General features: G+C 38.8%; 210 protein-coding genes and 2 tRNA genes (2 of these 212 running past the window's edge). 73 read left to right on the top strand and 139 right to left on the bottom strand.

The features are described from left to right. The 3 genes in view from V7Q04_RS03880 to V7Q04_RS03870 are tightly spaced (at most 11 nt apart) and all read left to right on the top strand, a layout consistent with a single transcriptional unit that may run on beyond the window. Positions 1-989, top strand: the 3' end of a protein-coding gene (locus V7Q04_RS03880) for a formate dehydrogenase subunit alpha (protein WP_333803590.1). Its footprint begins 1,873 nt before the window's first position; only the last 989 of its 2,862 coding nucleotides appear in the window; its start codon lies beyond the left edge, outside the window; its stop codon occupies positions 987-989. Between the two features lie 7 nt (positions 990-996). Beyond that, positions 997-1,602, top strand: a complete 606-nt coding sequence (gene fdh3B, locus V7Q04_RS03875; RefSeq protein WP_333803589.1) for a formate dehydrogenase FDH3 subunit beta — start codon at positions 997-999, stop codon at positions 1,600-1,602. 11 nt (positions 1,603-1,613) lie between these two features. Then, the gene (locus V7Q04_RS03870) at positions 1,614-2,516 is read left to right on the top strand and encodes a formate dehydrogenase subunit gamma (protein ID WP_333803588.1); all 903 of its coding nucleotides are present in this window, start codon (positions 1,614-1,616) and stop codon (positions 2,514-2,516) included. 112 nt (positions 2,517-2,628) lie between these two features. On the opposite strand, the gene V7Q04_RS03865 is transcribed toward V7Q04_RS03870, so the two are convergent. The 10 genes from V7Q04_RS03865 to V7Q04_RS03820 form a co-directional block, all read right to left on the bottom strand. Continuing rightward, complete coding sequence (locus tag V7Q04_RS03865) at positions 2,629-3,162, bottom strand: 3'-5' exonuclease (protein ID WP_333803587.1); 534 nt, start codon at positions 3,160-3,162, stop codon at positions 2,629-2,631. 18 nt (positions 3,163-3,180) lie between these two features. Further along, on the bottom strand, positions 3,181-3,405 hold the full coding sequence (locus V7Q04_RS03860; RefSeq protein WP_333803586.1) for a DUF6953 family protein: 225 nt from the start codon (positions 3,403-3,405) through the stop codon (positions 3,181-3,183). Positions 3,406-3,624: 219 nt separating this feature from the next. Then, positions 3,625-4,758: a nicotinate phosphoribosyltransferase gene (locus V7Q04_RS03855; RefSeq protein ID WP_333803585.1), complete on the bottom strand. Its 1,134-nt coding sequence runs from the start codon at positions 4,756-4,758 to the stop codon at positions 3,625-3,627. A 308-nt stretch (positions 4,759-5,066) separates the two neighbouring features. Further along, positions 5,067-5,798, bottom strand: coding sequence for a hypothetical protein (locus tag V7Q04_RS03850; RefSeq protein ID WP_333803584.1), 732 nt, complete (start codon positions 5,796-5,798; stop codon positions 5,067-5,069). A gap of 47 nt (positions 5,799-5,845) precedes the next feature. Then, a complete protein-coding gene (locus V7Q04_RS03845) occupies positions 5,846-8,836 on the bottom strand; it encodes a DUF5714 domain-containing protein (RefSeq protein ID WP_333803583.1) in 2,991 nt (996 codons plus the stop codon). Then, positions 8,826-9,458 (bottom strand): TVP38/TMEM64 family protein, encoded by a 633-nt coding sequence (locus V7Q04_RS03840; protein ID WP_333803582.1) that lies wholly within the window; start codon positions 9,456-9,458, stop codon positions 8,826-8,828. Before V7Q04_RS03840 ends, V7Q04_RS03845 begins: the two co-directional genes overlap by 11 nt. 8 nt (positions 9,459-9,466) lie before the next feature. Further along, entirely contained in the window at positions 9,467-10,570 is a 1,104-nt protein-coding gene (locus V7Q04_RS03835) for a (Fe-S)-binding protein (protein ID WP_333803581.1), read from the bottom strand. Next, positions 10,560-11,186: a TVP38/TMEM64 family protein gene (locus V7Q04_RS03830; RefSeq protein WP_333803580.1), complete on the bottom strand. Its 627-nt coding sequence runs from the start codon at positions 11,184-11,186 to the stop codon at positions 10,560-10,562. The genes V7Q04_RS03835 and V7Q04_RS03830 overlap by 11 nt, the downstream gene beginning before the upstream one ends. Before the next feature lie 44 nt (positions 11,187-11,230). After that, positions 11,231-11,668: a rhodanese-like domain-containing protein gene (locus V7Q04_RS03825; RefSeq protein WP_333803579.1), complete on the bottom strand. Its 438-nt coding sequence runs from the start codon at positions 11,666-11,668 to the stop codon at positions 11,231-11,233. 20 nt (positions 11,669-11,688) lie between these two features. After that, entirely contained in the window at positions 11,689-12,129 is a 441-nt protein-coding gene (locus tag V7Q04_RS03820; RefSeq protein ID WP_333803578.1) for a rhodanese-like domain-containing protein, read from the bottom strand. Positions 12,130-12,342: 213 nt separating this feature from the next. On the opposite strand from V7Q04_RS03820, the gene V7Q04_RS03815 reads away from it, so the two are divergent. Genes V7Q04_RS03815 through V7Q04_RS03800 form a run of 4 tightly spaced genes read left to right on the top strand, consistent with a single transcriptional unit; the run spans position 12,343 to position 15,843 of the window. After that, positions 12,343-13,434: a phosphotransferase gene (locus V7Q04_RS03815; RefSeq protein ID WP_333803577.1), complete on the top strand. Its 1,092-nt coding sequence runs from the start codon at positions 12,343-12,345 to the stop codon at positions 13,432-13,434. Then, a complete protein-coding gene (locus tag V7Q04_RS03810) occupies positions 13,416-14,741 on the top strand; it encodes a TIGR04283 family arsenosugar biosynthesis glycosyltransferase (protein ID WP_333803576.1) in 1,326 nt (441 codons plus the stop codon). Before V7Q04_RS03815 ends, V7Q04_RS03810 begins: the two co-directional genes overlap by 19 nt. 47 nt (positions 14,742-14,788) lie before the next feature. After that, entirely contained in the window at positions 14,789-15,136 is a 348-nt protein-coding gene (locus tag V7Q04_RS03805) for a CidA/LrgA family protein (protein WP_333803575.1), read from the top strand. Next, positions 15,133-15,843, top strand: coding sequence for an LrgB family protein (locus V7Q04_RS03800; protein ID WP_333803574.1), 711 nt, complete (start codon positions 15,133-15,135; stop codon positions 15,841-15,843). The genes V7Q04_RS03805 and V7Q04_RS03800 overlap by 4 nt, the downstream gene beginning before the upstream one ends. Before the next feature lie 5 nt (positions 15,844-15,848). Here the strand turns inward: V7Q04_RS03800 and V7Q04_RS03795 are convergent, their stop codons facing one another. The 12 genes from V7Q04_RS03795 to V7Q04_RS03740 form a co-directional block, all read right to left on the bottom strand. Then, positions 15,849-16,418 (bottom strand): RBBP9/YdeN family alpha/beta hydrolase, encoded by a 570-nt coding sequence (locus V7Q04_RS03795; protein WP_333803573.1) that lies wholly within the window; start codon positions 16,416-16,418, stop codon positions 15,849-15,851. Between the two features lie 56 nt (positions 16,419-16,474). Next, positions 16,475-17,854 carry a type IV pili methyl-accepting chemotaxis transducer N-terminal domain-containing protein gene (locus V7Q04_RS03790; RefSeq protein ID WP_333803572.1) on the bottom strand — a complete coding sequence of 460 codons (1,380 nt, stop codon included), beginning with the start codon at positions 17,852-17,854 and terminating at the stop codon, positions 16,475-16,477. Positions 17,855-17,860: 6 nt separating this feature from the next. After that, on the bottom strand, positions 17,861-18,523 hold the full coding sequence (locus V7Q04_RS03785; protein WP_333803571.1) for a Crp/Fnr family transcriptional regulator: 663 nt from the start codon (positions 18,521-18,523) through the stop codon (positions 17,861-17,863). Positions 18,524-18,539: 16 nt separating this feature from the next. Next, complete coding sequence (locus tag V7Q04_RS03780) at positions 18,540-19,190, bottom strand: hypothetical protein (protein ID WP_333803570.1); 651 nt, start codon at positions 19,188-19,190, stop codon at positions 18,540-18,542. A 95-nt stretch (positions 19,191-19,285) separates the two neighbouring features. Next, on the bottom strand, positions 19,286-21,667 hold the full coding sequence (gene ccsA / locus V7Q04_RS03775) for a cytochrome c biogenesis protein CcsA (RefSeq protein WP_333803569.1): 2,382 nt from the start codon (positions 21,665-21,667) through the stop codon (positions 19,286-19,288). 110 nt (positions 21,668-21,777) lie between these two features. Further along, positions 21,778-23,310 carry an ammonia-forming cytochrome c nitrite reductase gene (gene nrfA / locus V7Q04_RS03770; RefSeq protein ID WP_333803568.1) on the bottom strand — a complete coding sequence of 511 codons (1,533 nt, stop codon included), beginning with the start codon at positions 23,308-23,310 and terminating at the stop codon, positions 21,778-21,780. 11 nt (positions 23,311-23,321) lie between these two features. Continuing rightward, entirely contained in the window at positions 23,322-23,855 is a 534-nt protein-coding gene (nrfH, locus tag V7Q04_RS03765) for a cytochrome c nitrite reductase small subunit (protein WP_333803567.1), read from the bottom strand. Positions 23,856-24,073: 218 nt separating this feature from the next. Then, positions 24,074-24,712, bottom strand: coding sequence for a Crp/Fnr family transcriptional regulator (locus V7Q04_RS03760; protein WP_333803566.1), 639 nt, complete (start codon positions 24,710-24,712; stop codon positions 24,074-24,076). 83 nt (positions 24,713-24,795) lie between these two features. Continuing rightward, complete coding sequence (locus V7Q04_RS03755) at positions 24,796-26,466, bottom strand: ShlB/FhaC/HecB family hemolysin secretion/activation protein (RefSeq protein ID WP_333803565.1); 1,671 nt, start codon at positions 26,464-26,466, stop codon at positions 24,796-24,798. A 9-nt stretch (positions 26,467-26,475) separates the two neighbouring features. Next, entirely contained in the window at positions 26,476-31,446 is a 4,971-nt protein-coding gene (locus V7Q04_RS03750) for a beta strand repeat-containing protein (protein ID WP_333803564.1), read from the bottom strand. 158 nt (positions 31,447-31,604) lie between these two features. Next, positions 31,605-33,494 (bottom strand): transporter substrate-binding domain-containing protein, encoded by a 1,890-nt coding sequence (locus V7Q04_RS03745; protein ID WP_333803563.1) that lies wholly within the window; start codon positions 33,492-33,494, stop codon positions 31,605-31,607. Next, positions 33,491-34,144 (bottom strand): response regulator, encoded by a 654-nt coding sequence (locus V7Q04_RS03740; RefSeq protein WP_333803562.1) that lies wholly within the window; start codon positions 34,142-34,144, stop codon positions 33,491-33,493. The genes V7Q04_RS03745 and V7Q04_RS03740 overlap by 4 nt, the downstream gene beginning before the upstream one ends. 205 nt (positions 34,145-34,349) lie before the next feature. Between V7Q04_RS03740 and V7Q04_RS03735 the strand changes: the two genes are divergently transcribed. Genes V7Q04_RS03735 through V7Q04_RS03720 form a run of 4 tightly spaced genes read left to right on the top strand, consistent with a single transcriptional unit; the run spans position 34,350 to position 39,693 of the window. Continuing rightward, positions 34,350-36,599 carry a glutamine--tRNA ligase/YqeY domain fusion protein gene (locus V7Q04_RS03735; protein WP_333803561.1) on the top strand — a complete coding sequence of 750 codons (2,250 nt, stop codon included), beginning with the start codon at positions 34,350-34,352 and terminating at the stop codon, positions 36,597-36,599. After that, on the top strand, positions 36,592-37,767 hold the full coding sequence (locus V7Q04_RS03730; protein WP_333803560.1) for a glutamate--tRNA ligase family protein: 1,176 nt from the start codon (positions 36,592-36,594) through the stop codon (positions 37,765-37,767). Before V7Q04_RS03735 ends, V7Q04_RS03730 begins: the two co-directional genes overlap by 8 nt. After that, positions 37,764-38,060, top strand: coding sequence for a YggT family protein (locus V7Q04_RS03725; protein WP_084218441.1), 297 nt, complete (start codon positions 37,764-37,766; stop codon positions 38,058-38,060). Before V7Q04_RS03730 ends, V7Q04_RS03725 begins: the two co-directional genes overlap by 4 nt. Then, positions 38,050-39,693, top strand: coding sequence for a lytic transglycosylase domain-containing protein (locus tag V7Q04_RS03720; RefSeq protein WP_333803559.1), 1,644 nt, complete (start codon positions 38,050-38,052; stop codon positions 39,691-39,693). Before V7Q04_RS03725 ends, V7Q04_RS03720 begins: the two co-directional genes overlap by 11 nt. Here V7Q04_RS03720 and V7Q04_RS03715 read toward each other — a convergent pair. Next, a complete protein-coding gene (locus V7Q04_RS03715; RefSeq protein WP_333803558.1) occupies positions 39,635-40,114 on the bottom strand; it encodes a hypothetical protein in 480 nt (159 codons plus the stop codon). The genes V7Q04_RS03720 and V7Q04_RS03715 overlap by 59 nt on opposite strands. A 106-nt stretch (positions 40,115-40,220) precedes the next feature. Between V7Q04_RS03715 and mobB the strand changes: the two genes are divergently transcribed. The 7 genes from mobB (at position 40,221) to V7Q04_RS03680 (ending at position 45,839) form a co-directional block, all read left to right on the top strand. After that, positions 40,221-40,718: a molybdopterin-guanine dinucleotide biosynthesis protein B gene (mobB, locus tag V7Q04_RS03710; RefSeq protein ID WP_333803557.1), complete on the top strand. Its 498-nt coding sequence runs from the start codon at positions 40,221-40,223 to the stop codon at positions 40,716-40,718. A gap of 1 nt (position 40,719) precedes the next feature. Continuing rightward, positions 40,720-41,556, top strand: coding sequence for a class 1 fructose-bisphosphatase (locus V7Q04_RS03705; RefSeq protein WP_333803556.1), 837 nt, complete (start codon positions 40,720-40,722; stop codon positions 41,554-41,556). Then, positions 41,549-41,746, top strand: coding sequence for a hypothetical protein (locus V7Q04_RS03700; RefSeq protein ID WP_333803555.1), 198 nt, complete (start codon positions 41,549-41,551; stop codon positions 41,744-41,746). The genes V7Q04_RS03705 and V7Q04_RS03700 overlap by 8 nt, the downstream gene beginning before the upstream one ends. A 143-nt stretch (positions 41,747-41,889) precedes the next feature. Then, positions 41,890-43,824, top strand: coding sequence for a methionine--tRNA ligase (gene metG / locus V7Q04_RS03695; protein ID WP_333803554.1), 1,935 nt, complete (start codon positions 41,890-41,892; stop codon positions 43,822-43,824). Beyond that, complete coding sequence (locus V7Q04_RS03690) at positions 43,821-44,825, top strand: hypothetical protein (protein ID WP_333803553.1); 1,005 nt, start codon at positions 43,821-43,823, stop codon at positions 44,823-44,825. Before metG ends, V7Q04_RS03690 begins: the two co-directional genes overlap by 4 nt. Before the next feature lie 12 nt (positions 44,826-44,837). Next, positions 44,838-45,257 (top strand): rRNA maturation RNase YbeY, encoded by a 420-nt coding sequence (gene ybeY / locus V7Q04_RS03685; protein WP_333803552.1) that lies wholly within the window; start codon positions 44,838-44,840, stop codon positions 45,255-45,257. 3 nt (positions 45,258-45,260) lie between these two features. Further along, a complete protein-coding gene (locus tag V7Q04_RS03680; RefSeq protein ID WP_333803551.1) occupies positions 45,261-45,839 on the top strand; it encodes a DJ-1/PfpI family protein in 579 nt (192 codons plus the stop codon). Positions 45,840-45,857: 18 nt separating this feature from the next. On the opposite strand, the gene mrdA is transcribed toward V7Q04_RS03680, so the two are convergent. The 15 genes from mrdA to V7Q04_RS03605 all read right to left on the bottom strand — a co-directional run bounded on the left by mrdA (position 45,858) and on the right by V7Q04_RS03605 (position 59,628). Continuing rightward, positions 45,858-47,672, bottom strand: a complete 1,815-nt coding sequence (gene mrdA, locus V7Q04_RS03675; protein WP_333803550.1) for a penicillin-binding protein 2 — start codon at positions 47,670-47,672, stop codon at positions 45,858-45,860. After that, positions 47,669-48,067, bottom strand: a complete 399-nt coding sequence (locus tag V7Q04_RS03670) for a hypothetical protein (RefSeq protein WP_333803549.1) — start codon at positions 48,065-48,067, stop codon at positions 47,669-47,671. The genes mrdA and V7Q04_RS03670 overlap by 4 nt, the downstream gene beginning before the upstream one ends. A 41-nt stretch (positions 48,068-48,108) precedes the next feature. Next, complete coding sequence (locus tag V7Q04_RS03665; RefSeq protein WP_333803548.1) at positions 48,109-48,567, bottom strand: N-acetyltransferase; 459 nt, start codon at positions 48,565-48,567, stop codon at positions 48,109-48,111. Next, positions 48,564-49,166: a ribosome biogenesis GTP-binding protein YihA/YsxC gene (yihA, locus tag V7Q04_RS03660; protein WP_333803547.1), complete on the bottom strand. Its 603-nt coding sequence runs from the start codon at positions 49,164-49,166 to the stop codon at positions 48,564-48,566. The genes V7Q04_RS03665 and yihA overlap by 4 nt, the downstream gene beginning before the upstream one ends. Continuing rightward, positions 49,163-49,627: an LptA/OstA family protein gene (locus V7Q04_RS03655; RefSeq protein ID WP_333803546.1), complete on the bottom strand. Its 465-nt coding sequence runs from the start codon at positions 49,625-49,627 to the stop codon at positions 49,163-49,165. The genes yihA and V7Q04_RS03655 overlap by 4 nt, the downstream gene beginning before the upstream one ends. Beyond that, positions 49,624-50,169, bottom strand: coding sequence for an LPS export ABC transporter periplasmic protein LptC (locus V7Q04_RS03650; protein WP_333803545.1), 546 nt, complete (start codon positions 50,167-50,169; stop codon positions 49,624-49,626). The genes V7Q04_RS03655 and V7Q04_RS03650 overlap by 4 nt, the downstream gene beginning before the upstream one ends. Then, the gene (locus tag V7Q04_RS03645; protein ID WP_333803544.1) at positions 50,160-50,657 is read right to left on the bottom strand and encodes a KdsC family phosphatase; all 498 of its coding nucleotides are present in this window, start codon (positions 50,655-50,657) and stop codon (positions 50,160-50,162) included. The genes V7Q04_RS03650 and V7Q04_RS03645 overlap by 10 nt, the downstream gene beginning before the upstream one ends. Then, positions 50,657-51,229, bottom strand: coding sequence for an imidazoleglycerol-phosphate dehydratase HisB (gene hisB, locus V7Q04_RS03640; RefSeq protein WP_333803543.1), 573 nt, complete (start codon positions 51,227-51,229; stop codon positions 50,657-50,659). The genes V7Q04_RS03645 and hisB overlap by 1 nt, the downstream gene beginning before the upstream one ends. A gap of 1 nt (position 51,230) precedes the next feature. Then, the gene (locus V7Q04_RS03635) at positions 51,231-52,031 is read right to left on the bottom strand and encodes a septal ring lytic transglycosylase RlpA family protein (protein ID WP_333803542.1); all 801 of its coding nucleotides are present in this window, start codon (positions 52,029-52,031) and stop codon (positions 51,231-51,233) included. After that, positions 52,012-53,256: a lytic transglycosylase domain-containing protein gene (locus V7Q04_RS03630; protein ID WP_333803541.1), complete on the bottom strand. Its 1,245-nt coding sequence runs from the start codon at positions 53,254-53,256 to the stop codon at positions 52,012-52,014. The genes V7Q04_RS03635 and V7Q04_RS03630 overlap by 20 nt, the downstream gene beginning before the upstream one ends. Positions 53,257-53,282: 26 nt before the next feature. Next, positions 53,283-54,083 carry a TatD family hydrolase gene (locus V7Q04_RS03625; RefSeq protein WP_333803540.1) on the bottom strand — a complete coding sequence of 267 codons (801 nt, stop codon included), beginning with the start codon at positions 54,081-54,083 and terminating at the stop codon, positions 53,283-53,285. Further along, a complete protein-coding gene (locus V7Q04_RS03620; protein WP_333803539.1) occupies positions 54,084-55,337 on the bottom strand; it encodes a GGDEF domain-containing response regulator in 1,254 nt (417 codons plus the stop codon). Between the two features lie 126 nt (positions 55,338-55,463). Next, positions 55,464-57,113: a lactate permease LctP family transporter gene (locus tag V7Q04_RS03615; protein WP_333803538.1), complete on the bottom strand. Its 1,650-nt coding sequence runs from the start codon at positions 57,111-57,113 to the stop codon at positions 55,464-55,466. Between the two features lie 101 nt (positions 57,114-57,214). Beyond that, positions 57,215-58,756 (bottom strand): AAA family ATPase, encoded by a 1,542-nt coding sequence (locus V7Q04_RS03610; protein ID WP_333803537.1) that lies wholly within the window; start codon positions 58,754-58,756, stop codon positions 57,215-57,217. After that, a complete protein-coding gene (locus V7Q04_RS03605) occupies positions 58,753-59,628 on the bottom strand; it encodes an NAD(+) kinase (RefSeq protein WP_333803536.1) in 876 nt (291 codons plus the stop codon). The genes V7Q04_RS03610 and V7Q04_RS03605 overlap by 4 nt, the downstream gene beginning before the upstream one ends. A 99-nt stretch (positions 59,629-59,727) precedes the next feature. Here V7Q04_RS03605 and V7Q04_RS03600 point away from each other — a divergent pair, with 99 nt between their 5' ends. The 4 genes from V7Q04_RS03600 (at position 59,728) to V7Q04_RS03585 (ending at position 63,591) form a co-directional block, all read left to right on the top strand. Beyond that, positions 59,728-60,294 carry a YajG family lipoprotein gene (locus V7Q04_RS03600; protein ID WP_333803535.1) on the top strand — a complete coding sequence of 189 codons (567 nt, stop codon included), beginning with the start codon at positions 59,728-59,730 and terminating at the stop codon, positions 60,292-60,294. Positions 60,295-60,518: 224 nt separating this feature from the next. Continuing rightward, entirely contained in the window at positions 60,519-62,267 is a 1,749-nt protein-coding gene (aspS, locus tag V7Q04_RS03595) for an aspartate--tRNA ligase (RefSeq protein WP_333803534.1), read from the top strand. A gap of 14 nt (positions 62,268-62,281) precedes the next feature. Continuing rightward, the gene (locus V7Q04_RS03590) at positions 62,282-62,854 is read left to right on the top strand and encodes an adenylate kinase (protein ID WP_333803533.1); all 573 of its coding nucleotides are present in this window, start codon (positions 62,282-62,284) and stop codon (positions 62,852-62,854) included. Beyond that, the gene (locus V7Q04_RS03585; protein ID WP_333803532.1) at positions 62,854-63,591 is read left to right on the top strand and encodes a competence/damage-inducible protein A; all 738 of its coding nucleotides are present in this window, start codon (positions 62,854-62,856) and stop codon (positions 63,589-63,591) included. The genes V7Q04_RS03590 and V7Q04_RS03585 overlap by 1 nt, the downstream gene beginning before the upstream one ends. Here V7Q04_RS03585 and V7Q04_RS03580 read toward each other — a convergent pair. From V7Q04_RS03580 to V7Q04_RS03525, 12 genes are all read right to left on the bottom strand, one after another. Next, the gene (locus V7Q04_RS03580) at positions 63,575-65,263 is read right to left on the bottom strand and encodes an N-acetylmuramoyl-L-alanine amidase family protein (RefSeq protein ID WP_443070032.1); all 1,689 of its coding nucleotides are present in this window, start codon (positions 65,261-65,263) and stop codon (positions 63,575-63,577) included. The two genes, V7Q04_RS03585 and V7Q04_RS03580, sit on opposite strands and share 17 nt — an antisense overlap. Further along, positions 65,247-66,344, bottom strand: a complete 1,098-nt coding sequence (locus V7Q04_RS03575) for a nitronate monooxygenase (RefSeq protein ID WP_333803530.1) — start codon at positions 66,342-66,344, stop codon at positions 65,247-65,249. Before V7Q04_RS03575 ends, V7Q04_RS03580 begins: the two co-directional genes overlap by 17 nt. After that, complete coding sequence (gene tyrS, locus V7Q04_RS03570; protein ID WP_333803700.1) at positions 66,344-67,549, bottom strand: tyrosine--tRNA ligase; 1,206 nt, start codon at positions 67,547-67,549, stop codon at positions 66,344-66,346. The genes V7Q04_RS03575 and tyrS overlap by 1 nt, the downstream gene beginning before the upstream one ends. 27 nt (positions 67,550-67,576) lie before the next feature. Beyond that, positions 67,577-69,733, bottom strand: coding sequence for a RelA/SpoT family protein (locus V7Q04_RS03565; RefSeq protein ID WP_333803529.1), 2,157 nt, complete (start codon positions 69,731-69,733; stop codon positions 67,577-67,579). A gap of 12 nt (positions 69,734-69,745) precedes the next feature. Then, entirely contained in the window at positions 69,746-69,961 is a 216-nt protein-coding gene (locus tag V7Q04_RS03560) for a DNA-directed RNA polymerase subunit omega (protein ID WP_333803528.1), read from the bottom strand. 9 nt (positions 69,962-69,970) lie between these two features. Continuing rightward, the gene (pyrH, locus tag V7Q04_RS03555; protein ID WP_333803527.1) at positions 69,971-70,690 is read right to left on the bottom strand and encodes a UMP kinase; all 720 of its coding nucleotides are present in this window, start codon (positions 70,688-70,690) and stop codon (positions 69,971-69,973) included. A gap of 68 nt (positions 70,691-70,758) precedes the next feature. Further along, positions 70,759-71,988, bottom strand: a complete 1,230-nt coding sequence (locus V7Q04_RS03550; RefSeq protein ID WP_333803526.1) for a murein hydrolase activator EnvC family protein — start codon at positions 71,986-71,988, stop codon at positions 70,759-70,761. Further along, entirely contained in the window at positions 71,985-72,794 is an 810-nt protein-coding gene (locus V7Q04_RS03545) for a cell division protein FtsX (protein ID WP_333803525.1), read from the bottom strand. Before V7Q04_RS03545 ends, V7Q04_RS03550 begins: the two co-directional genes overlap by 4 nt. Beyond that, a complete protein-coding gene (locus V7Q04_RS03540) occupies positions 72,781-73,452 on the bottom strand; it encodes a cell division ATP-binding protein FtsE (protein ID WP_333803524.1) in 672 nt (223 codons plus the stop codon). The genes V7Q04_RS03545 and V7Q04_RS03540 overlap by 14 nt, the downstream gene beginning before the upstream one ends. After that, positions 73,436-74,614 (bottom strand): tRNA (guanosine(46)-N7)-methyltransferase TrmB, encoded by a 1,179-nt coding sequence (gene trmB / locus V7Q04_RS03535; RefSeq protein WP_333803523.1) that lies wholly within the window; start codon positions 74,612-74,614, stop codon positions 73,436-73,438. Before trmB ends, V7Q04_RS03540 begins: the two co-directional genes overlap by 17 nt. A 3-nt stretch (positions 74,615-74,617) precedes the next feature. Then, positions 74,618-75,880 (bottom strand): fibronectin type III domain-containing protein, encoded by a 1,263-nt coding sequence (locus V7Q04_RS03530; RefSeq protein WP_333803522.1) that lies wholly within the window; start codon positions 75,878-75,880, stop codon positions 74,618-74,620. Next, positions 75,807-76,790 (bottom strand): RluA family pseudouridine synthase, encoded by a 984-nt coding sequence (locus V7Q04_RS03525; protein ID WP_333803521.1) that lies wholly within the window; start codon positions 76,788-76,790, stop codon positions 75,807-75,809. The genes V7Q04_RS03530 and V7Q04_RS03525 overlap by 74 nt, the downstream gene beginning before the upstream one ends. Before the next feature lie 57 nt (positions 76,791-76,847). On the opposite strand from V7Q04_RS03525, the gene V7Q04_RS03520 reads away from it, so the two are divergent. From V7Q04_RS03520 to V7Q04_RS03510, 3 genes are all read left to right on the top strand, one after another. After that, positions 76,848-77,954 carry an FtsW/RodA/SpoVE family cell cycle protein gene (locus V7Q04_RS03520; RefSeq protein ID WP_333803520.1) on the top strand — a complete coding sequence of 369 codons (1,107 nt, stop codon included), beginning with the start codon at positions 76,848-76,850 and terminating at the stop codon, positions 77,952-77,954. A 68-nt stretch (positions 77,955-78,022) separates the two neighbouring features. After that, positions 78,023-78,099 (top strand) — tRNA-Ile (locus V7Q04_RS03515). A gap of 51 nt (positions 78,100-78,150) precedes the next feature. Continuing rightward, positions 78,151-78,630: a hypothetical protein gene (locus V7Q04_RS03510; RefSeq protein ID WP_333803519.1), complete on the top strand. Its 480-nt coding sequence runs from the start codon at positions 78,151-78,153 to the stop codon at positions 78,628-78,630. Positions 78,631-78,823: 193 nt separating this feature from the next. On the opposite strand, the gene V7Q04_RS03505 is transcribed toward V7Q04_RS03510, so the two are convergent. Further along, a complete protein-coding gene (locus V7Q04_RS03505; protein ID WP_333803518.1) occupies positions 78,824-80,644 on the bottom strand; it encodes a KUP/HAK/KT family potassium transporter in 1,821 nt (606 codons plus the stop codon). 177 nt (positions 80,645-80,821) lie between these two features. Next, positions 80,822-82,084, bottom strand: a complete 1,263-nt coding sequence (locus V7Q04_RS03500) for an aminotransferase class V-fold PLP-dependent enzyme (RefSeq protein ID WP_333803517.1) — start codon at positions 82,082-82,084, stop codon at positions 80,822-80,824. A gap of 69 nt (positions 82,085-82,153) precedes the next feature. Here V7Q04_RS03500 and V7Q04_RS03495 point away from each other — a divergent pair, with 69 nt between their 5' ends. Further along, positions 82,154-83,170, top strand: a complete 1,017-nt coding sequence (locus V7Q04_RS03495; RefSeq protein ID WP_333803516.1) for a sensor histidine kinase — start codon at positions 82,154-82,156, stop codon at positions 83,168-83,170. An 18-nt stretch (positions 83,171-83,188) separates the two neighbouring features. On the opposite strand, the gene dnaE is transcribed toward V7Q04_RS03495, so the two are convergent. The 4 genes from dnaE to V7Q04_RS03475 all read right to left on the bottom strand — a co-directional run bounded on the left by dnaE (position 83,189) and on the right by V7Q04_RS03475 (position 89,562). Beyond that, entirely contained in the window at positions 83,189-86,734 is a 3,546-nt protein-coding gene (gene dnaE / locus V7Q04_RS03490; RefSeq protein ID WP_333803515.1) for a DNA polymerase III subunit alpha, read from the bottom strand. Between the two features lie 127 nt (positions 86,735-86,861). Further along, positions 86,862-87,359, bottom strand: coding sequence for a hypothetical protein (locus V7Q04_RS03485; protein ID WP_333803514.1), 498 nt, complete (start codon positions 87,357-87,359; stop codon positions 86,862-86,864). 103 nt (positions 87,360-87,462) lie between these two features. Beyond that, complete coding sequence (locus V7Q04_RS03480) at positions 87,463-89,166, bottom strand: cache domain-containing protein (RefSeq protein ID WP_333803513.1); 1,704 nt, start codon at positions 89,164-89,166, stop codon at positions 87,463-87,465. Then, the gene (locus tag V7Q04_RS03475) at positions 89,167-89,562 is read right to left on the bottom strand and encodes a PAS domain-containing protein (protein WP_333803512.1); all 396 of its coding nucleotides are present in this window, start codon (positions 89,560-89,562) and stop codon (positions 89,167-89,169) included. Positions 89,563-89,712: 150 nt separating this feature from the next. Here V7Q04_RS03475 and V7Q04_RS03470 point away from each other — a divergent pair, with 150 nt between their 5' ends. The 5 genes from V7Q04_RS03470 (at position 89,713) to V7Q04_RS03450 (ending at position 97,868) form a co-directional block, all read left to right on the top strand. Beyond that, the gene (locus V7Q04_RS03470) at positions 89,713-90,864 is read left to right on the top strand and encodes an efflux RND transporter periplasmic adaptor subunit (RefSeq protein WP_333803511.1); all 1,152 of its coding nucleotides are present in this window, start codon (positions 89,713-89,715) and stop codon (positions 90,862-90,864) included. Beyond that, positions 90,864-93,989 carry an efflux RND transporter permease subunit gene (locus V7Q04_RS03465; protein ID WP_333803510.1) on the top strand — a complete coding sequence of 1,042 codons (3,126 nt, stop codon included), beginning with the start codon at positions 90,864-90,866 and terminating at the stop codon, positions 93,987-93,989. The genes V7Q04_RS03470 and V7Q04_RS03465 overlap by 1 nt, the downstream gene beginning before the upstream one ends. Beyond that, positions 93,979-95,379: a TolC family protein gene (locus V7Q04_RS03460; protein WP_333803509.1), complete on the top strand. Its 1,401-nt coding sequence runs from the start codon at positions 93,979-93,981 to the stop codon at positions 95,377-95,379. Before V7Q04_RS03465 ends, V7Q04_RS03460 begins: the two co-directional genes overlap by 11 nt. 10 nt (positions 95,380-95,389) lie before the next feature. Then, a complete protein-coding gene (locus V7Q04_RS03455; protein WP_333803508.1) occupies positions 95,390-96,418 on the top strand; it encodes an NADH:flavin oxidoreductase/NADH oxidase in 1,029 nt (342 codons plus the stop codon). A gap of 208 nt (positions 96,419-96,626) precedes the next feature. Beyond that, positions 96,627-97,868: a GGDEF and EAL domain-containing protein gene (locus tag V7Q04_RS03450; protein WP_333803507.1), complete on the top strand. Its 1,242-nt coding sequence runs from the start codon at positions 96,627-96,629 to the stop codon at positions 97,866-97,868. 29 nt (positions 97,869-97,897) lie between these two features. On the opposite strand, the gene V7Q04_RS03445 is transcribed toward V7Q04_RS03450, so the two are convergent. Further along, a complete protein-coding gene (locus tag V7Q04_RS03445) occupies positions 97,898-98,770 on the bottom strand; it encodes an RES family NAD+ phosphorylase (protein ID WP_333803506.1) in 873 nt (290 codons plus the stop codon). A 119-nt stretch (positions 98,771-98,889) separates the two neighbouring features. On the opposite strand from V7Q04_RS03445, the gene cowN reads away from it, so the two are divergent. Both cowN and hemJ read left to right on the top strand, forming a co-directional pair. Further along, the gene (cowN, locus tag V7Q04_RS03440) at positions 98,890-99,222 is read left to right on the top strand and encodes a N(2)-fixation sustaining protein CowN (protein WP_333803505.1); all 333 of its coding nucleotides are present in this window, start codon (positions 98,890-98,892) and stop codon (positions 99,220-99,222) included. 62 nt (positions 99,223-99,284) lie between these two features. Further along, the gene (gene hemJ, locus V7Q04_RS03435) at positions 99,285-99,800 is read left to right on the top strand and encodes a protoporphyrinogen oxidase HemJ (RefSeq protein ID WP_333803504.1); all 516 of its coding nucleotides are present in this window, start codon (positions 99,285-99,287) and stop codon (positions 99,798-99,800) included. A 30-nt stretch (positions 99,801-99,830) separates the two neighbouring features. Here hemJ and V7Q04_RS03430 read toward each other — a convergent pair whose 3' ends face one another. The 4 genes from V7Q04_RS03430 to V7Q04_RS03415 form a co-directional block, all read right to left on the bottom strand. Continuing rightward, complete coding sequence (locus tag V7Q04_RS03430; protein WP_333803503.1) at positions 99,831-101,486, bottom strand: diguanylate cyclase domain-containing protein; 1,656 nt, start codon at positions 101,484-101,486, stop codon at positions 99,831-99,833. 195 nt (positions 101,487-101,681) lie between these two features. Beyond that, positions 101,682-102,896: an NAD(P)/FAD-dependent oxidoreductase gene (locus V7Q04_RS03425; RefSeq protein ID WP_333803502.1), complete on the bottom strand. Its 1,215-nt coding sequence runs from the start codon at positions 102,894-102,896 to the stop codon at positions 101,682-101,684. Then, positions 102,893-103,732: a CvfB family protein gene (locus V7Q04_RS03420; RefSeq protein WP_333803501.1), complete on the bottom strand. Its 840-nt coding sequence runs from the start codon at positions 103,730-103,732 to the stop codon at positions 102,893-102,895. The genes V7Q04_RS03425 and V7Q04_RS03420 overlap by 4 nt, the downstream gene beginning before the upstream one ends. A gap of 121 nt (positions 103,733-103,853) precedes the next feature. Then, complete coding sequence (locus tag V7Q04_RS03415) at positions 103,854-104,258, bottom strand: DUF2721 domain-containing protein (protein ID WP_333803500.1); 405 nt, start codon at positions 104,256-104,258, stop codon at positions 103,854-103,856. A gap of 115 nt (positions 104,259-104,373) precedes the next feature. On the opposite strand from V7Q04_RS03415, the gene V7Q04_RS03410 reads away from it, so the two are divergent. Next, entirely contained in the window at positions 104,374-107,307 is a 2,934-nt protein-coding gene (locus tag V7Q04_RS03410) for a MutS-related protein (RefSeq protein ID WP_333803499.1), read from the top strand. Positions 107,308-107,337: 30 nt separating this feature from the next. Here V7Q04_RS03410 and V7Q04_RS03405 read toward each other — a convergent pair whose 3' ends face one another. The 4 genes from V7Q04_RS03405 to efp all read right to left on the bottom strand — a co-directional run bounded on the left by V7Q04_RS03405 (position 107,338) and on the right by efp (position 112,068). After that, positions 107,338-108,948 (bottom strand): methyl-accepting chemotaxis protein, encoded by a 1,611-nt coding sequence (locus tag V7Q04_RS03405; protein ID WP_333803498.1) that lies wholly within the window; start codon positions 108,946-108,948, stop codon positions 107,338-107,340. A 27-nt stretch (positions 108,949-108,975) separates the two neighbouring features. Continuing rightward, complete coding sequence (locus tag V7Q04_RS03400) at positions 108,976-109,524, bottom strand: DJ-1 family glyoxalase III (RefSeq protein ID WP_333803497.1); 549 nt, start codon at positions 109,522-109,524, stop codon at positions 108,976-108,978. A 14-nt stretch (positions 109,525-109,538) separates the two neighbouring features. Further along, positions 109,539-111,395 (bottom strand): methyl-accepting chemotaxis protein, encoded by a 1,857-nt coding sequence (locus V7Q04_RS03395; protein WP_333803496.1) that lies wholly within the window; start codon positions 111,393-111,395, stop codon positions 109,539-109,541. A gap of 109 nt (positions 111,396-111,504) precedes the next feature. Continuing rightward, the gene (gene efp, locus V7Q04_RS03390) at positions 111,505-112,068 is read right to left on the bottom strand and encodes an elongation factor P (protein WP_333803495.1); all 564 of its coding nucleotides are present in this window, start codon (positions 112,066-112,068) and stop codon (positions 111,505-111,507) included. A gap of 220 nt (positions 112,069-112,288) precedes the next feature. On the opposite strand from efp, the gene V7Q04_RS03385 reads away from it, so the two are divergent. Both V7Q04_RS03385 and V7Q04_RS03380 read left to right on the top strand, forming a co-directional pair. After that, positions 112,289-112,537, top strand: coding sequence for a DNA-binding protein (locus V7Q04_RS03385; RefSeq protein WP_041956920.1), 249 nt, complete (start codon positions 112,289-112,291; stop codon positions 112,535-112,537). Further along, positions 112,534-112,701: a hypothetical protein gene (locus V7Q04_RS03380; protein ID WP_333803494.1), complete on the top strand. Its 168-nt coding sequence runs from the start codon at positions 112,534-112,536 to the stop codon at positions 112,699-112,701. Before V7Q04_RS03385 ends, V7Q04_RS03380 begins: the two co-directional genes overlap by 4 nt. A gap of 29 nt (positions 112,702-112,730) precedes the next feature. On the opposite strand, the gene V7Q04_RS03375 is transcribed toward V7Q04_RS03380, so the two are convergent. The 11 genes from V7Q04_RS03375 to pheS all read right to left on the bottom strand — a co-directional run bounded on the left by V7Q04_RS03375 (position 112,731) and on the right by pheS (position 127,589). Continuing rightward, positions 112,731-114,386: an efflux RND transporter permease subunit gene (locus V7Q04_RS03375; RefSeq protein WP_333803493.1), complete on the bottom strand. Its 1,656-nt coding sequence runs from the start codon at positions 114,384-114,386 to the stop codon at positions 112,731-112,733. Then, positions 114,373-115,962, bottom strand: a complete 1,590-nt coding sequence (locus V7Q04_RS03370; RefSeq protein ID WP_333803492.1) for an efflux RND transporter permease subunit — start codon at positions 115,960-115,962, stop codon at positions 114,373-114,375. Before V7Q04_RS03370 ends, V7Q04_RS03375 begins: the two co-directional genes overlap by 14 nt. A 3-nt stretch (positions 115,963-115,965) precedes the next feature. Beyond that, positions 115,966-116,772 carry an efflux RND transporter periplasmic adaptor subunit gene (locus V7Q04_RS03365; RefSeq protein WP_333803491.1) on the bottom strand — a complete coding sequence of 269 codons (807 nt, stop codon included), beginning with the start codon at positions 116,770-116,772 and terminating at the stop codon, positions 115,966-115,968. Then, the gene (locus V7Q04_RS03360) at positions 116,769-118,106 is read right to left on the bottom strand and encodes a TolC family protein (RefSeq protein ID WP_333803490.1); all 1,338 of its coding nucleotides are present in this window, start codon (positions 118,104-118,106) and stop codon (positions 116,769-116,771) included. Before V7Q04_RS03360 ends, V7Q04_RS03365 begins: the two co-directional genes overlap by 4 nt. Positions 118,107-118,340: 234 nt before the next feature. Beyond that, complete coding sequence (gene serA / locus V7Q04_RS03355) at positions 118,341-119,927, bottom strand: phosphoglycerate dehydrogenase (RefSeq protein WP_333803489.1); 1,587 nt, start codon at positions 119,925-119,927, stop codon at positions 118,341-118,343. Beyond that, positions 119,924-120,406 (bottom strand): hypothetical protein, encoded by a 483-nt coding sequence (locus tag V7Q04_RS03350; RefSeq protein WP_333803488.1) that lies wholly within the window; start codon positions 120,404-120,406, stop codon positions 119,924-119,926. Before V7Q04_RS03350 ends, serA begins: the two co-directional genes overlap by 4 nt. 3 nt (positions 120,407-120,409) lie before the next feature. Beyond that, positions 120,410-122,086 (bottom strand): 30S ribosomal protein S1, encoded by a 1,677-nt coding sequence (locus tag V7Q04_RS03345; RefSeq protein WP_333803487.1) that lies wholly within the window; start codon positions 122,084-122,086, stop codon positions 120,410-120,412. Between the two features lie 64 nt (positions 122,087-122,150). Beyond that, entirely contained in the window at positions 122,151-122,984 is an 834-nt protein-coding gene (locus V7Q04_RS03340; RefSeq protein WP_333803486.1) for a 4-hydroxy-3-methylbut-2-enyl diphosphate reductase, read from the bottom strand. Beyond that, entirely contained in the window at positions 122,981-124,264 is a 1,284-nt protein-coding gene (aroA, locus tag V7Q04_RS03335; protein WP_333803485.1) for a 3-phosphoshikimate 1-carboxyvinyltransferase, read from the bottom strand. The genes V7Q04_RS03340 and aroA overlap by 4 nt, the downstream gene beginning before the upstream one ends. Next, entirely contained in the window at positions 124,261-126,600 is a 2,340-nt protein-coding gene (pheT, locus tag V7Q04_RS03330) for a phenylalanine--tRNA ligase subunit beta (protein WP_333803484.1), read from the bottom strand. Before pheT ends, aroA begins: the two co-directional genes overlap by 4 nt. Further along, entirely contained in the window at positions 126,597-127,589 is a 993-nt protein-coding gene (pheS, locus tag V7Q04_RS03325; protein ID WP_333803483.1) for a phenylalanine--tRNA ligase subunit alpha, read from the bottom strand. The genes pheT and pheS overlap by 4 nt, the downstream gene beginning before the upstream one ends. Before the next feature lie 147 nt (positions 127,590-127,736). On the opposite strand from pheS, the gene V7Q04_RS03320 reads away from it, so the two are divergent. After that, on the top strand, positions 127,737-128,093 hold the full coding sequence (locus tag V7Q04_RS03320) for a histidine triad nucleotide-binding protein (protein ID WP_333803482.1): 357 nt from the start codon (positions 127,737-127,739) through the stop codon (positions 128,091-128,093). A 37-nt stretch (positions 128,094-128,130) separates the two neighbouring features. Here the strand turns inward: V7Q04_RS03320 and argH are convergent, their stop codons facing one another. The 17 genes from argH to nadB form a co-directional block, all read right to left on the bottom strand. Continuing rightward, positions 128,131-129,516 (bottom strand): argininosuccinate lyase, encoded by a 1,386-nt coding sequence (argH, locus tag V7Q04_RS03315; RefSeq protein WP_333803481.1) that lies wholly within the window; start codon positions 129,514-129,516, stop codon positions 128,131-128,133. 66 nt (positions 129,517-129,582) lie between these two features. Further along, the gene (gene pckA / locus V7Q04_RS03310; protein ID WP_333803699.1) at positions 129,583-131,151 is read right to left on the bottom strand and encodes a phosphoenolpyruvate carboxykinase (ATP); all 1,569 of its coding nucleotides are present in this window, start codon (positions 131,149-131,151) and stop codon (positions 129,583-129,585) included. Positions 131,152-131,361: 210 nt separating this feature from the next. Beyond that, positions 131,362-133,170 carry a biotin/lipoyl-containing protein gene (locus tag V7Q04_RS03305; RefSeq protein WP_333803480.1) on the bottom strand — a complete coding sequence of 603 codons (1,809 nt, stop codon included), beginning with the start codon at positions 133,168-133,170 and terminating at the stop codon, positions 131,362-131,364. Positions 133,171-133,558: 388 nt separating this feature from the next. Next, entirely contained in the window at positions 133,559-136,384 is a 2,826-nt protein-coding gene (locus tag V7Q04_RS03300) for an FAD-binding and (Fe-S)-binding domain-containing protein (protein ID WP_333803479.1), read from the bottom strand. A 136-nt stretch (positions 136,385-136,520) separates the two neighbouring features. Next, complete coding sequence (locus tag V7Q04_RS03295; protein ID WP_333803478.1) at positions 136,521-137,162, bottom strand: response regulator transcription factor; 642 nt, start codon at positions 137,160-137,162, stop codon at positions 136,521-136,523. Further along, positions 137,159-139,348, bottom strand: coding sequence for a sensor histidine kinase (locus tag V7Q04_RS03290; RefSeq protein WP_333803477.1), 2,190 nt, complete (start codon positions 139,346-139,348; stop codon positions 137,159-137,161). The genes V7Q04_RS03295 and V7Q04_RS03290 overlap by 4 nt, the downstream gene beginning before the upstream one ends. Before the next feature lie 12 nt (positions 139,349-139,360). Then, the gene (locus V7Q04_RS03285; protein WP_333803476.1) at positions 139,361-139,621 is read right to left on the bottom strand and encodes a hypothetical protein; all 261 of its coding nucleotides are present in this window, start codon (positions 139,619-139,621) and stop codon (positions 139,361-139,363) included. Positions 139,622-139,722: 101 nt separating this feature from the next. After that, positions 139,723-139,807: transfer RNA gene (locus tag V7Q04_RS03280), tRNA-Leu, on the bottom strand. A gap of 49 nt (positions 139,808-139,856) precedes the next feature. Beyond that, positions 139,857-140,159 (bottom strand): F0F1 ATP synthase subunit C, encoded by a 303-nt coding sequence (locus V7Q04_RS03275; RefSeq protein WP_025343956.1) that lies wholly within the window; start codon positions 140,157-140,159, stop codon positions 139,857-139,859. A gap of 102 nt (positions 140,160-140,261) precedes the next feature. Continuing rightward, on the bottom strand, positions 140,262-142,505 hold the full coding sequence (locus tag V7Q04_RS03270) for a polyribonucleotide nucleotidyltransferase (protein ID WP_333803475.1): 2,244 nt from the start codon (positions 142,503-142,505) through the stop codon (positions 140,262-140,264). A gap of 42 nt (positions 142,506-142,547) precedes the next feature. Continuing rightward, entirely contained in the window at positions 142,548-144,662 is a 2,115-nt protein-coding gene (locus V7Q04_RS03265) for an LPS-assembly protein LptD (RefSeq protein ID WP_333803474.1), read from the bottom strand. Further along, entirely contained in the window at positions 144,652-145,107 is a 456-nt protein-coding gene (locus V7Q04_RS03260; protein WP_333803473.1) for an RDD family protein, read from the bottom strand. The genes V7Q04_RS03265 and V7Q04_RS03260 overlap by 11 nt, the downstream gene beginning before the upstream one ends. Then, positions 145,097-146,371: a phosphoribosylamine--glycine ligase gene (gene purD / locus V7Q04_RS03255; RefSeq protein ID WP_333803472.1), complete on the bottom strand. Its 1,275-nt coding sequence runs from the start codon at positions 146,369-146,371 to the stop codon at positions 145,097-145,099. The genes V7Q04_RS03260 and purD overlap by 11 nt, the downstream gene beginning before the upstream one ends. A gap of 273 nt (positions 146,372-146,644) precedes the next feature. Then, a complete protein-coding gene (locus V7Q04_RS03250; protein WP_333803471.1) occupies positions 146,645-147,271 on the bottom strand; it encodes a uroporphyrinogen-III synthase in 627 nt (208 codons plus the stop codon). A 5-nt stretch (positions 147,272-147,276) separates the two neighbouring features. Next, a complete protein-coding gene (gene guaA / locus V7Q04_RS03245) occupies positions 147,277-148,812 on the bottom strand; it encodes a glutamine-hydrolyzing GMP synthase (RefSeq protein WP_333803470.1) in 1,536 nt (511 codons plus the stop codon). A gap of 13 nt (positions 148,813-148,825) precedes the next feature. Beyond that, complete coding sequence (gene nhaD, locus V7Q04_RS03240; RefSeq protein WP_333803469.1) at positions 148,826-150,175, bottom strand: sodium:proton antiporter NhaD; 1,350 nt, start codon at positions 150,173-150,175, stop codon at positions 148,826-148,828. Next, positions 150,163-151,632, bottom strand: coding sequence for an L-aspartate oxidase (gene nadB / locus V7Q04_RS03235; RefSeq protein WP_333803468.1), 1,470 nt, complete (start codon positions 151,630-151,632; stop codon positions 150,163-150,165). Before nadB ends, nhaD begins: the two co-directional genes overlap by 13 nt. A 237-nt stretch (positions 151,633-151,869) precedes the next feature. Here nadB and V7Q04_RS03230 point away from each other — a divergent pair, with 237 nt between their 5' ends. The 5 genes from V7Q04_RS03230 (at position 151,870) to V7Q04_RS03210 (ending at position 156,781) form a co-directional block, all read left to right on the top strand. Then, positions 151,870-152,208, top strand: a complete 339-nt coding sequence (locus V7Q04_RS03230) for a hypothetical protein (RefSeq protein ID WP_333803467.1) — start codon at positions 151,870-151,872, stop codon at positions 152,206-152,208. Further along, positions 152,199-154,001: an excinuclease ABC subunit UvrC gene (gene uvrC / locus V7Q04_RS03225; protein ID WP_333803698.1), complete on the top strand. Its 1,803-nt coding sequence runs from the start codon at positions 152,199-152,201 to the stop codon at positions 153,999-154,001. Before V7Q04_RS03230 ends, uvrC begins: the two co-directional genes overlap by 10 nt. Positions 154,002-154,068: 67 nt before the next feature. Next, positions 154,069-154,848, top strand: coding sequence for a hypothetical protein (locus tag V7Q04_RS03220; RefSeq protein ID WP_333803466.1), 780 nt, complete (start codon positions 154,069-154,071; stop codon positions 154,846-154,848). Beyond that, complete coding sequence (locus V7Q04_RS03215; RefSeq protein ID WP_333803465.1) at positions 154,845-155,267, top strand: hypothetical protein; 423 nt, start codon at positions 154,845-154,847, stop codon at positions 155,265-155,267. The genes V7Q04_RS03220 and V7Q04_RS03215 overlap by 4 nt, the downstream gene beginning before the upstream one ends. Beyond that, a complete protein-coding gene (locus V7Q04_RS03210; protein ID WP_333803464.1) occupies positions 155,264-156,781 on the top strand; it encodes a nitrate- and nitrite sensing domain-containing protein in 1,518 nt (505 codons plus the stop codon). The genes V7Q04_RS03215 and V7Q04_RS03210 overlap by 4 nt, the downstream gene beginning before the upstream one ends. A 3-nt stretch (positions 156,782-156,784) precedes the next feature. On the opposite strand, the gene hisG is transcribed toward V7Q04_RS03210, so the two are convergent. The 5 genes from hisG to V7Q04_RS03185 form a co-directional block, all read right to left on the bottom strand. After that, on the bottom strand, positions 156,785-157,405 hold the full coding sequence (hisG, locus tag V7Q04_RS03205; protein ID WP_333803463.1) for an ATP phosphoribosyltransferase: 621 nt from the start codon (positions 157,403-157,405) through the stop codon (positions 156,785-156,787). An 88-nt stretch (positions 157,406-157,493) separates the two neighbouring features. Next, a complete protein-coding gene (locus V7Q04_RS03200) occupies positions 157,494-158,120 on the bottom strand; it encodes a type III pantothenate kinase (protein ID WP_333803462.1) in 627 nt (208 codons plus the stop codon). Continuing rightward, a complete protein-coding gene (locus V7Q04_RS03195) occupies positions 158,107-158,430 on the bottom strand; it encodes a hypothetical protein (protein ID WP_333803461.1) in 324 nt (107 codons plus the stop codon). The genes V7Q04_RS03200 and V7Q04_RS03195 overlap by 14 nt, the downstream gene beginning before the upstream one ends. A gap of 30 nt (positions 158,431-158,460) precedes the next feature. Next, positions 158,461-159,474: an outer membrane protein assembly factor BamB family protein gene (locus tag V7Q04_RS03190; RefSeq protein WP_333803460.1), complete on the bottom strand. Its 1,014-nt coding sequence runs from the start codon at positions 159,472-159,474 to the stop codon at positions 158,461-158,463. Continuing rightward, positions 159,474-160,055 (bottom strand): hypothetical protein, encoded by a 582-nt coding sequence (locus tag V7Q04_RS03185; RefSeq protein WP_333803459.1) that lies wholly within the window; start codon positions 160,053-160,055, stop codon positions 159,474-159,476. Before V7Q04_RS03185 ends, V7Q04_RS03190 begins: the two co-directional genes overlap by 1 nt. 143 nt (positions 160,056-160,198) lie before the next feature. Between V7Q04_RS03185 and gatC the strand changes: the two genes are divergently transcribed. The 12 genes from gatC (at position 160,199) to V7Q04_RS03125 (ending at position 171,613) form a co-directional block, all read left to right on the top strand. Continuing rightward, positions 160,199-160,489, top strand: coding sequence for an Asp-tRNA(Asn)/Glu-tRNA(Gln) amidotransferase subunit GatC (gatC, locus tag V7Q04_RS03180; RefSeq protein WP_333803458.1), 291 nt, complete (start codon positions 160,199-160,201; stop codon positions 160,487-160,489). 24 nt (positions 160,490-160,513) lie between these two features. Next, complete coding sequence (locus V7Q04_RS03175; protein ID WP_333803457.1) at positions 160,514-161,581, top strand: type IV pilus twitching motility protein PilT; 1,068 nt, start codon at positions 160,514-160,516, stop codon at positions 161,579-161,581. Between the two features lie 89 nt (positions 161,582-161,670). Further along, on the top strand, positions 161,671-162,618 hold the full coding sequence (locus V7Q04_RS03170) for a GGDEF domain-containing protein (RefSeq protein WP_333803456.1): 948 nt from the start codon (positions 161,671-161,673) through the stop codon (positions 162,616-162,618). Continuing rightward, entirely contained in the window at positions 162,618-163,151 is a 534-nt protein-coding gene (locus V7Q04_RS03165; RefSeq protein ID WP_333803455.1) for a CvpA family protein, read from the top strand. The genes V7Q04_RS03170 and V7Q04_RS03165 overlap by 1 nt, the downstream gene beginning before the upstream one ends. An 11-nt stretch (positions 163,152-163,162) precedes the next feature. Beyond that, positions 163,163-163,624, top strand: coding sequence for a Fur family transcriptional regulator (locus tag V7Q04_RS03160; protein ID WP_333803454.1), 462 nt, complete (start codon positions 163,163-163,165; stop codon positions 163,622-163,624). 25 nt (positions 163,625-163,649) lie between these two features. Beyond that, positions 163,650-165,173, top strand: coding sequence for a lysine--tRNA ligase (lysS, locus tag V7Q04_RS03155; RefSeq protein WP_333803697.1), 1,524 nt, complete (start codon positions 163,650-163,652; stop codon positions 165,171-165,173). After that, positions 165,170-166,417, top strand: coding sequence for a serine hydroxymethyltransferase (locus V7Q04_RS03150; RefSeq protein ID WP_333803453.1), 1,248 nt, complete (start codon positions 165,170-165,172; stop codon positions 166,415-166,417). Before lysS ends, V7Q04_RS03150 begins: the two co-directional genes overlap by 4 nt. A gap of 8 nt (positions 166,418-166,425) precedes the next feature. After that, complete coding sequence (locus tag V7Q04_RS03145; protein WP_333803452.1) at positions 166,426-166,968, top strand: DUF1882 domain-containing protein; 543 nt, start codon at positions 166,426-166,428, stop codon at positions 166,966-166,968. Positions 166,969-166,993: 25 nt separating this feature from the next. After that, positions 166,994-167,740 carry an SPOR domain-containing protein gene (locus V7Q04_RS03140; RefSeq protein WP_333803451.1) on the top strand — a complete coding sequence of 249 codons (747 nt, stop codon included), beginning with the start codon at positions 166,994-166,996 and terminating at the stop codon, positions 167,738-167,740. Position 167,741: 1 nt separating this feature from the next. After that, on the top strand, positions 167,742-169,154 hold the full coding sequence (locus tag V7Q04_RS03135; protein ID WP_333803450.1) for an anthranilate synthase component I family protein: 1,413 nt from the start codon (positions 167,742-167,744) through the stop codon (positions 169,152-169,154). 6 nt (positions 169,155-169,160) lie between these two features. Continuing rightward, positions 169,161-169,952, top strand: coding sequence for a shikimate dehydrogenase (locus V7Q04_RS03130; protein WP_333803449.1), 792 nt, complete (start codon positions 169,161-169,163; stop codon positions 169,950-169,952). Positions 169,953-169,972: 20 nt separating this feature from the next. Beyond that, complete coding sequence (locus tag V7Q04_RS03125) at positions 169,973-171,613, top strand: fatty acid--CoA ligase (protein WP_333803448.1); 1,641 nt, start codon at positions 169,973-169,975, stop codon at positions 171,611-171,613. Between the two features lie 39 nt (positions 171,614-171,652). Here the strand turns inward: V7Q04_RS03125 and V7Q04_RS03120 are convergent, their stop codons facing one another. After that, positions 171,653-171,934 carry a TFIIB-type zinc ribbon-containing protein gene (locus V7Q04_RS03120; protein ID WP_333803447.1) on the bottom strand — a complete coding sequence of 94 codons (282 nt, stop codon included), beginning with the start codon at positions 171,932-171,934 and terminating at the stop codon, positions 171,653-171,655. A gap of 153 nt (positions 171,935-172,087) precedes the next feature. Here V7Q04_RS03120 and V7Q04_RS03115 point away from each other — a divergent pair, with 153 nt between their 5' ends. Together V7Q04_RS03115 and V7Q04_RS03110 are read left to right on the top strand one after the other, a co-directional pair. Further along, positions 172,088-173,902: a methyl-accepting chemotaxis protein gene (locus V7Q04_RS03115; protein WP_333803446.1), complete on the top strand. Its 1,815-nt coding sequence runs from the start codon at positions 172,088-172,090 to the stop codon at positions 173,900-173,902. 405 nt (positions 173,903-174,307) lie between these two features. Continuing rightward, a complete protein-coding gene (locus V7Q04_RS03110) occupies positions 174,308-176,164 on the top strand; it encodes a sensor domain-containing protein (RefSeq protein WP_333803445.1) in 1,857 nt (618 codons plus the stop codon). Here V7Q04_RS03110 and recR read toward each other — a convergent pair. From recR to V7Q04_RS03090, 4 genes are all read right to left on the bottom strand, one after another. Further along, positions 176,161-176,730, bottom strand: coding sequence for a recombination mediator RecR (gene recR / locus V7Q04_RS03105; RefSeq protein WP_333803444.1), 570 nt, complete (start codon positions 176,728-176,730; stop codon positions 176,161-176,163). The two genes, V7Q04_RS03110 and recR, sit on opposite strands and share 4 nt — an antisense overlap. After that, positions 176,727-177,974 (bottom strand): ArsS family sensor histidine kinase, encoded by a 1,248-nt coding sequence (locus V7Q04_RS03100; RefSeq protein ID WP_333803443.1) that lies wholly within the window; start codon positions 177,972-177,974, stop codon positions 176,727-176,729. Before V7Q04_RS03100 ends, recR begins: the two co-directional genes overlap by 4 nt. Further along, positions 177,971-178,642, bottom strand: a complete 672-nt coding sequence (locus V7Q04_RS03095) for a response regulator transcription factor (RefSeq protein WP_333803442.1) — start codon at positions 178,640-178,642, stop codon at positions 177,971-177,973. Before V7Q04_RS03095 ends, V7Q04_RS03100 begins: the two co-directional genes overlap by 4 nt. 109 nt (positions 178,643-178,751) lie before the next feature. Beyond that, positions 178,752-179,258: a Spy/CpxP family protein refolding chaperone gene (locus V7Q04_RS03090; RefSeq protein WP_333803441.1), complete on the bottom strand. Its 507-nt coding sequence runs from the start codon at positions 179,256-179,258 to the stop codon at positions 178,752-178,754. Between the two features lie 150 nt (positions 179,259-179,408). Here V7Q04_RS03090 and dnaJ point away from each other — a divergent pair, with 150 nt between their 5' ends. Both dnaJ and V7Q04_RS03080 read left to right on the top strand, forming a co-directional pair. Next, positions 179,409-180,542, top strand: a complete 1,134-nt coding sequence (dnaJ, locus tag V7Q04_RS03085; protein ID WP_333803440.1) for a molecular chaperone DnaJ — start codon at positions 179,409-179,411, stop codon at positions 180,540-180,542. A gap of 3 nt (positions 180,543-180,545) precedes the next feature. Beyond that, complete coding sequence (locus V7Q04_RS03080) at positions 180,546-181,160, top strand: M48 family metallopeptidase (protein WP_333803439.1); 615 nt, start codon at positions 180,546-180,548, stop codon at positions 181,158-181,160. On the opposite strand, the gene V7Q04_RS03075 is transcribed toward V7Q04_RS03080, so the two are convergent. Further along, on the bottom strand, positions 181,139-181,396 hold the full coding sequence (locus tag V7Q04_RS03075; RefSeq protein ID WP_333803438.1) for a helix-turn-helix domain-containing protein: 258 nt from the start codon (positions 181,394-181,396) through the stop codon (positions 181,139-181,141). The two genes, V7Q04_RS03080 and V7Q04_RS03075, sit on opposite strands and share 22 nt — an antisense overlap. 255 nt (positions 181,397-181,651) lie before the next feature. Here V7Q04_RS03075 and V7Q04_RS03070 point away from each other — a divergent pair, with 255 nt between their 5' ends. Further along, a complete protein-coding gene (locus tag V7Q04_RS03070) occupies positions 181,652-182,275 on the top strand; it encodes an OmpW family outer membrane protein (protein ID WP_333803437.1) in 624 nt (207 codons plus the stop codon). Positions 182,276-182,322: 47 nt separating this feature from the next. Here the strand turns inward: V7Q04_RS03070 and V7Q04_RS03065 are convergent, their stop codons facing one another. The 7 genes from V7Q04_RS03065 to V7Q04_RS03035 form a co-directional block, all read right to left on the bottom strand. Then, a complete protein-coding gene (locus V7Q04_RS03065) occupies positions 182,323-182,862 on the bottom strand; it encodes a manganese efflux pump MntP (protein ID WP_333803436.1) in 540 nt (179 codons plus the stop codon). Continuing rightward, positions 182,859-185,516, bottom strand: coding sequence for a DNA polymerase I (gene polA / locus V7Q04_RS03060; protein WP_333803435.1), 2,658 nt, complete (start codon positions 185,514-185,516; stop codon positions 182,859-182,861). The genes V7Q04_RS03065 and polA overlap by 4 nt, the downstream gene beginning before the upstream one ends. Before the next feature lie 194 nt (positions 185,517-185,710). Further along, complete coding sequence (locus tag V7Q04_RS03055) at positions 185,711-187,066, bottom strand: cation:dicarboxylate symporter family transporter (RefSeq protein ID WP_443070029.1); 1,356 nt, start codon at positions 187,064-187,066, stop codon at positions 185,711-185,713. 197 nt (positions 187,067-187,263) lie between these two features. Further along, positions 187,264-188,550: a cation:dicarboxylate symporter family transporter gene (locus V7Q04_RS03050; protein ID WP_333803696.1), complete on the bottom strand. Its 1,287-nt coding sequence runs from the start codon at positions 188,548-188,550 to the stop codon at positions 187,264-187,266. 168 nt (positions 188,551-188,718) lie between these two features. Then, entirely contained in the window at positions 188,719-191,535 is a 2,817-nt protein-coding gene (gene uvrA / locus V7Q04_RS03045) for an excinuclease ABC subunit UvrA (protein ID WP_333803433.1), read from the bottom strand. Further along, positions 191,532-192,281, bottom strand: coding sequence for a sulfite exporter TauE/SafE family protein (locus V7Q04_RS03040; RefSeq protein WP_333803432.1), 750 nt, complete (start codon positions 192,279-192,281; stop codon positions 191,532-191,534). The genes uvrA and V7Q04_RS03040 overlap by 4 nt, the downstream gene beginning before the upstream one ends. Positions 192,282-192,511: 230 nt before the next feature. Beyond that, positions 192,512-193,849: an amino acid permease gene (locus V7Q04_RS03035; protein WP_333803431.1), complete on the bottom strand. Its 1,338-nt coding sequence runs from the start codon at positions 193,847-193,849 to the stop codon at positions 192,512-192,514. Between the two features lie 230 nt (positions 193,850-194,079). Here V7Q04_RS03035 and V7Q04_RS03030 point away from each other — a divergent pair, with 230 nt between their 5' ends. The 4 genes from V7Q04_RS03030 (at position 194,080) to V7Q04_RS03015 (ending at position 197,746) form a co-directional block, all read left to right on the top strand. Next, positions 194,080-194,496, top strand: a complete 417-nt coding sequence (locus V7Q04_RS03030) for a chemotaxis protein CheX (RefSeq protein ID WP_333803430.1) — start codon at positions 194,080-194,082, stop codon at positions 194,494-194,496. A 229-nt stretch (positions 194,497-194,725) separates the two neighbouring features. Then, entirely contained in the window at positions 194,726-196,594 is a 1,869-nt protein-coding gene (gene thiC, locus V7Q04_RS03025) for a phosphomethylpyrimidine synthase ThiC (RefSeq protein WP_333803429.1), read from the top strand. Positions 196,595-196,682: 88 nt separating this feature from the next. After that, a complete protein-coding gene (locus V7Q04_RS03020; protein ID WP_333803428.1) occupies positions 196,683-197,105 on the top strand; it encodes a hypothetical protein in 423 nt (140 codons plus the stop codon). A 107-nt stretch (positions 197,106-197,212) separates the two neighbouring features. Further along, positions 197,213-197,746 carry a GNAT family N-acetyltransferase gene (locus tag V7Q04_RS03015; RefSeq protein WP_333803427.1) on the top strand — a complete coding sequence of 178 codons (534 nt, stop codon included), beginning with the start codon at positions 197,213-197,215 and terminating at the stop codon, positions 197,744-197,746. Positions 197,747-197,785: 39 nt separating this feature from the next. Here the strand turns inward: V7Q04_RS03015 and V7Q04_RS03010 are convergent, their stop codons facing one another. Beyond that, entirely contained in the window at positions 197,786-198,232 is a 447-nt protein-coding gene (locus V7Q04_RS03010) for a winged helix-turn-helix transcriptional regulator (RefSeq protein ID WP_333803426.1), read from the bottom strand. 93 nt (positions 198,233-198,325) lie between these two features. On the opposite strand from V7Q04_RS03010, the gene V7Q04_RS03005 reads away from it, so the two are divergent. From V7Q04_RS03005 to V7Q04_RS02995, 3 genes are all read left to right on the top strand, one after another. Next, positions 198,326-199,333: an NADP-dependent oxidoreductase gene (locus V7Q04_RS03005; RefSeq protein ID WP_333803425.1), complete on the top strand. Its 1,008-nt coding sequence runs from the start codon at positions 198,326-198,328 to the stop codon at positions 199,331-199,333. A gap of 1 nt (position 199,334) precedes the next feature. Next, positions 199,335-200,078, top strand: a complete 744-nt coding sequence (locus V7Q04_RS03000; protein WP_333803424.1) for an SDR family oxidoreductase — start codon at positions 199,335-199,337, stop codon at positions 200,076-200,078. 277 nt (positions 200,079-200,355) lie between these two features. Further along, entirely contained in the window at positions 200,356-200,970 is a 615-nt protein-coding gene (locus tag V7Q04_RS02995; protein ID WP_333803423.1) for a LysE family translocator, read from the top strand. A gap of 337 nt (positions 200,971-201,307) precedes the next feature. Here V7Q04_RS02995 and V7Q04_RS02990 read toward each other — a convergent pair whose 3' ends face one another. The 3 genes from V7Q04_RS02990 to V7Q04_RS02980 all read right to left on the bottom strand — a co-directional run bounded on the left by V7Q04_RS02990 (position 201,308) and on the right by V7Q04_RS02980 (position 203,576). After that, positions 201,308-202,525 carry an MFS transporter gene (locus V7Q04_RS02990; protein WP_333803422.1) on the bottom strand — a complete coding sequence of 406 codons (1,218 nt, stop codon included), beginning with the start codon at positions 202,523-202,525 and terminating at the stop codon, positions 201,308-201,310. A 46-nt stretch (positions 202,526-202,571) separates the two neighbouring features. Next, positions 202,572-202,991 carry a MarR family winged helix-turn-helix transcriptional regulator gene (locus V7Q04_RS02985; RefSeq protein ID WP_333803421.1) on the bottom strand — a complete coding sequence of 140 codons (420 nt, stop codon included), beginning with the start codon at positions 202,989-202,991 and terminating at the stop codon, positions 202,572-202,574. 102 nt (positions 202,992-203,093) lie between these two features. Next, positions 203,094-203,576 (bottom strand): HugZ family pyridoxamine 5'-phosphate oxidase, encoded by a 483-nt coding sequence (locus V7Q04_RS02980; RefSeq protein WP_333803420.1) that lies wholly within the window; start codon positions 203,574-203,576, stop codon positions 203,094-203,096. Positions 203,577-203,682: 106 nt separating this feature from the next. Between V7Q04_RS02980 and V7Q04_RS02975 the strand changes: the two genes are divergently transcribed. Together V7Q04_RS02975 and V7Q04_RS02970 are read left to right on the top strand one after the other, a co-directional pair. Next, positions 203,683-204,606, top strand: coding sequence for an AEC family transporter (locus V7Q04_RS02975; RefSeq protein WP_333803419.1), 924 nt, complete (start codon positions 203,683-203,685; stop codon positions 204,604-204,606). A gap of 85 nt (positions 204,607-204,691) precedes the next feature. Then, the gene (locus V7Q04_RS02970; RefSeq protein ID WP_333803418.1) at positions 204,692-205,276 is read left to right on the top strand and encodes a gamma carbonic anhydrase family protein; all 585 of its coding nucleotides are present in this window, start codon (positions 204,692-204,694) and stop codon (positions 205,274-205,276) included. A gap of 9 nt (positions 205,277-205,285) precedes the next feature. Here the strand turns inward: V7Q04_RS02970 and V7Q04_RS02965 are convergent, their stop codons facing one another. Together V7Q04_RS02965 and V7Q04_RS02960 are read right to left on the bottom strand one after the other, a co-directional pair. Next, a complete protein-coding gene (locus V7Q04_RS02965) occupies positions 205,286-205,585 on the bottom strand; it encodes a hypothetical protein (RefSeq protein WP_333803417.1) in 300 nt (99 codons plus the stop codon). Next, positions 205,570-205,995, bottom strand: a complete 426-nt coding sequence (locus tag V7Q04_RS02960) for an ArsC/Spx/MgsR family protein (protein WP_333803416.1) — start codon at positions 205,993-205,995, stop codon at positions 205,570-205,572. The genes V7Q04_RS02965 and V7Q04_RS02960 overlap by 16 nt, the downstream gene beginning before the upstream one ends. Positions 205,996-206,442: 447 nt before the next feature. Here V7Q04_RS02960 and fliN point away from each other — a divergent pair, with 447 nt between their 5' ends. From fliN to V7Q04_RS02940, 4 genes are read left to right on the top strand one after another with little or no spacing between them, the layout of a single operon-like run. Further along, the gene (gene fliN / locus V7Q04_RS02955) at positions 206,443-206,754 is read left to right on the top strand and encodes a flagellar motor switch protein FliN (RefSeq protein ID WP_333803415.1); all 312 of its coding nucleotides are present in this window, start codon (positions 206,443-206,445) and stop codon (positions 206,752-206,754) included. Beyond that, positions 206,751-207,620 carry a hypothetical protein gene (locus tag V7Q04_RS02950; protein ID WP_333803414.1) on the top strand — a complete coding sequence of 290 codons (870 nt, stop codon included), beginning with the start codon at positions 206,751-206,753 and terminating at the stop codon, positions 207,618-207,620. Before fliN ends, V7Q04_RS02950 begins: the two co-directional genes overlap by 4 nt. A gap of 6 nt (positions 207,621-207,626) precedes the next feature. Further along, a complete protein-coding gene (locus V7Q04_RS02945) occupies positions 207,627-208,556 on the top strand; it encodes an AEC family transporter (protein WP_333803413.1) in 930 nt (309 codons plus the stop codon). Continuing rightward, a complete protein-coding gene (locus tag V7Q04_RS02940) occupies positions 208,553-208,915 on the top strand; it encodes a hypothetical protein (RefSeq protein ID WP_333803412.1) in 363 nt (120 codons plus the stop codon). Before V7Q04_RS02945 ends, V7Q04_RS02940 begins: the two co-directional genes overlap by 4 nt. Here the strand turns inward: V7Q04_RS02940 and V7Q04_RS02935 are convergent. The 8 genes from V7Q04_RS02935 to gltB are packed head-to-tail and all read right to left on the bottom strand — an operon-like array spanning position 208,909 to position 219,173. Further along, positions 208,909-209,847 carry a tRNA dihydrouridine synthase gene (locus V7Q04_RS02935; RefSeq protein ID WP_333803411.1) on the bottom strand — a complete coding sequence of 313 codons (939 nt, stop codon included), beginning with the start codon at positions 209,845-209,847 and terminating at the stop codon, positions 208,909-208,911. The two genes, V7Q04_RS02940 and V7Q04_RS02935, sit on opposite strands and share 7 nt — an antisense overlap. Beyond that, positions 209,844-210,854 carry a fatty-acid--CoA ligase gene (locus V7Q04_RS02930; RefSeq protein WP_333803410.1) on the bottom strand — a complete coding sequence of 337 codons (1,011 nt, stop codon included), beginning with the start codon at positions 210,852-210,854 and terminating at the stop codon, positions 209,844-209,846. The genes V7Q04_RS02935 and V7Q04_RS02930 overlap by 4 nt, the downstream gene beginning before the upstream one ends. Before the next feature lie 10 nt (positions 210,855-210,864). Then, a complete protein-coding gene (dksA, locus tag V7Q04_RS02925; RefSeq protein ID WP_333803409.1) occupies positions 210,865-211,224 on the bottom strand; it encodes an RNA polymerase-binding protein DksA in 360 nt (119 codons plus the stop codon). Positions 211,225-211,276: 52 nt separating this feature from the next. Beyond that, a complete protein-coding gene (locus tag V7Q04_RS02920; protein WP_333803408.1) occupies positions 211,277-211,732 on the bottom strand; it encodes a 23S rRNA (pseudouridine(1915)-N(3))-methyltransferase RlmH in 456 nt (151 codons plus the stop codon). Next, entirely contained in the window at positions 211,729-212,607 is an 879-nt protein-coding gene (gene accD / locus V7Q04_RS02915; protein WP_333803407.1) for an acetyl-CoA carboxylase, carboxyltransferase subunit beta, read from the bottom strand. The genes V7Q04_RS02920 and accD overlap by 4 nt, the downstream gene beginning before the upstream one ends. 22 nt (positions 212,608-212,629) lie before the next feature. Next, positions 212,630-213,355, bottom strand: a complete 726-nt coding sequence (locus V7Q04_RS02910) for an inositol monophosphatase family protein (protein WP_333803406.1) — start codon at positions 213,353-213,355, stop codon at positions 212,630-212,632. A 9-nt stretch (positions 213,356-213,364) separates the two neighbouring features. Beyond that, positions 213,365-214,747 carry a glutamate synthase subunit beta gene (locus tag V7Q04_RS02905; RefSeq protein WP_333803405.1) on the bottom strand — a complete coding sequence of 461 codons (1,383 nt, stop codon included), beginning with the start codon at positions 214,745-214,747 and terminating at the stop codon, positions 213,365-213,367. 1 nt (position 214,748) lies between these two features. Then, on the bottom strand, positions 214,749-219,173 hold the full coding sequence (gene gltB / locus V7Q04_RS02900; RefSeq protein WP_333803404.1) for a glutamate synthase large subunit: 4,425 nt from the start codon (positions 219,171-219,173) through the stop codon (positions 214,749-214,751). Between the two features lie 240 nt (positions 219,174-219,413). On the opposite strand from gltB, the gene recO reads away from it, so the two are divergent. Further along, the gene (gene recO, locus V7Q04_RS02895) at positions 219,414-220,031 is read left to right on the top strand and encodes a recombination protein RecO (RefSeq protein WP_333803695.1); all 618 of its coding nucleotides are present in this window, start codon (positions 219,414-219,416) and stop codon (positions 220,029-220,031) included. A 118-nt stretch (positions 220,032-220,149) separates the two neighbouring features. On the opposite strand, the gene V7Q04_RS02890 is transcribed toward recO, so the two are convergent. The 14 genes from V7Q04_RS02890 to atpG form a co-directional block, all read right to left on the bottom strand. Then, positions 220,150-220,902 carry an ATP-binding protein gene (locus V7Q04_RS02890; RefSeq protein WP_333803403.1) on the bottom strand — a complete coding sequence of 251 codons (753 nt, stop codon included), beginning with the start codon at positions 220,900-220,902 and terminating at the stop codon, positions 220,150-220,152. Then, positions 220,895-221,593, bottom strand: coding sequence for a 5'-methylthioadenosine/adenosylhomocysteine nucleosidase (locus V7Q04_RS02885; RefSeq protein WP_333803402.1), 699 nt, complete (start codon positions 221,591-221,593; stop codon positions 220,895-220,897). The genes V7Q04_RS02890 and V7Q04_RS02885 overlap by 8 nt, the downstream gene beginning before the upstream one ends. A 10-nt stretch (positions 221,594-221,603) precedes the next feature. Continuing rightward, positions 221,604-222,527, bottom strand: a complete 924-nt coding sequence (gene fabD / locus V7Q04_RS02880; protein ID WP_333803401.1) for an ACP S-malonyltransferase — start codon at positions 222,525-222,527, stop codon at positions 221,604-221,606. A gap of 57 nt (positions 222,528-222,584) precedes the next feature. Next, positions 222,585-223,451, bottom strand: coding sequence for a sigma 54-interacting transcriptional regulator (locus tag V7Q04_RS02875; RefSeq protein ID WP_333803400.1), 867 nt, complete (start codon positions 223,449-223,451; stop codon positions 222,585-222,587). Then, complete coding sequence (locus tag V7Q04_RS02870) at positions 223,336-223,965, bottom strand: FKBP-type peptidyl-prolyl cis-trans isomerase (RefSeq protein ID WP_333803399.1); 630 nt, start codon at positions 223,963-223,965, stop codon at positions 223,336-223,338. Before V7Q04_RS02870 ends, V7Q04_RS02875 begins: the two co-directional genes overlap by 116 nt. A gap of 110 nt (positions 223,966-224,075) precedes the next feature. Continuing rightward, complete coding sequence (locus tag V7Q04_RS02865; RefSeq protein WP_333803398.1) at positions 224,076-225,008, bottom strand: tetratricopeptide repeat protein; 933 nt, start codon at positions 225,006-225,008, stop codon at positions 224,076-224,078. An 11-nt stretch (positions 225,009-225,019) separates the two neighbouring features. Further along, the gene (locus tag V7Q04_RS02860) at positions 225,020-225,520 is read right to left on the bottom strand and encodes an OmpA family protein (protein WP_333803397.1); all 501 of its coding nucleotides are present in this window, start codon (positions 225,518-225,520) and stop codon (positions 225,020-225,022) included. Between the two features lie 65 nt (positions 225,521-225,585). Then, entirely contained in the window at positions 225,586-226,851 is a 1,266-nt protein-coding gene (tolB, locus tag V7Q04_RS02855) for a Tol-Pal system protein TolB (protein WP_333803694.1), read from the bottom strand. 6 nt (positions 226,852-226,857) lie between these two features. Continuing rightward, the gene (locus tag V7Q04_RS02850; RefSeq protein ID WP_333803396.1) at positions 226,858-227,493 is read right to left on the bottom strand and encodes a TonB C-terminal domain-containing protein; all 636 of its coding nucleotides are present in this window, start codon (positions 227,491-227,493) and stop codon (positions 226,858-226,860) included. Between the two features lie 143 nt (positions 227,494-227,636). Continuing rightward, on the bottom strand, positions 227,637-228,029 hold the full coding sequence (locus tag V7Q04_RS02845) for an ExbD/TolR family protein (RefSeq protein ID WP_333803395.1): 393 nt from the start codon (positions 228,027-228,029) through the stop codon (positions 227,637-227,639). Beyond that, entirely contained in the window at positions 228,029-228,616 is a 588-nt protein-coding gene (locus V7Q04_RS02840) for a MotA/TolQ/ExbB proton channel family protein (RefSeq protein ID WP_333803394.1), read from the bottom strand. The genes V7Q04_RS02845 and V7Q04_RS02840 overlap by 1 nt, the downstream gene beginning before the upstream one ends. 5 nt (positions 228,617-228,621) lie before the next feature. After that, a complete protein-coding gene (gene atpC / locus V7Q04_RS02835) occupies positions 228,622-229,017 on the bottom strand; it encodes an ATP synthase F1 subunit epsilon (RefSeq protein ID WP_333803393.1) in 396 nt (131 codons plus the stop codon). 19 nt (positions 229,018-229,036) lie between these two features. Then, positions 229,037-230,434 (bottom strand): F0F1 ATP synthase subunit beta, encoded by a 1,398-nt coding sequence (atpD, locus tag V7Q04_RS02830; protein WP_333803392.1) that lies wholly within the window; start codon positions 230,432-230,434, stop codon positions 229,037-229,039. Between the two features lie 32 nt (positions 230,435-230,466). Further along, positions 230,467-230,686, bottom strand: the end of a protein-coding gene (atpG, locus tag V7Q04_RS02825) for an ATP synthase F1 subunit gamma (protein WP_333803391.1). It continues 665 nt past the right edge of the window; only the last 220 of its 885 coding nucleotides appear in the window; its start codon lies beyond the right edge, outside the window; the stop codon is at positions 230,467-230,469.

Genomic DNA, 230,686 nt, shown 5'->3' with positions numbered 1-230,686 from the left:
ACTGGCATATGTTTGATGAGATCACGGGTGCTGGTAAAGGCGAGATGAAGGGCGAGTATTACGGTCTTCCTTGGCCTTGTTGGAGCGTTAAACATGGCGGTACACCAAACCTTTACAATGTTGATGTTCCAGTCAGTGAAGGCGGTATGGGCTTTAGAAATAACTTCGGTTTGGAAAAAGATGGCGTAAGCCTACTTTCGGGTAAAGGTTCTGCGCCTATTGGTTCAAAAGTCGATGGCGGATACCCTGAAATTACCAAAGAAAATATCGAATCACTTATCGGTAGAAAACTAAGCGATGCAGAAAAAGACCTCTGTGGTGCAAACTGGAAAACATGTACGAGCGGTAAATTGGTTGATTTAGCACTTGAAGCTGGCTTGACGCCATATGGTAACGCAAAAGCGCGTGCCGTTGTATGGACATTCCCAGATCGCATTCCTCTTCACCGTGAGCCGCTTTATTCACCACGTCCTGATTTGGTTGCCAAATACCCAACGTATGCCGATAAAGCAAACCATTTCCGTGTAACAACCAAGTATGCGTCTATCCAAAAAGAGAAAGACTATACCAAAGAGTTCCCAATCGTCATGACAACAGGTCGTTTGGTCACTATGATGGGTGCAGGTTTAGAGAACAGAGCATCAAAATACATTTGTGCGCTAACGCCTGAAATGTTCTGTGATATTCATCCGGACTTAGCCAGTAAACAGGGCATTAAAAACGGTCACATGATGTGGGTTCACTCACCTGCTGGCACAAAGATCAAAGTGAAAGCAAAGTACTCGTATTCGGTTCAACCCAATATGGTCTTCTTACCGTTCCACTTCGGTGGCTTTATGCAAGGTGTTGACATGACGGGCAATTTCCCAGCAGGAACAAAACCGTATGCAAGCGGTGAATGTGCCAATACGGTCGTAAGTTATGGTTATGACATCATTACGCAGATACCTGCATCTAAAGCGGGTTTATGCCGCGTTGAGAAAGCGTAGGAGGTGAATGATGGAAAACGCTAGAATGAAATTTTACTGCGATGAGAGCAGATGTATCGAGTGTGATGGTTGTAGCATTGCGTGTGCTGAAGCACATGAACTGCCAGCTGGAATTGCACGAAGAAAAGTGATTACGATTCATGAGGGTATTCCGGGTAAAGAAGTTTCGACTTCGATCGCATGTATGCATTGTACCGATGCTCCATGCCAACAAGTGTGCCCTGTGGATTGTTTTTACATCAGAGAAGACGGTGTTGTGCTTCACGATAAAAACAAATGTATCGGTTGTGGATACTGCTTGTATGCGTGCCCTTTTGGTGCGCCACAATTCCCAAGAGAGGGACTTTTTGGCTCAAAAGGAACAATGGATAAATGTACCATGTGCGCAGGTGGTCCTTTAGCGACCAATTCACACCACGAGTTTGAGCTTTACGGTCAAAATCGAATCGCTGAGGGCAAAGTACCCGTATGTGCGGCGATGTGTTCCACTAAAGCACTTCTTGTAGGCGATGCAGAATCTGTGTCCAATGTCATCAGAGCGCGTGTTGCAGCTCGTGGCGGAAAAGGTATGAGCTCATCTTATGGATGGGATAAAGCCTATAAAAACCAATGAAAGGAATAGCAATGAGAAAGTATGTTTACGCACTCATTGCGCTTCTAGGTTTAGCTACGGTGGCATTTGGTGCTACCGATAGCCAAATCTGGGGTGAAATGCGCATTCAAAATATTTTAGGATACGGACAAGAAGAGACGCTTAAATTGGGCGCTTGGTTTACTTTATTGCAGAGCAAATACTTTGCATGGGTCTTTTTAGGCGTTTTAGTGGGTGTGCCATCAGTCTTTTTCTTACACTATAAAATTGTAGGACAAAAAGTATTTCCACACAGCCATAATAAGCATTATGCCTTTAACCTATTCCATAGAACGATTCATCAAGTAGCAGCGGTAAGCTTTATGGTGATTATCCCTACAGGATTTATCATCGTTTTTGGTGACTTTTTTGGTGGTGGAACATTGGTAAGAATGGCAAAAAACCTTCATGGTATTTTTACGATTCCTTTTGCTATTGTCATTATTCCTATGGCGCTTATGTGGATTAAAGAGGCTATTTTCAATCTTGAAGATATCAAATGGTTCATGATCTTGGGCGGTTACCTTTCTAAGGAAAAACGCATTATCAATGCAACCCAATTTAACGCAGGTCAAAAAATGTGGTATTGGGTTTGTGTTCTTGGTGGCTTAGTGATGATCCTAAGTGGCGCAATGATGTTTTTCTTAGATTTCAAGATTGAGATGTTGCATAACCTTACGGGGCTTAGTCACATTGATATGTTACGCGCTTCTGCTATTGTTCATAACGTTATGGGCTTTATTTTAGTAGCGGTGTTCTTTACACATATTTATATGGCAGCGGTTGCGATTAAAGGTGCAATTCACAGCATCATCACGGGTTATGTTGAAGAAGAGGAAGTTAAGTTCCTTCACAATGCGTGGTATAAAAAGCTCAAAGAAAAAGGCAAGTTTTAACACGCTTGCATACTCATTTTGTCTCTCGAGACAGAAAAAGCGGTTTATGTACAAAGAAGAATTCCTTTAAAAAGGGTTCTTCTTTTTTTACACCTAGCACCTAGTGAGTGTGCTAATCGTTAAGCGTATTGCTCTGCATTTTATTTAAAATTTCCAAAGTCTTCGTAACGTCATAAAGAGCGTTATGATACTGCTCTTCATCAAAGTCTATCTGATAATACTGACACGTCTCAATCAGTTTTGGATTTTTGATAGCACCCCTAACATTGGTCGCTCTGACAATTTTTTTATTCTCTTTCATTGTGCAAAAATGCTTTTCAAAACAGACCAACGAGCCGATATGTCGTAATTCAAAGGCTATATTATGCGCTACAAGTGTTGTAGCATTGTGACAAAACGCGACAAAGTCCACATCATCTTCAAAGTACGCTTCATACGTAGCATCTTTTCGCAATCGTTTAAGCCTATCGGGGGAAAGTTTATGCACTGCTAGGGCATGAGGATTGAGCTCATATGCTGAGAAATAGTACCGATGGAAGGTATCAACCACGGTATATTCGTTCTTGATTTTCTGAACACGAAAGGCGGCTACTTCGATTACATCGTGGGTATTGGCAGAGTTTGTTTCAAAGTCTAAAATAATCACCGCTCCCCTTTATGCACATTAACACCAACAACATCTGTATTTGTCCCAAACAATGTCATCGCCTTTTATTTTATTGAATTCTCGTAACACTTTTCGATCAATCACAAACGTTTTATGGGTCGTTTCAAAAACAAATTCGTTCCCAAATTTTTCTTTTATGATATCCGCAAGCCCCACTTGAGGTAAAGAGCCATTTTTCTTTATTTCTTCTAGCATATAGCCAGCAACATCTTTGACGGTCATTATTATTTCCTTTTTTCCTTACCTTGTAAGTCTATTACATGATACAAAAAATATCATTAAAGAAGGAAAAATGAGCATGGAGAGAGAAGTATTAGAACATCTAAAAACAGTATAGACCATGCTATTGATGCGTGTGAAAGTGCTAACATAAGACAAGAACACAGTTTTTCTTTGAGAGAAATGCGCTCAAGACTAAATTTTTAACTTTTACCATCTATATTACCCTTTTTTCAGCAAAAATTCCCGTCCGACTTTCACCATCGGTACACCATCGTAAGCGATGATGTCGGCTGTGGCGCAGGTTTCACTCCATTTTTCGGGTAAAAATGAACCCGTGCCGATAATGTCGATGGGGGCTTTGGCACATGCCATAGCGTGGCATTTTTGTGGGGTAAAACCCGAAGAGGCGATGATGCGCACTTTGTGAAATCCTGCGTTATCCAAAGTCTCTCTCATGCTCCATATAGCCGCGGCTGAAACACCCATGCCGATAAGGTCGTGGAGTTCGGCTTCCGTGCGGTATTCGCGCAACGCATCAGGGGTGTGGCGTTCTAAAACTTGATAGCTTTTTTGTGTATCGAGCCCCTCTAAAAAACGTCCACCGTGCGTATCGAGGCGCACACCAACTTTTCCTTCATGGGCTAAGGTAGCAAATGCGTGACAGACTTCCAAAGTATCGGTGATTTCACGACCAAAATAATCCGCTAGTATAGGGAGATTTTCTTCGGGGAAACATTCATGGAACATTTGAGCTGCTTTAAGTGTTGAGCCTGCGTACCCAATGAGGGCATGAGGAACTGTGCCTAAGCCTTTTTCACGTCCAAAAAAATGCGCTGTCGCATCGGTTGCATTGCCTATAAAACCTGTAGCTTTTAGTTTGCGTTGCGCGGCACGTGAGCCAACCGATGCGCCATATGCCATCATCTCTGCCATCTCTGTACCTGCACAGTGGCGCGCATCCATGGCTAAAAAAGAGACCTGAGGTAGTGTTTCACACATCTGATACGCGTTATACGCGGCGATGCACGCCGAGCCTAACTTTTGTAAAATGAGCGTTTCGAGTTCCACCAAAAGCGCAAACGAGCCACTAAGGTACAGCAAAGGCTCACCTGCACCAACCCATTCGCCCTCTTCATGTGTTGTTTCGATGGTGACGCTAATGCCTCGATGTAGGGCTTGTGTTTGTATCCATTCAACCGCTAAACGATGAGCGGAGAGGACGGGACGACGCAAAAAGAAGGCGTAGGTGACCGCTTTGTCGCCAAAATGTTCAACGATGGTTTTGGTGTTAGAAAAGTATTTGTCGCTCCAAAAGGGAACGTCTGTAACGCTAGGTATTTGACTATTTTGCATACAGTTCCTTGAAAGCTTTAAGGCTAAATTTTATAAGCTATTATATCGAATAAAGTTCTTGCAAAATGCTGCAATACGCTTTTAAAGCAAATGAATTACCCCGTTGTGCAAGCAACGCCACAACTCTCAACACTCTCTCTTTTCACTGCTTTTATTTGCGGGGATTATTTTGGAGCATTTAGTTTAGGGATGTATTAAAGTAGCCTGTCCAACAGAAAGATATATTGTTTTAAATATGTAATTAAAATGAGGCAGTTTAAACTACCTCATCATTGTATAGTTATCCTATCTTTAAGAATTTTATGTATTTAACGATTTCCAAATAAAACTTTTGCAATTAAATCAACTTGTTTGTCTATCATAGGAAAGATTTTTGCTTTAAGTTTTTCATTATCTTCCGATGTTCTTTTAGCGATTGGCACTGACCAATGTGCATCTGAGTCAATTTTTTCACGTTGCCAAAGAATTTCTGCACGAACCTTCTTCTCACTGTCTTTAACAATTTTTTCACCATTGAGTGTATATATGTCTGTTTTACTACCAAACTCTACTCTTTGAGATGAAAGAGCTATAGTAATATCTGAGCCAAGCTCAACGATGCACTCTAAATTATGTTCTTTCATAGCATTGTATATTTGCTTATCATAAAGTTTTTCTGTCTTTCTACTTGCCTCAAGCATGAACTCGACAATGATCTCTTGTGTTAATTTTGGTTGTTTAAGTAAATCTAACTTATCAACTTCTCTTTGAAAAATAGTTCCCTTTGACTCAAAATTATCTATTTTTTTAACATTGGTATATTGACTTAATTTATTGATAGTCTGCAGTTCATATTGATTTTTAATCTGAACCATTTCAATGGATGCATTTTTATCAAGCTCCAAACTTACAATACCTATATTAGGTCGTTTTTTCAAATCTTCATCTGAAAAAACAGGTGCATTAAGAAGTTTATTTGCAACCATCATAGGTACACATGCTTGTACAGTAAATGCAATTACAATTAAACACATCATTTTTATAAAAAAAATTTTCTTCATTCAAAACCTTTTGTGTAATTTTTTATTTTTCTTATTCTAAAACTAATTTAAAATATCGGACACTCTTTCCCATAGCAATACTGGTTAAATTTCTTCTGATCGCATTTCGTTTCCATCAATGCCAAAAGCTTTACAGGCAAAAACTCTTCAGACAATGATGAAGCGATGTTAAGCGCTGTCCACACTTCTCTGTGACAACACCGTGCCGCTTCGTACTCAGCGATTTTCCCCAGTACAGCGTGCGTTACTTTTTGAGCCGTAGAACGTGCTTTTTTCGCCACGGGTGAAGACTCTAATACAATAGCAAAACCGATGCCAACACCGCTTGCCGCACCACAAATTCCTAAAAATCCACATGCGCCACCCATCATACTTGCACCTCGTAAAAGTGCTGTTTTAAGTGCATTTTCGGGAAGTTTTCCACCACTGTTTTTATAGGCGGTTACGATGATGGCAGGTACCATCGCATGATGTTCTGGCCCGTGTTTTGGGATGCTGGGGTGTTCTCGGATCTGCCTGAAAAGTTTGAGCATATCGCGCTCTTTGGATGTTTTGCAAATGTGTTCTATAACCGCTAAAGCTTCTTTGGCATGACACGCATCGCAGACATAATGACCCTCTTTACATGTAACACTATGGTGGCTTATATTTCCGCAGTAATAGCACGCTACTTCATTCGCAGTTGCGCCATAAACAAGCTCTGATGTGCAGACCATGCAGTTATGGCTCTGCTTTGGAGGGGAGAGACTAAAGGTGACTTTTGCCGTTGGTTTGGGGCTGAGCAAAAGGTTTGACTTGGATTCAGGAGGCGTGGCGCAGCAACAACTCTGCCCTTCTTGATTGCGCACAGCGCCATTCTCATCCAAGAGAAACACCTCACGCTCTAATAATTTTGCCAAAGCCTCGTCAATGCGTGTTTTTACCCCTTTAAAAAGAACGATGCCATTTTCCAAAGTAAGGCTTTCACCCACACCTTTATAGATGACATCAACCTGCTTTTGGCTCTCTGGTTTGCGTGCGACAAAAGTGAGCGAGTAAAAAGAATGTCCTTGCACTTCACGGTAAAAAAAGCGCTTCAAAAGCTCAACATTTTCAAAACCACTCTCACGAAGTAGCCCTAAAAGATGGGCTTGTGTAAGTGCTCCACCAATGCATTCACCGCTCAGTTTCGCATCGTTGCGAATAATAGCACTTGCCTCTTCATCGCAGATGACATCTGACACGACAAGCCTTCCACCTTTTTTAAGGACTCGAAAGATTTCAGAGAAAAGTTTGCGCTTGTGACTGGAAAGGTTGAGCACACAGTTGGAGGTGATGACATCAAAATGCTCTGCTTCAAACGGTAAGGTTTCAAGATAGCCTTTGGTAAAAGAGAGGTTGGTGTAACCCAAACCGTGTGCAACCTCTTCCGCCCCACTTCGTGCGATGGCAAGCATGGAGTCTAACATATCGACCCCCACGACACGTCCACTTTTCCCTACCAATTTGGAAGCGATAAAACACTCAATGCCTCTGCCAGAACCAAGGTCTAGCATCCATTCGCCCTGCTTTAGGTTTGCATCTAAGATAGGACTTCCACAGCCATACCCGCGAAAACGCAAATGCGTAGGAATGTGCGAAAGATACTGCTCTTCGTAACATGCAGGATTGAGGATGCTTTCCTTGTCTTCTAATGCCGCGTCATGGTAAAAGGCTTTCACAAGGCGCAACGACTCGCTCTCACCCGTGGCAAGCAAGCAGTTGGCATGGGTATGCGCCACGCCCTCATTGGCGCCACAACTCTGCAAGATGTCACCCATTTCAAGGCATAAAGCGGGTTGTAGAGGTAAAGACTCAAAACGCTTTGCCTCTTGTGTTATCAGCCATAGGGCAAGCTTTTCTAAAAGTGGTTCATACGGATCATCGCCCATAAAGGTTTTCGCATGGGCAAAACTGTGGTCTAAGTCGCCACCTCCAAGTAAAAAACGCAGTGGAGAGCTGAGCGATGTAACGGACTGTGACGCAATAGCCCGAGCTACAGGGCTTTCAAGCGCCTCAGCGATGCTTTCACCTTCCATCAAAAGCTCACCCTCACCGACCATTGCCGCACTGGGGTAAAAGTGCCCATCAAAGCCTAAGGCAAGCGAGTTTCTACCCGAACTTGAACCATCGTGTACGGTGCCTTTTGGAGCGAAGATTTGTGTTTTTAGCGCTTCAAAATTGTCGATAACAAGACCTAATTTTTGTGCTGTTTCATACGCTTTGATCAATGTATCAAAAAGAATTTCATTGGAAATCCCACCCTCGGTTTCGCCACGACCACGAGAAAAGTACCATAAAAAATGTAAATGCGATGCTCCAAGCTCACGTACCAACAACGTTATGGCATCTAAACTGAGTATGTTCAAAGGGTGCAAACAGACCGAAAGTGAAAAACGGTAGCCCTCTTTTTGAAGCCAAACGATGTTACTTTCAAGCTTCGCAAAACTTCCTTTGCCACGCAGAGTATCGTGCTCTTTTGGCAGACCATCAAGGCTGATTTGAAAGTGCAATCGCTCTTTTGAGAAGCTTTTACCTGCAAAGACTTTTTCAAGCAATACACCGTTGGTCAGTATAACAACTTCGCTTCCCTCATAACGTAAAATGTCTTCCACCAACGCAAGCAGTTCAGAATGCACCAACGGCTCACCCCCGCTGATAATAAAAAGCCGACAGCCCAGTGTATAGGCTTCATTGACATGCGAAACGATTTTTTCAAAACTAAGCGTGTCTTTTTCCATCGGAGAAGAGCTAAAAAGGCAGTGCGTACAACTGAGATTGCAACGATTGGTAAGGTGTATCCAAAACTCTTGAAGCGGTGTTTTTGAAAGAACTTTTGGCAAATAAACCAAAGGATTGGGACTTGAAATGCGATGTTTTAACTGCTCATAAGCAAGGCTTTTTTCCGCACTTTGCAAAAGGGCATCGGCATGTGAATTAGGCACAAACCAATCCGCACTATGGCGATGAACATAAATGGGACTCTCTTTAAAAACAATTCTCTGCCAATTATTTTTCATATGCTTCTAACCTCTTTTTGACACGTTGTTTTAAGACCATCGAAACCACAACAAGTACAACCAATAAACCAACCGAGATGTAAAATTCTTTGCTTCCAAAACTGAGCGATTGCGCACCGATGTTCGCATACACAAAAACACCCGGAAGCATTCCAAAGAGTGTTGCAAAGAAAAAATCGCGGTAGCGAATGGTTGAAAATCCTGCACTGTAACTGATGATGTTAAAGGGTACGATCGGGACAAGGCGCAACATCAAAATCATCACAAAGCCGTGCTTTTGAATGTTTTTATGAAAATTAACCAGTTTTTCATGGGCAAGCTTTTCGTGCATTTTAGTGCCATACAACCTCGCAAGGTAAAACGAAAGCGTGCCCCCACACAATGCACCTAAAACGATGTAAACACTGCCCCATGCAAAACCAAAAATAAGTCCACCTGAAAGTGCCAAGATGCCATCGGGAAAGAAAATGAGTGGTGCAAGCGTGAAAAGAACAATGAACATAAGCGGTGCATACATACCAAAGCTCTGAATAAACCTTTGAATCGCTTCAACTTGAGCATAAGAGAGTACGCCATTTTTGTAAAAGACGAACATCACAATGCCAAAAGCTAAAAAGAGCATGACTTTTTTTATGCTTTATCCTTTAAAGCGTCTATTTTTTGGCGTGAAGTAAAACGGTTGTACCATTTTTTAAGCGTGCCTTGCTCTTCTTGCTTCATTGAAAACGTAGGGTTAAAGATGAGATCGAGCAGATGCACGCCATTTTTGCCTCCATGGCTCATAGACTCAGCGCAACTTTGGCAGTAACTCACGATGCTCTCGCACGTTGTTTGGTGTGCTCTTGTTTTCATTTGTTCATACGCCAAAGACGGATGGCTCAGCTCCAACATGCCACCACTTCCACAGCAAAGCGTTCGCTCACGATTGAAGGTAAACTCTTCGTAAGGCAAACCTATTTGCTCTAAAAGTGCTCGAACATCGGCATGTATGACTTTTTCATAGCGTGTCGGGCAGGGATCATGCAGTGCCATTTTTGAGGCATTTGTGTAGCGATTTTTTGCCGTTTCAGGTAAGCCTATTTCACGTAACAGCGAATAAAGCGAAACGATCTTGATGTGTGGGGCATACGTTTTAAGGCTCATAAAACAGTTCTCACACGCAGTGACAACCGTGGTTGCACCCATCTTTGCAAGATCATTTTCAAGCTGAGAGTGGTACGTTTGAAACTGTGCCATGTCGCCCATCGCACGTGTCGGTGTGCCACAACATTGTTGGATGATACCCATACCTGAGCATTTGGATTGTAAATAGTTAAAAACGGTATGAACAAGGCTTGGAGAGTACGAGCTTAGCGCACATCCAGGCATAAATGCCATATGGGTGTACTCTCCTTTGGTAAACTTTTTTGTAGTAGAAAAAAGTTTTGAAAAACTACTTTTTTGGTGAAATATCACGCCACCATAGCCATACTTTTTCAACACTTTTTTATCTTCCGCATAGTTCTTTTTAGATGCAGTAAAAATCGCTCCAAAGTCAATGTCACGAGGACAGGTATGTGCGCAAAGCCCACAATTGGCACACGCAAATGCCATATCTGAAGTTGGAAGTTCCGTCGTGAACTTTATCAGCAATTTTTTAGGAGATATGGTAAAGCTGTACAGCATTGGACAGCCCTTCATACAGCACCTGCAATCTACACATTCACTCTCATAATCTTTAATTTTACGCTCCACGGTACACTCGCTTGATCAGGTACACCAAAATACTCACGGCAAACAAGCTCAGCAGTCCATATACCACCGTTTGTGCCCCACCCGTTAGCATTTCACCCACGTAAGAATAAACCAATGTTGCAGGCAGTTGTCCTATACCTGTGGCAATTAAAAACGCTCTAAGCCTCATCGAAGTCAGCCCTGCGGCGTAACTGACGACATCAAAAGAGACAAACGGCAAAAGACGTGCAATTAAAATCGCATAGGTACCATGCTTGTCAAAAAAAGCATCCACACTCTCAAGTGCTATTTTACTGGTGAGTTTTTCCACCACATCTCGCCCTAAAAATTTGGCAATGTAAAAACACAAGAGTGCCCCTACCATAGCACTAAACCATGAAAGAGCCGCACCCCATAACCAACCAAACAGTGCCGCATTGGCAAAGGTAATGAGAAATGCTGGCAATGGTGCCACAATGGCTTGAAAAACCATCAAAAAGAAAGAGATCAGCGGAGCCAATACGCCAAAAGAGAGAATGTACTCTTTGATCTTTTCGATGTCCAAACTTTGAAAAAGCGAAATCAAATCAAAAAAATAGTCTCTGCTTTGTGGACAGGTAAAAATGAGAGTAAGCACGACACCGCTTATGAGCAGTATCGCGATTTTAGAGGGGTTGAGCATTATTTTGCGATAACGTCACTAATTTTTTCTCTAGGCCAGCCTTCTTGACCATTTTTAAGGGTAAAGAGTTGCTCTTTTTTCAAACCTTTTTCAAGAAAAAAGTCATACGTTCTATCTGCACCACCCGCACCTCTTGGGCAGATAATAACCACTTTTTGATCAGGTTTGATGTTAGGAATAAGTTCTGCTAAACGTGCTTTTTCAGCATCTGTTTTGACAGGATACGCATAGGTAGCATGGGCACCTTGAAGATGCTCTTTTTCAAAACCTGGTTTTTCTTGAATATCTACGATAACCACTTTGCTTGCGTCTTCACGTACCAATTTTGCAGTCTCTTCTGCGGTAATATAATTGTAATTGCTAAAAATTCCCGCCATTAAGGCACCTTGGAAGAGTACCGTTAGGGCTGCGGCTCCAAATAGTTTTGTTACGTTCATTGTTTCTCCTTGAATTATGATTATTTGTCTAACACATCTTTGATTTTATCGCGTGGCCATTCGTATTGACCACCTTGGAGTGTAAAAAGTTGCTCTTTTTTAAGCCCTTTTTCCAAGTAAAAGTCGTACGCTCTATCCGCTCCACCACCGCCCTTTGGACAGATGATAATCACTTTTTGATTCGGTTGAATGGTAGGAATAAGTTCTGCTAAACGCGCTTTTTCATCATCCGTTTTGACGGGATACGCATAGGTTGCAAGTGCTCCTTTTAGATGCTCTTCTTCAAAATCACCCTTTTCTTGAATATCCACAAGCAGAATGGAAGAGGCGTTTTCGCGTATCAACTTCGCCGTTTCATCAGCTGTAATATAGTTGTATTTTGGGTTTGGTTTTACACTGCCGCCACATCCGATGAGTACTAAAACAACCAAGAAGTTGACACATAACGATGTGAGTTTCATTGAGACTCCTGAAAAAAATTTGCACGCAAAGTTATAAAATTGAGGTATCAAAAAAGCAGTCTCATGTCATTTTTGATGTACGCTTAAACCTTAAGCCATTACATGCATTTCATTGGTATGATAAACTTTTGCGACTTACAAAAAGGTTAACACGGTCAATGTTCTTTGACTGCTTTTGCTATAATAATATTTTACATGTAAGGAACGAAGCACGTGCAAACTGCAAATGATGTTATTCACTATATCGATACAACACCATCTTTAAACACTTTTTTTACAAAACCACCTTTGAATATCAATGAAATTGGCGATGGTAATTTAAATTTTATCTTTCAGGTACAAGATGCGAGCGGTGCATCACTCATTATCAAACATGCACCTCCGTACTTAAGACTTTTAGGGGAGAGTTTTCCACTACCACAAGAGCGTATTTGTGTTGAGATGCATACTATGAGCTATTTTCAAAAAATTGCCCCCTCATACACACCCAAGCTTTACCTTTGCGATGAAAAAGCTTTTGTGCTGGCGATGGAGTATCTTGAGGGGTATGAACTGCTCCAAAGTGCGCAACTGAAACAAACCATAGACCTGCATCTATACGCAAAATTAGGCGATTTTTTAGCACGACTTTACAAACATGCACCACGTCATATGGAAGAAGGCTATTATGAAGAGGCTACGTTAAAAAGCATCAGTGAGCATTACATCTTTCGCTATCCTTACATCCAAGACCACCCTGCCCTTGTTGTGCCTGATTTTTTTACACCTCTGTCCAAAAGTGTACTTTTTCACGAAAATCTACAAACGCTTTTAGAGCTTTTTTTAACACACAAAGAAGCCCTCATTCATGGTGATTTGCATACAGGTTCCATCCTCATAAAAGATGCTAATATCGCTATTATTGACGCTGAATTCTCTTTTTTTGGTCCCCTTGGATTTGACATAGGTACGCTTTTAGCACACATCCTTTTTGGTGAAATTTACGCACTTTATGAACATAAAACACTTCATTATCGAAGCTCTATTCGTACACTTTGGCACTATTTTGAGCACCAAAGTGCCCCAACACCGCTTCCTCTGTTACAACAGAGTGTTGGCTTTTGTGGGGCAGAACTTTTTCGTCGTTTGGTTGTACCAGCTAAAGCGAAACCCCTTGAATCCATTAGTACAGAAAACGGAAAAGAAAACGCTTATAAGCTGTGCGAAAAACTCAGCATTGAACTGATTGAAAACTTTCTACGGGTAAAGTCTTTGGAAGATTTTATGCTCATTTTGGAAAAACATTTATGTCTCGAAACGCATTAATTTATTTTATGAAAGCCCCTGTGGTTGGGCGTGTAAAAACACGCCTTGCTCAAAGCATTGGGGGTGATTATGCCGCCACACTTTACCGCATGATGTGCAGGCATCTGCTCTGCGTCAAACTACCACAAGACACCGATGTTATCATCGCTTATGACGATGATTTGCATGCGCATTTACCCACTTATGTGAAACGGAAGCAGTTTTTTTTCCAAAGTTCAGGCGATTTGGGTGAACGCATGTACGATGCGTTTCAAAATGTTTTTTCTCAAAATTATCAAAGGGTCATTCTTGTTGGCTCAGACATTCCCGACATCACAGAAGAGATTTTACAAAAAGCCTTAACGCTACTGTACAAAAACAATGCCGTCCTCTCCCCCACACGTGATGGAGGTTACTACCTTATTGGATTTCAAGCAGATTCTTTTTGTCATAAGCCATTTCAGGGCATCACCTACAGTAAGGAGGATGTTTATGAAAAAACACTTGCAAAGATGCATCATCTCAAAGTCGCTAAAACGAAAATGCTTCGTGACATCGACACACTGGATGATCTACGTGCTTTTGCCTCCAAAAGCTCAGACACGCCCTTAAGCTATTATGCGCAAAGTCTTTTAAATATACTTCCTCGCATCAGCGTCATTATTCCCGTCTTCCATGAAGATGAAACCCTTTTGAAAACCATAACGCACTTGCGAACCAATGCTCACCTAGAAAATTACGAAATTATCATCGTCGATACGCATGAAAAAACGACGGTCAATCGTCTGCGCTTGGACGAGGTACGACTTGCGTTTGCGCCCAAAGGAAGGGCATCTCAGATGAATGAAGGTGCGCGTATAGCCCAAGGGGATGTTGTGCTCTTTTTGCATGCAGACACCCTTGTACCCCACCACTGGGACACACTCACCCTGCAAGCATTAGATGTCAAAAAAGTAGGGGCATTTTCCTTTGGCATCAACGATCCGCATATCGCGCTTTCTTTCATTGAAACCATGGCAAATTTTCGATCATTCATCACCAAAATTCCGTATGGCGATCAAGCACATTTTTTTGAAACAACCTTTTTTAGGGAACTGGGAGGTTACGCTCAAATCCCTCTTATGGAAGACGTAGAGATCATGAGGCGACTGAAAAAACAAGGTCACAAAGTCGCTCTTTTAAAGCCAAAAGTTTTGACATCCTCCAGAAGATGGCACAAAGAAGGCATTGTTTATACAACACTTCGCAACCGTATCGTGAGTTTTTTATATTGGATAGGTGTTGAGCCAAAACATTTAATCAAACACTATAAACCTCATCAAAACTAAATTCTGTATAATAGACTTTTTGTCTAATTTAAAACTTTAGGAAAGTCATGTTACACGGTATCTTAACCCTTTTACTCTTCCAATTTGTCGGAGAGTGCATCAGTAAACTTTTTGAACTCAAAATTCCTGGCGCCATCATCGGCATGGTATTGCTTTTACTTTTTTTAGTGGTACGAAAAGGGAGCTTTCATGCGCTCGATACCTCTGTTTTTTGGCTATTGCGCTATTTGCCGCTTTTCATCATCCCCGCAGCCGCTGGTATCATCACACAATTTGGAACTATCTCCAACGAACTTTTTGCCATCCTCGCATCGCTCATTTTTGGGACGTTTATAGCCTTAGCATTCAGTGTGAAGCTTATGGATATTTTGATCTCACGCAAGGAGAACAAATGAATGTTGATGCGCTCATCGCTTATGTGATGAATACACCTTTATCGTGGATTATGATCACCATCAGTGCCTATAAAATCGGCATACTCATTTATGAAAAAAGTGGCAAACACTCTTTGCTACAACCCATTGTCATCGCATACATCATTATGCTTCCCATTCTTATTTTTGCTCAAATTCCTTATAAACAGTACTTTGACTCTGTTTTTATTCTTCACTTTTTTTTAGGACCTGCAACGGTTGCGTTGGCACTTCCTTTGTATAAAAATCTTAAATTGATTCGTGCTTATTTTATGCCTATCCTCGTGACTCTTTTTGTGGGTGGTACGTTTACGATTTTAAGCGCTGTTGGTATTTTGTGGCTTTTTGGTGCTTCAAAAATTACGATGCTCTCTATGACAACAAAGTCTGTCACCGCACCTATTACGCTGATTACCGCACATGACATTGGCGCGAATGCTGCTTTAGCCATTGGATTTGTGGTAATCACGGGGCTTTTGGGAGCGTTGTTTGGTACATTTGTGTTTAAACTGCTACGCATCAAACATGACGCAGCAAAAGGGTTTGCGTTGGGGCTTATCTCTCATGCAGTAGGAACAGCAAGAGCTTTTGAGATCAGTGAAAACGCTGCGGCATTTTCGGCATTAGCCATGGGGTTAGTCGGTGTATTTATCGCCATTGCGTTGCCGATTGTAATTGGGTTTTTATAAAAAAATTAAGCGTACTTGGTCATCATCTGTTTGAAAATATCGTAAAGTTCAGGGAAAGTCTCAAAACCTTCAATACCTAGAAAATGCCCTCCACGAGGGATTTCAAACAAAGCACTATCGAGTTTGACTCCCAGAGCTTTACTCACAGAAGATGGCACATACATATCGTTATCGGAGAAGATGACAGACTTTTGAAGGGCACTGCGCGCCAGTTTCTCATAGTCAAGGGAAACATCGACAAAAGCATCAAGATTGGGGAAAACTTCGAGGGGTTGATCGAAGGGAGAGACTAAGATGAGACCACCCAGAGTGAAGCTTTCTTGGAGGTCATTTAGATAGTGTAAAAGTGCTACACAGCCTAAACTATGCGCGATAATAAATGTTTCATTGTTCGGTGTACCAAGTTTGTCACGAAGTTTTTCAAGCCACGCTTCAACGTGAGGAGATTCTGGTGTTGGCATACGCAATACCTCTACGTTTATACCATGCACCGCATGAACTTTTTCAACAAACCACGGAAACCAATGTGAATTTGGTGAAGCATAATAGCCATGAATAATAATCACTTTTTTCATTCAAGCCTCTTGGTGTATCTTTACAAATATGATACCCCAAGAGTTTAAACGAATTGTTACTCAATCTTTTTTTCGTCCATTTTATTGCCACTCTCAACCATTGCATTAAGGCTTTTTTTCAACTTTTGCAACATACGGTTAACATGGATGAGATTTTCAGCAGACTGGATGGCAATGTCTTCGGTTGCATTGACATTTTTATCAAATGTTTTCTTTTCACTTTCATCAATGCCCATATCTTCGATAACATCTTCAACTTCAAGGGCAAGTTGTTGAAGTTGAGAAACGGCATTTTCTGCTTTTTTGAGCGCATCTTCGGAGTCTTTCATCGCAAGATTGACTTTTTGAACAAAAAGCGAAATGTGCGTTGATGCTTCTTTCAGCTCATCTTCGCTGTTGGCAGAGAGCGTTACATGTTGCGCTGAAAAGCTACTTATATCGCCGTGTGCTAGCTCTTTGGCTTTTTGCACAAAACCTTCTAAATGCTCGATGATCTCTTTGGTCATTACAAACGCATAAACCATAATGATAAAGCCCACCAACAGCGCGATGTATTGAAACTTAAGAAACATATCGTTTTTGGCTTCACTGTGGTCGGTGTAGAGCCAAACCGCTTCATCCATTGCATTGAGGAGCTGAACATTTTTTTCGTGCACAAACGCCATATGCTTGTTGATCTCACTCTCCACAGCGATGATATGATCTAAATAAAGCGTATACTCTTCCCAATAAGCATTGGTCTCTTTGACAATGGCATATACGTCAGGAGCATTTTTAACCGCTGTGTCATCTAAGAAACTCTTAATCGTTTTGTTGTAAAGCGCTTTTGCATCGGCATATACAAGTAGGTCTTGGGCATTGGCACTTCGTAAATATCGGCTCACATAAAGTCCCATTCTTTGTGAAAGCATCCGCTGGCGACCCGAGAGGTCAATGTGAACATTGCTAAGGTTGGCACTCACCATACGTTGCACAACTGAATCAGAAAGCACCAAAAGTTTTTCGATGCGAGGGGTGAGGACTTCCATATCAGGGCGCACATCTTCAACCCCTATTTTTAGGGCTTCTACTTCAGCACGAAACGGAAGCCAAAGTGCCATAACCTCTTCAAGTTTTGATTTTATGCGATCATTTTGAGGGGCGTAAATACCTTTGGCATCATTCCCATACAAGAGATCTTTGAGGCTGTTTTCAAAAAGATTGACAGCCGTATTTAACTCTCGAAAATCATTGGTATGGCGGTGAACAATAAAAAAGATCTCCTTGCTCATCTTTTGAGAAAGCATACGCTGTTTTCCAGCAATGTTGATGATGTAAGAGTCTTTTTTACTCATCTGATTCATCATCACGGTTAAAGAGATAATAAAAATAATAACAAAAGAGAGCAATCCTCCGGCAAGACGCATTTTTGCACTAATAGCGGTTGGTTTTATCATGGTGTCCTACTCATAAATATCTTTTAGCTCTTGAATATTTAAAATAACAATGTTATTTTTTTCGATCTCAATGGTTCCATTACGTGTTAACTTGTTTAAAATACGTGAAAGTGTCTCTGGCTGAATATGCAACATATAGGCAATTTCATGTTTTTTAAGTTTATTAAATGTGTCCAGCTCATTAACCAGCATATGCGCTACCTTCGCAGTTCCATCAAAGACAACATCTCGACTGATGATACACTGCATCTGCTGAATCATCGCAAAAGACTCTTGCAAAATCTTGGTCATCAAACGGTGATTGGAATAGATCATTTCACGAAATGGCTCACTTTGAATGGAAAGTATCGTGCTGTCTTCCAAAAATTCGGCATTTGCATAACAGCTGATAAAAAAACTATCTGTCAGCTTGGAAACATTAAAAATAAGTGAATTTGAATAGAGTTTGTAGAGGAAAATTTCATTATCGAAACGGTCAACCTTGTAAAACTTGACCGAACCTTGAATGATGTAATAAATCGAATCTTTGGTATCTTTTTCATAAAAAAGTACGTCACCTGCTTTATGGTGACGTACACTGCAAAACGAGGCAATTTTTTCGATGTCTTCACTTTGAAGCGTCCCAAACAATGGCAATGAAGAGACAATTTTCACTTGCTCGTTAGACATCAAATCTCTTTAGAATTTATTTACTAAATGAAGCGTTTTCGACAATGATCTTGTAAAAATAACCTGAACCAAAGTCCTTATCAACACTCACTACACCTGAAGCTGTTACGATATCACCAACTTTTGGAAGCTCTTTTGAGGTAAAGACGATGCGTCCTATTTCACTTCCCTCACCTGTGCCATCTTGAATGTGAACCCAGTTGCGCCCCATAATATTTGGACTGGCTTTAACAACTTTTCCTCGAATCGCAATCGTTTTATCTTTTAAACTAACACGTTTTTCCCATACTTCTTTAACACTCATCGTATCTTTTTGTTTGTATGGAGACTCTTTGACCTGCTCGTTAATGAGTTCTAAATTGCCTTTTTCAGGAACATTTGTACGATGTTGTAAATTGGAAGCAAAAACAATCTCATCAAATTTACGGTTCAGCGTTTTACTCTCAAAATCTTTAATTCTCATCTCTTCAGTGAAACGAACCTCAGTCCCTTTTTCAACCTTTATACCTTCAACAGCAACCCAATACTTTTTCTTGGTATCATCAATTTGCAGGTAAGTATAACCGCCACCGTTAAGAGTATCAACAACCGTTCCCTCAAAAACATCGCCTGCATTAAGATTGCCGATGAGCGCTAAAGAGAGTGCTAGTAATTTTATTTTATTCATTTGGTTCCTTCAAGTGTTTATTTTTTATTTTTAAAACGCTTTTAGAGCAAAACTTTAAAAGCTACGTTAGCCACTAGGGCACTAAAGCTTGATGCTTACACATCAGAAGACTTCATTAAAAGTCTATTTTTATACGATATTATAATCAGTAATGCTACCACAAAATTACAAATATAAACCCATAAAGGGATTGGTACAGGATCCCCTGTAGCGTAAGAGTGCATCCCTGCAAGGTAGAAATTTACCCCAAAATAGGTCATCAAAATAGAGGCAAACCCTAAAAGTGAGAGTACCGCAAAAAGATAGTGCGAATAAAGCCGTGGCACAAGTCGCACATGTAAAATGATGGTGTAAACTAAAATAGAGATGTACGCCCACGTCTCTTTAGGATCCCAACCCCAGTAACGTCCCCACGACTCATTCGCCCAAACGCCCCCTAAAAAGTTACCAATCACCAAGAGGCTAAGCCCTAAAATAAGGGTAATCTCATTGATAGCGGTAAGGTGTTTAATGGTCGCAATCGTTTGGTGAGAGCTTTTACATGCAAAAAGAATAAGCGTAAAAAATCCCAGCGCACAGCCAAGAGCTAAAAAGCCATAACTCGCTGTAATGATGGAGACATGCACAGAGAGCCAAAAAGACTTTAACACCGGTACAAGGTTGGTAATTTCAGGGTCAATATGCCCTAAATGGGCTACAAACATAAAGATGCCCGACATCATCACAGACCCTGAGAGCGCAAAAAGGGAACGACGTAAAAAAAGCATACAAAAGAGCAAACACGACCAAGCAATGTAAACGATAGACTCATAGGTATCACTTAACGGGGCATGACCGCTGACATACCATCGAAGAGCCAAACCACAGGTGTGAATGACAAACAGTGTAGCTACGATGCCAAAAAGCACTTTATCGATTTTAGCTGGAAATTTTTGAGGAGCAAAAACACGCCCAAAAGCGACGACTAAAAGGACTAATCCTAAAAGAACATAGATCAATGTCAGACGCTCAAAAATCATCAGCTTATTAAAGAGTATTTCCATTTTAATGTGCGTATATGATGGCATTATATCAGCGCCATATTTGGTTTGAAACTCTGAAAATGTACCAACATACGAGAGTGCTTTGGCGTAATTGCGCTCAAAAAGCGCTCCAATAAAAGCAGTTGAACTCTCTTGCAGTTTTTCAGCTTCAACACCTTCTAATTGCGCAAACATCTGCTCAAATGCTACCCATGTATGGCTTGCATCATTAGCTTGTGGGAAGATTTTAAACAGCACGCCTTGATAGAGCATAAAAGCGATGCTTAAACGCTCATCGACTTTGATCAGGTCGTTCTCAAACGTACCACGCTGGCTTGGGCGCAGTGCCAATGCTTTTTGAAGCTCCGCGTCTAACTTATAACGATGTCCTTCAAAAAAGTCTTCAAAAGAGGCTAGTTTTTGATCTTTGGGTAAACCTATAAACGCTCTTAATTTGGGTGTTTTGGTCTGAATCATCGGAAGCTTTTTCCATACAGATGGATGAGAGAGCATCCCCAAAGCAACTTGCATAGCATCCATGTTGTAAAGACTATTTTTTCCACTGAGTTTGTACAGTACTTCTTGACTGAGTGTATCAAAAGGCTTCATTCGCCCCATACGTGACTGTACGACAAGCTTGCCAAAGGCATCACTTACCTCTTTACTCTTACTTTGGTGCTCATCCAAATAGTTTTGCACATACTCGCTGTGTGAGAAAAGTGGCACTTGCGCAAACAGTAAAAATGCCACAATGAGCGTGCTACTTTTCACCTGCGTAATTAATTTTCGAAAACGTGATTTTGGGTCGAGTAAGTTTAGGATAAGCCCTAAAAAAAGCAATGCATAACCCACATAGGTCACCTCAACGCCAGGGTCTTTGGTAACAGAGAGAATGGTTCCTTTTTCATCGGGATCATAAAAGGTTTGGAAAAACTTGTACCCTTTATAACTGAGTGTGTGGTTCATGTAGATATGTGCATCAAAGGTTGTATTGCCATCTTGTATGCGAACATCGCTATTGTACGCAGAAGGTGCGCGACTACCATAGTAGCGTTCTAACTCAAATTTGTTCAAATGCAGCGCAAAAGGAAGGGTGATTTCACTGTTTTTTTCGGTCGAGAAGATCACATTGGAGCTTGCACCTTCACGAATCTTCATAATGCCATCAACACCCAAATAACGCGTCAGTCCAGAGCCTATGAGAATAAGAATAAAGGCAGCATGAAAGACAAATTTGCCTCTATGTGAAATCATGGAAGATCGGTAGAGTACGATTGCAAGATTTAGCGCGCCAATGCTCAAAAGCATTTCGTACCAAATGGCGTTATACACATAATGACGCGCAAATGCTGTGCCAAAATCGTTTTCAAGGAATGTTGCGACCGCCGCACCTACCGCTAAAAAAAAGAGTAGAAGAAGCGTTGTTTTGTAAGAACCAAAAACTTTGAGCAACACGTTTGTCCTTGGGAAATAGAGTATAGTGTGACACACTAAAAGTGCCTATTGGAAGCTTTAGTATATCACAAGGGAAGAGAGATTTGAGTCTCTCTTCCTTTGTTTAGAAATTACTTCTTATTTTTATCGAAGTAAGAAGATTTACTGTCCACTGCTGGATCAAGAGCTACAGAATTTGGAGCAAGTCTGCCTTTAGCAGATGCCTCTTTTTTCCACTCTTTCTCTAGAGTCTCTTTAAATTTAAGTTTTTCAGCAATGAGAGCAGGCATATCGACTTTTGCGATTTTTTGTGCTTTCTCTTTTGTGTTAAACTCAGGAGCCATGAAGTCCATAACACCATGTTTTGCAAGTACGCTTACAAGTTTAAGACGTGCTTGTTGTGCTTGCTCATTCGCAGATGCTAAGAGTCTTAAGACCTCTTCTGGAGCATGGAAGAATGCACCATGTCCTGCAATAGCCATATCGCCTCTCCATTGTGCATGACGGATAAGTGTACGAATTTCTTTCAGTTCATCATCACTTGCACCCGCTTCCATTGCACGACCTGTCTCGATGTGCGCTTTAGCAATATTGTCAAACGCGATATCCATCAAGAAGTCTTTTCTCTCGACTTTTTGGTTTACGATATCTTTAAGTTTTTGTTCGCTCTCTCTATGGCAGTTCATACAACTTTTATCCATGTTTTTGAGAGGACTTCCAACTTGGTGGTCTGAATATTTTACGGAACCTTCTTGGGTATAAGGCATGTGACAATCAGCACATGAAACGCCTTTTTGTCCGTGAATTCCTGTTCTCCAAAGCTCCCAATCAGGGTGTTGTGCTTTGATCATAGGTGTTTTAGAAATACCATGTACCCAGTCAGAGAAGTTGATCTCGTCATAGTATTTTTCCATTGATTCAACACTAAGACCTTTAGCATACGGAAGTGTTACAACCATAGCTGTTTTATCAACGCCTTGTGCATCTTTCCACTCAGTTTTTTTGAAGTAGTACTCTACGTGACATTGTGCACAAACAAGTGAACGTTTCTCTTGGTGAGTTGACTCTTCAAATGTTTTTAGCCCTGCTGCTTGTAAACCACGATTTAAATGTGGAACACGAACACTTAACTGCGCTGTTTTATCATCGTGACATGTTGCACAACCGACTGAGTTAACCACTTGTGAGCCGTATTTTGCCCATTTGCCAGTGTAATACTCTAACTCACCATCTGCTTCGATCAAACGAGGAACATCAGGAGACTTACATGTCCAACATGCTGTTGGAAGAGGACCCGTTTTTGCATCGGTTGGAGCACCCGTACGAAGGGAGTTCACATTATCTTGTACCGCATAGTAGTGACCACGTGGTGCATTATAGTCTTTAGAAAATGGGTAACCTGCCCAAGCAACTGCAAGGTATGGTTTTTTAGCAAGCATATCTTCAAGATGATCACTCTCTTTTGTTTTTTTCCAAGAGTCAAACTGTCTTGGATAGTACTTTGCCCACTCTTCACTTTTTTCTTTACCTTCGATACCCGCCTCGCTTGGAGCTTTAGCAAGTTCGACTCTTTGTTTCTCTTTTTCCGTTACATTACCAGCCAATAATGCCATTGCTCCGATAGCAACCAATGAGCCAACAAGTAACAATTTGAACTTCATCATTATCTCTCCTTTTACTTAACTTCTTTGACACCTAAGTTATTAGGTGTTGTTGTAAGACCTCTAACTTTACCATGCGGTACGCCTTTATGACACTCCCAACAACGTCTGCCCGTTGCCACGCTTGGATCATCATAATTGTGATTTGCATCAGCATTTTTAACCATTTGTGATGTTACACTCGCATGACAAGAAATACAATTCTCCTGTACTCTTTTCGCTCCATCATCGCTGATCTTAATGGCATTTTTGTACGTATTGAAGGTAAAAGCAACACTATGGTTGTAACCATCTCGTGCTTTTGCAATGTACTTATTAACCATATTGTCACGTGGTAAGTGACAATCGATACAGCCAGCCCGTTCAGCATGTGAACTGTGTTGCCATGTCGCATATTGCGTATTCATGACGTGACAGTTTATACAGGCTTTAGGATCGCTGGAGAGATACGATAGCGCTTTAGATGCATGTACCATATAGGCAAAAAACCCAATGGCAACAACAAACACAAAAAGTGCTGCGTACTTTAGGAAATTACTATTTTTCACATTTCCTCCTTTGATATTCTGTGTTGCCTTAAAAAGAGGGCAACAACGCCTAACCAGACCCAAAATACACGATAAAGAACTCATCGTGCGCCAAAAGACTCACAACCTCCTAATTATTAATTTTAATTGAATGTAATAATCTAGTGAAAGCTATGGGGTATTGTATAAAGAAAGGCGAAAAAAAACCTTGACCTATGTCAAGCATGTATATGAAAAAATTATAGTATTTCTTCTAATTTTTCAGGAGAAAGTACCCGAATATTGTGTTTTTCGTCAAGCTCAATAAATCCAGAAGACTTAAACTTAGAGAGCGTTCGAGAAAGCGTTTCGGGAGTAAGGTTGAGAATGGAAGCTACTTGGGTATTTTTGAGCGTTTTGAACAGCTCTTCGTTTTCCAAGATAAATTTCGCCACTTTGGCATCAGCGGTTAAAATAACCTCCTTTTGAATCACATCAATGAGGATTTTATGCTTTGCAATGAGCGATTTTATAATCTCAAAAGAGATTTCGGGGTTTTTGAAAAAGTCCTTTTCAAGGGCTTTGTAGTCTATGCGTAACACTTCACTGTCACTCATAAACTCAGCCGTCGCAGGATAAGGAATATTTTCAAAATTGGCAAGTTCCGCCACCAAACCACCCGGATAAAACTGATGTAAAAAGATCTGCTGACCTTTGTGGTTGGTTTTGTAAACTTTGAGCGTGCCTTGAAGCAGTACATAAAGATAGATAGGAGCATCGCCTTCGTAGAATAAAATCTCCTTGGCGTGATACTTTTTGATGACAGAAATCTTCTTGAGTTTTTCGAGCTGTTCGTCGTTCAGTTTTGAAAAACATGAAACATTTCTAATTCTATCCATAATCTAGTCCTTGTAGTGTAGAACTGTAATGGTATCAAAAAATCTTTACATGTAAGGCGATAACCTTACATGTAATCTAAATCTTAATAAACATACCCAATCTGAAGTAGCAGTTTTGTAGCGTGATTGGTTTCACTCTCCACTTTTTCACCACCAATCACTCGAGCAATTTGAGCTTTCACAAAGAACTCTTTATAGCTCGCTTGATAGCCTAGTCCCATATCGGAGAGTTGTCTACCATCATTGCCACTGATTTTATTTTCCATCGTGGCATATCCTGTGTCTGCAAAGATACTGGCTTTATGGTTTATTCCCTCATAACTTGGAAGGGTATAGAAGAGTTCCGCTCCTAGAAGGTAACCATTTTCTGCGCTGTGTTCACTATCGGGGAACGCTCTGACACCATAGGCACCACCTAAGGAGAAGTCTTCTGAGCCATCTAAGTTTTTATGGCCCAATGCTTTTTGAAATTGCAGGTTTGTGGTAAGGGAGTAAAGAGGATTAAACTGAACTGATTTTTCAATACTTCCGCTTACCTTGGTATAGTCACCATTGGTCTTTGCACCTGCTTCATCTAAAGCAAGGAAACCGGCATCTTTAAATCTGAGATCACCATGGGTTAGATTGATGGTAGCGGTTGTTGTACTTGGTAAGTCAAAAAAGCTAGAACTACGGTTATAGTTGAGTCCTAGTATGGCTAGATCTGCTTCTTTTTTATTGATAGTACCAACGTTTCTCATTTCATCTTTCATCTGTTTATGATCGTACGCTAAAGAGACACTCAGGCTCTCTTCTCTCGTACGAATGAGGGGGTAAGAGAGTTTCGCTTCTAAGGTATTTGAGGTTCCAAGGGCATCTAGTGCTTCATACCCTTCCGCTAAAGAGTACGTCGTGCGTGAAGCGGAGAGTTCACCTCTTAAACCATTGTCCATCAAAGGAAAGCTATACGCTACTTTTCCATTTTTCAGATCACTCGTTGTTGACATAACGCCATTAAGGCTTAGTTTGTCACCATAGCCTAAGGGAGAGAGCGCACTGAGCCCTACATTGACTCTGTAACGTCCTGTAGATTTACTGCCGTAGTTATCGCTTAGTATATAGGCACTGTAAGGATTCGTCGCTTCCGTGGCAATATCAAAGTCGCTCGTTCCCTCTTGTGCGCCTGGTTTTATATCTGCTGCTGTGACTTTGACACCGGGGGTATCATTGATGATCAGCATGGCACGTTCAATGGTATTGGAAGAGACGACGTTATCGCCTTTAACATCATCGAGCATTCCTTGAACTCTTTCATTGCTGACAAGGGAGCTATTGTTCAGTTTAAACGCTCCATAGTTTCCCTCTATCACGGCTATCTCTAAAATGCCTTCACTCATAGCTTGTTTAGGAATATACGCCCTTGCAACAAAGTAACCTTGTTCTCTATACGCTTTCGTGATAAGGGAGGTGATCTTTTCAAGTTCACCTAGGGTATAGCTTTTACCAGCATAGGGATTTATCAAAGAGAGCAGTGTTTCATTGTTTACATGTAAAGCACCACTGAGTTTAAATCCTTTGATTTCAACACTTTTGCCACCCATATCGCTCATCACGGGTTTGAGTTCTTGCGTAGGGAGTGTTGGGATGACATTGTTCAGCCCCTTGTCAACTTCTTTAGGCATTTGGACTTGTTTTTCCATATCGCCACTGGTCGGAGGTGCTCCAAAAAGGAAAGATGCCGTTGCTAGCGATACTAGTATAATTTTTGTTCTCATTGGTTTCCCTTATCTTTGTGCCATAAAAAATTGTTGCTCTAAACCATCAGGTAAATGCACACCACCGTTAACCAATTGGATTTGTGAGTTTTGCCCTAGTGGGATTTTCAAGTCTCCAACATCTGCTCCTTGCATCATCGCTCTGGCTTCTGGTGTTCCTACAAGCTGACTTGCGACATCTGTACTTGGTATGGAAACCAGTTGTACCATTTGCCCGCCAACGCTAAATTGTTGGGGTGCTTGAACGGGTGGTGTTGGTGGTACAAAATTTGGAAGTACGGGTGGTGTTATGGCTGTACCATTAACAATCGCTGTTACATCTGGCGTTTGCGTTTGATTGGTTGGTGTTGGCGGTGTGACAGGCGGTGTTGATACAGCAGTGATATTTGCTGTCGTAGTAGCCGTATTGGCTGCTAGCAGATAATTACCCACAACTCCTCCATTTGTTCCATCACTGAGTGTGTAGCCTATAGCAGTGACGGTTTTACCATTACCCTCAGTAGCCGTGTCAAAACTAGCCGTACCGTGACCAAGGCTTAGGGTTTCAGTTCCAACCAACCCAGCTAAACTTCCCCAATTCGTCATCACAACACTGTTTGTTCCATCGTAGGTTTTATTATCAGCACTAAGACCTGTGATGGTGAGTGCTTTAGGGTTAATAGTGAGTTTCCCTGCGGTATTACCGCTACTGGCTTCATTATAACCATTGCGAATGATGTCAATGTGAAGATTGCTGTACGTTCCTGCATTGGTATAGCCTGTCACAACATTGCCACTGTTATCTAAAAACTTATAATCCGTACCCAATACCCATGTACTATGACTTGCACCAAAAAGTGAACTTGCATTCCACAAGTCACTTAAGGTGTAAGCGGCTCCTTTGTAGGTGTTGCTTTTATCTGAAAGGGTGTAATTCACTGTTTCAGGTAACATCGTCCAAACATGCGCTCCACCCATACTTAAAGTAGGGGTTTCACTTGTGCCTGTCACTATATCCCAACCTGCATCTTTAAAGGTGCTAAAAAGTTTAAGTTCAGCGGTTGTTTTACCCGTAACACCTGTTGAACTACCATTTCCTACACCATCGGTAGGTTGCCCACTGGTTTGTGTGTTCCAGAAGCTATTGGAGATAGTGCCATACGTTTTAGAGCCTACAAGTCCACCGATATTTATGCCAGTTCCAGTCACCGAACCTGAGGCATATGCGTTGGAAATGGATCCAGCCTCAATTAAGCCTACAAGTCCACCGACACTATTGCGTCCAGTCACAGAAACTGAAGCATATGCGTTGGAGATAGATCCACTGTAGTTATCTCCTACAAGTCCACCGACACTATCTTGCCCAATCACCGTTCCTGTTGTATAAGCATTAGAGATACTTCCAAGGTTATACCCCACAAGTCCACCGGTATAAATATTCCCGTGAATATCAATATTGGTCAGACCGATATTTTGAATAGTAGAACCACTACCAGCAACGCCAAAAAATCCTCTGAAACCACTACTTGGAAGATTGATGACTAAGCCATCGATGGTATGCCCTTGCCCATTAAAATGTCCTTTAAAATGCGTTGTATTATTTCCAATCGGTGTCCAACCCGTGTTGGTATTTGCCGTAGCACTGGCTAGGGCTGTATAACCTGCTGTTGCGCTATTTATGTCATTGGAAAGATTGAAGTAGTAGTTGGCATTTAAGATATTACTGTTATTGATGTTTTGTAACTGTGTCCAGTTGGTGATGGTGTAGGGATTGCCATTGATTCCCATTCCACCTTGAAAAAGCGTTTCGTAGTGTGTGACGATATCTTGGGTTCTTGTTACGCTTGTTAGATACGGTAGTCCTCCACCTGCTTCATAGCCCGCTACTGTAGCACCACGCGCAGCAGTAGGAAAAGACCAAATGGTTGTAAGCCAACCTGCATACGTCGATGATTTCATTATATCTTCGGTGGTTTTGCCCACAGCACCCACACCACCTGCTGAAGTTTGTTGGTTAGAGGTTTTGGTGTCCCAGTAGCTTTTAGTGACAGCGCCAGCGCCAGCAAACGAACCCACAAGTCCACCGGCAAAAGTTGTTCCCGTTACAAGCCCTGTGGCGTAGCTATTTGCGATCGATGATGAGCCGTTACATATGCCAACAAGTCCACCGACAGAAGTTGCTCCCTTTACACTTCCTGTGGCGTAACTATTTGTGATCGATGATGTTGTGTAAGCCGCTCCCAAAAGCCCACCGACTTCATTGCCACTACCTATTACATCCACCATAGCGTAACTACTTGTGATAGTGGATCCATCAATCCCTCCCACAAGCCCACCGACCGTAGTGCCTCCCGTTACACTGCCAGTAGCATAAGCATTGGTGATGGTGGTTCCTCCTAAGGCGTATCCCGCCAATCCACCGGTTCCATTCTGTCCTGTTATATTGGCATTAACAAGGCCAATATTGCGTATTGTAGCGCCATTTGTGAAACCAAATAATCCAACATAGTTCGTAGTTGGGAGGTTAATAAATAAATCTGCGATGGTATGCCCTAAGCCATCAAAGGTTCCTCTAAATTTATTTGCTAGAGTTCCAATCGGCACAAACCCTGCAACGCTGTTTGTGTAGCCTGCTGTTGTATTGTCTATGTTGTTTGAGAGGGTGAAGTATTTGTTCAAAAGCGTGGTGTCACTTGCATAGTTGATGTTTTGCAGTTGTGTCCAGTTGGTGATGGTGTAGGGATTGGCGCTTGTTCCAAAGCCATCCGCAAAAAGGGTTGTTTGAATAGGTCTATCGGCAACGGCGGTGACATTTTTAAGATAAGCCAATCCTCTACTATACCCCTCTACACCACTGCCATATGCCCATACAGTGGTATCCCACAATGCATTGGCGTATAGGGATGGATCTTCCATCTGGATGGTTGTTTTTCCTGTCACGCCTGCGCTATTTCCATAGCCAACACCTAGACCTCCATAGCTTGTTGTATTCCAAAAGCTCTTGGTGATGGTTCCTGCAGAGTTCTGACCCACCAAACCGCCGACCTTATTTGTTCCGCTCACAGTGCCTGTCGCATAAGCGTTGTCAATGCTTGCAGGGTAGGTAAGGCTTCCATCATATTGGATGGTTCCCACCAATCCGCCGACATTATTTGTTCCGCTCACAGTGCCTGTAGCATAAACATTGGTAATGGTTCCATCGTAGATGAATCCCACCAAGCCACCGACATTATTTGTTCCGCTCACATTGCCTTTGGCATACGCGTTAGTAATACTTCCTTGACGGTGATAGCCTACCAATCCGCCGACATTATCTGTTCCGCTCACATTGACTGTAGTATAGGCATTGGTGATGCTTCCATAGTTCTCTCCAACCAATCCACCGACGCCAATCACTCCAGTCACAGTGCCTGTAACATAGGCGTTGGTGGTGGTGGCTCCAAGATTATTGCCCACTAAGCCACCGACACAAAAACGACCTGTTATAGTCACATTGGTAAGTCCTATATTTTTTATCGTAGCACCTGTGTTTGCGTAACCAAACAACCCCACATAATCCGTCGTTGGGAGGTTGATGGTCAAACCATCAATCACATAGTTCTGACCGTCAAAGCTTCCGCTAAATCTATTGCTAGCAGCTCCAATAGGTACAAATCCTGCACTGCTGTTCCATGAAGCAGTGGCTGAAGCATTGATGTTGCCACCTAATTCATACTTTCCTTGCAATGCTTGATTCATCCATTGGAGTTGGTAGGCATTGTAGATGGAGACCAAACCACTGGTGCCAAAGATGACTTTAGTGGTTTTATTGAGAGCATTAAAGTAAACACCTCCATTGGTGGTGTTGGTGTTTTTGATGGTGGCATTGACGGTGATGGCATTATCTGCATTGAGTGTTAATTTTGAAGTACTTGCCCAGATAATATCTGAATTTACAGTAATGTCACCTGCATCACTTCCCGCACCTGTTGTGGTGATAGTTGCGTTACCCGAAGCTAATTGTCCTTCAAGTGTTGTGGCTAAAGCCGCATCAATAGTCACATTTACAGGATCAATCAACCACTCTTTGGCTTTGATGATGGTTCCATCCTTTACATGTAAAACATCTCCACTGGTTTCTATAAACCCGCCTTTGGCTTCAAGTGTGCCTGAAACATTGGTGGTTCCACCATGTGCATACAGTTCGACTTTACCCGTGATGTCATCGATGGAGTTGGCTTCGATGATGCCTGTGTTATTGACCACACCTTTTAAGAGTTCACCCACCGCATTGGTCGTAAGGTACACTTCGCCACCATCGGCGTAAATAGCACCTTTGTTTTCAACCAAAGCATCCAAAACACCTTTATCGACTTTAAGACTAACCAGTGAATTGCCATTGAGATTTAACGTGACTTCTTTGGCACCTACGAGTTCTACTTTTCCAAGGGTTGCTTTGATGAAGCCTTCGTTTTTGACCTCTTTACCAAAGAGTGCGGCATAGCCTTTATCGCTTATGTTTATCGTTCCTTGATTGATGATGGAAGCTTGGCTGTCACCTTTAAAGGCATAGTTTCCATTCATAAAGTCTGTATCGCTCAGATTCATCGTGGTTGCTACAAGTCCTGCGGTGTTGATACTGGCATTTTTGGAAAACAACACACCATTGGAGTTTAAGATAAACACTTGTCCATTGGCATTTAAGGCTCCATCAATGACACTTTTTTCATTACCAATGACTCTGTTTAGAGTCACGGATGAAGCATTGGGTTGTTTAAAGTTGACGGTTTCGGACTGTGCTATGGAGAAGTTTTGCCAATTAATGGCGGCTTTATTGGTGGTTTGGGTGATGTTGGTCACACTTCCATTTTGGGCGATGTTTGCACTTCCTGCTGTCACCACGCCACCGCTTGGTGCGGCTTGAAGCAGGCTCATGCTTGCTATCAAAGCAGATACAACAAGGGAGATTTTGCCGCCTTTGAGGATTCTAAATCGAGAACTATAATCTAAAGAGTGTTTCATCTCAAAATCCTTTTCATAATTATTACATGTAATATAACAAATTGGCGTTTGAAGAGCGTTTGATGAAACTTTAATATAGCTTAATTTTACAGATTATTTTGAATTATTTTAAAAGATCGTTACATGTAAAGGATAAAAGCGGTTGAAGAGCACTCCATCTAAACAGATAAGGGTACTTTTAAAGACATGGATGTGCCATTGTCATGCAGAAATGTAACCTCCGTTTTAAACCGACTCTTCACCAGTGTTTTGATGATATCCATTCCAATACCTGAACTTTGTGATTCTTCTTTAAACCCAATGCCATTATCCGCTACCACGATAGCGATGCACTCTTCCTCTTGAGTGATACTCACGGTTATTTTAGGCGAAGGTACACCCTCAAAGGCGTATTTGATAGAATTGCTAATGAATTCATTGATGATAATGCCAAGGGTTATGGAGTATTGAGCACTAAGATACAGCTCAGGAGAATGTACCTCTTTTTGAATATCTAAAACCGAACTGGAAAGAAGATTGTCTAAAAGAGCATTGAGGTAGTGTTTGATTTCCAATGTTTTGTGCGTTGTGTTTTGATGGAGCTTATCGTGGGCAAGAGAGATCGCTGAAATGGTGTTGTGAATGTCTTCAAGTGAGTGTGATGTGTCGTCTTGCAAAGAGTGTAAAGAGACGATACTTGAGATGACTTGAAGGTTGTTTTTAACTCGGTGGTCGAGTTCTTGAAACAAGAGCTCTTTTTCCCGCTCCATCTCTTTACGTGCTGTTGTATCCCTACTCACACCATGGTACCCAATAACATTTTTAGTGTTATCATAGACTGCTTTTGAAACCACTTCTCCCCAGATAAACGAGCCATCTTTGCATTTATGTTGCACTTCAAATATGGAGTACACATCATTGATGGCTTCTTCTTTTGTTTTCGCTTCTCTTTCTTTTATTCTCGCCATAGCGATGGCAATGCCCTCTTCTGTAAACATCTCAAACACATGACGCCCTATAAACTCTTCAGGTTTAAATCCCAATCTATCTTCAACAGAGGGGCTAAGATAGGTAAAACGAAAATGGCTATCTGTTTTCCAAATGACATCGGTAACATCTTCTGTGAGCTCACGATAAAGTTCTTCACTTTTTTTAAGTTTTTCTTCGGCATCTTTACGATGCCCAACTTCACGTCGTAATGTATAAACCCAATAGCCTATCAATAAAAAGATCACGGCAATAAAGAGGCTATATTTGATCAGTGTTTCCTTGCTTATTCCATGCTTTATATTAAACCAATAATTAAACATAACATCAAACTCTTCTTTGGTAATCGTAGCCATTGCTTTGGTTAAAATAGCCGCGAGAGGTTCATTATTTTTCGTAAGCCCAAACGCTTGGTGGCTTACATATTCTGTTTGTCCTGAAAAGCGTAATGTATCAAAATGGTTTTTCTTAATGACATAATCCACAAGATTGGCATCACCCACATAGGCATCTACTAGCCCATCTAAAACCATTTTTAAAGCTTCCTTTGTATTGGGTGCAGACATAAGAATGATATTGGGGTATTTATTTTTTATAAATTCCTCTACAAAATAACCCTTTTCAACGACGACTCTTTTTTTGTCTAGCTGTTTTAAAGTCCCTATAAAAGTGCCTTTTCCATTGTCAACAATGATGATAGGTGAATCATGATAGGGTTCACTAAAAGTTAGATAAGCTGAGCGTTCTGGCGTTTTGACAATGCTCGTTACCATATCTATCTCACCCTTTTTTGCAAGACCCAGTAACTCTACCCACGATTTATTTTTGACGATTTCAAAATGCAGACCCAGTATTTTTTCGAGTTCTTGCATATAATCTACAACGATGCCTATATGGTTACCGTCTTTATCTACCCACTCATAAGGGGCATAGTCAGAATCCATCCCAACGATGATACGAGGATGCGCACGTATCCATTCTTTTTCATCTTCACTAAGGTGTAGTTGTGCTGATTTTTCAGCGATGGATGTTGCGGCAAAGAGATGAACACTGAGAAAAAAAATAAACAATAGAGTTTTCATGCTATGTCATCCACTTTACATCCTAATCCACTCGAATACTCAAAAATCGTATAGTTTAATTTTTTTCTCAAACGAAAAATCAACCCTCTTCTCGTTGAACTACTCGCCTGTTCTTCTCCCCAAATATAGTACTCAATACTAGACATGGGAACAAACAAGCCTTTGCTGAGATAACACATATGAAAAAGGTCAGACTCTTGTTTCGATAAAACAATCTGTTCGTTTTTATAAAAAAGTGCTTGGGTCTCTTTGTTGTAGTAAAAATCAGGATTGATGTTTTTATGTTGAATCTTTGCAGAGACAAGTTTCAATGCGGCATTGAGATCAAGGTCTTTAAAAGGCTTGGTAATATAAGCAGCAGGGTTGGTACTTAATGCTTTTTCAATCATCGCATCATCACCATAAGAGGTAAGGTATATGACACTAAAATCACTCAGTATTTTTAAATGTTTAACGACATCTATACCTGATTCATTATTTTCAAGTTTGATATCACTGAGTACAATATCGGGTTTATTGGCGTTGAAAAGATTACAAGCATCTTCAAAATTACCCACATGACCTGTGACATCAAAGCCTTTTTTTTCTAAAATCTTCGTAAGATTCAGGGCTATAAGAGGCTCATCTTCGATTATCATCACTTTTAGCATGTAAACCTTTTTACACATATAGAATTTTATAAAAAATACAAATACAATTATATACATTTAGCGTGAAAGGTCTATTAAATCAATATCTACTATGGGTTCTTGCTTCCTAATAAAACTAAAAGAGTACAACTAACCTCCTTTTCAATCAAAATATCTTAAAATATTGTTCTATATTTTAGTTGCTTTACATGTAAGGATTTTTAAAATGAGTGAGAGTAAAGATTTTTTACGCACGAAAGTCGAAGAGGACTTAGCCTCTGGAAAATATAAAAATATCGTTACGAGATTTCCTCCTGAGCCAAATGGTTTTCCTCACATTGGACACGCTAAGTCTATCTGTATCAATTTTGGTATCGCTCGTGACTATGCGGGGCATTGTAACCTCAGAATGGATGATACTAACCCAACCACAGAAGACATGCGTTATGTTGAAGCGCTTAAAGATGCTGTCAAATGGCTTGGATTTGACTGGAAAGATAATGTCTATTTTGCGTCGGATTATTTTCCAAAGATTTACGACTATGCCGTTGCGCTTATTCAAATGGGCAAAGCCTATGTGGATAGCCTAAACGAAGAAGAGATCCGCGAATACCGTGGAACCATTAAAGAAGCAGGTCGTCGTAGCATTTTTGCAGAGCGCAGTATCGAAGAGAACTTAGACCTTTTAGAACGTATGAAAAACGGTGAATTTAAAGATGGCGAGCACGTTTTAAGAGCCAAGATCGATATGAGTGCCGCCAATATGAAAATGAGAGATCCCCTTTTATACCGCATTCGCCACGCACACCATTTTAGAACGGGCGACACATGGTGCATCTACCCGATGTACGACTTTGCGCACTGCTTGTCTGACTACATCGAAGGCGTAACACACTCTATCTGTACGTTGGAGTTTGAAAACAACCGCGACATTTACGACTGGGTTTTAGATGCACTAGAACTTACTCCTCCACGTCCGTACCAACACGAGTTTGCACGTTTAGGCATAAACTATACGGTCATGAGTAAACGAAAACTGCTAGAACTCGTCAATGGCAACTACGTGAACGGATGGGATGACCCTCGCCTTCCTACCATTGCTGGCTATAAACGAAGAGGTTATACACCTGAGTCCATTTTAAACTTTTGCGACCAAATAGGCATTGCCAAAGCAAACTCCATGGTCGATGTTGCACAGCTGGAGTTTTGTATCAGAGATGATTTAAATACAAAAGTTCCTCGTGTTATGTGTGTGCTTGATCCCATCAAAATTACCATCGAAAATTATGAGGGTGAAGAAGCCATTGATGCTTCGTACTACCCACATGATGTCCCAAAAGAGGGCTCACGCAAGCTTCCTTTCTCTCGTGAGATTTACATCGAGCGTGATGACTTTATGGAAAATCCTCCAGCAGACTATTTCCGTCTTAGCCCAGAGCAACCTGTACGCCTTAAACATGCCTACATTATCAGCGTCAAAGAGGTTGTCAAAGATGCTTCGGGCAAAATTTTAGAGCTCAAAGCAACCTACGCGCCTGATTCTAAAAGTGGTTCAGACACCAGTGGCATTAAGACAAAAAGTGCGATTCATTGGGTGAGTGCGAAACATGCAAAAAATGTAGAAGTACGCCTGTATGAGAGACTTTACAAAGTTGATGCACCAGAAAATGTGGAAGATCTCAACCCTGATTCTTTACATGTCATCAAAAATGCTTACATTGAGCCTTCCGTGATTAGCGAAAAACCCGATGTAAGATTTCAGTTTGAGAGACAAGGTTATTTTTACGCTGATCCTGTTGATTATACCGATGCATTGCCGGTCTTTAACAAAATCGTAGGGCTTAAAGACTCTTGGGCGAAAAAGACAGAATCAACCGAAAGTACAAAACCTCAAGCGCAAAAAATAGCCCATGTTGAGGGCGAAGTAGTCCCAATGAACGAAGCAGAACAAGCACTCTTTACGAGATATACAACAGAATTAAAGCTTAATGCAGAAATCGCCAATACCCTTGCGCGTGATGCTGAGCTTTCACGCTTTTACAACGAAGCGCTCAATTCATTCAAAAGCCCTATTACGCTTGCCAATATGATCGCCAATGAAGTCGCACGCGAATTAAAACAAACAAGTGAGCTCACATTCAGCGCAAAAGAGGTTGCTGAATTGGCGAAGATGATCGATGAAGGCGTTATTTCGAATAAAATCGCCAAACAAGTCTTTGAAGAGATGGCACAAACAGGAGAACAACCAAAAGTCATTGTTGAAGCCAAAGGGCTTGTTCAAATCAGTGATCCTGAGAAACTCAAACCGCTCATCGATGATGTCATCGCCAAAAATCCTGACAATGTTGCCAAATACAAAGCAGGCAATACCAACCTTTTTGGCTTTTTTGTAGGACAAGTGCTGAAAAGCAGCGGTGGTAAAGCGAATCCAAGCGTTGTCAACGACCTTGTAGCGGAGAAACTCAAGCATGTATAGAGTTTCCCTCTTTCCTACACGTGATCTGCACCTAAGCGACCTTAGCGTTGCTTTGATGAATTACATCTGTGCCAAACAAACGAATCAACAACTGATCGTACGCATTGAAGATGGCGATAAAGCCCATAATATCGACGGAAAAGACCAAGAGCTTTTAGAGATGTTAGCGCTTTTTGGCATTTCGTATGCTCATCTGTACTATCAAAGTGAAAATTTCAAATACCATCTCCAATTTGCCTCAACATTTTTGGACAAGAAAAAAGCTTTTATCTGCTTTTGTGCCTTCGATAAGGTATCTCCTTATGATGGCACATGCGAGAATCTAAGCAGTGACGAGATTTTAAACAACCCTAATCCCTTTGTGATTCGCATGAAAACGGAACCTATTAGTGATAGTTTTATCATTATGGCGCAGAATAAGTACCCGACTTATACCTTTGCGTGTGCATGTGACGACATGCTTCAAGGAGTCTCTACCATTCTCCAAGATGAAGCACATCTTCAGAACTGCCCTAAAGAAGAGCTTATCCGCAAATCCATAGGCTACGATCAAGCCATTCACTATACGCATCTACCGATGATACATGAAGGTGATAAAAGCGTTCAATGGCTTTTGGATCAAGGCTATATGCCTGAAGCAATTGTGAATTATCTTTTGCTTTTAAGCAGTCCAACACCAACGGAAATTTTCACGCTGGAAGAGGCTATTGCGTGGTTTGACATTGCCACTCTTTCCAAAACTCCTGTGCATTTTGACATGAATAAACTTGGTTTTATCAATCGTGAGCACATCAAACGTATACCCAATATGGAGCTTTCCAAACGCATTGGGTACGCCTGTGATAACATTGGGAAATTGGCTAAACTCTATACCGAAGAGGTCAGTACGACCCATGAAATCAAACAAAAAATAGACGCCATCTTTGCCAAAAAAGAGCCACTTGCAACCTTTGAGGCAGAGAGTAAACTGATTCAAGAGCTCATTTTAAATGCACCCTATTTTGAGACATTTGATGACTTTACCGCCTACTTGAGCGAAAAAAGTGGTCTTAAAGGTGAAGCACTTTTAAAACCACTTCGTTTTTGGCTCTGTGGGGCAGACTATGGTCTAGACCCTGCTTTTGTTTATCCACTTATTAAAAACTATCTAAAGGAGATTGTTAGATGATCGTTTTAGCAACACTGATTGAAGCTTTTGCCACTATTTTGCATACATTGATTAACATCTATATCTGGGTTATCATTATTGCAGCCCTCATTACTTTTGTGCGACCTGATCCGTACAATCCTATTGTACAGATTCTCTTTCGCCTCACCAATCCTGTTTATGCGTTTATTCGCAAACTGGTTCCCACATTGATTGGAGGAATCGATCTTGCGCCGTTGATTGTGATTTTAACATTACAATTTGTTGATCTATTTGCAGTTAAACTTCTTTTTGCACTCGCCAATGCTTTATAAACTTTTTTTAGGCCTTTTCCTCTGCCTTTGTGTTTGCATTGACCTGTTTGCTGATGAGCCTGTAAATTTTACTTTTTTTGACGATAAACCACGTAGTCTTGCGAAAGATTTTTATATCTACGAATACCTCCAACGTGATGAGACCACGCCCAAAGAAGCCAAAGCGCTCTTTGGGATGGTGCATACGATGAACATTCGCTTTTTTCACCTTTTTGCTAAAAAAATGGATAATCTGGAGTATAAGAAAATCTCTAAATGTATTGACCTTGATGTGGGCTCTTTGTTGAAAGAAGATGACGAGTGTTTAAACATTGGTATTAACATCGGTAAAATCACATCACTCTCAAAAAGCCAACTTAAGCTTATCAAGCCCCGTTTAAAACGTAACAATGAACTGGTAAACCTTATTACGCTCATGGAAAGCGAAAATGTTTATGAGACAGCACTCAATAGTGAAGCCAATACATTCTTGACTCTTTTTAATGGAAGCATTACCGCGTATAAAGCTGCGATTTTTAATCAACAAATTATCCCAAAAGAGCAGATAGATAGGCTCTCACACTCTGCAAAATTCAATCAATTTGCCTACAATGTTGCGCAAAATGATAAACTGGATAATGTACAAAAATCACTTTTAACCGTGACACCAGCAGCAGGTGTCAATGCTAAAGCACTCTTTTATCTAGGGCTAAATGCACTCAAATACGATGAAAAAGAACGCGCACTCTACTTTTTTGAACTTTCCAATGAACGAACAAGTAAAGGAGAAGAGAAAGACAAAGCCCTTTTTTGGCAGTATCTTGTGACAAAAAATAAGCACTATTTAGAGCGTATCGTACAAGACAGTGATATCAATATGTACTCACTTTATGCGTACGAAAAACTAGAACTTCCTTATAAAAACATTGTCTCACCTGTTTTAGAAGGAACACATCCTACATTTAATGTTAGCGATCCTTTTGCATGGCCAAAAATAATGAACAGAGTTTATAAAATGAGTGCTGAAGAAGTAGAAACTTTAGCCCAAAGCTTCAAATATGCCAACACATTGCCACATTACAGCTATTTGATGGAGCGTGTTACACACTACTCCAAAAATTACTACCCTATTCCTTATCCTGAAGAAATTGCAAACTATTCAGTCCATCGTCAAGCGTTAATGCTTGCCATTGCACGTCAAGAGAGCCGTTTTATCCCTTCCGTTGTCTCCACATCTTACGCCCTTGGCATGATGCAATTTATGCCATTTGTCGCACGAGATATCGCTAAAAAAGAGAAACTGGAAGAGTTTTCCATCTCAAATATGTTTGATCCACGTATCGCCTATCTTTTTGGAAACATTCACCTTAACTTCTTAGAAAAAAGCTTATACCATCCGCTTTTTGTAGCCTACGCTTACAATGGTGGTATGGGATTTACAAAAAAACATCTTCAAGCGGGAGCATTTTCGCAAGGCATGTATGAGCCGTTTTGGAGTATGGAAACGATGATTAACGAAGAGAGTCGCGAATACGGCAAAAAAGTACTCGCGAATTATGTTGTGTATCGCCATTTATTGGGCGATGAAACCTCAATTAGTAATCTTTTTGAAATTTTACTGACACCCTCTGTGACTGATCGTTTTCGAAACTAACTTCCATATTAATATCTTCTGTTTTAGGAGCTTGGACTAACACATAGTTGGTCCAAGCATTTACTGTAGATACAAGCTTTAAGACAGGTGCATCTTGCTTTAAAGATGTGACACTCAAATTTTCATCAGAACCATTAACCTGAAACCCCGAAAGTTCGGCTTTCTCATAGGCACCATTTCCTGTTGCCATATACGTTCCAACAATAAATTTTTCACTCTCTTGATCAACCAACTCGTGGTTAATCGGATTTAAATAGGTGATGATGACAAATGTTTTAGACGTCTCAGAGTTTTTAATCTCAATTTTTTTAGAATTTACCATTCCATAGTCCATCAATTTTTCATGTTGATCATCCGCTAATTTCGTGGCGCATCCATTCATCATTAACGCTACCAAAACCATCAAAGCATATCGCATCATTACTCCCACTCTTCAGCTCTCATTCTTTTTATCTCATCAAAAGCTAAATCTTTTTTTGCTATAATTTTTTATATTACGATGATAATAACATAAAAAGCAGGAAAAAATGAAATCCTTGGCTGTTGCATTTACTGGACCTTCGGATAGTGGAAAAACAACCCTCATCCTTAAAGTGGCGAACATTCTCAAAAAAGAATACGCACTTGCTATTATTAAAAACGACCCGAGCGATAAAGCCCTCTTCGATGTTGAAGGCAAAGATAGCTGGAAATTTTCGCAAACAGGTGCTGAAGTGGTGGTTACTTCGCCTACACGAACAACGCTTTTTTCAAAACAGCACAAAAGTTTGGATGAGATTATTGCTATGTTAGGCGATTTTGATTTTTTACTGGTTGAAGGGCTTAAAAATCTTCCTCTTCCTCGCATTGCAATTTTTCGCAACAAACTGGATGTTGACTATTTTGACTGTTCTGATGCCATTGCGATTGATGAAAGTATCAACGTCAATGAATATACCATTCCTTCACACATTACGATTTTAGATCTTAATAACCCTGAGCACGTCGTTGCTTGGATCCAAAAAAATGCCAAGAAAGTGAAATAATATGACTGAAATATATGATGCTATAAAACGCTCTGCAAAGCGTATTAAAGAGGCAATCGAGTTTGATGATACTGGCTATTCTGAGAACATCAATTCTACAGGCGATACACAGCTTAAACTTGACATCAAAAGCGATCTCATCATCGAAGAAGAATTTGCAAAAGTAGCTTCTATCAAAGAGATCGTCAGTGAAGAAAAAGAAGGCAAAACACCCCTCCATGCCAATGGAATTTATGGTGTAGGCTACGATCCATTAGATGGCTCAAGCCTTATTGATGTTAACTTAAGCGTTGGATCAATCTTTGGTATTTACGAAGGTGGATACGATGGTAAACATCTTAAAGCTGCTGTGTATGTTGTTTATGGACCACGCGTTGAGCTTGTTATTGCCGAAGACGATGTCAAAATGTACCGAATGAATAAAAATGGTGAATTTGTCTTCATCAAAGAGATCAAGCTTAAAGAAAAAGGCAAGCTTAATGCTCCAGGCTCAACCCAGATGTGTTGGGAACCTAAACACAAAGCACTCATTGACGCTATTTTTGCCGATGGCTATCGTTTACGCTATTCTGGAGGAATGGTTCCAGACTTGCATCAAATCCTTCTTAAAGGTGGCGGACTCTTCTCTTATCCTTCAACCAGCGATGTCCCTAAAGGTAAGCTTCGTATGATTTTTGAGGTTTTCCCTTTTGCATTTGTGTACGAAAAAGCAGGTGGAGAAGCAATTGATGGTAAACGAAGAGTGCTTGATCTCACTCCTTCGCACCCACACGACACAACCCCGTGTTTCTTTGGATCACGTGCAGAAATAGACCGTGTTCGGAAGTGTTATGAGTAGTGAAGTAACCGATATTTACGAGCAAGATTTACAAGAGAAAAAAGTCATCTTGCAAGCGTGCCAAAATGCTAAGAACGTTGCAACATGCAGCGATTGTGAAAAAATGTTTGAGTGTGAAACCCGCAAAACCTATGTCAAAGCCGTTTACGAGAGTATGGCTAAAGGACAAGGTGGCGGATTTGAGTTTTAATCCTTGTCACGTCTTTAAAGCAAAGCTCTAAAGACTGCGTTAACACTGGGTTCTCTTTAGCAGAGAGCCCGCGCACCCTTGGTGCTCCAAATTTTGCAAAATATTTTTTGTAAAATGCTAATCAACTTTTAACAGGAAGAACGATGTCTCAAAAAGCCTATATTACAACCCCTATCTACTATGTTAACGATGTTCCTCATATCGGACATGCCTACACGACCATTATCGCTGATACTATGGCTCGTTACTATCGTCTTAAAGGCTATGAGACCTACTTTTTAACAGGAACCGATGAACACGGTCAAAAAATCGAAGAAGCGGCAAAAATGCGCGGGAAAACACCACAAGCCTATGCCGATGAGATCAGTGGAAAATTCCGTGCTCTTTGGGATGAATTTGACATCAGCTACGATAAATTTATTCGTACTACCGATGCTGCGCATAAAACGGGTGTGCAAAAAGCCTTTCAAGTCATGTTTGACAAAGGTGACATTTACAAAGGCGAATACGAAGGTCACTACTGTGTGAGCTGTGAGACATTCTTTACCGACACGCAACTGGTCGATGAAGACAAATGCCCTGATTGTGGCAAGCTGACTCGTTTGGTTAAAGAAGAGAGCTATTTCTTTAAACTCTCAAAATACCAAGAAGACCTCATCAAATGGTACAACAACGATGAGAAATGCGTACTTCCAAAAGGCAAAAAAAATGAAGTCATCAGCTTTGTGAAACAAGGACTTCGCGATCTTTCCATCACCCGTACCAGCTTTGACTGGGGTGTCAAACTCCCAGCAAGCATGAACGATGATAAGCACGTTATGTACGTCTGGCTCGATGCCCTTTTGAACTACACAACAGCTCTAGGATACGGCACAGATGAGAAAAATATGGACTTCTGGCCAGCAACCATGCATCTTGTGGGTAAAGACATCCTTCGCTTCCATGCGATTTACTGGCCAGCGTTTTTGATGAGCCTAGGACTCTCCCTTCCAAAACACGTTGCGGCACACGGTTGGTGGACACGTAATGGTGAGAAGATGAGTAAAAGTAAGGGTAATGTTGTCAACCCTAAAGAGGTTGCAGACGCTTATGGTTTGGAGAATTTTAGATACTTTATGCTTCGCGAAGTGCCTTTTGGTCAAGACGGTGACTTTAGCCAAAAAGCGCTTATGGATCGTATCAACTCTGACCTTGGGAATGAGCTTGGAAACTTACTGAACCGCATCATCGGAATGAGTGGAAAGTACAGCAATGGCGTCATTAACTCCAAAGATGTCAACGTATACCATGAAAATGAGCTCTCAGCAGTCGATGAGATCTTGAAAAATGTGGAAAATACCCTACAAGAACTTCAAACAAACCGTTACCTTGAAGACCTTTGGAAAGCGCTTAGCATCGCCAATCAAGCTATTACCGTCCATGAACCTTGGGTTAAAATCAAAGAGGGCAAAACGGAGCAAGCACTCGCACTTGTAGCGCTTGTCTCAAATATCTTAGCACGTGTCAGTATACTTCTGCATCCTGTTATGCCAAAAACTACGGCAACCATTGCCAAAGCAATGGGCTTTGAGATTAACACTGCACATTATGACAAAATTGTTGTCCGTAAAGACTTTTTAGAAGAATTTACCATTGAAAAAGTGCCACCACTTTTCCCACGTATTGAAGAAGAACTTATGGCACAACCCACTCCTGCTGTTGTAGAGCCAACCCCTGTTAAAAGTAGTAAAAAAGAGTCGCATAAAGCTGAGTCCATTATTACGATTGACCAGTTTTTTGAGACAGCTCTTAAAATTGGAACCATTCTTGAAGCCAGTATTTTAGAGGGAAGCGATCGTCTCTTAAAACTCAAAGTCGATCTAGGTGAAGCTGAGCCTCGGCAAATTGTTGCGGGCATTCGTGAGTATTACACACCAGAAGAGCTTATCAACACGCAAGTGTGCGTTGTAGCAAACCTCAAACCTGCAACCATCAAAGGACTTTTGAGTCAAGGTATGTTGCTTGCGGCTAAAGATAAAGAAGGACTCTGCCTTGTTCGTCCAGAACGTCCACGCCAATGCGGTGCTTCTATTGGATGAAGATAGACAACTTCGTACGCATCATTGATGGGAAGCTAAGAACAACGCCACCCATCGATGCGTTTGCTACCATTTGCCTTGATGTATCACGCGTTTCACATGGCGATCTCTTTATCGATACAACGGCTTCACGCGATTTTATCCACCAAGCCCTAGAAAAAGGCGCTTATGCCATTGTGACAACGCTTTCTTTTGCCAACGAAGATGATGAGTGCGCGTGGATTGAGGTTTCTTCCATAGAACAGATACTCATCAAACTCTTGCGCTATACGATCACCCAAAAATCACTTGACATCACCCTACTCTCACCTGTGCAAGAAGCGCTTTTAGAGATGATTCAAACGCCTAAAAACATCAAACGTCTGCGTGGTGATCTCTATGCTTTTGCACGAACTTTATTGGGCGCAAAAGAGGAAGAGCGCTTTTGCCTTAGTGATACTATCCTAGCAGCACAAATTGCCCCAGCTGCAAATACAGTTCCCCTATCGTTACAGGTAAAGCCAGTCATTATCGCCAAAGGGCTTTTTATCAGCTCTTTTTGCCATCATGAACGTTACTTTGCTGAGCAAAAAATCCCATCACTCTTTGTTGAAGAATTACTCTGCTTGCTTGAATTTTGTGATGCCAAGGGCATTATGTACAGTTTAGAACATCTTGGGTTTTGCGAGCATTTCTACCCACAATTTATCACCCATGCTTTGTGCAAAAAAGAGTTTGGAAGCAGTGATAAAGCGCTTATCTTTGAACCACTCGCCTCACTTTTGCCTGCAATGCTTACCTCCATGCAAGCTTGTATCGAAAGGGCACATATCTTGCTCTGTCTGCCAAGAAGTTTTCAGCACACCATCCCATATGATGGCGAAATACTTCGCTTTGATCGCATAGAAGAGCTTGCCGTCTTAAGTCAAAAGTCATTTCAATATGCCCTTATTTTAGGCGATAAAGAAGCCTTTGAACCTCTGTTTATCAAAACATTTACCACACAGCTAAGCCTGTTTTAAAAGGAGCTTTTCATGCTACAGATTGAAAACGAATCCAATATACCTCTACATGTAACCATCTTGGAGCAAATATGTACAGAACATACACCCAAAGAGGTTGAACTGGTTATCATCGATGGTACAAGTATGCATGAACTCAACCTTGAACATCGGGGAATGGACAAAACAACCGATGTCTTAAGCTTCCCTGTCGAAAATTTTCCTCATGCCCCCTTAGGCTCTATCGTCATTAACTACGAACTGGCGGAACAAAAAGCGAAAGAACTTGGGCATACACACGAAGAAGAGATAACGCTGTTGTTTATTCATGGTATGCTTCATTTGCTTGGTTTTGACCATGAGGTAGATAATGGGCAAATGAGAGAAGAAGAAAAAGCATGGATAAAGCAGTATAATTTACCATCGAGTTTAATAGTTCGCACGGAGGAGTAACCTATGATTACGATTGGTATTGTGATTTTCCCCCAAGTGGAAGAGCTAGATTTTGTTGGTCCTTTTGAGGTTCTAAGTTATATCAACAAAGTGCAATCCAATAGTACGAAAGTTCTTTTAATTGCCCCCTCACTTGATCCTGTTCAGGCTTTCAATGGGCTTCGTATTCTTCCCGATGTTACATTACACGATTGCCCTCATTTAGATATTTTGCTTTTCCCTGGAGGAAAAGGTCGAACACAGTGGATGAAAGAGCCCTCTATACAAAATTTCATTCACAAACAGCACGAAAACGTAACCTACCTCGCGTCTGTCTGCACAGGAGCCTTTTTCCTTGCGGAAGCTGGAGTCTTGATGGGTAAAGAGGCAACCACGTATCACAGTGCTTTTGATGAGCTTTCTCGCTATGGTGTTAATGTTGTTTCATCAAAAGTAGTTCAAGATGGGAAGATTATTACCGCAGGAGGTGTTAGCTCAGGAATAGAACTAGGATTTTACCTCTTACGAGAGCTTTTTGGAGTGAAAATAGCGCAAGAAGTTGCTCAAAAAATCGAATACACCATCGACATCACAGGACTGTAAGTCATTCTTTACTTCTAACTATTTTCCTTTTGGCGCATCAACTGTAATATAACCCATTTGATAGAGCTTGTCAAATACTTTAGAAGCAATAGGTCCACCCTCTGAGCCACCATGTCCGCCATGTTCAACCAAAACAGTTACGACATATTGAGGATTCTCAAACGGTCCATATGTCGTGAGCCATGCGTGAGAGCGTTGATAATAGTCCATATCTTCTTCTCTCATACGCTTTTTATCCGTTTGTGCGATACCCACAACTTGGGCTGTTCCTGTTTTAGCTGCTATTTTAAAAGGGGCTGTGACATTAATATGTCTCAGAGCCGTACCACCTTGAACATTGGCAACCTCATACATACCATCACGCGTCACTTTTAAAAAACGTTTTTCATTTTCACTGACAATATTAGGATCTACCGGAAAATCAACCAGTGAATCGTTAATTTTTCGTACAAAATGGGGTGTTACGCCATTGCCAGTGGCTAGAAAAGCAGTATATTTTGCAACCTGTACTGGTGTTACAAGAAAGTAACCTTGACCGATTGAGCTAATCAATGTTTCACCTTGAGACCATCCTTTTCCAAAACGTGCTTTTTTCCACTCACGACTGGGGACGGTGCCTGTAAATTCACGAGGAAGATCAATGCCTGTTTTAGCTGCAAAACCTATTTTGGAGAGAAAGGGAGCAATGTTATCAATGCCCGTTTTAAGGCTTGCTTTGTAAAAATAGTCATCACAGCTTTCTTTAATGGCACGCACATAAGAGATCATCCCGTGTCCTTCTTTTTTCCAGTCACGAAAAACCCTTCCCCCAAGTTCCATTGTACCGGTCGATTCAAAGGTAGTGTTTGGGCTAATAATACCAGAGTTCATCATTGCCATTCCAACACCCATTTTCACAACAGAACCTGGAGGGTAGAGACCATTAACCAATTTATTGGTAAAAGGGTGATTAAGATCATTGGCTAACAATGCCCACTCTTCACGTAAAATTCCACTGACAAATTTATTAAGATCATATTCGGGAAAGCTTGCCGCAGCCAATATCTCGCCATTTTTAGCATTCATAACAACCACAGCACCGCTATCATCGCCAAAGAGCGTTGCAATGTAACGTTGCAATTCCAAATCGAGACTGAGGACAAGATCATTACTCACCGGAAGTGTTTTACTGACCTGCTCAATTTCTTGATTAAACGCAGTCACTTTGGTTTTTTTCTCGCCTTTCATACCTTGGAGAATAGTATTGTAGTACTTTTCTATACCTGTTTTTCCTGAGAAACCTACCAGCTTTGCGGTTGCATCTTCCGAAACATCTTGGGTATTGGATTTTCCAACATAGCCTATAACATGGGAGGCCAATGAACCATAAGGATAGTGCCGTTTTGAGGTAATTTTAATTCTGAGATTGTCATGCTGTGCAATTTTTGCAAACTGGGGAATAAGTTTATCATAGGGAATAAATCCGATAACTTCTACATAGTCATGGTTATATGCCGAATCTGCTTTGAGATACTCTTTGGTTAAATCTTTAACGCTAAACTCAGGCAAAACTTCACCTAAAAATGCGATTTCAGCATCCAAAATAGCACGATTGGCTTTGAAACTCAATCTTGGTTTAATACCAATAGAAAAACCTAGGCGGTTGACAGAAAGAGGATTAAGATTTCGATCCAAGATAACACCACGTAAAGGAGCTAATTCTTCTACTTTGACCGCATTTTGTTTGGCAATTTCTTCATAATAGGCATTGGATTTAATGCTTACATAATAAACCCTGACCAAGAGGGCGATCCACACCGAAATGAAGATACCAAGAACAATCTTAATTCTCATCGTGTCACCTTAAACAACATAAAAGAGACAAGCGAATCAATGGCAATATAATAAAAATAATAATTTGAGAAATAAGGGAAAGACTCATTATCCAAATAGGCAAAAAAAGCATTTAGCAAAAAATGCCCAAGATAGGCAATTGTGACATACACTGCAAGAATACAGTTATTGCATGTGATGACATTTTGAATTTTATAAATTGCAAATTTATAAAAAATTGCAAACACAAGGATGTAAGAGAAAAAGTAAAACCCTTTGGTAAGATCATACAGACACAGATATAAGAAACTTAAAAATAGAGATAGGGCATTTTCTTCACGGCGATTAAAATGAATCAGAAGATAGCAAAATATAACGCCTGCAAAGGAAGGGATAAGCGGATAGAGTGAAGACATAACAAGCCCACAAAAGAGCCATCCACTGATCCAAAAAAAATTTAGATAGTTTTGATCAGTGCTATTTCGTCGCATATTGGAAAATGTTTACATTTAATACAATCTGCCCAAATTTTATGTGCAGGCAGTGCTTCTTTGGGTATTTCACTAAAACCAACAGACTCGAAAAATGCTTTTTGATAGGTTAATGTAAAGACTTTTTTAACACCTAAATTTTCTCCCTCAAGAAGAAGACTCTGAATAATCCCTTTACCAATTCCATGTCCACGAAAACCATCTTTAACGACCAAACTTCGAATCTCTGCCAAATCATCCGCATGAAAATGCAAAGCTCCAAATCCAATAATCTGCTCATTTTCTTTTGCAAGAATGTAAGAGCGAATATTGGTTGCCATCTCATCTGAGCTTCTAAAAAGAATAATACCTTTCTCTACTTCTGGCTTGACAACATCTTGCATATGAACAATATCACTCAACTTTGCTTTGGTGTAGGTAATCATGCTTGATCTCCAAAAAGTGTATCAAAAATAGCGCTCAAAGCTTTATCAATTCCTTTTTTACTACTGCTTGAAACCAAAATAGCATTAGGATAATTTTTCTTGATAACACTAATCTCACTCTGTTTTAATTTATCAAGCTTTGTAAAAATACGCAAAATTGTCTGATCTGGTCTTACAATCTCAGATAAATAATTATGCACTGCTTCATCAATCTCTAAAAAAGGATGGCGTGAATCCACAAGATGGACAAACACACGAATAGAAACACGTTTTTTAATGTAATCTGTTAGGTTTTTTTGCCACTCTTCTTTTAGACTATGAGATACTCTTGCATACCCAAAACCAGGGAGGTCCACGAGTTGTGTATGGTATGTTTTTTCATCTTTCTCGATCACAACTTGAAAGAAGTTAATCAACCGTGTTTTACCCGGAGTTGAAGAGCTTTTAGCAAGCCCTTTTTTATTGGTCAGTGCATTAATGATAGAGCTTTTGCCCACATTACTACGTCCAATAAAAGCGACTTCACTCATTCCCTCAGGTGTTGTCTCTTCCATCTTGGAAGCAGACTTCACAAAAAAGGCGTTTTTAACTCTTATCACTGTTTTTTATCCTCAATTTTAAAGATAAATTTCACAGGGCCTGCGCCTTTGCCATCGACATCGTATTGACCGCTGATTTGATCAACACGAATAAAATCACCATAAACTTTTTTATCGGTTTCAATCTCGTGCAAAAATGCTTTTTTTTCAAAGGTATAAAGGCTTTTATTAGGCTCATAAATCATCTTCTCAGCTTCGCCATAATACTTCTTTTGATTCATCGTAATATTGCCTTTAGCCTCGCCAGTCGCAATATAACGAAGAGGTTGCTTTTTATCATCAAATTCGATTACGATTTTTTTAGCGGTGAGTTTATCTCCCTCTTTGATGACAACAACATGCCCTTCAAAAATGCTGATTTTTTTGCTCTCATCGGCAAAGAATTTATCGGCAGTCACTTCTACTTCCGCAGCTACAAGCATACATGAAGCACATAAACAGAGTGCTATAATTTTTCTCATCTATTTTTCTTCTTTCTTTCTGGTTCTTGTATAAATGAATGTATATTAATGGCGCTTATTGTGCCTTCTTTCATCTGATAAACAAATGAAAGCCCATGGCTACGGCTTTGCTGTTGTGCAAAAATAAAGGGTTTTTCACTGCTTAAAATCTCTTTTTGCATATCATAAAAAATATCTTCTCCGTCTAAAGAGACGCCATCATTTCTATAATAGTGTGAATTGGTTTTAAAATGCATAATCTTATTTTGCAACATACCTTCATCAGAAGTCAATTTTCCAATTAACCCTTCTTTGGTTTTATGATCAGCATTAATGACATACAATTTATCAAAATCATTATAGCGTTCTACACGCTCTGCATGAACAACACTCTCAATACTATTTTCTTTGATCTGATAATTTTGGGCATTAAACAGTTCAATGGCAGGGATTAAATTGCCATTACTATCAACTATGTTAATCGTATAGGGTTCTTTAATCATTAAAAAAACCATCATACCAAAAAAGAGAAGCGTTGCATAAGAAAGAAGTTTTACAGCCAAAGGTTTACAAATGCCTCACTCAAATTTTCTTTTTCGACTACAATATCGATCATCTCTCTAACCGCTGCTTTTCCACCCTCTTTTGTCAGTACAACATCAACCTCTTTTGCAACCATAGACATTGCATCAGCAGGAGCAAAAGAGAGTCCAACTGCTCGTAAAAGCGTTAAATCATTGAGATCATCCCCAATAGCAGCAACTTGGTTAAAATTCAATCCCTCTTTCTCTAATATCTCTTGAAGAACTGCTTTTTTATTTTTAACATCTTGATATAAATAATTAATGCCGAGCTCTTTGGCACGTTTATCCACCACACGAGAACTTCGACCTGTAATAATAGCTGTTTTTTTGCCTAATTTCATCCATGAAACGATACCAAAACCATCTTTGACATGAAAAGTTTTAAACTCTTCTGCATCACTGTTGCCATACATAATGCCACCATCCGTTAGACAGCCGTCGACATCAAATACCAATAATTCAATCATTACAATACACCCTTTGTACTGGGGATTCCCATACGCTCATTTTTGACCAAACTTCGACGCAATGCCACAGCAAATGCTTTAAAAGCAGCCTCTAAAAGATGGTGTTTGTTTTTACCACGGCGTGATACAATATGAGCGCTAATGCCCGCATTACTCATAACAGCTCTAAAAAACTCTTCAGCAAGTTCTACATCGAACTCCCCTACTTTACCTTCCATCTCAATCTCATACACCAAGTAAGGGCGGTTGCTAAGATCTAAAGCACACTCAACAGCAGCTTCATCCATGACGACAACTGCATTGCCATAGCGCTCAACGCCAGAAATGGGGTACAAAGAAGCACGAAGCGCTTGACCCAAAACAATGCCAACATCTTCAACACTGTGGTGAAAATCAATGTGTGTATCACCTTTACAGGTAAGCGTTAAATCAATGAGTGAGTGCTTTGCAAATGCTTCGAGCATATGGTCAAAAAAACCAATCCCCGTTTCAATTTTTGCTTGACCTGTACCATTGATGTCTAATGCAACACTGATTTGTGTCTCTTTCGTATTTCTTTGTAATGTCTGCATACTATTCCCTTACAATAAATGAGCCTTTAAAAGACCCTTTTGCAATAAAGTCAGAGGCTTCAGCTTCACTGCCAAATCCTTTGAGCCATACACGGTATATCGGCTCATTTTCAAAAGAGCCTTCTTTAATAATTGCATTGTAGCGATTATTGACATTCATATTGCTTTGAGCAAACCTTGTGGCACCCTCTTTGTTTCTAAACGCGCCAATTTGAATGAGATAATCTGTCTCTACGACACTCTGTTTAGGTGCGCCTGCAGGGGCGACAACACCTGCAAAACCAATAACTTCGATCCCGACAGGTCCTGTTCCATTTGCAACAAGATCGATACGGGTTGCTGCAGTATACGAAAGATCAATCATACGTGTACCTACAAAAGGTCCACGGTCATTAACACGAACAACAATGCTCTTATTGTTTTTAAGATTGGTGACTTTCAGCATCGTGTTCATAGGAAGTGTCTTATGTGCAGCAGTCATGTCATACATATTATAAACTTCACCATTTGAAGTTTTTTTACCATGAAAATCTTTACCATACCAACTGGAAATTCCACTAAAATAATCCCCCACACTCACCATCGTTGGAGTATACGATTTACCGTCAATGGTATAAGGTCGCATCGTAGCCCTGTGCATCGCAGCAGAATCATTAATACTACCACTGCCTTCAGGTGGCGCCATTGTTGGAGTCGGTCTTGGACCACGATAAGCATGACTATCGTTTTTTGAAGCACATCCGTAAAAGGAGAAAAGCATCATAACACAAAGGCTTAATCCACTAATTTTTTGGAATGACAATACTCTCTCCCACTTTCACAAGTGCATTCTTTTTCTTATTTGCTTTAATCAATTGTGCGACAGGAATGTCATATTTTTTAGACACTGTTTCGATGGTATCCCCTGCTTTAATAACATACATTTTTTCAACGCCAACAGTTGCGACAGGTGCGGAGACAGGAACATTGACACCAAAAGGAACAACAATATCCATTTTAGGTTTAAGTGCTGCACTTTTAAGATTATTAAGATCCATCAAAGATTGTGAACTCATGCCGTATTTTTTAGCGACACTTTGAAGAGAATCACCTTTTTGAGTGCTGTAAATAGCATATTTTTGAGGTTGTTTGGTTTGATCAAAATTCTGACTAAAGGCAACTTGACGGTCTTGAGGGATGTAAATATAGCTCTTATCCCCTATGGGTGAAGTAAAAGCATGTTTAAGATGCGGATTATATGATTTTAGCTCATTTTGGGAAATACCAATACTCTCAGCCACATCTCTCAGATGCGTACCATTTTGAACAGAAACTTTTACAAAAGTAGCATTATTGGCACGATTGAGCAAATACTCAGAGCCATTGTCAAGCATAATATCAGTACTACCAGAGACAAAACTCATCATCAAAATTTTACGAATATAAAGTCTGCTCTCTTTTGGAAGGAATTTTTGATTTTCATCTAATAAAACATTGATGTCATCTGTTCCAGCTTTTGCGATAGCTTTGGTAACAGCACCTTCTCCACAATTATATGCAAGTGCTGCTAAATACCACTTACCAAACATGTCATGTAATCGCATAAGATAAGCAATCGCAGCTTCTGTTGATTTGACAGGATCACGTCGTTCGTCAACATATGCATTCTCAACTAAACCATAGCGGCGCGCGGTTTCAGGAATAAACTGCCAAATGCCAGAAGCACGTGCAGGAGAAGATGAATACGGATCAAAACTGGATTCAGTCATGGCTAGGTATAAGAACTCTGTGGGAACGCCTGCTTCTTGCATCTTTTTTTGCAAAATAGGCACAAAACGATCGCCACTTTCTAACGTACGCAAAAAGTGTTTGGTCTTATAAACTTCAACATCTTCTTTCATTGAAATAAAGATGGAATCTTTCAAAAAAGTGTTTGGAAGATCGAAATTTTTAAGGGCGGTAAGTTGTTTGTCGTAGTTATTATCGGTGTTTAAAAACGCATGGAGACTCTGAAACAGAAGAAAAAGGGTTAAAAAAACCTTATACATGCCTCTCCTTTATCTCTTAATTTACTTTAGATTGTAGCCAACTTTATCTTTTCTAAAGCTTTAAAGAGTGTAAAAGCATTTTTTGAGGTCAAATTGTGAAGTTCAGTGACACTCATATTTAAAAGTTCAGCCATCTTTTCTGCAACTAAAAGTGTGTACACTGGCTCATTACGTTCACCTCTGTATGGCATAGGCGTAAGGTAGGGCGCATCGGTTTCAATGAGTAATTTATCACGAGGAATGCGAGGTAAAATTTCTACCAAATGCTTCGCATTTTTGAAAGTTAATACGCCACCAATACCGAAGTAAAAGCCACTCTGCGCCAAATCTAAAAGATGTTCTGACGCATTATAACAATGTAAAACACCTCCAACTTCATCTGCTCCTCCTTGAACTAAAAGACGTTTACTGTCTTCATTAGCATCACGAATATGAACGATTAAAGGCTTTTTAAACTCTCTAGCAAGCGCAATTTGTTTGGAAAAAATATCGTGTTGAGTCTTTTTCTCAACCGCTTTCTCTGCTGCATCTTCAGGCAATCTAAAATAATCCAAACCACATTCACCGACTGCAATACATTTTTCGTCTTGTAAAAAAACTCTTAGAATTTTTTCGTCATACTGTGTGTGATGATACGGATGAATTCCTGCTGCAAAATAGATGTGTTCATAACGATGAGAGAGCTCTTGAGCATACCCTAAATCATCAATATCAGCCCCTGGTATAATAATTCCCTGCACGCCTTGCTTATATGCTTTTTCTATGACAGCATCTACATCCTCACGAAAACGAGCATCATCTAAGTGGCAGTGGGTATCAATGATCATTTAAGCGACTTCCACTCTATTTTTGCCATTTTTCTTTGCAATATGGAGAGCTCTATCGGCTTGATTAATCATCTCTTCCACACTTTCTAAATCGCCAAATGTAACGCCAATAGAGATAGAAATCGTAAGATCTTTTTTATCTTTGGTTTTTACATGCAAGCTAGAAATGGTACTTTTGAGCTTTATAAAAAATTCTAGTGCCTTTTTTTGATCAATATTTTTAAGAACAACACAAAATTCATCGCCGCCTAAACGTGCAATAAAATGATCATGGGTCAAGTGCTTTTTAAGTGTCTTAGCCAGATCAACAATCACAGAATCACCTACGTGATGCCCTAATGTGTCATTGATTTCTTTGAAACTATCTACATCAATTAAGCCTAAAGCAAACGATTCGTTCTTTTTCTTGGCCACTTTAAAATACTCTTGCATCGCATCAAAGAAATAACGCCTATTTGCAAGTCCGCTTAAAAAATCATTTTGTGCCATATCTTCAATTTTGGCTATGTATTCTAATGCATCAAGTGAATTATTGATACGGCAAGCAATCTCTTCTCGCGTAAATGGCTTATTGATAAAATCATTCGCACCAATTTTGAGAAACTTAGCGGAAATAAGATCCGTGTTGGTTCCTGTCATAGCAATAATGGAAATCTCATTTTTACTGTAAAGCTTACGTACCTCTTTGGTGAGTTCAACACCGTCAATCACGGGCATTTGATAATCGGTTAAAATGAGTTTAATATCAGGATTGTCTTGCAAAAAGACCAAGGCTTCTTCGCCATGAGCCGCAACGATAACTTTGAACATTTGGTGTTGTAAAAGAGATTTTATTTGTGCACGTGTTGCAATCGAGTCATCCACTACCATAACTTTAATATCACGGTTCTTATGAAGTCGCTCGATAAGCGTAAAAATGTAATTAACATCATCAATATTGCCTTTATAGACATAATCAATAACATCTTTTTTCAAAATCTTTTCACGGACATCTTTATCCATGGAACCGGTAAGAATAATTGAGGGAATTTTGTGCGATAAAATCATATCGACCACTTCACCATCAGGGGCATCAGGAAGATTGAGATCCAAAAGAGCAACAAAGTAATCGCTGCTTTTTTCAACAAGATTTTGCGCCTCTTCAAAACTATATGCTGTTTCTATATCAAAATCAAGATTGGATTCCATTTTTTTGACAATTAATTTTGACAGTGCTTTATTATCTTCTACAATTAAAATCTTTTCTCGCGCCATAAGTTATCCTAACTATTACATGTAAGTTGATTTTAATTGTAACATAAAAATTTTGGGAGTTTTCTAAAGAGGAGGCGGTGGAGGATCAAACCACCGCCTAAGAAATATTTTACACTACTACATCAATTAAGGAATCATCCATGTTAAGATGTATGCTTGTGCCATTGTCATTAAACCCATTATGGCGACAAGAATCAAACTGTGTTTAACCGTAAATCTAAAGAGATCAGACTCTTTTCCAACAATACCTGCTGATGCACATGCAATTGAGATAGATTGTGGAGAAATCATCTTACCACATACACCACCTGTTGTATTAGCAGTAACCATCAAGGTTTCATTGAGCCCCAGCTGTTGCGCTGTATTTTGTTGCAATCCGCAGAAAAGTGCATTGGATGATGTATCTGAGCCTGTCAAGAATACGCCCAACCAACCTAAAATTGGAGAGAAGAATGGGAACAAGAACCCAGTGTTTGCAAGCACAAGTGCCATGGTTGTTGACATACCTGAGTAGTTCATGACAAAAGCAAAGCCTAAAACCATACCGATCGATAAAATTGCCCATTTAAGTTCAAAAAGTGTTTCACCCATCGTTTTAACTGCAGTAGAAACATTGACGCGCAACACAAACATAGAGATAATCGCAGCAAAGAAGATCGCAGTTCCCGTTGCTGAAATAGGGTTAAATGTATAGATAACTTTAAAGTTTGTAGGCTGAGCCACGATCGGTGCCATTTTATAAATAGTATTACTAATACTTGTAAACTCAAAGTTAAAAATTGTTCCCGCCATAATGGCACCTTTAGCAAAATACGCTTTAAAGGCATTGGTAGTCCAAATAGTAACCATGATGGAGAGAATAATAAACGGTGACCAGGCTTTAAGCACTTCGCCGCCCGTATGCGCTTTTTGTGTTTCTCGCTCAAGTTCAGCAGAAACATGCCCTTTCATGACATTTTTTGGTTTCCAGAATTTCAAGAAAACAGTTAAAGAGATAATAGAAAGGATTGCAGAAGTTACGTCTGGTAACTCTGGTCCTATGAAGTTAGATGTTGCATATTGAGACAATGCAAAACTGCCACCTGCCACAAGTGCTGCTGGCCATACTTCTTTCACACCTCTCCAACCGTCCATCATAGCTACAATCCAAAGAGGAATAAGAATAGAAAGAAACGGAAGTTGTCGTCCAGCCATTGCGCCTACCAAGAAAGGATCAATACCTGTAATTTTACCAGCGACTAAGATAGGTATGCCCAAAGCACCAAAAGCGACTGGAGCGGTGTTTGCGATCAAACAAAGTCCTGCTGCATAGAGTGGTTGAAAACCAAGTCCAACAAGAATTGCTGCTGTAATCGCAACAGGTGCACCAAAGCCCGCAGCACCCTCTAAAAACGCACCAAAAGCAAAACCAATGAGGATTACTTGAATACGTTGATCGTCTGTAATGGTAAGAATGGAGTTACGAATAATTCCAAATTGCCCACTTTTAACCGTTAGCTTGTAGAGGAAAACCGATGCTACGATAATCCAAGCTATAGGCCAAAGACCGTACAAAAAGCCATACCCTGCTGAAGCAAATGCCATATTTGTAGGCATACCAAACGCTACTACAGCGACTATTATGGAAAGCGCCAATGTAATCGTTGCCGCAAAATGACCTTTCATTCTGAACACTGCAAGTGCCAAGAAGAAAAAAATAATTGGAATAAGCGCAACCAATGCCGATAATCCTAAACTACCACCAATAGGCGCATAAACTTGTTGCCAAGTTTGCATACAAACCTCCTCATAAATGTAAACTCTACACGCAGAGTAAAGCAAAGGTATGATATTCGTATGATTTTTACAACAAGCAGAAATGAAGTTTAAAAAAAATGTTACAAATTTGCACTCTCCAAAAGGGATTTCGCGAAAACAATCGCCTCTTCGCTCACATTTTCGCCACTGACCATTCGTGCTAATTCGACAATGCGCTCCTCTTCTCCAAGAGGCAAAACACGACTGACATGTAAAGCATCTTTGATAACCAAGAAGTGCTGATCAGCACGGGAAGAGAGCTGTGGTTGATGCGAAATGGCAAAGATTTGGTACTTGGATGAGAGCGTTTTGAGCACATTTGCAACACTCATAGACTCTTTTCCACTGAGGTTTGCATCGATCTCATCTAAAATCAAAACACCTCCGCTAGAGAGTAAAAACTCATTATGGGTTGCAAGAAAAGCTAAGCGTACACGGTTGTATTCACCTGAACTGATCTTTTTAAGATCGACTTTGCCCAAGTTTACATGTAAAACATCAAACCCTAATTCACATAATGTACCTTCATCTAAACGTAAATGCAATGTTGGCATATACAATTGTGAAAGATAATCATTGAGACGTGCTTCTAAAAGTAATAAATATTTTTGACGTGTTTGACTGATTTTATGGCTTTCAGTAGCAACATTGCTTTGATATTTCGCAACCTCTTTTTCCAACTGAGCTTTCTCAAAAGCAATGTTTTCATAGCGTGATAACTCTTCTTGACGCTGCAGTTTATGTTCTATTGCTTCTTCAATCGAGCCATAACGCTTTTTAAGTTGCGCAATTTTTTCAATACGGTCTAACAATGATTCAACATCGATCTCTTCGAGTGCTTCTAAAGTTTCATTTTGTTTTTCAAAGATAAGGCGTAACTCATTCATGCAAGCATCAAAAAAGCTACTATCAACTTCAATAAGATTCAAAACTTCGGTTACACTTCCTTCCAGTTCAAACACCGCACCTGCTTTTTGCATCGCAGCTTCAATCTTCTCTTTTTTGGAGAGTGATTTTTTAAAACTTACAAGCTCTTCATCTTCACCAATTTTAGGAGAAACCTCATCAATTTTAGCAATTTCAAAACGTGCGAACTCTTTAAGATCTTCTATTTTTTTCTCTTCTGCTTCGATGCGTTCGAGCTCTTCTTTAAGTTTTTTATATTCACCAAAAAGTGTTTCAAATTTACTCACATCTTCAGTATGCGTAGACTCTTGACGCGCGCAAACACCATCAAGTAAGCCCAAAAGACGGCTATTTTCAAATTCACTGTTATCTTTCACGGAAAGGTAATTGACAAAGGTACGAGAGAGTTCCACCATCCCCTTTTTTGAGATAGCTTGTGAATTGATGAAATAACGTGCATTTTTAGCTTTGAGAAATTTAAAGATATTAGGATCTTCTTCTTCAAAACCAAAAGCATCGAGACCCAAATTTTTGCCAACAACCGCCTCAATCACATCGGCATGAACATCGCCATAACCAAATAATGAGAGAAGTCCTTGCATCAAAACGGATTTACCAGCACCACTGGGACCACTAAAAACAACGAGCCCTTTTTTAAACTCTATATCACACTCTGCAAATGAGAGATGGTTTTTCATTAACAATCGCTCTATCACACGTTCCCCCAATGCAATTTCTTTTTCAAAATTTCAAAATAGTCTCTATCTAAACTATGAATAAGCGCAGCACCTTTTGCGGCAATGCGAACACTCACGAGGTCAATGTCATGCATACTGTACGTATCTTGACCATCCACAATAATCATTGTATCGCCATCACTTTCAAATGAAACTTCAAAATCAACGGGTAATACCAACGGACGCTGTGTTAATGAGTGTGGACAAATAGGTGTTAAAATAAGTGCCTCTGTTAAAGGAAACACTACAGGACCACCTGCAGAAAGGTTGTATGCAGTTGATCCTGTAGGTGTTGAGACAATGAGTCCATCGCCGTAATAAGCATTAAAATGCTGCCCATCAACATAAGCTTTAATGTTGCTCATATGCGATATTTTAGACCGAGACAAAACAATGTCGTTAAAAGCAACAACTTTCTCAATTTTATCATTTCTATGTAAAGAGACTTCAAGCATCATACGTGTATCAATACGGTAATTTCCCACAAAAAGATCTTCAATAAAATGGCTGATCTCATCGGTTTGAATATCCGTTAAAAAGCCCAGTTGCCCTGCATGAATTCCCAAAACGGGTTTGTGGAACATAAAGCTTCTACGACAGAGTGAAATGAGTGTACCATCTCCACCCAGAGAGATAAGAAAATCACTTTGCGCACACATCTGTTCAAAGCTGACGCCTGCATAGCCTAAACATTGGGCACTTTTTTCTTCAATAAGGAGTTTCACACCATGTTTGCGAAGTGCCATTTCAATCTCTTGCACATAGCTTACAAGTGTGTTATCGTTGGGTTTGCTCACAAGTCCAACGGTAGTAATAGTCGTTAATTTTTGAGTATGATTGGTTATTTTCATGATAACTCATTCTAGCGTGTCTTTTATTAATCAGTGTTTATGCTATAATTCGCCGATACGACAGACCTCTCAAAGAGGTTAAATACGAGGAGTAATACGATGAAACATCTCATTTTCGTAGCTATGGCATTGCTAATATTTAGCGGTTGTACCTACAAAAACGAAGCACTAAGTTTAGAATCTTACAAAGCAGAGTACCAAGGACCTCTCTCCCGCGATAAGAAAATTGTCTATTTAAGACCCGTCAAAGATCTACGCGTGAAGAAAAATATTATTGGCTATGTTGATCAAAAAAGCAGTAATACAATCAATTTCTTTAGCAACGAAAACTTTGCTGAGAAATACAATGAAGGCTTAGGCTATGCCCTTAACCTTGCAGGTTTTAACACCAATGCATCTACCAACGAAGCCAATTTAGTTGTAGAAGTCTCGATTAAAGATATTGAGCTTATTTACAATGACAAAAACTTTGATGCAAACCTCAAAGGTGAAATTGAAATTGAAGTCGTTGTACGCAAAGGGGATGAAGTCATAACCCAAAACTTTAGACAAAAAGGAAGCAAATGGATTGCCCCTTCATACAGTTCTAAAGATTTAGAACCATTTTTGTACACTCTGTTTACGGACAGCATCGATCAAATCGTTACACGTTTAACACGCATGTAATCTACAGAGGAGAGATGCTCTCTCCTCTCATCCAAACATAATGCGTATCCTTCTTCATGTACACTCTCAATCAAACAAAACTGTATCAATACGTAACTACCAACAGATCATCAACAAACTTTTCTCAAATAAACTAAAGAAAAGCTACATTTAGCTATACTGATACCTTTTAAAAAACGACATTCAAGGGTTCATTAAAGTACCCTTCAGTATAGGAATAAACATTGAGAAGTCATTATTGTACCGATTTAGATGTCGCCAACATTGGCGAAGTTGTAGAAGTGTGTGGCTGGGCAAATAGCAACAGAGATCATGGTGGTGTTATTTTTATTGATCTTCGTGACAAAACAGGTCTTATTCAACTGGTTTGCGATCCTGCAGACAGTGTCTCAGCACACGATATTGCTGCTCAAGTAAGAGATGAGTTTGTTCTCAAAGCAAAAGGTCGCGTACGAGCACGTGGTGAGGGGTTGGAAAATCCACGCCTTCAAACAGGTAAAATCGAGATCGTTGTTGACGAACTTATCGTTGAAAATGCAAGTGAAACCGTTCCATTTGTTATCGGCGATAACAATGTTGGGGAAGATGTACGCCTTAAGTATCGCTATTTAGATCTTCGCAATCATAAATCATACGAAATTTTCAAACTCAGAAGTAAAGCAACCATAGCTGTTCGTAACTCATTGGATGCACAAGGCTTTTTGGAAGTTGAAACACCTATTTTAACCAAATCTACGCCAGAGGGTGCGCGTGATTATCTCGTTCCAAGTCGCGTTCACAATGGTGAATTTTATGCGCTTCCACAATCTCCGCAGCTTTTCAAACAACTTTTGATGTGTGCAGGATTTGATCGTTATTTCCAAGTAGCTAAATGTTTCCGTGATGAAGATTTGAGAGCTGATCGTCAACCTGAATTTACACAAATCGACATCGAGATGAGCTTCTGCAACCAAGAAGACGTTATGAAAGTCACCGAAAATCTTTTAAAAGATGTCTTCAAAGCATGCGGTCATGAAATTACAATTCCTTTCAACCGTATTCGTTTCAAAGATGCAATGGAAAAATACGGCTCAGACAAACCTGATCTTCGTTATGACCTTTCTATGATTGATGTTATTGATATTTTTGCTAAATGTAAAAATGAAATTTTTAGCAATATTGCTAAAGATACAAAGAAAAACCGTATTAAAGCACTTAAAGTACCAAACGGTGACAACATCTTTTCTAAACGTCAAATGCAAGGCTTTGAAGAGTATGTTCGCAAATTTGGAGCATCAGGACTGGGATATTTTCAGATGAAAGAAGAAGGACTTAAAGGTCCTTTAGCAAAATTCTTTGATGAAGAAGATTTACAAGCCATCGTTGACGCAGCAAACCTACAAGTAGGCGATGCGATCTTCTTTGGTGCTGGTGAGAAAAAACTTGTACTTGATTATATGGGACGTTTCCGTATCTTCTTAGCTGAAGCAATGAATATTATCCCTAAAGATCGATTTGAATTTGTGTGGGTTGTTGACTTTGAAATGTTTGAGGTTGAAGATGGCAGAGTCAAAGCACTTCACCATCCATTTACTATGCCAAAAGACATTGACAACACACCTATCGATGAGATGGAATCTATCGCATACGATGTCGTTCTTAACGGTGTTGAGCTTGGTGGTGGTAGTATCAGAATTCATAAAAAAGAGATTCAACAAAAAGTATTTAACCTTCTTGGCATTAGCGATGAAGAAGCACATGAGAAATTTGAATTCTTACTTGATGCGCTTAAATTCGGCGCTCCTCCACACGGTGGTTTGGCAATTGGACTTGATCGTTTGATGATGCTTATCACGAAAAGTGATAGCATTCGTGACGTTATTGCCTTCCCTAAAACCCAAAAAGCACAATGTCTTCTTACCCGCGCTCCAAGTGCAGTAGAAAACGACCAATTGCGTGACCTTGGAATTAGACTTAGAGAAAAAACCAAATAAAAGGAATGTTGTTGATGAAGAAACTATTTTTGATTATTGGAGCCCCAGGCAGTGGTAAAACAACCGATGCGAGTTTAATCGCAGAAAAAAATAGCGATGCAATCGCACACTATTCAACCGGTGAATTGCTTCGTGATGAAGTTGCAAGCGGTAGTGAACTTGGAAAAACGATTGATTCGTTTGTCAGTGCGGGAAACCTTGTACCTCTTGATATTGTTATCAATACCATCGTCGGTGCTATAAAAAATAGCCCTAAAAATGTTGTCCTCATTGACGGCTTCCCACGTTCTGATGAGCAGATGAAAGCTCTTGATGCACTCTTAGCAAAAGAGACAACTGTTAAACTGGTTTCTGTCATTGAAGTTGAAGTCAGTGAACAAGTTGCATGTGACCGCGTCTTAGGACGTGCACGTGGAGCGGACGATAACGTTCAGGTTTTTAATAACCGTATGAAAGTTTACACAGAGCCATTAGCAGGTATTCAAGCATTTTACGGTGCTAAAAACCTCCTTCACAAAATCAATGGCGAGCGTACCATCGAAGAGATTGTAAACGAGATGGAAAGCTTCGTTAAAAGTCATATCTAATGCAACACTTCTACTCTGTCATCATTGGGACTGAGCTTCTCAATGGTCGCAGGGTAGATAAACACTTCGCCTTTATCAATCAAGAACTACGCGATCGAGGACTTCTCCATTCAGGAAGTTTTGTGATACAAGATTCCCCTGCCCTTATTCAGAACTGCTTCAACATGATTTTACAAGACCCAAAAAGTGTGATGTTCTGTTTTGGAGGTATTGGTGCAACACCCGATGATCTGACACGATCTATTGCCAGTGAAGTCTTTACAGGACAGTCTTTAACTTTACATGAGAAAGCAAAAGAGCTTATAGAACAGCAATTTGGCAATGAAGCATATCCTCACCGTATTAATATGGCAATGCTTCCACCTTCTTCTGAACTCTTACATAATGTGGTCAACAATGTCCCAGGATTTTCACTGTTCAACCGTTTCTTTTTCACCCCAGGATTTCCATCAATGGCATGGCCTATGGCGAAAGAAGCCCTTGATAAACACTTCCCTAGTCAACCTAAACTTTACACTGTTTCATTTATCGTTGAATCAACAGAAAATGATTTAATTGATATTATGGAAGCTCTGCCAAAAGAGCTCAACTTTTCCTCATTACCACGCTTTGTTGGCGAAAAACGTATGGTTGAAATTTACCTTGCACATGAGGAACATGCTTTAGTAGAGCAGTGGTCACGCTATTTTAAAGATGCTACGATGAAAAAAGGGAAAACAATCAAGGATTGTTTGTAAAATACTGGTCAAGTCCATCACTAATACCATCAACAAGGTGCTTTTGATACTGTGGATTGAACATATTATCAGACTCATCCGGATTGCTAATATAGCCTACTTCGATTAAGACGGATGGCATAGTCGCTCCAACTAAAACCCAAAAAGGTGCTTCTCTTACCCCTCCATCTTCAACGCTATATTTTTTCTTTACACTTTTAAGCATACTCGATTGTATATCAATGGCAACTTTATTGGAGAGAATAATTTTCTCGCGATTAAAGACATTTAAAAAAGTCTCTTTAGAGTAAAAATCCATCTCTTCCATATTCGATTGGTTTTCTAATGCAGCTACGTTTTTAGAGCGTTCGGAACGATCTGGGGAGAGGAAAAAAGTCTCAAGTCCTTTCATAGAAAGCTTTTTTGCCTCATTAGGCGCAGCATTTGCATGTATCGAGATAAAAAGATCCGCATTTTTATCATTAGCAACTTTAGTGCGGTCTCTTAGGTTGATAAACTCATCACTTTGACGTGTATAGAACACTTTATATCCTCGTGATTTCAGCTCTTTACCCAGTTGTAATGCCATATCAAGCACAAGATTTTTTTCCATACGTTGCTTATAGCCAATAGCACCCGCATCTTTACCACCATGTCCAGCATCGATAACGATCGTTTTGTCGCGTTTTTGCCCTTTTTTACTAGGAGGAGATGATGGTGTAGCCTTACTTGCAACTACAGGCGCTTCTGGTGCGATGGTAGGCGCTGTATAAGATTTAGCAGAAGGCTGTTCAGGTGGAGGTGCAACTACGGGTGCTTTTTTAGGGGCTTCAACAGCCGGTGTCATAATTCTTTTTTCAGTCAAAACCGGTTTTTTATTGAGTGATAAAATGACTTGTGTATCTAAAACACTGACATACGTTTCAAAAGCACTGGGTGCATCTAGAATAATGCGAATTGCATTGGCATTGTATTGACTAATGCGTAAACTTTGTAGCTTTTTAGGTGTTGTAATTGTTAAAGGCGCATTCATAATAATAGCAGGTATATCAATAATTTTTTTATACCCATCGGTAGTTTTCAACACAAAGATTTTGACACTACTCTCTACTACAGCGGAGCCAAAATCAAGCACAATTTCTTCTTCACTGGTTTTCACGTGCTGCAATACGTTTTTACCATTATAGTTTTTAGGTAATGAAGATGATGAAGCTTGCGTTGTTGTTGCATTCATAGGCATGGCATCTGCTTTGTTCTCTTTAGCAGAAACGGCTTGAGTAGAAGCTTGTGGTGCTGAAGGATAAGCATTATTATTACTACTGGTGGTACTACGTGATGCTTCAAAGCTCTCTTCAGCAGCCGGAGGTGGAATAAGTGGTTTAGATGGAGCTGTTTTTTTAGTATCTTTGCCTAAAGTAGCCAATTCTGACTCATATTTTGAGGCATCCAATTTGAGGACTTTGGCTGTTTTAATCAGGCGCTCAAGCGTCTCTTTTTTTAGGTTTTCATCCCCAGAGATAATGGCTTGAATATAAACTGCTTTGAGTCCATGAAAGACACGTAACACTTCATCGTTATTTGCGCCTTTCATTTGTGTATCATACTGCTCAAGCTGTTGCATGTAATTGGGTGCGCCAAAAAGCGCTATACATGTCAGCAACAAAACAAAAAATACTCTAATGTGCTTCCCCATGTACCAACTTTGCAATAAGTTCTTTCACACTGATAATTTCGTTAAGTTTATAACCGTTTGCACCTGTAAAAAAGAGCCCTGTCTCTACTTTCCCCATATATGCATCGCTCAAACTATCCGCAATACAATATCCTACTGCTTTTGCCTCTTGACCTCTATGGCATGGACTTACACAGTTACTGATACAACGAATAGCAGGCCCTTCTCTTTTCTCAACCATCTGAATAAGATTGGTACGAACACCACGTGCAGGGTAACCAACAGGTGATTTAAAAAGTTGAATGTCTTCTTTATGTGCTTTGAGAAGAACTTCTTTAAAATTCTCATCGGCATCACACTCATGTGTTCCAATAAAGCGTGTTCCCATTTGGACACCATCAGCACCTAGTGCCATCATTTTATCGATATCTGAACGATCCCAAACACCGCCTGCGGCAATAAGAGGAAAATCTCCCCAAACTTTAATCTCTTCTTTAATAGGTGCGATCAAATTTTCGAGTTGATACTCTTCCATAGCACATTGCTCATAGGTAAAACCTTGGTGACCGCCACTCAGTGGGCCTTCAACCACAATAGCATCAGGGAGACGATTGTAACGCTGAGTCCAACGTTTACAAATGATTTTTAATGCTTTGGCTGACGAAACAATAGGCACCAATGCCACATCGGGATAATCTGCGGTAAATTCTGGCATATTGGTAGGTAGCCCAGCCCCTGTAATAATAATATCAACGCCTGCTTCACAAGAGTCTTTAATAACACGTTCATAGTCATTGATCGCATACAAAATATTCATTGCTAACGGTTTTGTGCCACAAATCTTACGTGCGTTTGCTACAATAGTTGTTAAAGCTTCTTTAGAATAAAAATTTTCTGTTTCAAAAGGACGGGTATTGATCGTTTTCTTACTGAAGTGTGCATTGTTATAATAGCCTGTTCCAACCGAACTAATGACACCTAAACCACCTTCTAAACTTACGGTTCCTGCAAGTTTATCCCAGCTGATTCCAAGTCCCATACCACCTTGAACAATAGGATATTCAATTGTGTATTTGCCAATTTTAAGAGCATTAAATGACATTATTGCACCTTTAACTTGATAAATTTGCGCTTACCTACTTGGAGGATATACTCTCCACATTCAAGTTGTAGCTGTTCATCGTCCACTTTTTCTTGATCAAGTTTTACAGCACCTTGCTTAATATCACGTCTTGCTTGAGAAGTGGATGATTCTAATCCACAATCCACCAAAGCTTTAGCAATCCAGATGGGTGATTCATTCGATATAAAGGTTTCAATATCTGTTGGAATCTCATTTTGCGAATGTACACGGTCAAATTCGGCTTTGGCTTCAAGTGCCTCAGCTTTACTATGGTATCGTTCAATAATTTCTAAAGCAATCGTCTCTTTAGCGTGTTTTGGATGCAAACTACCCACTTCAACATCTTTTTTAAGTACAGCAATCTCTTCAAGTGATTTTGTGCTTAAAAGCTCATAATAACGCCACATCAATTCATCTGAAATGCTAAGCATCTTGCCAAACATTTCTGAAGGTATATCCGTAACACCAATATAATTACCAAGTGATTTACTCATTTTATTGACACCATCTAAGCCTTCAAGCAAAGGCATCATAATGACCGCTTGCTCTTTGCCGATGTTATACGTACGTTGCATATGACGACCCATTAAAAGGTTAAACTTTTGATCAGTCCCACCCATTTCGATGTCACTTTTCATTGCTACACTGTCATAACCTTGAAGCAATGGATATAAAAATTCACTGATTGAAATAGGCATTTGAGACTTGTATCGCTTCTCAAAATCTTCACGTTCTAGCATTCGAGCGACACTAAAAGTCGTTGTAAGTTCAATTAAGCCACTTGCACCAAGTGCATTTAACCATTCGGAGTTAAACATTACAACTGTTTTTGCTGGATCTAAAATTTTAAAAACTTGCTCTTTATAGCTTTGAGCATTGGCTAAAACTACTTCACGTGTTAATTTTTTACGTGTCTCATTTTTACCGGTTGGATCACCAATCATGCCTGTAAAATCACCTATAAGGAACTGTACAACCGCACCAAATTTTTGAAGTAGTGCCATTTTTTGAAGTAAAACAGTGTGTCCCAAGTGAAGATCTGGAGCCGTTGGATCAAAGCCTGCTTTAACTAAAAAAGTTTCACCCTTCTCAAAATAATTTTTCAATAATGTAACAATACGCTCTTCATCAATAATCTCACTAATGCCTCTTTTGATCTCTTTAAGCGCATTTTGAATCCGCATATCCATATCTCTTATTTCCTTCTTCGATTATTTATAAGCGTCATTTGCCGAAACAAATTCAATCACACGATAACGTCCTTTGAGGTTTTCACGTACTGCGCTAACATTCTTGTCAGGCAATTCTAAAATCATCTCAAAATAATCTGCATGTCCCTCATCTTCGGCTTTTCCAAGCTCTATGGTCACCAGATTGATCTGCATTTTAGCCAAATAAGCTAAAAATGAGGCTAAAGAGCCTTTTTTATTCTCAATACTGACAATGAGTTTGTAACGATCTGGAGCTTCTTTCGTCCATTTTACAAAAATCATAGGCTCATTCTCTTCCATTAATACAGCAGCGCGCTCACAGAGTTTGTGATGTACAAACACATCATTACCTTTTTTAAATCCAACAATATCATCGCCCCGTTTAGGATGACAGCAGTAGTCAAAATAGACATTGGAGATATGATGATTTGAATAAATAACGATATTTTCAAACTTCTGTTTTTTGATGTGATAACGATCTTTTTTAAGCAATGGAAAAAGTAACGTGTCTTGCATAGCATAGAGTTTTAATGTATTGGAAACATCTTGCAAATAGATCGAATCTGTGGCGATTCTAAAGATCTTTTTCATCGCATGTTCTTGTTCAACCCATGCTTCAACTTTATTTTCAGCCACACCAAACGCATGTGCTAGAATTTTAATAGCAACTTTGTGGTTAACTTCTTTAATTTTCTGACGACAATTCGCTTGAATAGTGCTTTTTGCTTTACCTGTTTTAACACTATTAACCCAACTACATCTGTATTTTGGCTCTTTGGATGTGACAATACGAACAATGTCACCATTTTTAAGCTCACTCAACAGTGGCACTTTTTGTTTGTTGACATAAGCTTCATCGGCGTATGTGCCAACTTCCGTATGTACTTCATACGCAAAATCAAGGACTGTGGCACCGCGAGGAAGCGTAAAAATATCACCTTTAGGTGAAAAAACGGCAATATCTTCGCTGTAGAGATTATCTTTTGCTATCGCATAGAAATCTTCAATATTTTCAATTTCTTCATTTTGAGTATTGAGGTCATTGAGCCAATCAAGTTTAGGATTGAGCCCCCCTGATTTATATTTCCAGTGAGCTGCAACACCATATTCAGCTGTTTTGTTCATATCATACGTTCTGATTTGTGACTCAACAATGGATTTATCGTCAAAAACAGTTGTATGAATCGTCTGATAACCATTCTCTTTTGGAATCGCAATATAATCTTTAAAACGTGAAATTAAAGGCTTAAAATGTTGGTGGACAATACCCAAAGCACGGTAACAATCAATAGGTGTTCGCACAATAATACGAATGGCTAAAAGATCCAATACCTCTTCAATGGTCACACCTTTACGTTGCATTTTAAGATAAATTGAGTAATAGTGTTTAACGCGTTTTTGGATCGTAAAATCACTCTCAATAAACCCTTCTTTCAGCATATGGTTTTTGATTTTAGAGATAAAATGGTTGAGACGAAGTTGAAGTTGTTGACCATGCTCTGTGATATAGCCATCAATTTTAGCGTACTCATTTGGCATCACATAGTAAAAACTAAAATCTTCTAAAAGATTTTTAATGGAAGAAATACCCAAACGATGGGCGATAGGGGCATAAACAACTAAGGTTTCTTCGGCAATACGTCGCTGTTTTACAGGGTCAAGTGCAGCAAGGGTAAGCATATTGTGGAGACGATCACACAGCTTGACTACTAAAACACGTACATCGCGAATGGAAGCAATGAGCATTTTACGGAATGTAAGTGCTGAAGCAACCAGTTTGTCATTGGAAGAGGACGGAATAAGCTCAACATCTCGTATTTCGACAATCTTCGTTAAGCCATCAACAAGATGCCCTACTTCTTCACCAAACATTGCTTTGATTTCTTCCGTAGAACACGAAGTATCTTCGACGACGTCGTGCAATAAGCCCGCGACAATCATCGACTCATCACCACCTAAGTATGCTACAAAAACGCACACTAAGATAGGATGAATAACGTACTCTTCACCGCTTTTACGATACTGCCCTTGATGTTTGGCTATCGTAAAAGCAACTGCTTTTTCAACGTTCGGTGTTGGCTTGATGTATTTGTATAAGAGTTCAACCGCTTTATCAGAGCGCTTACACTCTTTAACAATTTCGACTAACTCTTCCAAGTGTCACGCTGCTTATAAGTCAGTAATAGATTCTAATTTGACTTTGCCTTCTGCAATTTCAAGAAGAGCAATGTCTGTAAACTTTTGCTTATTTTTATCTGCTTTAATTAATGGCTCTGCACCATTTGATAATTGATCTGCTCTTTTTGAAACAAGCATCACTAATTTATAACGATCTTGACCGACAAGAGATAAAGCTCTTGCTGTAATTTGTTCTGTTCTTTCCATTTTTTTTCCTTATTTATTTCTAACAATAGAGCAACTTTCTAAGTCACCCTCGATAATTTTGAGTAAATTTCCTTTTGCAAACATATTACATACAACAATTGGGAGGTTGTTATCTTTAGCAAGAGCGATTGAAGTATCGTCCATTACTTTGATATTATCATCCATTGCTCTATCATATGTGAGCTCCGTTAATTTTTGAGCATCTAAGAATTTATTAGGATCTTTATCGTATACACCATCTACTTTAGTCGCTTTGATAATCATATCTGCGCCAATTTCAATAGCCCGAAGTGTCGCGGCAGTATCGGTTGTAAAGAATGGGTTACCTGTTCCTGCTGCAAAAATAACAATACGCCCTTTTTCAAAGTGACGTTGAGCACGTCTTACGATAAATGTTTCACAAATTGCTTCCATTTTAATCGCACTTTGAACGCGTACTTCCATTCCTGTGTGTTCCAATGCTTCTTGCATTGCAATACTATTAATAACGGTTGAAAGCATCCCCATATAATCGCCACTGGTACGCTTGATAATGCCGTCTTTCGCAGCACTCACCCCACGAATGATATTGCCTCCGCCGATTACGATACCCACTTCAATATTATGCATGACCAATGATTTGATTTCATCGGCTATAAATTTCAAAATAGAAGTGTCAATACCAAATCCATTATTACCGGCAAGCGCCTCACCAGAGAACTTAACTAAAACCCTTTTTCTCTTCTCCATATTGTATAAACCTTTCTGCATCTTAGGCATAGAAAACTTCTTTATTCTACCCTAAAAGACCTAAAAAGTTACTTTGCAATCAGATCAAGTGGATCAATATGGAAATTCTTCTGGGTTACTTCAAAGGTAAGATCATTGTCGACACGTCCAATGACGTATCCTTTTTTGATTTTTTGACCTACCTGAATGGTTGGAGCAATTTTAGAGAGATGTGCATAAATAGTATGAATTTCATCACTATTTTCAATAATCACTACTTTTTCCATTGAAGCAGTGTCTTTTGCAAAAATGACTTTACCATTAAGAACACTTTTAACGGTAGCATCAGGCGTTGATGAAGCTAAAACAACAGATTCATTGAAAATTTTAATCTTATAAATTGGATCAACGTAGTCGCCAAATTTACGTTTGATACTATAGCCATCCAATGGTGCAATCGTACGCTCCCCAACATATTTTTTAACATTACTATTTTGATAAGAAGAGCCAATTTGTCGAATGCTATTATCCCCACCACCCACAGTGGAAGGTCCTTTTTCTCTTTTAGAAGCTGCATTTTTTTCTGCTAAGATTTTACTCTCTTCTTGTACTTTAATAATTTTGAGCTGTTCTAGGGTTGTACGAATTTCATCACGCTCTTTTTGTATATCGTCTAACTGTTTTTTATACCCCTCTTTTTTTGCATTGAGCGATAAAACGGAACTCTCCCTCTTTTTTTCTAGTGCAAGTAATTCATCTTTTTTACTTTTAGCACTTTGAATTTCACCATGTATATTTTTAATTTCTTGGCTTTGAGAATAAATTTGGTCGTTGATTTGTTTATAATCTGATGAAAGTTTTCCAAACTCTTTACGCATAATTGTGTCCATCTTTTGGAGCACTTCATCCACTAAAATACCATCTTCATTATCCAAATAATCGCTATCGGAGACCAAATAAAATGAAAAATCCTCTGCAATTATTTTAATGATTTTTTGCTCTAAATCTTTCTTTTGAGAAGAGAGCTGTTGGGTATCTTTGGTCAATTTATCGAGGTATTCATTTTTACGCGATACTGTTTCTTGTGATTCATTGATATTGCGACCGAGATCTTCGATCTTATCTTTGATCTTTTCAATGTCTTTCTCTTCATTTACAATGTCATTGGCAATATCTTGTAATTTTCCATGAATTTGTTTTTCAGTTTGAAGCTTTTCTTGGAGTGTTTTTGCTTTTTCATCAATCTTTTGCGTTGTATTGGGTGCAGCGACTACCACCAATGGCATCCATAAGACCACACCTAAAAACCATGGTTTCATACACGTCCAATTTTACGAGAAACAATTGTGACAGAGACCAATGCAAAAAGAATTGAAGCACCAATGAGTGTACCACCTTGATAAAGAAGATCAAATTCTGGAACCATAATATCAAGTTCAGCAGCAAAATCTTTGACAATGGCTAATCTAGGAGCAACCGTATAAAGGGCACACACAAGAATTGAACTCACCAATGAATCCACCAAAGTCATACGATATAACATGGCACTTTTCATAAAAAAGGAGGCCCCAAAGAGCGTCATAATAGACATTCTACGACTGTGCTCATACGTCCAAATACGAATCTGCTTAAAAATAAGAAGAATCGAAACAAAGGCTACAAAAAAGGCAAAAATATAGACCATTGCTTGAAGAAGCTGTAACATCTTAAACATCTTCTCATGTGTTTTGGCGAACGTTTCAATACGCGTTATCGTGTTAATTCCCATAAGCTTTTGTTTAATGGCTTCAATTCTTTTTTTATTGGGTATGGACTCTAGTTTTAAAGAGTAAAACTTAGGAAGTGCCACTTGTAGAAGAGATAGATTTTTAGAGGACATATCATTTTTGAGACGATCTAAAATCTTTTTACTGCTAATTTCAGATAAGCTTTCAATTTCAGGAATCTGTTTTCTGAGTTCATCTTCTTTGAGTTCTGCAGAAGAGACAATAACAATGGCATAATCATTAACAATTTTTGTCGCATAATCGTTCACGATACTCTTAATCACATTCGTAAATTGAAATGAAAAAAGCAGAACAAAAACAGAGATCATAATTGAAAAATGGCTATTAACTGACCTCATGCAATATGCCACCTTCTAGGAAATAGTGTTTATAATCAATCCCTAATGTTGAGGGAATATTGTGCGTTACAACCAACACGGTTGTACCCAAATGCTCTTTTGCACCCTTAAGTAAATTCCAAATGACTTCACTGGAATAGCTGTCCAAGTTCCCCGTAGGCTCATCGGCTAAAATCAGCACAGGATTATGTGCTAATGCCCTTGCCATGGCAACTCTTTGTTGTTCACCACCACTGAGTTCGTACGGATATTTATTGATTTTGTGCAACAATTTGACATGTTTTAAGAGTTTGTGCGCTTGTTTAATACAAACACTTTTTGAAAACCCACCAATAATAAGAGGCAACATGACATTTTGCTCTACTGTCCACTCATCAATCAGTTTATAGTCTTGAAAAACCACCCCTAAATAACGTCTTAAAAGATTCAGTTTAGAGCTACTGATATTTTTAAAATCAATCCCACAGACGTTAAGATCTCCACGATTGGGGAAAAGCTCGCCGTAGAGTGATTTAATAATGGTTGATTTGCCACTACCACTTTTTCCTGTTATAAAGACAAATTCTTGCGCTTTAATCTGCATACTCGCATCGGTAATAATTGGCTCGTCTCTGCCATAGCTAATATTTAAGCCCGTGGCTTTAATCACATATTCCATGAAACCACTCTTTGATTAAGGTATGAGCTGCACTATTGTTTTTAGTCGCTAAAATTGTCTCAGGAAGGTAGGAAACTTTCCCCTCATGAATTTGTATATAACACTTTTCATTACGTTCATTTGCGCCAAACGAGAGGCGAATGAGACCATTATTATCATCAATTTCAAACAACTCTTCAAAATGGACAAAAAAGCCCTCTCCTCGCAAAAGGTCATCTTTAAAGGTATCGCGAATTTTTTTAAAATCGACCAATTCATCAAAATGCAATGTTCCGAGTTTTGGGATAGGATCTGCTGCAATTTCATTGGTTAAAATGACATCATAAATGTCTTTTTCCATTTTACGCCAGCGGTCTTCATACTTACTGGTTATCTCTAGCTCGGCATTTTTTTTCACATGGACATCGGCACGAGCAAGATGCATCATTTGAGCAAAAGAGAACTCAAAATAAAGCGGGCTATCTGTTCGAAGTTCTAATGTTCCTTTTACATGTAAAACACGTAATGCTTCTTCAATGAAAGCAGCCGAAAAAACACGACGATGTGGTTTTTTATCCCACGGAACGGGAAAATGCACAAAAATACGTCCCACAACAGTGGACGGTAAGAACTCCATAAAAAGGCGTGCATCGTAGTCAACTACGAGAATATTTTCAATGTTCTGAAGCTCACATTGCTTTAAAACTTGCTCAATCGAAGGCTTGTGAATTTCAAGTCCAATGAATTGTATGTGAGGATTTTTCTTTGCTTGATGCAGAAGATGTCGTCCACTTCCAAAGCCAATCTCTATCCAGATTTCACGATCCACATCAAAATGAGTTGCAAAAAATTCTATCTCTTTTAGGTAAGGTGAATGTTTTACTTCTAAAAACTTTTTAGGCTCAATATTAGAGAATATCTCTACGGCTTCGCTTACATCGCGAAAATCCATTAAGATTTTTTGTAAAAAAGAGGCTTGCGTTGGGCGTGTGACTTTGTCACCCTTGACGAGAAATCCACCATCTTCTTTTTGGTGAATACGAATGAGGAGTTGCTCCCCTGCCGTAGAAGCCATCACCAGTTTATTGCCTCTTTTTGAATGCGCTTCGTAACTAAAAGTGGTCTCTTTATACGTACAAGGGTAACATAAAGGTTTTAATGTCTGCGTATGAAAATTTGGCATAAATTACTTTAATTCCTTTGGAATCTTGATAACAACACTATCAGAAGGACTAGAAGCAATACCGTATTTATCAATCGCAATAATATGATATTTATATTCGACACCAGGGAGCGTATCTTGGTCGATAAAATTACTTTCAAAAATACCTGTAAAACTCTGTTTTTGTGTTTTACCCGCCATTTCAAACTCTTTGGTAATGGTATACTTAACTGCATTCTCATCCCCACCCCATGAAATAGAAATGGAGCTACCATCGTGCTTAACAGCACTAACAATAGGGGAACCAAGTGCTGAGAGTGTCATTCCCGTAACCGTTCCCTCTTGTTTAGATTCAAGACCATCCACATCAACGGCGACAACGCGATAATAATACGTTTTGCCATTATCATTAATTAAATCTTCAAACTCTGTGTTAACAGTTTTACCGTAAAAACTGTAGAACAGACTGGATGTTGGAGAACGATAAACTTTATAATAAGCGAAATCACTTGTTGTAGAAGCATTCCACGTCAAAAGAATTTTTTTAGGTAAATCTGAAGTAGCTTTAACTCCAGTAATGCCTCTAGGAAGCGGCTTTGAATGTGCTTCGACCATGTCACTCGGTTTTGAGACAACACCATCAGAAGTTTTAACTTTAATGCGGTAACGATACGCATAGTTATCTTTAATATCTTGATCGATATATTCGGCATTCAATCTGCCTTTGACTTTACCAACTTCATCCCATGAAGTTGATTTATACTCATTACGTTCAATAATATAATACTCTACATTTTCAAGTGAATGCGGTCGCCAAATAATTTTAATGCGAGCAGGAAGATCTGAAATTGCATTGATAAACGACACAGAGTCAACGGAACCTAGTGTTGCAGTTTTAGCAACAGGAGCTGTTGTCGTTGCAGTTGCCACCATACTTAACCCTGATTCATGTTTATCGGCTGAATACGTACTCATTTGATACGAGTAAGTGGTATTGGGTTTTAACTCGGTATCCACATAATGCGAGATATACCTGTCTTTAATGGTGGCAATTTTTTTCATACTATTGCCACTTTGGCGGTACAGATAATACCCTTCAATTTGAGCACTGTAAATAGGCGTCCACTCAAAACCAACTTCTGTGGCACCTGCAAGTATGCGAATACCTTCTATTCGAGGCAAAGAAGCATCAACAATTGGCTCTTTTGGTGTTTCAAGCGTCTTTTCGCATCCAGTGATCATTAAGCTTAAAGCCATCAATGATACTATCCAAAGTAATTTTTTCATGTACCTCTTCCTTACTGAAATGGTGTGTTAAATACGTATCAAAATCATCCCACAATGGAGCATGTATTTGCAATAACTGCCCTGTTCTTGGATGCTTTAGATACAAAATATATGCATGTAACATAACTCTTGGTATTGTACCATTTTGGCTCTTAAAGCCGTATAAACCATCCCCCAAGATGTGGCGAGAAAGGGCGCTTAAATGGACTCTAATTTGATGTGTCCGTCCTGTAAAAAGTTTTGCGGCAATCAACTCTTTTTTACCATCACGTGAAATCAAAAGTTTGGAAAATGCACTTTTGGCTATGCGTCCATCGCGTTTTACTACATCCATTTTCAGGCGATTATTGGGGCTTCTTCCAATAGGTAACTCAACAACGATATTATCTTTAAGTGGCACATCAATCATCGCAAGATAGTATCTTCCCATACTTTTGTCTTCCAATTGCGACGAAAGGCTTAAATGTGCCTCATTGTTTTTAGCGATGACCAGCGCCCCACTCGTCTCTTTATCGATACGATGCACAATGCCATGTCTCTCTTCTCCGCTTATGGTGGAAAGATTGATGCCCTTGAAGTGAAGCCAATCAACCAACGTAGCTTCTTTGACACTTGGAGCGCCATGTACCGTTAAAAAAGGAGGTTTATTGATGACCAAAAGATCATCATCTTCATATAAAATAGGCACATCAAAAGTGACTTCATACTGGCTTGGATTTTGCTCAGCTTCAACAAATTCATAGCGAACAACATTTCCTTCCACCAGCTTTAAACTGGACTTGTTCGTCAGCTTGCCATCCACATACACACCTACATTTTTAATGAGCTTTTCGACTTGATTGCGTGGTAATTCCAGAGCTTCACTCATGGCAGCATCCAGCCTTTTTGACTCTTTACATGTAAATTCCATCTACCCTACTTTCTTCTATTTTTTGATATACTTGTGAAAACGTTCTAAAGGGATCTAGTGTTTCAAATTGATAGGCGCATATTAACACATTTTGATTTTTTAATTCCTATACTCGTCATTCCCGTCATCGTACTTTCCTACTATCTTATCTCGGAAGCCAATACAGCTTTGGCAAATAAACAACTCGTATATTATACCGTCGGCTGTTTCACATTTTTTATATTTTTTATTATTCCTATCAAAAAAATCGAGTGGGTTATCCCTTTTTTTTATTGGGTAACGATCATTTTACTTGTCAGTGTTGACTTCTTTGGTATTGCCAAACTTGGGGCGAGAAGATGGCTTGAAATTCCATTTGTGCATTTTACCATTCAACCCTCAGAAATTTTCAAACCTGCTTTTATTTTGATGCTTGCCTATCTGATCAAACACAATCCACCGGATGAAAATGGCTATGGCTGGAAATCTTTTTTTAAACTCAGTTTTTATATTTTGCTTCCATTTGTACTCGTTGCAAAAGAGCCTGATTTAGGGACTGCAATGATTTTGATTTTACTAGGCTACGGTACGCTTTTTGTCATTGGCGTCAATAAAAAAATTTGGTTAACCCTAGCCCTTGTTGTAGGTATCTGTAGCCCAGTTATGTACAATGGTTTACATGATTATCAAAAAAAACGTATCTCTGATTTTATGTCTGAGAAACCAAGCTATCACGTCCAACAGTCTATTATCGCGATTGGATCAGGTGGACTTACAGGAAAAGAGCGTAGCGAAGCAACGCAAACGCATTACAAATTTTTACCTATCGCGACCAGTGATTTTATCTTTGCCTATACGGTGGAGCGACTTGGATTTTGGGGTGCGCTTGGTCTCATTGTCTGTTATGCTCTTTTGGTCATGCATCTGCTAAGTCTCAATTTTATTCTCAAAGACGACTACTTTGCTAGAGTTATTACCAGTGGGATTTCTCTGCTCATTTTCTTTTACATGAGTATTAACATTGCAATGACCATAGGACTGGCTCCTGTAGTCGGCGTTCCGCTTCCTTTTTACAGTTACGGGGGAAGTAGTTTTATCACCTTTTTCGCTCTTTTTGGCATCTTGGAGAATCTTTTAGCATTTAGATTTGACCCAACCTATCGCTCAATTAAATACTCTCTCTAATGCCCTATTTAAGGTTATTTTTTATCTTCTTTTAACAATAAAAAAGGTAGAATTTCACTCTTTAAAATGGGTCCTTAGCTCAGTTGGTTAGAGCACCCCGCTCATAACGGGGTGGTCGAGTGTTCGAGCCACTCAGGACCCACCACTTGCTTCTTAAGTTTGAATTCGTTTAATTTGATACACAAAGGTAAATGTTATGAAAAAAGGATTACTTTTTCTAGCAGTCGTTTCCCAACTCTCTCTCTTCGCAGGTTTTTTAGATGATCTTATTGGCAAAGATAAAGTCTATTTAGAAGCCAATGGTTTCAAATGTACAGAGTTTTCCTGTGTTACGAAGGATCAAAATTATTTTAATATTAAACTCTTAGATAATGCTATCGAATATGTTGAAGTTTACAGTACCGATAAAGATGAAGTTTACCGTGTAGCACTCTATCTTTACCAAAATGACAAACTCAAAAATAAAGAGATTGATGAAGCATTTTACAAAGCTCTTACCAAACTCAATGAGAAATCAAAACTAGCATATGAACTCTCAAAAGTAAGCGATAAATTTGGCAATGAAGCACTCATTACTATGACAGATGCGAAAAGAGCTTCTGCTTACGTTAACGCTCTTCGTGACACTTACTTTGAAAGTCTAAAACAATACAGTGAATCAGGTAGCCGAAAGTAATCTTTCGACTCCTCCCTGCTTGGGACATTTTTTATTCAAGACTTCTTCTGCATTAACGCCCAATTACATATACTATACTTATTAAACTCTCTTTATCAACCTAATACACTTGTAGTAATAAACTAATCGTAAAATTTACACAGTAAGAATGCTTCTAGGAAATACTCCTCCTAGAAGCTTAGAAAGCAGGTACTTAGATTTCAATGCGACGTGAAACGCCGATAAGCTTTTCTTGCGGAAAATTATAGAAGCTAACGAAACTTGGTGACATATCTTTTACTAATGCATAGAGTTTCCATGCAAAATGTTTTGAGACAATTTCTTCATCACCATAGAAAATGGTTCGCTCATGAATCTCTTCTTTTTTAAGAATCTCTTCCATGTTAAAGACTTCCATGTAGCCAACATGAATGACTAAAAGATCAAGCCCTTCGGCCAAAGATTTAAACTCTGTTTGAATACCGAGTGGTTCATTGGTAGGCTTAACTTTAACAATCACATTTTGTTTATAAAGAATACCATTTTGGAACATGGTTTTTGGAATATATGCAGGGATATTTTCAGCTTTACGTGCAAAAAAGAGTGCAGTACCTTCGATGTGTGATTCGTGTGAATAATGGTCTTTGTAGGCTTGTAAGAAGTTTTCCTTATCAACCGAATGAAAAGATGAATAAAGACGCTCTTGCCCTTGGGTATAAAGAACAATAAATGCCAATGGAACAGCCGCAATTAGAAGCGACCAAAAACCGCCATGAGGAATTTTTAAGAGACATGATGAGAAAAAGATAAAACTAACAGATCCTGATAAGGCAGCAAAAACCATTTTAAACCACTCTTTACGGTACGCAAAGATCATCGTCATCAAAGCACCCGTAATGGACATAGCACCAGCAACTGCTAAACCATATGCCGCAGCAAGTTTGGCTGATTCTTTAAAGACAAAAAGCATGATGATAACACAGACAAATAAGAACCAGTTAATAGACCCTACATAGATCTGAGAACGTAATTCATGGGAAGTGTATTCAACACGAAAATGAGGGAAAATACGTGTGGTCATCGCTTGATACAGTACAGAAAAAATACCACTAATCATTGCCTGAGAAGCAATGACCGTTGCCATAATTGTTAAAATAAGAAAAGGAATATAAAAAGTAGGGGCAAATTCGTGCATCATTTCAAACAAAGGGCTTCCAACGGATTCTGGATGTGTCAACAAAAAAGCACCTTGCCCGTAGTAGCTTAAAATCAATGCTGTAAATGCAAAAATCCAACCTTTGAGAATAGGCAAACGACCTAAATGTCCCATGTCCGCATACAACGCCTCACCACCTGTCGTTGCAAGAATAATATCGGCTAAAATAATGAAGGTAATTGCAGGGTTTGCGAGTGCAAAATTAATAGCATACATTGGATTAATAGCATGCAAAATGGAAGCATCTTGACTAACATACCACAAACCAGCCCCACCTAAGCTCAAGAACCAAATAACCATAATGGGACCAAATGCAGCCGCAACTTTTTCAACACCTTTTTTCTGAACCACAAAAAGAGCAAATGCAATTAAGGCTGCAAAAACCAAAAGTGCTAATTGTGGCAGTTCTGAATACGCAGGTATCAGTAATATACCTTCAACCGCACTCAGAATACTAATAGCAGGCGTAATAACACCATCACCAATCATTAAAGAAAGACCTAAAAAGCCTAAAATAGAGACCATCGTAACCATTTTGGCACTCTTAAGATGAGGCGTTAGCATCTGTATTAAAACAACCGTGCCACCCTCTCCTTTTTGGCTTAGACTCGTCGCTAACCACGCATATTGAATCGTGACGAGAATTGTTAATGCCCAAAATACGAAAGATAAAATACCATAAATACTCACAACAGTCGGTGGAACAATGAGAAAAATAACGGCTAAGGTATAAATCGGACTTGTTCCAATATCTCCATAAACTACACCTAACGCTTTTATGACCATCATCTCATTTTTGATACGCTCTTTTAACGTCATCGCTTAGTGTCCTTTTTCATATGAAAAACTATATTTTTTATTTTTTTTTAAATGTGCAAGCTGTTATTCTAGTGATATCAATATTAAAATTTACTAAAAGTAACAAAAGTGAAAAAAAAGGAAAAGAAGTATGTAAGGTTTAAATACGACTTGAACCTTACATACTATAGATGATAGCTAGGATTTAGATAATGCTTTTACAGCTTTTTCAATTGCTTTTAAAAGAGCATCTATCTCTTTTTTTGTATGTGTGTAATGAATAGTAATGCGAAGCCAACCTGGTTTTTCATCAAAACTTTGACCATCTTCAAGATGAAGCAGGTCATGCCCGTATGGACCAGCACAACTGCATCCTGCTCTGGTTTGAATCCCAAAATGATCGGAGAGATACTGCGAAATGGTATAAGGATTGATTCCTTCAAAATTGAGTGAAAAAATAGGTAATTTATCTTGTGAATATTTGCAATAGAGCTTAACACCATCAATGCCACGTACACGAGAACCAAAATAAAACTTCAACTCCTCTTCAAGAGCATGGATTTTTTCTAGCCCTATTTCATTGCGGAGTTTATACGCGAGTGACGCTTTAATAAACTGCAAAATAGCAGGTGTTCCAGCATCTTCAATGAGCTCAATGTCACTTAAAAAATCATGCGATGTGCGAGAAACATACCCTACCGTTCCACCGCCTGCAAATGTAGGCGTTTTTTCAGTACACAGCTCTTTTTTCATCACTAAAATACCGCATGATCCAACACCACCCAAAAGTTTATGAGGTGAAAGGAAAAGTGCATCATAGTAATTACAATCAATGTTAATGTAAGCAGAAGCAGCCGCTGCATCAAGGCATAAAATGCCGTTATAGCGTTTAATAAGTGTGTAAAGGCTTTTATAGTCGCTAACAATACCTGTTACATTAGAAGCAACAGAAAAAGAGGCAATAATTTCGCGTTCTTTATACGATTCAAGATGTGTCTGCAAAAACGCCATATCGATTTTTTCATCTTGATCTAAAGGTACACGGATGACTTCACATAACCCTTCACGAAAACTGAGTTCATTGGAGTGATGTTCATAAGGTCCTACAAAAACAACAGGAAGATTTTCAGGTTTATGTCCGTAGCGTTTCAGTGTCCTTGGAGGAATGTAAATTCCCATGAGTTCTTGAAATTTTTTAATCGCGCCCGTTGCACCTGTTCCACAAGGAAACAGATAAAAACTCTCATCAATTTCAAGGGCAAACTTTAGATCACTGCGTGCTTTGGCATAATAATTGCTTGTTTTAACGGCATTTGAAGCGACTTCAGAATGGGTGTTCGCATAGGTTTTAAGTATATCTTGCATCTGCTTTTCAATCGGTTTATACCCTTGTCCAGATGCCGTATAGTCAAAATAGAGAAGATTTTTATCTTTAATAATATTTTTACGTATTGCTTGCACGACTTTTATCCAAAAATTTTCGGGTATTATACCCTTTATAAACCTTTAAAGCGATGATAGGAATCAAAAATGATTGATGAAAATTTGCTCAACAGCCTTAGTGCCAAAGAAAAAGAGCTCTTTAAACAAGGGTTGGAAGATCTTATCAACCAAACCTATGTTATTGAAGATGAGTACAAAAAGCTAAATGAATCTTATTCCTCTTTGCAAGATTTTATTCGTCAAATTATCGAAGTGCAACCCAATGCGTTATGGGTTTTTGATGAGGATGGTGCCATCTTTTTACAAAACAGCGAAGCCAAAAAAATGGGTGCTATTTTGGAAGGTTTATCGCTGGATGAAGCAAATGAAATTGATTTTGAAGGGCGATCTTACCTGATTAAGAGCGTCACTAAAAGTGATAAAAAAATCATTACAGCTACCGACATTACAGAAGGAAAACGCCAAGAGCGCCTTGTTTCTATGGGGCAAGTTGCCGCACATCTCTCGCACGAAATCCGAAATCCAATAGGTTCGGTTTCACTGCTTGCATCAACGCTTCTCAAAAAAGTAGATCCTAGTGTTAAACCTCTTGTTACAGAGATCAAAAAAGCGATTTGGCGCGTGGAACGCATTATTAAAGCGACCCTTCTCTTTACGAAAAGTGTGCAAATCAATCCAAGCTTTTTCTACGTTGATCGTCTGATTAAAGAGTGCGAACAGGCCATTTCACACTACTCTTACACCAAAGATGTTGCCTATCATTTTGACTTACCACATGTCGAGATCAAAGCTGATTTTGAACTTCTCAATTTAGTACTTCAAAACTTTATTTTTAATGCGATTGATGCGATTGAAGAGTGCGAAAAAGAGAGTGGCAATGTCAGCATTTCTTTTGTAGAAGACACTGAATGTGTCATCCTACATGTTAAAGATGATGGAAAACCTATTGAAAATAAAAATATACTTTTTGAGCCTTTTAAAACAACCAAAACCAAAGGAAATGGTTTAGGCTTGGCTCTTTCTTTACAAATCATTCAAGCTCACAATGGCAAAATCAATCTACTGGAAGACCCCAAAGGCTTTGAAATTAGAATTCCAAAATAAAACATGAGTATGTAAAGGCTAGACAACCTTTACATACTCTAATTGTGTGATTTTTTCATCAAAACTATCATCGACACCAAAACCTGTTTCAATCACAACATCTTGCAATTTTGAGGTAATGATAAGATGCAATGGTCTGCGACCTGAGCTTTGGCGCACTAACTGATACAAGAGTTCGAGCTTTGTAGTGTCATCACACAGATCAATCAAAAGCACTTTTGGATCCAAGGGTACTTCAATGACTTTGGTCTCAATTTTCTCTTTTTTAGCCTCATTTAGCTCCATGATTTTCATAACGCGAATCTTCGCATTTTGACCATCATTGGTGACTTCTACTTTAAAACAGAGCGGTTTTTCAATATCCATTCGAGAAAGCGCTTCGAGTTGTTTTTCAAAAACAGTCAATTCCATTGAACCATGAAAATCCATCAAAGAGATGATGCCAAACTTGTTGCCTTTTTTACTTATCTTTTCAGTAATACCCTCAACTTTGCCTATAAATAGGGCTTTACTTCCATCTTCAATCTGATCACGTTCGCTGGAAAGGGTGTAATTCATCTCATCAATTTCCGCTCTAAACGCATCAAGAGGATGACCTGAAATGTAAAAACCAATGGTCTCTTTTTCAAGTTCTAGCATTCGTTTGTTATCAAATTCTGGGATATTTTCGATACTTACTTGCACCGTCGTCATCTCAGCCATATCGCCAAAGAGCGAATACTCTGCCATTTTTTTAGCACGACTGCATTCAGCACTCGCATCAATGATCGTATCAATATTTTCTAAAAGAGCTCGTCTGGTATGTCCAAAGTCATCAAAACTACCCGATTTTATGAAGGATTCAAGTACTTTTTTATTCACTTTAGAGCTGTCAATGCGTGAAATAAAATCACTCATATCGGCAAACGGAGCATCTGCTCTTGCCTCTAATATTTTGCTAATCGCAGCATTACCCACACCTTTGATAGCGCCCATTCCAAAAAGGATTGCTTCTTCGCCATCGCTATCCGTAATGGCACTAAATTCGATCAAACTGTGCTGAATGCTTGGTGGTAAAAGTTTAAGCCCTAAGCGTTTCACCTCATCAATGTACTTTACAATTTTATCGGTATTGTCCTGCTCTGAAGTAAGTAACGCCGCCATAAACTCTTGGGGATAATAGCATTTAAGATACGCCGTCTCAAACGTAACCATGGCATATGCCGCGGAGTGTGATTTGTTAAAACCGTATCCCGCAAACTTTTCAATTAAACCAAAAAGCTCAATCGCATGTGATCTATCCAGCCCTTGATTGACGGCACCTTGTGCGAACTCTTCGGCTTTTTGCTTCATATAGTCGATCTTTTTCTTACCCATCGCACGACGAATCAAATCCGCTTCGCCAAGGCTAAAACCACCGATGGACTGAACGATCTGCATAACCTGTTCTTGATAAACAATAACCCCATAGGTTGGCTCTAAGATCGGGCGAAGGGGCTCTGTAAATTCATCAAAGAAGTAGCTGATCTCTTTTCTACCGTTTTTTCGGTCGATAAAGTCATCGAGCATGCCTGATTCCATCGGACCTGGACGGTACAACGCCAAGACCGCAATAAGATCTTCAAAGCTGGTTGGTTTGAGACGCTCATTGAGTGATTGCATACCGCTGGATTCAATCTGGAAAAGCCCTACTGTATCGCCACTTTGAATCAACTCATACACTTTAGGGTCATTCATATCAATCGTCGTAAAGTCAATCTCTTTTTTATAGCGAAGTTTAATGAGTTTGAGTGCATTGTCAATCACCGTAAGGGTCTTCAGACCCAAGAAGTCAAACTTAATGAGATCAACATCTTCAAGGTAATTGAGTGAATACTGTGTGACCAAATGGTCTTCACCGGAAGGCTGATAAAGTGGTGTTTTATGCCACAACTCTTCATCACTGATAACCACACCTGCCGCATGCATTCCTGAGTTTCGATTCAGTCCTTCAAGAGCAAGTGCAAACTTCCACACACGCTGCATTTTAGGGCTACTTTCGATGAGTTCACGAAGTTTTGGCTCTTTTTGGTATGCACCACCTTTATACCCCTCTTCGCCCTCAACCCCAATGCCATTAAGCGTAATACCAAGCTCGTCAGGGATGAGTTTCGCCATAGCATCGGCCTCTGCGTAAGGAATAGCCAAAACACGCGCCACATCGCGAATAACTCCCTTTGCCAAAAGCTTACCAAAGGTAATAACCTGAGCCACATTATAGCGACCGTATTTTTCCACCACATAGTCGATAATTTCGCCACGTCTGCTTTGACAAAAGTCAATATCGATATCGGGCATACTAATACGTTCAGGATTCAAAAACCTCTCAAAGAGCAGGTTGTAGGGCATTGGGTCAATGTCGGTAATAAAAAGTGAATACGCAACCAAACTACCTGCCGCCGAACCCCGTCCCGGACCTACAGGAACACCTCTGTCTTTTGCTTCACGAATAAAATCCCAAACGATCAGCATGTAGCCAGGAAATTTCATATCGCAAATAATTTTAATCTCACGTTCAAGTCTCGCTTTATACTCTTCATGTTTCGCTTCATCCACATGCACAAGACGTTTTTCAAGTCCTTTGCGACAGTGATACGCAAAAAAGTCATCATCGCTCTCAAAACTAAGCCCTTCTTTGGCGGCATACTCTTTCATAAACTTAAATTTTGGAGGCGTAGGATCACCCAGTTTGATCTCCAAATTACACTTCTCAACGATCTCTTGCGTATTGGAAATGGCTTCAGGAATGTCCGCAAAAAGGTCGCTCATCGCGGCAGGAGATTTTACATAAAACTCATGGACAGAGTGACGCAAACGGTTAGGGTCATCAAACTCTTTATTCATTGCAATACACATAAATGCCTCGTGCGCTTCGGCATTGTCTTGTTCTAGGTAATGGGTGTCATTGGTTGCAATGATTTTAATGTTTGTCTCTTTCGCAACTTTTAAAATATCGTCATCAATAAAATGCTGATCGGTAATACCATGACGCATAATCTCGAGGTAAAAATCTTCGCCAAAAATCTCTTTGTATTCAAGGGCTATCTCTTTAGCTCTTTCATAACCACGTGCACCAAATTGAACGTTGCGTTTGTTGTTAAGATTGAGATGCCAGTTGACTTCACCTTGCAGACATGCACCTGAGCAGATAAGCCCTTCTGAATGCTCTTTTAAAATCTGCTTGTTAATACGCGGATAGTAGTAAAAACCTTTAATATAACTCATCGAAGAGAGGTACATCAAGTTTTTATAACCGATTTCATTTTTAGCATACAAACAGAGGTGAAAACGTTGTTTTGTGGTTTTATCACCGATGTCATCTTGGTTATGAATGTACGCTTCCATACCGATTATAGGCTTGATGCCCTCTTTACGCATCGTTTTGTAAAAATCAATCGCGCCAAACATATTACCGTGATCGGTTATAGCAACGGATGTCACGCCTTGGGATTTAAGTTTTTTGGCTAATTTGCCTATTTTATTGGCACCATCCAAGAGAGAGTATTCGGTATGTAAATGTAAATGGGTATAGGTTGTATCGCTCATAGGTTCTCATCATTATTAGTTTTTGAGAGTGTAGCAAAATAGCGCTTAAGAGGGTGTAAGTAGTGCCTTAAAAGCTTTACATGTCATGGCTACATGTAAAGCTTTTACCCAAGCCAAACAGGGATTTTTAGGCTGAAGCTGATTCCGCAGCTTGTTTTTCGAGTTCTGCAAGCTGCGCTTCATATGTAGCGAGCATTGCTTCTTTCATTTGAATATCTTTTGCACTTTCTTCATCATTTTTAGCTGTTTTTTGCTCAGCCAAGATCTCTTTTTCAAGAGCAGCAATTTTCTTTTCAAGTGCTTTGACCTGTGCATCTATCGTTGCACTGCTACTGGATGATGAGGAACTACTGGCTCCTGAAGCTGCACTTGCGCCCCCGCTTTTTGTGCTACTACTGGACCCATTTTTCGTTGTTGAACTCTCTCCCGAACTGGAAGTCGATGATGTCGCAGCTAAGGCTTTGGCTTCATCTGAAATTTCAACGCTATCGACAGGTATGCTCGAAGTTGTTGCGACACTCTCATCTTTTGATTGATTCGATAATGTCGTAGTATTCGTACTAGAGGTATTTTGATTTTGGTCTACCAGAACTTGATTGGTGTACGATGTGTTGATGGTACTCATATCCATCTCCTTCATTTCATTTGCCCCAAAGTTATATCGGGAAGTACGCCAAAAAATGAAGGGTTACATGTAAAAAAATTCATTTTTACATGTAACGTCTGTATTAGCCTAGTTTGCTCATAATGGAGAGTATATCGTTTGTCTTTTCTTGAATCTCTTCGACATCGCTGGTTAAGGTGTTCATCTCTTTTGCGTTTGTACTCATTTTTGCTGAGCTATCAACGATGCCGCCAACAATGACACCAATAGTCGCTTGAATTTGTGTTAGAGAATGGTTAGTTTTATCCGCAAGTTCGCGAATATTATCAGCAACGACAGCAAACCCACGTCCATGATCACCTGCACGCGCTGCTTCTATGGCTGCGTTTAGTGCTAGTAAATTCGTCTGATCTGCAATATCACCGATCATATTTAAAATATCGTGTGCCTCTTTGGCATTTTGAGTCAGTGTATTGAGTGTATCGGCTAAATGCTGTTGAATTGAGCCCATCTCTTGCATCGATGTGGTCGTTTTCTTGACAATACGGTTTAGATCACTGAGTGGCTCATTTTTGATTGTCGCAACAGAATTTGCAAGCTTTTGCGAACTCTCATTGATCTTCGCACTCTGTTCTGCATTTTCAGCAATCATTTGCGACAGAGAACTGCCAAGTGCATTGACACCTTCAACCAACTCTTTAAGCTCTCCACTGGTTGAGATCGTAATGGGCTTGCTAAAATCACCGCTTTGAAAATTTTTCAGTGATGAGAGTGTTGCTTGCATCACTTCATTGACTTTTGCAATCATCGCATCGATTTCATATGAAAGACGATTGGTTAGAAAGTTTGATGAAACATAAGATGTTTTATTGTTCATATATCCGTTGGACATTTTAGAACAAATGATGAGCACTTCGCCCACCACACGAATATCATCCAAACGTAGCTTTTCATAGTCTTTAAACGTTTTATCAATCACACTCACGGTTGAGCCTATTTCATCGTTTTCATGGTCATCCAAATGTTCATCAATTAAGTTCTTTTTATTGGTGACATAAAGCCCAAAGTCTTCCACATAACGCTTTAACTCTGTCATTCTTCGACCGATGAGTTTTTGACTGAGATAACGTGAAATCAAAGAGAAAAGTGTTACAACAACCAAAAGAATAATGCTATTGCGAAGTATCAAATCTAAAAGGGCATCATCTAATTTTTGCTTCTCTTTAGCAACCAACGTATCAATATCATCCGCATACACACCTGTTCCGATAATCCATCCCCACGGTTTAAAAGCCTCTACAAAAGAGATTTTTGCTTGTGGTGTGTCAAAACCTGGTTTTTCCCACATATAATGAACCACACCCTTACCATTTTTAGTAGCAACATCCACCATTTCATTAAATAAAAACTTCCCTTTGGGGTCTTTAGACTGACTCAAATTAGCACCATCTAGGGATGACTTGATAGGATGCATAACCATTTTAGGGGTAAAGTCATTAATCCAAAAGTAACCATCTTCGCCAAAACGAAGCTTTTTAATCGCTGTTTTTGCTTTTTCTTGGTACATTTTAATTACTTCAGGATCACTCATATTGGGATCATTTTGCAACGCTTCATAAAATGAGTTGACCACATGATGCGCAATCTTAACTTTATCGGAGAGTGCTTCGACTTTTTCACGTGTCATGACAGCACGTATACCTTCTAAACGCTCAGTAGCATCATTTTTCATTAAAAAAACAACCACCAATGTTGAGACTAATGCTGTCAATACTAAAGAGACAACAAGCAACATGGTAACTTTAAATTGAATGGTTAATGCTCTCATCTATTTTCCCTCACTTGCACGCATCGTATTATAAAGTTTTGAGTATTTTTCAACCTCATCGCGACTCGCAATTTTGCGAACGGAGAGATAATGGTCTTTTCCAAAAGGAAAAACCGTTGCATAAACCCAATAAAATCTTCCTTTTTTCGTACGATTTTTGACAAACCCTTGCCAGACATTTCCTGACTTCACAGTGGACCAAAGCTCTTTAAACGCGGCTTTGGGCATATCTGGATGGCGAATCATATTATGCGGTTTACCAATTAACTCTTCCAGCGGGTACTCAGAGAATTTAACAAAGGTTTCATCGGCATAAACGATGATGCCTTTTGCATCCGTTTCAGAAACCAGTAAAGAGGTGTCATCCAGTAAAATTTCATCACCTAAGGTTTGCATTTGTATATCCTTAAACTCATCTTTAGCTCGATTATAAGTTTTGTTAGATTTAAAAGTTATTAAAGCTTTCATTCATATAACACCATTTAGGTATTATTAACACCAATATGTTACAATTTACTCAATACCAAATATTACTAAGGAATCCTGATGTTTTTACTCAACAAGAAGATTTTTCTTTTAGTCACATGCCTTGCGCTTGGAACACAAAGCTATGCGGAAGAAGCGAAAAAGCAACCTGCCCCAGCCACGACTAATGCACCTGCCCCAGCAGTTGATGTGTATAAAATTACTTCGGCAAAAGAAGAGGCATTAAGCCTACAATATCCAGGTAAAACCATCAGCGCTCAAAGCGTCACGATCAAAGCCAGAGCCAATGGAATTTTGATGAAAAAATTCTTTAGCGAAGGTGATTTTGTTAAAGAGGGTGATGTGCTTTATAAAATTGAGCCAGACACGTATGAAGCAGCTGTAAACCTTGCAAAAGCCAATGTCAATGCGTTGGATGTTCAAATGCAAAAAGCAGGGAAAGATTGGGAGCGTATCAAATCACTTTTTGAATCAGGTGCTTCAAGTGAACAAGAAAGAGATACCGCATACTGGGCATTCGAAGGAGCCAAAGCTTCTTTAGCGAGTGCGAAAGCTTCTTTACAAAGTGCCACAATCAACCTTGATCGTACGACTATTAAAGCAACAATGAGCGGTATGACAGGACTGAAAATGGTCGATGTGGGTGCTCTCGTAACCGATGGAACTGCACTGGTCGATATTACACAAATTAACCCTTTGCATGTCGAGTTCTCCATTCCTGATATTGATGTCATGAAACAAAAGTACAACATCAAAAATGGTAAATGGTCAAATCCAACCGAGGGCAAACTCAAAGCCTCTTTGCAAATCGGCGATGCAAAGTTTAAAGAGATCGGCGTAGTTGACTTCTTAGACAGTTCACTCAATGCCAAAACAGGCTCACTGAAAGCAAGAGCTACGTTCAAAAATGAAGGCAAAGAACTGCTTCCAAACCAATTTGTGAAAATCAATCTTGTAGGTCTTACACGCAATAACGTCATTAAAGTACCTCAAAAAGCCGTGCTTCAAAATCCTCTTGGAACCGTTGTCTTTGTTGTCGAAGATGGCAAAGCGGTTGTAAAACCTGTTAAAGTCGGCGAAGCAAGTGAAAATGACTACGTTATCGAAAACGGACTCAAAGAAGGCGATACTGTTGTTGTCAATAACTTCTTCAGAATTAAAGCCGGTGCGCCTGTCAAAGTAGATAAAGTAATCAACGAAGAGGCAAAATAATGTTTTCTAAGTTTTTTATCAATCGCCCTATTTTCGCAACCGTTGTTTCGATTGTGATTATTTTGGCGGGTATTATTGCGATCAAATCGCTGCCCATTCAAGAGTACCCCAGCATCGCGCCGCCACAGATCATCGTCTCGGCAACCTACCCAGGAGCAGATGCACAAACTATCGCAACCACGGTAGCAGCGCCACTTGAAGAAGAGATCAATGGTGTAAACAACATGTTGTACATGACCACCACAGCTTCGCCTAGTGGTAACGTGAGCATCAATGTCTTCTTTCAAATCGGAACCGATGTCGCACAAGCCAAAGTCGATGTTAACAACCGTGTGCAGATCGCGACCAACAAGCTTCCTGAAGCAGTAAAAAGACAAGGTGTTTCAACCAGAGAGCGTTCTCCTGACATCCTCAAAGTATTAACATTCACGTCTAAAAATAATGTACACGATACAACGTTTATCTCTAACTATGCCCTTATTAATATCGTGGATGATCTTAAGCGAATCCCCGGCATTGGTGATGTCACCATCTTTGGTAACAAAAACTATGCCATTCGTGTTTGGATTAAGCCCGATAAATTGGCAACCTATGACATGACGACAGCAGAAGTCATCAATGCGATCAAAAGTCAAAATGAGCAATACGCAGCAGGTCAAATCGGTCAAGAGCCAATGAGTAAAGAACCAACATTTACGTACACCGTAAAAACCGATGGAAGGCTTAAAAATGCCAGCGAATTTGAAAACATCGTCCTTAAATCTAACGCAGATGGTTCTTCGTTAAAACTAAGAGATGTTGCCAATATTGAACTGGGTGTTGAGTCATACTACTTTAGTGGTATTTTCAACAAAAACCCAATGATTCCCGTGGGTATTTTTCTCGCTTCTGGCGCCAATGCACTGGAAGTTTCAGACCTTTTAGAGAAAAAACTTGCCGAGATTTCTCCCAATTTTCCTAGTGACCTCGAAATTGGCACGGCGTATGATCCAACCATTTTCGTACGTGAATCCATCCATGAGGTGATTTTCACACTCATCCTTTCTATTGCCCTTGTTGTGGGCATCATCTACCTCTTTTTAGGAAATCTTAGAGCGACATTCATTCCTGTTCTTGCGATTCCCGTTTCTATTGTTGGAACATTTGCAGGTTTTTATGCCGCAGGATTTTCGATCAACCTTTTAACCCTCTTTGGTCTGACCTTAGCTATCGGTCTGGTGGTCGATGACGCCATTGTTGTCATTGAAAACGTTGAGCGGATTTTGAGGGATGAAGATTTAAACGTCAAAGATGCAACCATTAAAGCGATGAGAGAGATTACCAGTCCTGTTATCGCCATTGTTATGGTTTTGTGTGCTGTCTTTGTTCCTGCTGCTTTTATGGGTGGTTTTAGCGGTATGATGTACAAGCAATTTGCGATGACGGTTATTATCTCCGTTACCATTTCAGGTATTGTGGCACTCACCTTGACACCTGCCCTTTGTGCGCTACTTTTACGTAAACATGAGAGTGAGCCGTTTTGGTTTATCCAAAAGTTCAATAAATTTTTTGACTTTGGTACCGAGCTTTTCTCTATTGGTGTGCGTAAAACCATTCGCTTTGGGATGATGAACGTTGCCATTTTTGGCATTATGATTGCGGCTATTATCATGATTACGGCACGTATTCCTACAGGGCTTGTACCGAATGAAGACAAAGGCATGATTCTTATCATCAATAGCCTTATGCCCGGTGCTGCGTTGAGTCGTACACAAGCTGTCAGTCGAGAAGTAAGCGATTTTGCGCTTGCCAATCCTAATGTTGAACGTGTTGGTGCTTTTTCGGGGCTTGATTTTATTATCAATGCTTACAAAACCGATGCAGGCATTAGTTTTATTCGTCTCAAAATGTGGGATGAGAGGCCTCGTGCAGATCAAACCTCTCAAGCCATTGCAGGTCAAATGATGAAAGGGCTTTCTCAAAATAAAGAAGCCATGCTCATAGCAGTAACGCCTCCTCCTATTATGGGTATGAGTACAACAGGTGGTTTTGAAATGTATGTTCAAGATAGAACAGGAGGGAACATCCAACTGCTTGACACCTACGTTAAAGAAATTTTAGCAAAAGCCAGTGAGCGCAAAGAACTCGCGGCTATGCGTTCAACCATCAATACCAATGTTCCGCAAATGCTCATCAATGTTGATACTGAAAAAGCTAAATCGCTAGGCGTTGATACCGCTGATATTTTTGCAACCATTCAAGCCACCTTTGGAAACACCTATACCAATGACTTTAACCTCTTTGGTCGAACCTACCATGTTAACGTCCAGTCAGAGAGCAATTTTAGAGAAGGTGTTGAAAACTACAGTGATGTATTTGTCAAATCCAGCGAAGGACGTCTTATCCCCATTAGCTCACTTGCAAGCATTAAACGTATTGTAGGTCCTTCCATTGTTCAAAAATTCAATATGTTCCAAGCCGCACAAATTTCAGGACAGCCAAGCCCAGGCTACAGTTCAGGTGATGCACTTCGTGTCATCGAAGAGGTCGCAAAAAGCGTACTTCCTAATGGCTATACCATCGCTTGGGCAGGAACCTCTTACCAAGAAAAACTACTGGAAAAAAGTGGTAACACCGCATTTATCTATGCCATTATCTTTGTATTTTTGATTCTTGCCGCACTTTATGAGAGCTGGACAATTCCTTTTGCCATCGTTTTAGCCGTTCCTTTTGCACTCTTTGGAGCAGCTGTCGCGGTTTATTTTAGAGATTTACAAAATGATATCTACTTCCAAGTAGGTCTTGTCACACTTGTAGGACTTTCATCTAAAAATGCCATTTTGATGGTTGAATTTGCGATGCATAAACTGAAAGAAGGATATAGCCTTATCGACGCAACGATTGAGGGTGCGCGTATTCGTTTCCGTCCTATTGTTATGACTTCGTTTGCGTTTATCGCAGGAACACTTCCTCTTGCCCTAAGTTCAGGAGCAGGAGCAAATAGCCGTCATATCATTGGAACAACGGTTGTAGGTGGTATGATTACACTCACCGTTATCGGTACTTTCTTTGTGCCACTCTTTTTCTACCTTATTATGAAAACCAAAGAGAAATTGACTAAAAAAGGAGTCGTTCATGACTCGTAGCATTACCCTTTTATCGTTTGTAACTATCCTCCTTTTGGGAGGATGTTCGCTCAAACCCGATCTCAATGTTCCTAAAATTGAAGCGCCAAAAAGTAGCCAAGAAGCATTACATGTCAACAAAGAGTGGTGGAAACAATTTAATGACGCTAAGCTTAACGCCTTGGTCGATGAAGCTCTTCTTGGAAGTGATGACCTGAAACTTTCAGCCCTTAAAGTACTCAAAGCACGCCAAGCGTATGGGCTGAGTGTTGACAATGAGTTTCCAACACTGAGTGCCAACGCAGGAGCTACTCGCCAGCAAACCAGTAATGAAGCTTCAACCACTAAAAATAAACGCTCAGAGTACTCAGACTATACACTGGGTGGCAGCTTGTCCTACGAAGTTGATTTTTGGGGAAGACTCTCAAGCCAAAGTGAATCCAACTGGGCATTGTATCTGTCAACCGAAGCTGCGCGTGAGACGTTACGCAATAGCCTCATTCACGATGTTGTAAGTGCCTACTTTAACCTAGCGTCGTTGCAAGCTCGTATGGCAATTTTAGAGCAAAGTGCAAATTCCTATAAAGCAAGCTATGAGTTTCGATCAAAACAACAAAAAGTGGGAACCATCAGCGATGTTTTAGCCAACCAAGCATTAGCCCAATACAACAATATACAAGCCTCAAAAGACAGCTTGATGGAGAGCTACAAAATCCAACAAAGTACGCTTGCTATTTTGTTAGGCAAAAGTCCACAAGCACTTTTTGAAACACAAACAACAGAGGCAAGTCTTCCAAATGTTCTTACCATTCCACAAGGCGTACCTTCAACGTTGATGGAAAATCGTCCCGACATTAAAGAGGCATTGGAAAACCTTAGAAGTAAAAATGCCCTGATTGGCGTTGAAAAAGCAGCTTACTTTCCAACAATTAGTCTGACAGGAAGTTATGGGCAACAAAGCGATGATTTGAATAACATCTTAAAATCAAGCGCAAACAGATGGAGTTTTGGACCAAGTTTGAGCGTGCCTATTTTTGATTTTGGACGTATCAAACAGCGTGTTTCCATCTCCGAAACCGATCTTCAATCTTCATTAGTCAGTTATGAGCAAAGTGTCAAAAAAGCTTATAAAGAGGTGCATGACACTTTGGCAAAAGAGAATTTAGCCAAAAGTAGACTTGCATTCCAAGAAGAAGAACTTAAGGCGTACCAAAAAGTCTTTGATCTTTCAACCAAGCGTTTTAACCAAGGCGTTGCCAATCAACTGGAAGTCTTAGATGCTCAAAAAAGTGTTCTAAGTGCCTCACTCAATGTCGTTGCAACCAAACAATACCTCCTCACCTCCCAAGCTGAACTCTTTAAAGCACTCGGTGGCGGTTGGAAAGAGAATGACCTTATAGCTACAAAATAAAGGAATGACCATGAGCCTACTGCTAAGCCCTTATGAAGAAAATGGAATTTTTCTTAAAAACAGAGTGGTGATGCCACCGATGTGTATGTACAAAGCGCAAAGCGATGGCAAAGTAACCCCGTTTCACTTTGTCCATTATACAGCTCGCGCATTGGGTGGCGTGGGGCTTATTATCGTTGAAGCAACAGCGGTAGAGGCTCGTGGCAGAATCAGCGATAACGACCTTGGTCTGTGGGACGACGATCAAGTCTCAGGACATCAGCAGCTCATTCATCTGTGCCAAACGTATGGGGCAAAGATGGGCGTACAGCTCGCTCATGCGGGTCGTAAAAGTTTGTGTGTTTCTTCAACACCTGTCGCACCAAGCCCACTGGCATTTAGCGACACACAAGGCTATAAACTTCCCCATGAACTAAGCCTCCAAGAGATGCAAACGGTGAAACAGCACTTTGTTCAAGCTGCCCTTCGTGCAACGTACGCAGGCTATGAATTTCTTGAGCTTCATGCGGCACATGGCTATTTGTTGTGTGAATTTTTATCGCCTCTTTCAAATCAACGAAGCGACCAATACGGTGGCAGTTTAGAAAACCGTTGTGCTTTCGTCCTCGAAGTAGCAGAGGCCATTTTAGATGCAACCCAAAATGTACCTCTTTTTGTACGTATCAGTGCGGATGAATGGATGGAAAATGGCTGGGGTGTTGAAGAGAGCATTTACCTCTCTCAAAAGCTTCAAAGCATTGGTGTTGCAATGATCCACGTCTCAGCAGGTGGAAATAACAAAGACCAAAAAATGCCAGCCCTCGTCCCTCTTTACCAAGCAGCATACGCCAAAGTGATTCGTGAAAGCGTAAGCATCCCAACCATTGCCGTAGGACTTATTACCACGGCAGAGGAAGGCGAAAAGCTTTTGCAAGGAGGCTTCTGCGATTTGGTAGCGTATGGCAGGGAACTGCTCCGAAATCCTAACTTTGTCTTTTACACCGCAAAAGAAGAAGGTAAACAAGCCTTCATCGAACCTTCGTATTTAAGGGCTTTCTAACACACTAGACACATCATTTAGGACGTTGGTGAGGAGGAAGAAGTACACCTCATCGCCAACATCCGATTATGGTACTCTCACTAAAGAGCTTTTTGACATCTCTATTCTTTTACAGACAAATGCCGTAGATGATTTTTTAAATAATGCCATAGTACAATAAGCACATCATTTAAACTATCACTCAAATAACACAAAGGTGCAAGTGCATATGCGAAAAGAGCTTAAATATGAACTGCGTTATGGAAGAATTCATCCGCTTACCGAACTGCCTGATCGCCAACGCTTTATCAATACCCTTTCCAACGCTACTGCCAACAAACTTGCCCTTTTAAACGTCAATGGTTTTTGGAACTTCAACCACTCTTATGGTTACGAAGTAGGCGACCAAATACTCAAAACCATTTCCCAACGCCTCAAACGCCGCTTTGCACATGCCGTTGTTTTCCATCTAGGAGGCGACGAGTTTGCCATTCTCTCAGGCAAAGAGGTCTCGCATGAACACTTCATCCAAAACATCGAATCGTGCCTGTGGTACTTTGGCTACTCACCCATTGAAGTAGAAGGAGAAAAACTCTACACACCCCTTCGTATAGGTGTTGCTATAGATTATGACAACCTTTTCCTCAATGCTGAATTTGCAATGAAACAAGCCAAACGTATCGGAAAAGATCTCATGATCTACGATGCCAAAAATCCTTCGTTATGCAATCCACAGTCCAATGCCAAAGCCGATTTGACATGGGAAAACACCATTCGTGAAGCGTTGAAAAAAGATCGTTTTGAAGTATTTGCCCAAAGCATTGAGGGCGGGAAAATTCCAAAGTTTGAGTGCTTGGTACGCCTTCGCCATGAAGGTCGCATCATCTCGCCTTATCTTTTTTTAGAACATGCAAAGCGAGCCAATCTTTATGGCAACATTACCAAAATAGTCATCCAAAAATCATTTGCTTTTTTTGCTGACAAAAACGCTGAGTTTTCCATAAACCTCTCACTCAGTGATATTTTAGACCAAAATAGAGTTGATTTTTTACTGGAGAAAATGTACGAATACAATGTAAGCGAACGCCTCACCATCGAAGTAACAGAAGGAGAAGGCATCGAAAATCATCCTGAAGTCATCTCTTTTTTAACACTGCTGAAAAGCCAAGGGGTTAAGATCGCCATAGATGATTTTGGAACAGGCTACTCTAACTTTGAGTATCTGGTCAAACTCCAAGCTGACTTCATCAAGATCGACGGCTCACTCATTAAAACCATCAATAAAAACGCCACCCATAAAGCCGTCGTTGAAGCCATCGTGACCTTTGCCCAAAAAGTAGGAATGCAAACCATTGCAGAATTTGTCGCTTCGGAAGATATTTACCTTACATGTAAAGAACTCGGCATTGACTATTTTCAGGGGTATTTATGGAGTGAACCTATGCCATTTGAGAGTTTAGTGGTTCAGTAATAATGTTTACATGTAAACATTTTAATTCTTTATCTTTTAACCAAAACTGAACTTAGTAAGTCTTCAATCTCTTGCGCAGAACTTAGAATCTTTTGATCACTAAACATTGTCTCAAAACTCATTTTTGGAGCATTCACTCTCAACGGAGGTGGCTGTTTGTATAAATTATGCAATAAGTGAAGATACCCATCTGTAGTTGGTTGTTTTACTTCAAACACGACATAATTATTTAAAGATATACATTGGCACGTCAAAACCAAATTTAAACTCAATCTAATTTTTGCATCGAGTTCTTTCATTACAATATTGACTGAATCATTATTCTTAACAGATGGGTACAGAAGACTATCTTTGTATGGCAGATTCAATAGAATAGAAGAAATTGCGCAACTTCTAATGTATTTTGTTTCTTCCCCAGGGTAAACGATAAAATCGCTCAATTCTAAACCAAATAAACTCATAGAATCACAATAATATCCAGAAGGAATACTTGGTCGTATTACTACGCTACTTCGTTCAAAATTTTCTTTTTCTTTAAGATTATACACAGCCAAAGAAAAAGACTCACCAATTTTGACATCAACCTCTTTAATCGCTGTTTCGTAATCAAGAGCACCATAGAACATGGATTCACCTATATTATTTGCTCGCCCAAGTTTTTTTACAAAGGAAGCAGAAGGGCACCATACATCTTTTAAAGTATTATGTTCATGACTATTCTCAATTTTTCTAACTCTAAAAACAGGACATCTACCAAGATTTGCAATAACAATGGAATAAGAATTGTAGAACTCATGAAGCTCATTCTTAACGTCCTCGACTGTTTTTCCTTCAAAATTGGTTTTCTGAAAATTTTGTAATTTACCTCTGAGTTGATTCAATATTTCTTCTGAAAGTTCCAATGATATACCCTTTTTTCCAACCAATTATTTATTTAGTGAACATTATATAAAAGAACTTCATATTTTTTCAAGCCTAAAACTCCACGAAAATGGTTATATGTAATGTCAAGGAACACAACATGCATAAGCCTCTTAAAAAGGCTGCCTTTATGGAAGAGATACGCGATCGTTATGTCAGTTTTCACAACATAGATTGCTATGAAAATGCCACGCAAGTGCTTGATGCCATGTATGAACTTTTTGAGCTTCATCCTGAAGCTAAAGATGATTTGTGGATTCGGTTTGAAACGCTTATACCTAAAGATTACAAAGCTATTTTTTCGAAGCACGATTCTAAGGATATTTTGTACCACATCTGCTCCCATGTTTTTTATCTCTCCGCTCTTTTTGAGGAGTATGACTTTGAAAAAGGCATTGAACTCATGGAAAAAGCTGAAATGGAGTGCTGTTAAAAATCCCATAAAAAACCACATGGACTTGTTATAATACACGCATATTTTTGTTGGAGTGAAAGATGCAGTATTATAGTTGGATTTTAGCTTTTCACGTTATGGCGTTTATGTCGTGGATGGCGATGCTTTTTTATCTGCCACGTCTTTTTGTCTACCATGTTGAACATGCACACAAAAGTGAATTTGTTGAAGTCGTCAAAATACAAGAATACAAAGTCTACAAATACATTGGTCTTCCCGCATTTTGGGCAACACTTTTAAGCGGTGCTGCCATGCTTATCATGAACCCAATTTTATTTGAGACTGGTACATGGCTTTACGCTAAATTGGTTGTTGTTGCACTGATGATCGTTTATTCGTTTTCATTGGAATATTTTCGTGTAGAGCTGGAAAATGATGAGTGTGTACGCAGTGGTAAGTTTTTTCGCGCATACAATGAAGTACCAACACTTCTTTCCATTTTAATCGTAGCTTATGTAGTTGTAAAAACCTTTTCATTGCTCTTTACAACTATTACCATCGCATTTTTTGCTTTTGTCATTTACATGATTATGCAACAATCTGCGCATAAAGAGTAATTTTTTTAGACTGAAAAAGAACTTTGTAACTTATAATGTTCGGGAGTCCAAAGAAGATATTGTATCTTCTTTGAAATTTCGGTTTGCCCTATTTTTAATTTTATACATCTTGGTATCAGCCTCAACCATCAAGTCATCAAGCAAGCTCTCTTTATTGCCCATCGCCATACCGATAGAAACTCCCAAATATTTTACATTTCCCTTAAGTATCAGCGGTTCTGTTAATGCTTCAACACACTTTGTTGCAACCAAAGTCGCGGCATTAGTGGCACACGATACATCGATATCAAGATCGCTCAGTAAAATCACAAACTCATCGCCTCCAACTCTCGCCAATGTATCACTCTCGCGTATCAAAGCTGAAAAACGCTTTGCCACTTCAATCAGTGCTTGATCTCCTGCATTATGTCCAATAGTGTCATTGATAGCTTTAAACCCATCCAAATCCATAAAAAGCAGTGCCAATCGTGTATTATTTCGTGCACACCGTGCTAAAGCTTGCTCTAATCTATCAACCATCAAAAAACGATTGGGAAGCTTTGTAAGATAGTCATAGTGTGCTATCTCTTTGAGCTCTTTTTGACTCGTAAGGAGCATCGACATGAGGCGATTAAATGCAGCTGTTAAATGCCCAACTTCATCCATTCTCTTTATGGGTAGCGGGTTGAGAGGAACTTCCCCCAGAGACATTTTATTGGCCAACGAAGCAGATGTTCGTAATGGCCTAAAAAATAAAAATAAAAAAGCAAAGAGTATGCTAGGAACAATGATGAGACTAACCCCATGTGCTTGCATGAGGGTTGTTTTAATATTGGCTTCCATAGCAAAAGCTTCACTCGTTAGGATACGAGAAACAGCAAACCAATCTGTGTTTGGGATGGATGCAATCGCTGATAATTCTTCAACACCTTCGGTATTTATCGTAATCCCACTGCCTCTAAAACCTTCTATAGCTTTGTCATGTAAAAGGTTTATTCCATGCTTAGGTGTTGGCTTTAGTATCAGTTCTTTTTTAGGGGCTGCAATAAAAATTTGATTTTTAGCATCAATGAGCAAAAAACCACCTGTTTGACCAATATGATTATTGAGGATACGATCAAAAACACCTGAGGTGTAAAAATTTGCCATTTCCACTACAACAGCACGTATATTTCCTAAATTATCTTTGATAGGCACAGAAAGAGGAAGAATAGGCTCTTTTGAAATTTTACTTAGAAAAGGTGTTCCAATGACAAACTCTTGAGTCAAAGCATGCTTGAAAAAATCATCAACAGCATAGGCTTTTTCGCCCTCCATCATTTCAATACCACTCCCACCAATCAACGTCCCCTCTTTATTGATTACGCACAAAGTATCTACAGAAATTGGGATTAATTCTTGGCGCTCCATAAGCCATTTTTTGAGTGCATTTGGATCTTCGAGCAATGGCAGAGGCAGTAAAGAAGCTATTTTAGTCAAAACTCTTTTGCGCATGGCTAAATCACGTGTTATATCTTGAGCAAGTTCATCAGCAAGTGCCTCTTGATGAAGAGAAACAATCTTAAAAAGATTTGAGTGGATAGTCTGAAAGGAGATGTAATAGCGTACAAATCCTCCTATAATGATGATCGCAAATGCAAATAAAACGACTCTTGTAAGAATACTATTTTTAATTTTGCTAAAACTATCGCATTTCAATGTAAGCAAAGTACCTCTTTTAAGATAGCAAGTAAAATAATTAACTTTAATGATTATAAAACTATCATTTTAAAGTTTTTATTGTACTTGTCTATGCCTTAATTTATAAAGAAAAAAAGAAGCTACTTTTATGCCATTAAGTATACTTGTATGCGTATACCAAAGGAAATATTCTGTGTCACTTTAACAATCTAGAAAGAAAAATTAAAGGCTTTGCCCAACAAGATAGCCAGAAGCCCATGCGAAGTGGAGGTTGAAGCCTCCACAGTCGCCATCAATGTCCAAAACTTCCCCACAAAAATAGAGATTTTCAACCTTTTGCGACATAAGATTTTTCGCATCCAGTTCTCGGACATCCACACCACCTGCGCAGACCTCCGCACTCTCAAAGCCTTTGGTAGCAGTAACATTCATACGTAGGGCTTTGAGTGCAAAAACGATTTTTTTGATCTCTTTGGCACCCAATGATGATGCCTCTTTGAGGGAAATGAGTTTTTCACGCTGAATGATAAAAAGTGCCAGTTTTTTAGGAATGATTCCCTCTAACCACAAAGAGAGCGATTTGTCTTTGGCAAAGGAGAGTCTTTTTTGAAGCAGTGAACTTAAAGCATCTTTACTAAGATTTGGCAGAAGATCAAGCACCACATGTACAGAGTCGCCCTCTACAAAAGCTTTAGATGCCATACGGCTGATATCTAAAATAGCAGAACCCGAGAGTCCATACACCGTAAAAAGAAGATCGCCCTGTACGTTTTGGCGCTTTTGATTGTCGATGTACAGTTCAACGCCCGCGTCCATCTTTACACCACTGACCTCTTTAAGATGTACTTCATCGCTCACCAACTGCACCAACGAAGGGTAAGGTTCAATCACACTGTGCCCTAATGCTTTGGCAAAACCGTAACCACTGTTGGAACTTCCAAGTGTTGGCATAGCGACACTTCCTGAGGCAATCACACATGCATCAAAGGTGTGCGTTTGCTCTTTCACCTGCAAGACAAATTCAACACCTTTTTTGTCGATGCTTGTTACAGCACTCTCCATCAAAAAACTCACGCCCAAACTTCGGGCTTCGTGGAGTAACATATCAACCACGGATGAAGCTTGATGGCTCATCGGGTAAAGCCTACCCTCTTCACCTTCACGCATTTCAAGCCCTAACGTACGAAAATAGTTTTTACATGTGAGTGTATCAAACCGACGTAATGGCTCTTTGACAAAGTGAGGAGATTCACCGTGGTAGCGAGAAAGGGTAATCGTTTCATTGGAAATATTGCATCTGCCATTGCCCGTTGCAAGGATTTTTCGCCCCACTTTGCTGTTCTTTTCAAACACACTGACACTATGCCCTTTACGTGCCGCTTCGATGGCACACACAAGCCCAGAAGCACCCGCTCCGACAATGGCGACACGACTCATAGAAGCATCATACCTTCATCGGTTACACTGATTTTCTTAGCATCGATCAACTTCGTAAGCGCCCGTTTATACGCCTTGCGACTCAACCCGAAACGCTGTGAAATGCTCTCTGGTGTGCTCTTATAATTCATCTCGCATCGCCCACCTGTGGCATTTAAAATTTCTAAGATTTTCTTTGCGGCGACTTCATCACTTTTATCACCGATGGGTTGCAAAATAACATCAATTTTGCCATCTTTGCGTAACGTTTTAATAAAACCAATTTTTTCATCACCCACTTCGATATTCTCAAAAATCTCATTGTGAAAAATAAGCCCATCGTAAAGGTTGTTCACAATCACTTTAAAGCCAAGAGGGGTTCGTTCACGCACCAAACACTTAACTTCTTGTTTAAGTTTGAGCGCTGTCAGATCTTTTTTCAAAAAGTCATTGTACTTTTGAGTGCCTATAATGCGCCCTGTTTCATCATCTAAACTGACCTGAACAATGACTTTCATCCCAACATAAAAAGGGAACTTTTGCAGTGCTTTAGGCACGAGAAGGTCTTTCGGTAAACCCCAGTCTAAAAAGGCACCAAAGGGGGTAACATCGACCACTTCAAAACAGCCAAATTGATCGAGCAGCGCTTTAGGAAAAACTGTACTTGCTACGATGCGATCTTCTGAATCGAAGTAGACAAAAACGTCAATTTCATCGCCCTCTTTCATTGCAAATGTCACGTATTGGTTGGGCATTAACACTTCATCTTGGTCATCACAGATCAGGTAAACGCCATTATCGGTATATCGGTTGATTTTGAGGCGATTTACTTCACCTACGAGTAAGTATTGATTCATTTTATTTCTTTATCGTTTATTTTTATTAAAATTCTATAACACGCAATTAAAGCAAAGCTCTAAAAGCTACGTTAACACTGGGTTTTCCTAGGCGGAAAGCCCGCGCACATTTTGTGCTTTTTTATTTTATTTGGCACTTATCGTGCATATCGCTAAGCTCCATATTTAGGGCTTTTGTGGAAATCATCACTTCCCATAGTGAGATAAAAAGTGAAATACACATCGCAATCAAGCTAAGCCCAAATATCTGTTTTCCAATGCCAAATAGCCCTAAAAAAAGCTCGAACATCGAGAGTGTGCAGAGTAAGATGGAGAGCACTCCAAAGAATTGCATCCATTTGGTCAGTTCTAGTCGGTATTTAAGATTACTAATCTGCTTGTACTCTTCACAATTATCACGCTCCATCGACTGACGGTGTAGCATTCTTATCAGTTGCGCTACCGCCAAAAAACGGTTCGTATACGCAAGCAAAAGCAATGAAACTGCGGGAAATAAAAGTGCAGGTGTTGAAATCTCAATCTCCATATTTATCCTTTACAATAAGTGTTTTTATTGTACCTTAAAACGGCTTTTACCAAACCAAACTTTATGCTTTCCTGCGCTATAATCTAGTCATATCATAGAGGTGGAAACGAAACGAATGCTAGAAAATATTGCGCAAATGCTCTGTTCTAAAGAGAGATTACTGACCGAAATCTATTTCGATCTTCAGCTCTTTTTTGAAGAAAAATATGGTAAAAACACCATCGTTTTTATGGAGATTGGCTCTTTTTTTGAAACGTATGAAGTCAACAATGAAACCCATCAAATCGGCAAAGCCAAAGAGGTCAGCGAACTTCTTAACATCCAACTCACCCGCAAAAATAAATCCATTTTAGAAAACTCTTTGCAAAACCCCCTATTAGCGGGCATCCCATCGGTTTCACTCGATCGCTACCTTGCACGCTTAGTACAAAGTAAAAAATACACCATCGTTTTAGTGCGCCAAAAAGGTGAGCCGCCGCATGTGAAGCGTTACATCTCCAACATTATAAGCCCCGGTACGAACTTCGACTACCTCATCGAGTCCAGTGAAAATTATCTTGTCTCGTTGTTAGTTGACTGCAACCACCAGATTTATTCTGTAGGTTATAGTGCGATTGATGTCACCACAGGCAAAACCATCATCAACGAAGTGCATGGCACAAGAGAAGATAAAACCTATGCGTTAGATGAGATTTTCAATCTTTTGCAAACCTATAAAACCAGCGAACTTGTTCTTACGTTTAACACTGAAAGCATTGACAAAGAGTGGGTGCAGAACTATCTTGAAATTACACCAAGCGTGGCGCATAGCATCAACAAAGAACGTCTCAAAGTGGCGTATCAAAATGAACTTTTTGGGCGCATTTACGCTATTCGCTCCTTGCTCTCTCCTATCGAGTACCTCGACATTGAGCGATACCCGTATGCGAGCGAATCCTTAGCTATTTTGTGCGATTTTATCATCGAGCATGATGCCAACATCATCGAGAAAATGAGTCGCCCTATTTTGCTCGGAAACAGTCGTTATCTCTACATCGGTAACAATGCCCTTGAACAACTCGACATCATCTCTAAAAATCCCTCCGAGATGACACTGTTAAACCTCATCGACCAAACCTCTACCGCGATAGGAAAACGTCTTTTAAAAGAGCGTTTGCTCAATCCTATTTGCGATCTTAAAACACTCAATGAGCGTTTTGATCTCAGTAACCAACTGATCAAAGACTATAAAAAATTTGAGATCGCACTCAAACAAGTGTATGACTTAGAGCGCATTTTAAGGCGTATTGCGCTTAAAAAATTGCACCCTTTAGAGCTTGATTATCTCAGTACATCGCTTGAGGCGATCATCGGTATTCTCAAAGAAGCTGAGCTTAAAAAAGTACCAACACCTAAAAATCTTTTTGATGAAAGCGAAGCACTTTTAGAGATGCTTCAAAGTACGTTTGTACTCGATGTCTGTGCGAAGTTTCGTAAAGATCAGATCAGTGAGAACCTTTTTCTAAGAGGTGTTTATCCACAAATCGACAAGATTGAACAGAGTAAACAAGAACGCTTTGGTGCACTTGAACATATTTCAAAACATATTGAAGCACTGTTTGAAGAGAGCAATCGCACGACGCTTAGCATCGAATGGTTAGAGAGCGAGGGTCACTACATCTCCATCAGTAAAAACCGTTTTGCACTCATTGAAGAGAAGCTCATGCAAAGCTTCATTACCATCGGAGACAAACACTACTTCTTTAAAGATTTCACCTTTAGGCATCTTAAAAACAGCGTGAAAATTTCAGCGTCTTTGATTGAAGAAATTTCACAAGAGATCACACTTAGTAACCTACAAATGATTGCTTTAGTGAAGCAACGTTATGATGAGATGCTAGAGAAGATCGAAACCCATTATGCCCTCACCTTAGAGCATCTTATCTCCTTTGTTGGAACACTTGATGTTGCTCTTAGCAATGCCAAATGTGCCGTACTTTACAACTACACCAGACCCGATCTTCTACCAATGCAAGAAGAAAAACGCTTTATCGAGGCGATTGGGCTTCGTCACCCGCTCATTGAGTCTCGTGAGGAAAATGGCATCTATATACCTAATGACATTTTCTTAGGTCATTGCTCAGCTGACATTACCCACGATCATGTTACCTTAGAAGCCTGCAGCGCCAATGAAGTGCAAGGTGTCCTTCTTTACGGCATCAACTCGAGTGGTAAATCTTCACTCATGAAAAGCCTTGGTATTGCTGTCATTATGGCACAAGCAGGCTTTTTTGTTCCGTGTGCAAGCCTTCGTTTTAACCTGTTTGATAAAATTTTCACGCGCATCATCAGCCATGACAACCTTTACAAAGGGCTTTCAACTTTTACGGTTGAAATGTTGGAGCTCAAAAATATCTTTAACCGTACCACAGAGTTTTCACTCGTACTGGGCGATGAAATCAGTCATGGAACAGAAACCGAATCCGCTCTTGCCATTGTTGCGAGTGCCATTACCAAGATGCACTCATTAGGCTCTTTCTTTGTCTTTGCCACCCATCTGCATCAACTGAGCCACTTGCCACTTATTAGCGAACTTAAAAAGGTGATTTACCTGCATTTAGGCGTAAGTTACGATGAGGAAAATGACAAACTTCTTTATAACCGAAAACTCGAAATTGGCAGTGGTAGTTCACTTTATGGCTTGGAGTTTGCCAAGTCGTTACACATGGATAAAGAGTTTATCAAAACCGCTTATGATATCCGTCGAAGTCTTGCAGGAGAACTGGGTGAAGTCGAGCTTTTAAAGCAGAAAAAACGCAGCAAATACAACAAAAACCTCTACCTCTCCAAGTGCGCACTGTGTGATGAATATGTCGATGAAGTCCATCACATTAAAGCACAAGAGAGTGCCGATGAAAACGGTAACATCGACCATTTTCACCAAAATCATCGCTACAACCTTATACCGCTTTGTGCGAAACACCATAAACTAGTGCATGAGGGCAAAATTACGATTAGTGGTTTTGTCATGAGCAGTGAAGGACTCAAACTCCACTACGAAGAGAAGTAAAGAGCCCATTGGCTCTTTACATGTAAAGCTTTACGCGGTTTTAAACTGCGCCAATGTTGCACTCAAACTTTCCGATAAACGTGCCAAATGTTCCGCTGCACTTGCGATCTCTTCTACACTTCTGGCGTTGGAGCTTGATAAGCTATTGATCTCTTCGATTTTTTGAATGACGGCGGTGTTAATGCGCTCAACATTATGAGATGCCTTAAGTACAACATCATCCGTTGCACTCACTGTCTCTTCCAATAAACTGACCGCGTCACCAGTTTGTGTACTCACTTTCACGGAAAATTCGCCTAGCTCATGGATGCGTTTTGCGTTATGGTTCATCTGTCCACAAATGTCTTGTATGGATTGAACAATGACGTTAATCGTTGCATTGGTTTCTACCAAGCTTTTTTGTGTCCGCTCCGCCAGTTTTCGGACCTCATCAGCCACAACGGCAAACCCTCTGCCATGTTCACCCGCACGCGCTGCTTCGATAGCGGCATTAAGGGCAAGTAAATTGGTTTGTTCTGCAATATCGCTGATCACTTCTAAAACATTTTTGACTTGATCGGTATCGTTGGAAAGTTGATTGAGGCGGTCATTGATGTTTGATTCAGCATGCACAGTATCGTCTAGTTGCGTAATAGTCTGATTCAACAAATCTTGTGCTAACAAAAGACTCTTTTGTGCGGTATGAATGGTCTCTTTCACCCTTATTACATCGGCACTGGTGTGCTCTATCTCTAAAGCCACTTGTTCAGCTTCCTCTGTGGTTTGTTTAACAACTGCCGACTCTTCTTCTGCACGTTTGCCTATTTGAAGGCTCGTACTTGAAAGCTCTTCAGCAACAGAAGCATTTTCAGTGGCATTGTCTTTCGCTTGTGCGATGGCAGCAGTAATCTCGCATAAAAGAGCATTAACCGTGTGCATCGTCTCGCTGATCTCATCGTGAGAAGAAATTTGCAATGACATATTGAGTGCTTTGCTTTGACGCATTTGTTCACATTTTGTTTGTGCCTCGGATACCGAGCGTTGAATACTTCGTGCTATCATTATAAACGCTATAGAGACAATAATTAAAATAACGACTAGTGCTATTTTATTGACCCACTCATCGGTATCTAAACGTGCAAAATTTGTTTTTTGAACACTTTGGGTTAATGATTGTAACTGTTCGACCACTGTATCGAAACGTACGGCACTCTCTTGCGTTAATTTTGTAAGCATTGCATGCTCTGAGCCGTGCTGTTGCTCAAAGGTAGGATCATTAACCCCTTTGCCATACTGTGCTAAAATCTTTACACGAGGAGCATTGAGTGTATGCCATTCTTCAAAATTCTTTTTAATCTCCGCTATCTTTTCTTGATTGACTTTACTTAAAAATATAGTTGCCAATTTATCAATATTTTGAGATGATTTTTGGTAACTTTGTTCATAATGTTCAAGCATTTTAGGATTGCCTAAAAGCTGAAAACCTCGAAGATCCATCATACATGAAAGCACATCCGCTTCAAGACGTTGAAGAAGCTGAAAGCGCACGGCAACACCTTTGGCGTCAGAGCCCATTTTAATGGTATCAAACCCAATAATTCCAAAACCGATACATAAAATCACAAATAAAAAAATCAGTTTGACTTTAATTTTTGACAACATACATCAACCTCCTATTTTATGGCCTTATTATAGTAACAACAAATCTTTTGCTAATGCGTCAGCAACACTTTTTGAACACAACTGTTCGACTAAAGATAATGCAAACAACATTGCGGTACTTGGACCTTGAGAGGTCGTTATATTGCCATCTATAACTACTTTATCCTTTACGTTATACCCTTCAAGACCAATTTTAGACTGAAATCCTGGATAACAGGTATAGCTGTTTTTGAGCACACCTGCTGTTTTAAGCGCATAAGGAGCAGCACAAATCGCCCCAATGGCTTTACCTTTCACATCAAACGCTTTTAAAAGTGCTTGAACATTCTCATCAGCTGCTAAATTGGTAGCGCCAGGAAGACCGCCAGGAAGGGCGATCATATCAAAGTCATTCTCCTCTAAATCTTTCAAAAGTGCATCGGCCATCACAACAATGCCATGCGCTCCTTTTACAGGTAAAGACGCTAAAGCGGCCATAGTAACATCCACATTGGCACGTCTTAAAATATCAACAATCGTTAATGCTTCAATCTCTTCAAATCCCTCAGCTAAAGGGACAATTACTTTTTTTACCATTATTTTTCCTTCTTTTAAACTTTAAAATAGTGCAATTGGTCGTTCAGTTTTTGCGTGACACTGTGGAGATGCTCTGCCGCCCCAGCTATCTCTTCGATATCACGAGCATTGCTGGAGGTAATATGATTAATCTCATTAATTTCATCAACAATTTTTTTAATTTCACGTCCTGTTTCTTCAGACGTATGTGTCGCAAGGGATACCACTCCAATGGCATTACCCATTAGCCCCACGGAAGTCTCAATTTTATGAGAAACTTCAGTCGATTGGACAATCAGTCCTTCAAAAAGCGTTGTATTTTTTGCCATCTGATCAGCTGAATTTGCAATAGATTGAACAATAACGCTTACCGTACTATGTATCTCCACTAAACTTTTTTGAGTTCGTTCAGCCAATTTTCGTACCTCATCTGCGACAACCGCGAACCCTCGTCCATGTTCCCCTGCCCGCGCTGCTTCAATGGCAGCATTGAGTGCAAGTAAATTGGTCTGATCAGCAATATCACTAATGACACGGAGAATATCTTTGACTTTTTCGGCATCTTGAGAAAGCGTCACCATTTTTTGCTGCAGCTCACTTTCAACAACACCTGTTTGTTCAATCCTATTGATTAAAAGACCAAAAATTTGATTTGTTTGCATCAATGATTCATTTGTCTGAGTAATTTCTGTTTGTGCTTTTTGAGAGTTTGCGACGGAACTATCAATCGTATCGCGCGCTTGATTACCCGTTTGCGTTGTACGCTCCACAATTCGGCTCTCTTCTTCGGCTCGCTTACCAATGTTATTGGATGTCATAGAGAGTTCATGTGAGACAGCAGCATTTTCATCGCTTGCATGTATGGCGCCTAACACAATCTGTCTCAAACGTTCCATAAAGGCATTAAGGGCATCTGCAATCTCTTTAAGTTCATCATTATAAGGCGTACTGTAACGGAGTGTCAGATCTCGTTCATTGGTGACAATAGCTTGGGTTAAAGCACGTAGAGGGATTAAAACACTGCGAATAATGAGCACGATTAGAGATAATACTACGCCCACAACCACGCTTCCAACCGCAACATAAATCACTTTTGTTGTCTCAATCGTTGATGTAATTTCTTGATCCAATAATTGAATTGATTTGGAAACCAACGCTTCCGTTTGATGCACAGTATCACGCAGTTTACCATTGAGTCCACTTTTTTCATCTAAACCCAACACTTCATACGCCTTAACAAACTCCACAAAACTCTGGTTGTATTTCTCTAAAAGTTTCACTGAAAAAGCCAGTTCTTCATGGTTTTGAACATATGCCACTGTTTTTTCATAGTTGGCACGATGTTCTTGTGCATACTTTGGAGCAAGACGTAACATAAAATCTTTTTCATTACGACGAAGGGTCAGCATGAATGTTTGCATTTTATAATCTTTGAGCTCTTTAAATCCATTTTCTGCTTCATGAATTGCTTGACGCATCGCTCCTTCAAGTCCCTCTTCAGGCGTAAGTCCTATTCTCTTTTTTTGGGCGACAACTTCATTAAAAACAGTAACATACGCGTGAAGAACTTCTTCTAAACGGACTAACTCCGATGTTTTTATTTTTTGAGTCTCTGCTGTTTTAGAGATTAATTGAAGTCGTTCTGAGAGTTTAGTAGCAGATTCTAAAAGTGCTTTTTCGTATTTAAGATCATTGCGCATCAAAAAATCTTTTTCATTTTTTCGCAACGTCAATATCTCTTCTTTTAAAGAGGTAATATCCATCCTAATATTCAAAAGTTTTTTTTCTTTGTCGTTAAAAATTTTTGCAGTCGTATGAATAGCCGTGAGTCCTAGAATGACAACGCATGCCAAAATAATATTACGTGCTTTAATGGTGAGATTGGTAAACATCGTTGCAACCTCCTAAATAATCGAATTATGAGGTTATTATAGCACTAAAGGAGGAAAGAGGAGGAGACCATAACGCAAGTTTATCGCGTTATGGTGTTTTCAAGTAAGATTATTTTACTTTTTCTAAATATTCACCACGAACGGTGTCAACTTTAATAAGATCGCCCTCTACTACGTGGAAAGGAACTTGAACAACAGCACCACTTTCTAGCGTTGCAGGTTTTTTGCCACCTTGAGTGTCGCCTTTGAAGTTTGGTGGTGTTTCTACGATTTTAAGTTGAACAAATTGAGGTGCTTCAACGCTGATAGGTTGTCCATTGTGGTACAACATATCGACATTCATACCATCAATAATCCAATCCGCTGCTTCACCTACTTGGTCGTGTGTTAAAGCAATTTGCTCGTATGTTACGCTGTCCATAAATTGCAAAAATTCGCCATCATCATACAAAAACTGCATAACTTTATCTTCAAGATGTGGAGTTTCACATTTATCTCCTGCGTGGAATGTTTTTTCGATCACTCTTCCATCGATAAAAGATTTAATTTTACAACGTACAAATGCCGCACCTTTACCAGGTTTAACATGTTGATACTCTGTGATTTTATAAGGGATACCGTTAAATTCGATCTTTAACCCTTTTTTTAAGTCGCCCATTGAAATAGAGGCCATAAATTCTCCTAAATATTAGTTTTCACCATTATAGCGAAAAAAACAAAGACAACAAAATGGCATATTTTTATACAATATATTGTATATTTAAATCAATATAAAGAATATAATTAACAATAAAAAAGATATAATATCTATTATAAAGTTTAAAATATAAATTAATTAGTATATTTTATACAATTTAATTTATATTTAATACGTTTTTATGTATTATCGTACGATGAAAACAAGCGATATCATCAATCTTTTGCACAATGCTATTGAAGCTGAGAATATGGGTAAAAAAATTTCTCAAAAAAAAATGGCAGAAAACTTTGGTATTTCGATGCGTACCTATCAGGAGTGGAGGCTCGGTAGTAGCGCACCTATGGGGATTCCCGTGGTTTTTAATATGCTTGGAATGTTAAGAGATGAAGATATTGTAAGACTGGTACGTAAGATAAATGACGGGCAAAAAGGAACGGTATGACAAATCTATCCGTAAGTGAGAAGTTAGCGTTAGAAGAGGTATTTGAGTGTTTGAAAGATAAAAATTGCCGTAAAATAAGCATTATGAACAAGCGTCTTTTTGTGTACCGTATGATGCGCCTGTTGGTCTCAACGCGTCGAAAACTTTTACATGTAAAACGATAAGTTGCCCTATCTTCTACATGTAAACGTCTTTAAATTGCATTTGTATTATCCATAAGAACAGGAACCACTACCAAAGAGGCAATCACCGCAGCAATTGTCCCAAAAATAAGTGCTACCCCTAATCCCCCAAATATTGGATCTGTTGCTAAAAGCGTACTCGCTAAGATAATTGCAGCAGCCGTAAGGACAATCGGTTTTGCCCGTGTTGCACTGGCCCTTGCAATCGCCACTTTTTTTTCGACACCCTGCTTAATCAATGTCTGCGTAAAATCAATCAATAACAGAGAATTACGCGAACTAATCCCCATCAATGAAATAAACCCGATAAGCGAAGTCGCGGTAAGAAAAAAGGTCGTAGAAGAGAAAATGTCCATAACCCAATGCCCCATGATAACCCCAATGATTGAGAGGAAGCTCCCCACGAGTACAATACCTGAGAGTGTAAAGCTTTTATAGTAAACCACCATAAGTAAAAAAATTAAAATGAGTGCGGCAATAAAAGCACCGCCTAAGTCACGAAAGGTATCCATCGTCACTTTCATCTCACCATCCCAAACAAGTTCAAAAACTTCACCACTCTTTTTATCTTTGAGTTTCAAATCAAAAAGATGACTTCTTGTGATCTCAAACTCATTTTCAAGTGCCTCTTTAATGCTTTTTCGTGCTTCCAAAAGAGGATAAACTTGTGAAACCAAATCTGCTTCAGCAACAATGCTAACCATTTTCCGTACGTTCTTTGACGTAATGGTTGGACTTGAAGCGACTTTTTCAACACGTACCACCTCCGAGAGCGGTACCATCATGCCCTGAGCATTGAAAAGTTTCAGTGTACTTAGTTTTGCGCTCAGTTCCTCTTTCGAGGCATAAGGAAGAGACTTAGAAGGTGAACTGAGTACCACATAAAGAGGAATTTGCGATGGCGAACTGTCACTGTTCTTATGCGCTACATGCATACCTTCAAAACCGAGGTACAAGAGGTCATTAATTTTTTCAATGCTAAGATGAGAGCGACTTACTTTCTCTTTATCTAAAATGAGCGCATATTTTTCGTAAATCTCATCACTCATAATATCCACATCCACGAGGTCTTTAGTCTTCATCAAAATCTGCTTGATACGTTCTGCCAAAGTACCTAGGTGCATCGTATTTTCACCATACAGTTCAACAACAAGCGCTGCCATCGTCGGAGGACCTGCGGGCTGTTCGACCATCTTAATAGACGTTTGAGGAATGAGTCTCTCACAATTGTGAACAATCATTGGGCGTAAACGATGCACCATAGCAAAAGAGCGTTCATCTCGTTCGTGAATGCCACTTAAATTCACCACTATTTCGCTGACATGCTCGCCACTCTTCAGCCCTGAGCCTTTCGCCAAACCTGCATAATCAAGCGGTGATCCCATACCATTAAACACTTCGATATTTTGGATTTCTTTCTCTTTTTGTAAAATGCCCATAATACAGGCATTGACGTGGTTGGTCTCTTGGTAGGAGCTTCCATTGGGCAAATCCACATAGATTGAGAACGTATTGGTACTTTTACTTGGCAACATCTTTGCTAAAACGATTTTAGTCGGAAACATTAACACAGCCAGTACAAATGCTACCAAAGTAAGAAGAAGTACCAGTTTCTTTTTGCGCTCTTCGAGTAAAAGAGCGTGAACAAACTGTTCAAATTTTTGCATCATGCTCTCCTCTTGTATGGGTTGGCTTTTTTAAAAGTTTACGCGCTAAAAAAGGTGTAAAAATATAAGCAATTAAAAGAGATGCCATCATTGCCACAGGAACATTCAGCGGTATGGGCTTCATAAACTCACCCATCATCTGCCCTACAAATGCCATGGGAACCATCGTTAAAATGATGGCAATGGTTGCTAAATTGGTGGGTGCTCCTATCTCGTCGGTCGCTTCAATAAGCAGTTCATCCATCTCTTTATCTTCTGCCTCTTTGGAGTGCAAATGACGGTGAATGTTTTCAATAACGACGATAACATCATCCACCAAAAGTCCAAGGCTCAGTAAAAAAGCAAAAAGTGTAATGCGATTGATCGTCTGATCGCTCATGTAAGCGATAAAAATCGTAATCGCTAAGATCGCAGGTACGGTTAATGTCACAATCAAGCCTTCTCTCCATCCTAGGATAAAAATGAGTAACAGCGCTATAATGACGATAGAGATAAGCAGGTGAAACACCAACTCATTAACCGCACCATTCGCACGTTCGCCATAATTTCGTGTCACAATAGTCCCAATACCCTCTTTTTCCAAGACCTCTTTGGATGCTTCAAGCCTTTGGAGCACATCATTGGCAATGACAACCGCATTGGATCCTTTAAGCTTTGAGATACTCAGTGTTACCTGATCTTGTAATGCCGTAAAGGTCTCGCCTTGTTTATAGCTAATCTGCGCACTCTTTTTATTTTGAATGTCATCGCCCAGATGAATGGCGGCGATGTCCCCTAGATATACGACTGAGCCTCCAAAATTTGCCACAATAAGATTTTGAATATCTTCAATACGCTCAAGCGCATTTTTGACACCAAAGATAACCAGCTTTCCCTCTTGGGTTCTGTTTTTAACCTCAGGTGAAGAAGCGCTCAGTGATTTTAATGCCCCTACAATCTGATCCAGCGAAAGGTTATAGCCGGAGAGTTTCATCAAATCAATTTCAATGTTAAACTGCTCTTTGTGTTCACCTTTGATCTCTGTCTTTGCAACATTGTGCACATTTCCAAGAGAATTTCGAAACGCATCCACACGTTTATAAAGCGTTACGTTATCAACATTTTGCGGTGTTTTTGAATAAAAAGCGATTGAGAGAATCGGTATATCAATGTCAATGTCAAAAGGACGAACCAATGGGGTTGTTGCCCCCTCAGGCAGTTGATCCATATTTTGCATGACTTTGTCGTAGAGCTTTAAATTCGAAGCTTCACGATTTTCACCGATATAATACATGACATTAACAATGCCGACATTATCGCTTGCAACCCCATAGATGTGTTCTACACCTTTGATTTCTTTAATACGCCTCTCAAGCGGACGCACAATCATTTGCTCAACTTCTGCTGCACTTGCCCCTGGCATTGAAACAATAACAACACCGCCACTGATAGAGATTTGAGGATCTTCTTCGCGAGGCATCAACAAAAGGGCTACGACACCCAGCATAATCAGCGTTCCACCTAAAATCATCGTTAACGGATTGCGTAAAAAGAGGCGCGCTAAATAACCTGCTAAATATTTTTCTTTGTATTTCATCGTTTACTCACCTAACCCCACAACAGCGTACATGCCTGGATACGCTTTGACATCTTTACAGGTAAACGCAAGTTTTAGTTTAAACGTATGTGCCATAGGGTTGGAACTAGGAATAATTGCCTCCACTTTGCCTTCACTGATACAACCAATAGAAGGCACTTCAATGCGTGCATTATCACCAACCTTAACACTTTTTAGATAACTCTCAGCAATCTCTGTACTGATTTTCAATGAGCTTAAATCAGCCAGCACAAGTGTGGGCACTCCCGAGAGTGCTAACTCACCTACTTTGATATGCTTTTCAATCACAACGCTCTCATTAGGCGCTTTTATCTTAAGGTATTGGTATTGGTTTTGAACCTCTTGGCGCTTTTGCTTCGCAGCCCTAATCTGCTTCCCAGCTATTTCAACCATAGCCTTCAAATTGGCAGTAGAGAGTTCTAGATTTTCCACTTCATATTTAGAAACCATATCTTTAGCAAGTAAACGTTGATAGCGCTCTAAATTCAGTGCTGCATTTCGGTACTGATTTTCATACATCGAAAATGAAAGCTCCGCTTGTGAAATGGCAAGATCACTTTGTGTGGCTGCCGTATCAACCTCTTTGGAATCAATACTATAGAGCAGATCACCCTTTTTGACCACATCACCCTCATTCACATACACCGCTTGAACAAACCCCATATAGCGACTAGAAATCGTTTTTTGATTATCGGAAATGACACTACCACTGAGGGTTAAGCTTGTTGCATTAAGGGTTATAGAAGTGCCTAAACAAAGAAGTAAAAGTTTTGCATATAATGATTTCACAGCATTTCCTTACTGGCCAATTTTTGTAATTCAAAGATTTTTTCATTGCGTGCATTTTGCGCTTCTCTAAGCTTTAGCACTTTCGTTAGTTCTTCAGATTGTTTGATCATAACATCATTGATGGAGACAAGTTTTTGCTCGTATCTGCCTGCATAATTTTCATAGATAAGATGGGCTAACTCAACCTCTTTTTTAAGATTTTTAATCTCGTACTCATAATTTTGAATCTGCGTTTGGATCTGTTTGAGAGACAACGCAATATTTTTCTTTGCAAGTTCTAACTGCTGTGAGGCTTTAAGATTTTCAACGCGTGCTTTTTCTAAATTATTTTTATCACTTCCTCCGTTAAAAAGGTTCCATTTGACTTGAACTCCTACAGTGTAAGCGTCATTTTTAGAAAAATCATTCATAAACTTATCATCACTGCTTCCGTAATTGGCAAAAGCCCCAACTTGTGGCAAAAAGGAACTTTGCGCTAAAGCAACATTCATCTTAGAAATTTCTACACCTTGCTCCGCTTTTTTAATATCAAGGTTATCGCTCAAAACTCTCTGGTCTGATGATACAAGCATTTGTGCTTCTTCATCACTTCCTTTAATCGCAAATACTGGCTCATCGACAAGGAAAGAAACAAAATGGTATAGAAGTGCTCTGTTCGCTTCAGCCTGATTAATAAGCCGATTTATATCGGATTGTTTGCTCTGTACTTCCAAAAGATCAACCTTTTTGACATACCCCTCTTTCATCATCGCTTCGGTAGTTGCTTCTAGTTTTGCAGTATTTGTAGCAATGATATGCAGATTGTAAAGGTACGCATCCAAAAGAGAAATAGCAAAAAAACTTTTTTTAAGCTCATAAATTTTTTGCAAACTCAACGCTTCTCTATCTAAGGTACTCATAGCTTCTAAGGCTTTGGTGATTTTGCCATACTGCTCTAATTTACCGCCCGTATAAAGAGGAAGGGTATACTCAACTTTGGTTTGAAAATGATTTCTATCTTTAGGATTATTGAGATCTTCTGGGGCAAGCATATAATTACTGCCATTAAACTGTTTAAAGCCAAAATCAGCAAACGTGGCTTCGCGAGATTGTAGTTTATAGCCAAAAATTGACTGAGCATCATTGCTACGAAGTGCTGTTTGAGAAAGATCAATACTTCCATAGTTTTGACCAACCGCGGCTTGATGTTCTAAGGATTTGATTTGCTCATCAAATTTTGCAATCGCAATTTCACTGTTCTGTTCTTTCACTTTTTTAATGGCATCGTCTAAACTTAACGCGCCTTCTGTAGCACAAAGAGCAAGAGATAATACGAGAAAAAGCAAGATTTTCATGCAAAACTCCTATCCTAATTTCATAAATTATAACAATATTATCAAACTTATAATATTTATTTATTTATCTAAAAAGATTAAGTGCATAACTTTAGAAAAAGGTAATTAAATTTTACTTTTAAATTGACTAGTGAAAGCTATAAAATAGGGAGTTTATGAAAAAGAAGTTAATTATATTTAAACAAAAAAGAGTGGACTTTAAAAATCCACTCCTGAATAGTACACTATAAAAAATTATAAAACAGCGTACTCGACCCATACACATGACTCAAGCTTGTTGAGTTCTGCAATGATTTTTTTATCAATATCTGTATCGACCAAGATAACCGCCATTGCAAATTGGTGCGCACCACGACCCAATCTAAAGTCTGCAATATTAATGCCCTCTTTCGCCAAAATAGAAGCGATATTGGCAATAACACCTGGAACGTCATGGTTTTTAAAGATAATCATTTTGCCTTTAGGTTTAAAGTCAAATTTAAAGCCATTGATACCAACAATGCGTTGCTCATCTTCACCAAAGACCGTACCACTAATACTCACAACATCTTTCTCGGTTGTTAATACCAGCGTCACTTGATTTTTATAACCACTTGTGCTTACAGCTACTTCAAATTTACTGTCAATGCCTTTTTCTTTCGCGACAAACTCAGCATTAACATAGTTAATTTTATTTTCATTTGCCTCTTTAAGTGACCCTACAATACCAAATGTTAAAAGTGATTTTGCGTAAGAGCCAATTTCACCTTCAAGCTCAAGTTTGATAGACTTAATCGCTGAACGATTAAGTTGTGCAGCCAAAAAGCCCATTTTTTGAACAAGTTCCAAATATGGCTCAACAAATGGAGGAATATCTTCTGCTTTAATTGGCAAATTAAGAGCATTTGGATAACTGATACCACGCGCCGCACTAATAGCATTTTCAGCAGCTTGAATAGCAATTTTTTCTTGAGATTCTAAAGTATTTGCACCAAGGTGAGGTGTAACACAGATATGCTCAAGGTCTAACAGTGGATGACTCGTAGCAGGCTCTTTTGAGAAAACATCAATACCCGCAAATGCAATCTTCCCACTTTTGATGCCCTCAAAGAGAGCCTCTTCATTGTATAAACCACCACGCGCACAGTTGATAAGACGAACACCATCTTTCATCTTTGCGATCTCTTCATGAGAGATCATATTGATCGTTTCTTTATTTTTAGGTGTATGAATGGTAATAAAATCACATGCCAAAATATCGTTAAAATTTTCAGTATAGGTCATACCGAGGTCAGTTACTTTTGAAGCAGAAATATAAGGATCATAGGCGATGACTTCCATACCAAATGCTTTAGCACGAATCGCTACACGACTACCAATATTACCAAAACCGATAACGCCTAAACGCTTCTCGCACAATTCAATACCATACCACTTCTCTCTATTCCACACACGCTCAATTTTGAGATGATTGTTGGCATTCACAAAACTTCTTGCACATCCTAAAAGATGTGACATGGTAAGCTCAACAGCAGCAATCGTATTGGCTGTTGGAACATTCATCGCGATGATACCGCGTCTACTACAACCATCTTGATCCACGTTGTCAACACCCACACCCGCTCTTACAATCGCTTTTAAATTCGTTGCAGCATTGAGAAATTTTTCATCAACATCGGTTGAACTACGTGTAATAGCAACATCACTATCACCAATGATTTTCAATAACTCATCTTTAGGTAAACGTACAGCATCAATAACTTCAATATCTTTCTCTGCACGTAAGATTTCAAAACCTTTTTCGTGAATAGCATCGCATACAATGATTTTCTTCTGTTTCATAACCAAACCTCGACAATTTTTGATTTAATATCGTATTTTTCAAGCTCTAAAACAACATTTTCGAGTTGCTTTTCACTTTTCTCTTCTATATAGATAATAGGAATTTTATCTTCCTTAATCACCATATATGGCAGGTGCAAAGAAGTGAGTGTCTGTATGATACAAAAGAGTGAGTAGCGATCCGCTCGATCAATCACCAAGCGAAACGACTTTAACTTTTGTCCACTCTTCTGTCCATAGGCATCAATCTGCATAAAAAGCTCATTGACAGGAAATATAAACTCCCTTGCGTCTTGATGAGCCATCTCTTTGATCCAAACTTTTTCCGATGTTTCTTGTTTGATTTCTTGCTTTTTAGGGGAGTCGTACTTGGACACATCTGCAGTTACATCCACCTCTTGGTGTAGGAGTTTCGAAAGAAAAAATCCTACACCTACAAAGAGGAGTAAAAAGAGTGCGCCAAGTACTTTTTTTTGCATCGCTTATTTCAATTGATCTTTTAAAATATCTCCGAGCGTCATTTTCTCTTCTTTATTGATCTCTTTAAGTGCTTCTCTCTCTTTCAGTTTTGAAAGACGTCTAACAGAGAGACGGATACGATTTTTTTTGTCATCAATAAATGTGATTGCCGCTTCGATCTCATCACCAATTTTAAGATCTTCTTCATTCACTTGACCCAAATCTTCTTTACGAATCAATGCATCAACATTGTCTTCAAGTTCAACAAAGATACCAAAGTCTTTAATATCTCTGATTTTACCATGAACGATATCACCATTTTCATGTGATTTCGCGTATTTTTGAATTGGGCTATCTTCAAGCTCTTTTTTGCTGAGAGATACTTTTTCAGTCTCTTCATCAATTTTTACAATTTTAACTTCAACCTCGTCACCTACAGCGAAAAGCTCTTTGCATTTGTTGTTACGATCCCAAGAAGCATCCTCATTGTGTAAAAGACCTTCAATTCCACCGATTTTGACAAAAGCACCAAAGTTTGTAATGGTAGTGATTTCGCCTTTAACAACATCACCCACTTTGAATTTTTTCATGAAATCATCAAATGGTTTTGGAAGAACATTTTTCAAAGACACACGTAAACGTCTCTCTTTAGCATCAATTTCGATAACTTCAACATCAACCACTTGTCCCTCTTCGATGTAATCGCGTGGGTGTTTGATGTTTTTATCCCATGAAATTTCAGAGATGTGAAGGAAACCTTCGATGTCATTACCAAGATCAACAAACGCACCGTATGGCTCAATATTGCTGATTGTAACTTGAATTGAATCACCTGTTTCTAATTCGTCTTTGATCTCATCCCATGGATCTGGCATAGCAGCTTTTACTGAAAGTGAAAGATGACGTTTATCTTTGTCATATTTGATTGCTTTCACAGGAATAACTTCACCTTCTTTGTAAAGAGTACCAGGATTTACTGGTCCTTTGTAGCTAATTTCGCTGTAGTGAACAAGACCATCAATTCCGCCAACATCAACAAACATACCATACGTTGTGATTTTTTTGATGGTTCCCTCTACAACTTCGTCACGATCAATCAACTCTTGAACAATTTCTTTGCGTTTTTTACGCTCATCATCCAAGAATTTTTTACGAGAAATGATGATTGATTCTGTGTCATTGTCAATTTTGATAATTTTAACTTTAAGTGATTTACCCATAAGTGCGTTCATATCTTTAACAGCAGCTTGTGAACGTGGAAGGAAAAATTCAATACCTTCTTTGTTTTCAGCGATAAATCCACCTTTGTTTTTTCCAGTGATTTTAACATCAAGAACCACATCGTCTTCTTCTTTATATTCAGCGATAAATGATTTAATATGACCTTTACGAAGGGCCTTTTTGTGCGAAACCGCTGGTCTTTCGTTTCTGAATCCTGTGATAACCACAGGGATTACATCTCCCACTTTGCATGTTATGTTGCCATTTTCATCTGTAACCTCAGATGCATTCAAGCGTCCCTCAGACTTCTTGCCCACATCAACTAAGATAACATCTTCTTTGATTGCTACAACAACACCGTTGATGAGTGCATCTCTCTCAGAATCTTTGAAAGACTCTTCCAGCATAGCCGCAAAATCCATCTCCTCATGTTCGTCTACGGCGTCAGTATGAACAGCTTTGTTCGCCTCATTTACCATTTTATACCCTTTTTGATTGATTTTTGACACATTTAGCTACATGTAAACATGTAAAAGTTGCCTATTATACTTTAATTTCGCTGATTTTTCCAACTATTTTTTCGATAATCCAATCTGGCGTCGAAGCGCCTGCAGTCACGCCACAAAGCGTTTTTTCACTAAACCAGCTCGGATCTAAATCTTTCTCGCTCTCAACTAAAAAACTGTCCTCACAATACTCTTTGCAAATGCTATGTAATTGCTTGGTATTAGAGGAGTTTTTACCTCCAATAACAATGACAATATCCGCTTCTTTGGCAAGTTCACGCGCCGCATCTTGGTTTTCAAACGTCGCATTGCAAATGGTATTAAAAACACGCACTTCTTTGTAACGTGTCTCTAAATAATTGGTAATTTCTAGAAATTCACTGATTTTTCGTGTGGTTTGTGAAACAACAGCAATTTTATTGCCTTTAAATTGAACTTTGCTCAATTCTTCTACACTTTGAACCACATGAGCACCATGAATGGCATAGCTTTCAACACCCTTCACTTCAGGATGGTCAGCATCGCCAAAGATGACAATTTCATACCCTTCCATACTCATTTTTTCACAAATTTCTTGAGGTTTTGTTACATAAGGGCAGGTCGCATTAATGACTTGAACATCGCTTTTTATGAGTGTTTCAAGATCTTTTTTAGGGATACCATGTGTCCTGATAATCGCTTTACCCACGCCTTCTGCTTCTTTAATGTCATGCAGTGTTTTAACATTAAAATTCTCTCGTAAACGATTGATCTCTTCATTGTTGTGAATAAGCGGTCCAATTGTTGAAGCATTTTTTGTATTTTCAGCGATTTTTATGGCGCGCTTCACGCCAAAGCAAAAACCATAACTTGTTGCAAGTTTAATTTTCATTGCTGAATAGTCCCTATCTCAGAGAGTAACGTTATGAAATTAGGAAATGAAGTATTGATACACTCAATATCCTCAATTTTCATAGGCACTCGTGTTCCTGCAATAGCAAAACTCATAGCGATACGATGATCTCCAAAGCTATTGATTGTAGCACTTTTGAGCACTCCACCGCTCACTTCATAACCATCATCGAATTCATCAACAGTAATGCCACATAAATGAAGATTTTTTACCACACTTGAGATGCGATCACTCTCTTTGACACGAAGTTCCTGTGCATTTTTCACAAGACTTTTACCGTTGGCACAAGCAAATGCAATCGAAAGTGCAGGCAGTTCATCAATCAACCACGAAATATTTTCACTGACTTCTACGCCATGCAATGCTTTGCCAGTGATGACAATATCACCAACACTTTCATAAAGATTTTCTTTTTCTATAAACTGAACCTCAGCCCCCATACGTTCTAATACTTTATAGGCCTCAATACGTGTAGGATTTAAGAGCATGTTGTGCAATGTAACTTTACTTCCAATATTAATAGCAGCAGCAACAGCAAAGAAAAAACCACTTGAAGGATCATTGGGAACCGTTATATGCAGTGGCTTTAATGGTGCAGATTGAGGATGAATCGTTACATGTAGACCTTCAGAAATCACTTTAGCACCCATGCCACGAAGCATTCGCTCACTGTGGTCACGGCTGAGTTCTGGCTCAGAAAAAGTAGAAATGCCATCTGCTTGAAGTGCCGCTAAGATAAGAGCACTTTTGACTTGTGCCGAAGCAATTTTACTCTCATAATTAAAAGCATTCAGTGTTTCGCCACGAATTCCAAGGGGAGCATAGTTACCATTGCTTCTGCCATCAATTTGTGCCCCAATACTACGCAGAGGGTCTGCGACGCGGCGCATTGGGCGAGAGCATAAATATTTATCTCCGTGCAAAACAAAAAATCCTTTGCAAGAGGAAAGAAAGCCCATCAAAAGGCGTATTGCTGTGCCAGAATTCCCACAATCTAAAATAAGGGGAGGCTCTGTAACACTTAGAGGCGGGGTAATGGTCAGTGTCCCATCTTCGGCTGTTTCAACATGAGCACCAAGGGATTGAACAATACTCAAAGTACAGAGCGTATCTTCAGCAGGTAAGTAATTTTTGACAATAGAGGGTTTGTCACTCAGAAGTGAAAAAATCGCACAGCGATGCGAAATTGATTTATCGCTGGCGATTTGATCGGTTGTAAACTCAAAAGAGGCTTTGGGGTTTACATGTAAAGTTTTCATCGGATGGTAATTCCAAATTTTTCTTGAATTTTTGAAAGAAGTGATTCAACCATCGAAGCAATCTCTTCTTCTTCAAATGTTTTTTCCATAGACTGAAATTGAAGTTTTAGAGTAAGGCTTACTTTATCGCCAAGGCTTTCGTGGGCATAGCGATCAATAACAGCAAATTTCACTAATGCTTTGGGTGCAATAGACGTGATAAAACTCTCTAATTCGGAGTATTGCATCGTTGCATCTACAAGTAAGCTCAGGTCTCGTGAGGATGATGGAAGTTTTGAATACTCTTTTGCAATTTTGCGCTTGTATGTCAATGCTTCAAAATCAAGCTCGCAAATATAGGTACGTGCCAAATCAAGCTCTTTTTCGACTTGCACATTCACACGTGCCATATACCCAGCCTCTACACCATCAATGATCACTTTGGCTGCCTCATAAGGGCTGCATAGACCATTGACATCACTGAGGGGAAGAAGTGTAAAGTTCCCCAAAATACTCTGGACTTTACCTGCAAAAGTAAAAAAGTCAATCTCGGTCGGTTTACCATGATTTGCAATTTCAGGAATACCATTTTCGCCACTAAAAACAAATGCTATTTTTTTACTCTCATTGCGTCCCGTATCAAAAACACTGCCAACTTCAAAAAGTGCTACACGTTTTTTGCCAAATTTGAGGTTACTGGAAACAGCACCTAGGATATTTGGTAAAAGGGAACTTCTAAGCGTGTTGAGCTCACTGGTAATAGGATTTGCAACGTCTAATGCTTCTTCTAAAAGAGGCAAGTGGAATTTTTTCGCATTGGCGCTGTCATCAAAAACAAAGTGCAATGTCTCAAAAAAGCCCACAGAAACTGCACGATGGCGATACATTTGTCTTTTTTTAAAGTTTAAATACGGCTCATTTATTTTGAGTTGTTCCGCAAATATAAAAGGCTTTGAGGTGATATTATCAATACCAACAATCCGTACGATCTCTTCACAAATATCTTGGGTATTGACAACATCCGATCTAAATTGTGGGATTTTGACATTGATGACATCTTGCTCAAATGCGAAATTGACACCAAATCCTAAATGTTTTAAAATCTTGATAATTTTATTTTTAGGGATCTCTTCACCAATCATTTGTGTTAGTTCACTTTGGTGAATATTGATAATTTTTGCTTCAAAATCTTGTGTGATTTGTTGAGAATCAGCATAAGCCATAATTTTAGAACGTTTTAAAAGCATTTTAAAGAAATAGTTCAAACCAAAGGCAAGTTTTGGCTCACTGCCTCTGGAAGATCGGTAGAGGTGTTTATCAGCGTTTAATTTTTTATTGGCACTGCGTGAAGCAATAATTTCAGGATGTGTATAATTGGCTTCAACAATAATGCGTTCATCCATTCCTGATGCCTTACACTCAGCCATCTGCATAATACCAGTCAGAGCCACTTTTTGTCCACCTAAACCAAAAATAGCGTCTAATCCATTTTCATCTTTTGCAATCGTAATCTTTGCTTTTTCATCTTTGAGTCCAAAACAAGTTTGATTGTAAGCACGCAGTAATACGCCTGTAACAAACGTTGAATAATCAAGCAATTTACCCAGTAAACAGTTGTTTTCAATCTCTGCAAACCCTAAGCGAAGCTGAATAATTAAAGGCACATCAATCTCTTTGTTATCAAAAACTTTGTACATGTAAGAGCCAGAAAGTGCTTCACTCCCGTGCAGGTGAAGAACACGACCCACACCAGGTTGGTTTTCTTCTTCTTCTTTTTGGTTGAGTGTTTTAACTTCCAGATCAAAATAGACACTCAAATCTCTGGCTACGCCGTAAATACTTTGGCAATCCCCACGATTGGGAGTCAATCCAATTTCAATAATATCATCATTTATCAAAGGATATTCACAAAGAGGTTTACCAAGGACTAGTACACCAATACTCTCATCTAAAATCATAATGCCGTCATTGATTTTTGGAAGACCAAGCTCCGTAGAAGAGCAGATCATGCCACAAGATTCTACATCACGAAGTTTTGCTTTTTTAATTTTAAGTCCACCAGGAAGCTCTGCACCGATCAATGCAACGGCTATCATTTGTCCTGCCGCAACATTTTTAGCCCCACAAACAATCTGTTGAACACTCTCACCTACATCAACTTGGCACACATTGAGTTTATCGGCATTAGGATGTTTCTCGCATGAAACGACTTTTCCTACAACCACATTTTGAGGGATTCTAATTTTTGTGAGTCCATCAACTTCAAGACCAATGGCATTCAGTGCTAGAGAAATTTTATCCGTATCAATCGCACTAAGATCGATCCATTCATTTAACCACTGTTTTGTTACTATCATCTAAATTGCTCCAATAATCTCAAATCACCCTCAAACAATGAACGCAAGTCAGGAATTTGGTGTAAAAGCATCGCAAAGCGCTCCACGCCTAGTCCAAATGCGTATCCGCTGACATCTTTGTAGCCTACAGCCTTAAAAACATTAGGGTCAACAACGCCACACCCAAGCACTTCTAACCAACCTGTATGTGAACAAACGCGACAACCCTCACCTTTACAGAAAATACAGCTAATATCAGCTTCTGCACTCGGTTCAGTGAATGGAAAGAAGCTTGGACGAAAACGTACTTTAACGTCGCCAAACATGTACTTTAAAAAGTCTTCGAGAATAAATTTTAGATTTGCAAATGAGACTTTCCCAGCTTTATCAACAACAAGACCTTCCACTTGGTGAAACATCGGTGTATGCGTGATGTCAAAATCACGTCTAAAGACAGCACCCGGACAAATCATACGAATAGGTGCTTTTTGTTTAAGCATCGTCCTGATTTGGACGGGTGACGTGTGTGTGCGAAGCAACATCGAATCTTTAAAATAAAATGTATCTTGCATATCACGCGCAGGGTGATATTTAGGTAAGTTCAATGCTTCAAAGTTATGAAAGTCATCTTCGACAAGAGGGCCTTCTTCAATCGAAAAGTTCATACTTACAAAATATTCAATAATTTTATCCATCGTATCCATAACAGGATGAAGCGCACCAGAGCCACTTTCTTGATTAAAGAGTGTTACATCCACACTGCTTTTACGCATCTGTTCTTCAATCATCACAGCTTCTAACGTACTCTTTTTTTCATTGAGCCGTTCTAAAAAATTTTCTTTGTTGACATTAAGATTTTGAGCAAACTCTTTTTTAGCATCGCCATCAAGCTTTTTAAGCTCTTCAAACTGTGCCGCAAAATATCCTTTTTTACCAAAAAGAGAGACCCGCATCTTTTCTAATTCAACAAGCGATGTGCACGCAGCTATCGCATTTTCCATATCTTTCAAAGGTATACCTTTCATTCATGAGCATTCATGATGCTCTTAAGTCTATTAGGAAGCCCATTTTAGTCAAACTTTAATTATAAAAGGTTAAAATCCAACGTTTATTCTAAATTCTATCAATACAAAATCACAAAAATAGAGGAGAAGGCGATGACTATCTTTAGTAAAATTGTAAGTGGCGAAATTCCTTGCAACAAAGTACTTGAAAATGAGGAGTTTTTAGCGTTTCACGATATTAACCCAAAAGCGCCTGTGCATATCCTCATTATCCCCAAAAAAGAGTATAAATGTTTTCAAGAAGTTGATCCAAAAATTATGGTGGGGCTCACAGAATTCACGCAAAAAGTTGCAAAACTTTTAGGCTTAGATGAGAGTGGGTATCGCCTAATTACAAATAACGGTAGCGATGGTGGACAAGAGGTCATGCATCTGCATTTTCACCTTTTAGGTGGGTCTAAACTTTCGTGGAATCACCTAAGCGACAGCGATTCGCACAAATTTCTTTAACAGTGAAGAAGAGGTTTTGCCTCTTCTCTCTCACGTTTTAATGACGCGCTTTTATCCACGTTTCAAAAATTTCAATCTGTTGGCATGTCGAAGATATTGATGTTCCACCTTGAGATGTTCGTGCATTCATAGAGTGAACTAAATTAAGGTATTCACTGACATCTGCACCAATACGTGCATCGACTTTTTGAAGCTCAGAAACACTTAACACACTAAGATCTATCCCCAAACTCTCGGCATGTGCAACGGCACGCCCCGTAATAAAATGCGCTTCACGGAAAGGAATGTCGCACTTTTGAACCAAATAATCCGCCAAATCTGTTGCACTTAAATGCCCTACTTCGCAGGCTTGTTTCATACGATTCACATTAATAGTCATCGTACGTACTGCTTCTTTAAGGATATTGAGTGACATATAAACAGTCTCTACACTGTCAAACACACCTTCTTTATCTTCTTGCATATCTTTATTGTATGCCAAAGGAAGTCCTTTTAAAACAGTCAATAAAGAGATCAAATTACCATTAACACGTCCTGTTTTGCCACGAAGAAGCTCTGGGACATCAGGATTTTTCTTTTGTGGCATAATAGAACTACCTGTTGAATACTCATCACTCAACGTTACAAACTTAAACTCATAACTTGACCACAAAATTAACTCTTCCGCAAAACGTGAAACATGCATCATAATGGTTGAAATATTAAAAAGAATTTCTAAAGCAAAGTCACGATCACTCACAGTGTCAAGACAATTCACACTGACACTGTCAAAGCCTAAAAGTTTTGCCACATATTCTCTATCAATGTTATGAGGAGTCCCCGCAAGCGCTGCACAGCCTAGAGGTAAAACATTGTTACGTTGATACGAACTTTCTAAGCGTTCAATGTCGCGTTTAAACATTGAGACATATGCTAGAAGATGAAATGCTAGATTGATCGGTTGAGCATGTTGTAAATGTGTCATACCTGGTAATAACGTATTTTTATGTTCTTTAGCAATATCCATCAAGACATCAATTACCTCTTCCAAAACACTGACAATAATTAAATTCTGTTTTTGAACGTAGAGTCTAAAATCAACCGCAACTTGATCATTTCTGCTACGTGCAGTATGGAGACGTTTACCCGCTTCGCCAATGAGATCAATGAGTCTTGTCTCAACAGACATATGAATATCTTCATGGGCAATATCAAAAACAAAAGTCCCTTCTTCGATCTCTTGTTTAATTTGCAGCAATCCAGTTGCAATTTGATCTGCTTCTACTTGTGTGAGAATCCCTTGTTTAGCAAGCATCGTTGCATGAGCAATCGAGCCTTTTATATCCTCTGCATAGAGTTTTTTATCGAAAGGTAATGACGCATTAAATTCGTCGAGTAGTGCTGCTCCACTTGCGGCAAATCTGCCAGACCATAGCTTTGACATTGAAAAATCTCCTTGATTGTAAAAAAGGCAAAGGAGTGAACAAACTCCTTTGCATGTAAAGTTAAATTAGAGTTTTGGACCAGCGTTAGAAAAATCAGAATCCGCTGTAATATATTTCTTGAAGTTCTCGATGAACATTTCAGCAAGTTCATCTCTGGTTGCGTCATAAAGGCTTTTATTTTCCCATGTATTTTTAGGGTTCAACACTTCTGTTGGAACACCAGCAAGTGCTTTAGGAACTTGGATGTTAAAGACGGGGATACTCTCAAACTCGCAGTCATTAATGCTGCCATCTAAGATCGCATTGATACATGCACGCGTTGCTTTTATACTCATACGTTTTCCAACACCGTAACTGCCACCTGTCCAACCTGTGTTCACTAAATAAACATCAACGTTATGCTTAGCAATTTTTTCGCCTAATAGCTTTGCGTAAACTGTTGGATGAAGAGGTAAAAATGCTTCACCAAAACACGCACTAAATGTAGCTACTGGCTCAGTAACGCCACGCTCTGTTCCAGCAACTTTAGCCGTATAGCCGCTCAAGAAGTAATACATCGCTTGCTCTTTAGTAAGTTTTGACACAGGAGGTAACACACCAAATGCATCGGCACTTAAAAAAATGATCTTTTTAGGATGTCCTGCTTGTAGGCTTGCTTCATGGTTATCGATATGATAGATGGGGTAAGAAACACGGGTATTTTCAGTTTTAGAGGCGTCGGCATAATCAACGATGTGATTGTCATTAATCACCACATTTTCTAAAAGTGCATCTTGACGAATCGCACCATAAATTTCAGGCTCACTGCTTGGATCAAGATTGATACATTTTGCGTAACAACCACCTTCAAAGTTAAAGACACCATCATCATCCCAACCGTGTTCATCATCACCAATTAACTTACGTTTAGGGTCTGTTGAAAGCGTTGTTTTTCCTGTACCAGAAAGACCAAAGAAAAGGGCTGTATCGCCTTTTTCGCCCACGTTTGCAGAGCAATGCATGGAGAGTTTGCCCTCTAATGGCAACCAATAGTTCATCATAGAGAAAATACCCTTTTTGATCTCGCCACCGTACCATGTACCACCGATAATCGCGATATTTTCTTCTACGTTAAACACAACAAAAACATCGGAGTGAAGACCATGTTTTTTATAGTCATCGTTAGCCATTTTACATGCATTGTAAAGAACAAAATCAGGTTTAAAATCGACTAGTTCTTCTTCGTTTGGACGAATAAACATATTTTTAACAAAATGCGCTTGCCAAGCAATTTCAGTGACCACTCGGATACTTTTACGACTTGCCAATGTACCACCACTGTAAGCATCTTGGACATAAATATCTTTACCAGAGAGTTGTTTTTTCACTTTTGCAAAAAGATCATTAAAGATCTCTTTACTTACCCGCTGGTTCATTTTGCCCCATGAGATATATTTGTTAGAAGGCTCTTGATCTACAAAATATTTATCTTTTGGGCTACGTCCTGTAAAAATTCCTGTATCAACGCTAAATGTTCCATTGCTTGTTACACGACCTTCATTATTGGCTATTTCGTGTTTCAACAATTCATCGTAGCTTAGATTATAATGAACCTTTCCAATATTGCTTAACCCTAACTTTTCTATTTCATTCATCTTCGACATAGTATTAATATCCTCAAAACATTGATTTAATATATTAGATAACAGTTATTTTCGGCACTTCCAGTGCTTACAATCTCTGTACTCTTTGGGTCTCAAAATCTGCACCTTGAGACCTCCTCAAATTTCAATCACCTCTAACACCTCAATGCCCAAAGTTGAAGCATTAGTTTTTTAGTGATGGACCTTTCTAAAATTCCTGAATTATTCTAAAGTAACGAGGAGTTGATTATTAACGATAGTATCTCCAACATTAACTCTCACGCTACTGACCACACCATCGGTATGCGCCGCTACTTCAATTTCCATTTTCATAGCTTCAATAACAATGACAGGTTGTCCTTTTGTAACTTTATCGCCCGCATTTACAAGGGTTTTGAAAATAGTACCTGGAACACCCGCTCTGATTTCCCCTGCGCTATTTGGAATGAGTGCCGCATTGCTATTATCTTCACTACAACCCTCTTCAATCTCAATAAAATATTCTTGTCCATTGATAACAAACGCATCTTGCTTATCCGAAGATTTAACATTATATTTTTGACCATTCACGATGACAGTATAGTCTTCAGAAGCATTGCACAGTACGTTTTCTTTATCGGCTTTACCAATTTTTCGTACATTAACTTTTGCTTCACCTTTTAAGTATGCAATACCTTTTTCTTTACATGAAGCAGCAATAAAGAGATTTTCATCGGTTTCTTTTAGTCCCTCTTTTGCTAAGAGTTCTTTGACATGTGCAAGAGATTTACTATCATCTGCATCTGCCAGGTCAAGTGCATTTTTCTTGGTCGGATCAAGTTTAAGTTGTTCACTTGCAAGCGCTACAATCTTAGCATCAGGAGTCACAGGTGTTTTACCAAAGTAACCCAGTACCATTTTGCCATAACCTTCAGCAATTTTTGTCCATGGACCAAACATAACGTTGTTAAATGCTTGTTGGAAATAAAATTGCGATACTGGTGTAACACTCGTACCGTATCCACCTTTTTCAACTACTTCACGCATTGCTTTGATAATTTCAGGGAATTTATGCAAAATATTGTTATCACGAAGCATTTGAGTGTTAGCTGTTAAAGCACCGCCAGGCATTGGAGAAAAAGGAATCAGAGGAGAAACTTGGACTGCTTCAGGTGGTGTAAAATAGTCTTTTAGACAATCTTGCAAAACATCTTCATATGTGAGAATTTTTTCAAGCTCAAGGCCACCAAGATCATAATCTTTGCCTTTAACCGCATGAAGCATTGTTAAAATATCTGGTTGAGAAGTACCACCACTTACAGGTGATGCCGCAAGATCGATACCATCTACACCCGCGTCAAGCGCTGCTAAATAACATGCAACACTTACCCCAGCAGTTTCATGCGTATGAAGACGTACATGCATTCCCTCAGGAAGAAGTTTCTTTGCCATTTTAATTGTCTCATACACTTTTTGAGGGCTAGACGTTCCACTAGCATCTTTGAAACAAACGCTATGATAAGGAATACCCGAATTTAAAATATCTCTGAGTGTTTTTTCGTAAAAGGCAACATCATGAGCACCCACACATCCTGGAGGTAAATCCATCATTGTAACTACGATTTCATGTTTAAGCCCATGATGAACAATTCGCTCGCCACTGTATTTGAGGTTTTCAATATCGTTGAGCGCATCAAAGTTACGAATCGTTGTTGTACCATGTTTTCTAAACATTTTTGCATGTAAATCAATAAGTTCGCGATTGCCAGTATCGAGCATAACCGTATTAACACCACGTGCCAACGTTTGAAGGTTTGCGTCAGGTCCTGCAATGGATCGGAATCGATCCATCATTTCAAAAGCATCTTCATTGAGATAGAAGTAAAGACTTTGAAAACGAGCCCCTCCACCAAATTCAAAATGGTTAATACCAGCATCTCTTGCTGCGGCTACCGCAGGAAGAAAGTCATCCATAAGTACACGTCCACCAAAAACCGATTGAAATCCATCTCTAAACGTCGTATCCATCACATCGATGTATTTTTTCGCCATCTTCGTTTTGCCCTTTTACTGTTTTGATTTTTTGTTGTAAGCTTTGATAGAAGCAGCGCTTGCTGCTACAACTGCGAAGTTATCATTTTGCAATACTTCTAAAGTAGAATTATACACTGGTATATTTCTCATTTAAAGCAAAAAATGCAAAGTGTGTGGAGAGTCCAAATACCAAGGATATACTACTTCCCACAAACAGATTAACTTCCATAGATGTAACCCTTTTTGTTTAAATTTAACTAAAAGTAATAGTCAAAATTTTAGTATTTTATCATTTTATTTATTAAATAAAACCTATGAAAAAGAGCTTTGAAAAGTAAAAAAAGAAGAGTCAATCTATCTATGATTTCAAGATAGATTGACTTTGAGTTTGAGAGGTAATTTCTTATTAAGAAATAGCGCGTTCAAGGAGATAAAAGAGTGAACGATATTCTAAACCACTCTCTTCACTCAAACCAATTTCACAGGGTTTTCCTGTTGAAAATGCTAGTTTTGTATCACTCGGAATGGATGCTTTTAAATGGCGTAGTGCCGATTTATTGAGTTCAGGATAATTAAACCCACGATCTCCTGCAAATCCACAACAGGTTACATCTGCAGGTACTGTGACTTTTGAACTACACAATCGTGCAATGTTTTCAAACTTCTCAGCTAAGCCCATTTTACGGGTACTACAAATCGTATGAATGACAACAGGTTCATCAATTTGTTGAATGGTTAGCTTATCTAAAAGACAATCATGAATAAATTCAATGGGGTCATGTACTTTTAAGCCTGTATCAAAGTACTCCATCATGGTTTTCGTACACGAACTCATATCACATAAGATGGGGTATTTACCATTTTCACTTGCTTTATTGAGTGCAGCTTCAAGCTCCAATGATTTTTGTTTACCTTCCTTCTTATAACCTTTACTTGAAAAAGGCATACCACAACATAGAGGTTTTAAATGTTCAGGGAAGATGACTTCATAACCCGCTTTTTCCAAAATACCAATGATGAGTTCATCCAACTCTTTTTCTTCGCCTTTTGGTTTTGGATTTCCCATTGTACGATTAAGGCACGATGAAAAATAGACAACTTTTTGTTCAACACCAAACAACGTTCGACTGTCTTTAAACGTATGTCCCCCAGGAAGGCTTGTTGTCCATAGTGGCAATTTATTGCCACTAAGTGCGGTAACACCTGCACTCATTGCCTTCATCACACCATCAGGAATAACAGCATTCACTCCTTTGACTGCGCTAAGAACAAAGCTACCAACACCTAAAATGGTTCCATAGTTATTGGCAATCATCTCAGCAATCTTGTGTTGGGTTGGCGTAATTTGATGTGCACGAATCTTTTTGGTTAATGCGCCCGTATCAATACCAACAGGGCAAACCAGTGAGCACAAAGAACAGGTTGCGCATGTTTCAACACCGTCATACTGATAGAGTTCTTGCATCTGCTCAAATGCTTCCATCTCATCCTGATTTTTCAATGTTGTCATACGTCGATTGACAACAATACGTTGTCTTGGAGTCAAGGTAAGCGCATTGGATGGACATGCTGGCTCACAAAATCCACACTCAATACATTTATCGATATAATCATCGGTCTTAGGCATTTCTTTGAAATTTTTCAAGTGCGCTTTTGGGTCTGAATTGATAATAACACCTGGATTTAGAAGCCCTTTAGGGTCAAAAATCGCTTTAATCTCTTTCATCAGAACATAAGCATCACTGCCCCATTCAAGTTCTACAAAAGGAGCCATATTGCGACCCGTTCCATGTTCTGCTTTAAGGCTTCCATGGTATTTTGTTGCAACTTGTTCTGCTACTTCTTGCATAAAATCTTCATAACGCTTAATCTCTTTAGGATCTTCAAACGCTTGGGTAAAGACAAAGTGCAGGTTGCCATCTAGCGCATGTCCAAAAATAATCGCTTCGTTATAGCCGTATTTTTTAAAGAGCTCTTGAAGTTCCAACGTCGCATCTGCTAAAGATTCGATAGGGTATGCCACATCCTCAATGATAACGGTCGTACCACTCTCACGTACCGCACCAACCGCAGGGAAAAGCCCTTTACGAATTTTCCAGTATTTGGTGTACTCATACACATCTTTGGTAAAATGCAGTGGCATTTCAGGCTCAATGTGTGCAAGCTTCTCTAAAATAACGGCAATATTTTTATCTAATATTCCATCGTTTTCGGCACGACTTTCAACAAGAACAGCAGTTGCTGTTGGACTCAGTGTTTTGAGGAAGCTTGGCATTCCTTCTTTGTTTTCAACACTAGCAAGCCCTGCTCTATCCATCATTTCAGCCGCCGCAACATTCTCTTTACATTGTGTTTTAAGTACAATGACCGCATCGCAGGCATCTTTAATGTTTTTGAAAATCATCAAAGCACTGGCTTTATCTTTGTACTCAGGAACTGTTTTAAACGTGATCTCTTTAATAAACCCCAGTGTTCCTTCACTACCAATCATCAAGTGTGCAATGATATCAATCGGATCTTCATAATCAACGAGCGCATTAAGGCTATAACCACAGGTATTTTTGATTTTAAATTTACGTATGATTTTTTCATGCAAATCAGGAGTAGCTTTTATCTCACGAGAGAGTGTGCTAATGCGCTCAACCAAAGCATGGTGGTATTGTTTAAAGTTTTTAATACTCTCTGATGAGCTTGTATCAAGTTCTGAGCCATCATGAAAAATGATCTTCATCGATTCAAGTGTTTTATAAGAGTTATCAGCTGTTCCACAACACATACCACTCGCATTATTAGCTGCGATCCCTGAAATCATCGCAGATCCAATACTTGCAGGATCTGGGCCTATTTTTTTACCATAAGGCAGTAAATACGCATTTGCATCTGATCCAATAACAGAAGGTTGCATCGTAATTAAACTTACCTCTTTATTGACCTTGATCCCTTTCCAGTCACGTGACGTTACGAGTAAAATGGAGTCGGTGATGGCTTGACCTGAAAGACTGGTTCCTGCAGCTCTAAAAACAACAGGCAATGAAAGTGACGAAGTGATTTTGAGGATTTGGCTCACTTCATCAGCATCATTGACCCAAATAACTACTTTTGGGATAAGCCTGTAAAATGAAGCATCCGTCCCATATGCAATTGTATGAAGTGGGTCTGTAAAAATTCGCTTCTCGGGAATAAAATTCACGATTTCATTGTAGAAATCAAGGTAATTTCCGCTTAATGGCATCAAGACATCCTTAATATGGGTTTTCATTGAGTGTAGCAATATGGTATAAAAAACACATGATATTTACTCAAAAATATTTACAGCTATACTAAAAAAGAAAAAAAGTGACACAGTGATATCTAAAAGCGAAAGTGCATTAATAACGAAGAATATACCCCACATCAACAACCGTTTCAATGCACTCAAAAGGGATTTTCTTACGGAGTCTTCGCATTAAAGATCGAATGGAATCTAAGCTTGCAAAGTTACCCTCCCACACCATCGCTTGAATTTTATCAAAAGAAACAACTTTACCTTTTTCACTGATTAAGACATTGAGCAATAACTTCTCTTTACGTGAAAGATGCTCTTCTTTGCATCCTATGCGTAATAAACTGGTCTTAAAATCAAACTGGCATTCATGACCTAGATCCACAATATCATAACGGATATTGCATAATTTTTCTATTTTTATCTCTAATTCATCAATAAAAAATGGCTTTTTTAAAAAGTCATTACACCCATAATTATAGGCATCTTTGATAACTTCAAGCTCAACACTGGAGCTGATGATAATGACAGGTGTTTCATGGTAAAAATCACGTACTTTTTTCAAAATTTCAATACCGTCAAGACTGGGAACATTGATGTCTAAAATAAAACAGGCATAACCATTATCAATAGCAGCATATGCCTCTTTACCATCAATAAATGAATCCATTGTGTAGCCTTTAGCTTCCAATCGCTTCACAATCGTCGCATTAAGCCGTGCATTGTCTTCCAAAAGTAAAATTTTCATTCTCCGCCTTTCATTGAATTGGGAACTAAAATAGTAAATTCTACCGTACTTACACCTCTGTTTTGAACACGAATATTACCACCCATTTTATCTTCAATAATCATTTTTGCCATATATAAACCAAGTCCTGTTCCTTTTTTGCTCGTCGTAAAATAAGGGTCAAAGATAAGTCCTATAATATTTGCAGGGATCAAGCCACCATCATCGCTGATGACAATTTTCGTATGAATAATTTCACGATCTAACTCTATCATGATTTTTTCACCTTTACGTGTCTTTATAATCTTATTTTTAGCATTATTAATGACATTGAGTAAAACTTGTTTAAATTCATTTTCATAGCCATAAACAGGGAAAGTCTCTTCGTCTTTCAGATATTTTACCGTAAGATCAATGTGTGCATAAAAGATCTGTCTCCCAATAATTTCCAACACTTCCAGAAGCGCTTTTTTAGCACAGAAAAGCGTTTTTTTTGTTGAGGGTTTGAGAAAATTACGAAAATCTTTAAGCGTTTGCGACATATATTGTATCTGAATGATTGCATCACGTACAAACTCTTTCATTTTTGGGCTATCCATTTCGCCACTGTTAAAACAAAATTCCATATCTTGCATAATAGCCGAAAGTTCAACCAAAGGCTCGTTCCACTGATGTGCAACACCTGCAATCATTTCGCCCATTTCAGTAAGTTTAGACTGTTGTATTAAGAATTGTTGATGTTGCATACGTTCAGTCATATCGTCCATCACACATACAATACCACCAATAGTACCATCAATATTTGTGTAAACTGCTTTACTAAGAGTAAAAAGCCTGGCCCTCTTTTTAGGAAGATGTAGCATTAACTCTAATGTGTCAGAACCTTTTTTTGCGAGCAATTCAAGGTCACTTTTACGCCGCTCTGCTGCCCACTCTTTTGGAAAAAAATCAAAAATTGTTTTACCAATCATCTCTTCTTTTGTATGATCATAAAGCTTTGCAAATGCCATATTGATACCAATATATTCACCTGCGACATTGGTATAATAAATTGGATTTGGAATCGTATCAAGTAGAACTTTAATAAACTCAAGTTGATTTTTAAGTGCCAATTCACTCTGTTTACGACTACGAACATTTTGCATCAAGAATAAAACAACCATCATGATTGCACTGAAAATTGCTATAAAAAGCCAAATATAGTGCTTATACTCGTCATAAAAAGAAAATGGTTTATTGATTACTTCATAATTTTTGATAACAGTAGATGGATTGATACGATGTAATTCCAATTCCTTATAATCAAACAAATAACGATTGGGGCTTTTTTCTACAATGGGAATATGGTTTGGATCTTTACCTGCTAAGACTTGGTCAACTATTTTAGAAGCCGATTCGGCTTGCGCACTAGCGCTTGTTAAGAATCCGCCTACAATGCCATACTCAAGGTAAAAATCCCATAGCCCATAAATAGGCGTATTCGTAAGTTTACGAATTTGTTCTAAATTTTCTTTAAAGGTAAAGAAACGCCCTGTTTTATCTTTATAAAGTAAGACCCATAAAATGACACTGTTCTTACTTAACTGTTGTGTCTTTTGAGCAATTTCGTCCATATCCATGCTGTCAACATGTTCAAGTTCTATAGTATTTTTATATTTGGGGGCTACCGCATCAATTTCTTTACGAATAGCATCTCCCGTAATCGATTTTTCATTAATAATCAAAACTTTATCAAGATTAGGATGCAAGGTAAGAATTAAATCAATGTTTTTTTCAATATCAACATTTTCAACAACCCCACTAATGTGCTTTATGCCTTTAATAAGAGAAGGCTCAAAATTATTTATACCTAAAAACACAATCGGCGTTTTGGAAAAAAGCTCATCATAGTGGGTTTGTACGAACTCAAGGGCACTGTTATCGACAACCATAACAATATCAAATTTGTGATCGTGAAAGCGTTTCGTGTAGTAGTGGTAGAACTCTTCTAAATATTCAGGAGTGTCAACACGTTTAGTATCCATGTAAACTGTTGTTAAAAAAATATTATCTCGATCAGAAAAATTTTTTTCGATAACTTTTGAAATATCGTCACTCCATTTATACCCTCTATGGTACGAATGTAATACCAAAATATCTTTGGTATTTTGAGCTAAAAGCGAACCCAAACTCAAACATAAAAAGAAAAAAATCTTCGTTATGGACATAAAGAAAAATACTTAGATAATAAAAAAGTTTTCAGGATGCTTGATGATAGCACCGTGTTCCGAGATTGCTTCATCTGCCATATTATAGCGTTCGTTAAAAATAGGATGATGAAATTGTACTTCATCATTAATAATTTCAAAAACCATTGTTTCATAAACAATTTTTTTTGAGTCACCTTCAAAAAAAGAGTGCCTAACATGCATACTAATTGTTGAAATTAAAAATTCTCTGCCATCAAGTTTGATAACATTTTTGAGTTCTAACTCTCTCATCAATACCCTTTCGAGATTAAAAAAATAGAAGTGATAGTAACATAATTCAACACTGAGTTTACTAAAAAAAGGAAGTTTAAAATAAAAGAAGAAAAAAGGAATGGTGCGGTCGGGGGGATTTGAACCCCCACACCCGTAGGGCGCTACCACCTCAAGGTAGTGTGTCTACCGTTTCACCACGACCGCATAAAAGAAGAGCGAGACCTTTAAAGGTCTCATTCGTTTGTTGTGTTAATTAACCAAGAAATGGGTTTTTGTAAAGAAGAATCAAAGAAATAACAAGTGCGTAAATAACTTGTGCTTCGATCATCGCAAGTGCAATAAACATTGTTGTTACAAGTTTACCACCAAGACCAGGATTTCTTGCTGTTCCAGAAATTGCTGAAGACGCAGTGTTACCCATACCGATTGCGCCACCAAGTGCAGCAAGACCAAGTACGATACCTACAGCGAGTGCTGAGTAAGCTTTAACTGTTTCACCCTCACCTGCAAACGCAAACGTTGCAAATGCTACCATTAAAAAAAGAATCTTTTTCAAAGATTGCTCCTATTTGTTTTTCAAAGTCTGTTCGGCTATAATCCCTACTTTCCACTTTGTGAGCGAGATTATAGCCACACAATTGTTAAAAACCCTTTAAAGTTAACGCTCTAGGCCTAGCTCAATCTTATTTCCCGTTTGCTTCAAAACTTTAACACGGACTTTTTGCTCAAGAGCTAGATAATCACTTACTTTATCAACACGATGATCGGCAATTTTTGAAACATGTAAAAGACCATCAATTCCACCTGGAAGTTCAATAAACGCACCAAAATCAACAATACGTTTTACAACACCATCGACCACTTCATCTTGGACAAAAGTGGGGACTGGCTTCTCTTCTCTAGGTCCGCCGTGTCTGTCACCACCTCTTTCTCGACCACCGCCACGACCTCCAAAAGAAGGTTTATTGGTGATTTGAATAATATGCTCTTTTGCAGCCTCAACTTTTTCTTTGTTTTCACCTGCAATTTTAACTTCACCTTTTTCACGATCAAGATCAATCGAAACTTCGAATCTCTCAATAATCTCTCTAATAGTTTTGCCTGCTTGTCCAATAATATCAACGATTTTAGAAGGATCCACACTGAAAAGCTCAAGCTTTGGCAAAATTGCATTATTAATAACTATTTCTTGATTAGCAGCTTCCATGAGTCCCAGAATATGAGCTCTACCCTCTTTAGCCTGGTACAATGCTTCTTTGAGAACATCACGTGAGATACCACCGAGTTTTATATCCATTTGAAGTGCTGTAATACCTTCTCTGGTACCTGCTACTTTAAAATCCATATCACCGTCATGGTCTTCAAGTCCCATAATATCACTTAAAACGGCATGTTTATCACCTTCAAATACAAGACCCATTGCAATACCTGCAACGAGTTTTTCAAGATTAATCCCAGCAGCTTTAAGCGCCAATGCCCCACCACAAATCGTAGCCATAGAAGAAGAACCATTCGATTCCAAAATTTCAGAGACCAAACGAATGGTTTGCAAACGATTCATATCTAAAACAGGTTCTAATGCACGACGTGCCAGGTTACCATGTCCTAACTCTCTACGACCTGGCCCACGTAGTGGAGTAGCCTCTCCTACGGAGAATCCAGGGAAATTGTAGTTCACCATAAACGTATCGTTAATAGTATTTTTTTCTGTTAAAAGATCATACATTTGAGCGTCTTTATCATTTCCTAACGTTACGACTGCCAAAGCTTGTGTTTGACCTCTGGTGAAAAGACATGAACCATGCGCTTGTGGTAATAGATTGGTTTCAATGCTAATAGGTCTAATTTCATTAAGTTTTCTACCATCCGCGCGAACACGTTTTTCAATAATCATTTCGCGTACAATTTTCTTTTTATAAGCATTCACAACACTATCGACAAGCTCTTTACTCCATCCCTCAAGAACGGCAACTTCATCACATAAGATTTTTTTGATAATTTTGCCAAGCTCACTTGCACGTTCACTTTTTGCCATTTGATTAATAGCATTATGAACTTCTTCTTTATAAAATTCATCTACATAAGCAAAAATAGAATCACTTGCTAAATCTTGCTTATAATCAAGTACAGCATCCTCTTTTTTTAACGGCTTAAATGTAGCTTCATATGCAGATGTCGCTTCAGTAATAGCACTTTGTGCTTTATCAATTGCAACTAAAATAGCATCTTCATCAAATTCATTCACAGATTGTTTTGAAATAACACTCTCAGCTAATGTCGGATCTAACATTGGATCAATTGCCATAAGAGGCAAATTCATTGTTTCCATTGATGCGATAGAACGCATTTCGATCATTAAAAGCTCTTCCTTCGTTCCTGCAACATAAAGATCTAGTGTACTTGTTTTAAGAGCCGAGTTGGAAGGGTTAACAACATACTCACCATTAATATAGCCAATGCGCACACCAGCTACTGCTTTATTTACAGGAATATCAGAGAGATAAAGAGCTGCACTAGCCGCATTAAGTGCTGCGACTTGAAGATCAACTTCAGGATCACAACTCAGTACAAAAACGGTAATTTGAGTTGGATAGGCATAACCTTTTGGAAAAAGTGGCCTAAGGCTTCTATCAATAACACGTGAAGTAAGTGTTTCAAAATCACCTGGCTTTGTTTCGCGTTTAAAATAGCCACCTGGAATTTTTCCAACTGCATAGGTTTTTTCAATGTACTGTACGGTTAAAGGTACAAAATTTTCCGCAACCTGAGAATCATCTCTTGCTACAGTTGCTAAAATAACGGTGTTTTTAATCTTAAGTAATGCCGCACCCGCTGCTTGTTTAGCAACTTTACCAAGATCGTAAATCTCTTCTTGATTATTCACTATAATCTTATATTCCACTTTTTATCTCCTTATTTTAGTAACGCAAACATTTTATTATTGTTATAGTTTTTGCTCAGATTCTTTTGCAAATTCATAACCGACACTTCCTAGAGGGTAGAGATTAAACATGAACATAATCCCATCTCTACTGACTGAATCAATACTTGCACTGGTTAATTTTGGCGTTGTTTTCTCTTTATATTGCACAGAATAGTCCCAACATTTCATGGTCTTTTTAAACCCAAAACCCCATGATCTAAATTGATCATCTTGCATATCATAATCGACACTGGTAAAGACATTATAGTGTGTAAAATATTTGGTATCTGCATAGAAAGTTACATAACTATAATCTTTTTTTTGTGTTGTACTTTGATTTACTTTATAAATGGTGTTTTCTTTATATACTTTATCTTGAAATGTATAACGCACCGATGCAGAATAGATATCATCTGCATAATTCACTGAAACTTGATTACGAGACACTTTACTAAATTCATGCGAATAATGAAGATTATGCCCTAAATAAATTCTATCGGTCATATAGTATTTAAGATCATTTTCTAAATCACCATATTTATAATCATAGTCGCTGTAATAAATCTGTTTTAATGTATGACTTACTTTTTTTTCACCATCTTCATTATAGAAAAACTCTTTAAGTGAAAAAGTAGTACTTTTTGCCAATGTATTTAAGGTAATAAAATCTGCAATATAACCATTTTCCTCCTCTTTACTAGGAAGAATCTGATCAATTCCAAAATACATTGTATGATAAAAATTATCATACGGTTTTGATAATTCAGTATAAAGCGATAATTTATGATAATTACGCCAGTATTTTCCTTCACTCTCTTGCGTATCATCATTGCCATAAGCAATACGAGACATATAAACATTCTCAGAAATACTAAGATGTAAATAATCTTCCAAAAGCGAAAAATACAACGTAAAAGGAGCATCTAGCTCATTTTGAAATGCGGTAATGCCTTCTTTACGTGTATAATTATTGGCTTTATAATCGACAGAATAAAGTAAATTATCAACCAATAAAGGGTTGGCAAAATGGTGATAATGAAATGTAGGTAACTCTTGAAGTGTACTATCATTCGAAATTTTCGAAGTATCAATATAATATTTAGCATACAAACCAAAATAATCTTCATCGTGCTTAATATAATAATTTAAACGTGAAGTAGCCAATTTATCATAACTCGAAGTATCTTTACTCATTGTGTTATAATAATCGATATCATTAAGGTAATTAATATCAAACCATAATCCATCTTCAAGTGTATCGTATTTGCTACTTAAAAGAGTGCTTCTATCATAGGTCACTTTAAGACCGTAGTGACTATCATTTTTTAGATTTTCATCTTCAGCATATTGCTTATGCTCACTAAAATAACCCGTCGTTATTGCTCCACTCGAATAAGCTGAATCCACAAAACGATAAGTTCCATGCATACCTTCACCACGACTAGTACGAATTTGGGGTTTTAACTCTAAATCCCAATTTATGTCAGGTGCAAAATAGATAGGCTGCATATAGTAAAAGCCTTCTTTACTCCCCATACCAAATTCGGGTTTTAAGAGTCCAGTTCTACGTGTTTTATCTGTCGTAAAAGAAAAATAAGGAAGATACATCACGGGCATGTCCCCAGCATAAAAAACGGGATTGTAAAGATGCATCCATTTATTTTCTTTATCAAACTCACCACTTGTAAATGCAATTTTCCAGTCAGGATCTTGCGCATTACAACTGGAAACGATGGATTTTTGGGTAACGTACGTATCCGGATTCAAAACAGCATTTTCACATTTTATCCACACATTTGTACTTTCATCGACAAAGAAAAGTGGATCCGATACACCTTTATCGGTATTGAGATTGATTTTTGTATGCCCGCTTCGTGTTGCGTAACTCACACCTTCAAGCATCGTAATATTACCAAAAAGTTCTAAATCACCGTTGGCTTGATCATAATAGGCTTCATCCGCTGTAATAAGATACTTTGGACTATAAAGAACGACGTTCCCAACAGCGTGCACTAGGGTATCTTCTTTACTGACTGTATTTGCTAATACTTCTACATCTTGAGGTGTTTTTTGTGTTTCTGCTGCACATAAGCTTCCAAATGAAAGCAACAGTAGGAAAAAAATTCTAATTTGCATTGATAACCAACGTGTTGGCGACTTTATCATGCCATGTCTCTCTTTTTGGATTTAAAGCTGCCCATATAAAGCCTAAATAAAATATGGACTCACTGATAATTCTAAAGGCTGCTCGACTGAGCGATAATAAAAATGAAGGTTTTTCCAAATCATCAACTGAAATAACTCTAATTTTCATTGCAATTTTACCCAATGTTGCACCATACATCCATACAAAATAGGTTTGATAAATGACTTTTAAAACAACAACGTAGCCAAAAAGGCTATTGATCGCACCAATCATCTCTTCCGTACTCATATTTTCAGGAATCTGATCAAGGTAGATCAATGCAAATAAAACAGAAATCAAAATCTCATCAATCACATAAGCGAATCCTCGCTTTTGAAGCGAAGATAGCGTAATGTTTTCACTCTCAAACTTTTCAATCAACTCTTCATTTGTCATGTTTGAGTGCCTGATATGCAATATCGCTTCTAAATTGTTTACCTGCAAAATGTACTTGTCCACACAGCAAATAAGCTCTTTCCCGTGCCTCTTTGATGCTGTCACCAATACCTACACACAGTAAAACACGTCCACCTGTTGCATAAAGCTTACCGTCTTCAAGGCTAACACCAGCATACGAAATATGCGTATTCTCTAAACCTTCATGCACATTTTTATCGATAATAATCTCTGCAGGCTTTGAATCGCCATACGGATAATTTTCACTTGCCATGACCACAGCAATCGCATATTTATTAAAAAATTCAATCTTTAAATTTTTAAGATTTCCCGTAGCTGCTTTGTAAAAAAGCTCGCTTGCAGGTGTTTTTAAAAGAGGCATTAAAATTTCACACTCTGGGTCACCAAAACGAACGTTATACTCTAAAACGATTGGCTCATTTTTGACAATCATCAGGCCAATAAACAAAACGCCCTCAAATGGAGCATTCTCTTTTTGCATACCTGCCAAAGTAGGTTTAACAACTCTCTCTTCTACTTTTTTATACAACTCTTCATCAATAAGTGGTGTTGGAGCATACGCACCCATACCACCTGTATTTGGACCAATGTCATTATCTTTAAGGCGTTTGTGATCTTGTGCTGCTGGAAGGATTTTATAATCCACACCATCGCACACTACAAATAAAGAAAGCTCATAGCCATCTAAAAATTCTTCAACAACAACGCCAAGTCCAGCATCACCGAAGCTTTTACCGCTGAGCATGTCTGCCACGGCTTCTTTGGCTTCGCCTTTGCTTTGCGCGATGATAACACCTTTGCCTGCACACAGCCCATCAGCTTTAACAACAATGGGAAGTTCTAACGTTTCAATAAAGTCATTTGCTTTGTTTGCATCACTCGTTTCAATAAATTTTGCTGTTGGGATGTTATAACGAGAAAGAAAATTTTTCATAAAAATTTTTGAACCTTCTAGCCTTGCCGCTGATTTAGAAGCTCCAAAAATGACCAAACCTTGGGCTTTAAAAATATCAACAATTCCATCGACCAAAGCTGTTTCAGGCCCTACTATAGTCAAGTCAATACCGTTTTCTTTGGCAAAAACAGCGAGCGCTTCATAATCTTTAAAAGTGACATTTTGTCCAAGTTGTGGAGTAGCACCGTTCCCTGGTGCGAAAAAAAGTTCGGTTACTTTAGGATCACGTTTCAGTGCTAAACCTATAGAATATTCTCTGCCACCACTACCAACAACCATTACTTTCATTAACATTTCTCCAAAAAAAACTTGTTTCGTTTACAGGTAAAACCCAAGTGAGCGTTCCGAGATTGAAGCGGCCCTAATAAGCCAACTTCTGGGAGTCGACCTTTTCTTTAGGCTGCAATCTCTCGCTTTTTGCAAAGTTCAAACAAGACCACAGACACACCAAAAATGTACGCATTCCCTTATACTAATTGTTGGACCCTCATGAAAACGGTTGTCGCTTCACCCAGGCAAAGTAAACTACTAAACTTCTTTAATTATAAATAAATTTAGCTTCTAAAGAGCTTTTGCCAAGGCAATGCAGTGTTCAATACTTTGTGTTTGAGAGACGGTAGTCTTTACATTTTGAGGCAAGGCAGAAGCTGTTTTTTCACCAATGACAACAGCCACATAACTCTCATCCCACGTAAAATTTTCTAAAAAGCAGTGAACGGTTGAAGGGGAAGTAAAAATCAGCTTAGAGTCTTTTGGAGGAGCCTTAGTCGGAGGATAATGTATACATTTCGTTTCATAGACAATGCGTTGTTCTATATTAATGTGATTGTCCTGTAAAATTTCAAAAAGAGAAGAAGAAACCTCTTTGGCACGAGGGAAAAAAATCTTTTTACCCTGGACTAAAGGAATAACCGCTTTTGCAAAATCATCGCCATAAGATCGTTTACAGGTAAAGACTAAATTTCCTCCACAGTTTTGTATGAAAGAGGCTGTACCTTCTCCTATTGCATAGGATTCTTTATCGTGCCACGCAACACCACAACGCTGCAATGCCTTAACACTGTTTTTGGAGGTAAAAATAATCGCATCAAATCTTTCCAAATCAATGGATGTTGAATCAAATGCGATCTCAAAAAGAGGAAGATGCACTACCCCTTCATAGGCTATATCGCTGAAGAGGTAGATCATCGTTTTTATTCCCATTCAATCGTTGCAGGTGGTTTTGAAGAGATGTCGTACACCACGCGGTTAATGCCATTAACTTCATTAATAATACGTCTGCTGATATTCTCCAAAATCGTATGAGGAATATGTGCAAAGGTTGCCGTCATACCATCGGTTGCATCAACGATTCTGACACAAATGGTGTTATCGTATGTTCGATTATCGCCCATAACACCAACACTTTTAACATTAAGAAGTACAGTAAATGCCTGCCAAGTTTTTTCATAATACCCAGTTGAGCGAAGCTCTTGAAGCATAATGACATCTGCAGCCCTAAGAAGCACCAAATCCTCTTTGGTCACTTCACCCATAATACGAATAGCAAGACCAGGTCCTGGGAAAGGATGGCGAGAGAGCATGTCTTTAGGAAGTCCAAGTTCTGCTCCTAAAATTCTGACCTCATCTTTAAAAATTTCACGAAGTGGCTCAATGAGTTCAAACGTCATCCAATCTGGAAGTCCACCTACATTATGGTGTGATTTGATGGTTTTTGAAGGGCCTTTTACCGATACAGACTCGATAACATCGGTATAAAGTGTTCCTTGCGCCAAAAATTCAATACCATTGTGTTTTTTCGCCTCTTCATCAAAGACTTCAATAAATGTCGCACCAATGATTTTACGTTTTTGTTCAGGATCACTCACGCCTGCCAGGCGGCTTAAAAATTTCTCACTCGCATCGACGGTAATGAGTGGTACATTGCGACTTCTAAACATTGCTTCGACTTGTTCACGCTCATTGGCACGAAGCAGACCATTGTCCACAAAAACAGAAACGAGTTGGTCACCAATCGCTTCAGCTAAAAGGGTTGCGACAACAGAGCTATCTACACCGCCACTCACACCACACAAGACTTTTTTAGAGCCCACTTTCTCTTTAATTTTAGTAATTTGCTCTTTCGCAAATGAGCCCATATTCCATGTACTTTCACAACCACAAATATGTTTTGCGAAGTTTTTTAGCAGTTTTGAGCCTTCAGCACTGTGATACACTTCTGGGTGAAACTGAAACGCGTACATATTGCGTTTTTCATCGGCAATCGCAGCATAAGGTGAATTCTCACTGTAGCCGATTTTCTCAAATCCTGCAGGTAATGTTTCAACCCTGTCGCCATGACTCATCCACACAATTTGCCCGCATGTGGTGTCTTTGAAAATCTTATGATCACTCTCAAATTTTAGCTCAGCCTTGCCGTACTCTTGGTGCGTTGCAGGAATAACGCTACCACCAAAGTGTTGTGTTAAAAGCTGCATACCATAACAAATACCAAGAAGAGGCAATCCTAGCGTATACACAGCAGGATCAGGATGGTATGAATCTTTCGCATAAACAGATGCTGGACCACCACTTAAAATAATACCCTTAGGGTTACGCTTTTTGATATCTTCAATCTTCTCGTTATAAGGGACGATTTCACAATAAACACCGCTCTCACGGAGCTTACGTGCAATCAACTGAGTATATTGTGAACCAAAATCTAAAACTAAAATTGGGACTTCTTTCATTTACTTCCTTCTATTAATATAAACCAAGTATTTCAAACTGCACATACCAAATCACAACCGATAAAATATAACCTACGAGCACTGTCCATGCGTACTTCATGTGAGAACCAAACGTATAAATACCTCTAAGTTTTCCCATAACACCGACACCTGCAGCGGACCCAAAACTAATCATACTTCCGCCAATACCTGCGGTCATCGTGACTAACAACCATTGATCAACACCCATGGTTGGGTTGGCTTTTAAAACAGCACTCATCACAGGAACATTGTCAATAAAGGCTGATAGAAAGCCCACGCCAATATTAACCGTAGTCGCACCTGCACTTTCGTAAAGCTTCACAGCTAAATCTAAATACCCTAAGTAGTGCAATCCACCTACAGCTGCTAGTATACCAAAGAAAAAGAGTAAAGTATCATGTTCAATTTTGCTTACAGCAACAAATGTTTTTAACTCTTCATTGTGCGTACGTTTGAGTTGATAACTGTAAAGCTTTAAAAGGGAAAAACCAAACATCATGCCCCACATAGGAGGGATGTTAAATACCTGCTGACATAAAACCGCACATAAGATCGTAAATGCACCCAAATAAATAACGGACTTCCCGCCTTTGAGAATTTTAACACGCTCTTCTGTATGTACATCAAAAAGTGGTTTTCCTTCTGGTACTGAAAAAGAGAGTAACCATCCTGTTGCCAACCAACCTAAAAATGCAGAAGGAAATAATCCAAAAAAATCAAAAAATTCCGCTTTTCCTGCAATCCAAGGCATTAATGTTGTGATGTCTCCAAAAGGACTCCACGCACCCCCTGCATTCGCACCTACAACAATATTAATCGCGCCAGGTACTAAAAAGGCAGCATTTTTTTTCTCAATTGTCAATAAAACTGTTGATAATATCAGGGCTGTTGTTAAGTTATCAGCAACAGGACTGATAAAAAAAGCCAGTGTCCCCGTGAGCCAAAAAAGCTTTTTAAAAGAGTACCCTTTCGAAACTAGTCGATATTTGAGAGCATCAAACACACGTCGCTCTAGCATAACTTCAATGTAGGTCATCGCCACCAAAAGGAAAAAGAAAATTTGCGCGATCTCAAAAATAAGCATCTCAATTTCATGGCTTAACGGCTTAGAATCAAGTCCATTGATAGCATTGTATAAACCAATTAAAATAAAAATAAATGTCCCCACAAAGAGTGCAGGTTTTGCTTTATTGATATGAAATTTTTCTTCTGCAGCAATAACATAATATCCCAATATAAAAATTACCAAGGAGACAATACCCACCCACGTTGAAGTTAGATCTTGACCACTTGAGGCCCAAATAGTATTGACGAAGAAGAGCAATGCCATTATGATTCGCATATATCCATCCCTTGTTGTAAATAGTGTGCGCCAAGTGATTCTTTTCGATTAAGCGCACTGGTAATAATTTCGAGCGATACTAAAAGTCTTAATCTTAACAGTTTTCCTATAGACATGTCTAGCATCTCGTTCACACGTTTTTGTGCTTTTTCCAAAGTATGTGTTTCACGAACAATACCTGCATAAAACCACATCAAGTGGCGCAGTTCATTTTTCAGTATCTTGTCATTTTCCATAATCAACACTTCTTCTGTTTCGCTAAAGAGATGCTGTTTTTTAGGATTAACTATCGTCTGTTTGATTTCATTCGCTACACGAGCTGAAAAGACCAACCCTTCGAGCAATGAGTTACTCGCAAGTCTATTGGCTCCATGAACACCCGTATGAGCGCACTCACCCACAGCATAAAGATCTTTTACCGTTAAGACGTTACCATGTAAATCTGTCTTTATTCCACCCATAGAATAGTGAAAGGCTGGTGAGATCGGAATACGTTGTTTTGGTACGTCATAGCCAATAGTCGTCATATTGAAATAGATACTTGGAAAACGCTGTTTAAAATGTTCTGGTTCAAAGGTACTTAGATCTAAATAAACCTCTTTGCCTGTTTTTTGTTTGTGTTTAAAAATAGCACGGCTCACAACATCGCGAGGAGCAAGCTCGCCCCTTGGATCATACTCAAATACAAAACGTTTGCCATCTTCATCGACAACTTGTGCACCCTCGCCTCGCAGTGATTCACTCAAAAGCTGTTTCCGTACACTGTTCCCAAGTACAAATGCCGTTGGATGAAACTGCATCATTTCCATATCTGTAAGCACAATGCCGTGTCTTAGGCAAATGCCTTGCATGTCTGCACTAATGGTTCGAGCATTCGTGTGATACTCATAAAGCGAGCCAACACCCCCACTAGCGATAATGACTTTTTTGGCATAAAGATTAAAAATTTTATCGTTATGAAAAACACGCGCACCATAGCACTCACCCTCATCAATGAGCAAATCGGTTACTTGCGTGTTATAAAGAATTGGAAAGGGTAATTGTTGCATTAAAAAGAGATGAATATACCGCCCTGTAGCATCACCACCTGCATGTAAAATACGATTAGTACTGTGGGCAGCTTCTTTGGTGTAAAGTAAATTCCCTGAAGTATCTTTATCGAATTGAAAACCCATATCGATCAAACGTTGAATGGCGATGGGACCTTCAGAGCAAAGTACATCCACTGAGGCAGGATTACAATGCCCAGCGCCTGCTTCAAGCGTATCTTTCACATGCAAAGGCACATCAGCGGCATTATTGGCTACAGCAACGCCACCTTGCGCATAAAATGTATTGCATTCCCAAGCATAGTCTTTGGAAACAATGAGCACACTCAAAGATTTTGGCAATGCCAAAGCGGTACTCAGTCCCGCAATGCCAGTGCCAATGATTAGAACATCGTAAGACGTTTTCATTTATTTAATTGTAGTTCGTATGTTTTTAGGATATTTTGTTTCGTTGTTTTCTTTGTAGATAGGAGGACCTTTGAATCCACATCCAAACAGAGAAAAGCCTAAACATGCTATAATTAGCATATGAAAGATTCCAAAAGTATAATTTCTCATCTCGTACAACAACCTTCTATGAAGAAATATGAGCAGATGCGTTGTTATGACAAGTTGCTCAGTTTATTACCCAAAAGCTTCACAAGCATGATACGGTTTGTGTACACCAAAAATGAAACACTCTTTTTTGTACTCAATCATCCTTGCGCCAAAATGGAGTTTAATTATAAACGTAATTTAATAAAGAGTCTATTAAAGGAACTTCTTGCCCATTTTCCAGAGTGTTCGTGCTTACAAGTAAAAGAAGTTCAATCCTTTGTTACGAACCAAAAAAGTGAAGAAGATTCCTTAATTGTCTCTGCGAATTCAGAAATTTTCTATGCAGAACAAGCTACGGGAGAATTTGAAACGCTTTGTGATGATCCTAATCTACGTTCTCTTTTTGATGCCATCAAAGATACGATTGCTAAAAACAGATCATGTTAATCCAAAAACTTAAAAATGCCCCGCACAGTGCGGGAATCTACCAATATTTTAATGCTTCGGGAATGCTGCTTTATGTGGGCAAAGCCAAAAGCATTAAAAACCGTGTTAAGAGCTATTTTCGTTTTTCAGGCGAACTCTCCGCCGCTCCAAATCTCTCGCCTCGTATCGCAAAAATGATCAGTGAAGTTGAAAATGTAGAGTACATCGTTGTTCAAAGTGAACACGATGCACTTATCTTAGAAAATTCGCTCATTAAACAGCTCAAACCCAAATACAACATCCTTCTAAGAGATGATAAAACATACCCGTATATTGCTATCAATCTTGCTGAAAGCTTCCCTCGTTTTGAGATTACTCGAAAAATTGTTAACGATAAGAATATAAAATATTTTGGTCCACTTTCAGGCTCTGCCAAGGCACTTTTAGATGCCCTCTATTTAGCCTTTCCTCTTGTCCAAAAAAAAGGATGTTTGAAAGGGAAAAAAGCGTGTCTTTTTCATCAAATTCATCGCTGTTTGGCGCCATGTGAAGGGAAAGTGGAAACCTCGATTTATGCCAAAATTGTTCAAGAAGCACTCGAATCTTTAAACGACCAAAAAAAACTTGTAAGTCTTTTACAGGTGAAGATGGAAGAAGCGTCCATAAAGCTCAATTTCGAAGAAGCAGCCAAACTTCGCGACATTATCAACTCCATCAAAGATGCATTACATGTCACGCATGTTGAACTTTCAAAACTGGAAGATTACGATGTCTTTGCCGTTGAGATCATGGAAAAGACAGCCGTCATTATGCGTCTGTTTATCCGTGAAGGAAAAATCGTTTCAACCTCACATACACTGATGCACAATGCCTATGGTTTCGAAAAAGATGAACTCTATCAAAGAGCACTTTTTGAGTTTTACAACCCTATGAATCAAACATTTTCAAAGCAAATTCTCGTCGCTGAATCCTTTAGTGAACAAGAGTATATGAGCCACTTTCTCAGTGAAAAATTTGCGCAAAAGATCACGATAAACACGCCTCAACGTAGTGAAAAACTACATCTTACCTCTATAGCACAAGAAAATGCCACATCCTTGCTACTCCAACACAGCACTAAAAACAACAACACCCTTGCCGAGCAGATGCAAACACTCTTTGACCTTATTGCCCTTCCAAAGCGTATCGAGATTTTTGACAACTCACATCTTGGAGGGAAGTCTCCTGTGGGTGGTATGGTCGTATGGGATGAAGGATTTGACAAAGCAAGTTATCGCCGTTATGAGCTTCATCATGCTGATGAATACGCTCAGATGAAAGAGATGCTTGAGCGTCGTATCAATGACTTTTCAAAAGAATCACCACCCGATCTTTGGGTTTTAGATGGTGGAGAGACGATTCTTAAATTAGCCAAAACACTGCTTGCCCCAAAAGGCTTGCATGTCGATTTGCTTGCTATTGCTAAAGAGAAGCGTGATGCCAAAGCATACCGTGCCAAAGGAAGTGCGCACGATCTTCTCTACACCAAAAATCAATCTTTTGCACTTCCTGTAAGCGATAAACGTTTGCAATTTTTGCAAAGACTTCGCGATGAGGCTCACCGCTTTGCCATTACCTATCACCAAAAGAAAAAACGAGGACGAGACATGAGTTTGGAGCTTCAAACCATAGAAGGAATTGGGGCAGCAACCATCAAAAAACTCCTCCTTTATTTTGAAACATTTGAGGCTATCTATAACGCCTCACAAGATGAATTATCCCATGTTATTGGTTCGAAATTAGGCGCTACGTTATACAAGGCATTGTCTAAATAGTGCATAAGGTCAGTTATTAAGTCACTTTAAGATACAATTAACTTTCATCATAACACAAGGATGCTCTTTGATACTGTACGATCAGAACAGTCAGTTTCTTGGTCTTGGCTCTTATGAGCTGGTGCTTTTAGGCTTTGAAGATATGGCAGAATTTTGTCGTTATCATCAAGATTTTAAAGAACTGTTGGTTGAAGAAGAGGGCTATATCTGCGCTTCAACTGCTTTTTCATGGCTTGATTTTCTACGTTACAGTGGTGCACCTGATAAAAAAATTTTAATTCAAACGCATGAAGATGGCAAACGCATCGAAGCAGGTATAAAAATTAGTGAAATCCATCTCAAATCATCTGTAGAAGAACCTACAACACTCTATTATGCGTTAGAGTTAACCAAGCCACCTCATCAAAAATCAGATGAGAGCGATAATGAACCAAGAGAACTACCTGTTGATCCATTTGAATATCATTCTATTGATCAAATTCGCTTAGAAGATTTCGATTTTGAAATCCCCGATAAAAAAACAGATCCTTTATATAATTTTGCATTATGCGCGCAAAAACTAGGCATTGATTTACATACAATGTCACAAAAAGTTGAAACATACCTAGCATCAGTAGAGGAAACGGTTGCATACATCGATACACTCGTACAAAAAGAAGCCCTGCAAGAGGCACGTAAAGAACTTAAAAATCTAAAAAACACTACGCGCGAACTCCGTATTGCCTCACTTTACCGTCCATTGCAAACTATTGAAGCCCTTATGGGACATAGCAACGAACCGCTTTATGTAGAGGCCCTTCTTAACTTAAGAGCTGCCATTAAGACCTTTAAGGAGCAACTTGCATGAAACTACTTTTAGTGCTCAGTTGTATTCTCACATTTGGTTTTTCTGATGCTTTTTATGAAGCAATGACCGCCTATAAAAATAATCAATTTTTACAAGCAAAAACTCTTTTTGAACGCTCTATTCAAGAGGAACATGGCATTCACGGTAACTTTTATCTGGGTAAGATGTACTTACGTGGTGAAGGAGTCGATGTACATCTTCCGACCGCAATTACTTACTTGGAACAAGCTGTTATTAAAGGCAATATCAAAGCACAATGCTTCCTTGCAGAAGCCTACCTTAAAAGCCGTACGAAACGTGATAACGCTATCTTACTGCTTCAAGAAGGGGCTAAAGAGAGTTTTACATGTAAAGAAGTTGCCGCCGTTTTCAAAATTCCACTCAACGATGCGAAATACAGTAAAGGAATTAATCGATGAAATCATCTCTCAACAGAATGCTTCGTCTCCTGAGCCACTTTCCATTGGTCATTTTATTTCTTGTTTCAAGCTATTTACTCTATATCTCGTATATGAACCTTGATGCCTCACGCAAAGTTGAGAGCGCACTTCAGAACACGCAACTGCTTACGCATTTAGCACAAACCCTCTCCAAAGAGCGAGAGTTGAGCGCATCACTTCTTTTAAATAGCCAAGATAGTATTGACAAAGAAGCTTTGCAAGCACAATATGCCCTTGTCAATGAAGCTATGAAAACTTTTCATGATTTCTATCAATATCACCCAATATCACCCAATATTCAAGCCGTGGTAGCATACTTGACAAAACTTGCAGAAATGCGTCATGTTGTTGAAAATGGCACGATAGATTTTAACCGTATGTTTTTTGATTATTACGTTCAAATTAACCGCTTTTTGTATCAAGAAGTTGCCTCTTTGACACGTAAAGCACCAATGATTGATGATGTGGAAAACCTTATTCATGTCCAATTCATTCTTCTTGAAAATCAAGAGTATCTTGCACAAGAGCGTGATTTTATTTCAAAAATAATTACAAGATACCTTCCCTTTGAATCTAAAGAGGTGACATTGTGGATAAAAATGTTTACATCTGCCGAGCCTTTTGAACTCGCCATGATCAATGACACCAACGTGCGTGCAGAGCTTGAAAAAATTCAACAATCTTCAGAAACACTTGAAATGGAAAATAAAATAACTAAAGCCAAAGCAGACATTGTGACAGCTTCGCAAAACGGTGATTATTTTATAGAACCATCAGCATGGACAATGCTTCTAAATCAAAAAATAGAACTGCTTGAACGTTATGCAAAACGTATCCACGATGCACGTAATGAGACATATCTTAACCATTATAACCAAGCACTTGCGCAACTCATCAGTGCCTCAGCGACATGCCTTATCGCTATTTTGTTAATGTTTGCAGGATTTATCCCTTCCAATACTTTTCCAGAAGAACGCACTCGCAAAAACAATGATGACCAAGAAGAAGTTCTTGAAGAAGAGACAACGATCACGCAACCGCTTTATAAAGAGGTTCAATGCAATATAAAAAATGACCACATAAGTATTGAAGAGCCTGATGAAGTGTTGGAAATTTTAGTCTACAAGAAAAGTACGATTGAGACAAAAATCTTTGCAAGTATTCTTTCCAAACAGTGTCAATCTGTTGATACAGCCACAACATACTGCGAATTTCGCCGTAAAGTGATTATGAACCACTACAGTATGATTCTCTTTGATTATGAGATACTGGAAGAAGAAGCGGAAGCTTTTTTAGAGCTTATTCATGAGGTTGAAGCAGCACGTCACCTTGGGCATATTCATACGATGATGTTTGTAAACCCTATCGAAAACGATCCACTCTTTCAACCTGCATTTGATACGGTTCTTTCTAACACTCTCAGTAAGGATGAACTTGAAGCGCTCATGGCAACATTTATAACACGAAATGGAGCCACAAACCGAGCTGTTTAGGGACTATTTCCCTTGATGAATTACCGCATGAATTTGATGATATAAAGAGGTAATTTCCTCTTTTTTCTCAATAAAACTGTTTTTATTTGCAATCAAATATGCCGATGAATCTAAAATAGTCTCAACGACTTTAAGACCATTTTGTTTCATCGTACTGCCTGTCTCCACAATATCAACAATCACATCTGAAAGCCCTACAAGCGGTGCTAGTTCGATAGAACCATAAAGCTTAATAATATCAACCGCCATCGCTTTTTTTGAAAAATATTTTTGGGCGATATTGGTCATTTTAGTAGCGACTTTGAGTTCAGGAGCACTATAATCAATCTCTTTGCCCTCTTGAATCCCGACACACACTTTACACTTTCCAATACCAAGATCAAGTAAGCGAAGTAAATCTTCATCTTTCTCTTCCAAAACATCTAAACCAACGACCCCAATGTCCGCTGATTGATGTAAAACATAGGCTGGAACATCTTGATTGCGAACCAATAAAAATCGAAATCCATCGGCTTCCAAAATTAATTTACGATCATCAAAACGAAAAGCTGTTCCAAAAATTTTTTCAAAAATTTCTAACGTCTCTTCTGCAATTCTACCTTTTGGTAATGCTACTGTTAACATTCTCTTCCTTTTATTCTATATTAATCAAAAAACCTATGCTCCAGCCACTGAGGCATTGAACCTTCCTTTAAAAAGGAGTTTATTCTTCTTACTGATCCAAGTGTGCTTGTTTAATAGTTTTAAGCATTCCTCTAAAAATAAGCGTTCGATCAAAAATCGCATTAGTGAAAAACTTAGAAAAAAACTTTCCATCGCCACCGGTAAAAAAGATTCGTTTGTCTTTACAGGTAACTTCTAAAAGCATAATAATCGACTTAACCACACCATACGAAATAGCATCATTTGTCTTTTGAGGCAAAGCATCCAAAGCAATACTAGGATTAATCTGCAAATCCAACCGTGGAGAAATAGAAGCATAACACTTCTCATATGCGATCAATCCTGGCAAAATAAAACCTCCAAGGTGCATACCTCCTGACATAATATCAATGGTAATGGCACTTCCCGCATCGACAATCATACCATCTTCAATCGTGCAACACGCTGCAACACGATCAATTCCCATCCCTTGGTAAATGGTGTCAAATTCAAAATAAGGTTCTAAATCAATAAAATTATACTTGCTTGAAAGTGAACTCTTGATGGCATCATTTACACAAATATAATAAACTTTCTCTTTGGTCGAAAATTCTTTAAACTGCTTGTGTGAAAGAGTCCACACTTTGCCATCTTGATAAAAATCAGCATTGGAATTGCCAATATCACATAAGATCATCGTAAACCTTCCAACCATTTTCTTGAAGAAGCAGTGATGCTTTGGAGCATAACGGGGCACTTAACAACAGATGTTTATGCTTATAGTTATGCTTTACATGTAACTCTAAGGCCTTACAAAGCTCCAAAATCTCCTCTACGTGTTTACGTAAAAATCGACTCTTTTGCTCAATACGAAAAATAAGGTGGTAAAAAGATTTTGAGTCAACTCCACTAAAAATAGCGAGTTTTTTGCGAGTATGGAGAATTTTTGGATCCACCACGTCCAGAGATGTAAAAACGACCTGCTTGCGACAAATGCGCTCTAACATCTCCTTCATGATGACAACAAAGCCCAATTCCTATTGTTTACGATTGAGCTTGAAAAAATGGTTTTTATAGTAAAGTGAATCGCCTGTTGTAAAGACGTGACTCTCAATTCCATCAGGCAGTTTATAAACATTGGTTGTAATAAGATCTAAATCTGTCGCGATTACGTAACCACCTTTTTCGATCATATAAACAAAATCACCGTAAATCGTTCCAGCAAAAGTTGCAAACTCAAATTTACGCTCTTTAAGTTTTTTGAGATCAGCATCTGTCAAAATCACACGTCCATCTTTTGTAAAGACAAAAACACGATTTTCAAGAACAATTACATCTTTGACTTCCGCATCTAAGAAGTGGATTGATTTTGGGCTAATAGAGACAACTTTACTTTTTGTTGCCGCAACCAAACGATCTCCTAAAACTTGAAGATAGATGATATTGCCAAAGAATTTTTCATTGCTTACCACAACATCACGGATAGGTTTTTTAGTTTGTTCATCAACAATGACCAATTTACCATCTAATGTTGGGAAAACAATCAAGTCACCTAAAAAATGGGGCGCAGCTATACGTGAATCTAAAACATAGACATTGTCTTGTTGAAGGTGCATTAGCTCTTTGCCATCATTATTGATATCGATAAGTACAAGTTCATTTGAGCCTAAAACAAGGGCAAGAACATTTCCTTTAAGTGCTGCTGATGCAACTGAAACGCTACATTCTTTTGAAAAAAGAACTTTTTTATTCGCATCAACAATTTGTACAGCGCCACATTTAGAAGCAGCAACATAACGTCCTTTATCTTCAGCAAGGTAAATAAACCCTTCTGGTAAGACAATTGAAGAAAGTCCTTTTTTAGTAATGACTTGACCATTAGACAATGTAGCACCATCTCTTACGGCATCAACAATAGTACCTGGTAAAGAACCATCATAACTTAACTTCCCAGCAACTGTCTCTGGTTCAAAGTATTGACGTTTTGTGCCACAGCCGCTTACGATCAATAATAAAGTCAAAAGTGAAAAAACAATTTTTGCGTATCTCATTATTTTAAACCTTGGTAGTGTTCTAGATTTTTTGCAATCTGTTTAAGTGGAGAATTTGCCTCAATCTGAGCAAATTTCAACCTCGCCTCTTCTATTTTCTTCTCTTTAAGCAATTCATACCCTTCTTGCAGAAGCACCATACCTGAAAGTAACTCTCCTTTTGGTGTTGCGTTAGCATCAAGTTGTGAAAGCTGATAGGTTGCTAAGTCTGCTAATATAGGATCCTCTTTAGAAAGTGACACGCTTTTAAGCGCCTCAACATCACCTTTCGCCAATGCTGTTTCGAAGATAAACATGCCATACAGCTTTGGATTTTTTGCTTTGAGTGTTTCAAGCGCAGACGAATTGTTTGCATCTTTAAGAAGTGCTTGATATGCAGCATTGGAAACTTTTAAACGCTGCCCTGCCATAACGTCATTGATAGCATATCCACCCGCACCAAAAGCTAAGAGCACTAATGCTGAGATGATATATTTTTTATTGCGTTTAAAAAAACGTTCACTTTTGATCATTCCCTCAAGGAACTGCTCTTCTGTGGTAATTTCTTCTTTGACCGCATTAATATTCTCTTTAAGTCCCAAACACTATCCTTATACAAGCAATTTTTTTAAAAACATAACAAAGTTTATCACAAGAAATATAAAAAGGGACTAATACCATTTCAGTATCAGCAAAAGAGAATTTGCTATAATCATCTTTTAAAAAGATTTAAGGATTTTAAACAGTGAAAATAGATAATGAACTCCTCCAAAAACTAGAAAAACTCTCTTCTTTAAAAATAAGCGATGAAAAAAGAGAAGGTGTCATTAACCAGCTGAGTGAAATTGTCTCCTTTGTTGAAAATCTCAATGAACTTAATCTTGACAAAGAAGAAGCAACCTTTACAACGCTCAGTGGTGGTACACCCTTGCGTGAAGATATTCCTAGTGTAAATCGCGAAATTATTAAAACAATTTTAGACCATGCACCACAAAGCGAAAATGGCTTTTTTGTTGTTCCCAAAATTATCGAATAAGCCTAAATTAAAGAGAGAAAAATTATGAGTTCACTTAACATTAAAGCATTATTAAAAAATGTGGTCGCGTATAAAGCGTCCGACCTGCACCTTGTAAGTCGCAGTGAACCTCAAATTAGAATCGATGGTAAACTTGTTTCTCTTGATATGGAAAAATTGAGTGGCAATGTGATTGAAGAGCTCTGTTATACGCTCATTTCAGACAAACAAAAAAAGAAACTTGAAGAAGAAAAAGAGCTCGACTTTGCCATTATGTTCCCCGACATTGGTCGTTTCCGTGCCAATTATTACTATACGATCAACAGTGAATTAGCAGCTGCATTTAGAATTATTCCCATTAATATTCCTTCACTGGATGATCTTAATACGCCTGTTGTCTTTAAAGAACTTATCAATCGAGAAAAAGGGCTTATTTTAGTTACAGGCCCCACAGGAAGTGGTAAATCAACGACTTTGGCAGCACTTTTAAATGAAATAAATGTATATGAAAATCGACACATCATTACCATTGAAGACCCCGTCGAGTTTATTCATACTAATAAAAAATGCCTTTTCTCACACCGCAATGTAGGCGAAGATACCAAAAGCTTTTCAAGAGCACTTAAATTTTCACTACGACAAGATCCTGATATTATTTTGGTGGGTGAAATGCGCGATCAAGAAACCATTAGTACAGCCATCACTGCTGCTGAAACAGGTCACTTGGTTTTAGGAACACTCCATACCAATTCAGCCGTTCAAACCATCAACAGAATTGTCGATAGCTTTGAAGGCGCAGAACAAGTACAAGTACGTAACATGCTAGCAACCTCGTTACACTCTGTCATTTCGCAAAGTTTACTTCCGAAAATTGGTGGAGGACGAGTTGCGATTCATGAAATTATGATTAATAATGCAGCTATTTCAAACTTGATTCGTGAAAATAAAATTCATCAACTTTACTCCCAAATGCAGCTCAATCAGCAAAAGACAGGCATGATCACGCAAACGCAAGCGATGATGAAAAGTCTCAAAGCCAATCTTATTACAAAAGAAGATGCCATCCGCTACTCAACACAGCCTCAAGAGCTCCTCAACAATCTGGGAATATAAAAAGAAGATTTTACTAATATTACAGCTTATTCAAGCTATACTAAAGCACAAAAAGCTCTAAAATAATGGGTAAAAAGGCACCTATGGTCATGAACAATGGTAATCATATCGCAGAAATGGTTTTTCAACTTGCAGAAGAAACCTTTGCAAAACTTAAAGATTTAAACATTCCTCCTTATCCAAAATATTATCACGATACCTTTGTTGAAACCATGCAAAAAAGCGGCGATGCAGAGATGATTGATCTCTCAAAAAAACACAGTTATCTTTTTTCTAACGCTGGGCAAGAAGAGATGGTCAGCGAAACATGCTTTGGTTTGATGAAAAAAGGATTAGAAGAGTTTGTTAAAACCAATGATAACCTAAAATCTATTTCCGATGCAACAGCGATTAACATCGACAATATCAAAAAAGATTATGAAAGTGTTGACACACGCCAAGTTTTACAAGCCTTTGATAATTTTCAAAGCAGAATTTTTCATGAATTGCAAGCAGCAGATGAAACAATAGTAAAATTGAAACTCGAAGTTGAACGTTTAGAGCGGGAATCAAATATTGATCCTTTAACAAAAGCACACAACCGAAGAGTCTTGGTCAAAGATTTGGAAGAAGTGCTAAGTTTTGGTAAAGACAAAGACATGGATATGCACCTTGTTATGTTTGATGCCGATGATTTCAAACAAATCAACGACTCTTTTGGACACATTGCAGGCGATAAAACACTTATCTTTTTATCCAAACTCATTCAAAATTCCCTTCGCAGAGGCACACGTATTTATCGTTATGGTGGTGAAGAATTTGTGGTTATTTTAAATCGTACCTCTTTTGATGAGGCAACTAAAATTGTAGAACGCATTATCAAAGAGACAAGCGATAGTAAGTTACTTTATAAAAACCATGACATTCATTTAACGCTTAGTGCGGGTATTTGTTCGCATAAACACACCATGAGTGCGGATGACCTTTTGGATAAGGCTGACAAAGCATTGTACGAAGCCAAAAGAAGTGGTAAAAACTGTTTTAGGAGCGCACAATAATGGCGAACGTTTCCATGTTTGATATAATCTCTTTAGCTTTAGTGCTTATTTTAGGAATAAAAGGTATTATTAATGGCTTTATTAAAGAAGTTTTCGGACTTTTAGGCATTATTGGCGGTATCTATTTTGCATCTCGTTATGCCGCAGAAGCGGGCAAAATGATCAGCAGTCATTTCTTTGCATTTAACAACCAAGCATCCCTATACCTTTTTGGTTTCATTGCGGTTTTAATTGTTGTTTGGATTACTTGTATATTTTTAGGTTATCTTATTGCACAAGCTTTGAGTCTAAGTGGACTGAGTATGATCGACAAACTTGCTGGTTTTGTTGTTGGTAGTATGAAAATATTTTTAGTATTTGCTGTTTTAGCAGTAACACTGAGCAATATTGAATTTGTTAAATCACGGATAGAGCCTTATGTCGCTAAAAGTATGATGTTCCCACTCTTCTTGGAAACAGGTAACTATATTGTTAAACTTGATACAAACACAATGTTTGAGAGCCTTCAACCTAAAGAGAAAACAAATCCTTAAATGAGGTCAGAATGAGTACATTTGAAAATCTTGAATACAGCTCTTTACTCACAAGCTTTAAAGAGCTATTGAAAAACAACAGCCTAAAATTTACAAAACAACGTGAAGTGGTTTTAAAAACATTGTATGAAAAAAATGACCATTTTACGCCTGAAGATCTTTATATTTTTCTAAAAAGTACATACCCCGAACTCAATATTGGGATTGCTACCGTGTACCGTACGCTTAACCTTTTAGAAGAGTCTCATATGGTCACTTCGATCTCTTTTGGTGTCGCAGGTAAAAAATTTGAGCTTGCAAACAAACCGCACCATGACCACATGATCTGTAAAAGCTGTGGTCTTATTATCGAATTTCAAAATGATAAAATTGAACAACTGCAACTCGAAATCGCACAAGCGAATCGTTTCATAATTACCAGCCATTTGATGCAATTACGCGGTCTTTGCGAAGAATGTGCTAAAGAAAAGTAAACCCTAGAGAAGAGGAAAAGATTTGATATTTCAAGACCAATACCAACAACAACGTATCGAAAAAGGAAAAGCGCTCCAAGCGATTGGCCGTAATCCGTACAGACACAATATTATAAAAGACACCAGCACCAAAGAGTTTTTAGAATGCTATGAGTACGTCATTGATAGTGAACTCAAACGCGATGAAAACAAGAACAATACCGTTGTAGGACGTATCAAATTTTTGCGCCACATGGGTAAAGCTGCTTTTGCAAAAATTGAAGATGAACAAGGCATATTACAAATCTATTTTAGCCGTGAATCCATTGGCGAAGAGTGGTTTGATGAAGCAAAAAAACTGGTTGAAGTCGGTGATATCATCAGCGTAACAGGTTTTCCATTTGTCACCAAAACAGGCGAACTCTCTTTACATGTTAAAGCGTTAGAAGTCGCAACCAAGTCAATTGTTCCATTGCCTGAAAAATTCCATGGTCTGCAAGATAAAGAATTACGATATAGAAAACGCTACCTTGACATGATCATGAACGCAGATGTACGCAAAACCTTTAAAATCAGAAGTAAAATTGTAAGTGAGATCCGCCATTTCTTTGAAGAGCGCGACTTTTTAGAAGTTGAAACACCGATGATGCATCCTATTGCAGGGGGCGCCAATGCTAAGCCATTTGTTACCCATCACAATGCCTTAGGAGTGGATCGTTATCTTAGAATTGCACCTGAACTTTACCTTAAACGTCTCGTTGTGGGTGGGTTTGAAGCTGTTTTTGAAATTAACCGTAACTTTAGAAACGAAGGTATGGATCAAACGCACAACCCTGAATTTACGATGATTGAATTTTACTGGGCTTACCACAACTACCATGATTTAATGCATTTAACCGAAGAAATGTTTGATGTATTGCTTAAAAAACTCAAACTTCCACGTAAGCTTCCTTATGGCGAAATCGAAATTGATTTTTCAAAACCATTCCATAAAATTGCCTTTAGAGCGGCACTCTCAGAAATCGGTGGCGTCCCTGATGAAATTTTAGATGACCGTCTTCAAATTGTTAAGTATATTACGGACAAGGGATTTAGCGTTGATGCTAACTTTAGCCTTGGTAAACTTTATGAAGAGCTTTTTGATCTTTTTGTTGAAGAAAAACTGATTAATCCAACATTTATTATTGATTACCCTATTGAAATTAGCCCGCTAGCACGTAGAAGTGAAGTGAATCCTAACATTGCAGAGCGCTTTGAGCTCTTCATTGCCGGGCGAGAAATCGCCAATGGATTTAACGAACTAAACGATCCTCTGGATCAATACGAACGATTTGCAAAACAGTTGCAGGCTAAAAATGCAGGTGATGATGAAGCCCATGAAATGGACGAAGACTATGTTCAAGCACTAGGATATGGCTTACCACCAACAGCAGGACAAGGACTAGGAATTGATCGTTTGACGATGCTTTTAACCAATGAGCAATCGATCAAAGATGTTATTCTTTTCCCAGCTATGAAGCCGCTGAATGATAATGATGAACAAACACAAAACGATGAGGAAGAAAAATGAGTATTTTAAAAAATGTTGACCCCGCTGTTTACGACATAATTGAAAAAGAGTTGCACCGCCAATGCGACCATCTTGAGATGATCGCCAGTGAAAACTTCACATACCCTGCTGTTATGGAAGCAATGGGTAGTGTTTTCACCAACAAATACGCTGAGGGCTATCCTGCAAAACGCTACTACGGTGGTTGTGAATTTGCAGATGCTGTTGAACAACTTGCGATTGATAGAGTCTGTAAACTTTTCGGCTGTACCTATGCCAATGTTCAACCAAATTCAGGTAGTCAAGCAAACCAAGGTGTGTATCAAGCGCTTCTTAATCCATTCGACAAAATTTTAGGTATGGATTTAAGCCACGGCGGTCACTTAACACACGGTGCAAAAGTGAGTAGCTCAGGTAAAACCTATTCAAGTTTCTTTTACGGTGTTGAGCTTGATGGTCGCATTAACTATGATAAAGTAAGAGAGATTGCCCATATTGTTAAACCTAAAATGATTATTTGCGGCGCAAGTGCTTATGCTAGACAAATTGACTTTGCCAAGTTTAGAGAGATCGCAGATGAAGTAGGTGCATACCTTTTTGCAGACATTGCACACATCGCTGGTTTAGTTGCTGCGGGTGAGCATCCAAGTCCATTCCCACATTGTCATGTTGTTACATCGACAACACACAAAACACTTCGAGGTCCTCGTGGTGGTATCATTCTTACCAATGACGAAGAAATTGCCAAAAAAGTAAATAGCGCTATCTTTCCTGGCATTCAAGGTGGTCCATTGGTACATGTCATCGCCGCTAAAGCCGTTGGTTTTGCTGAAAACTTGAAACCTGAATGGACAGCTTATGCAAAACAAGTGCGTGCCAATGCAAGAGTTCTAGGTGAAGTTCTTACAAAAAGAGGTTATGATCTTGTCAGTGGCGGTACGGACAATCATATGGTTCTTGTCTCTTTCCTCAACAAAGAATTTAGCGGTAAAGAGGCGGATCTTGCTCTTGGTCGCGCTGGTATTACTGTCAATAAAAATACCGTTCCAGGTGAAACACGAAGTCCATTTGTCACCAGCGGTGTTAGAATTGGCTCACCTGCACTTACAGCACGTGGTATGAAAGAGAAAGAGTTTGAAATCATTGCAAACAAAATTGCAGATGTCCTTGATAATATCAACGATGAAGCATTACACGCAAAGATTAAAGACGAAATGAAAGCGTTAGCAAGCAATTTTATTATTTATGACAGACCAACCTACTAAGGGAAATTATGTACAATATTGACGTCTCTCTCATCAAAATGATTACGGATCACTATTGGATCAAACGTGACAATATTGTCCAAAAGATTGATTTTGGCGGGAGAGTCTTTTTTGATAAGTATGAGCGTATTGATCAGCCTTTGAGCAACAGTATTATCAAAGATCATCTTGATGGGAAAATCACCGTTGCTCACTCGTTGATTAACCGCTTTGACAAAGTCGAAAACATTGTTTTCGACTATAATGGAAGAAATACCGAGCGATTTTGGCATAGGGCACAGCTTTTGCTTAGAGAAGAGGGATTCATCAATTTTACTGCGTATAAAAGTAAAACTGAGGGTCATCTGCATTTGTATGTTCATAAAGGTCATACTACCTTACAAGAGGGGTATCAGATCGCTAAAATGCTCTCAGCAAAGCTTGCGCAAAAGCTTCCACGTGAGTGGAGGATGTTCCCAACGCAGGAGCTTCCAAAAGAGTTTAACATTTTAGCACTGCCTTATGACTTGTACCAAAAAGAGCGAGGCGCTTCTTGGTCGAAGCATATGTAGTCTAACATCAGTCTAAGGAGAAACGATGGAAAATAGAAATGAGCTCAGCGATATTGTATTAGAAAAAGGGGACAATAAAACCCTTAAAATGAAGCGTATCCTTATTTTAGTTGCTTTTTTGATTCTTGTTTTTTTAGTCGCACTTGCAAGCATGAAAGTAGCAAACAAAGGTGAAAAGGATACTTCTAAGTTAATTTTACCACCAGAACCAACGCAAGAGACACAAATTCCGAAAGATGATCAACTCTTTAAACAAGTGCCAATTATTGAAGAGAACCCTAAAAAAGAGAGTTTTGAAGATATGATCAAAACCCTTAAAGAAAAAGAAGCACAAAAACAAGAAGATGCAAAAGGCTCTGATGTCAAACCAAAAGAGACAACAGCACCTGTTACGCCTCCTGTAAAAGAGACAGTGCCTGCAAAGGTTAAAGAAGCGGCACCTGCAAAAGTAAAAGAAGAACCTAAAACACAACCGTTACTTCGTAGTACGGAAGTATCAAGTCCAAGTGCAAGTGCTTCGTCCAAAAGTGGCAATGTAACGCCTGGTATTTACGTTCAAGTTGGTGCTGTAGCAACGGCTCCTGATGCGAAACAGTTGAATGACATCAAATCTAAAGGATTTGAGTGTAAACAATACTCAACGGTGGTCAATGGCAACAACGTAGTTAAACTGCTTATTGGACCTTATGCAACTTCAGCAGAAGCAGAAAGCGCGCTTAGTCTTATTCGTTCAAGTGTTAATAAAAATGCATTTATTTATAGGGTGAAATAAGGTGCTAGCCTCTCGTAAAATTCTTTTCGATCAGCTCACCCCGATTACGATCTTTGCAAAATTGCAGAGCTACTTTGACGGTGAGCTCTGCTTTTTGTTTGAAAGTGCCATCAACAACAATGATGGCAACTTTAGCTTTCTCTTTATTGGTGCACGCGAACGCGTCATTCACCAAAACAATACAAGTGTACATATTGATGAATCAGGCTTTACACATGATTTGGGTACAAATCCTTTTACATACCTCAAAAAACGCTATGCTGAACTGGATAAATCGCTCTATCAAAATCAAGCCAAAGAGTTAGGTGTTGGTTTTGTCGATGGATTTATCGGCTATATCGGTTATGATGCGGTGAAGATTTTTGAGCCACGTTTGAAAGCCCATATGGATCCACTCAAAGATGAAATCAATATCCCTGATATTGACCTTATGCGACCAAAACTCGTCTGTACGTTTTCGCATAAGTCCAATACACTTATTTTAACAACTTTTGTACCAAACATTGCCGAGCAAATGGATAAAATCGAAGATACACTCAAAGAGCCACACATTTATATTCCTATTCAAACGGCTCATGTCGATAAATCCAAAGGCTCTTTTGCTTTTTCTAAAGAACATTTTTTTGACATGGTCGATAAATCCAAAGAGATGATTCGCAGTGGAGATGTTTTTCAGATCCTAATGTCCAACCGTTTTACCCAATACACGAAAATTGATCGCCTGAGTTTTTACCGTATTTTACGCCAAAAAAATCCATCTCCGTATATGTTTTACCTTTCCTATCCTAAGTTTGCCATCATCGGCAGTTCCCCTGAAGTCATGGTAGGACTCAAAGATGGGCATGTTTTACTTCGTCCAATTGCAGGAACACGCAAACGTGGTTCAACGTATGAGAAAGACCAAGCTTACGAGAAAGAGATGCTAGGCGATGAGAAAGAACGAGCTGAGCATTTGATGCTCATCGATCTTGGACGCAATGATCTTGGACGTGTCGCCAAAGTGGGCAGTGTCAAAGTCAAAGAGATGATGCGTGTGGAGCGTTACTCCCACGTGATGCACATGGTCAGCGACATCGAAGCAACACTCGATGTAAAGCATGATATGTTTGATCTTTTTGCAGCCACCTTTACCGCTGGAACGATGACTGGAACACCTAAAATTAGGGCTATGGAGCTTATCAGCGATTTTGAAGGCTTAAAGCGTAGCTTTTACAGTGGTGCTGCGGGTTATTTTGGATTTGATGGTAATATGGACAGTTGTATTATGATTCGTACAGCCTATTTAGATGATGACAAAATCATTTTTCAAGCAGGTGCGGGCATTGTAGCCGACAGTCAACCAGAGCTTGAGTACCTAGAAGTGACCAATAAATTAGGAGCGATGACCAGCTCTTTAGATGACCTTAAAGCGTAATATAACATGTTGCTCTTTAGTATTTTTGGCGATCCTGTTGCACACTCTATCTCTCCACGTTTACATAACACCGTGTTCAAAGCTTTAAAGCTGGATGGTTGTTATATTCGCAAAGCCATCACAGAGCCAGAAAAACTTCTTTCAACATTTCATGCTATGGGACTGGCAGGTGCCAATGTGACTGTCCCGCATAAAGAAGTAGCTTTTGTGCAATGCAATGAAGTACGTGGCATTGCTAAAGAGATTGGTGCGGTGAATACCTTGGTGCGAGAAGGTGAGCGTGTCATCGGATACAACACCGATGCAGAAGGTTTTTTTGAAGCCATAAAAAGTTTTGGCTACATTCGAAATGCTCTCATTTTAGGAGCAGGTGGAACAGCTAAAGCGATTGCTGTGATTTTAAAAGAACGCGATATTGAAGCTACTATTCTCAACCGTTCTGCTTCCAGACTGGCATTTTTTGAGGCGAAAGGCTTTACATGTAAAACATGGGAAACCTTCTCACCCATGCCTTACGACCTCATCATCAATACCACTTCTGCTGGCTTGAAAGATGAAGAGTACCCATGCGATAAAGAGCTTTTAAAAACGATTTTTAAAAATGCAAAATATGCTTTTGATGTCATTTACAATAAACCAACCCCTTTTTTGGAACTTGCACGAAGCTGTCAGCTTACCTGTAAAGATGGCAAAGAGATGCTTTTGTACCAAGGAGTCCTTGCCTTCAATCTTTTTTTCTCCAAGCATTACGACTTTAAAACTATTGAAGCACACATGCGTCCTGCTTTTGAACTCTAAATCTTCCTAAAGGAGAGATAGTGCAACTTGAAAAGACACTAACAAACCCTTATGCACACGACTATCAACTACTGATTAAACATATTCTCAACGCTCCCATTTATTGTGATCCAAACCAAGAAATTGTATACCGTGGTGAAAAGCGTTTTACCTATGCGACTTTTAAAAAACGCGTTCATAAGCTCGCTCATATGCTAACATCAATGGGCGTTAAAGCAGGCGATACGGTTGCTGTGATGGATTATGACTCGCACCGTTATTTGGAGTGTTATTTTGCTATCCCTATGCTTGGAGCGGTGCTTCATACCATCAACATTCGTCTTGCTCCAGAACAAATCCTCTACACGATTGACCATGCCGAGGATGATGTTATTTTGACCCACACCGATTTTTTACCTGTACTTGAGCAGATTAAAGGAAGGCTCGATGTGGAGAACTTCATTGTTTTATCGGATGATGAAAAAATTCCTCCAACCTCTTTACATGTAAAAGGTGAATACGAAGAGCTTCTTGCAAAAGAGAGTGACTTTTTTGACTTTCCTGATTTTAGTGAAAACACACGTGCAACGACTTTTTATACCACAGGAACGACAGGACTTCCCAAAGGCGTTTACTTCACCCATCGTCAACTCGTTCTTCATACACTGGGTGTTCTTTCAACACTGGGAAGTGCCCCAAAACAAGGAAGCTTTCACCAAGACGATGTTTATATGCCGATCACGCCAATGTTCCATGTACATGCGTGGGGATTGCCTTATGTGGCAACGATGCTAGGTGTCAAGCAGGTTTATCCAGGGCGTTATATGCCAGACGTATTGTTAGAACTTATCGACAAAGAAAAGGTCACTTTCTCGCACTGTGTTCCAACCATCATGCATATGCTTTTTAATTCTCCCAAAATAAATGACGTGAATCTTAAAGGATGGAAAGTCATTATAGGTGGGGCAGCTCTTCCGAAGGCAATGTGTAAAGAAGCCCTAAAAAAGGGCATTGATATGTTTACAGGATACGGCATGAGTGAGACCTGCCCTATTCTCAGCCTTGCTCAACTCACACCTGAGATGTTAGAACTGGATGATGAGCAACAAAGTGATATTCGCATCAAAACAGGTCGTCCTATGGGACTTGTAGAGATGCACGTTGTTGATGAGACGATGAAATCCCTCCCCAGGGATGGCATTAGCACAGGCGAAATCGTCGTACGCTCTCCTTGGCTAACTCAAGGCTATTTTAAAGATCAAAAAAACTCTGAAATTCTCTGGCATGGAGGCTACTTACATACGGGAGATATGGCAAATGTTGATGCCAAAGGCTATATAAAAATTACCGATAGAGTTAAAGATATTATCAAAGTAGGTGGCGAATGGGTCTCTTCTTTAGAGCTTGAAGACATTATCAATCAACATCCTCATATCAGAGAAGTTGCCGTTATTGGTGTCGAAGATGACCGATGGGGAGAGCGACCTCTTGCACTTGTGGTTGTTGATGCCAATAAAAGCGTAAATGAAAAAGAGTTGCTTATTCATGCAAAAGAGTTCATTAAAAAGGGAATTATGGCAAGGGAAAGTATGCTTTTAAAAATAAAATTTGTTGAAAAAATTGATAAAACAAGTGTTGGGAAAATCGACAAAAAAGAACTTCGAAAACAATACGCGCACTAAAGTACAAAGGAAGTTTACAAGTAAACTTCCTTTTCTCATTTAAAAATCAAAAAGTTGTCCCAAAAAACTCTCTTTCTTCTTATAATGACCTTGTTGCTCATATGACTTATTGTGAGAATACTCTTTATGATGTGATTTTTCAGCTCGTTCATAGTTTTGATTTACAGGAGTAGCCGCAACCGAAGGGAGAGAACGTTCAATGATTTTATCCAATTCACCACGATCCAACCATACACCGCGACACTGAGGACAATAGTCTATTTCAACACCTGATCTCTCACTCATTAAAAGGTCAACCGTTCCACATACTGGGCATTTCATTGCATTAACTCCTTTTTTACGTATTAATTTTAATTATAACAAGGAAGTATGAATAAATTTTAAACTTCAAAATTAACTCTTATTCTCTTCGGAATACTTTATGCATATTTTCAAGGTTTTATATATGTTTTTTTGTCCATAAGGAGGCCTTCTATGAGTATTCGACTTCGCTTAATCATGGCAGCTATCATAAGCACATTGGTAGTTTTGCTGGTTATTGGCATCTCATTTATGACGATTCAAACCGTACAAATCAAAGGATCCCTCTATACGAAAATAATCCTTTCCAAAGACCTTTTAGCTGACATTCTGCCTCCACCTGAATATATAATAGAAGCACGGCTTGTCAACTACGAAATGCTTAACAGCAATCCCAGCAATATGAGTGAACTCAAAGCAAAATTGAACACTTTGAAAAAAGATTTTATGGAGCGTCAAGCGTATTGGAATAGCAGTGATGCTGAATCTATAATGAAAAAATTGGTTACCAATGAGATCAAAAATTCCGCACTGAATTACTTTGAAATGAGTGAAACTAAATTTATTCCAGCACTTGAAAAAAATGATAAAGAAACCGCACAAACTCTTCTTTTGGGTGAACTTAAAAACTTATATGATCAACACCGACAATACATTGACCAACTTGTTGTAATGGCAAATGAGCAAGCTCAAAATGATGAAGAGAGCGCTAATGGGGCATTGACAAGAGGTTTTATTATTATGAGTTTATCTGCTTTGTTGGGTATCCTTATACTTCTTGCGACTCTAGGTTTGACCAATACGATTATTCTTAAAAATATTAATCGACTTAAAAGTATTGCAGCAGCGCTTGCTTCGGAAAAAGGCGATCTTTCCAGACGCTTACCAATTGAAAGTAATGATGAGATAGCACAAACATCTCAACACTTCAATCTGCTCTTTGATAAATTTGAAAAAAGTGTCTCTTTAGCGCAAGAAGAAGAGACCAAAATTAAAGAAGCACATGAACAAATTCATCAACATATGAAACGCTCAGAGTTAATGATATCACTCACCGATTTGATGAGTGCAGGTGCCATTCATGGAAGTCTTGACATACAATCGTCTATGCAAACAACCATTAATACCTTACAAAATATTTTAAATCTCAACGATCAAACTTCCATTGTGGTAGGAAGAGTTCATCAGGGTACCCATGAAATCATAACTTCTATGACTCAGATCGTAGAAAAAATTGATGATACGCGTACCAATGCTGAAGGTGTTAATCAAAATACCCATGAAATTGAACAGGTCATTGCACTTATTAAAGATATTTCAGACCAAACCAACCTTCTTGCCCTTAATGCTGCCATCGAAGCCGCTCGTGCCGGAGAACATGGACGTGGCTTTGCTGTTGTTGCAGATGAAGTACGAAAGCTAGCCGAACGCACCCAAAAAGCAACCACTGAGGTTGAAGCAACCATCAACATACTGAAACAAAATGCTGAAACAATGGTAGAGAGCAGTGAAAGTACTGAAACCTATGTTAAAGAGTCTGTTAATCAAGTTGAACGTTTCAAGGAAGATTTGCAAGAACTTACAACCAATGCCAATGCTATTCGCCATGAAAATCTTTTTATTTCCTATGATATATTCATCGAGCTGGCTAAGATTGACCATATTATTTTCAAACTGAATGCTTACAGTTCACTCTTTCATAATGAAGAAAAAACAACGTTTGTAAATCATCACCAATGCCGATTGGGGAAATGGTACGAAACGGGTGATGGTAAAAAATCATTTGGTAATGTTGCAAGTTACACTCTTCTTGATGCACCTCATCACACTGTTCACGATAAAGTTGAAGCCTCTTTAAGCTGCATTGCAAAAGGGAATTGTGTTGAAGAATCTGAAACTATCTTGGAAAATTTTAGAATAGTGGAAGCCAAGAGCAAAGAGCTTTTTACCATTTTAGATCGAATGGTAAAAGAAGCCAAAAAGGGATAAACCGAAAATTATACTTTATACCTCGATAAACAACTTTGTAAAACATGCTTCTTTTTAAGAAATCATAAATAAAAAGCGTATTGATACTCTAATTTTATGTTTAAGCATTAAAATAAAAATTTCTTTAAAGCAAGAATATCTACTGTATATTATAAGGAATTTAAAATGTCACTCGTATATTTTTTTTAATAGGTTTATTAGCAATTATATTTCTATTTTATACTCATAATCCCTATTATATGAGCCTTTAAATCAATTATTTGTATAGGAGAAAAATAATAAAAATAAATTTAATATTAATTTATATTATTATTATTTTTTTTAATAACCAATACCAAAAAAACCTTATTTTTATGCTACACTAGCAAATTTTATCCAAATAACAATTCCATATAAAGAGAGATAATGTCTTTTTTTTCTCATGTTTTTAACACACTATTTTCATTTTTTAAACGTTCACAATATACTTCCTTAAGTCAAATTAAGAAAAAATTTCTTGAGCAAGATCATCTCTTTAAACATATACTGGATACGTCAAGCGTAGCTATTTTTCTCATCAATATGGACGGAAAAATTACGCATGCGAATAAGTGCATGGCTGAGATGTTTTTATACCCGATTGATGAACTTATAGAACATATAAACTACCTTGATCTTGTGCATTCAAGCGAAAAGACAGAGAGTGAGCATAGGCTTATCGCTTTACTCTCTAATCAAATTCCTTCAATAGAACTAGAACGTATTTACGTGCGTAGCGATAAAAGCTATTTTTGGGGACGATTTACAGGACGTATTTTCTACAACACTCAAGGTGAAAAAATTGGTGCTGTTGCCGTTATTGCTAATATTCATGATGAAAAATATGCACAACATTGCGAAGCACATCATAAACATCTTTTACAGATGCTTGCACACAAAGAACCTCTCCCCTCCATTTTACATGTCATGATTGAAGAGTTGCAAACCATTGATCTTAAACGCATTTCAGGTAGCATTATTTTAATGGAAGAGAGCAAGCAAAACTTCTACCTTGGCGCAACCTCTCAAGGATTAGATCAAGAAAGTTTTGCTTTACTCAAGCGCACAAAATTGGATGCGACACTATTCTCGCTCCTTCAATCTTTGCCCACTACAATTCAGTCATTTAACTTGCTTGAAATAGGGCTAGAGTGGAGTCAAAAAGCGCAAGAATTTCAACTTAATCCCTCTTACTATTATTGGATTGTACCTATATATACCTCATCTCGTACTTCTCTAGGAGTTTTATTACTTTGCACTATGGATCGCCAAACGCTCAGTAACAAAGAGCGCAAGCTTATTGAAGATGATGTCGAATTTATAGCTCTTGCAATTGAAAAAAGTCAAAATGATGCCAAATTACAACTTGCAGCCAATGTCTTTACCCATTCCAAAGAAGGCATTATTATTACCGATCCCAATGGTACCATTATTGAAGTGAATGATGCATTCTGTCATTCATGTGGTTATGGTATGCAAGAAATTATTGGTCAAAATCCTCGCATTCTTAAATCGGGACGTCAACATCTTTCTTTTTACAAAATGATGTGGGAGAGTATTTTGACCAAAGGAAATTGGAAAGGTGAGATTTGGAATCGCAATAAAAACGGTAGCATCTATGCGGAGATGATCACTATCAGTGCTATAAAAGATACTCAAGGGGAAATTCAGCATTTTGTAGCACTTTTTACAGATATTAGCGGTATTAAAGAACATGAAAAAGAACTCGAACATCTTGCCCAACATGATGCACTCACCGCTTTACCTAACCGCTTTTTACTTAAAGATCGACTATTGCAAGCTATTGCTGAGTCTAAGCGTTATCAGACCTATCTAGCTGTTGTCTATATCGATTTGGACGGTTTCAAAGCAATTAACGATACATATGGTCATGCTATGGGCGATAAACTTCTCATTATTGTATCACAATACATCACGTCAATTATCCGCCAAAATGAAACAGTCGCACGGTTAGGTGGCGATGAATTTCTCGTGCTTTTAAGTGATCTAAAATCTATGGAGATGTGCGAGCCTATTTTACAACGCTTTATTGACATACTGAATACACCCATAGCCATTGATAATATTACCTTAAATGTAAGCGCTAGCATCGGGGTGAGTTTTTATCATCAGGAGATCGAAGATACAGAAAATCTTATCGAAAATGCCGATAAAGCAATGTACCATGCAAAGCAACTTGGCAAAAATCGTTACGTCTTTTTTGAAGAATCGATGCGTTCTTAAGTTTTAGTACGAGACTCAAGTGCTTTGGATAAAGAGAGCATATCGACATTTTCAAGATGTACGCCAGTAGGAACACCTTGGGCAATTTTAGTGAAATGAAGGGTATGGTTTTTGAGCTTATCTTCGATAAATAAGATAAGCCCATCGCTTGCCATTGAAGGAGTCAACGCAAAAATCATCTCTTTAACACCCTCTTTAACAATGCTCTCAAGCCTTTCCAAAGTCTCTTCTTCTAAGTCACCAAGAACAAAATAACGCCCATCAAAAAGCTTATGTTCTTCCAATACAAAAATATCTTTAGCACTTTCAACGATGCAGAGCTTTTGGACATCACGTCTTTCATCCAGACAAATGTCGCAAATTTCATGCTCACTAAGTGCGCCACACCTCTCACATTTACGAATGCTTTTAATGGCACTTTCAATAGCATTGGCAAGTTTCATAGCAGAAAATGTGTCGCTTAATACCAAATGATATGCAAACCTTACAGCGGATTTTCGCCCAACGGTGGGGAGTTTTTCAAATGCCTCGACAAGTTTATTGAACTTCTCTAATCCTCGCATCATACAGCGCATCCTTTGGAAAAATCGATACTAAATTGATGGTACCCCTCTTCATAGCTATAAACCACTTCTAACCCATGTTGTGCAATAATGTTTTTAACAATGTAAAGCCCAAGTCCAAGCCCGCTACCACACGCTTTTGAGCCAGATACAAACGGTTGAAAATATTCATCAACCGACATTTTAAGAGGTTCACCCTCATTAGCAATAATCACCGTTTGATCTTTACTTTTGATAAACACATTGTGATTGAGACTGTGTTTCATTGCATTGTCCATCAAATTCTTGAGTGCTAATGCCATCAGATCAAAATCAACATTCACTTTAAAATCAAAATCACCCTCAACATGGACTTGCTCTTCGCATTTTTTCTCATCTAACATCAAAAGATCAACCGCTTGATCGATAACATGCATGAGCGAATACTCATGAAGTGTAAGCTCATAACGTTTAGATGTGATTTGCTCAATTTTTGAGAACTCTGAAATGAGCATATCGAGTCTTCCAAAAACACCCACAAGACGTTTTTTCGCTGTGGCATCTTCAAGCATCTCTGCTACAATGCGCCCTTTCCCAATGGGCGTTTTAAGCTCATGCATAATGGTACGCAAAAAGAGCTGTCTTGCATTGACCAAATCACTTATTTTTTTAACAGCACGATCAAACTCATTGGCAACTTCACCAATTTCATCATTTGATTCACTTTTACATTCAATGCTTAAATCCCCACAAGCAAATTTTCGTATTTGAGAGCTTAGTGTCTTAAGTGGTGCAATGCTTTTAAAAATAGAAACATACATATAGAGTAAAATACACAATGCAATGACAAATACAACCCATAAACTCTCATTAAAATTTTTGTATTCTTGGCTTTCCAACAAAACACTTGACTCAAAATTATCGATAAAAAGGTAATAGCGATCATTATAAACGATGGATGAAAAACGACTAATGGGAGAGAGCTTTTGAAAAATCACGACACCACTTGCCAGTACCGAATCGCGTAAATGTTTACTCGAAACTTTTTTGAGTCCAAAATTATTGAAGTACTCTTCAATGTCGCCTGGTTGCACGTTGTTTCGATACATGACCAAAAGATAATTGACCGATTGAATTTGGCGTTGTTTCATATTTTCTAAGTTTTTATCACTCTGATGTTCCAACAAAAGAGCAAAAAACATTGCTAACAAAAAAAGTGAGAGAAAAAAGATCGCGCTGATCTTGTTTAAAATTGAATTTTTAATCATCCAACCAGCTTATACCCAATCCCTCGAACCGAGTGGATGTATTCAGGGCTTTTTGAGTCATCATTAATCTTTGCTCGCAACCGTCCAATAATGACATCTAAACTTTTTGAGCCTTTATCTTTGAGGGATTTGCAATTGTAAACCAGTTGTTCACGAGAGATCGAAAACCCATTTTGTTTGATCATGTAAGAGAGTATCTCATACTCTGCTGGTGTCAAATTTAAAACTTCATTTTTAAAAGAAATTTCATGGCGTTTTTCATCTACTAAAAAGACACTTTGACTTTGCTGCTCTTCAGGAGATGAACTTTTTTTATAGCGACGAATCAAGCTTTGAATACGGGCATACATCTCTTTAGGATCATAAGGTTTTGGAAGATAGTCATCTGCACCGATTTGAAGGCCAATGACTTTGTCGCTAATGTCGCTTCTTGCAGAAGAAATGATGATAGGAATATCATACTTTGCTACCACTTCTTTACACACTTCAAGACCATCCATACCAGGCAAAGTAAGGTCTAAGATTAAAAGATCGTACTTTTTAACACCTGCACTAAGCCCTAAATAAGGGTCTTCAAAATTGGTAATTTTAATATTGTATTTTGCAAGATATTCACTTAAAATTTCGGCAAACTCAGCATCATCTTCGATCATTAAGACGTTAATCACTTTTGGTACCTTATGGGTTATTTTTTATAAGGTTAATTATACAGAATTTGAGGGTGTTTTAAAAAGAGAAGACCTCCGAAGAGGTCTTAGGGGATGAAGATTTGAACTTTTATTTACTAGCAGGCGCCGTTGCAGGTGCTGCAGAAGCAGGTTTTTGTGGTTTTTGCGCCATTAAAGTTTTCAGCTCTGCACGTTGCTCTTTGGTTAAAATATTAAACACTTTTTCCATATGGTCTGCTTGTAAAGCAACCATTTTTTCATGCATCTCATTATGCATTTTGATGAACTCTTTTTTATTGAAACTGTCACCGCTCATCATATCTTGCATTTTGGTTGCCATTTTAGGATCACGAAGTTTGGTCATTTCCAGTTTCATTTCACTGTGCAAAACTTCTAATTTATGGCGTTGATCATCCGTGAGATTGAGTTGTTGAAACATACCCATGCCACCTCTGTTACCATGCATCATCATACCTTGTTGACCTTGCATCATGCCACCGCCTTGCATCATTCCCATCTCAGATTGCATCCCTTGACAGTTACCTCCACCAAAGGCGAAAGCGCTGGTAGTGCCTAGCGCAACTAAAGTTGCTAGTGTTAAGATTGTCTTTTTCATTGTGTACTCCTTAAAAGTTTTATGATGAAATAGTACACCCCTGCTATTAACCAGCCTTTAACCGTTTGTTAACGTACCTTAACAACCAAAATTTAAACTACTTTTTGATAAAATCTTGATCTTCAAAAACTTACCTATAAAGAGAAAATAGTGGATTTAGAATATTATGAAATATTGGAAATTACCAAAACAGCAGATGCAGCAGAGATTAAAAAAGCGTACCGAAAATTAGCACTACAGTACCACCCCGATCGTAACCAAGGGGACAAAGAGGCTGAAGAAAAATTCAAAGCGATCAATGAAGCTTATCAAGTTTTAAGTGATGAGCAAAAACGCTCAACCTATGACCGTTATGGTAAGCAAGGACTCGACTCACAAGGTTTTAGCCACTTCTCCGATATGCGTTATGAAGACATTATGGGCGACCTAGGCTCTATCTTTGAGTCAGTCTTTGGTGGAGGCTTTAGCAGTGGTGGTTTTGGCGGAGGCGGATCAAAACAAAATAGAAAATATAACCTAGACCTTGAAGCTGAAGTAACTTTAGCGTTTAATGAAGCCATTTTTGGCACCAAAAAAGAGGTTAGCTTTTCGTATAAAAAGCCCTGCGAGACCTGTGAAGGTACTGGAAGCAAAGACAAATCAAAAGCGACCTGCAAAGAGTGTAAAGGCAAAGGTCAGGTATTCTACCGCCAAGGCTTTATGACATTCTCGCAAACATGTCCTGAGTGTAATGGTAAAGGTAGTGTTGTAACAAATCCATGCCCAAGCTGTAATGCTAAAGGCTTTAGTCAAGTTGATGACAAGGTCACTATTGATATCCCAGAAGGTATTGACAATAACAACCGCATTCGGGTAGCAGGTCGTGGTAACATTGATGAGCGTGGAGCAAAAGGCGATCTTTACATCCTTGTGCATGTGAAAGAAGATGAGCATTTTGTTCGCCATAACGATGACATTTACATTGAAGTGCCTGTGTTTTTCACACAAGTAGCACTGGGCCAAACGATTAAAATTCCAACGATTCGCGGTGAAGCAGAGCTTGAGCTTCCTCTTGGTGCAAAAGATAAACAACAGTTTATTTTCAAAAAAGAGGGTGTTAAAAATGTTCATACCCATCAACTGGGTGGCATGATCGCACAAATTTCAATTCGTTACCCTAAAAAAATTACCAAAGAGCAAAAAGAGTTACTCGAAAAACTCCAAGCAGAATTTGGTATCGAGACTAAGCACAAAGATGAGAAGTTTGAAGGCGTATTTGATAAAATCAAAAGTTGGTTTAACTAAGCAATGCAAGCTTTTATAGAGTATCAAGGCGAAACGCTTTGCTACTCTATTATCACGAACCGTCGTCTTAAACATCTCTACATCAAAATTGACCCTATCAAAGGGGTCATTGTTAAAACGCCCTCTTATACAAAAGAGTATATTCACTCTCTTGTTGTACAAAAAGCCGAATGGATATTTTCAAAAGTCAAAGCCGCACAATCACGTACGACAGTACTAGAACTCTTTGAAACAGAAGGGAAAGTGCTCTATTTGGGCGAGCCTATTTTAATGCATACCAAACAAACACCTGAAACTTTTTACAAAGAGAAAACGGTTCCTTTAGTGACGAGGCTTGTTGAAGAGTGGAGCTTTTTAATGGGTGTTAAGCCTTCTAAAATAAGCTTTCGTAAAGCCAAAAAACGGTGGGGAAGTTGCTCACATACCAATGAGCTAAGCTTCAACCTCAGCCTTGCGCAACTGCCTCTGGAGTGCATTACCTACATCGTCATCCATGAACTCTCTCACATCGAACACAAACACCACCAAAAAGCCTTCTGGCAATGCGTATATGAGTTTATGCCTGAGTATAAACAGTGTGAGAAAATTCTTAAAAACTATTCACCAACGCTTTCCTGAAAAAAATCTTCAATGGGACACTCTAAAACATGCGCTATCTTCAAAAGGTGCTCTAGATTAAAATGTTGCCCCTTATGATAAACCTCAGCTTGAGAGATAAGCCCAACCGATTTATACCCTAACGCTTGAGAAAGAGCCAACTGCGAATAACCTTTACGCTCACGAAGTCTTTTAACATTTTTCCCAATTTTACAATGGAATTTTTCAATACAATAAGTGTCTAAAATTTTAGTCATTTTCAAAACCATCTTTATATTTTCAGCAACTCAAGCTTATTTTTAACGCATCGCTTGAATTACTTTACATACATTTTATTCCTTTCGCGTCACAGAACGCGTCACAGAATGAAAAAATATTTTTCTTTATATATTTATTTTCATTTCAACATAGCAAATAGAATACTAGCTTACGTTACACATAGTAATAACTATTTGAAATTAATTAATCGATATGCTTTAATTAGATGTTTGAAACAAAAAGGAGTTTTTCTTATGAAAAAAAGTTTGATCGTAGCATCATTATTAATGATTGGCACTTCATCTGCATTAGTTGCAGCTGAAACGGGTAATGAATGGTTTGTAGGTGGCGAATTTGGTGGTATGAGTATGCATACTAAAACCTCTGGTTCAGCAAATATCCCAAGCTTAGGAATTAATACGTCTGGGGAATCTAAAGAGACTATTAACAGCACCTATGAAGGTATCAAAGTAGGTAAATATTTTGACTTCGGTAGAATTTATGGAAACTTATCTTATCAAAATAAAAAAGATGATTTATCATCTTATACATTTGGTTTAGGATATGACTACTTATTTAAAAATAAATCTGCTGTTACACCTTTTATTGGTCTCAATGCTTCTTATAGCAAAGGTAAATATGATAATGAAACTGCAAAAGACCTTGGACTTGATAAACCAAAAGGTTTTAACTATGGTCCAGAAGCTGGTTTTCTATACTCCGTTACCAAAAATACAGAGTTAGAAATAGGTGTCCGTTATATGATTAGCGATGCAAAGGATACATTCTCAATAGATGATGGTACAAATCAAGCGGACATTAAGATTGAAACTGAGAAGGTCATTCAATACTATGTTGGGCTAAACTACAAATTCTAAAACTACAAAAGTGTGTCTTTAGCCAACGGCTAAGGACAAACACTCTCTTAAAAAAACAATATTCTAAACCCTATTGCGACTAAAACTACACCGCCGAAAATCTCCGCTTTACTTTCAAGCCATGTACCACTTAGTTTTCCTACATAAACACCGATAAAACTGATAACGAAAGTAGTAAGCCCAATAATCCCACAGGCGAGTATGGGGTTGAGTTCTAAAAGCATTAAGCTAAAACCAGCAGCCATCGCATCTATACTTGTTGCTATGGCTAATGTGAGCATAATTTTATTGGTAATCTTAGCAATTTCCTCTTCCACGCCTTCATTGACGCCTTCGTAGATCATCTTTGCACCTATAAGAAGTAAAAGCCCAAAAGCAATATACGAAGCATAACTGCTTACAAAACCCAAAACACCTTTTCCACCTAAATAACCAATAAGAGGCATGATAGCTTGAAAAATACCAAAGAAAGCTCCTGCCTTCCATGCTAGCGATCTGTATTCACCATTTTGTTTAGCCCCAAGGCCAATAGAAACAGCAAAAGCATCCATACTAAGTGCAAATGCCAACAACAACACTTCTATCATTTTAATTCTCCCCAATTATTGCCTATAGCAATGGAAACTTTCAAAGGCACTTCAAGTGTGTAAATCTCTTCCATCACTTTTTGCGCTTGTGTGGCAAAGGCTTCTGCCCTCTCCTCTTTCACTTCGAAAATAAGCTCATCATGGATTTGAAGTAAGAGTTTTGCTTCATCATCCACCAGTGTCGCCATAATTTTATTCATCGAGAGTTTGATAAGATCAGCGGCACTGCCTTGAAAAACCGTATTGACCGCTTCACGAAGGTAGCCTGCGTATTGCATACCATTGGCATGTTCAAAGTCAAAAAAGCGTTTTCGACCAAGCAGTGTCTGAACAAAACCCTCTTTTTTCGCATTCTCAGCAATACCCGTAAGAAAATTTTTAATAGTCGGAAATGTTGCAAAATAACTTTCAATATAACTTTTCGCCTCTTTAGTAGAAATGCCAATCGTTTCAGAAAGACGTTTTGGTCCCATACCATACAATAAACCAAAATTAATGCTTTTTGCCACACTACGTTTGGCGCTGGCTTCTGCTTCACCAAAGAGTTTTAATGCTGTTTCTTTATGAATATCTTTACCTGTTCTAAACGCTTCTACCATTGCTTCATCGCCACTAAAATGTGCCAACAACCGAAGTTCGATTTGCGAGTAGTCAATGCCGATGAGTTTATAGCCCTCTTTTGCCACAAAACCACCACGAACCTCACGCCCCAATTCTGTTTTAACAGGAATATTTTGAAGATTTGGATCTTTAGAGCTTAGTCTTCCTGTGGATGTTCCTGTTTGCATAAACGAGGTATGAACACGCCCCAAAGAAGACTCTTTTGAAAGTTTCAACAATGGCTCAATGTAGGTTGAGCGAAGCTTGTAAAGCTCTCTATACTCCAATATTTTTGCAATACTTGGATGTTTATCTAAAAGCTCGTTAAGTACATTTTCATCGGTACTGTAACCTGTTTTGGTTTTTTTGACCGTAGGAAGTCCCAACTGTTCAAAAAGAACTGCGCCTAACTGTTGTGTTGAGTTCAGGTTAAAAGTAGCTTCGCACAGAGCAAAAATCTCTGCTTTTAAAGCTTCAATAGCACTATCCGTTCGTTTTAAAAGTGTTTCAAAATAAGCACCATCGACCTTGATGCCTTCTCTTTCCATCTTCATAAGTGTTTGAATAAAAGGAAATTCCACCTCTTTGGCAAGATCAAGCAAATGTGGCTCAAGCATTTCATGGAGTTTGTGGTAAAGGCGAAGTGTCATCCACGCATCTTCACTGGCATATTCGCAGGCTTTTTCTAACGGTACGGTGCTAAAGTTTTCACCTTTAGCCACAACATCTTTGAACTTCACCATAGCGTGATTAAAGAAACGAAGGGCTAAGGTATCAAGTCCAACGTTATTTTCTGGATTAAGAAGCCATGCAAGTAGCATAGTGTCGGCATAAATGTGCACATCTTTAATACCAAAATTGTTTTCTATGACAGCAAGATCGTATTTTAGATTTTGTCCTACAACTTTATGGTTCAATAGCATGATTAATGCTCTTTTGGCATCCGCTAAACTGATCTGATCGCCAACACCTAAGTAGTGATGCGCTATAGGCACATAGTACGCTTCCTGGGCATTGATCGCAAAAGAAAATCCAACGATTTTTGCATTATAAGCATCCAATGAATTGGTCTCAGTATCAAACGCGACAATGGCGTCTTCATCAATCCCGTCTATGATGTTAAAAAGCATTTTAGTATCATCCAGTAAAATCGCTTTAAAGCCCGTATTTACAACCTCTTTTGGTTTTACATGTGACGCTTCATTACGTACACGAGAGAGCATGTGGCGTAGTTCATATTTTTCTAACTCATCTGCAATATTAATAAGTGGGTTATCACACGGGAAGTGAAAAGAATCGAACTTATCGGCAATGTTGAGGGAATCATCCAAGCGTACCAACTGCTTACTCAAAAAAGCATTATCGCGTCCTTCTTCTAGCATGGTTTGTACACGAGGATTTGAAACACGCGCCAAGTTCTCATACACGCCTTCAACACTCTCAAAATCATCCAGTAGTTTTTTTGCACCCTTGGGTCCAATACCTTTAACCCCTGGAATATTATCGGCAACATCCCCTACTAAAGAGAGGTATTCATTGATTTTATTGGGGTAAACACCAAATTTTTCAAAACACTTTTCGGCATCAATTTCCATCTTTTTCATCGGATCATAAATCACAACTCGACCGTCATCAATAAGCTGATAGAGGTCTTTATCATGTGTGACAATGCGCACTTTAATATCATGGCTCTTCGCAAAACGAACGGCAGACGCTATGACATCATCAGCTTCGTATCCTTCTTCCTTGTAACATTTAAATCCCATCTTCTCGATCCACGAGATCGCAACAGGCAATTGTGCTTTTAAATCTTCAGGGGCTTCAGGGCGATTTGCTTTGTAGTTAGGGTCTATAGTGTGACGAAAATTCTTCCCTTTACTGTCGAGTGCAAAGAGCAAATAGTCCGTATCGTGTTCATTTTTTATCGCATAAATAAAATTTGCAAAACCTGTTAAAAGCCCTGTAGGAAACCCTTGTGAATTACGCAGTTGTGGAAGGGCATAATAGTTTCTAAAAAAGAAACCAAAGGTATCAATGATGGTAAGTGTTTTCACAAAATCGCCTTTACGTGTAAGGATTTGTACTGTTTTTTGAGTTTTAAAATAACTTTGATAAAAGCTTTTAGGAAGTGAAAGAAGTGCTTGGCTAACTTTTTTAGCATCTTATTTCTCTTTATAACATGCTAAAGATTATAACGCGGATTAGTTAAAAAGCTAATGAGAGAGGTCTCTCATTAGCCTTAAGTTTATTAACTTGGGATGGTATCTTCAACGCTCTCTGGATGATCCAATGCACGTTTGAATTTTTTCATATCAATTTGTTTGTCCCAAACACCAACAAAAACAGTTGCAACAGCATTTCCACACAAATTACCAACCGCTCTCATTTCACTCATAAATTTATCGACACCCAAAAGAACTGCAACTGTTGCCACAGGAATGGCTCCACCCATAGCAGACAATGTCCCCGCAAGAATGATAATCCCTGAACCCGTTACACCAACAGCACCTTTTGAGGTCACCATTAAGATAAGAATAATGCTCATCTGTTCACTCAGGCTTAACGGTACATTAAACGCTTGAGAAAGGAAAATAATCGAAAGTGCCAAATAGATATTGGTACAGCCAAGGTTAAACGAGTAGCCAGTAGGAATAACAAGACCTGTTGTGCCTCGGCTAACACCTGCAGATTCTAATCTTCTCATTAATGGCGCGAGCGCTGCTTCACTTGAAGAAGTTGCAAAAACGATCAATACCTCTTTAGAAATAAAACGCATAAATTTGAAAACATTGATTTTATAGAACCATAAAATAATGCCTAACACACCAAAGGTAAAGACAAGAACCGAAACAAGCATAACACCCAATAAATTTGCCATACCAATGAGTGAAGCGATACCAAATTTACCAATTAAAAATGCCATCGCACTAAAGCTTGCAATAGGGCTTGACCACATAATCAATGTTAAAATTTTAAAGAAAAAGTTTTGAGCTTTTTCTAATGGCTTTAAGATAGCAGATTTATGCTTCCCACCAAATGCCGAGATCAAGATTGCAAGGACAAGTGCCATGACCAACACTTTAAGGGTGTCACCTTGAAGAAACGGTGTAATAGGATCTGTTGGGATGGCATTTTTAAGAATAGTCCATGCCGACCCCACTTCTTGCTTCACTTGTGTAAAACTTTCAACGCTCGAAGCATCCAAGGAGTCAACCGAAAGATTCATTCCCGCCCCTGGACGAAGAATGTTGCCAAATAAAACACCAATGGCTAAAGCAAATGTACTGACTATTTCAAAGTAAATGAACGCTTTAATACCAATTGAGCCAACCTCTTTGAGACTTTCAAGTCCAACGATACCCGTAATAATGGTTAAAAAGATAATCGGCCCCACCAGCCATTTCAGCACTTGAATAAACCAATCAATACCGGGTTTTGCTTTAACTGCCATTTGAGGATCAAGGATACCGAATGAAACGCCTGCGATAATTGCCACTACAACCCAAAACGCTAGACTTTTAAGGGTGTAATGTTTCCAGTCTTTTTTATGTCCCTTTTTTTTGCTTACACTACTCAACGAAGACCCTTTATACTTTAAACCCATTCCAAGCGCTATAAACGCGTACTTACTGCTACATAAACTTAGATGTATTTGCAAAGTTTTTTATGATATATTCATTTATTATGCCATAGCAAAAGAGATTTTAATGAGATTTTTTAAACAAAAGAGGGAAAGAAGTGTTAAAAAAGAAGATGGCAATGAGGTATTTGTAACACCTCATTGCCTTATTTAAGGTTTGATTAACCTGGAATTGCGTCAGCAACACTCTCTGGGTGATCAAGTGAATATTTGAATTTCTCCATATCAATTTGTTTATCCCAAGCACCGACAACAACAGCAGCAACGGCATTGCCACACAAGTTACCAACCGCTCTCATCTCACTCATAAACTTATCAACACCAAGAAGAACAGCAACCGTTACCACAGGAATTGCACCACCCATAGCAGAGAGTGTACCTGCTAGAACGATAAAGCCTGATCCTGTAACACCAACAGCACCTTTTGACGTAATCATCAAAATAAGAATGATGCTCAACTCTTCGCCAATCGTCAATGGAATATTGAACGCTTGAGAAAGGAAGATGATTGAAAGTGAAAGATAGATGTTTGTACAATCAAGGTTAAATGAATATCCTGTAGGAATAACAAGACCTGTTGTACCTCTGCTTACACCTGCTGCTTCAAGACGACGCATCAATGGCGCTAATGCTGATTCACTTGAAGAAGTTGCAAATACGATCAATACCTCTTTATAGATAAATCGCATAAATTTAAAGATGTTGATCTTAAAGATTGCCATAATGATACCAAGTACACCAAAGACAAATACAATAACAGAAACAAACATAACACCCAACAAACTTGCCATGTTAATTAATGAAGCAACACCGAATTTACCGATCAAAAATGCCATTGCACTAAAAGAAGCAATAGGACTTAACCACATTAAAATCGTTAAAATTTTGAAGAAAAAGTTTTGAGCAGTTTCAAGAGGTTTAAGAATTGCCGCTTTATGTTTTCCACCAAATGCAGAAATTAAAACAGCAAGTACAAGAGCCATTACAAGAACTTGCAGTGTTTGACCATTTAAAAATGGTGAAATTGGATCACTTGGGATTGCATTTTTAAGAATAGACCAAATAGAACCTACATCACCTGTATTGGTGGTGTATTTAGCCACACTTTTTGCGTCCAATGACTCAACAGAGAGGTTCATACCCTTTCCAGCACCTAGTATATTACCGAAAAGTACACCAATTGCTAAGGCAAAGGTACTCACAATCTCAAAATAGATAAACGCTTTAAGCCCGATAGAACCTACTTCTTTCAAACTCTCAAGTCCAACAATACCTGAGATAATCGTTAAAAAGATAATTGGTCCAACCAACCACTTAAGAATTTGAATAAACCAGTCGATCCCTGGCTTTGCTTCGATTGCCAATTTTGGATTGATCATACCAAGAGCAATACCTGCAATAATTCCAACAATAACCCAAAAAGCTAAACTTTTAATCGTATAGCTCATCCAGTTTTTCTTTTTTACAACAGTCTCTGTGTGTTCCAAGAAAGATCCTTTATATTTTAGATGAGTCGATTATAGTTAAAAATTATGTCTAACTTATGTAGGTTTACATGTAAACAGGTTAGTGACATTTATTCATATAAAAAACGTTACAAAAAGGAACAAACTATGTTACTTTTTTTCTGATTCCAATTCTAAAGCCAAAAATTTCCCCGTATAACTTTCAGATTTTTCAGCATCTCTAGCCACATCAAATGGCGTTCCCATCGCTATTATACGCCCTCCATAACTTCCGCCTTCAGGTCCCATATCAATCATATAATCTGCATTTTTAATGACATCCATGTTGTGTTCAATGACCAAGACACTGTTACCCATATCTGTGAGATGATGTAACACTTTTACCAGTCTGTCCACATCAGCGAAGTGTAAACCCGTCGTTGGCTCGTCTAAAACATAGAGTGTATTGCCTGTGTCTTTTTTGCTAAGCTCTTTAGCAAGTTTGATACGTTGCGCTTCACCACCACTTAGCGTCACGGCATTTTGACCTAACGTGATGTAGCCTAAACCAACATCAACCAAGGTTTGCACTTTTTGGTGAATTTTAGGAATGGCTTTGAAAAATTCATATGACTCATCCACACTCATACTGAGTACATCAGAGATGGACTTACCTTTGTATTTGATCTCCAAGGTTTGTGCATTGTAACGATGCCCTCTACAACTATCGCACTTGACCATGATGTCGGGTAAAAAGTGCATCTCTATCTTAATCTCTCCATCGCCTTGACACTTCTCACAACGTCCACCTTTGACGTTAAACGAGAAACGCCCAACGCTGTAACCCCTTATTTGCGCCTCTTTGGTTTTAGCGAACAGCGCTCTGATTTCATCCATAACGCCTGTATACGTGGCAGGATTAGAGCGTGGTGTTCTACCAATCGGACTTTGATCAAGGTAAATAACTTTATCAAGTTGGTCTAAACCGATGCACTCTACACCAGCCACTTTGTTAACCTTTTTGGCACGGTTGAGATACTCTTTGGCAACAGGAAGCAGGGTTTGAAGGATGAGTGAACTCTTACCACTACCACTCACGCCTGTAATCGCCACGAGATTGCCCAGAGGAATTTTCACATCGAGGTTTTGGATGTTGTTGATGGTGACATTGTTAAGCTCTATCCAACGCTCTTGTTTGCGGTTTTCACGGTAGTTAATAATCTTAGTACCATTGAGGTATTGCGCTGTTAATGTATTGCTTTTTAAAAGTTCTTCATTGGTACCTTTAAAGACCACTTCGCCACCAAATTTACCAGCACCAGGTCCAATGTCCACGATAAAATCCGCCGTTTTAATGGTCTCTTTATCGTGCTCCACGACAATGACAGAGTTACCTTTTTTTTGTAAACTGCGAAGGGTGCGGATGAGCTTCAGTGTATCACGTTCATGTAGTCCAATGCTAGGCTCATCTAAAACATACATAACACCTGTCAAACCGCTACCGATTTGCGATGCAATACGAATACGCTGTGCTTCACCACCGCTAATAGTCCTCGCATCACGCCCAAGACTAATGTACCCAAGCCCTACATCAAATAAGAAAAAGAGTCGCTCTTTAATCTCTTTTAAAATAGGTTCTGCGATCATCTTGTGTTGTGCTTTCATCGAAGCAAAGTTTTTCTCATCTTGAAAAAATGCCAAACATTGATCTATCGGGAATTCAAGTATATCAGCAATATTTTTCTTAGCCAAACGTACGCTCAAACTCTCTTTTTTGAGACGATACCCAGCACACGTATCGCAGGTTTTCTCACTCATATAATCGCCTAGCTCTTTTTCATCTTTGAGCATATCGTATGCGATTTTAATGACGCCATCCCATTTACGCGTCAGTTTGTGCTTTTTCCAAAAGAAGGTCGCCTCTTCTACGCCACCGTGCAAAATAGAGCGTTGTTGGTACTCTTCCAATTCTTCATAGGGAATACGTGTATTAATACCTGCTGCTTCGCAATACGCCGCTAAGAACTTCGCATAGAAACTCTTGTTAAACCCGTAAAATATTTTGATTGCACCCTCATCAATACTCACATGTTCATTGATGATTTTTTTAAGATCAAGCGTGTAGCGAATGCCCAAGCCATCGCATGTTGGACATGCTCCTTTGGGTGAGTTAAATGAAAAAGAAAGAGGCTCCAACGGTTCAAAACTAATCTTACAATCAAAACAGGCTAAATGCTCACTGTAGTGAATGTGTGACGTTGGAAGCCCTACTTCATCGGCATTGGAAATGTCAAGTTCGACTTCACCATAACTCTCCAACAGCGCTTTTTCAATGTCGGTTGCAATACGATCCCTGTTTTCATCACGCACGACCACACGGTCAATGATGACTTTAATCGTATGTTTTTTAGTTTTAGCAAGCTCTATCTCTTCATCCAAACGCACCATAACACCATTGATAAGTGCTCGCACATACCCTTTATGGCGAAGTGACTCGATCATATCTGCAAAGCTTCCCTTTTTCTCACGCACAAGGGGCGCTAAGATAGAAAGCTTGGTCTCTGGTGGAAGTTTTAAAACCTGCTCGATGATGTCAGCCACCGACATTTGAGAAATTTCTTTGCCGCAAAGATGGCAGTGCTGTTTTCCAACCCTTGCATAAAGCAAACGCAAATAATCATAAATTTCGGTAATCGTTCCCACCGTTGAACGTGGGTTTTTGCTCGTTGTCTTTTGGTCTATCGCGATGGCAGGCGTTAACCCTTCGATCTTTTCAACGTCAGGCTTTCCCACACGATCTAAAAACTGCCTCGCATAAGACGAAAGGGATTCGATGTAACGGCGTTGACCTTCAGCATAAAGCGTATCAAACGCCAACGTACTCTTACCACTGCCACTCAGCCCAGTAAAAACAACCAGCTTGTTTTTGGGAATTTCTAAATCGATATTTTTAAGATTATTCTCTTTAGCACCGTAAATTTTTATCATAGGACATTTATCTCGCTCAAAATTTTATTGACTGTTAACACAAACATAATGACATACAAGATCAAAAGGGCACGTTTTTGCACCTTTTTTTCAACATGTTGGGATAATTTAACCCCAAAATAGACACCGATAAGTGAGCCAATGCCCACAGCAACACCTGCAGAATAGTCGACTAAACCATTTGCTGAAAGGCTAATAAACCCAGAGATAGAACCAAAAATAATAAAAAAGAGTGTCGTTCCAACCGCCTTTTTAATATCCCAATTCATAAAGCCCACAAGTACAGGCGTTAAAAAAATAGCCCCACCCGTTCCTGTACTAATCGCAATAGCACCGATAACAACGCCCACGACAAAAAGCAAAACTTTCGACTCATTTGGCGTACTTTTTGGCTCAATAGGTGCTGTAAAAAATTTATAAATTGACATCAACAAAATAACAGCAAAAAGAATTAAAAGAGCAATTTGGGGTAAAGCTTTAACAATAAAGCCACTCACAGCCGCACCAAAAAGTGCGCCAATGCCTAAGAAAATTCCACTATTTAGTTGAAGTACGCCACCTTTATAATTGACGTATGAACCAAACATAGAGCTAAATATCATCTGCATGACAGAGATGCCAATTGCCATTTTAATGTCATAGCCAAGATAGATGAGTGCAGGCACTAAAATTGTTCCGCCACCAATGCCAAAAAACCCCGATGAAAATCCAACTAAAATCCCAAAGAATGCGAGCCCCACTAACATATATGCCAACTTTAATTATAAGATGTTAGATTGTACTTGAAGCGCTCTTAATAAACCATTTAAAAGAGTTCCTAATAAACTCTTTTAATCACGACTCTTAAGCAAAGCTCAAGAGCCTACGTTAGCCACTGTGGCACTAAAGCTTGCCTCTTACGAGGCGGAAAGTTTGTGCATTTTGAAATAGAGGAGATCTTCACATGTAAATGTTTTACATGTGAAGACAAAATGAATTATTTACGAGAGAGTTTATACCCAATGGCAAGAAGTGCTATCCATGCAGGAATGAGATAAACAGAAATGTTAATACCATCAATGAAAAGCATAATGACTAAAATCGCCACAAAGAAAAGTAAGCAAAGAATATTGCCAAAAGGGAACCAAAAGGCTTTAAATTTAGGTTCAACACCCTCTTTGATCTTCGCATAACGAAATTTAAGATGCGCAAAACTGATCATAAACCAGTTGACTACAAGGGCAGAAACAACAAGCGCCATCAAAAATTTAAACGCATCTTCTGGCATAAAGTAGTTAAGCACCACACAAAGCCCTGTAATGAGGGCAGAGAAAAGTACCGCATTGACAGGAACACCTTTGCTATTAAGGCTCATAAGCATTTTAGGTGCATTGCCTTGTGCCGCTAAACCGAAAAGCATACGAGAGTTTGAGTACACACCACTGTTGTACACAGAAAGTGCCGCTGTTAAAACGATGGCATTCAGTACATGTGCGATGAAATTTTGATTGATAGTGCTAAACACCATTACAAAAGGCGTTACTTCTTTGGTCATATTCATCCACGGCATGAGTGAAAGAAGAACAGCCAGTGCGCCAATGTAAAAAATCAAGATACGGTAAATGACTTGATTGGTCGCTCTTGGGATGGTATGACTTGGATCATCCGTCTCAGCTGCAGCAATACCGATAAGCTCAAGCCCACCAAAGGAGAACATGATGAAAACCATAGCCATCAAAAAGCCTTTAATGCCATGCGGAAATAATCCACCCTCTAAAGCCCAAAGGTTGCTAAAGTGTGCACTCTCACCACCATTTCCACTCACAAGCAAATAGCTACCAAAAGCGATCATAGCGATAATAGCTGCTACTTTGATAATGGAAAACCAAAACTCAAACTCACCGTAAATGCGAACATTCACAAGATTTACAAGGTTGACTAAAACAAAGAAAAACGCAGCAGAAGCCCATGTTGGAACATTTGGAAGCCAAAAATGCACAAATGTACCAATGGCGGTAAGTTCTGCCATACCCACTAAAACGTAAAGAATCCAGTAGTTCCAGCCTGAAGCGAAACCTGCAAATGGATGCCAGTATTTGTTTGCAAAATGGCTAAATGAACCTGCGACTGGCTCTTCGACGACCATTTCGCCCAATTGTCGCATAATCATAAATGCAATAAATCCACCCAGTGCATACCCTAAAAGTACCGCTGGACCTGTAAGTTGTACGGTTGTAGAAACCCCTAAAAAAAGGCCTGTACCAATAGCCCCACCCAGCGCAATAAGCTGAACGTGTCTATTTTTCAAACCTCTTGAAAGCCCTTTTGTGTGCATAAAATTCCTTCAAAAAAATTAACGCGTCATTGTACCGTTTTTCAAAAAAAATATCACAATGAGGTGATGAAAAAATAGACTGCCTTTTGCGGGTTACATAAAAGTCTCATAGGAGATGTAAAGAAATTTCCCTTCTCAAAAAGGCTTTATCTTCTTAGTATTTCCTTTAATATACAATTTAAATAATTTAATCTATAATGTGCCAACAGTGCATATCAAGGGGAGAGTGAATGAAAGAAGCCGTCATTGAAGCCACACACAATTTTTGTGAAACTATCTTATGTGAACTACCGCAAAAAGCAAACACTTCTGGCAACTATTTTTACGGCTCCGCCATCTCCATTCTTGAAAACGATGTGGAACATACATGGTATCTCTTCTTTGAAAAAGAGGTATTAGGAGATATTGCATACAACCTACTCTTTGAAGAAAATCTCTGTGAAGATGACCTCGATGACCTTTTAAAAGAGATCGCCAATCAAATCATAGGCTCTGCCAAAGTGCTTTTAGAAGAAAAATACCCCAACAATACCTACCATCTCAATGTTCCCGAATTTATGGGCAATGTCTGTGCTCCTTTTCCTATAGAGCTTAAAGATACACACCATTACCTCATCAAAAACAGTAGCTTTGTCATCGCACGTTAACACTTCAATGTAAACAAAAGAAACAACCCTTAAACGAATTCTCTGCATTTTATACCCAACTCTTTTTCTTAAGTCACCTCTTTGTCTAGTTTTGTATAATCAACTTCTTTTAACCATTGTCTGTGGGGGTGCCGAACGTATGGCTGAGATAATACCCTAAGAAACCGTTAATGCGGTTTCACGAACCTGATCTGGGTAATGCCAGCGTAGGAAATAAGGAGATAAACGCATGAGTAAAGTACTCGACAATCTTGAAAAAATAGATTCATCTTACATTCAAAACTTCCCAAGCTCTAAGAAAATTTACATCCAAGGCTCACGCTCTGACATTCAAGTCCCAATGCGTGAAATTACACTCAGCCCTACTTCGCTTCGCGATGGCACTTTTGAGGAAAACCCACCCCTTCACGTGTACGACACTTCAGGTGTTTATACCGACCCTAATGTCAAGATCGACCTACACAAAGGTCTAGCACCACTTCGTGCCACATGGATTGAAGAGCGTGCCGATACCGAGCAACTGGATGATTTTAACTCTGTCTATTTTCACAAACGTCACGATGACACTGAACTAAACGCCCTTCGCTTCCCTAACCTTAAAAAACCACGTCGTGCGCTCAAAGGCAAAAACATCACTCAAATGCACTATGCACGAGCTGGCATCGTCACACCAGAGATGGAGTATGTCGCCATTCGTGAAAACTGTAATCTTGAAGAGGCACGCAAAAACAAACTCTTAGGCGCGCAGCACAAAGGCGAGCATTTTGGGGCAAACTTACCAGAGGTTTACACGCCTGAATTTGTACGCCAAGAGATCGCCGCAGGACGCGCAGTCCTTCCCCTCAATGTCAATCACCCCGAAGCCGAACCGATGATAATAGGTCGTAACTTTATGGTCAAGATCAACGCAAACATAGGTAACTCCGCTACTACCTCATCCATCGAAGAAGAGGTCGAGAAAATGCTTTGGTCAACCCGTTGGGGTGGCGACACCGTGATGGATCTTTCTACGGGTAAAAACATCCACGAAACCAGAGAGTGGATACTCCGCAACTCTGCTGTGCCTATCGGTACCGTGCCTATCTATCAAGCGTTAGAGAAAGTCAATGGCATCGCCGAAGACCTTACATGGGAAGTCTATCGTGACACCCTCATCGAGCAAGCCGAACAAGGGGTGGACTACTTTACCATTCATGCAGGCATTCGTCTTGCTTACGTGCCTATGACGGCGAAACGTCTTACCGGCATTGTTTCTCGTGGTGGGTCTATCATGGCAAAATGGTGTCTGCACCATCACAAAGAGAGTTTTTTATACACTCATTTTGAGGAAATCTGTGACATCATGAAAGCCTATGATGTCGCCTTTTCACTTGGAGACGGCTTGCGCCCAGGCTCACTTTATGATGCCAATGATGAAGCACAATTTGCTGAGCTTGAAACCTTGGGAGAACTCACCAAAATCGCATGGAAACACGATGTGCAAGTGATGATCGAAGGTCCAGGACACGTGCCGATGCAAATGATCAAAGAGAACATGACCAAAGAGTTAGAGGACTGTTTTGAAGCGCCCTTCTACACACTTGGACCCTTGGTTACCGACATCGCTCCGGGGTACGACCACATCACCTCAGCTATCGGCGCGGCGCAAATCGGTTGGTACGGCACAGCGATGCTCTGCTACGTGACGCCAAAAGAGCACTTAGGCTTGCCAAATCGTGAAGATGTCAAAGAAGGCATCATCGCCTACAAAATCGCCGCCCACGCCGCCGACCTCGCCAAAGGCTTTCCGGGTGCGCAAATCCGTGACAACGCCATGAGCAAAGCGCGCTTTGAATTTAGATGGTACGACCAGTTCAACATCGGCTTTGACCCAGACCGAGCCCGTGAATACCACGACAAAACCTTGCCCGTTGAAAGTGCGAAAGTCGCGCATTTTTGCTCCATGTGTGGACCAAAATTTTGTTCCATGAAAATCTCGCAAGATGTACGTGACTATGCCGCTAAAATTGGTGCGGAAGATGTTACAGTAGCCCTAGAAAAGGGCATGGAAGAGCAAGCCCAACACTTTAAAGAAACAGGTGGACAGATTTACCAATAAATCGTTTTAGCCCTTGGCTTTCAAGGGCTAAACTCCTCATTTCTGCGTTACAATACTGCTAAAACAATTTTACATGTAAAGATAAAATATGAGCAAAAGAATATTCAAAAAAAGATTACCCCAATTTTTAGAAGTTCATACTAAAAATAATTTTGCAGAAATTACTTTAAACTGTGGAGCTATTGATTTACTTAAACTTGTTCCTCTCAATAATCAAAATAATTTTCCTTATGAATTTTCTGAAGTCTTTACGGACGATGATTCTGATAGCCTTTGGAAAAGCCCGTATGTTGTACTTTACATTCCCAACCATTCATATCTTATGTATGAAATAAAAGATAAAAAAATTCTTCTTTGGGTTTGCTATACAGAAGATGAGTCACGAAATAATGGTTATATGACTTTATTGCTTGAAAAGTTAATTTCCATGTATCCTAAAAAAATGATTTTTGTTGATACAAATTCAAATGAGTTATTGCATGTATGCAAGAAGCTTGGTATTAAAACTTAATCAGCTTCACTTTTCCTCTTGAAAACAAGAGCTAGCCCTACACTTCTTGCGTTATAATACCACTAAAAAAACTTTACAAGTAAAACAGTTTTATGAAGGGCATGAAGATGACTATTGAAAATAGCGTTACATTGGATATTGCAAAAAAAGAAGAACTACCTAAATTTAAAAAGGAGTTGCAAGCATCCTTTGCAGTGGCAGTCATTGAAACTTTTGATTTTACCTTAGATGGGCCGATTCCCTCAGATGAAGATATTGAAGCCTCTTTCAATGAATCAGGTGCGGTTATTTATCATATACTTGCTAACGGGGAAAAAGTAGGCGGTGCGGTAGTGACGATCAATGGACTAACACACCACAATGCACTCTCTTTTTTCTTTATCTACGTCAATGCACACGGCAAAGGCATCGGTACGCAAGCATGGAAAGCCATCGAAGAAAAACACCCTAACACAAAAGTTTGGGAAACGCATACGCCTTATTTTGAGAAACGCAACATCCATTTTTATGTTAATAAATGTGGCTTTCATATTGTTGAATACTTCAATAAGCATCACATCGATACCCATGCACCATGTGACCACAACCTTCCAGAAGATGAAGATTTTTTTCGATTTGAAAAAACGATGAATGTAACTTAAGTATTATCACAAAAGCTTGCCTCTTTCGAGGCAAAACTTTTAACTTTTAGACATTATGGCTGCTTCATACTTATCAGGAGTGATTTCCAAGCCTGTTTTTTTGTCAATTAACACAATATCTGCAACTTCTTTCGTTTGAATATTGACAATTTGACTCATTGGCTCATTTGACTCAATATGTTTGCTACTCCACTGCATCATCATCATGAGAACAGGCGATAAATCTTGTCCTTGTGGCGTTAAGATATATTCAAAACGATTTTTACTCTCTCCATACTGCTTTTTTTCTAAAATTCCAGACTCGACAAGCCCTTTTAGTCTTCTTGTTAATATATTGGTAGCAATTCCTAAACTTTTTTGAAATTCATCAAACCTTTTATACCCTCTAAAAGCATCTCGAATGATTAAAAGACTCCACCACTCTCCTATATGGTCTAAACATCGAGCAATAGGGCATTGCATATCATTATAGTTTTTATTTTTCATAGCATACTCCAATTTGCTTGCATAATGAAAGTAAGTGTGTTATACTTTCATTATGCAAGTATAACACACTATGGTTAAAAATATGGAGACACAATGAAAGCATTTATGATCAATAAATATGGCAAAAATAGCAAAGGACACATTAATAATATACCAGAACCAGTGGTAGGGGAAAATGATGTACTGGTCGAAGTCCATGCGGCAAGTTTAAATCCTCTCGATTTTAAAATAAGAAACGGCGAATTTAAAATTATTTTGCCTTATAAGACACCACTTCTCCTAGGACACGATGTCGCTGGCGTTATTGTTAAAGTTGGCTCGTGCGTACAACACTTTAAAGTTGGTGATGAAATTTATTCACGACCAAGAGATCATAGCATAGGATCATTCGCCGAATTCATTGCGATACACGAAGACGATGTTGCACTAAAACCCAAAAACATAACGATGGAAGAGGCTGCTTCGATTCCACTCGTTGGATTGACTGCTTGGCAGGTACTCGTTGAAAAAGCTCGTTTAAAAAAGGGAGAGAAAGTTTTTATTCAAGCTGGGGCTGGAGGCGTTGGAACATTTGCTATTCAACTCGCCAAACATTTGGGAGCAACGGTTGCTACAACGACCAGCAGTGCCAATAGTGATTTTGTTAAAAACTTGGGTGCAGATGTTGTTATTGACTATAAAAATGAAAAATTTGAAACAATTTTGAGCGATTATGATGTGGTTTTAAATAGCCAAGATGCGAATACTCTCGAAAAATCTTTAAGCATCTTAAAACAAGGTGGCAATGTTTTTTCAATTTCAGGACCACCCACTCCTGAGTTTGCTGAAGCGTTAGGCAGTCCGTGGTTTGTAAAATTAGTGACTTATGTGTTAAGTAGATCCATTAAAAGAAAAGCCAAACAATTGGATGTTGGTTTTGATTTTGTTTTTATGCGAGCAAATGGAAAGCAATTGAGCGAGATAACCGCTTTAATTGAAGCAGGTGTCATAAGCCCAATTGTCCATAAAATCTTTGCATTTGATGAGATTAATGAGGCGATGGCGTATGTGGAAGAAGGGCATGTTCAAGGTAAAATCGTTATTAAAATCAAAGGAAAATAATATGAAAATGACACAAAATACAATTCTTATAACAGGCGGTGCAAGCGGTATTGGTTATGAGCTTGCGCGTCAGTTATGCACTACCAATACGGTCATCATAACAGGACGAAATCAAGAAAAACTTGAAAAAGTAAAAAAAGAGTTAAAAAATGTTGAGATATATCAAAGTAATGTCTCAGACCCAGCAGAGATCAAAAAGTTGTATGAATATATCTCAAAAGCATTTCCAAATTTGAATATGTTAATGAATAATGCTGGGGTTTCCAAAAAAATAGATTTACAAACCGATACAGATTTAGTAGATCTTACGCTTGAAGTTGAGACAAATCTCAATGGACTTATGCGAATGTGTGTGCAATTTCTACCGCTTTTAAAACAACAAAAAACAGCAGCAATTGTGAATACCAGTTCTATTTTATCGATTGCTCCGATAGCAAAATCGCCTGTTTACTGTGCAACAAAAGCGGCAGTGCATTCGTTTACACAGTCATTGCGTATTCAATTACAAGATACCAATATAAAAGTTTTTGAACTGGCACCACCTGCAACAAGCACTCCTATATTGGATGCATTTTGCGAAGAAGAACGAAAAAATTTGCATGCGATGGATGTAACTAAACTTGTAAGCAAGGCAGTTGATGGAATGCTACAGGACAAATTTGAGATTAGACCAGGGTTAAGTTCGCTCGTTAAAAATATCAATAAAATTTCTTCAACACTCGCTCTCAATATGATGAATCGTTAACGCAATATCCAATGATTTTAGGTTAAAGTATTTTACTTTAACCTAAAAAGGAAAAGCTACTCTCGATAGGTTCTATTGTATCCCTCTAATTTCTTTACATGTAAAAAAGAGAAACCAAAAGAAGAATGTAAAAGTTAAAAATTTATCCCCGACCTCTTTTCTATTTTATTATGTGGTAAAGGGAATATGGGACTATTTTTTCAAGCTTTGCAACGTACTTGATTTTTTTTGTGAATACTTTTATAATGAGTAAGATTTAACTTTGCACGAGGTTTTTATGTCTTTAGAAATTTTTATTTTTTTAGCTTCTGTTCATGCTTTAGCGCTGATTTCTCCTGGTCCAGATTTTGCCATTGTTACGCGTCTTTCAATCGTTTCAGGTCGAAGAACAGGTTTTTTAGCGGCATGTGGTGTTTCAAGTGCTATTGGAGTTTATGTACTGATTTGTATTTTTGGTCTTTCTGTCATAATAAATGCATTACCAAATCTTTCTAGTATTTTATCGTTTATCGGTGCAATTTATTTGGCATGGCTTGGCATCCAATGTATCCGCTCCAAAGGACAACTCCCCGAAGCAAGCACAAACCAACATGGAGGAAAAGCCTTTATTACAGGGTTTTTTACCAATCTCTTAAATCCAAAAGCAATGCTCTATTTTGGTTCAATTTTATCTCAAGTCTTACAACCAAACCTTGAGACATCGGACATTGCTCTTGTGGCAGGCTTATTAATTGGAGAGTCATTGCTTTGGTTTAGTTTTGTTGCTGTCATCTTCTCCTCTCCTCATGTGCTAGGGTGGTTACGAAGTCGTCTTGTTTGGTTTGATAGAGCTGTAGGCGTCGTGTTGTTAGGTATGGCTATCAAAGTTGCCATGTCAACGTCTCGCTCATAATTCATACACAAAAAAAGATAAGGAGTTGAAAGTTTAGCTCCAATTTCTATTTTTCACAATGAACATACTCTTTTGTTCTATGGACTGTTTGGAAAATGCTGGACGCCTTTGTGCTGCTTATCGTAGAGCAATCCTATACTCTACGTTATCTCCTTGCGATATGTGCAGTTCTACAATCTTGTGACTTATCTGTTTAACAGCGTAAGGCATCGCGACCTGTGATAAAAACAAAAGCACCTTTTTCAACACATTTCTCAGCTGTAGCTAAACCTATCCCCCAAACTTCCCCATAATAAGAACCATTTTCCCTTCTAATGATTTTTGCATCTCAAACTCCTTAGGGTGTATTTAGTGTTACTTTCTCTTCTTTGATCGGTAAATTAACAATGGCTGCTAAGAGAGCCAAAGCCATATCTAAGTACCACATCCACGAGTAATCGCCATGGTGATTCATAAAAAGCCCGCCTAACCAAGCACCGAGGAAGCCTCCAATTTGGTGTGTTAAAAGCGTTAATCCAAACAAGGTTGCTAGGTATCTTGTACCAAAAAGTTTGCCAACAAGACCTGCCGTTGGAGGAACAGTTGCAAGCCATGTGAAGCCTAAACTGGCTGCAAAAATGTAAAACGTGAGTTCCGTTTTAGGCGAAAGCAAATAAATGGCTATCATCGCAACACGACTTGCATACATGACGGCTAAGATGTACTTCATACGGTATTTTGTACCCAAATGCCCTGCAAAAAGGCTTCCTGCAATGTTAAAAAGCCCAATGAGTGAGAGTGAAATCGCCGATACACTTGCCTCATGACCGCACAGCGCCACTTCACCGGGTAAATGTGTCACTAAAAAAGCAATATGAAATCCGCAGGTAAAAAAGCCTGCATGTAAACAGAGATAACTTTTATCTTTGAATGCCTGATAAATTTGATGCGATAGTTTTAATTCATCTGCGTGTGAAGCCTGTTTGGTAGCGAGCTTTGCCTCTTTGGATGGCTTTAACACATACGCCAAAGGAATGGTCAAAAGTGTTGACGCTGCCAACGTAAACATGGCGGACACCCAACCAAATGCGCTAATCATCGCTTGCGAAAGTGGCGCAAAGACAAACTGCCCAAAAGAGCCACCCGCATTAATAAATCCACCCGCGAAAGCTCGTTTATTGGCAGGTAATTGTTTGGAAGTCGCACCAATTAAGATAGAAAAACTCCCTGCTCCCGCACCTGCGGCACTGAGGATACCAAGGCTTATAATAAGCCCAAAATCAGACTCAACAAAAGGGGTTAAGGCAAGACCAAAAAAGAGCAACAGTGCGCCTGCTATAAGGACACCTAAAGAGCCTTTCTTGTCAGCAACAGCACCAAAAAGAGGCTGCGCCAATCCCCACATAAATTGCCCAATGGCGAGAGCAAAACTAATGGAGACGATGTCAAGCCCTAAAGAGTGGTTTATAGGTGCTATAAAAAGTCCCAATGATTGGCGCACACCCATCGTGATCGCTAAAATAAGTGCCGATGTGATGATGAGTATCCACGTGACATGTTTGGAAGCAAAAGACATGATATCTCCTTTTATAGTGTATATACACTATAAAATATAAAAAATTTTACTCGTTTAACTTTGTCAGAATTTCCGACAACTCTGCTATATCATGTTTCCCTAGTTTTTGCTCTATCTCATTTTGCGCTTTTTCCCAAAGAGGTTTGCCTTGTATAAGGAGTTGTTTCCCTTTGTATGTAACTTGGATTTCTCTGTTGCGCGTACTAACATCCGAAATATCTTCGATAAGGGCTTGATCAAAAAGTGGTTTGAGCGTTCGCACAAGTGTGGTACGCTCCAAACCTACACGGAGTGCTAGATCACTCACACTGCACATCTCCAATTGGTCTATGTTTAAAAGTAGCGAATATTGATTGATACTAAGCCCTGTAGGCTCTAAAATAGCATCGTACATGGCAGTCATGGCATTGGCAACACGCCTAAGATTAATGCAATAACATGCGCTTTTTTTTCGTTGCACGCTCATGCTCAACTCCTGTTTTCGTGTATATACACCATTTTGGCATATTTACCATACTTTTGTCAAGCCTCATGCCTTTAAATTCTTTTGCAAAGGAAGGCTACATTTTCACTTCACGCCATGATGCGGATTACTCTCACCTCTTGGAATTAACGTATTCATATGTTCTCCACCCACAAAATAGGCTTTTCCAAACCCAAACGTCGCTTCTCCATACACGGTTTTAAACTCATAAAGGTTGAAGTCTGTCATTTTTTTAAGTGTCTCGACCATCTTGGAGTCAAATTTCTCTGAAAATAAGCCCAGTACCATCTCGAAACGCTCACTACCTCGCGCTATTTTGACGCTTTCGCATTGAAGTGAGACACGTTTTCGGGCAAAAAGATTGCTTGTTTTGCTCTCATCTTCTGCAAAAAAGAGTGAAGCTTTTGGGTTGGCTTGAAGATTTTTTGCATGGGTGGCGATGTCAGAAATATAGACGTAAAAACGGTGATTGTCGTGCACATACGGGGCGTAAGAGCTAAAGGGGTGGTTATTTTTGTCGAGTGTTCCAATGATGGCGGTTTGAATGTTTTTTATAAATGTTTGCATACGCTCTCTTTTTTGATTTCATTGTAGCACGAAAGAGTAAATCTTTTGGCTCTTATTTTCGTTACAATACCTTTTTAAAAATCGTTACATGTAAAGAGTCTTTACTATGAATATCGTCATTGCGATCTTGTCAATTTATGTTTTTATTCTCTTTGGGTTTATCGCTAAAAAGGTTTTTAAAGATCAGATACAAGAGCGCGGTATGAGTATCATCACCGTCTATTTTTTGCACCCTATTTTCTCGTTTTGGGGACTTTCTACCAAACCCATCACACTCTCTTTACTGCAAGTTCCCCTTTATTATGTACTTATCTCATGTGTTGCGATTGCGCTTGGGGTTATTTTTGCACGCATTTTTTTCAGCAACGACAAGGAAAAAGCCATCATGAGCATCGCCGTAGCCCTTGGCAATACAGGCAATCTTGGCATTCCTTTGGGCATTGCGCTCTTTGGTGAGGATTCCATCATCTACACCAGTATGATCAGTGTTGCCAATACTTTTATGACCTACACCTTGGGTGTTTTTTTCTACTCAGGAGGTACCTCAAACCTCAAAGCATCACTCCTTAACATCATCAAACTTCCCGTTATCTGGGCTGCATTTATCGCCCTTGCACTTAATTTTGCACACATCACCATTCCTCCTTCCATTTTTAAATCTTTAGAGATGGGTGCGTACTGCATGATCGTGCTTCAACTCATTGCTTTTGGTATGTATTTGTGCAATGTCAAAATCAAAACACTCAACATCAAATTGCTTTTACATGTCAACCTTGTTAAGTTCATCATTGCGCCTATGCTGAGTGCGTGGATACTTTTTTACCTGCTCCCACTTGAGCCTTATGTCTCAGCAATTTTGTTGGTTCAGCTCATTATGCCTTTAGCCCTAAACAACATCAATGTGGCGGCAATTTATGATTGTAAACCCATCGATGTAGCTTCCTTGGTCTTTTTCACCTCGTTTGTTTTCATCCCTTATCTTATGTTTATCAGCTATCTTCTAAACTATTTTCATATCGTTTCACTCTAAAATTTATTTTTTTTATAGCTTTATTTGCCTCGCTTAGCAGTATAATTTCATGTTTATTTTATCTGTGCTATCCAAAGGAAACTGTATGATTGCTAGTCATCTTGGTGTATCTCCACGTATCGACCCTACTGCGTTTATCGCTCCTAATGCTATGGTGTATGGCAATGTCACCATTGGTGCGAACGCTCGCATCTTGTTTGGGGCACAAATTATTGCAGAAGGTGGAACAATTTGTATCGGTGAAGAGTGTGTTATCATGGAAAATACCGTACTCCGAAGCCTCGACAACCACCCGTTAACGATCTCAAACAACTGCCTCATCGGACCTCATGCCCATGTTGTTGGTTGTCACCTAGAAGAAGAAGTTTTTGTAGCGACCAATGCCTCTGTGTTGCATGGTTCACACGTTGGTGCGCGCAGTGAAATTCGTATTGGTTCTGTGGTTCACATCAAATCGCATCTTAAACCAGACAGTATTGTGCCTATCGGTTGGGTTGCCGTTGGCAATCCTGCTTCCATTCTTCCAACCGAAGAACATGAATGTATCTGGCGCATCCAAAAACCACTCAATTTTCCCCTCAGCGTTTATGGACTTAATCGTGATGAAGCGACAACCAAAAAAGTTACCCAAAAACTCTGTGCAAACTTAGCAAGTTTGAAAGAAGCGTAAAAAGATTCATTAGACTTTTTGGTATAAATGAGTGATTTTTACATAATCGTAAAAGTCACTCAACAGTAAATAGCGCATACCAATGTCAGAAAAACGTTTCAGAACAACTACATCACCCGCATTGTAAAGATTTGCCACATCCAAAAATTCGTGAGGATAACGCTTTTTCTCAAATGGGTACTCTAAAAAACACTTCATAAAATTTTCAAAAAGATTGTTAATGATAAGCTCTTTGGCAGGGCTAGGTGTATGCAAATAGTCTTTGACTTTTTCAAACTCCCTGCAAATATACTCTAAACATTGTTGCATGAATCACCACTTAGACAAGCATTGATAGTATGAGGTATAGGCATGTTTATATGCAAAAGAGCATTAAGCTTTGGAATATCAAAACCGCATAACTTGACTTCGCCTATTTGCAACAATGGACGACGAATCAAGATAGGTGTTTTTAGCATTGCATCAATGAGGCTCTCTTTCGTGTAATCCTCAAGTTTAAACGTTCCATCCTTAAGCTTTGGGGCAAAAGGATTGAGCATCTCTTCAAGGCTAAGTCCTTTAAAAAAAGCTTCTAAGGTAGGTTTATCCCACGATGTATCCAAAAGACTACGCACATCAAGGCTTATGCCATGTTCTTTTAAAAGTGCCTTTTGACGGGCATTGCCACTACAACCTGTTTTTTCGTAAAAGATCACCTGTTTTAAGGTATGCAAAAACATCGCTTCTCCTTGCTTTCATAAGACTTATGCAAAAGCTATGCCAAACATCATAGCACTAAAACTTAGCTTTATAACTGACCTTACACACTCTTTGCAACTTTGCACAAAATAAAAAGGCATTAGATGCTAGGCAGATTTTTGAGTCATAGCTAAAGCTATGGCGATAAAATCTAACGAAGCAGATGATGTCTTTTTATTTTGCCCCTATGGGGGGGGTGAGCTTTAATCAACGCATAAGCGTCGTTAAAATGACTTCGATTTGGCTTTAGCCAAACCTTTGTCACTTCGCCTTGCTTCTGCATTAATTAAAGCTCATGCAAAGTTGCAAAGAGTGTGTAAAGTCAGTTAATAAACAATTTAAACAAAATAAACTATAATAAGACGTATATACCAAGGTTTGGAAGAGTTTTTGCTTTGCTAGGTTAACTCATCTTTAAAGGAATAGCATTGGACGCAGTCGATCAAGAATATGTCGCACGCAAACTTCTCTCTGGGTTTGAAAATCTTTTAGATATTAGTGTAGATTTTGTTGCAGAACTTGGTACGACCAATATTACGATTCAAAAACTTTTAAAGCTTGAAAAAGGCTCGGTCATTGACCTTGAAAAGCCTGCAGGGGAAAGTGTTGAACTCTACATTAACAATAAAATTTTTGGTAAAGGAGAGGTTATGGTCTATGAAAAAAACCTTGCTATCCGTATCAACGAAATTTTAGACTCAAAAACCGTCATCCAATACTTTAAAAAAGAGAACGTATGAGAATTTTCTTCGCACTCTTCGTGTTATGGTCATGGGTAAATGCTTCTAATTTATTAACCTACAACGTCTATGAACGAAGCGATCGTGTCGATGTTATGCTCTCCTTTGATGCACCTCATGAAGGTGGTATTTCACAGAAAAATGATGCTACATCTATCACACTAACCATCAATGATCTTGGGTATGATAAAATGATCGAAAAGAGTATTAACTCTAATATTATTCAAGAACTCACCATCATTCCAGAAAAAAACAATACCCTTAAAGTGGTACTCAAAAGCGATAAAAAAGTAAGCGTTGTTGCCTCCAAAACGGTGGATGGCTTCGGTCTTCGTATTCGAAGTAGCATTATGCAAGCACCCACACAAAGTTCTGAGCCTTCTGCAACATCACTTCCAGCATCGTCTTCTTCTTCCACCGATTTCATTGATACCCGTTACATCATTGTTATCGTTGTTTTACTTTTCCTCATTGCATTGATGCTATGGATCAAAAAACGCTTAGGTATTCAAACCATTAGACCTGCATCGGGTGCATCTAATAGTAGCGGTAAATCATGGCTTTTTAACCCAAAAACAGGCTCGCAACAAGAGGTCAATGTTCTGCATAAAAAACAGATTGATAACCAAAACAGTGTTGTTCTTTTTGAATACGGCACCATCAAATACCTTGTCATGACAGGAAATTCCAACGTACTTTTAGAAAAATTCCAAAATGGTGAAGTCAAAAATGACAACGATTTTGAAAAAGTTTTTGAAGAAAATCGTAGACGTTTGGATGAGTATCTCAAACTGCAAGATAATAAACTCAGTACCTACAAAAACAAGGCTTCTGCTGACTACACTCCCATAGACGAGATGCGTTAAGAGAAGATGAATATTGCCATCTCCATTTTGTCTATTTACGCTTTCATTTTGCTTGGATTTATGGCAAAAAGGATGCTTAAAGATGAGCTGAATGAAAAAGGGATGGTTCTTCTCACGATCTATTTTCTACAGCCTATCCTTTCGTTTTGGGGACTATCTAGCCGTCCTATTGATCTTAATCTTATGCAAGTTCCTCTGCTGTATGTCGCTGTCTGTTTAGTCTGTGTTATGGCAAGCGGGGGTATCGCGTATTTCTTTTTTAATGACGCAAAAGACAAGTCTATCGTCACCATCAGTGCTATCATCGGAAATACAAGCAATCTAGGCATCCCTTTAGGCATTGCGCTCTTTGGCGATGCGTCTATCATCTATACCAGCCTTCTCACCGTTGCCAATGTCTTTGTTGTCTATTCTTTAGGTGTTTTCATCTACTCTCGGGGCAATTCAAGCATCAAAGAGTCGTTGGTCAATATCATCAAACTCCCCGTGATTTGGTTTGCTTTTTTAGCCCTTGCATTCAATTTTTTAGATATAAAAGTAAATTCTGCCATTCTACGCTCACTGGAAATTGGTGCGTACTGCTCTATGGGTATGCAACTTCTGACATTTGGTATGTACATTTATAACATGAAACTCAAAAGTATCAACTATAAACTTCTTTTACATGTAAGCCTTTTAAAGTTTCTTATCACGCCACTTATTGCAGGTTTTATGCTCTTTATACTCTTCCCTATTTCTCCTATTGCCTCTGGATTGATATTTTTACAAATCATCGTTCCCTTAGCCGTAACGAACATTAATCTTGCTGCCTTGTACGAATGCAAACCCCTTGATGTCACGGTATTGGTTTTTTTCACTTCACTTTTATTTATCCCTTTTTTAATTGCCGTGAGCTATTTTCTGCAACACTTTAATATCGTGAGTTTCCCTTCATGAACATTAACGACAAAGATGCAAGAGTCAAATACATCAGAGCGCTTGAGCGTTTTTTGGGTAGTTGCGTTAGTGCGCTTAAGAATGAAAATTTTGATTTTAATTTATTTGTCAAACGTGCAGAAAAAGGGCTTAAGACTTTACAAAAAGTTGATCCTATAAGACTCGATTCGACCTATACCAATGGACTGCAAAATTATGCCACTCTCGTTTCAAATAGCATTGCAAACCTAGAAGGAATAGACATTGAAGAAACGCACAAACGCCTCTTAAAAGAGGCGAATTTGTTAGAAAAAGAGAAGTATCGGGGGAGTTATAAAAAAGATAAGCATAAAGCACAAGGCTTTAATGACGGTTATTGAGCGAAAAAAGTCGCTATCGTTTCACGCATCAGTGCATCGTCTTCAATGCGGTTTATTTTATCTCTAAATTCAGACGCTTCACGAAATCCTTTTGAGTATGTATGTAAATGCTTACGAAAAATGGAGTGCCCTTTCTCGCCGTAAAAATCAACCATTGCATCAAAATGCTCTAACACTATCTCCAAAATTTTTGTTTTCTCAACATGAACTAACGCATTTTGAATCTGATAAAAAATCCACGGATTTCCCACGGCACCTCGTCCTATCATCAAGCTATTACAGCCTGTTACCTCTTTGACATGTAACGCTTTTTCATAGCTTGTAATGTCACCATTTGCAATTAAAGGGATACTTACAGCCGCACGTGCTCTTGCTATGGCATGGTAGTCTACTTCCGCTTTATAAGCCCCTGCCCGCGTTCGCCCGTGCATACTCATAAAATCAACCCCTGCACTCTCACATGCTTTAGCGATCTCTTCAGGAATTTTTGTCGTAAAGCCTAAACGAACTTTTGCACTGGTATAGCGTTTATTGGAATATTTTTTAATAGTCTCAATAATTTTTTGCATGTGAGGTAGGTTAAGCAGAAGAGATGAGCCTGCTTCTTGAGAGATGATTTTTGGCACAGGACAACCACAATTAAGGTCAATCCCATCAATGCCCTCAATGTCATTAAGCACCAACACAGCCTCTTTGATAGAGTCTAGGTCTGATCCTGCAATTTGAACGATGTAAGGCGTTTCAAGTGGAGATTTTGTCAACATCTTAAATGTTTTCTCAGAACGGTAACGCAAAGCGTTTGCACTGATCATTTCAGAGAAGGTGACATCCGCACCAAATTTCTTAACAACACTACGGAAAGGAAGGTCTGTAAAGCCGGCAAGGGGAGCAAGGGCTAAAATGCCCCGCTCAAAGTCTATCTCGTGATTCATACGCGTAAAAATTTGTCGATGTCGATACTCTTACCATGATCTCTTAAGAAAAGAACGGTTTTAAACTTTACAAACTCTTCAGGATCTGAGTTGAGTAAAAGTTCACGGATTTTATCAATCATTTGAAGATCATACAGCACATATAAATACGCATCAGCGGCAATAGAACCTTTAGAGTTATACAGTTTTTCAAACAATGCGATCAACGCATCGGGTGAGAGTTTAATTTTAATTTCATGAGCAAGTTCAAGATAATCTGCACGATCTGCATTAAACTGCTCTAACATATCTTCGATCGATTTTATATCCATGTCAAAACTATCATCTGCATCCAAATAACGTTCCATCATGCGACGGAAAGTACGTTTATCTTGGGGGAAGTCATAACGTTTAATTTCATTGAAACTTGCAAAATCAATGAGTGCATCATATGCTTTTAAACATAGCTCACTGTTGAGTTCTTTACAATTTTTGAGTACCTCAAGCGCAAAGCGAGGCTCAATTTTAAGACGATTGATATTATTTTGAATCACAAGAGGATTGGTTTTAGCCAATTTGTATTTTTTAATATCTTCATAATTGCCATTTGCAATACTAACAGCAACAGCACATACTTTAGAGACATCTTCTTCAATAAATGATGTTGGAAGTGTTGCATCAAAACGCATACATTGCAACACTTTACCCACAAATTTAAAACCATCTGTTTTATAAGCGTTGTTAACATCTTCACCTAAAATACGATTTTTAGCAGCTTCTTGAAAAAGTTCAATGTCTTTTTTCAAGGCTCTTTTGTATAAAAAATCTTTAAAGTTATAAAATACCAAATGCCCAATAGATGCAATAACTAATAATACGATAGGAACAACGACCCAAAAAGCTATTGGAAGGCTCAATGAGAGACCAAACTGCTCAAGCGTATAACTTTCACCATTAAAACTATAAACAAACAGTCCAATAGCTAACATATAAATGAGTGATACAAGAAAATAGCGTTTGATTCCCATGGCTTCCTACCTACTTATTTTTTGCTGATTTTTCAATAATTTCACGGCACACAATGCAGTAACGTGCATGTGGCTTAACTTTAAGGCGTTGAAAGCCTATGTCTTCTTCGCACATTTCACAAATGCCATAACTGCCATTTCTGATTTTGTTAATTGCAAACTCAATTTCATTGAGTTCTTTCATCTGTTGTGCACTAATAGCTTGCTCAATCATACGGTCCGTGCTTATAGAAGCATGGTCTGCTTCATCACCTACATCGGTATCTTTAAGATCTTCGATTTCTCTCATAGAGTCTTCGATATTTTTTTTGATCTGGACTCTTCTCTCTTTAAGAATGTCCTCAAAATGCTTTAGCTCGTGCTCTCTCATCCTTTGTTTCCTTTAGAAAAATTGACCTGAAATAAACCTACATTATAATCAACTATTTATGATAGGGATGGTTGTTTTTTATGCACAATCCCCTATAAATCTGCTCAAATAAAACCACTTTCGCGATTTTGTGAGCATATGTTAATCTACTTAAACTTATAATCTTTTGAGTTTGACCTAAAAAAGCCTCTTCAAACCCAAAAGCACCACCGATGAAAAAATTGATGTTGACATCTTGGTCAAAAAGTGCGCTAAATTGCTCACTGCTTAGTTGTGTACCCTCCACGTCCAACGCTACATTATACCCTTTTAAATGGGGTTCGTATGCTTTGGTATAGGAAGAACGAGCTTCTTTTTCACCAATCATTTGTGCTGAGGCTATCTGTTTATTAAAGATCTTGATCTCTTCGACTTTTGCAAACCGAGAGATCATTTTGGTATATTCAGAAGCGATGGCATCCAATGATTTATCGCTACTTTTTTCGATCGTAAAGACCTTTACATTCATGCTTTGAGTCTTAACTCAAATGCATCATTTTTACAATTCTCGCCCAAAAGTTTTAACAAATCTGCCACAACTTTTTTCATGTCAGTACGTGTGACGATCATATCGATCAAACCATGATCCAATAAGAATTCCGCTTTTTGGAATCCTTCAGGTAAATCGGCACCAATCGTTTGTTTGATAACTCTCTGACCTGCAAATCCAACAAGAGCACCTGGTTCTGCCATGATGATGTCGCCTAAAAAGGCAAAGGATGCACTTACCCCTCCCATCGTTGGGTCAGTAAGAATCGAAATGTAAGGTAATTTTACCTCAGCCAATTTGGCAAGTGCAGCGGAAGTTTTAGACATTTGAAGCAAAGAGAATGTACTCTCTTGCATACGAGCCCCACCACTGGCACTGACAATAATCAATCCTTCTTTATTGGCCATAGCGCGATTGATAGCGCGTACAATTTTTTCACCTTCAACGGAGCCTAAACTGCCGCCCATAAACGCAAAATCAAAAACAACAATTTGTGCATTTATCCCATCAATACTGCATGATCCGCAAACTACAGATGAGTTTTTGCCTGTTTTTTCTTGCGCTTCTTCAATACGTTTTTTGTACGATTTTTTATCCACAAATTTAAGCGGATCAATCGGTATTAAATTGGCATCAAACTCAACAAAACTTCCTTCATCACAAAGCTGTTCGATGCGCTGTTTCGCGGAAATTCGCATGTGAAAATTACATTTTGGACACACATTAAAACGTTGCTCGATCTCTTTGTAATACATTAAGGATTGACACGCACTGCACTTAACCCAGTGGCTTGGAGCTTCATTAGGGGTAGATTGTGTTTTTCGAATTTTTGAGAAAATTTCTGCAAATCGCATAGGTTTTTATCCTCTTTTAAAGCTAATTGCTTATAAATAAACTTTTTATTTTATCAAAAATTTCCTTATCTTTGCTTACGAGGAAAATATCGCCCTCCAAAAAAGTGTGCAAATCCTCACACATAAACAGTCCCGCTTCAACATCATAAGAGCGCATAATACCTTCATAAAGAACAAACGAAACGTCGTGTGCGTAGGCTAAAGAAAGCGCAAAGGCACCAGGAGAACGGTACTTTATTTTTGCACTTTGAAGCTTTTCATGTGCGTGAACTGAACAGTAAGAACGCTCAAAAATTCCTACTTTTGAAAAGGCGTTATGTGTCACCAAAGCAAATTTATTTTGTCCAATTTTTCCTTGGCGTAACCCGTCTTCATCTTTAATAAAAACGTCTCCGTTAGCTAAATTTGTAATCATCGCTTTAGTACATTTATCATCTTCAAAATAGGCAATTGAGGTTCCAAAGAAAGGAAGATGTGAAAGCAAATTGTCACTACCATCAATGGGGTCAAGAACAATGCGAGCAGAACAATTATCGCTAGGGATCACGCCACTCTCTTCAGAGATAATCTCCCCAAAAGAAAGAAGATATTTGATAAAAATTTGCTCTGCTTCAAGATCAATGCCAGAGCTACGATCGCCACCCGCACCAATGTCGAAGGATTGATGCTGTGATGCACTCAATCCTTTAACATGCAAAAGATCCATAAGTTCTTTATTGGCACATAGGGCAGCTTCTATAAAACTCACTTAGGACTCTTAGCCAAGTAATTTTTTGATAATGCTATGAGCTGCTTCTTTGCCCTCTTTAGCCGCTGTTACAACAAGGTCTGAGCCTCGCTTACAATCGCCTCCCGCATAGACACCTGATTTGGTTGTTTGATATTCATAACTGACAACAATACAACCTGATTTATTCACTTCAATCCCATTTTCTGCTAAGAATGTAGGCACGGCTGGAGTAAAGCCGAGTGCAAAGATAATGACATCTGCATCCACTCTAAAATCGCCACCTTTAACGATCTCTACGCATTGACGACAGTTTGCATCTTTGGCACCCAAAATCGTCTTATGCATATCAATACCGATGGTTTGTCCATCAGAATTGACTAAAATCTCTTTAGGGGTTACATTGTAAACAAACTCTGCACCCTCTTCAATAGCGTTTTTAAACTCTTTTTTGGAACCTGGCATATTGTATTTGTCGCGTCTGTAAAGGCATGTTACACTTTTCGCACCTTCACGAATAGACGTTCTGAGACAATCCATCGCCGTATCACCACCACCGATAACCACAACATTTTTATTTTTAACTTCAAATTTTTTGTCATAACTCTCATTGAAAAGCTTTTTCTGGATAGAACGTAAAAAGTCAATTGCCATAAAAACGCCATTTGCATTTTCGTTAGCAATATTTGCTTTACGTGGGCTTTCAGCACCAATGCCCAAGAATAGGGCATCATGGCTGTGTGCGATCTCATCAAAGCTAATATCTTTACCGACATGTGTGTTGATATGTAAACTCATACCCGCTTCTTCCAACCAACGAACACGGCGTGCAACAACATCTTTATCAAGCTTAAAGCCAGGAATTCCATAGGTTAAAAGTCCACCTGCTTTATTTTGCTTATCGTACATACTCACAGCAATGCCTGCTCGTAAAAGATAGGTCGCACAGGCAAGCCCCGCAGGACCAGCACCAATAATCGCTACTTTTTTCTTAGTGGTAATACCAGGAAAACTAGGTTTTAACCCTTTTTTGAAACCTTCTTCAGAAATGAATGTTTCAATAGCACCAATGGTAATCGCACCATGTCCATCATTGAGTGTACAATCCCCTTCACAAAGGCGATCTTGTGGACAAATACGTCCCGTAATCTCAGGGTATGGGTTCGTTTCATTAGAGAGATTAAATGCCAAATCTCTCTTCATGCCACTCGTAGCCTTTAACCAAAATGGAATATAGTTGTGTAAAGGACATTTACTATGGCAAAATGGATCACCACACTGAATACAACGATCGGCTTGAGAAGAGGCATCTTCTTTGCTAAAAATTTCGTAAATTTCTTTAAAATCTTTTACTCTATCGCCAGTTGAGCGCTTTCTTGGCTCATATCTCTCTTCATTCACAAAATTTTGCATCTTAGTCTCCTTGCTCCGGATTGAGTGGTACCTTTGTCATATCTTTAGGTCTCACAATCCAAAAATCTCTTACCGCATGGCGGAAATTCTCTAAAATATGTGTCGCTTTATAACTTGCTGTCTCATTGATATGGGTTCTTAGAAGTCGCTTCAAGAAGTGGCGTGCTTCATCCATATCGTCGGTATCAATACGCTCTGCAATAACGAGTTCTTGGTTGAGTTTATCAATAAAATCACGTGTTTCATCATACACAAATGCAACACCACCGGTCATACCAGCGCCAAAATTCACACCCGTATTGCCAAGAATGGCAACAACACCACCGGTCATGTACTCACATGCATGGTCACCAGTTCCTTCAACCACAGCAGTAGCACCAGAGTTTCTAACACAGAAACGCTCGCCCACATTTCCCGCAATGTAAAGTTTACCACCTGTTGCACCGTACAAGCATGTATTTCCACCGCATGAATAATCCCGTCCTTGGAATTTTGGAGCGATGACAATTTTACCGCCATTCATACCTTTTCCGACGTAATCATTCGCTGTGCCTTTGAGGTTAATAGTAATACCACTTGCCAAAAATGCACCCAATGATTGACCGGCAACACCGTTAAGTCTAAAGATGATGCTATCGTCTTTTAGGCCTTTATTGCCATAGAATTTTGCAATTTCGCCACTAATGAGTGTTCCAAAACTACGGTTGGTATTGCAAATACTTTTGTGCAATACAATTTTTTCATCTGGGTTTTCAATGACTTTATAGATATCTTTTAATATCTCTTTTTCAAACTCATTTTTATCAAACGGATCATTGGATTTGCCATTATGCGTATCAGGACCTTCCAGTCTCATAAGCACGGATGAAAAGTCAAATTTTTTCGCAAAAGCATCATCAATGACGCTTAAAAGATCACTACGTCCAATAATCTCTTCTAAATGCGTGTAACCTAAATGTGCAAGAATCTCTCTCACATCTTCAGCTAAAAGTGTGAAGAAGTTGACCAGTTTATCCACGGTTCCTACAAAATGCTCTCTAAGCTTCTCATCTTGTGTTGCCACCCCCACTGAACAGCGGTTTAAGTGACAAACACGAAGCACTTTACATCCAATAATAGTTAAAGAGAGTGTTCCAAACGCATAACTCTCAGCACCCAAGAGGGCTGCTTTAATAACATCAAGTCCTGTTTTTAAACCACCATCGGTTTGAAGGTGAACACTGTCTCTTAAATGGTTTGCTTTAAGGGCATTGTGTGCTTCACTCAAACCAATTTCCCATGGATTTCCTGCAAACTTGATAGAAGTAAGAGGTGCGGCACCCGTACCACCATCCCCTCCAGAGATGATGATTTTATCGGCATACGCTTTAGCCACACCCGCAGCAATCGTTCCAACACCTGCTGTGGATACGAGCTTAACCGTAATGATCGCATCAGGATTGATCTGTTTCATATCAAATATAAGTTGTGCCAAATCCTCAATCGAATAAATATCATGGTGAGGTGGTGGCGAAATCAATGTAACACCAGGGATCGTATAACGTAAGCTTGCAATTAAAGGCGTTACTTTATGTCCTGGAAGTTGACCACCCTCACCCGGTTTTGCACCTTGTGCTACTTTGATCTGAATTTCGGTAGCAGAACGTAAATATTCAGGTGTCACACCAAAACGACCTGATGCTATCTGTTTAATGCGTGAGTTTTTATTGGTTTTTAAACGCTCAGGCGCTTCACCACCCTCTCCTGAGTTACTCATACCACCAATTTTGTTCATCGCTTCACCCAAAGCTTCATGTGCTTCAGGAGAGATAGAACCTAGACTCATTGCCGCAGTTGCAAAGCGTTTAAAAATATCCTCTTTAGATTCTACTTTTTCTAACGCAATCGGCTCACGATCCGATTTGAGTTCAAAAAAGTCACGTACCATTTTAAAACCACGATTGTTAATCAGCTTTGTAAATTCATGGAAATCTTTTTTATCACCCGTAACGGTTGCTTTATGAATCGCATGAATAGCTTGCGGAGCATAATCATGGTACTCTTGCCCATCGATGTATTTGTAGAAACCACCAATCTCAAGAGGAAAGAGTTTTTTGGTAAGATTCAGCTCATAGGCAAGATGATGATTACGTCCCAAACGCTCTTCTACATCTTCGTATGAAAGGCCAGGGATAAGTGAAATAGCACCATCAAAACACTCATGAACAACATCTTTACCAAGACCAAGTACATCAAAAAGTGCTGAGTTACGGTACGATGCAATCGTTGCGATACCCATTTTAGACATAACTTTTAAAAGGCCTTGTCCTAGGGCATGATTGACATTTTTAAGCTTTGTTTTGATCTCGTAAGAGCCCATTTCACTCTTTTTGCACTCATCTAAGACAGTCGCATAAAGTAGGTATGGATAAATAGCACTCGCACCAAACCCGACCATACACGCACATGAGTGCGTATCAATCGCTTCACCTGAGATAGCAACAATGGAAGTGAGTGAGCGAACGCCCTCATCAAGGAGCACTTGATTGACACGACCAATCACCATAATCATCGGCATTGGTTTCAGTTTTGCAGTCATACCACGATCATCAAGGAAGATAATGCGAATACCATCGTTTTTAACCGCTTGTGCAATGTCGTATGCCAAATCTTCAAGGCTTCCTTTAAGATTGTCTTCAAACAGTGTTGAGAAATAGCGGTTTTTATACTCATCTTTATAACGAGGTTTGCTTGGATCGCCAAAAGAGTCAAGAACTTCATACTTTTCTTGCATCATAATCGGTGAAATAGATTTAATACGTACCGCGTGACCTGGATTCTCTTCCAAAATATTGCGGATTTCACCAAAGCTCGTATTTAAACTCATAACCACTTTTTCACGAATCGGATCAATCGGTGGGTTGGTGACTTGCGCAAATTTTTGTTTAAAATAGTCACTGAAATTGCGCTGTACTTTACTAAATGCCGCCATTGGGGTGTCATCACCCATAGAGCCAACACCCTCTTTGCCGTCTTTCATCATCGGCTCAATGACCATGTTTTTCACTTCTTGAGTGATGTTGAAATAGCGTTGCTCAAGTTCTAAGTTTTCACGCACATAGTCTGTTGTTTTAGAAAAAGGAATATCTACAAACTCTTGTAAGTAAACAAGCCCTTTATTGAGCCATTCAGTATAGGTATTGGAACTTTTGAGGTAATCGTTAATGTCATCATTTTTCATGATCTTGCCAAATTTCAGATCAAGCCCGATCATTTGACCACTTTGTAAACGACCTCGCTCAATGATGTTATCTTCTTCAATGTCTAAAACACCATATTCTGAAGAGATAATGATGCGATCATCTTTGGTAATGATATATTTAGCAGGACGAAGACCATTTCTATCTAACACACAGGCAATGTGGCGACCATCGGTTAAAGAGATCGCTGCTGGACCATCCCAAGGCTCAAAATTGATACTTGAAAATTCATAAAATGCTCTCAGTTCTGAGTCCATGTGTGGTGCATTTTGCCAAGGAGCTGGGATAAGTGAACGAACCGCTTTGAAAAAGTCAAATCCATTAATGAGCATAAATTCAAACATATTATCCAAACTTGCGCTATCACTCACGTCATTCGTAGTTAATGGATAAAGTTTTTGGAGTTCTTCTTCAGAAAAAATACCACTCTTGATACATTCACTTTTTACTTGAGTATAGAAACGATTGGCTGAAATAGAATTAATCTCACCATTGTGCGCTAAAGTGCGAAACGGTTGTGCCAATTTCCATTTAGGAAGTGTATTGGTTGAAAAGCGTTGGTGAAAGAGTGCAAATGTTGCTTTAAAATCGTTATCACTCAAATCTGGGAAAAATGTTTTGATATAGGTTGGCATTACCAAACCTTTATACGAAATCACTTTACTTGAAAAAGATGCAATGTAAAAGTCTGATTCGTTTTTAAGTCGTTTTTCGACCATTTTTCGAGTAAGGTATAAAAGTGCTTCAAAACGCTTGGTTGCAACCAAAGAAGAAGAAGTAACAAATGCTTGGACAATTTGAGGCAATGAGTCAAGTGCTAATTTTCCAAGGGCTTTTGTTTTGACGGGAACATCTCGGTACAAAATGACTTTAAGATCATTTTGTTCACAGGTCTCTTCAAAAATTCTTTTTTGCTCATCTGTATGTAAAAAAATCATAGCAACCGCAAACTGAGCTGGAAGATCCACGCCTAGTCTGTGTGCCTCTTTTTTCATGAAGTCAACGGGCATTGAGAAAAGAAGTCCACTACCATCACCACTCTTACCATCTGCGGCAATTGCACCCCTGTGCATCATTCTCTCTAATGCCGTAATGGCGTCTTCAACATTTTCATGGGTTGGAATGTTTTTTATGTTTGCGATTAATCCAAAACCGCAGTTGTCTTTAAATCCTGTTATAAGATCCATTTCACAAGCCTTTTGTGGAATTTTCATCAAAATTCTGACGAAATCTGACAAATTTTTAAGCTAAAAGCGAGCGGATAATATAACAATAATTCTTACATTTCAATAAAAGAGTATTTTTCGATGTTTGAAGAGTTTACATATCTTAAATAAAATTAATTGTCAATAAATTTTATAATATAAAATAGTTTTTTTAATTTTTAAATTTAAGAATAAACACATATAGAGATGCTAAAATTCCCTATGCAAGGATACATCATCAATTTGAATCGTGTTAAAGACGAAGATTTAATTGTCACCATTTTAACGCACTCTAGCATTAAAACTGTTTATAGATTTTACGGAGCACGTCACTCTACGATCCACTTAGGCTATAAAATCGATTTTGAAGTGATTCCATCTCTTAAGTCATCTATACCCCAGCTTCGGTCTATTATGCACCTTGGAACGTCTTGGAACACATATAGAGAACGTATGCTTATCTGGCAACCGTTTATCAGGCTTTTTTACACACACCTCAAAGATATTGCTACCATTGATAACTTCTATTTTGATTTATTAGAAGAATGCTCTGCCATCTGGCATAAACAAAACCCAAAACGTATCGCAATTGAAGCCTATATCAAACTTTTAGCGTATGAGGGAAGATTGCATGATGATTTTATCTGTTTTAACTGCGACGAAGAAATTTCAAGTGATTTAACCCTGATTCGAGGTTTTTTACCCGCTCATAAAACCTGTGCATGGAACCAAACGTTTGAGCTTTTAGATGTAAAACAACTTTTTGAAGAACAAAGCACCATAGCACTCAATGATGAACAAATCGATGTGCTATGGAAGATTTTATTGGAAGGGTTTTAACCTTGATACGTTTTTAAAGCAAAGCTTCAAAAACTACGTTAACACTAAGTTTTCTTCGGCAGAAAGCCCACGTATACTTGATGCTTCATCTTCTTTCAAATTTGGCTTTGCAAAAAAATTACTCTAAGAAACGCTCATCGCTAAAGCTTGAAGTTTGAATATTTTCAAATGCTTTTTTGAGAGAAACAAAAAGGTCTGGATTCTCTTTTTCCATATTGACAAGCATCTCTTTTGTACGAGCGCGCATAACAGGCATTTTAACATCAAAGCGCATTGCAGGGCATGCTTCATCCCCAATAATAGGCATATTTGCATCATTGGCACAATCACGCAATTGACGCTCTCGTACGTGAATGAGTGGGCGAATTACCTGTAAGCCATTTTGAGCTTTGTAAATTGGTGGCATAGAGCGGAGCGCACCATTGTGTGAGAAGTTCATAAAAAAGCTCTCTACCGCGTCATCAAGGTGATGAGCAAGTGCAAGCTTCGCATAACCATGATCAAGCGCATAGGTATAAAGGGCTCCTCGTCTCATACGCGAAAAAAAGCTACAAAAAGAGGAATTTTCACGAATCTTATCTTGCGCAAGATCAAAAATCTTCGTATCAACGATTTCATGGTCAATTTCATGTTCTAAACAGTGATTATGCAGTGTTTGAAGATCTTCACCCATACCATAAGCAATGGTAACCGCTTTAAATTCAAAATCAAAAGGAGCCACACGTTGCATATGTTTTAAAACATGGGCAAGGCTTAGTGAGTCTTTCCCACCACTAAGACCTAGCAAAATTTTGTCACCTTCGCTTATAAGCTTATAGTGTGCATTCGTGCGTCCAGCAATTCTTAAAAGACGTTTACTAATTTCAATCATGGCTACTAAGTTCGTCTAGCATCGCAATAATAAACTGAGCACTCTCTTTGGCTGAACTTACTAAAAATTCATCAAAGCTAAATCCAGCATCCATATCGGCTGCATCACTAATGGCACGAAGTACACAAAAAGGAACTTTAAGTGCATCGCATACAACTGCAACAGAAGCACCTTCCATTTCGGTTGCATCTGCATTAAACGTCGTATGAATCCACTCTTTTTTAACACCATCACAAATAAACTGATCGCCCGTGGCAATAATTCCCTCAAGCAAGTTAATATTTTGAGCGGATGCTACTTTTTTTGCTAATGCCATCAAGGCTTTATCTGTTTCAACATAAACAGAGCCCTCTGGCACGTATCCATGAGGATGTCCAAAAGCAGTGATATCTAGATCGTGTTGTGCAAGTTTGGTAGCTACAAGTAAATCACCTACTTTTAAAGATGGATTGAGAGCTCCGGCAACACCCGAAAAAAGGAGCTTTTGCGCTCCAAATTTTTCAATGAGTGTTGAAGCCGTCAAACTGGCATTAACTTTGCCAATTTTGCTGTAAGCAATGACCAAATCCATTCCCTTGTACGATGTTGTGTAGTAACGATTCTTTGCAAATTCGATTGTTTCATATTTTCCAAAAAATTCTAAAAGAGGTGTGATTTCTTCAACCATTGCACCCATAATTGCTATTTTCATTCTTTTCCTTTTAAAAAAGTGCAAGCACTTCTTCTAAACTTTTCATATCTGTAATACTGTATGTTGGCTTTTGTGTTATACGTTTATTAAGACCTTTTAATACAGAACCGCCAAATTCAATAAAACAGTCCACAGAAGACTCTACCGCTAAAATAGACTGTTTGTATTTAACCGGTGAAATTAACTGTTGAGACAAAAGTGCTTTTGCCTCTGTTTTAGTCTGATAAGCATTTGACGTAACATTTGAAATGACAGGAGTGGTAAAACTCTCTGTTAGCCATTGTTCCAAATAACCCTCTAACGAAGGCTGCGCTGCACTTAAAAGTGGGCAGTGACTTGCTACTGACATGGGAAGAAGAACAGCCTTTTTCGCACCTGCTTCTTTAAAAAGCGGTTCGAGTGAAGCTAAATCATCTTTATTGCCTGCAAGCACAATCTGACCGTCGCCATTATAATTAGCAGCCCATACCTTTTTACCAAGTTCTTGCTCTTTAGCTGCAATCGCTTCGACAGTAGCATCATCAAGTCCTAAAAGTGCCATCATCCCTGCATTAATACTTTCACAAGCGTGCTTCATCAAAAGACCTCGTTGATGGACTAACTCAACAGCATCAAGATAATTTAGAGCGCCTGCTGCACTTAAAGCTGAAAATTCACCTAAAGAGTGACCTAAAGCTGCTTTTGGAGTTACTTTGCACACTTCATTAAAAAGACGATGTGCAATTAAACTAACCAATAAGATAGCAGGTTGCGTATATTCCGTTTGTTCCAATCGGTCATTCTCTTCAAAAAGAAGTGATGTAAAGTCAAATCCTACTCTTTGACTTGCTTTTTCAATCATCTCTTTCGCTAAAGAAGAGTTATCATAAAAATCTTTTCCCATGCCAATTTTTTGGCTACCTTGTCCTGGAAATATAAAGATACTATTGTTCATTGGTTAACCTTTTATCGTTTACATGTAAGCATTTTGCACTGTGTACAATGCTAACATCTAGTCTATTTTTAATCTGTCTTTGTAATCGTTGATTTTTTTACGAAGGGTATTTCGATTGAGTCCAAATTTTTCACTAATCGCAAGTTGAGAACCAAATTTAGCATAACCACTTTTGATCATTGGAACATCAAAAAGATACAAAAGATCGCGGTAATCGTTTCTTCCTCCAATATGCTGGGACAAAAATCGCTCCATCATAGCTAAAATTTCATCTTCACCAAAGGAGTTCATCAAATAGGCATTGTAGACAGAACGTCTTAGAGAATAGCAGTTTTTGCTAAGATCTGGTGAAATTTCATCCAATGAAGGTGCTTCACCAAACTCACCATCAAACATCATACATGCCTCTAGTGCAAATTTTTCCATCAAAGGTGTTACATCTTCTTCACGTTCCCGCAAAGGTGGAATAACAATTTTAAGACTAAAAAATTCATCCATTAATGGTTCACTGATTGGCAAACTGGATGTTGCAACAATACGTGTTTTATGAACATCTAAAGCAATTTTGAGTTTTTTATAATTGGTAATTTTATGAAAGTTTTTGACGATGAGACTGCTGTTTGTTTCAATAAGCGCTAAAAGTTCATTGAAAGCACTCGCATCGACAATAGGTGCTGAAAGGATATGTTTTGCAAGCGTCTGTTTGCCCACACCACTCTCTCCCAAAATTAACGCATTAATTGTAACACTTTTAAGAAGATTGGCTGATTTAAGAGCCTCCATAGAGGCTCTAGACTTTGCTATATAATTAGTGTGATCCACAACATCCGCCACCATGGGAGTGACTTTCACCACCACAGCATCCACCTTCACCGTGTTCATGATCGTGATCGTGTCCACCGCAGCATTCATGTTCTTCATCATGCTCATGAGAACCACAACCGCCTGATCCACAACCACAACCACCGTGTCCACCACCAACATAACCATTTAAGAGTTCATCAGCAGTAGCTTCACGTACTTCAAGAATACTAATTGCAAATAAAAGATCTTTACCCGCTAAAGGATGATTGAAATCGATTTCAACAGTTTCATCATTAAAGTTTTTAACCATAACTTGAACCGTCTCACCGTGCTCACCTTGACCATAAAGTGTCATGCCAACTTGAAGTTCAAGTCCAGCAAATTGCTCTTTTGGTAATGTTTGAACAGCATTTTCATCGTAAACACCATATGCATCAGCTGCCGCCACTTTAATGTCAGCATTCTCACCAGCTTTAAGCTCTTTAATTTTTTCTTCTAATCCTGGAATAATTTGACCTTTTCCAACAATAAAAGAAAGTGGTGCTGCATTAATATTACTATCTAAAATTTCACCATTATCAACATTTCTAAGCTCATAATGGATTGAAACTACTTGATTATCACTAATACTCATAATTTTCTCCCTTAATTTATAAACAAAGGATTTTAGCATATATTTGTTGTATATGCCCTTAGGTGAAAGTTTTAAGTCTATTTTTTGTGCAAAGAAGTGTATAAAAAAAGTTATTTAACTTTTTTTGCTTCAGGAGAATCAGGATAAGTGTCTTTGAGAGCTTTATAAAAACCTTGAGCTTCCTTGGCTTTACCTAGCTTTTCAAACGATGCACCTGTATGATATAAAAGTGTTGGAGTATATGCGGCTTTATCAAATAAAGACATACTTGATTTATAATATTCAATAGCTGAGCTATAAGATTTTTGACTATATGCGATTTCACCAAGGTTAAAATTAACTTTAGCAGGTTTATAATTACGGTTCAAAAGTTCAGTATAAAGGGCTTGGGCTTCTGGATACGATTTTTTTTCAAAATGATCATCTGCTTCTTTAACAAGCGTAGCACTGTCTTTTGTGCTTAATTCTTTCGCAGAGATTGTTTTTGTAGGAGCTGCTGTAGGAGTTTCCTTAGTCGCATCTTTTTTTACTGGCTCAGCTGCTGGTATAGCTGCACCTTTTTTCCCACCTCTAACTTCATTAGCAAGTTGGTCAAATTTATCTTTGGGTACATAATTTTTATTGATTGAATCAATAAGAGTTCCAAGTTCACCTACGACAACCTTGATTTTATCCTGATTATCGTTTTGAATCTTACGACTCTCTTCGACATACTCTCTGAGTTTTTTATTTTCCTCTTCGAGTTGACGCATTTTTTCATCTTGCTTAGCAATTTTAGTCGCGTAACTTTCCATTACAGAACGCATTCCTTCATATTGCTCAGAAACATTGCTACTATCAGCTTTACTACTGCTAGTATTGTCATTAAAAATTGCTGACTTTTGACTATTCTGAGGTTTTTTTTCACTAACACTAACTGTATTACTGTATGAAGAGGAAGAAGTTCCGCTACTAAAATCGCTGGATCCGAATGCTGAGGGTTCACTCGATAGCGCTGCCATAGGCAGCAACGCTATCGAAAATAAAAAAATCTGTTTTTTCATCAAAGCAAAGATTATGGAAGAACTTTAAATTCTGCTCTTCTGTTTTTAGCCCAAGCTTCTTTATTGTGCTCTGTGCTAGCAGGATTACTCTCACCATAGCTTACAACTGTAATTCTATCTGCAACCATACCTTTAGCAACTAAACCATCTTTAACACTTTTTGCTCTTTTAAGACCAAGTGCATAGTTGTATTCGTCTGTACCGAATTCATCACAGTTACCTTCAACTTTGATTGAAAAGCTTTTTGCTTCTGCAGAGTTGAATAATGCAGCGTTTGCATCAATGTTTGGTTGTTGATCTTTTTTGACATTATATTTATCAAAATCAAAATAGATTGTTTTAGAGTTAGCCTCTAAAGAAGCAATCAATTTTTGAAGAGCACTCATACCATCGTTAGAAGCACCTTTTGTATCACCAGTTCCTTTAGTCATATCGACTTCTGGACTTTTTTGGCTACAACCTGTTAAAACCAAAACCGCTACCGCTAAGCTTGTTAAAGCTAATTTACCCATTATTAGATCCTTTTTAAAAGTTCAAATTTAAAAACTTCGGAATTATACCACATTTTTTTTAAAATTCACCAATCAATTGACTGAAGTTTGCCTGTTTTTAATGGAAAATGATAGGTTTTATTCGCATTTAGACGAATTATGCCCAAAGCACTCTGATTTCCAAGTTGTTTTATAAACATAATAGTATCCGGATCTTTAGCAAAACGCGGATAAAGATTCTCTCCTGATGCTGTTAATTGTCTAAGGTAGTCAGTTTTCGTTGAAATGAGATAGAGATTAAACGTATTTCTTCCAAATTCACTATCACTTTCTCTACTGGAATAAACAATATAGTTATCATACGTTGAGATTGAGTTTTTATTTTTTCCATGATAGACAAGTTTTTCAAAACTTTTATCATAAATTCCTTGTGCGAAAATATCAGGTGTGCCTAATCGATCAGAGACAAAAGCAATGCGTTTGTCATCATCAATAAAATTACCATTGACATCAATACCAGGATAATCAGTAATCTTAGTAATTTTTCTAGTTTGCAAATCATAGAGATAAATATCTGGTTGATCTTTTGGTGCCATTGTTAAGAGTAATTTATTACCATCTTTGGAAACATCTGAACAAACAATCATACCCTGACTCGAAACAATACTTTTTCTGCTACCATCTTTTAAGTCGTACTTATAGATAGTTGGTTCTGCTCCACTGTAAGAAGTGTAGAAAAATCCGCTCTGATCTGCATTTGCCCATTTTGGAAAAACATTCAAACCACCAGTTACAATGACTCTTTGGTAACTGAGCGTATAATCAGAAATAACAATTTCACTTTTCTTTGCTTCAGTATAGCGTGCAAATATAACAGACTGTTCCATCCATTTAATAGAAGGAGCTCCTGTTTGATCATTTGCATCTACAACAATTTTATGCGCCAAGAAAGGATTTCTTTTTTTATCAGCAATGCTATAAGACTTTTCAAATGTTGTTACGCCCGTTTTAGCGTTGATTAATTTAACATTAGCCGAAGCTGTATTAAAATCTTGACCTAAACTAAAACGTAAAATCATGTCCACTTTTTTATCCGATAGAAAATTTTCTAGTGGTCCGCCTTCATAGCTACTTTGTAAATATTCATCCAGTACATTAAAGTGACTACTAACACGTAAATCGCCAGCAATAAGTTTAAAAAAACTTTTTCTAAACTCTAAATCAACATTTTTTGGACTTGCATCCTGAACTGCAATTTTTGGAAGTACATCTATCTTCTTTACAATTTCTACTGTTGCATCAGCAGCAAAAGAAAAAATTGCCAAAGATAAGAAAACAACTAGTTTTTTAATCATGTTTTACTCCTTAATATCTTTAAATGCCACTGGCATTTCAAAAAGTGGACCTTTTTCATACTTTGGAAATTCCACTGATTCCATAGTTTTAAGGAACTCTTTGAGCTTAGTGTTAAATTCGTTATTATATGCCAAAGAAGCTATTTTGTAACTAAAAACACCTTTATCACTAATTTGAATCACAACCTTAGCTACATTGCCATTTTCAGTATCTATAGTTTTTTGCCAATTTTCTTCCAATATCTCTTGTACCTTTCCAATAAATGGATCATACTCGCCACCTTTCTTCGTATCTACCAAATGTTTTTGCTCTGAGAAATTTAAAGAATTCGCAATTTTAGATGCTGCACTTTCGCTTTTTTCTTTTGTTTCATCTTTATTAGGTTTGATACGTGTCGGAGCTGTTTGAGTTTTTTTCTGTTCTTTTGCTTCTGGAGGTAACTTTGAGGTATTAATGTCCTCAAAAAGTCCTCTAAGCGATTGGCTTTTTACAGCTTCTTTAGGAGATGAAGCAACTTTTTTCTCTTCAGCAGGTTTTTCTACTGGCTTTACAACGGGTTTTTCAACCTCTTCTTTTTTACGTTCCTCTTTAAGCTTTTCAGAATCATTTTTTTTACGCTCAACCAAAGCAACATTCATTGGATCTTTTTGTGAAGTATAATTTTTGATGGTATCTTTATGAGAGCTTAAAACATAAACAAGACAAATTAAAAGAAAAATATAGAGGAGGATGGACAGAATCCATCCAAGAGAGGCATATTTATTAACACTTGACACAGTATCTATCCATTCGTTTCTAAAGATACGTTAGTAAAACCAGCCTGTTTAATAGTTTTGAGTACAAACATTACATCTTTGTAAGAAAGACCTTCATCCGCTTTAATATAAACAATACTCTTAAGTGGATACTTACTTTTTTGCATCATAAAACTATCAGGAAATTCTGCAAGCATAAAGCTATCATTCTTGATATAAACTTTGCGGTCTTTCGTTACCCGTATCTCAAGTTCAGGAAGTTTACTAACAACTGATGATTTACTGCCATCAGGAAGTTTAATGACCTCTTCATACACCAACGCTGGAGTTGTTACCATTAAGATAGCTAGAAGTACTAGCATAATATCAACTAAAGGGGTAATATTTAGATCAGGTACTTCATCCAATTGACTCATCATTAGCTATCTCTTCTTGTCTCATTGGCAGAAAGCAAAATATCTACTTCTCTTTGTACATATACAATAACTTCATATGCTTTTCTTCGAAGAAATAAATTTGCACTGTATGCAGGAATAGCTACAAAAATACCTGTAGCAGTTGCAACTAGAGCTTCACTGATAGCTGGTGCAATAACGCCTAACGAGGCACTACCAGACTGACCAAGTCCGCTAAAAGTTTCCAAAATAGAAACAACGGTTCCAAACAATCCAATAAAAGGAGCTGTTGAAGCAATAATAGAAAGCATCCATAAACCGCTGGTTGCATTTTTTTCGGCTACATTTTTACATACATTTAGAAGTTTTTCAGAAGCCCCTGCTGCACTTGAACATTTTCGCAAAATCGAATCATCACGAACATTTTTTGCACCCATTAACATTGACTCTAGTGAACTCTTTTCAATAGAAAGCCAATGTCCTAAGTACAAATATCGACTGAAAAAAATACCAAATGTAATAACAAAATAAGCTGATAGCCAGATCAAGATGACCCATGTAAAAAAACCACTTCTTGCAAAATAGTTCAAGAATAATTCAAAAGATGACATAAGATTTAAAATTTCCTTGTTTTTGCAATAGATTCAATTTTTGCAGTAGCCATAGCGATAGCAATATCTGAATCACTAATACTCTCTAAGAGAGCTTTAGCGGCTTCTAATGATCTTGCAACTTCACTTTCGTTAGCACCACCAATTGAAACTGCGCCATCGGCTAAAACGGTTACAGAATTTTCATCTACTTTCACATGTCCCCAATTAATAGCGACAACATCGTGGTTCCCATCTTTTAGCTCAATATCAATCACGCCCGCTTGTAAAAGCGTTACTAATGAGGCGTGGTTTGGAAGAACTCCAAACTCACCCTCTTTGCCTGGAAGCGTAACACTTTTTACATTGTTGGCAAAAATCTGACCCTCAGGAGTCACAATTTCCAATTTTAATGTATTCATTTTTTAACCTTATCGCTTCTTAGCTTTTTAGTTTTGCAGCTTTCTCAATAACTTCTTCAATACTTCCTACCATATAAAAAGCAGCTTCTGGTAAATCATCGTATTTACCTTCCAAAATACCTTTAAAGCCTGCAATTGATTCTTCAAGTGTAACGTATTTTCCTGGGCTTCCTGTAAATACTTCCGCAACGAAGAATGGTTGAGATAAGAAACGCTCAATTTTACGAGCACGATCAACCGTAACTTTATCTTCTTCACTGAGTTCATCCATACCAAGAATTGCAATGATATCTTGAAGATCTTTGTATTTTTGAAGAACCGCTTGTACACCACGAGAAACGCTGTAGTGTTCTTGTCCTAAAATATCTGGATTGAGCATACGTGAACTTGAATCCAATGGATCAACCGCTGGATAAATACCTTTTTCTGCAATTGAACGATTAAGTACAGTAGTTGCATCTAAGTGAGCAAATACAGTTGCAGGAGCTGGATCTGTTAAGTCATCCGCCGGTACGTAAACTGCTTGAACAGAGGTAATTGAACCTTTTTTGGTTGATGTAATTCTCTCTTGGAATTTACCCATTTCACTTGCAAGCGTTGGTTGGTAACCTACCGCTGAAGGAATACGTCCAAGAAGTGCAGACATCTCAGCACCTGATTGAGAGAAACGGAAAATGTTATCGATAAACATCAATACATCAAGTCCCATTTCATCACGGAAGTACTCAGCCATTGTAAGACCAGTAAGAGCAATACGGTTACGTGCTCCTGGTGGTTCACTCATTTGTCCGTAGCACAGTGCAACTTTATCCAAAACGTTAGAGTCTTTCATCTCGTGGTAAAGGTCATTTCCTTCACGAGTTCTCTCTCCAACACCTGCAAATACAGAGTAACCACTGTGTTTGAATGCAACGTTGTGAATAAGTTCCATAATAATAACGGTTTTACCAACACCAGCACCACCGAATAGTCCAACTTTACCACCTTTTGCATAAGGAGCAAGAAGGTCAACAACTTTAATACCTGTTTCAAAAATTTCTGATTTAGTACTTTGCTCTTCAAATTTTGGTGGTTCTCTATGAATTGACCATTTTGTTTTACCAGCAACAGGTTCACCTTGATCGATTACATCTCCAACAACGTTAAAGATACGACCCAAAACTTCTTCACCTACTGGAACTTGAATTGGATTTCCTAAAGCTTTAACACTGATTCCTCTTGTTAAACCTTCACTCATATCCATCGCAATTGTTCTTACACGGTTGTCGCCTAAATGTGCTGCTACTTCAAGAATTAACTTTTGTTTCTTGCCTTCTACTTCATAATTCACTTCAATCGCTTCATTGATTTTAGGAAGGTAGCCATTAAAATCGACGTCAACAACTGGACCCATAATCTGGCTGATTAATCCATTCATTGAATATTCTCCTTTTATTTTTTACAAACAGTTTATTTCATAGATTCTACACCACTGATAATCTCAATGAGTTCAGTAGTAATAGACTCTTGTCGAGCTTTATTATACGCTAATGTTAAAATACCAACACGCTCTTTTGCGTTATTTGTCGCATTTTCCATTGCTTGCATACGTGCGCTGTGTTCAGCCGCCAATGAATCAATAAGTGCATAATACATATTGTATTCAAAATATTTTTGTAACAATGAGTCT

Origin of the sequence: Sulfurospirillum sp., from assembly GCF_036802865.1 — a bacterium.
GTDB lineage: Bacteria > Campylobacterota > Campylobacteria > Campylobacterales > Sulfurospirillaceae > Sulfurospirillum.
Note: the sequence above shows the minus strand (reverse complement) of the source record. Positions and strands in the feature narration are given on the sequence as shown.

Coding starts and splice junctions, on each gene's coding strand:
- fdh3B (WP_333803589.1), top strand. CDS start 997: ATGATGGAAAACGCTAGAATGAAATTTTACTGCGATGAGAGCAGATGT.
- V7Q04_RS03870 (WP_333803588.1), top strand. CDS start 1,614: ATGAGAAAGTATGTTTACGCACTCATTGCGCTTCTAGGTTTAGCTACG.
- V7Q04_RS03860 (WP_333803586.1), bottom strand. CDS start 3,405: ATGACCGTCAAAGATGTTGCTGGCTATATGCTAGAAGAAATAAAGAAA.
- V7Q04_RS03855 (WP_333803585.1), bottom strand. CDS start 4,758: ATGCAAAATAGTCAAATACCTAGCGTTACAGACGTTCCCTTTTGGAGC.
- V7Q04_RS03850 (WP_333803584.1), bottom strand. CDS start 5,798: ATGAAGAAAATTTTTTTTATAAAAATGATGTGTTTAATTGTAATTGCA.
- V7Q04_RS03845 (WP_333803583.1), bottom strand. CDS start 8,836: ATGAAAAATAATTGGCAGAGAATTGTTTTTAAAGAGAGTCCCATTTAT.
- V7Q04_RS03840 (WP_333803582.1), bottom strand. CDS start 9,458: ATGCTCTTTTTAGCTTTTGGCATTGTGATGTTCGTCTTTTACAAAAAT.
- V7Q04_RS03825 (WP_333803579.1), bottom strand. CDS start 11,668: ATGAACGTAACAAAACTATTTGGAGCCGCAGCCCTAACGGTACTCTTC.
- V7Q04_RS03820 (WP_333803578.1), bottom strand. CDS start 12,129: ATGAAACTCACATCGTTATGTGTCAACTTCTTGGTTGTTTTAGTACTC.
- V7Q04_RS03810 (WP_333803576.1), top strand. CDS start 13,416: ATGTCTCGAAACGCATTAATTTATTTTATGAAAGCCCCTGTGGTTGGG.
- V7Q04_RS03805 (WP_333803575.1), top strand. CDS start 14,789: ATGTTACACGGTATCTTAACCCTTTTACTCTTCCAATTTGTCGGAGAG.
- V7Q04_RS03800 (WP_333803574.1), top strand. CDS start 15,133: ATGAATGTTGATGCGCTCATCGCTTATGTGATGAATACACCTTTATCG.
- V7Q04_RS03795 (WP_333803573.1), bottom strand. CDS start 16,418: ATGAAAAAAGTGATTATTATTCATGGCTATTATGCTTCACCAAATTCA.
- V7Q04_RS03790 (WP_333803572.1), bottom strand. CDS start 17,854: ATGATAAAACCAACCGCTATTAGTGCAAAAATGCGTCTTGCCGGAGGA.
- V7Q04_RS03785 (WP_333803571.1), bottom strand. CDS start 18,523: ATGTCTAACGAGCAAGTGAAAATTGTCTCTTCATTGCCATTGTTTGGG.
- V7Q04_RS03780 (WP_333803570.1), bottom strand. CDS start 19,190: ATGAATAAAATAAAATTACTAGCACTCTCTTTAGCGCTCATCGGCAAT.
- nrfA (WP_333803568.1), bottom strand. CDS start 23,310: ATGATGAAGTTCAAATTGTTACTTGTTGGCTCATTGGTTGCTATCGGA.
- V7Q04_RS03760 (WP_333803566.1), bottom strand. CDS start 24,712: ATGGATAGAATTAGAAATGTTTCATGTTTTTCAAAACTGAACGACGAA.
- V7Q04_RS03755 (WP_333803565.1), bottom strand. CDS start 26,466: ATGAGAACAAAAATTATACTAGTATCGCTAGCAACGGCATCTTTCCTT.
- V7Q04_RS03750 (WP_333803564.1), bottom strand. CDS start 31,446: ATGAAACACTCTTTAGATTATAGTTCTCGATTTAGAATCCTCAAAGGC.
- V7Q04_RS03745 (WP_333803563.1), bottom strand. CDS start 33,494: ATGAAAACTCTATTGTTTATTTTTTTTCTCAGTGTTCATCTCTTTGCC.
- V7Q04_RS03740 (WP_333803562.1), bottom strand. CDS start 34,144: ATGCTAAAAGTGATGATAATCGAAGATGAGCCTCTTATAGCCCTGAAT.
- V7Q04_RS03735 (WP_333803561.1), top strand. CDS start 34,350: ATGAGTGAGAGTAAAGATTTTTTACGCACGAAAGTCGAAGAGGACTTA.
- V7Q04_RS03730 (WP_333803560.1), top strand. CDS start 36,592: ATGTATAGAGTTTCCCTCTTTCCTACACGTGATCTGCACCTAAGCGAC.
- V7Q04_RS03725 (WP_084218441.1), top strand. CDS start 37,764: ATGATCGTTTTAGCAACACTGATTGAAGCTTTTGCCACTATTTTGCAT.
- V7Q04_RS03720 (WP_333803559.1), top strand. CDS start 38,050: ATGCTTTATAAACTTTTTTTAGGCCTTTTCCTCTGCCTTTGTGTTTGC.
- V7Q04_RS03715 (WP_333803558.1), bottom strand. CDS start 40,114: ATGATGCGATATGCTTTGATGGTTTTGGTAGCGTTAATGATGAATGGA.
- mobB (WP_333803557.1), top strand. CDS start 40,221: ATGAAATCCTTGGCTGTTGCATTTACTGGACCTTCGGATAGTGGAAAA.
- V7Q04_RS03705 (WP_333803556.1), top strand. CDS start 40,720: ATGACTGAAATATATGATGCTATAAAACGCTCTGCAAAGCGTATTAAA.
- V7Q04_RS03700 (WP_333803555.1), top strand. CDS start 41,549: ATGAGTAGTGAAGTAACCGATATTTACGAGCAAGATTTACAAGAGAAA.
- metG (WP_333803554.1), top strand. CDS start 41,890: ATGTCTCAAAAAGCCTATATTACAACCCCTATCTACTATGTTAACGAT.
- V7Q04_RS03690 (WP_333803553.1), top strand. CDS start 43,821: ATGAAGATAGACAACTTCGTACGCATCATTGATGGGAAGCTAAGAACA.
- ybeY (WP_333803552.1), top strand. CDS start 44,838: ATGCTACAGATTGAAAACGAATCCAATATACCTCTACATGTAACCATC.
- V7Q04_RS03680 (WP_333803551.1), top strand. CDS start 45,261: ATGATTACGATTGGTATTGTGATTTTCCCCCAAGTGGAAGAGCTAGAT.
- mrdA (WP_333803550.1), bottom strand. CDS start 47,672: ATGAGAATTAAGATTGTTCTTGGTATCTTCATTTCGGTGTGGATCGCC.
- V7Q04_RS03670 (WP_333803549.1), bottom strand. CDS start 48,067: ATGTCTTCACTCTATCCGCTTATCCCTTCCTTTGCAGGCGTTATATTT.
- V7Q04_RS03665 (WP_333803548.1), bottom strand. CDS start 48,567: ATGATTACCTACACCAAAGCAAAGTTGAGTGATATTGTTCATATGCAA.
- V7Q04_RS03655 (WP_333803546.1), bottom strand. CDS start 49,627: ATGAGAAAAATTATAGCACTCTGTTTATGTGCTTCATGTATGCTTGTA.
- V7Q04_RS03645 (WP_333803544.1), bottom strand. CDS start 50,657: ATGATTGAATTATTGGTATTTGATGTCGACGGCTGTCTAACGGATGGT.
- hisB (WP_333803543.1), bottom strand. CDS start 51,229: ATGCAGACATTACAAAGAAATACGAAAGAGACACAAATCAGTGTTGCA.
- V7Q04_RS03630 (WP_333803541.1), bottom strand. CDS start 53,256: ATGTATAAGGTTTTTTTAACCCTTTTTCTTCTGTTTCAGAGTCTCCAT.
- V7Q04_RS03625 (WP_333803540.1), bottom strand. CDS start 54,083: ATGATCATTGATACCCACTGCCACTTAGATGATGCTCGTTTTCGTGAG.
- V7Q04_RS03620 (WP_333803539.1), bottom strand. CDS start 55,337: ATGGCGCGAGAAAAGATTTTAATTGTAGAAGATAATAAAGCACTGTCA.
- V7Q04_RS03615 (WP_333803538.1), bottom strand. CDS start 57,113: ATGCAAACTTGGCAACAAGTTTATGCGCCTATTGGTGGTAGTTTAGGA.
- V7Q04_RS03605 (WP_333803536.1), bottom strand. CDS start 59,628: ATGAAAATAACCAATCATACTCAAAAATTAACGACTATTACTACCGTT.
- V7Q04_RS03600 (WP_333803535.1), top strand. CDS start 59,728: ATGAAACATCTCATTTTCGTAGCTATGGCATTGCTAATATTTAGCGGT.
- V7Q04_RS03590 (WP_333803533.1), top strand. CDS start 62,282: ATGAAGAAACTATTTTTGATTATTGGAGCCCCAGGCAGTGGTAAAACA.
- V7Q04_RS03585 (WP_333803532.1), top strand. CDS start 62,854: ATGCAACACTTCTACTCTGTCATCATTGGGACTGAGCTTCTCAATGGT.
- V7Q04_RS03580 (WP_443070032.1), bottom strand. CDS start 65,263: ATGGGGAAGCACATTAGAGTATTTTTTGTTTTGTTGCTGACATGTATA.
- V7Q04_RS03575 (WP_333803530.1), bottom strand. CDS start 66,344: ATGTCATTTAATGCTCTTAAAATTGGCAAATACACAATTGAATATCCT.
- tyrS (WP_333803700.1), bottom strand. CDS start 67,549: ATGCGGATTCAAAATGCGCTTAAAGAGATCAAAAGAGGCATTAGTGAG.
- V7Q04_RS03560 (WP_333803528.1), bottom strand. CDS start 69,961: ATGGAAAGAACAGAACAAATTACAGCAAGAGCTTTATCTCTTGTCGGT.
- pyrH (WP_333803527.1), bottom strand. CDS start 70,690: ATGGAGAAGAGAAAAAGGGTTTTAGTTAAGTTCTCTGGTGAGGCGCTT.
- V7Q04_RS03550 (WP_333803526.1), bottom strand. CDS start 71,988: ATGAAACCATGGTTTTTAGGTGTGGTCTTATGGATGCCATTGGTGGTA.
- V7Q04_RS03545 (WP_333803525.1), bottom strand. CDS start 72,794: ATGAGGTCAGTTAATAGCCATTTTTCAATTATGATCTCTGTTTTTGTT.
- V7Q04_RS03540 (WP_333803524.1), bottom strand. CDS start 73,452: ATGGAATATGTGATTAAAGCCACGGGCTTAAATATTAGCTATGGCAGA.
- trmB (WP_333803523.1), bottom strand. CDS start 74,614: ATGCCAAATTTTCATACGCAGACATTAAAACCTTTATGTTACCCTTGT.
- V7Q04_RS03530 (WP_333803522.1), bottom strand. CDS start 75,880: ATGAAAAAATTACTTTGGATAGTATCATTGATGGCTTTAAGCTTAATG.
- V7Q04_RS03525 (WP_333803521.1), bottom strand. CDS start 76,790: ATGGAATTTACATGTAAAGAGTCAAAAAGGCTGGATGCTGCCATGAGT.
- V7Q04_RS03510 (WP_333803519.1), top strand. CDS start 78,151: ATGAAAAAAGGATTACTTTTTCTAGCAGTCGTTTCCCAACTCTCTCTC.
- V7Q04_RS03505 (WP_333803518.1), bottom strand. CDS start 80,644: ATGACGTTAAAAGAGCGTATCAAAAATGAGATGATGGTCATAAAAGCG.
- V7Q04_RS03495 (WP_333803516.1), top strand. CDS start 82,154: ATGATTGATGAAAATTTGCTCAACAGCCTTAGTGCCAAAGAAAAAGAG.
- dnaE (WP_333803515.1), bottom strand. CDS start 86,734: ATGAGCGATACAACCTATACCCATTTACATTTACATACCGAATACTCT.
- V7Q04_RS03485 (WP_333803514.1), bottom strand. CDS start 87,359: ATGAGTACCATCAACACATCGTACACCAATCAAGTTCTGGTAGACCAA.
- V7Q04_RS03480 (WP_333803513.1), bottom strand. CDS start 89,166: ATGAGAGCATTAACCATTCAATTTAAAGTTACCATGTTGCTTGTTGTC.
- V7Q04_RS03475 (WP_333803512.1), bottom strand. CDS start 89,562: ATGCAAACCTTAGGTGATGAAATTTTACTGGATGACACCTCTTTACTG.
- V7Q04_RS03470 (WP_333803511.1), top strand. CDS start 89,713: ATGTTTTTACTCAACAAGAAGATTTTTCTTTTAGTCACATGCCTTGCG.
- V7Q04_RS03465 (WP_333803510.1), top strand. CDS start 90,864: ATGTTTTCTAAGTTTTTTATCAATCGCCCTATTTTCGCAACCGTTGTT.
- V7Q04_RS03460 (WP_333803509.1), top strand. CDS start 93,979: ATGACTCGTAGCATTACCCTTTTATCGTTTGTAACTATCCTCCTTTTG.
- V7Q04_RS03455 (WP_333803508.1), top strand. CDS start 95,390: ATGAGCCTACTGCTAAGCCCTTATGAAGAAAATGGAATTTTTCTTAAA.
- V7Q04_RS03450 (WP_333803507.1), top strand. CDS start 96,627: ATGCGAAAAGAGCTTAAATATGAACTGCGTTATGGAAGAATTCATCCG.
- cowN (WP_333803505.1), top strand. CDS start 98,890: ATGCATAAGCCTCTTAAAAAGGCTGCCTTTATGGAAGAGATACGCGAT.
- hemJ (WP_333803504.1), top strand. CDS start 99,285: ATGCAGTATTATAGTTGGATTTTAGCTTTTCACGTTATGGCGTTTATG.
- V7Q04_RS03425 (WP_333803502.1), bottom strand. CDS start 102,896: ATGAGTCGTGTCGCCATTGTCGGAGCGGGTGCTTCTGGGCTTGTGTGT.
- V7Q04_RS03420 (WP_333803501.1), bottom strand. CDS start 103,732: ATGAATCAATACTTACTCGTAGGTGAAGTAAATCGCCTCAAAATCAAC.
- V7Q04_RS03415 (WP_333803500.1), bottom strand. CDS start 104,258: ATGGAGATTGAGATTTCAACACCTGCACTTTTATTTCCCGCAGTTTCA.
- V7Q04_RS03410 (WP_333803499.1), top strand. CDS start 104,374: ATGCTAGAAAATATTGCGCAAATGCTCTGTTCTAAAGAGAGATTACTG.
- V7Q04_RS03405 (WP_333803498.1), bottom strand. CDS start 108,948: ATGTTGTCAAAAATTAAAGTCAAACTGATTTTTTTATTTGTGATTTTA.
- V7Q04_RS03400 (WP_333803497.1), bottom strand. CDS start 109,524: ATGGTAAAAAAAGTAATTGTCCCTTTAGCTGAGGGATTTGAAGAGATT.
- V7Q04_RS03395 (WP_333803496.1), bottom strand. CDS start 111,395: ATGTTTACCAATCTCACCATTAAAGCACGTAATATTATTTTGGCATGC.
- efp (WP_333803495.1), bottom strand. CDS start 112,068: ATGGCCTCTATTTCAATGGGCGACTTAAAAAAAGGGTTAAAGATCGAA.
- V7Q04_RS03385 (WP_041956920.1), top strand. CDS start 112,289: ATGAAAACAAGCGATATCATCAATCTTTTGCACAATGCTATTGAAGCT.
- V7Q04_RS03380 (WP_333803494.1), top strand. CDS start 112,534: ATGACAAATCTATCCGTAAGTGAGAAGTTAGCGTTAGAAGAGGTATTT.
- V7Q04_RS03375 (WP_333803493.1), bottom strand. CDS start 114,386: ATGCAAAAATTTGAACAGTTTGTTCACGCTCTTTTACTCGAAGAGCGC.
- V7Q04_RS03370 (WP_333803492.1), bottom strand. CDS start 115,962: ATGAAATACAAAGAAAAATATTTAGCAGGTTATTTAGCGCGCCTCTTT.
- V7Q04_RS03360 (WP_333803490.1), bottom strand. CDS start 118,106: ATGAAAATCTTGCTTTTTCTCGTATTATCTCTTGCTCTTTGTGCTACA.
- serA (WP_333803489.1), bottom strand. CDS start 119,927: ATGAAACAGAAGAAAATCATTGTATGCGATGCTATTCACGAAAAAGGT.
- V7Q04_RS03350 (WP_333803488.1), bottom strand. CDS start 120,406: ATGCAAAAAAAAGTACTTGGCGCACTCTTTTTACTCCTCTTTGTAGGT.
- V7Q04_RS03345 (WP_333803487.1), bottom strand. CDS start 122,086: ATGGTAAATGAGGCGAACAAAGCTGTTCATACTGACGCCGTAGACGAA.
- V7Q04_RS03340 (WP_333803486.1), bottom strand. CDS start 122,984: ATGAAAATTAAACTTGCAACAAGTTATGGTTTTTGCTTTGGCGTGAAG.
- aroA (WP_333803485.1), bottom strand. CDS start 124,264: ATGAAAACTTTACATGTAAACCCCAAAGCCTCTTTTGAGTTTACAACC.
- pheT (WP_333803484.1), bottom strand. CDS start 126,600: ATGATAGTAACAAAACAGTGGTTAAATGAATGGATCGATCTTAGTGCG.
- V7Q04_RS03320 (WP_333803482.1), top strand. CDS start 127,737: ATGACTATCTTTAGTAAAATTGTAAGTGGCGAAATTCCTTGCAACAAA.
- argH (WP_333803481.1), bottom strand. CDS start 129,516: ATGTCAAAGCTATGGTCTGGCAGATTTGCCGCAAGTGGAGCAGCACTA.
- pckA (WP_333803699.1), bottom strand. CDS start 131,151: ATGAATGAAATAGAAAAGTTAGGGTTAAGCAATATTGGAAAGGTTCAT.
- V7Q04_RS03305 (WP_333803480.1), bottom strand. CDS start 133,170: ATGGCGAAAAAATACATCGATGTGATGGATACGACGTTTAGAGATGGA.
- V7Q04_RS03300 (WP_333803479.1), bottom strand. CDS start 136,384: ATGCCATTAAGCGGAAATTACCTTGATTTCTACAATGAAATCGTGAAT.
- V7Q04_RS03295 (WP_333803478.1), bottom strand. CDS start 137,162: ATGAAAATTTTACTTTTGGAAGACAATGCACGGCTTAATGCGACGATT.
- V7Q04_RS03290 (WP_333803477.1), bottom strand. CDS start 139,348: ATGTCCATAACGAAGATTTTTTTCTTTTTATGTTTGAGTTTGGGTTCG.
- V7Q04_RS03285 (WP_333803476.1), bottom strand. CDS start 139,621: ATGAGAGAGTTAGAACTCAAAAATGTTATCAAACTTGATGGCAGAGAA.
- V7Q04_RS03265 (WP_333803474.1), bottom strand. CDS start 144,662: ATGCAAATTAGAATTTTTTTCCTACTGTTGCTTTCATTTGGAAGCTTA.
- V7Q04_RS03260 (WP_333803473.1), bottom strand. CDS start 145,107: ATGACAAATGAAGAGTTGATTGAAAAGTTTGAGAGTGAAAACATTACG.
- purD (WP_333803472.1), bottom strand. CDS start 146,371: ATGAAAGTAATGGTTGTTGGTAGTGGTGGCAGAGAATATTCTATAGGT.
- V7Q04_RS03250 (WP_333803471.1), bottom strand. CDS start 147,271: ATGATCTACCTCTTCAGCGATATAGCCTATGAAGGGGTAGTGCATCTT.
- guaA (WP_333803470.1), bottom strand. CDS start 148,812: ATGAAAGAAGTCCCAATTTTAGTTTTAGATTTTGGTTCACAATATACT.
- nhaD (WP_333803469.1), bottom strand. CDS start 150,175: ATGCGAATCATAATGGCATTGCTCTTCTTCGTCAATACTATTTGGGCC.
- nadB (WP_333803468.1), bottom strand. CDS start 151,632: ATGAAAACGTCTTACGATGTTCTAATCATTGGCACTGGCATTGCGGGA.
- V7Q04_RS03230 (WP_333803467.1), top strand. CDS start 151,870: ATGATACGGTTTGTGTACACCAAAAATGAAACACTCTTTTTTGTACTC.
- V7Q04_RS03215 (WP_333803465.1), top strand. CDS start 154,845: ATGAAACTACTTTTAGTGCTCAGTTGTATTCTCACATTTGGTTTTTCT.
- V7Q04_RS03210 (WP_333803464.1), top strand. CDS start 155,264: ATGAAATCATCTCTCAACAGAATGCTTCGTCTCCTGAGCCACTTTCCA.
- hisG (WP_333803463.1), bottom strand. CDS start 157,405: ATGTTAACAGTAGCATTACCAAAAGGTAGAATTGCAGAAGAGACGTTA.
- V7Q04_RS03200 (WP_333803462.1), bottom strand. CDS start 158,120: ATGATCTTATGTGATATTGGCAATTCCAATGCTGATTTTTATCAAGAT.
- V7Q04_RS03195 (WP_333803461.1), bottom strand. CDS start 158,430: ATGTTAGAGCGCATTTGTCGCAAGCAGGTCGTTTTTACATCTCTGGAC.
- V7Q04_RS03190 (WP_333803460.1), bottom strand. CDS start 159,474: ATGAGATACGCAAAAATTGTTTTTTCACTTTTGACTTTATTATTGATC.
- V7Q04_RS03175 (WP_333803457.1), top strand. CDS start 160,514: ATGAGTTCACTTAACATTAAAGCATTATTAAAAAATGTGGTCGCGTAT.
- V7Q04_RS03170 (WP_333803456.1), top strand. CDS start 161,671: ATGAACAATGGTAATCATATCGCAGAAATGGTTTTTCAACTTGCAGAA.
- V7Q04_RS03165 (WP_333803455.1), top strand. CDS start 162,618: ATGGCGAACGTTTCCATGTTTGATATAATCTCTTTAGCTTTAGTGCTT.
- V7Q04_RS03160 (WP_333803454.1), top strand. CDS start 163,163: ATGAGTACATTTGAAAATCTTGAATACAGCTCTTTACTCACAAGCTTT.
- V7Q04_RS03150 (WP_333803453.1), top strand. CDS start 165,170: ATGAGTATTTTAAAAAATGTTGACCCCGCTGTTTACGACATAATTGAA.
- V7Q04_RS03145 (WP_333803452.1), top strand. CDS start 166,426: ATGTACAATATTGACGTCTCTCTCATCAAAATGATTACGGATCACTAT.
- V7Q04_RS03140 (WP_333803451.1), top strand. CDS start 166,994: ATGGAAAATAGAAATGAGCTCAGCGATATTGTATTAGAAAAAGGGGAC.
- V7Q04_RS03130 (WP_333803449.1), top strand. CDS start 169,161: ATGTTGCTCTTTAGTATTTTTGGCGATCCTGTTGCACACTCTATCTCT.
- V7Q04_RS03120 (WP_333803447.1), bottom strand. CDS start 171,934: ATGAAATGCCCAGTATGTGGAACGGTTGACCTTTTAATGAGTGAGAGA.
- V7Q04_RS03115 (WP_333803446.1), top strand. CDS start 172,088: ATGAGTATTCGACTTCGCTTAATCATGGCAGCTATCATAAGCACATTG.
- V7Q04_RS03110 (WP_333803445.1), top strand. CDS start 174,308: ATGTCTTTTTTTTCTCATGTTTTTAACACACTATTTTCATTTTTTAAA.
- recR (WP_333803444.1), bottom strand. CDS start 176,730: ATGATGCGAGGATTAGAGAAGTTCAATAAACTTGTCGAGGCATTTGAA.
- V7Q04_RS03100 (WP_333803443.1), bottom strand. CDS start 177,974: ATGATTAAAAATTCAATTTTAAACAAGATCAGCGCGATCTTTTTTCTC.
- V7Q04_RS03090 (WP_333803441.1), bottom strand. CDS start 179,258: ATGAAAAAGACAATCTTAACACTAGCAACTTTAGTTGCGCTAGGCACT.
- V7Q04_RS03080 (WP_333803439.1), top strand. CDS start 180,546: ATGCAAGCTTTTATAGAGTATCAAGGCGAAACGCTTTGCTACTCTATT.
- V7Q04_RS03075 (WP_333803438.1), bottom strand. CDS start 181,396: ATGACTAAAATTTTAGACACTTATTGTATTGAAAAATTCCATTGTAAA.
- V7Q04_RS03070 (WP_333803437.1), top strand. CDS start 181,652: ATGAAAAAAAGTTTGATCGTAGCATCATTATTAATGATTGGCACTTCA.
- V7Q04_RS03065 (WP_333803436.1), bottom strand. CDS start 182,862: ATGATAGAAGTGTTGTTGTTGGCATTTGCACTTAGTATGGATGCTTTT.
- V7Q04_RS03055 (WP_443070029.1), bottom strand. CDS start 187,066: ATGGGTTTAAAGTATAAAGGGTCTTCGTTGAGTAGTGTAAGCAAAAAA.
- V7Q04_RS03050 (WP_333803696.1), bottom strand. CDS start 188,550: ATGAGCTATACGATTAAAAGTTTAGCTTTTTGGGTTATTGTTGGAATT.
- uvrA (WP_333803433.1), bottom strand. CDS start 191,535: ATGATAAAAATTTACGGTGCTAAAGAGAATAATCTTAAAAATATCGAT.
- V7Q04_RS03040 (WP_333803432.1), bottom strand. CDS start 192,281: ATGTTAGTGGGGCTCGCATTCTTTGGGATTTTAGTTGGATTTTCATCG.
- V7Q04_RS03035 (WP_333803431.1), bottom strand. CDS start 193,849: ATGCACACAAAAGGGCTTTCAAGAGGTTTGAAAAATAGACACGTTCAG.
- V7Q04_RS03030 (WP_333803430.1), top strand. CDS start 194,080: ATGAAAGAAGCCGTCATTGAAGCCACACACAATTTTTGTGAAACTATC.
- thiC (WP_333803429.1), top strand. CDS start 194,726: ATGAGTAAAGTACTCGACAATCTTGAAAAAATAGATTCATCTTACATT.
- V7Q04_RS03020 (WP_333803428.1), top strand. CDS start 196,683: ATGAGCAAAAGAATATTCAAAAAAAGATTACCCCAATTTTTAGAAGTT.
- V7Q04_RS03015 (WP_333803427.1), top strand. CDS start 197,213: ATGACTATTGAAAATAGCGTTACATTGGATATTGCAAAAAAAGAAGAA.
- V7Q04_RS03010 (WP_333803426.1), bottom strand. CDS start 198,232: ATGAAAAATAAAAACTATAATGATATGCAATGCCCTATTGCTCGATGT.
- V7Q04_RS03005 (WP_333803425.1), top strand. CDS start 198,326: ATGAAAGCATTTATGATCAATAAATATGGCAAAAATAGCAAAGGACAC.
- V7Q04_RS03000 (WP_333803424.1), top strand. CDS start 199,335: ATGAAAATGACACAAAATACAATTCTTATAACAGGCGGTGCAAGCGGT.
- V7Q04_RS02995 (WP_333803423.1), top strand. CDS start 200,356: ATGTCTTTAGAAATTTTTATTTTTTTAGCTTCTGTTCATGCTTTAGCG.
- V7Q04_RS02990 (WP_333803422.1), bottom strand. CDS start 202,525: ATGTCTTTTGCTTCCAAACATGTCACGTGGATACTCATCATCACATCG.
- V7Q04_RS02985 (WP_333803421.1), bottom strand. CDS start 202,991: ATGAGCGTGCAACGAAAAAAAAGCGCATGTTATTGCATTAATCTTAGG.
- V7Q04_RS02980 (WP_333803420.1), bottom strand. CDS start 203,576: ATGCAAACATTTATAAAAAACATTCAAACCGCCATCATTGGAACACTC.
- V7Q04_RS02975 (WP_333803419.1), top strand. CDS start 203,683: ATGAATATCGTCATTGCGATCTTGTCAATTTATGTTTTTATTCTCTTT.
- V7Q04_RS02970 (WP_333803418.1), top strand. CDS start 204,692: ATGATTGCTAGTCATCTTGGTGTATCTCCACGTATCGACCCTACTGCG.
- V7Q04_RS02965 (WP_333803417.1), bottom strand. CDS start 205,585: ATGCAACAATGTTTAGAGTATATTTGCAGGGAGTTTGAAAAAGTCAAA.
- V7Q04_RS02960 (WP_333803416.1), bottom strand. CDS start 205,995: ATGTTTTTGCATACCTTAAAACAGGTGATCTTTTACGAAAAAACAGGT.
- V7Q04_RS02950 (WP_333803414.1), top strand. CDS start 206,751: ATGAGAATTTTCTTCGCACTCTTCGTGTTATGGTCATGGGTAAATGCT.
- V7Q04_RS02945 (WP_333803413.1), top strand. CDS start 207,627: ATGAATATTGCCATCTCCATTTTGTCTATTTACGCTTTCATTTTGCTT.
- V7Q04_RS02940 (WP_333803412.1), top strand. CDS start 208,553: ATGAACATTAACGACAAAGATGCAAGAGTCAAATACATCAGAGCGCTT.
- V7Q04_RS02935 (WP_333803411.1), bottom strand. CDS start 209,847: ATGAATCACGAGATAGACTTTGAGCGGGGCATTTTAGCCCTTGCTCCC.
- V7Q04_RS02930 (WP_333803410.1), bottom strand. CDS start 210,854: ATGGGAATCAAACGCTATTTTCTTGTATCACTCATTTATATGTTAGCT.
- dksA (WP_333803409.1), bottom strand. CDS start 211,224: ATGAGAGAGCACGAGCTAAAGCATTTTGAGGACATTCTTAAAGAGAGA.
- V7Q04_RS02920 (WP_333803408.1), bottom strand. CDS start 211,732: ATGAATGTAAAGGTCTTTACGATCGAAAAAAGTAGCGATAAATCATTG.
- accD (WP_333803407.1), bottom strand. CDS start 212,607: ATGCGATTTGCAGAAATTTTCTCAAAAATTCGAAAAACACAATCTACC.
- V7Q04_RS02905 (WP_333803405.1), bottom strand. CDS start 214,747: ATGCAAAATTTTGTGAATGAAGAGAGATATGAGCCAAGAAAGCGCTCA.
- gltB (WP_333803404.1), bottom strand. CDS start 219,173: ATGGATCTTATAACAGGATTTAAAGACAACTGCGGTTTTGGATTAATC.
- recO (WP_333803695.1), top strand. CDS start 219,414: ATGCAAGGATACATCATCAATTTGAATCGTGTTAAAGACGAAGATTTA.
- V7Q04_RS02890 (WP_333803403.1), bottom strand. CDS start 220,902: ATGATTGAAATTAGTAAACGTCTTTTAAGAATTGCTGGACGCACGAAT.
- V7Q04_RS02885 (WP_333803402.1), bottom strand. CDS start 221,593: ATGAAAATAGCAATTATGGGTGCAATGGTTGAAGAAATCACACCTCTT.
- fabD (WP_333803401.1), bottom strand. CDS start 222,527: ATGAACAATAGTATCTTTATATTTCCAGGACAAGGTAGCCAAAAAATT.
- V7Q04_RS02875 (WP_333803400.1), bottom strand. CDS start 223,451: ATGATGAAGAACATGAATGCTGCGGTGGACACGATCACGATCATGAAC.
- V7Q04_RS02870 (WP_333803399.1), bottom strand. CDS start 223,965: ATGAGTATTAGTGATAATCAAGTAGTTTCAATCCATTATGAGCTTAGA.
- V7Q04_RS02865 (WP_333803398.1), bottom strand. CDS start 225,008: ATGAAAAAACAGATTTTTTTATTTTCGATAGCGTTGCTGCCTATGGCA.
- V7Q04_RS02860 (WP_333803397.1), bottom strand. CDS start 225,520: ATGGGTAAATTAGCTTTAACAAGCTTAGCGGTAGCGGTTTTGGTTTTA.
- V7Q04_RS02850 (WP_333803396.1), bottom strand. CDS start 227,493: ATGAATGTTGCTTTGGTTGAGCGTAAAAAAAATGATTCTGAAAAGCTT.
- V7Q04_RS02845 (WP_333803395.1), bottom strand. CDS start 228,029: ATGATGAGTCAATTGGATGAAGTACCTGATCTAAATATTACCCCTTTA.
- V7Q04_RS02840 (WP_333803394.1), bottom strand. CDS start 228,616: ATGTCATCTTTTGAATTATTCTTGAACTATTTTGCAAGAAGTGGTTTT.
- atpC (WP_333803393.1), bottom strand. CDS start 229,017: ATGAATACATTAAAATTGGAAATTGTGACTCCTGAGGGTCAGATTTTT.
- atpD (WP_333803392.1), bottom strand. CDS start 230,434: ATGAATGGATTAATCAGCCAGATTATGGGTCCAGTTGTTGACGTCGAT.